Source organism: Bacteroides faecichinchillae JCM 17102, assembly GCF_000614145.1.
In the GTDB taxonomy this organism is placed as follows: Bacteria; Bacteroidota; Bacteroidia; order Bacteroidales; family Bacteroidaceae; genus Bacteroides; species Bacteroides faecichinchillae.
Window position 1 is genome coordinate 1 of record NZ_BAKK01000001.1, and the last position, 230,686, is coordinate 230,686.

At 38.2% G+C, this 230,686-nt stretch carries 154 protein-coding genes, 6 tRNA genes, 23 pseudogenes and 1 riboswitch (1 of these 184 cut by a window edge); of the genes and pseudogenes, 116 read left to right on the forward strand and 67 right to left on the reverse strand.

The window, feature by feature from the left end:
- Positions 1-126: 126 nt before the first annotated feature.
- Positions 127-368, forward strand: a pseudogene (locus JCM17102_RS25505) (thioredoxin family protein).
- 151 nt (positions 369-519) lie between these two features.
- Here JCM17102_RS25505 and JCM17102_RS00010 read toward each other — a convergent pair.
- The 4 genes and pseudogenes from JCM17102_RS00010 to gltB form a co-directional block, all read right to left on the reverse strand.
- A pseudogene (locus JCM17102_RS00010) lies at positions 520-1,263 on the reverse strand (glycerophosphodiester phosphodiesterase family protein); the annotation flags it as partial.
- A gap of 560 nt (positions 1,264-1,823) precedes the next feature.
- Positions 1,824-3,494, reverse strand: coding sequence for an asparagine synthase B (gene asnB, locus JCM17102_RS00015; RefSeq protein WP_025073469.1), 1,671 nt, complete (start codon positions 3,492-3,494; stop codon positions 1,824-1,826).
- Between the two features lie 55 nt (positions 3,495-3,549).
- Positions 3,550-4,890 carry a glutamate synthase subunit beta gene (locus JCM17102_RS00020; protein WP_025073470.1) on the reverse strand — a complete coding sequence of 447 codons (1,341 nt, stop codon included), beginning with the start codon at positions 4,888-4,890 and terminating at the stop codon, positions 3,550-3,552.
- A 39-nt stretch (positions 4,891-4,929) separates the two neighbouring features.
- A complete protein-coding gene (gltB, locus tag JCM17102_RS00025) occupies positions 4,930-9,483 on the reverse strand; it encodes a glutamate synthase large subunit (protein ID WP_025073471.1) in 4,554 nt (1,517 codons plus the stop codon).
- A gap of 364 nt (positions 9,484-9,847) precedes the next feature.
- On the opposite strand from gltB, the pseudogene glmS reads away from it, so the two are divergent.
- From glmS to carB, 4 genes and pseudogenes are all read left to right on the forward strand, one after another.
- A pseudogene (glmS, locus tag JCM17102_RS25510) lies at positions 9,848-11,691 on the forward strand (glutamine--fructose-6-phosphate transaminase (isomerizing)).
- A 33-nt stretch (positions 11,692-11,724) separates the two neighbouring features.
- Complete coding sequence (locus JCM17102_RS00035; protein WP_025073472.1) at positions 11,725-13,608, forward strand: amidophosphoribosyltransferase; 1,884 nt, start codon at positions 11,725-11,727, stop codon at positions 13,606-13,608.
- A 28-nt stretch (positions 13,609-13,636) separates the two neighbouring features.
- Complete coding sequence (carA, locus tag JCM17102_RS00040; protein WP_025073473.1) at positions 13,637-14,776, forward strand: glutamine-hydrolyzing carbamoyl-phosphate synthase small subunit; 1,140 nt, start codon at positions 13,637-13,639, stop codon at positions 14,774-14,776.
- Positions 14,777-14,857: 81 nt separating this feature from the next.
- Positions 14,858-18,085: a carbamoyl-phosphate synthase (glutamine-hydrolyzing) large subunit gene (carB, locus tag JCM17102_RS00045; protein ID WP_025073474.1), complete on the forward strand. Its 3,228-nt coding sequence runs from the start codon at positions 14,858-14,860 to the stop codon at positions 18,083-18,085.
- A gap of 871 nt (positions 18,086-18,956) precedes the next feature.
- On the opposite strand, the gene JCM17102_RS32320 is transcribed toward carB, so the two are convergent.
- Positions 18,957-19,328 carry a primase C-terminal domain-containing protein gene (locus tag JCM17102_RS32320; protein ID WP_136498426.1) on the reverse strand — a complete coding sequence of 124 codons (372 nt, stop codon included), beginning with the start codon at positions 19,326-19,328 and terminating at the stop codon, positions 18,957-18,959.
- A gap of 420 nt (positions 19,329-19,748) precedes the next feature.
- On the opposite strand from JCM17102_RS32320, the gene JCM17102_RS00065 reads away from it, so the two are divergent.
- The 3 genes and pseudogenes from JCM17102_RS00065 (at position 19,749) to JCM17102_RS25515 (ending at position 24,728) form a co-directional block, all read left to right on the forward strand.
- Positions 19,749-20,795 (forward strand): mannose-1-phosphate guanylyltransferase, encoded by a 1,047-nt coding sequence (locus tag JCM17102_RS00065; protein WP_025073477.1) that lies wholly within the window; start codon positions 19,749-19,751, stop codon positions 20,793-20,795.
- 315 nt (positions 20,796-21,110) lie between these two features.
- Entirely contained in the window at positions 21,111-21,932 is an 822-nt protein-coding gene (locus JCM17102_RS00070) for a helix-turn-helix domain-containing protein (RefSeq protein ID WP_025073478.1), read from the forward strand.
- Between the two features lie 70 nt (positions 21,933-22,002).
- Positions 22,003-24,728: pseudogene (locus JCM17102_RS25515) on the forward strand (hybrid sensor histidine kinase/response regulator).
- 179 nt (positions 24,729-24,907) lie between these two features.
- On the opposite strand, the pseudogene JCM17102_RS25520 reads toward JCM17102_RS25515, so the two are convergent.
- Both JCM17102_RS25520 and JCM17102_RS00085 read right to left on the reverse strand, forming a co-directional pair.
- A pseudogene (locus JCM17102_RS25520) lies at positions 24,908-26,619 on the reverse strand (alpha-L-rhamnosidase-related protein).
- Between the two features lie 189 nt (positions 26,620-26,808).
- A complete protein-coding gene (locus tag JCM17102_RS00085; protein ID WP_025073479.1) occupies positions 26,809-27,702 on the reverse strand; it encodes a helix-turn-helix domain-containing protein in 894 nt (297 codons plus the stop codon).
- 157 nt (positions 27,703-27,859) lie between these two features.
- On the opposite strand from JCM17102_RS00085, the gene JCM17102_RS00090 reads away from it, so the two are divergent.
- From JCM17102_RS00090 to JCM17102_RS00110, 5 genes and pseudogenes are all read left to right on the forward strand, one after another.
- Positions 27,860-29,125: a TolC family protein gene (locus tag JCM17102_RS00090; RefSeq protein ID WP_033886380.1), complete on the forward strand. Its 1,266-nt coding sequence runs from the start codon at positions 27,860-27,862 to the stop codon at positions 29,123-29,125.
- A 15-nt stretch (positions 29,126-29,140) separates the two neighbouring features.
- Positions 29,141-30,043 (forward strand): HlyD family secretion protein, encoded by a 903-nt coding sequence (locus tag JCM17102_RS00095; protein WP_025073481.1) that lies wholly within the window; start codon positions 29,141-29,143, stop codon positions 30,041-30,043.
- A 13-nt stretch (positions 30,044-30,056) separates the two neighbouring features.
- Positions 30,057-31,549, forward strand: a pseudogene (locus JCM17102_RS25525) (ATP-binding cassette domain-containing protein).
- Between the two features lie 3 nt (positions 31,550-31,552).
- Positions 31,553-32,655: pseudogene (locus tag JCM17102_RS25530) on the forward strand (ABC transporter permease).
- 6 nt (positions 32,656-32,661) lie between these two features.
- Entirely contained in the window at positions 32,662-33,777 is a 1,116-nt protein-coding gene (locus JCM17102_RS00110) for an ABC transporter permease (RefSeq protein WP_025073482.1), read from the forward strand.
- Between the two features lie 119 nt (positions 33,778-33,896).
- Here JCM17102_RS00110 and JCM17102_RS00115 read toward each other — a convergent pair whose 3' ends face one another.
- The 3 genes from JCM17102_RS00115 to uvrB form a co-directional block, all read right to left on the reverse strand.
- A complete protein-coding gene (locus JCM17102_RS00115) occupies positions 33,897-34,325 on the reverse strand; it encodes an Hsp20/alpha crystallin family protein (RefSeq protein ID WP_025073483.1) in 429 nt (142 codons plus the stop codon).
- Positions 34,326-34,591: 266 nt separating this feature from the next.
- Positions 34,592-35,080 carry an alanyl-tRNA editing protein gene (locus JCM17102_RS00120; protein WP_025073484.1) on the reverse strand — a complete coding sequence of 163 codons (489 nt, stop codon included), beginning with the start codon at positions 35,078-35,080 and terminating at the stop codon, positions 34,592-34,594.
- A gap of 672 nt (positions 35,081-35,752) precedes the next feature.
- Positions 35,753-37,786, reverse strand: coding sequence for an excinuclease ABC subunit UvrB (gene uvrB, locus JCM17102_RS00125; RefSeq protein ID WP_025073485.1), 2,034 nt, complete (start codon positions 37,784-37,786; stop codon positions 35,753-35,755).
- A gap of 136 nt (positions 37,787-37,922) precedes the next feature.
- On the opposite strand from uvrB, the gene JCM17102_RS00130 reads away from it, so the two are divergent.
- The 5 genes from JCM17102_RS00130 (at position 37,923) to JCM17102_RS00150 (ending at position 41,573) form a co-directional block, all read left to right on the forward strand.
- Positions 37,923-39,221 carry a phenylacetate--CoA ligase family protein gene (locus JCM17102_RS00130; protein ID WP_025073486.1) on the forward strand — a complete coding sequence of 433 codons (1,299 nt, stop codon included), beginning with the start codon at positions 37,923-37,925 and terminating at the stop codon, positions 39,219-39,221.
- Positions 39,222-39,234: 13 nt separating this feature from the next.
- Positions 39,235-39,660 (forward strand): ACT domain-containing protein, encoded by a 426-nt coding sequence (locus JCM17102_RS00135; RefSeq protein ID WP_025073487.1) that lies wholly within the window; start codon positions 39,235-39,237, stop codon positions 39,658-39,660.
- A 201-nt stretch (positions 39,661-39,861) separates the two neighbouring features.
- Entirely contained in the window at positions 39,862-40,671 is an 810-nt protein-coding gene (locus JCM17102_RS00140) for an outer membrane protein assembly factor BamD (RefSeq protein ID WP_025073488.1), read from the forward strand.
- 8 nt (positions 40,672-40,679) lie between these two features.
- A complete protein-coding gene (locus JCM17102_RS00145) occupies positions 40,680-41,015 on the forward strand; it encodes a DNA-directed RNA polymerase subunit omega (protein WP_025073489.1) in 336 nt (111 codons plus the stop codon).
- 105 nt (positions 41,016-41,120) lie between these two features.
- A complete protein-coding gene (locus JCM17102_RS00150; protein WP_025073490.1) occupies positions 41,121-41,573 on the forward strand; it encodes a DUF4293 domain-containing protein in 453 nt (150 codons plus the stop codon).
- 136 nt (positions 41,574-41,709) lie between these two features.
- Here JCM17102_RS00150 and JCM17102_RS00155 read toward each other — a convergent pair whose 3' ends face one another.
- Complete coding sequence (locus JCM17102_RS00155; RefSeq protein ID WP_025073491.1) at positions 41,710-42,432, reverse strand: porin family protein; 723 nt, start codon at positions 42,430-42,432, stop codon at positions 41,710-41,712.
- A gap of 3 nt (positions 42,433-42,435) precedes the next feature.
- The gene (locus JCM17102_RS00160) at positions 42,436-44,202 is read right to left on the reverse strand and encodes a LysM peptidoglycan-binding domain-containing protein (RefSeq protein ID WP_025073492.1); all 1,767 of its coding nucleotides are present in this window, start codon (positions 44,200-44,202) and stop codon (positions 42,436-42,438) included.
- A 157-nt stretch (positions 44,203-44,359) separates the two neighbouring features.
- Here JCM17102_RS00160 and uvrA point away from each other — a divergent pair, with 157 nt between their 5' ends.
- The 3 genes from uvrA (at position 44,360) to JCM17102_RS00175 (ending at position 49,558) form a co-directional block, all read left to right on the forward strand.
- Positions 44,360-47,185, forward strand: coding sequence for an excinuclease ABC subunit UvrA (gene uvrA, locus JCM17102_RS00165; RefSeq protein ID WP_025073493.1), 2,826 nt, complete (start codon positions 44,360-44,362; stop codon positions 47,183-47,185).
- Positions 47,186-47,442: 257 nt separating this feature from the next.
- Positions 47,443-47,922 carry a Cys-tRNA(Pro) deacylase gene (gene ybaK / locus JCM17102_RS00170; protein ID WP_025073494.1) on the forward strand — a complete coding sequence of 160 codons (480 nt, stop codon included), beginning with the start codon at positions 47,443-47,445 and terminating at the stop codon, positions 47,920-47,922.
- A gap of 73 nt (positions 47,923-47,995) precedes the next feature.
- On the forward strand, positions 47,996-49,558 hold the full coding sequence (locus JCM17102_RS00175) for a peptide MFS transporter (RefSeq protein WP_025073495.1): 1,563 nt from the start codon (positions 47,996-47,998) through the stop codon (positions 49,556-49,558).
- 241 nt (positions 49,559-49,799) lie between these two features.
- Here JCM17102_RS00175 and JCM17102_RS00180 read toward each other — a convergent pair whose 3' ends face one another.
- Positions 49,800-50,297: a GNAT family N-acetyltransferase gene (locus tag JCM17102_RS00180; RefSeq protein WP_025073496.1), complete on the reverse strand. Its 498-nt coding sequence runs from the start codon at positions 50,295-50,297 to the stop codon at positions 49,800-49,802.
- 165 nt (positions 50,298-50,462) lie between these two features.
- Here JCM17102_RS00180 and JCM17102_RS00185 point away from each other — a divergent pair, with 165 nt between their 5' ends.
- From JCM17102_RS00185 to JCM17102_RS00205, 5 genes are all read left to right on the forward strand, one after another.
- Entirely contained in the window at positions 50,463-50,789 is a 327-nt protein-coding gene (locus JCM17102_RS00185; RefSeq protein ID WP_025073497.1) for a PadR family transcriptional regulator, read from the forward strand.
- 17 nt (positions 50,790-50,806) lie between these two features.
- Entirely contained in the window at positions 50,807-51,991 is a 1,185-nt protein-coding gene (locus tag JCM17102_RS00190; protein WP_025073498.1) for a PspC domain-containing protein, read from the forward strand.
- An 84-nt stretch (positions 51,992-52,075) separates the two neighbouring features.
- Entirely contained in the window at positions 52,076-53,074 is a 999-nt protein-coding gene (locus JCM17102_RS00195; protein WP_025073499.1) for an MBL fold metallo-hydrolase, read from the forward strand.
- Positions 53,075-53,118: 44 nt separating this feature from the next.
- A complete protein-coding gene (locus JCM17102_RS00200) occupies positions 53,119-53,625 on the forward strand; it encodes a flavin reductase family protein (RefSeq protein ID WP_025073500.1) in 507 nt (168 codons plus the stop codon).
- Positions 53,626-53,872: 247 nt separating this feature from the next.
- Positions 53,873-55,840 carry a glycoside hydrolase family 2 protein gene (locus JCM17102_RS00205; protein WP_025073501.1) on the forward strand — a complete coding sequence of 656 codons (1,968 nt, stop codon included), beginning with the start codon at positions 53,873-53,875 and terminating at the stop codon, positions 55,838-55,840.
- Here JCM17102_RS00205 and dpp5 read toward each other — a convergent pair.
- A pseudogene (gene dpp5 / locus JCM17102_RS25535) lies at positions 55,772-57,879 on the reverse strand (dipeptidyl-peptidase Dpp5). The gene JCM17102_RS00205 and the pseudogene dpp5 overlap by 69 nt on opposite strands.
- A gap of 136 nt (positions 57,880-58,015) precedes the next feature.
- Here dpp5 and JCM17102_RS00215 point away from each other — a divergent pair.
- Positions 58,016-58,555, forward strand: a complete 540-nt coding sequence (locus JCM17102_RS00215; RefSeq protein ID WP_025073502.1) for a hypothetical protein — start codon at positions 58,016-58,018, stop codon at positions 58,553-58,555.
- Positions 58,548-59,684 (forward strand): serine/threonine protein kinase, encoded by a 1,137-nt coding sequence (locus JCM17102_RS00220; protein WP_025073503.1) that lies wholly within the window; start codon positions 58,548-58,550, stop codon positions 59,682-59,684. The genes JCM17102_RS00215 and JCM17102_RS00220 overlap by 8 nt, the downstream gene beginning before the upstream one ends.
- Before the next feature lie 263 nt (positions 59,685-59,947).
- Here the strand turns inward: JCM17102_RS00220 and JCM17102_RS00225 are convergent, their stop codons facing one another.
- From JCM17102_RS00225 to pyrG, 6 genes are all read right to left on the reverse strand, one after another.
- Complete coding sequence (locus JCM17102_RS00225) at positions 59,948-61,549, reverse strand: leucine-rich repeat protein (protein ID WP_033886366.1); 1,602 nt, start codon at positions 61,547-61,549, stop codon at positions 59,948-59,950.
- Between the two features lie 87 nt (positions 61,550-61,636).
- Entirely contained in the window at positions 61,637-62,863 is a 1,227-nt protein-coding gene (locus JCM17102_RS28750; RefSeq protein ID WP_051572658.1) for a fimbrillin family protein, read from the reverse strand.
- Positions 62,864-62,875: 12 nt separating this feature from the next.
- Positions 62,876-63,784 (reverse strand): fimbrillin family protein, encoded by a 909-nt coding sequence (locus tag JCM17102_RS00235; RefSeq protein ID WP_025073506.1) that lies wholly within the window; start codon positions 63,782-63,784, stop codon positions 62,876-62,878.
- Between the two features lie 94 nt (positions 63,785-63,878).
- Positions 63,879-65,210: a multidrug efflux MATE transporter BexA gene (gene bexA / locus JCM17102_RS00240; RefSeq protein ID WP_025073507.1), complete on the reverse strand. Its 1,332-nt coding sequence runs from the start codon at positions 65,208-65,210 to the stop codon at positions 63,879-63,881.
- Between the two features lie 93 nt (positions 65,211-65,303).
- Positions 65,304-67,154, reverse strand: a complete 1,851-nt coding sequence (yidC, locus tag JCM17102_RS00245) for a membrane protein insertase YidC (RefSeq protein WP_025073508.1) — start codon at positions 67,152-67,154, stop codon at positions 65,304-65,306.
- Between the two features lie 57 nt (positions 67,155-67,211).
- Positions 67,212-68,825, reverse strand: a complete 1,614-nt coding sequence (gene pyrG, locus JCM17102_RS00250) for a CTP synthase (protein ID WP_025073509.1) — start codon at positions 68,823-68,825, stop codon at positions 67,212-67,214.
- A gap of 219 nt (positions 68,826-69,044) precedes the next feature.
- Here pyrG and JCM17102_RS00255 point away from each other — a divergent pair, with 219 nt between their 5' ends.
- The 12 genes and pseudogenes from JCM17102_RS00255 (at position 69,045) to galE (ending at position 81,484) form a co-directional block, all read left to right on the forward strand.
- Positions 69,045-70,451, forward strand: a complete 1,407-nt coding sequence (locus JCM17102_RS00255) for a DUF3078 domain-containing protein (protein WP_373278853.1) — start codon at positions 69,045-69,047, stop codon at positions 70,449-70,451.
- Positions 70,452-71,099: 648 nt separating this feature from the next.
- Positions 71,100-71,315: a WecB/TagA/CpsF family glycosyltransferase gene (locus JCM17102_RS31085; RefSeq protein ID WP_025073511.1), complete on the forward strand. Its 216-nt coding sequence runs from the start codon at positions 71,100-71,102 to the stop codon at positions 71,313-71,315.
- An 87-nt stretch (positions 71,316-71,402) separates the two neighbouring features.
- Positions 71,403-72,305, forward strand: a complete 903-nt coding sequence (locus tag JCM17102_RS00265; RefSeq protein ID WP_373278854.1) for an Rpn family recombination-promoting nuclease/putative transposase — start codon at positions 71,403-71,405, stop codon at positions 72,303-72,305.
- A gap of 566 nt (positions 72,306-72,871) precedes the next feature.
- Positions 72,872-74,365, forward strand: a complete 1,494-nt coding sequence (locus JCM17102_RS00280) for a phage tail sheath family protein (RefSeq protein ID WP_025073513.1) — start codon at positions 72,872-72,874, stop codon at positions 74,363-74,365.
- Positions 74,366-74,559: 194 nt separating this feature from the next.
- Positions 74,560-74,982 carry a SoxR reducing system RseC family protein gene (locus JCM17102_RS00285; RefSeq protein ID WP_025073514.1) on the forward strand — a complete coding sequence of 141 codons (423 nt, stop codon included), beginning with the start codon at positions 74,560-74,562 and terminating at the stop codon, positions 74,980-74,982.
- Positions 74,983-74,988: 6 nt separating this feature from the next.
- The gene (locus JCM17102_RS00290) at positions 74,989-75,939 is read left to right on the forward strand and encodes a Fe-S cluster domain-containing protein (protein WP_025073515.1); all 951 of its coding nucleotides are present in this window, start codon (positions 74,989-74,991) and stop codon (positions 75,937-75,939) included.
- A gap of 32 nt (positions 75,940-75,971) precedes the next feature.
- Entirely contained in the window at positions 75,972-77,309 is a 1,338-nt protein-coding gene (rsxC, locus tag JCM17102_RS00295) for an electron transport complex subunit RsxC (protein WP_025073516.1), read from the forward strand.
- 6 nt (positions 77,310-77,315) lie between these two features.
- On the forward strand, positions 77,316-78,308 hold the full coding sequence (locus JCM17102_RS00300; RefSeq protein ID WP_025073517.1) for an RnfABCDGE type electron transport complex subunit D: 993 nt from the start codon (positions 77,316-77,318) through the stop codon (positions 78,306-78,308).
- Positions 78,305-79,039: an RnfABCDGE type electron transport complex subunit G gene (locus tag JCM17102_RS00305; protein ID WP_025073518.1), complete on the forward strand. Its 735-nt coding sequence runs from the start codon at positions 78,305-78,307 to the stop codon at positions 79,037-79,039. Before JCM17102_RS00300 ends, JCM17102_RS00305 begins: the two co-directional genes overlap by 4 nt.
- A 14-nt stretch (positions 79,040-79,053) precedes the next feature.
- Positions 79,054-79,641 carry an electron transport complex subunit RsxE gene (gene rsxE, locus JCM17102_RS00310; RefSeq protein ID WP_025073519.1) on the forward strand — a complete coding sequence of 196 codons (588 nt, stop codon included), beginning with the start codon at positions 79,054-79,056 and terminating at the stop codon, positions 79,639-79,641.
- Positions 79,642-79,649: 8 nt separating this feature from the next.
- Positions 79,650-80,221, forward strand: a pseudogene (gene rsxA, locus JCM17102_RS25545) (electron transport complex subunit RsxA).
- Between the two features lie 228 nt (positions 80,222-80,449).
- Entirely contained in the window at positions 80,450-81,484 is a 1,035-nt protein-coding gene (gene galE, locus JCM17102_RS00320) for a UDP-glucose 4-epimerase GalE (RefSeq protein ID WP_025073520.1), read from the forward strand.
- 244 nt (positions 81,485-81,728) lie between these two features.
- Here the strand turns inward: galE and ispE are convergent, their stop codons facing one another.
- Entirely contained in the window at positions 81,729-82,553 is an 825-nt protein-coding gene (gene ispE / locus JCM17102_RS00325) for a 4-(cytidine 5'-diphospho)-2-C-methyl-D-erythritol kinase (protein ID WP_025073521.1), read from the reverse strand.
- A gap of 133 nt (positions 82,554-82,686) precedes the next feature.
- Between ispE and dnaB the strand changes: the two genes are divergently transcribed.
- From dnaB to JCM17102_RS00445, 25 genes and pseudogenes are all read left to right on the forward strand, one after another.
- Positions 82,687-84,240: a replicative DNA helicase gene (dnaB, locus tag JCM17102_RS00330; protein WP_025073522.1), complete on the forward strand. Its 1,554-nt coding sequence runs from the start codon at positions 82,687-82,689 to the stop codon at positions 84,238-84,240.
- 1,739 nt (positions 84,241-85,979) lie between these two features.
- A complete protein-coding gene (locus JCM17102_RS00335) occupies positions 85,980-87,029 on the forward strand; it encodes a hypothetical protein (RefSeq protein WP_025073523.1) in 1,050 nt (349 codons plus the stop codon).
- A gap of 156 nt (positions 87,030-87,185) precedes the next feature.
- Positions 87,186-87,413, forward strand: coding sequence for an NVEALA domain-containing protein (locus JCM17102_RS00340; RefSeq protein WP_025073524.1), 228 nt, complete (start codon positions 87,186-87,188; stop codon positions 87,411-87,413).
- On the forward strand, positions 87,385-88,455 hold the full coding sequence (locus tag JCM17102_RS00345) for a BF3164 family lipoprotein (RefSeq protein WP_373278850.1): 1,071 nt from the start codon (positions 87,385-87,387) through the stop codon (positions 88,453-88,455). The genes JCM17102_RS00340 and JCM17102_RS00345 overlap by 29 nt, the downstream gene beginning before the upstream one ends.
- A gap of 590 nt (positions 88,456-89,045) precedes the next feature.
- On the forward strand, positions 89,046-89,219 hold the full coding sequence (locus JCM17102_RS30570) for a hypothetical protein (RefSeq protein ID WP_159106297.1): 174 nt from the start codon (positions 89,046-89,048) through the stop codon (positions 89,217-89,219).
- Between the two features lie 258 nt (positions 89,220-89,477).
- A complete protein-coding gene (locus JCM17102_RS25550; protein WP_306302447.1) occupies positions 89,478-91,358 on the forward strand; it encodes a transglutaminase domain-containing protein in 1,881 nt (626 codons plus the stop codon).
- A gap of 118 nt (positions 91,359-91,476) precedes the next feature.
- Entirely contained in the window at positions 91,477-93,402 is a 1,926-nt protein-coding gene (locus tag JCM17102_RS00360) for a DUF5127 domain-containing protein (RefSeq protein ID WP_025073527.1), read from the forward strand.
- A gap of 8 nt (positions 93,403-93,410) precedes the next feature.
- Entirely contained in the window at positions 93,411-94,283 is an 873-nt protein-coding gene (lepB, locus tag JCM17102_RS00365) for a signal peptidase I (protein ID WP_025073528.1), read from the forward strand.
- A gap of 309 nt (positions 94,284-94,592) precedes the next feature.
- Positions 94,593-94,958 (forward strand): hypothetical protein, encoded by a 366-nt coding sequence (locus JCM17102_RS31090; RefSeq protein ID WP_275564290.1) that lies wholly within the window; start codon positions 94,593-94,595, stop codon positions 94,956-94,958.
- A 53-nt stretch (positions 94,959-95,011) separates the two neighbouring features.
- Complete coding sequence (locus tag JCM17102_RS31095) at positions 95,012-95,587, forward strand: hypothetical protein (protein WP_275564291.1); 576 nt, start codon at positions 95,012-95,014, stop codon at positions 95,585-95,587.
- Between the two features lie 491 nt (positions 95,588-96,078).
- Positions 96,079-96,942, forward strand: coding sequence for a DUF1573 domain-containing protein (locus JCM17102_RS00375; protein WP_025073529.1), 864 nt, complete (start codon positions 96,079-96,081; stop codon positions 96,940-96,942).
- 56 nt (positions 96,943-96,998) lie between these two features.
- Positions 96,999-98,681: an O-antigen ligase family protein gene (locus JCM17102_RS00380; protein ID WP_025073530.1), complete on the forward strand. Its 1,683-nt coding sequence runs from the start codon at positions 96,999-97,001 to the stop codon at positions 98,679-98,681.
- Between the two features lie 1,027 nt (positions 98,682-99,708).
- A complete protein-coding gene (locus tag JCM17102_RS00385) occupies positions 99,709-99,981 on the forward strand; it encodes a hypothetical protein (protein WP_025073531.1) in 273 nt (90 codons plus the stop codon).
- A gap of 423 nt (positions 99,982-100,404) precedes the next feature.
- Entirely contained in the window at positions 100,405-100,866 is a 462-nt protein-coding gene (locus JCM17102_RS00390) for a hypothetical protein (protein WP_025073532.1), read from the forward strand.
- A gap of 51 nt (positions 100,867-100,917) precedes the next feature.
- Entirely contained in the window at positions 100,918-101,427 is a 510-nt protein-coding gene (locus JCM17102_RS00395) for a hypothetical protein (RefSeq protein ID WP_025073533.1), read from the forward strand.
- A gap of 2 nt (positions 101,428-101,429) precedes the next feature.
- Positions 101,430-101,882: a DUF1573 domain-containing protein gene (locus tag JCM17102_RS00400; RefSeq protein ID WP_159106298.1), complete on the forward strand. Its 453-nt coding sequence runs from the start codon at positions 101,430-101,432 to the stop codon at positions 101,880-101,882.
- 778 nt (positions 101,883-102,660) lie between these two features.
- Complete coding sequence (locus JCM17102_RS00405) at positions 102,661-103,764, forward strand: efflux RND transporter periplasmic adaptor subunit (RefSeq protein WP_025073535.1); 1,104 nt, start codon at positions 102,661-102,663, stop codon at positions 103,762-103,764.
- Positions 103,765-103,797: 33 nt separating this feature from the next.
- Positions 103,798-106,872 carry an efflux RND transporter permease subunit gene (locus tag JCM17102_RS00410; protein WP_025073536.1) on the forward strand — a complete coding sequence of 1,025 codons (3,075 nt, stop codon included), beginning with the start codon at positions 103,798-103,800 and terminating at the stop codon, positions 106,870-106,872.
- Positions 106,873-106,874: 2 nt separating this feature from the next.
- Positions 106,875-108,373 (forward strand): annotated as a pseudogene (locus JCM17102_RS25560) (TolC family protein).
- A gap of 17 nt (positions 108,374-108,390) precedes the next feature.
- Positions 108,391-111,627, forward strand: a pseudogene (locus tag JCM17102_RS25565) (efflux RND transporter permease subunit).
- Between the two features lie 284 nt (positions 111,628-111,911).
- A complete protein-coding gene (pheT, locus tag JCM17102_RS00425) occupies positions 111,912-114,374 on the forward strand; it encodes a phenylalanine--tRNA ligase subunit beta (protein WP_025073537.1) in 2,463 nt (820 codons plus the stop codon).
- Between the two features lie 35 nt (positions 114,375-114,409).
- Positions 114,410-115,147 carry a YebC/PmpR family DNA-binding transcriptional regulator gene (locus JCM17102_RS00430; RefSeq protein ID WP_025073538.1) on the forward strand — a complete coding sequence of 246 codons (738 nt, stop codon included), beginning with the start codon at positions 114,410-114,412 and terminating at the stop codon, positions 115,145-115,147.
- Positions 115,148-115,154: 7 nt separating this feature from the next.
- Positions 115,155-115,400, forward strand: a complete 246-nt coding sequence (locus JCM17102_RS00435; protein ID WP_025073539.1) for a TIGR03905 family TSCPD domain-containing protein — start codon at positions 115,155-115,157, stop codon at positions 115,398-115,400.
- A gap of 206 nt (positions 115,401-115,606) precedes the next feature.
- Entirely contained in the window at positions 115,607-116,860 is a 1,254-nt protein-coding gene (locus JCM17102_RS00440; RefSeq protein ID WP_025073540.1) for an Nramp family divalent metal transporter, read from the forward strand.
- A gap of 21 nt (positions 116,861-116,881) precedes the next feature.
- Positions 116,882-117,646 (forward strand): exodeoxyribonuclease III, encoded by a 765-nt coding sequence (locus JCM17102_RS00445; protein WP_025073541.1) that lies wholly within the window; start codon positions 116,882-116,884, stop codon positions 117,644-117,646.
- A gap of 7 nt (positions 117,647-117,653) precedes the next feature.
- Here JCM17102_RS00445 and JCM17102_RS00450 read toward each other — a convergent pair whose 3' ends face one another.
- Positions 117,654-118,061, reverse strand: coding sequence for a secondary thiamine-phosphate synthase enzyme YjbQ (locus JCM17102_RS00450; protein ID WP_025073542.1), 408 nt, complete (start codon positions 118,059-118,061; stop codon positions 117,654-117,656).
- Between the two features lie 72 nt (positions 118,062-118,133).
- Here JCM17102_RS00450 and JCM17102_RS00455 point away from each other — a divergent pair, with 72 nt between their 5' ends.
- From JCM17102_RS00455 to JCM17102_RS00470, 4 genes are all read left to right on the forward strand, one after another.
- Positions 118,134-118,592, forward strand: a complete 459-nt coding sequence (locus JCM17102_RS00455; protein ID WP_025073543.1) for a C-GCAxxG-C-C family protein — start codon at positions 118,134-118,136, stop codon at positions 118,590-118,592.
- 156 nt (positions 118,593-118,748) lie between these two features.
- Entirely contained in the window at positions 118,749-118,949 is a 201-nt protein-coding gene (locus tag JCM17102_RS00460) for a winged helix-turn-helix domain-containing protein (protein ID WP_025073544.1), read from the forward strand.
- A 128-nt stretch (positions 118,950-119,077) separates the two neighbouring features.
- On the forward strand, positions 119,078-120,859 hold the full coding sequence (gene lepA / locus JCM17102_RS00465; protein WP_025073545.1) for a translation elongation factor 4: 1,782 nt from the start codon (positions 119,078-119,080) through the stop codon (positions 120,857-120,859).
- Positions 120,860-120,998: 139 nt separating this feature from the next.
- Positions 120,999-122,177 (forward strand): cation:proton antiporter family protein, encoded by a 1,179-nt coding sequence (locus JCM17102_RS00470; protein ID WP_025073546.1) that lies wholly within the window; start codon positions 120,999-121,001, stop codon positions 122,175-122,177.
- Positions 122,178-122,361: 184 nt separating this feature from the next.
- Here the strand turns inward: JCM17102_RS00470 and JCM17102_RS00475 are convergent, their stop codons facing one another.
- Positions 122,362-123,519: an acyltransferase family protein gene (locus JCM17102_RS00475; protein ID WP_025073547.1), complete on the reverse strand. Its 1,158-nt coding sequence runs from the start codon at positions 123,517-123,519 to the stop codon at positions 122,362-122,364.
- Positions 123,520-123,619: 100 nt separating this feature from the next.
- Positions 123,620-124,183 carry a Crp/Fnr family transcriptional regulator gene (locus tag JCM17102_RS00480; protein ID WP_025073548.1) on the reverse strand — a complete coding sequence of 188 codons (564 nt, stop codon included), beginning with the start codon at positions 124,181-124,183 and terminating at the stop codon, positions 123,620-123,622.
- Positions 124,184-124,522: 339 nt separating this feature from the next.
- Here JCM17102_RS00480 and JCM17102_RS00485 point away from each other — a divergent pair, with 339 nt between their 5' ends.
- Together JCM17102_RS00485 and JCM17102_RS00490 are read left to right on the forward strand one after the other, a co-directional pair.
- Entirely contained in the window at positions 124,523-124,891 is a 369-nt protein-coding gene (locus JCM17102_RS00485; RefSeq protein WP_025073549.1) for a BlaI/MecI/CopY family transcriptional regulator, read from the forward strand.
- A 228-nt stretch (positions 124,892-125,119) separates the two neighbouring features.
- Positions 125,120-126,607 (forward strand): M56 family metallopeptidase, encoded by a 1,488-nt coding sequence (locus JCM17102_RS00490; protein ID WP_245798438.1) that lies wholly within the window; start codon positions 125,120-125,122, stop codon positions 126,605-126,607.
- Positions 126,608-126,826: 219 nt separating this feature from the next.
- Here JCM17102_RS00490 and JCM17102_RS00495 read toward each other — a convergent pair whose 3' ends face one another.
- Together JCM17102_RS00495 and map are read right to left on the reverse strand one after the other, a co-directional pair.
- The gene (locus JCM17102_RS00495) at positions 126,827-128,062 is read right to left on the reverse strand and encodes a DNA recombination protein RmuC (protein ID WP_025073551.1); all 1,236 of its coding nucleotides are present in this window, start codon (positions 128,060-128,062) and stop codon (positions 126,827-126,829) included.
- Positions 128,062-128,916 carry a type I methionyl aminopeptidase gene (map, locus tag JCM17102_RS00500; protein WP_025073552.1) on the reverse strand — a complete coding sequence of 285 codons (855 nt, stop codon included), beginning with the start codon at positions 128,914-128,916 and terminating at the stop codon, positions 128,062-128,064. The genes JCM17102_RS00495 and map overlap by 1 nt, the downstream gene beginning before the upstream one ends.
- A gap of 229 nt (positions 128,917-129,145) precedes the next feature.
- On the opposite strand from map, the gene JCM17102_RS00505 reads away from it, so the two are divergent.
- Positions 129,146-129,745 (forward strand): HU family DNA-binding protein, encoded by a 600-nt coding sequence (locus JCM17102_RS00505; RefSeq protein WP_025073553.1) that lies wholly within the window; start codon positions 129,146-129,148, stop codon positions 129,743-129,745.
- Between the two features lie 304 nt (positions 129,746-130,049).
- Here the strand turns inward: JCM17102_RS00505 and JCM17102_RS00515 are convergent, their stop codons facing one another.
- The gene (locus tag JCM17102_RS00515) at positions 130,050-131,687 is read right to left on the reverse strand and encodes a B12-binding domain-containing radical SAM protein (protein ID WP_025073555.1); all 1,638 of its coding nucleotides are present in this window, start codon (positions 131,685-131,687) and stop codon (positions 130,050-130,052) included.
- Between the two features lie 111 nt (positions 131,688-131,798).
- On the opposite strand from JCM17102_RS00515, the gene JCM17102_RS00520 reads away from it, so the two are divergent.
- On the forward strand, positions 131,799-132,200 hold the full coding sequence (locus JCM17102_RS00520) for a hypothetical protein (RefSeq protein WP_025073556.1): 402 nt from the start codon (positions 131,799-131,801) through the stop codon (positions 132,198-132,200).
- 90 nt (positions 132,201-132,290) lie between these two features.
- Here the strand turns inward: JCM17102_RS00520 and JCM17102_RS00525 are convergent, their stop codons facing one another.
- Positions 132,291-133,211: an RluA family pseudouridine synthase gene (locus tag JCM17102_RS00525; protein WP_025073557.1), complete on the reverse strand. Its 921-nt coding sequence runs from the start codon at positions 133,209-133,211 to the stop codon at positions 132,291-132,293.
- 33 nt (positions 133,212-133,244) lie between these two features.
- Positions 133,245-134,615, reverse strand: a complete 1,371-nt coding sequence (rlmD, locus tag JCM17102_RS00530) for a 23S rRNA (uracil(1939)-C(5))-methyltransferase RlmD (RefSeq protein ID WP_262481088.1) — start codon at positions 134,613-134,615, stop codon at positions 133,245-133,247.
- Positions 134,616-134,862: 247 nt separating this feature from the next.
- On the opposite strand from rlmD, the gene ppdK reads away from it, so the two are divergent.
- The gene (gene ppdK / locus JCM17102_RS00535; protein WP_025073559.1) at positions 134,863-137,583 is read left to right on the forward strand and encodes a pyruvate, phosphate dikinase; all 2,721 of its coding nucleotides are present in this window, start codon (positions 134,863-134,865) and stop codon (positions 137,581-137,583) included.
- Between the two features lie 293 nt (positions 137,584-137,876).
- Positions 137,877-138,392, forward strand: a complete 516-nt coding sequence (locus tag JCM17102_RS00540; RefSeq protein ID WP_025073560.1) for an outer membrane beta-barrel protein — start codon at positions 137,877-137,879, stop codon at positions 138,390-138,392.
- 79 nt (positions 138,393-138,471) lie between these two features.
- Here JCM17102_RS00540 and JCM17102_RS00545 read toward each other — a convergent pair whose 3' ends face one another.
- From JCM17102_RS00545 to JCM17102_RS00585, 9 genes are all read right to left on the reverse strand, one after another.
- Positions 138,472-139,080, reverse strand: a complete 609-nt coding sequence (locus JCM17102_RS00545; protein ID WP_025073561.1) for a thiamine phosphate synthase — start codon at positions 139,078-139,080, stop codon at positions 138,472-138,474.
- 61 nt (positions 139,081-139,141) lie between these two features.
- Positions 139,142-139,834: a HesA/MoeB/ThiF family protein gene (locus JCM17102_RS00550; RefSeq protein ID WP_025073562.1), complete on the reverse strand. Its 693-nt coding sequence runs from the start codon at positions 139,832-139,834 to the stop codon at positions 139,142-139,144.
- Positions 139,835-139,862: 28 nt separating this feature from the next.
- Complete coding sequence (gene thiH, locus JCM17102_RS00555) at positions 139,863-141,011, reverse strand: 2-iminoacetate synthase ThiH (RefSeq protein WP_025073563.1); 1,149 nt, start codon at positions 141,009-141,011, stop codon at positions 139,863-139,865.
- 42 nt (positions 141,012-141,053) lie between these two features.
- Positions 141,054-142,742 carry a phosphomethylpyrimidine synthase ThiC gene (thiC, locus tag JCM17102_RS00560; protein ID WP_025073564.1) on the reverse strand — a complete coding sequence of 563 codons (1,689 nt, stop codon included), beginning with the start codon at positions 142,740-142,742 and terminating at the stop codon, positions 141,054-141,056.
- Positions 142,743-142,791: 49 nt separating this feature from the next.
- On the reverse strand, positions 142,792-143,568 hold the full coding sequence (locus tag JCM17102_RS00565) for a thiazole synthase (protein WP_025073565.1): 777 nt from the start codon (positions 143,566-143,568) through the stop codon (positions 142,792-142,794).
- A 72-nt stretch (positions 143,569-143,640) separates the two neighbouring features.
- The gene (locus JCM17102_RS00570; RefSeq protein WP_025073566.1) at positions 143,641-144,258 is read right to left on the reverse strand and encodes a thiamine phosphate synthase; all 618 of its coding nucleotides are present in this window, start codon (positions 144,256-144,258) and stop codon (positions 143,641-143,643) included.
- 4 nt (positions 144,259-144,262) lie between these two features.
- Complete coding sequence (gene thiS / locus JCM17102_RS00575) at positions 144,263-144,463, reverse strand: sulfur carrier protein ThiS (protein ID WP_025073567.1); 201 nt, start codon at positions 144,461-144,463, stop codon at positions 144,263-144,265.
- Positions 144,464-144,522: 59 nt separating this feature from the next.
- Positions 144,523-144,613, reverse strand: a riboswitch (TPP riboswitch).
- Positions 144,614-144,906: 293 nt separating this feature from the next.
- Positions 144,907-145,524, reverse strand: a complete 618-nt coding sequence (locus JCM17102_RS00580; RefSeq protein ID WP_025073568.1) for a superoxide dismutase — start codon at positions 145,522-145,524, stop codon at positions 144,907-144,909.
- 76 nt (positions 145,525-145,600) lie between these two features.
- On the reverse strand, positions 145,601-147,340 hold the full coding sequence (locus tag JCM17102_RS00585) for a hypothetical protein (RefSeq protein ID WP_025073569.1): 1,740 nt from the start codon (positions 147,338-147,340) through the stop codon (positions 145,601-145,603).
- 147 nt (positions 147,341-147,487) lie between these two features.
- Between JCM17102_RS00585 and JCM17102_RS00590 the strand changes: the two genes are divergently transcribed.
- Entirely contained in the window at positions 147,488-149,881 is a 2,394-nt protein-coding gene (locus tag JCM17102_RS00590) for an ATP-dependent helicase (protein ID WP_025073570.1), read from the forward strand.
- 5 nt (positions 149,882-149,886) lie between these two features.
- Positions 149,887-150,579, forward strand: a complete 693-nt coding sequence (locus tag JCM17102_RS00595) for a YMGG-like glycine zipper-containing protein (RefSeq protein WP_025073571.1) — start codon at positions 149,887-149,889, stop codon at positions 150,577-150,579.
- Positions 150,580-151,328: 749 nt separating this feature from the next.
- Here JCM17102_RS00595 and JCM17102_RS00600 read toward each other — a convergent pair.
- A complete protein-coding gene (locus tag JCM17102_RS00600; protein WP_025073572.1) occupies positions 151,329-151,883 on the reverse strand; it encodes an NAD(P)H-dependent oxidoreductase in 555 nt (184 codons plus the stop codon).
- A gap of 457 nt (positions 151,884-152,340) precedes the next feature.
- Between JCM17102_RS00600 and nspC the strand changes: the two genes are divergently transcribed.
- The 10 genes and pseudogenes from nspC (at position 152,341) to JCM17102_RS25580 (ending at position 159,183) form a co-directional block, all read left to right on the forward strand.
- On the forward strand, positions 152,341-153,480 hold the full coding sequence (nspC, locus tag JCM17102_RS00605) for a carboxynorspermidine decarboxylase (protein ID WP_025073573.1): 1,140 nt from the start codon (positions 152,341-152,343) through the stop codon (positions 153,478-153,480).
- Between the two features lie 119 nt (positions 153,481-153,599).
- Positions 153,600-153,672: transfer RNA gene (locus JCM17102_RS00610), tRNA-Gly, on the forward strand.
- A 34-nt stretch (positions 153,673-153,706) separates the two neighbouring features.
- A tRNA-Leu gene (locus tag JCM17102_RS00615) sits at positions 153,707-153,788 on the forward strand.
- A 21-nt stretch (positions 153,789-153,809) separates the two neighbouring features.
- Positions 153,810-153,893, forward strand: a tRNA-Leu gene (locus tag JCM17102_RS00620).
- Between the two features lie 19 nt (positions 153,894-153,912).
- Positions 153,913-153,985 (forward strand) — tRNA-Gly (locus tag JCM17102_RS00625).
- A gap of 32 nt (positions 153,986-154,017) precedes the next feature.
- A tRNA-Leu gene (locus JCM17102_RS00630) sits at positions 154,018-154,102 on the forward strand.
- A 40-nt stretch (positions 154,103-154,142) separates the two neighbouring features.
- Positions 154,143-154,215: transfer RNA gene (locus JCM17102_RS00635), tRNA-Gly, on the forward strand.
- A gap of 350 nt (positions 154,216-154,565) precedes the next feature.
- A complete protein-coding gene (locus JCM17102_RS00640; protein WP_025073574.1) occupies positions 154,566-155,516 on the forward strand; it encodes a tyrosine-type DNA invertase cluster 3b in 951 nt (316 codons plus the stop codon).
- Positions 155,517-155,984: 468 nt separating this feature from the next.
- A pseudogene (locus JCM17102_RS25575) lies at positions 155,985-156,771 on the forward strand (polysaccharide biosynthesis/export family protein).
- A 7-nt stretch (positions 156,772-156,778) separates the two neighbouring features.
- Positions 156,779-159,183 (forward strand): annotated as a pseudogene (locus JCM17102_RS25580) (GumC family protein).
- A 38-nt stretch (positions 159,184-159,221) separates the two neighbouring features.
- Here JCM17102_RS25580 and JCM17102_RS21245 read toward each other — a convergent pair.
- From JCM17102_RS21245 to JCM17102_RS00665, 3 genes and pseudogenes are all read right to left on the reverse strand, one after another.
- Positions 159,222-159,341: pseudogene (locus JCM17102_RS21245) on the reverse strand (thiol reductase thioredoxin); the annotation flags it as partial.
- Between the two features lie 719 nt (positions 159,342-160,060).
- A complete protein-coding gene (locus JCM17102_RS00660) occupies positions 160,061-161,725 on the reverse strand; it encodes a long-chain fatty acid--CoA ligase (RefSeq protein ID WP_025073575.1) in 1,665 nt (554 codons plus the stop codon).
- Between the two features lie 216 nt (positions 161,726-161,941).
- Positions 161,942-163,408, reverse strand: coding sequence for a potassium/proton antiporter (locus JCM17102_RS00665; protein WP_025073576.1), 1,467 nt, complete (start codon positions 163,406-163,408; stop codon positions 161,942-161,944).
- Between the two features lie 167 nt (positions 163,409-163,575).
- Here JCM17102_RS00665 and JCM17102_RS00670 point away from each other — a divergent pair, with 167 nt between their 5' ends.
- A complete protein-coding gene (locus JCM17102_RS00670; RefSeq protein ID WP_025073577.1) occupies positions 163,576-164,760 on the forward strand; it encodes a uracil-xanthine permease family protein in 1,185 nt (394 codons plus the stop codon).
- A 237-nt stretch (positions 164,761-164,997) separates the two neighbouring features.
- Here the strand turns inward: JCM17102_RS00670 and JCM17102_RS00675 are convergent, their stop codons facing one another.
- The 3 genes from JCM17102_RS00675 to JCM17102_RS00685 all read right to left on the reverse strand — a co-directional run bounded on the left by JCM17102_RS00675 (position 164,998) and on the right by JCM17102_RS00685 (position 168,269).
- The gene (locus tag JCM17102_RS00675) at positions 164,998-165,801 is read right to left on the reverse strand and encodes a hypothetical protein (protein ID WP_025073578.1); all 804 of its coding nucleotides are present in this window, start codon (positions 165,799-165,801) and stop codon (positions 164,998-165,000) included.
- Positions 165,782-166,585: a metallophosphoesterase family protein gene (locus JCM17102_RS00680; protein WP_025073579.1), complete on the reverse strand. Its 804-nt coding sequence runs from the start codon at positions 166,583-166,585 to the stop codon at positions 165,782-165,784. Before JCM17102_RS00680 ends, JCM17102_RS00675 begins: the two co-directional genes overlap by 20 nt.
- A 331-nt stretch (positions 166,586-166,916) precedes the next feature.
- Positions 166,917-168,269: an MATE family efflux transporter gene (locus tag JCM17102_RS00685; RefSeq protein ID WP_025073580.1), complete on the reverse strand. Its 1,353-nt coding sequence runs from the start codon at positions 168,267-168,269 to the stop codon at positions 166,917-166,919.
- A 154-nt stretch (positions 168,270-168,423) separates the two neighbouring features.
- Here JCM17102_RS00685 and JCM17102_RS00690 point away from each other — a divergent pair, with 154 nt between their 5' ends.
- Positions 168,424-169,065 (forward strand): HAD family hydrolase, encoded by a 642-nt coding sequence (locus JCM17102_RS00690; protein WP_025073581.1) that lies wholly within the window; start codon positions 168,424-168,426, stop codon positions 169,063-169,065.
- On the opposite strand, the gene JCM17102_RS00695 is transcribed toward JCM17102_RS00690, so the two are convergent.
- Positions 169,058-171,112 carry a TlpA family protein disulfide reductase gene (locus JCM17102_RS00695; protein ID WP_025073582.1) on the reverse strand — a complete coding sequence of 685 codons (2,055 nt, stop codon included), beginning with the start codon at positions 171,110-171,112 and terminating at the stop codon, positions 169,058-169,060. The two genes, JCM17102_RS00690 and JCM17102_RS00695, sit on opposite strands and share 8 nt — an antisense overlap.
- Before the next feature lie 162 nt (positions 171,113-171,274).
- On the opposite strand from JCM17102_RS00695, the gene panB reads away from it, so the two are divergent.
- Together panB and JCM17102_RS00705 are read left to right on the forward strand one after the other, a co-directional pair.
- Positions 171,275-172,096 carry a 3-methyl-2-oxobutanoate hydroxymethyltransferase gene (panB, locus tag JCM17102_RS00700; protein ID WP_025073583.1) on the forward strand — a complete coding sequence of 274 codons (822 nt, stop codon included), beginning with the start codon at positions 171,275-171,277 and terminating at the stop codon, positions 172,094-172,096.
- 5 nt (positions 172,097-172,101) lie between these two features.
- The gene (locus JCM17102_RS00705) at positions 172,102-173,253 is read left to right on the forward strand and encodes an MFS transporter (RefSeq protein ID WP_025073584.1); all 1,152 of its coding nucleotides are present in this window, start codon (positions 172,102-172,104) and stop codon (positions 173,251-173,253) included.
- 168 nt (positions 173,254-173,421) lie between these two features.
- Here JCM17102_RS00705 and JCM17102_RS00710 read toward each other — a convergent pair whose 3' ends face one another.
- Complete coding sequence (locus tag JCM17102_RS00710) at positions 173,422-175,638, reverse strand: RelA/SpoT family protein (RefSeq protein WP_025073585.1); 2,217 nt, start codon at positions 175,636-175,638, stop codon at positions 173,422-173,424.
- Between the two features lie 107 nt (positions 175,639-175,745).
- On the opposite strand from JCM17102_RS00710, the gene JCM17102_RS00715 reads away from it, so the two are divergent.
- From JCM17102_RS00715 to purT, 4 genes and pseudogenes are all read left to right on the forward strand, one after another.
- The gene (locus tag JCM17102_RS00715; RefSeq protein WP_025073586.1) at positions 175,746-177,263 is read left to right on the forward strand and encodes a DUF4301 family protein; all 1,518 of its coding nucleotides are present in this window, start codon (positions 175,746-175,748) and stop codon (positions 177,261-177,263) included.
- 277 nt (positions 177,264-177,540) lie between these two features.
- Positions 177,541-178,163: pseudogene (locus JCM17102_RS25585) on the forward strand (CatA-like O-acetyltransferase).
- Between the two features lie 19 nt (positions 178,164-178,182).
- Complete coding sequence (locus tag JCM17102_RS00725; RefSeq protein ID WP_025073587.1) at positions 178,183-179,523, forward strand: acyloxyacyl hydrolase; 1,341 nt, start codon at positions 178,183-178,185, stop codon at positions 179,521-179,523.
- A 104-nt stretch (positions 179,524-179,627) separates the two neighbouring features.
- The gene (gene purT / locus JCM17102_RS00730; RefSeq protein WP_025073588.1) at positions 179,628-180,794 is read left to right on the forward strand and encodes a formate-dependent phosphoribosylglycinamide formyltransferase; all 1,167 of its coding nucleotides are present in this window, start codon (positions 179,628-179,630) and stop codon (positions 180,792-180,794) included.
- A gap of 160 nt (positions 180,795-180,954) precedes the next feature.
- On the opposite strand, the gene JCM17102_RS00735 is transcribed toward purT, so the two are convergent.
- The 6 genes from JCM17102_RS00735 to JCM17102_RS00755 all read right to left on the reverse strand — a co-directional run bounded on the left by JCM17102_RS00735 (position 180,955) and on the right by JCM17102_RS00755 (position 189,331).
- Positions 180,955-182,127: a FimB/Mfa2 family fimbrial subunit gene (locus JCM17102_RS00735; protein WP_051572661.1), complete on the reverse strand. Its 1,173-nt coding sequence runs from the start codon at positions 182,125-182,127 to the stop codon at positions 180,955-180,957.
- An 18-nt stretch (positions 182,128-182,145) separates the two neighbouring features.
- Entirely contained in the window at positions 182,146-183,831 is a 1,686-nt protein-coding gene (locus JCM17102_RS29360) for a hypothetical protein (RefSeq protein WP_206778282.1), read from the reverse strand.
- 44 nt (positions 183,832-183,875) lie between these two features.
- Positions 183,876-186,395: a hypothetical protein gene (locus JCM17102_RS29365; RefSeq protein WP_081800173.1), complete on the reverse strand. Its 2,520-nt coding sequence runs from the start codon at positions 186,393-186,395 to the stop codon at positions 183,876-183,878.
- Positions 186,396-186,569: 174 nt separating this feature from the next.
- Positions 186,570-187,799, reverse strand: coding sequence for a hypothetical protein (locus JCM17102_RS00745; protein WP_025073590.1), 1,230 nt, complete (start codon positions 187,797-187,799; stop codon positions 186,570-186,572).
- 43 nt (positions 187,800-187,842) lie between these two features.
- On the reverse strand, positions 187,843-188,778 hold the full coding sequence (locus JCM17102_RS00750) for a hypothetical protein (RefSeq protein ID WP_051572663.1): 936 nt from the start codon (positions 188,776-188,778) through the stop codon (positions 187,843-187,845).
- A 16-nt stretch (positions 188,779-188,794) separates the two neighbouring features.
- The gene (locus tag JCM17102_RS00755) at positions 188,795-189,331 is read right to left on the reverse strand and encodes a DUF3575 domain-containing protein (RefSeq protein ID WP_025073592.1); all 537 of its coding nucleotides are present in this window, start codon (positions 189,329-189,331) and stop codon (positions 188,795-188,797) included.
- A gap of 1,382 nt (positions 189,332-190,713) precedes the next feature.
- Between JCM17102_RS00755 and atpD the strand changes: the two are divergent.
- From atpD to JCM17102_RS00805, 10 genes and pseudogenes are all read left to right on the forward strand, one after another.
- Positions 190,714-192,229: pseudogene (gene atpD, locus JCM17102_RS25595) on the forward strand (F0F1 ATP synthase subunit beta).
- A gap of 79 nt (positions 192,230-192,308) precedes the next feature.
- Positions 192,309-192,556, forward strand: a pseudogene (gene atpC, locus JCM17102_RS29370) (ATP synthase F1 subunit epsilon).
- A gap of 181 nt (positions 192,557-192,737) precedes the next feature.
- Positions 192,738-193,172, forward strand: a complete 435-nt coding sequence (locus JCM17102_RS00770) for a hypothetical protein (RefSeq protein WP_025073594.1) — start codon at positions 192,738-192,740, stop codon at positions 193,170-193,172.
- Positions 193,156-194,333, forward strand: a pseudogene (gene atpB / locus JCM17102_RS25600) (F0F1 ATP synthase subunit A). The gene JCM17102_RS00770 and the pseudogene atpB overlap by 17 nt, the downstream one beginning before the upstream one ends.
- A 37-nt stretch (positions 194,334-194,370) precedes the next feature.
- Positions 194,371-194,628, forward strand: a complete 258-nt coding sequence (gene atpE / locus JCM17102_RS00780) for an ATP synthase F0 subunit C (protein ID WP_025073595.1) — start codon at positions 194,371-194,373, stop codon at positions 194,626-194,628.
- Between the two features lie 12 nt (positions 194,629-194,640).
- Entirely contained in the window at positions 194,641-195,144 is a 504-nt protein-coding gene (gene atpF, locus JCM17102_RS00785) for a F0F1 ATP synthase subunit B (protein ID WP_025073596.1), read from the forward strand.
- 5 nt (positions 195,145-195,149) lie between these two features.
- A pseudogene (locus JCM17102_RS25605) lies at positions 195,150-195,709 on the forward strand (F0F1 ATP synthase subunit delta).
- Positions 195,709-197,290 (forward strand): annotated as a pseudogene (gene atpA, locus JCM17102_RS25610) (F0F1 ATP synthase subunit alpha). The pseudogenes JCM17102_RS25605 and atpA overlap by 1 nt, the downstream one beginning before the upstream one ends.
- A gap of 101 nt (positions 197,291-197,391) precedes the next feature.
- Entirely contained in the window at positions 197,392-198,276 is an 885-nt protein-coding gene (locus JCM17102_RS00800; RefSeq protein ID WP_025073597.1) for a F0F1 ATP synthase subunit gamma, read from the forward strand.
- A gap of 274 nt (positions 198,277-198,550) precedes the next feature.
- Positions 198,551-201,190: a helix-turn-helix domain-containing protein gene (locus tag JCM17102_RS00805; RefSeq protein ID WP_025073598.1), complete on the forward strand. Its 2,640-nt coding sequence runs from the start codon at positions 198,551-198,553 to the stop codon at positions 201,188-201,190.
- A gap of 290 nt (positions 201,191-201,480) precedes the next feature.
- Here the strand turns inward: JCM17102_RS00805 and JCM17102_RS00810 are convergent, their stop codons facing one another.
- From JCM17102_RS00810 to JCM17102_RS21280, 3 genes are all read right to left on the reverse strand, one after another.
- Positions 201,481-202,101, reverse strand: coding sequence for a LysO family transporter (locus JCM17102_RS00810; RefSeq protein WP_025073599.1), 621 nt, complete (start codon positions 202,099-202,101; stop codon positions 201,481-201,483).
- Positions 202,098-202,376 carry a LysO family transporter gene (locus tag JCM17102_RS00815; protein WP_025073600.1) on the reverse strand — a complete coding sequence of 93 codons (279 nt, stop codon included), beginning with the start codon at positions 202,374-202,376 and terminating at the stop codon, positions 202,098-202,100. Before JCM17102_RS00815 ends, JCM17102_RS00810 begins: the two co-directional genes overlap by 4 nt.
- A 606-nt stretch (positions 202,377-202,982) precedes the next feature.
- Entirely contained in the window at positions 202,983-203,951 is a 969-nt protein-coding gene (locus JCM17102_RS21280; protein WP_033886375.1) for an SDR family oxidoreductase, read from the reverse strand.
- Positions 203,952-204,398: 447 nt separating this feature from the next.
- Between JCM17102_RS21280 and JCM17102_RS31100 the strand changes: the two genes are divergently transcribed.
- The 3 genes from JCM17102_RS31100 (at position 204,399) to JCM17102_RS00835 (ending at position 206,139) form a co-directional block, all read left to right on the forward strand.
- Positions 204,399-204,611, forward strand: a complete 213-nt coding sequence (locus tag JCM17102_RS31100; protein ID WP_148302029.1) for a hypothetical protein — start codon at positions 204,399-204,401, stop codon at positions 204,609-204,611.
- A complete protein-coding gene (locus tag JCM17102_RS21285; protein ID WP_033886376.1) occupies positions 204,548-204,922 on the forward strand; it encodes a cupin domain-containing protein in 375 nt (124 codons plus the stop codon). The genes JCM17102_RS31100 and JCM17102_RS21285 overlap by 64 nt, the downstream gene beginning before the upstream one ends.
- A 194-nt stretch (positions 204,923-205,116) precedes the next feature.
- The gene (locus JCM17102_RS00835; RefSeq protein WP_025073601.1) at positions 205,117-206,139 is read left to right on the forward strand and encodes an SDR family oxidoreductase; all 1,023 of its coding nucleotides are present in this window, start codon (positions 205,117-205,119) and stop codon (positions 206,137-206,139) included.
- A gap of 232 nt (positions 206,140-206,371) precedes the next feature.
- Here the strand turns inward: JCM17102_RS00835 and JCM17102_RS00840 are convergent, their stop codons facing one another.
- The 3 genes and pseudogenes from JCM17102_RS00840 to aspT form a co-directional block, all read right to left on the reverse strand.
- Positions 206,372-206,905: a hypothetical protein gene (locus JCM17102_RS00840; RefSeq protein ID WP_025073602.1), complete on the reverse strand. Its 534-nt coding sequence runs from the start codon at positions 206,903-206,905 to the stop codon at positions 206,372-206,374.
- Between the two features lie 139 nt (positions 206,906-207,044).
- A pseudogene (gene aspD, locus JCM17102_RS25615) lies at positions 207,045-208,684 on the reverse strand (aspartate 4-decarboxylase).
- 204 nt (positions 208,685-208,888) lie between these two features.
- Positions 208,889-210,583, reverse strand: coding sequence for an aspartate-alanine antiporter (aspT, locus tag JCM17102_RS00850; RefSeq protein WP_025073603.1), 1,695 nt, complete (start codon positions 210,581-210,583; stop codon positions 208,889-208,891).
- Positions 210,584-210,733: 150 nt separating this feature from the next.
- Here aspT and JCM17102_RS00855 point away from each other — a divergent pair, with 150 nt between their 5' ends.
- Positions 210,734-211,267: a methylated-DNA--[protein]-cysteine S-methyltransferase gene (locus tag JCM17102_RS00855; protein ID WP_025073604.1), complete on the forward strand. Its 534-nt coding sequence runs from the start codon at positions 210,734-210,736 to the stop codon at positions 211,265-211,267.
- A 63-nt stretch (positions 211,268-211,330) separates the two neighbouring features.
- Here the strand turns inward: JCM17102_RS00855 and JCM17102_RS00860 are convergent, their stop codons facing one another.
- The gene (locus JCM17102_RS00860) at positions 211,331-211,564 is read right to left on the reverse strand and encodes a YecH family metal-binding protein (protein ID WP_025073605.1); all 234 of its coding nucleotides are present in this window, start codon (positions 211,562-211,564) and stop codon (positions 211,331-211,333) included.
- A gap of 85 nt (positions 211,565-211,649) precedes the next feature.
- Positions 211,650-212,822, reverse strand: coding sequence for a DUF418 domain-containing protein (locus JCM17102_RS00865; protein ID WP_025073606.1), 1,173 nt, complete (start codon positions 212,820-212,822; stop codon positions 211,650-211,652).
- A gap of 236 nt (positions 212,823-213,058) precedes the next feature.
- On the opposite strand from JCM17102_RS00865, the gene JCM17102_RS00870 reads away from it, so the two are divergent.
- Complete coding sequence (locus tag JCM17102_RS00870; protein WP_025073607.1) at positions 213,059-214,726, forward strand: formate--tetrahydrofolate ligase; 1,668 nt, start codon at positions 213,059-213,061, stop codon at positions 214,724-214,726.
- 310 nt (positions 214,727-215,036) lie between these two features.
- On the opposite strand, the gene glyA is transcribed toward JCM17102_RS00870, so the two are convergent.
- The 5 genes from glyA to pyrB all read right to left on the reverse strand — a co-directional run bounded on the left by glyA (position 215,037) and on the right by pyrB (position 219,416).
- Positions 215,037-216,317, reverse strand: coding sequence for a serine hydroxymethyltransferase (glyA, locus tag JCM17102_RS00875; RefSeq protein WP_025073608.1), 1,281 nt, complete (start codon positions 216,315-216,317; stop codon positions 215,037-215,039).
- 274 nt (positions 216,318-216,591) lie between these two features.
- Entirely contained in the window at positions 216,592-217,329 is a 738-nt protein-coding gene (locus tag JCM17102_RS00880; RefSeq protein WP_025073609.1) for a porin family protein, read from the reverse strand.
- Positions 217,330-217,411: 82 nt separating this feature from the next.
- Complete coding sequence (locus JCM17102_RS00885; RefSeq protein WP_025073610.1) at positions 217,412-217,981, reverse strand: flavin reductase family protein; 570 nt, start codon at positions 217,979-217,981, stop codon at positions 217,412-217,414.
- A 35-nt stretch (positions 217,982-218,016) separates the two neighbouring features.
- The gene (pyrI, locus tag JCM17102_RS00890) at positions 218,017-218,478 is read right to left on the reverse strand and encodes an aspartate carbamoyltransferase regulatory subunit (protein WP_025073611.1); all 462 of its coding nucleotides are present in this window, start codon (positions 218,476-218,478) and stop codon (positions 218,017-218,019) included.
- Positions 218,475-219,416: an aspartate carbamoyltransferase gene (gene pyrB / locus JCM17102_RS00895; RefSeq protein ID WP_025073612.1), complete on the reverse strand. Its 942-nt coding sequence runs from the start codon at positions 219,414-219,416 to the stop codon at positions 218,475-218,477. The genes pyrI and pyrB overlap by 4 nt, the downstream gene beginning before the upstream one ends.
- 806 nt (positions 219,417-220,222) lie before the next feature.
- Between pyrB and JCM17102_RS25620 the strand changes: the two are divergent.
- From JCM17102_RS25620 to JCM17102_RS00925, 5 genes and pseudogenes are all read left to right on the forward strand, one after another.
- Positions 220,223-222,564 (forward strand): annotated as a pseudogene (locus JCM17102_RS25620) (transglycosylase domain-containing protein).
- A 2-nt stretch (positions 222,565-222,566) separates the two neighbouring features.
- A complete protein-coding gene (locus JCM17102_RS00910; RefSeq protein WP_033886377.1) occupies positions 222,567-222,971 on the forward strand; it encodes a 2-amino-4-hydroxy-6-hydroxymethyldihydropteridine diphosphokinase in 405 nt (134 codons plus the stop codon).
- Complete coding sequence (kdsB, locus tag JCM17102_RS00915; RefSeq protein WP_025073614.1) at positions 222,972-223,724, forward strand: 3-deoxy-manno-octulosonate cytidylyltransferase; 753 nt, start codon at positions 222,972-222,974, stop codon at positions 223,722-223,724.
- Positions 223,725-223,726: 2 nt separating this feature from the next.
- Positions 223,727-225,010 carry a M16 family metallopeptidase gene (locus tag JCM17102_RS00920; RefSeq protein WP_025073615.1) on the forward strand — a complete coding sequence of 428 codons (1,284 nt, stop codon included), beginning with the start codon at positions 223,727-223,729 and terminating at the stop codon, positions 225,008-225,010.
- Positions 225,011-225,090: 80 nt separating this feature from the next.
- Entirely contained in the window at positions 225,091-226,269 is a 1,179-nt protein-coding gene (locus tag JCM17102_RS00925) for an MORN repeat-containing protein (RefSeq protein ID WP_025073616.1), read from the forward strand.
- A 688-nt stretch (positions 226,270-226,957) separates the two neighbouring features.
- Here JCM17102_RS00925 and JCM17102_RS00930 read toward each other — a convergent pair.
- Complete coding sequence (locus JCM17102_RS00930; RefSeq protein WP_025073617.1) at positions 226,958-227,896, reverse strand: ribose-phosphate pyrophosphokinase; 939 nt, start codon at positions 227,894-227,896, stop codon at positions 226,958-226,960.
- Between the two features lie 325 nt (positions 227,897-228,221).
- Between JCM17102_RS00930 and JCM17102_RS25625 the strand changes: the two are divergent.
- A pseudogene (locus JCM17102_RS25625) lies at positions 228,222-230,686 on the forward strand (DUF5113 domain-containing protein) (it continues 1,769 nt past the right edge of the window).

Sequence of the window (230,686 nt, forward strand, 5' to 3'; positions counted from 1 at the left end):
GAAGAATATTGCATATCTTTTCATTAAATATGAAGAATGTATAGAGCAAAATCCACTCAGTTTTTGAAGAACTTTTTCTATTGATCTGTTGTTTTAATCATTACTTATAATTAATAAATAATAGAGATGGACATAAAGAAGCAATTAGAAATAGAAGCAAAAGGTGATCATTTGGTTTTAGTCGTTTTTTATGCAGATTGGACTCCTCATTATGAATGGATTGGTCCGATACTGCGAACGTATGAAAAAGAGCGGTCGATTTAATAAAGGTGAATACGGAGGAGAATCAAGATATAGCTGACTTACATAATGTAGAGACAGTTCCGGCTTTTATTCTGTTACATGGGGGACATGAGCTTTGGAGATAGGTAGATGAGTTGACTGTAGATGAGTTGAAAGAGGTATTGGATGATTTCAGATAAATCGAAAAGGGTGAAAAGATTGTAAAGCCTTCATTTCCAAATTACAAATTTCGGAATGAAGGCTTGTACTTAGTGGGAATGTCATTATTTGATGAGCTTGCAGAACAACGGGTTCATTTGTTGTGATGAAATCTGCTTTTTGGTCTATGAGCCATTTCATATCTTCTTCTTTATCAATGGTCCATGAATTGACTTTCATCCCCAGATCATGACATTCTTTGATCCATTCCGGATGCTTCTTGAACATTCCGAGATGATAATCAGGTCCTGCGCATCCAAGAGCTTTCAGTTCTTGAGGCGATAAATCTCCGTTTAAATAAAATACGGGAGTTCCTGTGGGTGCCAGCCGAATAAATTCTTTGGTAGCATGCAGAGAAAAAGAGATATATTCCATGCGTTTCTCCAAACCCAACTGTTTGACCAGAGCTATAATTTCTTCCACAGCTTTTGTTTCACGTTTTTTATTATTGTGCTTTTTTAATTCCAAAATGAGACGTGTCGTTCCTTTTTGAGCCGCTTTCAGATATTGTTCCAGCGAAGGCAGTTTTTCACCGTTAGAGAGCTTCAGACTAGTCAATACATCTCCTTTAGAATATTCCATTGTTTTCATCTTATATATGGGATCATGATTGACTACTAATTTATTGTCTTTAGTCATCCATACATCAAATTCTGAACCGTAACATCCTATCGAATCTGCTTTTTGGAGAGAAGTGATACTATTCTGTGCTGAGCCCGGAGTTTTCCAAAAACCTCGGTGCGCAATAACTTGTGTTTGAGCTTGCACATAGCAAGCAGAAACCATTAAAGCGGAGAATATCAATATTTTCATTAACTTCATTTTCTTCTAATTTTTAAAAGTTTTATGTTCTGAATTTATCTTTGGTTTCAAATTTACAAAAAAGAAAGCACCAATTAGTTAATAGGAGTGCTAATCTGCGTTAATCGATACAGAGTATTCATTTCATACGCTGAATTTTGTTCTTATTATAGGATATCTTATTTATCTGTATGAAAGTTATGGTGTCTATTTAGCTCGAAATAGGTAAATGCTTTGTGCTTCTTCTATAAACTAAAGATCTTTTTCCTTAGTTTATTGTTGTGAATATATTTGTTCACAATAGGGGGCTCTTTATAACTATTGATAAAAAAACGAAAGAACAATAGGGAAATATGTATATAAGATACATATACTTTTCAGCTAAATTCATTGTATTTCAGAAGAATAATACATGAATTCCTTTATAGTGAGAGTGTCGGAATGACAGAAAGTGAGGGTAAACATTTGCTCTCACCTTGCTGCCACTGGATCTCTAATAGCTGAAACAACGATGAATAGGGGAGTGTATAGAGAAAGTGAGAGTGTGAGAGCAAATTGAATATAAATTGTATAAGCAGTGTTTAGTCAGTATATGCTTCTTCGTGTACTCCCTTTACTGCCCTTCCGCTCGGATCATTCAGGTGTTGAAAGGCAACATCCCAAGCTAATGCTTCCGCTGTGGAACATGCCACACTGGGAACACTAGGCACACTTCGTACAGCGCTTTCACTTGGGAAATGTTCTTCGAAAATACTACGGTAATAGTATTCTTCTTTATTCATCGGAGTGTTGATGGGAAAGCGTTCAGCAACATGTTCCATTTGTTCGTCACTGACGGCAGCAGCTGTTACCTCCTTCAGCGTATCAATCCATGAATAACCTACACCGTCACTGAATTGTTCTTTTTGGCGCCATGCCACACTGGGCGGTAACATATCTTCAAAAGCTTCGCGTACTATTCGTTTTTCGATTTCTTTTTCCGAACACATCTTGGCTTTAGGATTCAATCTCATGGCTATGTCCAGAAATTCTTTGTCCAGAAAAGGAACGCGCCCTTCCACTCCCCATGCTGCCAGACTTTTATTCGCGCGTAGGCAATCATACAAATGAAGTTTGTTTAATTTACGAACGGTTTCTTCATGAAATGCTTGTGGGGTAGGAGCCTTGTGAAAATAAAGATATCCGCCGAATACCTCATCGGCGCCTTCACCGCTCAATACCATTTTGATTCCCATCGATTTGATAACACGTGCTAATAAATACATCGGTGTGGAAGCTCGGACGGTGGTTACATCATAGGTCTCGATAAAATAAATAACATCACGAATAGCATCCAGTCCTTCCTGAATAGTATAATTGATTTCGTGATGTACGGTTCCAATATATTCTGCCACTTCGCGGGCCTTGATCAAGTCGGGCGCACCTTTTAATCCGACGGCAAAGGAGTGGAGCTGAGGCCACCAAGCATCGCTGGCACCATCCGTTTCTATACGTTTGGCTGCATATTTCTTGGCAATGGCAGAAATAACGGAACTGTCTAAACCACCGGAAAGTAGTACACCATACGGCACATCACTCATTAACTGTCGTTGTACAGCTTCTTCCAGTGCCTTTTTTACATCATTTACTTTTGCATCATTATCTTTTACTGCATTGTATTCCACCCAGTTACGGGTATACCAGCGATTCATTTTTCCCTCTTTACTATAAAAGTAGTGTCCGGGAAGAAAAGGTTCATATTTATCACAAAATCCTTCTAACGCCTTGAGTTCACTTCCCAAATATATTCTTCCTTCTTTATCCTTACCTATATAAAGAGGAATGACACCAATAGGATCTCGGGCAATGAGAAATTCATCTTTTTCCTCGTCATAAAGGACAAATGCGAAAATACCGTTCAGCTCTTCCAGAAAATGAATCCCTTTCTCTTTGTAGAGAGCAAGGATCACTTCGCAGTCACTACCAGTCTGGAAATGATATTGACCTGCATATCGGGTACGGATCTCACGATGATTGTAGATCTCACCATTGACAGCGAGCACTTGTTTCCGATCGGGTGAGAACAAAGGCTGTCTTCCGCTTTCCGGATCTACGATCGAGAGCCGTTCATGAGCCAAAATGGCACTTCCACCTACATAAATGCCACTCCAATCCGGTCCGCGATGACGAATTTTCTGAGCCATTTTCAGTACTTTATTTCTTAGTTCTCTAGATTGATATTTTATGTTGAGTATACCAGCTATTCCACACATAACTTTTACTTTTGAAGGTTGATGAAAAACTTTGATTATTATATTGAGATAAAATTTATTTACTCAAATAGGCATCGATTTTTGTAGCGGTTTTCCGCCCTTCTGCCATGGCACGTACTACCAGACTGGCACCTGTGGCTACATCTCCTGCAAAAAATACGTTTTTTGCAGGTTGAGGATGTTCAGGTTTCAGGAATCCCATAGCAAGCAAAACCATATCGGCCTCGATGATTTCTTTTTTACCAGTCAGTTTCATGGTGGGTTTGTCACCGTTCGGTGAGGGTATCCATTCTACCTCTTCGATTTCTACTCCGGTCACTTTGCCGTTTTTTCCGATAAATTGCTGGGAAGCCAGACACCAACGTCGGATACAGCCTTCGTCATGACTGGATGTCGTTTTAAGAACGATAGGCCATTGTGGCCATGGAGTAGAAGGATTGTATCCGACAGGCGGTTGAGGCATGATCTCGATCTGTGTGACATTTGTCGCTCCCTGACGAATACTGGTTCCGATGCAGTCGGACCCCGTATCTCCGCCACCGATGACCAGAACTTTTTTCCCTTTTGCATTGACTTTTTTATCTTTAGGAAAATTTTGACCGGCCAGTATACGATTCTGTTGTGAGAGCATTTCGAGCGCGAAATAAATACCTTTCAATTCTCTGCCCGGAATATTCAGGTCACGTGCTGTCGGAGTTCCGGTACAGATACAATATGCGTCAAACCCTTCGGGTAAATGATTGACATCGATCTCTATGCCGAATTTAAACTGAATACCTTCTGCTGTCAAAATCCTTATTCGACGATCTATTACGTTTTTGTCCAGTTTGAAATTTGGAATGCCAAAACGTAACAATCCTCCGGCAGCTTCGTCCTTATCAAATAAAGTAATTGCATACCCTTTCAGATTTAGCTGATTGGCAACAACCAAACCGGCAGGACCGGCACCGATCACCGCAACCTTCTTGCCATTTCTTTTAGGTGACTTTACTTGTATGTACCCTTCCCGGAAAGCTGCTTCTACAATTGCCGCTTCATTCTCACGAATAGTAACCGGCTGATTGCATGATAGTTTTAGTACACATGACTTTTCACAGAGCGCTGGACAGATACGCCCTGTAAATTCGGGAAAATCACAAGTGGAGGATAATACTTCATAAGCCTCTTTCCATTTTCCTTTATAGAGTGCATCTTGCCATTCAGGCTGCTTATTGCCTAACGGGCATGCCCAATGGCAGAAAGGCACACCACAATCCATGCAGCGTGAGGCTTGCAGTTTGCGGCTGTTCGTATTCAATGTTTGTTCTACTTGACTGAAATCTGTGATTCGCTCGCTTACAGGACGGTATCCTGCTTCTTGGCGAGGTATATTTAAAAATGCTTTTGGATCTCCCATATGACTTTTTATTAAATTATCAATAGTTACTAATGTTGGTTAATAGTCTCTTTGCATATCTGCTATTTTTTGCTGTAACTTTTTCATCTGTTCTTCCTGTAATACCTTTTTGTATTCGATTGGTACTACTTGGATAAATTCATCTGCATAATGATTCCAGTCATCCAGCATTTTACGTGCCAGTTTGGAACCTGTATACAAATAGTGCTGACGAATCAGCTCATGGAGTTCTTTCCGGTAACTGGCTTCCTCGATTAATGACAGTTCCACCATTTCCATGTTACAGAAATAATCGAAATTGCCATCCTTATTCCATACATAAGCAACACCTCCACTCATTCCGGCTGCGAAATTACGTCCTGTCTGACCGAGTACTACAACACGTCCTCCTGTCATATATTCACAACAATGGTCGCCTACACCCTCTACTACAGCAATTGCTCCAGAGTTTCGGACTGCGAAACGTTCACCTACCCGACCGTTAATATATACTTCTCCGCTTGTTGCACCATAAAGTAGTGTGTTGCCTGCAATGGTGTTTCTTGCAGCTTCAAAGTTACTGCGGATCGGAGGAAGTACAGCTATACGACCACCACTCAGACCTTTACCCAAATAATCATTGGCTTCCCCTTCTAACTTGAAATAGACTCCTCTAACAAGGAAGGCACCGAACGACTGACCGGCTGCACCTTTGAACTTGATATTCAGGATATGTTCCGATAATCCTCTTTCTCCATATTTTCCAGCAATAACTCCGGAAAGCATGGCACCTATGGCCCGGTCTGTATTGGCAATCGTATATTCCAGAGAAACTTCTTTTTCATGTTCGATAGCTTCTTGTACCGCATCTATGATAGTGATGTCTTTAACAGAAGAAACTCCGTGCTCCTGATCAATGACATGACGGATAGCTGCACTGTTGTCTATACGTGCCAACATCTTTGTAAAATCGATTAACTCGTGTTTTGGGTTTGAGTCGTCTTTCATTGATTTACGTTGAATTAAATCTGTACGTCCGATGATGTCGTCTAAGCGAGTAAAGCCCATTTCTGCCAGATATTCACGTACTTCTTGTGCCAGAAAGGTGAAGAAATTGATAAGGTATTCACTGCGTCCATGAAAGCGTTGGCGTAATTCCGGGTTCTGAGTGGCAACTCCTACCGGGCAGGTATTCTGATGGCATTTACGCATCATGACACATCCCAATACGATCAGTGCGGAAGTAGCGAACCCATATTCTTCAGCTCCCATCAGTGCCATAAGGATAATGTCACGTCCGGTTTTCAATTGTCCGTCAGCCTGTAGAATGACCTGTCCGCGCAATCCGTTCAGAACTAATGTTTGTTGGGTTTCACTTAATCCCAATTCAGGAGATATTCCTGCATACCTGATAGATGATGCCGGAGAAGCTCCCGTACCGCCTTCTGCACCTGAGACTACGATTAAGTCGGCTTTTGCTTTTGCTACTCCTGCTGCGATGGTTCCTACGCCACTTTCCGCTACTAATTTCACACTGATCTTGGCCTTTGGATTTACGTTTTTCAAGTCGAAGATCAATTGTGCCAGATCTTCGATAGAATAAATGTCGTGATGAGGAGGAGGAGAGATCAGTGAAATACCCGGTATGGAATGACGGGTTTTAGCTATCACATCATCTACCTTAAATCCAGGAAGCTGTCCGCCTTCACCGGGTTTGGCTCCTTGAGCTATCTTTATTTGTATTTCATCTGCATTGACCAGATATTCAGTTGTTACCCCGAAACGACCGGATGCTACTTGTTTAATGGAACTTCTCAGAGAGCTCCCGTCCGACATAGGCTGAAAACGGGAAGAATCTTCTCCGCCTTCACCGGTATTACTCCGTCCATGAATCTTGTTCATGGCAATAGCCATTGCTTCGTGTGCTTCTTTACTAATCGCTCCAAATGACATTGCTCCGGTAACGAAACGATGTAGTATATTTTCTACTGGTTCTACCAAGTCAATAGAAATAGGGTTGCGACGAAAATCAAGGAAATCGCGTAGGAAGATGGGAGTTGTCTTGTCATCGACTAAATAAGTGTATTCTTTAAACTTTTTGTAACTTCCCAAGCGGGTAGCAAGTTGCAGAGTACTGATCGTTTCCGGATTCCAAGCATGTTTTTCTCCGTCTTTACGGAAAGAATACAACCCTTTGTTCGGTAATAAACCGGTGATTTCTTCTTTTGCCAAAAAGCCTTCATCATGGAAGGTTATTGCATCCTTTGCAATTTCTTCTAGCCGGATACCGCTGATAGGAGAACTGATTCCTCCGAAATAAGCTTTACTTAATTCTTCACTTAATCCGACGGCTTCAAAAATTTTGGCTCCCCGATAAGAACGGATAGTGGATATTCCCATTTTACTCATGATCTTGAATAAGCCTTTGCAGATAGACTTTATATAGTTTTTCTCCGCAGTGGCGTAATTCAGCTGGATATCTTTATCTTTTACCAATTGATCTAAGATTGCAAACGCCATGTATGGATTCAAAGCACTGGCTCCAAAACCTAATAGCAAAGCCGCGTGCATGACTTCGCGAATTTCTCCGCTTTCTACAATCAGTGCGGTTTGTACCCGTTTTCCTACAGAAATAAGATGATGATGAACAGCACTTACTGCAAGTAGGGAGGGAATAGCGGCATGTGTAATGTCTACTTCACGATCTGTCAAGACAATATAATTAACTCCTTCCGTAACGGATGCTTCCGCCATTTTGCAAAGTTCATTCAGAGACTCCTGTAACCCAACTTTTCCTTTGGCTACTTCAAACAACATAGGTAATTTCACTGTTTTGAAACCTTTGTAGCGAATGTTGCAAAGAATATCTAATTGTGTATTACTTAAAATCGGATGGTTCAGGCGTACCATTTTGCAGTGGCTTTCGCTGGGAGTGAGAATGTTCATTCCGACAGCTCCGATATATTCTGTAAGTGACATTACTAACTCTTCACGAATCGGATCAATCGGAGGATTGGTTACTTGGGCGAACTGTTGTCGGAAATAGTTATAAAAAAGTTGTGGTTTGTCGGAAAGTATCGCTAAAGGCGTATCATTACCCATAGAGTTCACAGGCTCTGCTCCTGTACTGGCCATTGGTATGATTAATCGTTCGATATCTTCTTTAGAGTATCCGAAGGTACGAAGCATTTGGTTATAGTTTTCTATATGGTGAGGTACTTTACGTCCACTTTTCAGCTCATCCAACTCAATGCGGTTGTTTGCTAGCCACGTTCGATAAGGTCTGGCTTCTGCTAGTTGTCTTTTCAACTCGCCATCGTAGTAGATTTCTCCCTTTTCTGTGTCTACCAGTAATATTTTCCCAGGCTGAAGACGACCTTTTTCTTTGATATCTTCCGGTTCGAAATCCATAACTCCTACTTCAGAAGCTACTACCATTATGTTATTCTTGGTGATTAGGTAACGTGCCGGTCGTAAACCGTTACGGTCGAGCATGCCACCGACAAACCGCCCGTCACTGAACAATAAAGCAGCCGGTCCGTCCCAAGGCTCCATGAGGATGGAATGATACTCGTAAAACGCTTTTAGATCTTCGCTGATCGGATTCTTTTCATTGAAAGACTCCGGAACCAACATTGCCATAGCATGAGGTAGGCTTAATCCGGACATTACCAGAAACTCAAGTACATTATCCAGAGAAGCACTATCACTCATTCCTGGTTGGATGATGGGTTTTATCTCTTTAATGTCTCCTAATGTCGGAGTAGAAAGTACACTTTCACGTGCTTCCATCCATCCACGATTACCGCGAATAGTATTGATTTCCCCATTGTGAGCGAGTAGACGAAAAGGTTGCGCCAATCCCCAGGTTGGGAAGGTATTGGTGCTAAAGCGTGAATGCACTAATGCTAGGCCACTGGTAAAATAAGTGTTTGTCAGATCGGGAAAGTAATTGCGTAGTTGTAATGACGAAAGCATTCCTTTATATATAATGCTTTTAGTTGAAAGTGAAACGACATAAAAGTTATCTTTTCCAAGAATTGCTGACAATCTGATTTTATTTTCAATCCTTTTTCGGATTAAATATAGTTTGCGGTCTGCGGTCTCGGTTTCTGTAAATCCGGTAATAAATACTTGTTTGATGTCCGGTTCATTTGCAAGAGCCGATTCACCTAGAATTTCCGGGCAAGTAGGTACATTACGCAGATGCATCAATGTAAGTCCTTCTTTTTCGATCTCTTCGATAATGATACTTAAAATACAGGCCTGATCTTTCTCATTTTTAGGCAGAAAGAGTAATCCCGTACCGTAACGTCCTTTCTCGGGTACAGGAATACCTTGTAATAATATAAATTCATGTGGAATTTGCAGCATAATACCTGCACCGTCCCCTGTTTTGTTATCCGCACCTTCAGCACCACGATGACGCATGTTCTCTAATACTTTTAAAGCCGACTCAATAATGTCGTGTGACTTTTCTCCATGAATATTTACCAACATACCGACACCACAAGCGTCATGTTCGTATGCTGAGTCATAAAGACTCGCCTGTTGAAGCTGTCGTTGATAAATGAATCCTTTTGTTTCGTTGTTAAAAAGCTCTTTTTTCTTCATCTTTTCTAGCTTTATTGTATGATAATACCTGTTTGTTGTATCAAAATGTTTGGCGAAATTAATGATTTAATTTCATAATGATATTGTTTTATGACTTTTGTGTGACACTAAATAAGGAAGCTTGCTTTTATTCTTTTAATTTGTAATTAGAATACTTTGGTTTAGTTTTAAATTGATAGTAACCGAATAGTTATTTGAATGTGATTGTAATTTGTTTCTTTTTGAGATAAAAATAATATATTATTTAACTTTTTGATGTGTTTGCAACTTTTTTATGTGCTTATGTCAAATAAATATAGAAATAGTTGTCTTTATGTTATTTAAAATATGTATCTTTGCACACGAAATAAAAATATCATAATATATGTGTGGAATCGTAGGCTATATTGGTAAAAGAAAAGCCTACCCCATCCTTATAAAGGGACTGAAGCGATTAGAGTATCGAGGATATGATAGCGCTGGGGTAGCATTGATCAGTGATAACCAACAGTTGAATGTCTATAAGACGAAAGGTAAAGTCTCAGATCTTGAAAATTTCGTCACTCAGAAAGATATTTCCGGTATAATCGGAATCGCCCATACCCGTTGGGCTACTCATGGAGAACCTTGTTCCGCTAACGCTCATCCTCATTACTCTTCTTCCGAAAAACTCGCTCTCATTCATAACGGCATTATTGAAAATTACGCTGTTCTCAAAGAAAAACTTCAAGCCAAAGGCTATACTTTCAAAAGTAGTACTGACACAGAGGTACTCGTTCAATTAATCGAATATATTAAAGTTACCAATAAAGTTAGTCTGCTTGCAGCTGTTCAGTTGGCATTGGGTGAAGTGATCGGAGCGTATGCGATTGCTGTTCTAGATAAAGAACATCCCGACGAGATCATAGCTGCTCGTAAGAGTAGTCCACTAGTAGTTGGAATTGGTGAGGATGAGTTTTTTCTGGCTTCAGACGCTACGCCGATAGTCGAATATACGGATAAGGTTGTTTATCTGGAAGACGGAGAAATTGCTGTCATTCATCGGGGAAAAGAACTGAAAGTCGTTGATTTGAATAATGTGGAAACAACTCCTGAAATAACAAAGGTAGAGCTAAACCTTGGACAGTTGGAGAAAGGAGGATATCCGCACTTTATGCTGAAAGAGATTTTCGAGCAGCCGGATTGTATTCGTGACTGTATGCGTGGGCGTATCAATGTGGAAGCGAATAATGTTGTTCTATCAGCAATTATCGATTATAAAGAACGTTTGCTAAATGCAAAGCGATTTATAATTGTTGCATGTGGTACTTCTTGGCATGCGGGATTGATCGGCAAGCATTTGATTGAGAGTTTCTGCCGCATTCCGGTAGAAGTAGAATATGCTTCCGAATTTCGTTATCGAGATCCGGTGATTGATGAACACGATGTGGTGATTGCTCTTTCTCAAAGTGGTGAAACGGCGGATACACTTGCAGCCGTTGATTTGGCCAAAAGTCGCGGAGCATTTATATATGGTATATGTAATGCTATCGGTTCTTCCATACCTCGTGCTACCTATACAGGTTCATATATCCATGTCGGTCCAGAAATTGGGGTAGCTTCCACCAAAGCATTTACCGGTCAGGTTACGGTATTGGTTATGTTGGCTTTGACACTTGCTAAAGAGAAAGGTACGATTGGTGAAGAGCAGTATTTGACTATCGTAAAGGAATTGAATCATATTCCTGAGAAAATGAAAGAAGTCTTGAAACTGAATGATACATTGGCTGAATTATCGAAGACCTTCACCTATGCTCATAATTTTATTTATTTGGGACGTGGATATAGTTATCCGGTAGCTCTTGAAGGTGCATTGAAATTGAAGGAAATTTCGTATATTCATGCCGAAGGTATCCGGCTGCGGAAATGAAGCATGGCCCTATTGCTCTGATTGATGCAGAAATGCCGGTAGTGGTGATCGCTACTCAAAATGGACTTTATGAGAAAGTGTTGAGTAATATTCAGGAAATTAAAGCGCGTAAAGGGAAGGTAATTGCATTTGTGACTAAGGGAGATACGGTAATTAGTAAAATAGCAGATTGTAGTATCGAGCTTCCTGAAACAATCGAGTGTCTTGACCCGTTAATAACTACGGTGCCTCTTCAATTACTTGCATACCACATTGCGGTATGTAAGGGAATGGATGTAGATCAGCCACGAAATTTGGCCAAGTCGGTAACAGTAGAATAAGAATCTGGTAATTTATAAATTGCAAGTCTATTAATGGAACAATTGAAACATGAATGTGGCGTGGCTATGATACGCTTACTCAAACCGTTAGAGTATTATGAGAAGAGGTACGGAACATGGATGTACGGTCTCAATAAACTCTATCTGCTGATGGAGAAACAACATAATCGCGGACAGGAAGGTGCGGGATTGGCATGTGTGAAATTGGGAGCGAATCCGGGTGAAGAATATATGTTTCGTGAACGTGCTTTAGGTTCCGGTGCTATTACAGAGATTTTTGAAAACATTCAAAGTAATTTTAAAGATCTCACTCTCGAACAATTGCATGATGCAGATTTTGCTAAACGTACTTTACCTTTTGCCGGTGAAGTTTATATGGGACATTTACGTTACTCTACGACTGGTAAGTCCGGTATTTCGTATGTTCATCCGTTTTTAAGAAGAAACAATTGGCGTGTCAAGAACTTGGCTCTCTGTGGTAACTTCAATATGACGAATGTTGATGAGATATTTGCACGTATTACTGCCATCGGACAACATCCGCGAAAATATGCTGATACTTATATTATGTTGGAACAAGTAGGCCACCGTTTGGACCGCGAAGTGGAGCGCCTTTTCAATCTTGCTGAAGCTGAAGGACTGACAGGAATGGAAGTTACGCGTTATATTGAAGAACAAATTGATTTAGGTAATGTTTTGCGTACTTCCAGTAAAGAATGGGACGGAGGATATGTTATCTGTGGGCTGACTGGAAGCGGTGAAGCTTTTTCTATTCGTGATCCTTGGGGAATTCGCTCGGCATTCTGGTATAAAGATGATGAAATTGCTGTGTTGGCTTCTGAACGTCCGGTTATTCAGACAGCTTTGAATGTTCCAGTAGAAGAAATACATGAATTACAACCGGGACAGGCATTGTTTATTAGCAAAAAAGGCAAATTGCGTACCTCACAAATCAACAAACCGCGTGAAAAGCGTGCCTGTTCATTTGAACGAATCTATTTCTCGCGGGGGAGTGATGTTGATATATATAAGGAACGGAAACGGTTAGGTGAGAAGCTTGTACCGAAAATATTGAAAGCTATCGACAATGATATTGATCATACAGTTTTTTCTTTCATTCCTAACACTGCGGAAGTTGCTTATTACGGAATGTTGCAGGGATTGGATAATTACCTGAATGAAGAGAAAGTACAACAGATAACAGCATTAGGCCATAATCCGAATTTACAAGAACTGGAGGTTATTCTTTCTCGTCGGATTCGCAGTGAGAAGGTAGCCATTAAAGATATTAAGCTTCGCACTTTTATTGCAGAGGGCAATAGTCGTAATGACCTTGCTGCCCATGTGTATGATATAACCTATGGTAGTCTTGTTTCTGGTGTCGATAATCTAGTGATTATTGACGATAGTATTGTGCGTGGCACGACATTGAAGCAAAGTATTATTGGTATTCTCGACCGTCTCGGACCAAAGAAGATTGTCATTGTTTCTTCTTCTCCTCAAGTTCGTTATCCCGACTATTACGGTATCGACATGGCAAAGATGAGTGAGTTTATTGCTTTTAAAGCGGCTATTGAACTATTGAAAGAACGTGATATGAAAGATGTGATTGCTGCTGCGTATCGAAAATCTAAAGATCAGGCCGATTTGCCCAAAGAACAAATGGTGAATTATGTAAAAGAGATCTATGCTCCGTTTACCGATGAAGAGATTTCTGCTAAAATGGTGGAACTGTTGATTCCGAAAGGGACGAAAGCAAGAGTCGAAATTGTCTACCAACCATTAAAGGGACTACATGAAGCCTGTCCGAACCATACGGGAGACTGGTATTTTAGTGGTGATTATCCGACTCCGGGTGGCGTAAAGATGGTAAATCAGGCATTTATTAACTATATCGAGCAAATGTATCAATTCTAAACAACCATACAACGATTCAATAATAAGAATGAGAAATGTGACATTAATCCTTGACGACGGGAGCCGCTTCAGTGGTAAGTCGTTTGGCTACGAGAAGCCGGTGGCGGGCGAAGTAGTGTTTAACACCGCCATGACGGGATATCCGGAGAGCCTGACTGATCCTTCGTATGCTGGACAGTTGATGACTCTTACTTTTCCATTGGTAGGTAATTATGGAGTTCCTCCTTTTACAATTGAACCGAATGGACTCGCTACTTTTATGGAAAGTGAGAAGATTCATGCTGAAGCAATTATTGTAAGTGACTATTCTTACGAGTACAGCCATTGGAATGCAGTAGAAAGCCTCGCTGATTGGTTGAAGCGTGAGAAGATACCCGGTATTACTGGTATCGATACCCGCGAATTGACTAAAGTTCTTCGTGAACATGGTGTAATGATGGGGAAAATCGTGTTTGACGAGTCAGATGAAGAATTAATAATGAAGAATGAAGAATTTCCGTCTTATGCTGATATAAATTATGTTGATCGAGTATCCTGCAAAGAAATTATTCATTATTTCCCTGATGGAACCAGTAATTGTAGCACAGCCGATTCTTCATTCCTCATTCCTCATTCTTCATTAAAAAAAGTTGTTTTAGTGGATTGTGGGGTGAAGACTAATATCATTCGTTGTTTGTTGAAACGGAATGTAGAAGTGATTCGTGTTCCTTGGGATTATGATTATAACGGACTTGAATTTGACGGATTATTTATCTCCAATGGTCCCGGTGATCCGGATACTTGTGATGTTGCAGTACAGAATATTCGTAAAGCGATGGCGAATGAAAAACTTCCTATCTTCGGAATCTGTATGGGTAATCAGTTGTTGTCAAAAGCCGGAGGAGCTAAAATCTATAAATTGAAATATGGACATCGTAGCCACAATCAACCTGTACGCATGGTGGGTACTGAACGTTGCTTTATAACTTCTCAGAATCATGGTTATGCAGTCGATAACAATACATTAAGCGCAGACTGGGAACCACTGTTTATCAATATGAACGATGGGTCGAACGAAGGAATCAAACATAAAAAGAATCCATGGTTTTCGGCGCAGTTTCATCCTGAAGCCGCTAGTGGTCCTACGGATACGGAATTCTTGTTTGATGAATTCGTAAAATTATTATAAATAGACTTTCACCACCTCGTTGCACAGTCTATTGGTCGTTTTGATCTGTGTTAATCTGTGGTGATCCAGAAAATAGAATCAATGAAAGAAAATATAAAGAAAGTATTACTGTTAGGTTCCGGCGCCCTGAAAATTGGTGAAGCCGGTGAGTTTGACTATTCCGGTTCGCAGGCACTTAAGGCTTTGAAAGAAGAAGGGATTGAAACTATCCTTATCAATCCGAATATTGCTACAGTACAGACTTCCGAAGGAGTGGCAGATCAGATCTATTTCCTTCCTGTGACTCCGTATTTTGTTGAAAAAGTCATTCAGAAGGAAAGGCCGGAGGGTATTATGTTGGCGTTTGGCGGTCAGACGGCTTTGAACTGTGGTGTGGCATTGTATAAGGAAGGGATACTTGAAAAATATAATGTGAAAGTACTCGGTACTCCTGTACAGGCAATTATTGATACGGAAGATCGTGAACTTTTTGTGCAAAAGCTAAATGAAATAGACGTAAAAACGATTAAGAGCGAAGCTGTTGAGAATGTGCAAGATGCCCGTCGTGCTGCTAAAGAATTGGGTTATCCTGTGATTGTTCGTGCTGCTTATGCGTTGGGAGGGTTGGGATCCGGCTTTTGTGACAATGAAAAGCAATTGAATGTGTTGGTAGAAAAAGCCTTCTCTTTCTCTCCACAAGTATTGGTCGAGAAATCTCTTAGAGGATGGAAAGAAGTGGAATATGAGGTAGTACGTGACCGTTTCGACAATTGTATCACCGTTTGTAATATGGAAAACTTTGACCCGCTGGGTATTCATACCGGTGAATCCATTGTAATTGCTCCTTCGCAAACATTGACCAATAAAGAATATCACAAACTTCGTGAACTTGCTATCCGCATCATCCGTCATATCGGTATTGTTGGTGAATGTAATGTTCAGTATGCTTTTGATCCGGAATCGGAAGATTATCGTGTCATCGAAGTGAATGCCCGTCTTTCCCGTTCGTCTGCATTAGCATCTAAAGCTACAGGATATCCGTTGGCTTTTGTTGCAGCTAAACTAGGACTCGGTTATGGGCTTTTCGATTTAAAGAACTCGGTAACAAAGACGACTTCTGCGTTCTTTGAGCCTGCTTTAGACTATGTGGTATGTAAAATACCTCGATGGGATTTAGGTAAATTCCATGGTGTGGACAAAGAGTTAGGATCTTCCATGAAGTCGGTTGGCGAAGTGATGGCTATCGGTCGTACCTTTGAAGAGGCAATCCAGAAGGGACTTCGTATGATCGGTCAGGGAATGCATGGATTTGTAGAGAACAAAGAACTTGTCATTTCTGATATAGATAAAGCTCTTCATGAACCGACTGATAAACGTATCTTTGTTATATCTAAAGCTTTCCGTGCTGGATATACGATTGATCAGGTTCATGATTTGACAAAGATTGACAAGTGGTTCCTACAGAAGTTGATGAATATAATGAAGACTTCTGAAGAACTGCATAGCTGGGGCAAGGATCATAAGCAGATTGCCGAGCTTTCTGATGAATTGCTGAAAAAAGCGAAAGTACAAGGTTTCTCTGATTTCCAGATAGCTCGTGCTATTGGTTTTGAAGGCGATATGGAAGATGGTATTCTCTATGTTCGTAATCATCGTAAGAGTGTGGGGATTCTTCCGGTAGTTAAGCAGATCGATACATTGGCAGCCGAATATCCGGCACAGACCAATTATTTGTACCTTACTTATAGCGGTGTAACAAATGATGTCCATTATCTGGGTGATCATAAATCTATCGTCGTTCTCGGTTCTGGTGCTTACCGCATCGGTTCTTCCGTAGAGTTCGACTGGTGTGGTGTTCAAGCTCTGAATACTATCCGCAAAGAAGGCTGGCGTAGTGTCATGATCAACTACAATCCGGAAACTGTTTCTACGGATTACGATATGTGTGACCGTCTTTACTTTGACGAACTGACATTTGAACGTGTGATGGATATTCTCGAATTAGAGAATCCTCATGGTGTAATTGTTTCTACTGGTGGTCAGATTCCTAATAACCTTGCTCTACGTCTGGATGCACAGAATATTAATATCCTTGGAACAAGTGCCAAGAGTATTGATAATGCTGAAGACCGTGAGAAGTTCTCTGCTATGCTCGACCGTATTGGGGTAGATCAACCGCGCTGGCGTGAATTGACATCTATGGATGACATCAATGAATTTGTAGACGAAGTTGGTTTTCCTGTGTTGGTTCGTCCTTCTTATGTACTTTCCGGTGCTGCGATGAATGTTTGTTCTAATCAGGAAGAGTTAGAGCGTTTCCTACAATTGGCAGCAAATGTATCAAAGAAGCATCCGGTAGTGGTAAGTCAGTTTATAGAACACGCCAAAGAAGTCGAGATGGATGCTGTGGCACAAAATGGAGAAATCGTGGCGTATGCAATCAGTGAACATATTGAGTTTGCAGGAGTGCATTCCGGTGATGCAACTATACAGTTTCCTCCGCAGAAATTATATGTAGAGACGGTACGACGCATCAAACGTATTAGTCGCGAGATTGCAAAAGCACTCAATATATCCGGTCCGTTTAATATTCAGTATCTGGCAAAAGATAACGATATTAAAGTGATTGAATGTAATCTTCGTGCCAGCCGTTCTTTCCCGTTTGTCAGCAAAGTATTGAAGATTAACTTCATCGAATTGGCAACGAAAGTTATGCTTGGTCTGCCTGTAGAAAAACCAAACAAGAATCTATTTGAATTGGATTATGTAGGAATTAAAGCTTCCCAATTCTCATTTAATCGTTTGCAGAAAGCCGATCCTGTGTTAGGAGTAGATATGGCATCTACAGGAGAAGTTGGTTGTATCGGAAGCGATACTTCTTGTGCTGTTCTTAAAGCTATGCTTTCTGTCGGGTATCGTATTCCGGAGAAGAATATTCTGTTATCAACCGGAACTATGAAGCAGAAAGCCGATATGATGGATGCTGCCCGTATGTTGGTGAACAAAGGATATAAGCTTTTTGCAACGGGTGGTACTCATAAGACACTTATTGAAAATGGTATTGAGAATACGCTTGTTTATTGGCCAAGTGAAGATGGCTATCCGCAAGCTTTGGAAATGCTTCATAACAAAGAAATAGATATGGTAGTCAATATTCCGAAGAACCTGACTGCCGGAGAACTTGATAACGGATATAAAATCCGTCGCGCAGCCATCGACTTGAATATTCCGTTGATTACTAATGCGCGTTTGGCAAGTGCATTTATTCAAGCTTTCTGTACAATGAGTATTGATGACATTGCTATTAAGAGTTGGGACGAGTATAAATAGGAAATGATAATTTGTTGTTCTTAAGTTGTGAAGGTCGTTTTCGCTTTTTCGGAGACGGCCTTTTCTCTGTATTAGAAGTAATCATCTCGTCATACATATGTATTTCAATACTTATTAATTTGCACTTGCAAAACGATAGAAATACATTAGTATGAGAAAAAGAAACATGATTCTGTTATTCGGGTTGTTACCTGAAAAGTAACGGATGTATATGGGGGAGAATTGTTAAAGATGTGCTGCTGAAGAGTAAAAACATTGGGAAGTTTGTGTTGAATCTTCTTGATGTTTGATTCCAATCATTGAGAAGTTTTAAAAAAACTTCTCAATGATTTTTCAAGGTTTTTAAACTGACAAAGTGACAAAAGTGCCATATGGTACTATTGCTCAGAGAGCTTAGTATATGAAATGTGAGGTACTTTATTGATTTTCATATTGTTGATGGATTTGGGTAGTCTGTATATATTACGATGATTAAGCCCATGTTTTTCGCTGATCCTGATAGTCTCTTCCGTACTGAAAGTATCTGGTAATTCTTTAATTAAATTTTGATTAGTGTTGTAATATTTTAATATATGAGTGGTGGGAAATCTATGGATGATAATAGTAACCTGCTATACTCGTAGCAATATAGGATTATTTTCATGGAACGTTCAAAGTCTTCATCTCTACGATAAATTTTCTGTGATAAGTTATTCTCTTCAAATTGTTTGATATGTGTTTGGATCATGCTTTTTCCAATGAGTTTAACTGGTTTAGGGGGATGAATACATCTAGGCTTTATTTTATTGGTAGTGAAAGAAGAATCAATATTTTCATGTTCGAATGCTTTTCTGAATATATTGTTAAAGGAATATTTTGTTACAAACAGCTTTCAAAACAAGCTTTTTTTTCTAAACTTTTCTCCTTGCTGGTAAGCTTCATCTACTTCATCTTTTTTATAAAAAGTACTATATGGCATTTTTGTCACTTTGTCAGTTTGCAGAGAGGTGACAGGTTTTTGATTTTGCCTGGATGTGAAAAAGGTAACTTTGTGATATACAGAAGATAATGTGTGTTTTAATTCTTTTGCATGGAAATGAATCTGTTCAATAAAGGTTTTAATCTCGCGTAATATGCTTTCATGCAGATACCCTCTTCTACATGCTTCACATGCGAGTTTGAATAGATTGAAATGTTGCTTTCTTTTATTAATATAATTAAGAAAATATGGTATAATAAGGTTTTTCTGATTTCTTTTTGGGATACTTTAGTTTTATCAGGAACAATATTCCCGAATGTTTTTTCGGAATTTGTAGAATCCACTGTAAAACAAGAAAACGTATCTGTAACTGAGGAACTTCATATTTCCAGAACCTATATTAGTATTATGAAATGAGTTTAGGATTGGACGATGCATTTATTTGTTGTATATCAATTTTGTGATGGAAATAATTGGTTTGAAGATATACTACTTAAACTACTAAGAAAGGTACTGTCAGAAAATCGAGATTTCGTGATTGGAACAGTGCTTCACCACGTACATGGAAATTGTATTCCGAATGGATTGGGTGGAGATTCAGGGTTGGGAGAAAATACGTGATAAAAAGAATTTTGATCTATAAGTTGTGTAATTGCATTATTTGCCGTATCTTGCATAAATATTATATTAAGGAGAAAAATGGATATGGATAACCATGTTGTTATTATGGCAGGCGGTATTGGTAGCCGCTTTTGGCCGATGAGCACACCAGAATGTCCGAAACAATTTATAGACGTGATGGGGTGTGGAAGAACGTTGATTCAACTGACAGTAGATCGCTTTAGTGGTATCTGTCCACAAGAAAATATGTGGGTAGTGACTTCCGAAAAATATATTGATATTGTCCGGGAACAATTGCCGGAAATTCCTGAAAGTAACATTTTGGCAGAACCTTGCGCGCGCAACACTGCACCTTGCATTGCTTATGCTTGTTGGAAAATAAAAAAGAATCATCCGAATGCCAATATGGTGGTGACTCCTTCGGATGCATTGGTAATTGATACGACAGAATTTCGTAGGGTGGTAGAGAAAGCACTTCGGTTTACAGATAAAAGTAGTGCAATTGTGACGTTGGGAATTAAGCCTACCCGGGCGGAAACTGGGTATGGGTATATTGCTGCCGGAAATATGCTTCAGACTGATAAGGAGATTTTTACAGTTGATGCTTTTAAAGAGAAACCGGATAAAGATACTGCTGAGGTTTATTTGGCAGAGGGGAATTATTTCTGGAATGCAGGAATTTTTGTTTGGAATGTCCGTACTATAACTTCAGTAATGCGAGTTTATGCTCCGGGTATTGCACAAATTTTCGACCGTATTTTCCCGGATTTCTATACTGAAAAAGAAAACGAATCTGTGCGGAAGTTTTTCCCGACTTGTGAAAGTATCTCTATAGACTATGCTGTAATGGAGAAAGCACAGGAAATTTATGTACTTCCGGCTTCTTTTGGTTGGTCAGATTTGGGTACGTGGGGAGCTTTACGAGGATTGTTACCTCAGGATAATTTAGGAAATGCTATGGTAGGATCTGACATTCGTTTGTATGGCAGTAAAAACTGTATAGTGCACGCAAGTGAGGAAAAGCGGGTAGTAGTACAAGGATTGGATGGGTATATTGTTGCTGAAAGAGATAATACGTTATTGATTTGCAAATTAGAAGAAGAACAGAGAATTAAGGAATTTTCTAAATAAATTATTTTTGATGTTTTTTTTAAAGTCTGTTTGATTTATAAAGAATAATAATTTATTACTTTCTATATTGCTCTGCTGAAACGACGAATTAACCTTCGTTTCGGCAGAGTTTTTCGTTTTTTATATATTTACCAGGTGTTTCTTGCATGGGAGAACATTTCTTTTATTTTACTTTTTTTAGTCAAATATAGCCTTAATACCCAAATTTGCTATTTGCGTTCAATTACAATCGTAAATAGTCTGTTTTAATAAGAATATTTTAAATTTGTGAATCAAATATTGATTTATACCAACTAAGACAAACATTAAATTTTGATGATATATACTGACATATCACATCTTCCTCTAAATAAACATGAAACATATCTAAAAGAAGGTTTCGGAGGATTATGTACAAGTGGGACTGCTGTTATAGAGATTTTTTCGGTCAGCCACCGGATATCCCCAAACGATATAGTTACTGTTTTACCGTTGCAATTGGCATCGATACGTGAGATAAGTGATGATTTTTCTATGATTTTTTTTAAGTTTGATAAGGTTTTGTTTATTGATATTATGAGTAGTCTGGGGAAAATAACCCCAGATTTCTTTTTCTATATGCGGAAAAATTTTCGGTATCACTTAACTAATGGTGAAGCTCAGAGGTTTCTTAGCTTTTGTGATATTATTAGATTCCGGAATAGTAGTGATGATCCTGCCTTTCGCGATGAAACTATATTGCACTTATTACGCATTTATTTCTGGGATTTTTACGTTTCTTTTTTAAAAGCAAATAATAACGATAACAACTCCTTTACAAATTCTAACAAAGAAAATATTGCTATTAAGTTTGCTATGCTGGTTGCTGAACATTATCGTAATCATCGTGAGATTTCTTTTTATGCTGCAGAATTATGTATATCACCTGCTTATCTGACTAAAGTAATTCAAGAAATGAATGGTCAGTCTCCACATGAGCTAATTGCTGATTATGTGATTATTGAGATAAAAAAATTACTGCGAAATCCACTTATTGATTTAAAAAATGTAACACAACAGACTAATTTTGCCAGTCAATCGTCGTTAAGTCGTTTTTTTCGTCAGCAGACTGGAATGTCTCCTTCGGAATACCGTCGTAGAATTCATGCTATACGGTGAAATTACCATTATAGCTTTAATATTGAATACTGAGTGATTATATTGTATTTAAATAAAAATATCATGTAACATGGAACAAAACAAAGAATTCCTTCACGAGAGTGATAAAGAGTGTTTTGAGGAAAAAATGTCAGAATTGTTGGCGGATCAAATCTTATTTCCGGAAAGTGTTTATGTTCGCTTACCAATAGGAATTGAAATATATGATAAGGAAGGTCTTCTGCGTGGTATCAATCATCGTGCATTGGAGATATATGGGGTGGATGATGCTTCTTCGGTGGTGGGAACGGTTAATCTTTTCAATAGTCCATACGTTGATGATAAACTTAGAGCGAGTATAAAATCCGGGGAGGAAATAACTTTGGAGTTTGAGTATGATTTTGACCGGATAAACAGAGAGTATTATTTTTCCCGTCATCAAAATACTATTATTTATGAGGTGAAGGTTGTTCCGATTCGTAATAAACATGAAGTTATTTTGGGGCATATGTTGCTTACTAATGATGTGACTGCTACAAAAGAAGCTGAGTTTCGTACAGAAGAAAGCAAGAAGAACTTAGAAATGGCTATGCAGGCTGCAAATATGTCTTCTTGGGTATATGACTTACAGAATAATGTGTTTGGCTCATTGTCTGGAGATACGATTGTTAAAGAAGGTATGAAGTTGGAAGATTTGAAAGGGATACTTCATATACAAGATTACGTTACATTGACGAAACTATTTGATCAGTTGATTGAAAGAAAAATAGAACAAGGTCAAATTACTTTACGAGCTATCAGTGGACAAGATGGGCCGTATCGTTATTATGAAAGTCGAATGCGATTATCATCTGAACATTTAGGTAAATTATTGATTATCGGAACACAGCTTGATGTGACAGAAAAAATAGAAATGGCGAAAAAGACACAAGAACTGATTACTAAGCGCGAATTAGCTATGAAAGTTAGTAGTATAGTTCATTGGGATTTTGATGTATCATCTCATACTTTTGAGTCTTTCAATGATCCGGTGAATGATTACGTATCGGACAGACATATAGTTTTGGAAGAGTATATGAATGTTATTCATCCTGAGGACCAGTCTATTGCTTGGGATGCTCTTCAATCTATGGTGATGGGCAAGGAGGTCAATATTGATTTTATATGTCGTATGCAAACCAAATATGATGACTCTTGGCAATATTGTAATATAATTGGCGTTCCATTTGAAAAGGATGATAATGGAAATGTGATTCGTTTTACGGGGCTTAGGCAGAATATTTCCAAGCAGCATCAATTGGATGAGGAGCTCAGAGAGCGTAGCTATAGAATGGAGCTGACATTCAAAACAGTCGGTATGTCTTATTGGGTTTTCGATTTGGATACTAGGAAGTTTCGTGCGTTCAATGATCCTGTTAGTGATTATAATTCGGAAAAAGAAATTTCACCGGAAGATTATTTGCTTGTTACATTTCCTAATGATGTAGACGTTGTTAGTGAGAATATTGATGGGATGATTCGGGGAATTAACAAGGAATTTAGCTTTCAGTACCGTTCTAGGACTAAATGGGATCAGGAGTGGCAGACTTATATTGTAACCGGAATTCCGGCGGAAAAGAATAAAAAAGGAGAAGTCACCCGATATATCGGTATTTCATATAATAATACGAAATGGGAAAACATGGCTAATGAATTGAAAGTTTTAAAAGAAAAAGCCGAACTCTCAGATCGAATAAAGTCTGCATTCTTAGCTAATATGAGCCATGAAATACGTACTCCTTTGAATGCTATAGTCGGATTCTCTGAATTGCTGGTGGACTGTGATGATCCGAACGATAAAAAAGAGTATATGGATATCATTGAATTTAATAATGAATTATTGCTTCGCTTGATTAATGATATTCTGGATCTTTCGAAGATTGAATCGGGGATTCTTGAACGTAAAAGGGAAAAGTTCAATTTGCGTAGAGTTTGTGGTGAATTATGTATTACAATTCAGCAAAAGATCACTAATCCGGATGTAGAATTTCGGGCGGCCTCAGGTCCGGATTGTCAAGTATTTCTGGATCCTAACCGACTTAAGCAGGTGTGGATGAACTTTTTGACTAATGCTGTGAAGTGTACCAGGGCAGGATATATCAGGATGGGATATTCTATTGAAAAAGGGGGAATACGTATTTATGTGGAAGATTCGGGAGTGGGTATTCCATATGAATTACAAGACAGAATATTTGGTCGGTTCCAAAAACTCAATGATTTTGCTCAGGGAACTGGGCTGGGGCTAGCTATTTCCAAAGCTATTGTAGAGGGGGCAAAAGGAGAAATAGGCTTTAATTCAGAACCGGGGGTGGGGTCTACTTTCTGGGCATGGATACCTTGTGAAATAGAGATGGTAGATAGTGGTGATGAAGGCGATTCCAGTTCTTCATTACAATTTGTTTTCAGGGATAAATTTGAAAATGAAAAAGACTTGAATATATTGCTTGCTGAAGACAATGACAGCAATTATATGTTGGTAAAAAGTATTCTTAAAGATTATCATCTCAATCGGGTATGTAATGGAATAGATGCTGTACGAAATGTTCTCGACGGAAAATATGATTTTGTCATTATGGATATGAAGATGCCGATTATGGAGGATTGGAAGCGACGCGTAAAATTCGTGAATTCAATTCTGGAATACCTATTATTGCGCTTACCGCCAACGCATTTGATTCAGATAGAGTGAGTGCTATGGAGGCCGGATGCAATGCGTTCCTTACAAAGCCTGTGAAAAAACATCAGTTGCTTGATTTGTTTGCAAGATATGGTGATTGATAGGAAATGGTTACATACGGGACAGTATTAGCTGTCCCGTTCTTTCGAATCAGTTACTTGAGGTTTTGTAAACCATAGAATATTCTTGACTTCTTCCCGTATCCGATAGTTATTCCTTTTTTGTGCTATAAATTTTATACCATATCCTTCTGTCTGTAAAATAATGGTGACAGGCTTATTTATTTGATAATTTTTACCCCTTTAGGAGCTTTTATCGTTGATTTGACAGAACCGTCGTTTCTTTGCTCATGGCGTATCTTGATGATCCCGTAGGAGTAGGGAATGTACCTTCTGCCCATTGCAGATCACCCAGATGAGGTTCTATTTTTACCACTTTACATCCTGGTTCTATCACTTTGACTCCCAACACATATTCGCTCAGATAAGAAGTGGGTCCCGAAGCCCAGCCATGACAGAAGCTGTGGCGATACCCTTTGTAGCAGTAGTTGCCATAACTTTTATGTACATCTACCTTACCTTCAGGGACTATTTCGTCAATGCGGGCGGCATTTTTTATCCATTCAATGTTGAAGTCTTCCCAAAATGAAGTCGCTCCTAAATCGAGCATTGCTCCCCAGAACTCGCGGATACGATCTAATGCATTGGTATAATCGCCTGCGGCAGCCATTGCTTTCAGCATATAATAACCGTAGAAAGTGGAAAAATTCTTAGAACCACCTATTGATAAAACTTCGTTGTTGGCTGTTTTCGGATCCATTAATCCCGATAAAGTCATCAAAGCGGCTGCCTGTTTTGAATGATTAGGATCTGGACGATAGGTACGTAATCGAGCAGCTGCATCTTCGCATTTCTTCGCCATTTCGTTGTCTTTGAGTATCGAAAATAGTTCTTTGCCACAATCCATTGTCTGTACCATTAATGCTTGTAATCCTGCATCGACTCCTTTTTGATTTTCGCTGGATGGCCAATCCAAAAATCGCATTCCGTCTAATGTTTCTTTTCCGTTTGCATCTATTTTGGTCAATAGATGGTTTATAAGTTGTGTCAGGTAAGTTTTTTGTTCTTTCAAGTAATCTAAATTACCTTGATAAAAATACCAGTCGCGATGAATAATGATCCACCACAAAGAATACGAGCTGATACCGTTCATCCATGCAGGAACAGGGGTAGCATCGCGAATCAGGTCAAGGCTCTTAGGAACAACCTCATTGTAACCGAATACGGTATTGACAGTCATTATTTCCGGATGTAAGTCACCCACCCATACCAGGCGATCTCGCTTGATGGCATCCCACAGGTATTCTTGCATATTGAGATGCACTGTATATGCTCCGGTCATCCAAATTTTGTTTAATCGTTCGTCATTGCAACGGAATGAACCTAAATAAGGGATATCACGATAATTAAAAATGGCGAGTACCTCTTTTAATTGCAGCTCAACATCAGTGTCAAGTAAATCGATACGTACAAAGCGGAATCCTGAATTACCAACCTCCAATACACCTAGCCAAGGAAGTTTGAGCTCAAAATCGCGCATAGCATGATCGTTGCTTGCACCATTTTTACCATCAATATCACACATGGCTTCGCTTACCGATTCGCCAAAACGAATTCGTACGCGAATAGGCTTGTTATTGGGAGATTGTCCTGTAACGATCTGAATTCCTCCTTGCAATTCTCGTCCGAAATCAAGCAAGATAGAGGCTGTATCGGTATTTGTACTGCGCATACGGCAGACATTTTCGCTGCCTAAAATGGATTGTCTGATGCCAGGACGCATTAGATTCTGCTCATCGCTGACTTGTGCAGTTGTATGGTTGGTTTTCCAAACAATACGAGTGGGGGATATATAGCTTCGTGTACGTGAATCTTGTTGTATAGATGTGTCTTTCCATACAGGTGGGAGTTGATGTTTTTGGGCTATGCCCATTTGTGCTGAAATAAGCAAAATAACAATTAGATATAGATTTTTCATATAATAGAAATAATTTACTTGGATTGAACAAAGGTCTTCATTGTTGAATCGTTTAAACGGTGGCACAAATATAGAGAAATTTTTTAGATGAAAAAAGGTTAAGTGAAAACATTGATGTGAAGTCTGAAATTACTGTTGTGATACTTATTGTTTTTTCTGATATTCTTGTGGTGTCATCCCCGTCATTCTTTTAAAGAATTTGCAGAAAAAGGATGGATTAGGAAAATTTAATTCATCTGAGATTTGGTATACAAGAAGATCGCTATGTTTGAGTAAAATCTTGGCTTCCTGTATAATGGATTGATTGATCCAATCCATTATTGTTTGTTGGCTGGTTTGTCGAATAACAGTGTTCAGATAGCGGGGAGTAAGGCATAATTTGTCTGCATAAAAGCTGACATTCCTTTCCTTTTTACTGTATGTATTGACGAGAGAGATAAAGCGTTGGAAAATCTCTTCTTGGTGTGTTAGGTGTTTAGCTGTGTTTTGGGTATTACTTGCTATACATTTTATATTATATAAGAGACTTGCTACAAGATGCTGTATGACTTCACGACGAAAAATCGTTTCCTGTAATATATTCCATATTAATGTGAAATAACTTTCAATGCGAGTTTGCTCTTGCGGGGGTAATGTAAATAGAATATTATTAGGATACTGGGGGAGATGTATGAAAAAATCATCTTTACTGATGATAGGGAGAAAGTTATTATCAATAGCCATCATTTTCATATCGAGATCTGGAGATATTTTGATGGCTTCTATGATGGTATTGGGAGTAATAAGAGATATAGTGCCGGGTTCCAGTGTATATTCTATCAGGTTGATACGTACTTGTAAATATCCTTGTTTGATAAATGCTATTCGTCCTTCTTTCAAACGGTAAGGCTGTTCGAAGGTGAAAAGTTGAGATTCCATTTTGATGAAGCTATTGACAAAACCAAAATCAGAAGTAATGAAGCGAAATTCGTTGTGACGGACAATTTTTAGTTCTCCTAATAATTTTAGTCCTAATTCTACGGGTTCTTTTTTTTCCATTTTAATTTTGTCGTTTTCCTGCAAAGATAATAAATTGGGCTATATTTTTCTTTTTAATTCTGGTTTATCGAACTATTAGAACATATTTCCCAACTCTTGGAATGTGAAGCAATGCTTGAAACACCTATCTTTGTCTTTAGAAGAATTCATAGAAAATATGCGTATGAAAAAAATTATTTTTACTCTCTCTTTATTTGTTTGCGTATCGGGAATGTATGGGCAGGTGACGCTGGAGGAATGTCAGCGAAAAACACAGGACAACTATCCGTTGGTACGTCAATATGATTTGATTGAGAAAACACAGGAATATAATCTGGAGAATGCAGCTAAGGGTTATTTGCCGCAGTTTGCTCTTTCGGCAAAAGCGTCTTATCAGAGTGATGTGACCGAACTGCCGATAAAGATTCCAGGAGTGGATATAAAAGGAATGCCTAAAGACCAGTATCAGGTAATGGTGGAATTACAGCAAAATATCTGGGATGGTGGTGGAATCAAGATGCAAAAGAAGCAAGCGACTGCCGAAGCAGATGTAGAGAAAGAAAAACTGAGGGTAGATATGTATGCGTTGAATAACCGCGTGAACGATCTTTATTTCGGGATTCTTTTACTGGATGAGCAATTGAAACAGAATGCTTTATTGCAAGATGAACTGGAAAGGAATTTTCGGCAAATCAGTTCTTATTTTGAAAATGGAATTGCTAATCAGGCTGATTTGGATGCTGTGAAAGTGGAACAATTGAATACCAGACAGAAGAGAATAGAATTGTCTTTCTCCAGGGAGGCATATCTCAAGATGCTTTCTTTACTGACGGGTGAGGAACTTTCTCCGGAAACGACTTTGGAGAAACCTGTACCTGAAAAGATGGTAAATGCGGCCAGTGAGATTCACCGACCCGAATTATCATTGTTCGATGCTCAGACAACCGGATTGAATGTGCAGGAAAAAGCATTGAACGTCCGACATCTTCCGCGATTCGGATTATTTGTGCAGGGGGCTTATGGCAATCCGGGGCTGAATATGTTGAAAAATGAATTTTCACCCTATTATATAGCGGGGGTCCGGCTTTCGTGGAATTTCGGGAGTCTTTATACTTTAAAGAATGATCGTCGGGTGATTGAGAATAAACGGCAGCAATTGGGAAGTAATCGTGATGTATTCCTTTTTAATACCCGTTTGCAGGTAACGCAGCAAGATCAGGCTGTCCGTTCGGTGGAAAAGCAAATGCGGGATGATGATGAGATTATTCGTCTTCGTACTAATATTCGTCGTTCTGCTGAGGCAAAGGTAGCGAATGGTACATTGACAGTTACCGAAATGCTGAGGGAGCTGACGAATGAAAGTCTGGCAAGGCAAGCAAAGGTGATGCATGAGATTCAACGTTTGCAAGGTATCTATCAAATGAAATATATAACGAATCAATAATTAAAACTTTCGGATATGAAACGAATGGTAAAAATAGGTGTATGGGGAGTGGCGTTATTGCTAGTGTCAGCATGTGGAAACCGTTTGCCGGATTATGACGCAACTGGTACATTTGAAGCTACGGAGGTGATTGTTTCTGCTGAAGCATCGGGCAAGATACTTCAGTTGAAAGTGGAAGAGGGAACAAGGTTGAAAGTGGGAGAAGAAGTCGGTTTGGTAGATACGGTGCAATTGTATTTGAAAAAGTTACAGTTGGAAGCTAGTATGAAATCGGTAGAAAGCCAACGTCCGGATTTAGCCAAACAAATAGCAGCTACCAAACAGCAGATAGCTACGGCACAACGGGAAAAGAGACGAGTGGAAAGCTTATTGGCGGCAGGAGCTGCAAATCAGAAACAGTTGGATGATTGGGAGGCTCAGGTAGCTTTACTTGAACGGCAACTGGTCGCTCAGGAATCATCGTTGCGGAATAGCACGAATAGTTTAACGGAACAGGGTAACTCTGTTGCTATACAAATAGCTCAAGTTGATGACCAATTGAATAAATGTCATATTCTGTCACCGATTGATGGGACTGTGTTGGCTAAATATGCGGAAGCCGGTGAATTGGCGACTGTGGGGAAACCTTTATTTAAAGTTGGAGAGTTAGATCGAATGTATTTACGAGCTTACATCACTTCGGAACAATTATCATCTGTAAAGTTGGGTGATGAAGTGAGGGTGTATGCTGATTATGGAAATTCGGAGAGGAAGGAGTATTCTGGTGTGGTGACTTGGATCTCCGACCGTTCGGAATTTACTCCGAAGACTATTCTTACCCAAAATGAACGCGCCAATCTGGTATATGCTGTTAAGATTGCTGTGAAGAATGACGGATTATTGAAAATCGGTATGTACGGGGGAATAACTTTTAAGTAATGGATTATTGGTAATGCGTAAAGATAAAGTAGATTCGGTGGGTGCTGATAAATTCATAGTAACAGTAGAGCATGTCAGTAAAAACTACGGAAAGGTAGAGGCGTTGAAGGATGTTTCTTTTTCTGTGAAGCCGGGAGAAATCTTCGGGCTGATCGGTCCTGACGGTGCGGGAAAGAGTACGTTGTTTCGTATTCTGACTACTCTTTTGCTGGCTGATCGGGGAAAGGCAGTTGTGGATGGATTGGATATTGTGACGGATTATAAAGAGATTCGAACGAAAGTGGGATATATGCCCGGTCGTTTTTCGCTTTATCAGGATCTTTCGGTGGAAGAAAATCTAAAATTCTTTGCAACTGTATTTCATACGACGATTCAGGAGAACTATGATTTGGTTAAAGACATCTATCAACAGATTGAACCGTTCAAAAAACGTAGGCAGGTGCTTTGTCGGGTGGAATGAAGCAGAAGTTGGCATTGAGCTGCGCACTCATTCATAAACCTGATATTTTATTTCTGGATGAGCCAACTACAGGAGTTGATCCGGTGTCTCGTAAAGAGTTTTGGCAGATGTTGCGACACTTGTGCGATTTGGGGATTACGATTATTGCATCGACACCTATAATGGATGAAGCCCGACAGTGTGATCGGATCGCTTTTATTAATCATGGACAGATTCATGGTATTGATACCCCTGAAAAGATTCTCCAGCAGTTTGCCGCTATTCTTTGTCCGCCTCCTCTTGAGCGTGATGAACTTCGGGAGAAAGGGACTCCTGTAATCGAAGTCGATCAACTGACAAAGAGTTTTGGTCGTTTTACTGCTGTCGATCATATCTCTTTTCAGGTGAATCGGGGAGAAATATTTGGTTTTTTGGGAGCAAATGGGGCAGGAAAGACTACGGCAATGCGTATGCTTTGTGGGTTGAGTAAGCCTACGTCAGGAGTTGGAAAGGTAGGGGGCTTTGATATTTTCAGGGAAGCGGAGATGGTGAAGAAGCACATTGGATATATGAGCCAAAAGTTTTCTTTGTATGAAGATTTAAAAGTGTGGGAGAATATTCGACTTTTTGCAGGTATATATGGAATGAAGGATCAGGAGATTGAACAGAAGACAAATGAACTGTTGGAACGTCTCGGATTTTCTGCTGAACGAAATACGCTGGTGAAAAGTTTGCCTTTAGGGTGGAAACAGAAGCTGGCTTTTTCTGTGTCGATTTTCCATGAGCCGAAGATCGTCTTTTTGGATGAACCGACGGGAGGTGTAGATCCTGCTACCCGGAGGCAGTTCTGGGAATTAATTTATCAGGCAGCCGACCGAGGAATTACGGTATTTGTGACTACGCATTATATGGATGAAGCGGAGTATTGTAACCGGATTTCCATAATGGTGGACGGGCAAATAAAAGCTCTCGATACGCCTGCTAACTTGAAAAAGCAGTTTAATGCGGAAACAATGGATGATGTTTTCCAACAATTGGCCCGTCATGCGGTGCGTAATGCAGATTAAGTTATGAAACAGTTTATTGCTTTTGTCAGAAAAGAGTTTTATCATATTTTTCGTGATCGACGAACGATGTTGATTCTGCTTGGGATGCCGGTTATTCAGATCATTTTGTTTGGATTTGCTATTACTACGGAAGTGAAAAATGTACGATTGGCAGTGCTCGATCCTTCTAATGATGTCATGACGCGAAAGATTATAGATAAATTGGATGCCAGCGAATATTTTACTGTTACCCGCCGTTTTCACTCACCTCAAGAGATGGATCTTGCTTTTCGGAAGAATGTGGTGGATATGGCACTTGTTTTTGGGGAACATTTTACTGATGGATTGTATTCGGGGGATGCCCGTGTGCAGCTTGTAGTGGATGCAACTGATCCGAATATGTCTACAACTCAAATGAATTATGCGGCTGGAATTATTGCTGCGGCGGGACAGGAGATGTTGCCGCCGAATATTTCGATGGGACGTTTGACACCGGATATCAAACTATTGTATAATCCGCAGATGAAGAGTGCTTATAACTTTGTACCGGGAGTGATGGGATTAATTTTGATGTTAATATGTGCGATGATGACTTCCATTTCCATCGTTCGCGAGAAGGAGACAGGAACGATGGAAATATTATTAGTTTCTCCTGTAAAACCGCTGTTTGTCATTCTGGCAAAGGCAGTGCCTATTTTGTGCTTTCGTTTGTCAATTTGATTACTATTTTACTGTTGTCGGTGTTTGTATTGGATGTCCCGGTAGTAGGAAGTTTGTTTTGGCTGGTAATCGTCTCTTTGTTGTTTATCTTTGTGTCTCTGTCATTGGGATTACTGATTTCGTCCGTAACACGTACACAAGTGGCTGCTATGCTTGCTTCCGGATTGATATTGATGATGCCGACAATGGTATTGTCAGGGATGATTTTTCCGGTTGAAAGTATGCCGTTGGTTCTTCAAATCATATCGGATCTGATCCCTGCACACTGGTATATTCAGGCTGTGAGGAAGCTGATGATTGAGGGAGTGCCGATAATGCTGGTTTATAAGGAAATCGGTATTCTTTTGCTGATGGCGGTGGTGCTGATAACAGTTAGTTTTAAGAAGTTTAAATATAGATTGGAATAGAGTGTTATGATCAAGTTTCTATTGGAAAAAGAGTTTAAACAATTGCTTCGCAATTCTTTTTTACCGAAATTGATTCTTATCTTTCCCTGCATGATTATGCTGCTGATGCCTTGGGCTGTCAGTTTGGAGATTAAGAATATTCAGTTGAATATCGTTGATAATGATCATTCGGTTATCTCGCAACGATTGGTGAATAAGATTGCTGCTTCGACTTATTTCCGCTTGAAAGAGGTTCCGGCTTCGTATCAGGAGGGATTGACAAACATTGAGTCCGGTGAAGCTGATATTGTGATGGAGATTCCGCAAAATCTGGAACGGGATTGGATGAATGGAGAAGAAGCTCATATTCTGATTGCTGCCAACTCGGTGAATGGCATGAAGGGTGGCTTGGGAAGTTCTTATCTGGCTTCTATTATCAGTGACTATTCAACAGAGTTGCGTTCGGAATATCCGGATGCTGCATTTGTTTCCGGTGCTGTTCCGACCATTCGTATTGATACTTTGGGACTGTTTAATCCGAATTTGAATTATAAGCTTTATATGATTCCGGCATTAATGGCGATGTTATTAACGTTGCTTTGTGGTTTTCTGCCGGCTTTGAATATAGTTAGCGAGAAGGAGGTTGGAACGATTGAACAGATCAATGTTACTCCAGTGCCGAAGTTCATGTTTATCTTGGCTAAACTATTGCCATATTGGATCGTAGGATTTGTGGTATTAACTTTGTGTTTTATATTGGCTTGGTTACTGTATGGGGTTGTCCCTGTGGGGTACTTTATGGTGATTTATTGTTCTGCTATTCTTTTTGTCTTAGTAATGTCCGGCTTTGGGCTTGTCATTTCCAATTATTCTGCTACAATGCAGCAGTCTATGTTTGTGATGTTTTTTTTCTTATTGGTATTGATGCTGATGAGTGGTCTTTTTACACCGATCAGCAGTATGCCGGAGTGGGCTCAGATGATAACTATCTTTAATCCTTTGAAATATTTTATGGTTGCTATGCGAATGGTTTATCTGAAAGGAAGTAGTTTGGTAGAATTGTTGCCGCAACTGGGTGTATTGTTACTTTTTGCTGTTGTTTTCAATACTTGGGCGGTGTTGAGTTACCGGAAGAATCGATAGTAGGAACTTATAACTGAAATTTATTAGTGATGAGAATATATAAAACGCTCTTTCCTGTTGGCAGGATAGAGCCGTTTTTTATTACTGTCACCGTTTCCGGTGATTGATGGATTACAGTCTTATTTAACTTCGATTTGTTTTTCAGCTTTCTTGACTTCTTCTGCGGAAAGTTTTGGTAATTGCACATTCAATACACCATTTTCTACAGCAGCAGAAATCTTTTCTTTATCTACGTTGTCCGGTAGAATCATGGTTTGCTGGAACTTGGAATAAGAGAATTCGCGACGCAGATAACGGCCTTCTTTCTTCTCTTCTTTGTTCTCTGTCTTCTTCTCCATAGTGATGACGAGGTTGTTGTCTTCATCAATACGAACATTGAAGTCCTCTTTCGTCATGCCAGGAGCTGCCAGTTCTACTTTGTATTCTTTTTCTGTTTCAAATACATTGATAGCTGGTGCAGTAGCATTTGCTTTTACCATCCAATCGTTATCAAAGAAATCGTTAAAAATACTTGGTAACCAATTCTGAGTTCTTCTAACAGGCATCATAATTAAGTCTCCTATCTTTTAAGTTATACATTCTATTTATTCTGAACTTCGGATCTTTCACTTTCGTCGGTGGATCTTTTATTGTGATTCCTTTCGTCCGTTTCTTGAATCGTCGTTCACTTAATTTATTGCAAACTTGATGCCAATAGACTTTTGATTTTAGAATTGTCTATTTGTCATAATTATAATGCCAATTTTACCTGATTGGTGACAAAATGTATCTTAAATTTGTTTATTTTATATAAGATAGATATTAATTTGATAAATTATCTCTTCTCAATCAGTTTGAACCTTAGGCGCAGTGTTTTTCCGTTTTCATCATAATCATAACTGATAATTTTGAATGTTCCTATTTCAGAAGTATTAGAAACATGTGCACCAATACAAGCGCATGCGTCATAATCTCCGATGTGAACAATACGTAATGTTTCACTGGCATCAACCGGAAGTTTGCTGAGGTCTACAACGTCTTTAGCTTGTTCCTGTGTCATGAACTCTGCGGTTACCAGCAGATTTTGACTGATTACTTCATTTACTTTATTTTCTATAGCTTGAATTTCTTCTTGCATTGGGCAAACAGGAAGCTGATAGTCGCATTTACTCTTTTTACGTTCGATGTGTGCGTTGCGTGAACGGGGACATCCGAAGGTTCTTACCATTGTGGCATTTAATATATGCTCGACTGTGTGCATAGGTGCAATTGACACATCCTGAAACTTGGGACTTGGCTTATTTATTTCTATATTTGTTTCCATATAAGATTAATTAGATGGTTTAATATGGTTTAATATTGCAAAGATACTGGATTTTCTCAGAAGTTCTGTTTCTGCATTGCAAGCCTCTTCATATTTGTTTTCGCTGATTAGTATCTTGAAATCAACATATCATACATATTTCCTTGATAATCGGGAGTAAAGGAATAGCCGAAATAAACATGGCGTGTTTTTGCCGGGTGAGAAATGTACCATTCATTTCAAAACAATAAGAATGTAGGCTGATGATGATTCCTATGATGAGGACAGTGGTTATTCTTTTTATGGCATTTAGTTTTTAAAATATGATTCACAAAAATACCATTCTTTTTTAGGGTGACAAACGAACGGATATAAAAAAGGAGTACCGCTGTACTCCAACCTTTGTTAACCTTAAATCTAATACTATGAAAAACACATTGCAAATGTACGGACTTTTTTGAGATTAGCAAATAATATCAAACCTAACGGATGATTTTATAACACTAATTAAAAAGAAACACTTTCTATTCTATGTTTATTAAGAAAATATTAAAATAAAGTTGTTTATCATACTGTCATTATCCGGTTAAGATAGTGACAGTATGTTATAGACATGGTGACACCATCCGAGTTGGATTATGATGCTATTTTAGTGATAGCTTTTAGGGTTCTAAAAATAACAATAGAAAAAACTTATTCCCATTTTTCTTTCATTAAGTCTTCTAGTTTCAGTAATTCGTCACGATATTGAGCGGCTTCAATAAATTCGAGTTTTTTGGCTGCCTCTTGCATTAGTTTACGAGTACGTTCGATACTCTTTTCCATCTGTGCCTTGCTCATATATTGAACTACCGGATCTGCTGCAATGTTAGGGCTGCTAGGTTCAATATAAGCCTTACTTTCTTTGAGGAGAGTAGCTGATTCGGTAGTTGCATTGCCAAATACAGACAGATTTCGCGCTTTCTTGATTTGCTGTGGAGTAATTCCGTTTGCTTCGTTATAGGCTAACTGTTTTTCTCGTCTACGATTGGTTTCGTCAATAGTAAGCCGCATACTGTCTGTAATCTTATCGGCATACATAATGACTTTACCGTTCACATTACGGGCTGCACGTCCCGCTGTTTGTGTAAGTGAACGATGAGAACGGAGAAATCCTTCTTTGTCTGCATCGAGAATTGCTACAAGAGATACTTCAGGGAGGTCGAGTCCTTCCCGAAGCAGATTGACCCCAATCAGCACGTCATACACACCTTGGCGAAGATCATCCATGATTTTCACACGTTCTAATGTATCTACGTCACTATGTATATAATTACACCTTACATTATTATTAAGTAGATACTCTGTTAATTCCTCTGCCATACGTTTGGTGAGTGTAGTGACAAGTACCCGTTCCTCTTTTTCGATGCGTAATTGAATTTCCTCCATCAAATCATCGATCTGATTTAAACTGGGACGGACTTCTATAATCGGGTCGAGTAATCCGGTCGGACGGATAACCTGTTCTACAACGATACCTTCAGATTGAATAAGTTCATATTCGGCAGGAGTTGCACTGACGTATATTACTTGTTTAGCCATTGTTTCGAACTCTTCAAATTTCAGTGGCCGGTTATCCATAGCAGCTGGTAATCGGAAGCCATATTCTACCAGGTTGATTTTTCGTGCACGATCTCCGCCATACATTGCACGAATTTGAGGAACACTTACATGACTTTCGTCTATAACAATTAAAAAATCATCTGGGAAGAAATCGAGCAAACAGTAAGGACGAGTACCAGCGGCACGACCGTCGAAATAGCGCGAATAATTTTCAATACCGGAGCAATGGCCTAACTCCCGAATCATTTCCATATCATAGGTGACCCGTTCATACAAACGTTTGGCTTCATATTCTTTACCAATGGATTCAAAGTAGGCTACTTGCTTGGTCAGGTCATCTTCAATTTGGTGAATAGCTTGAAGAGTTGCTTCTTTGGTAGTCATGAACAAGTTGGCTGGATATATTTTATAGGCTTCAAACGGAGCAATAGTAACTCCTGTAATGTGATCTACCTCCTCTATGCCATCAATTTCGTCACCCCAGAAAGTAACACGAAGAAGATTATCTGTATAGGCAAGATAAATATCGACTGTGTCTCCTTTAACACGAAAATTTCCACGGCTTAGGTCGATATCATTACGTACGTAGAGACTATCTACCAGACGGCGAAGAAAGACATTGCGGTCAAGCATTCGTCCCCGTTCTATCTCAATTACATTTTTATAAAAATCCGACGGATTTCCCATACCATAAATACAAGAGACAGAGGATACGACTACCACATCTTTCCGTCCCGAGAGTAGAGCGGAGGTAGCAGCCAAACGAAGTTTATCTATTTCGTCATTAATAGCCAGATCTTTTTCTATATATGTATCTGAATTTGGTAAATAGGCTTCTGGTTGATAATAATCATAATAGGAAACATAATATTCTACAGCATTCTTAGGAAAGAACCCTTTAAACTCGCTGTATAATTGGGCAGCTAATGTTTTGTTATGACTCAAAATCAATGTTGGTTTATTGATCTGAGCGATAACATTGGCAATAGTAAATGTTTTTCCAGAGCCGGTAACACCTAATAAAGTCTGTGCAGGAACTCCTTGAAGTACCCCATCAGTCAGTTGAGCGATTGCTTCCGGTTGGTCCCCGGTAGGCTTGTAGGCAGATGTTAATTCAAAATTCATAGTTAAATCCTAAAAAGTGAAGCAATATTCGGGAAAATAATCGAGATATCAAATCATTTTTCCAAATAAATCCTTTACTTTGCAACATATTAATATCAAAAAACAGATTCATACAACTAGTAAATACCGGAAGAACATGATTTGGAATGAGAACATTGAGTGTATGGACCGCGAGAGTCTTCGAAAGATTCAAAGCATACGACTCAAGAAAATTGTAGACTACGTTTATCACAACACTCCTTTTTATCGGAAGAAAATGCAGGAATTGGGGATTACCCCTGATGATATCAAAAGTATTGATGATATTGTGAAACTTCCGTTTACTACAAAACATGATTTAAGAGATAATTATCCTTTCGGACTTTGTGCAGTGCCGATGAGTCAAATTGTACGTATTCATGCTTCTTCCGGTACAACGGGAAAACCAACTGTGGTAGGATATACTCGAAAAGATCTTTCTTCATGGGCAGAATGCATTTCGCGTGCTTTTACTGCTTATGGGGCAGGTCGTTCGGATATATTCCAAGTTTCTTATGGATATGGACTTTTCACAGGAGGACTAGGTGCTCATGCCGGAGCGGAAAATATTGGTGCATCAGTGATTCCGATGTCTAGTGGCAATACGGAAAAGCAGATTACGTTGATGCATGATTTTGGTTCAACTGTCTTATGTTGTACTCCGTCGTATGCACTTTATCTGGCAGATGCAATAAAAGACTCTGGTTTACCACGTGGAGAGTTTAATTTGAAGATAGGTGCTTTCGGTGCAGAGCCGTGGACGGAACATATGCGTCATGAAATCGAAGAAAAGTTGGGTATTAAGGCTTATGATATTTATGGCTTAAGTGAGATTGCGGGACCGGGAGTTGGTTATGAGTGTGAATGTCAGCGTGGCACACACTTGAATGAGGATCATTATTTCCCCGAAATAATTGATCCGAATACATTGCAATCGGTAGAACCTGGTCAAACAGGTGAATTGGTATTTACTCATCTGACTAAAGAAGGTATGCCATTATTGCGCTACCGTACGCGTGATTTAACCGCCCTGCACTATGATAAATGTTCTTGCGGACGTACATTAGTTCGTATGGATCGTATTCTGGGACGTAGTGATGATATGTTGATCATTCGTGGTGTGAATGTATTCCCGACTCAGATTGAATCTGTCATTCTTGAAATGGTGGAATTTGAGCCACATTATTTGTTAGTAATTGGTAGGGAGAATAATACTGATACCATGGAACTGCAGGTAGAAGTACGTTCGGATTTCTATTCTGACGAAATCAATAAGATGTTAGCTTTGAGGAAGAAACTGGCAGCTCGTTTGCAAAGTGTTCTTGGGCTTGGCGTCAATGTGAAGTTGGTAGAGCCACGTAGCATTGAACGTAGTGTGGGTAAAGCAAAACGAGTAATTGATAACAGAAAACTTTAATAATTCAACAACTATGGTAGCAAAACAACTTTCTATCTTTTTGGAGAACAAGTCCGGCCGTTTAACGGAGGTGACTGAAGTACTAGCGAGAGAAAATATCAATCTTTCTGCATTGTGTATCGCTGAAAATGCTGATTTTGGTATTTTACGCGGAATTGTATCTGATCCTGATAGAGCATATAAAGCATTGAAGGATAATCATTTTGCTGTTAATATAACAGATGTGGTCGGAATCAGTTGTCCTAATGTTCCGGGAGCTTTAGCAACAGTGTTAGGTTATTTGTCTGCAGAAGGAGTGTTTATTGAATATATGTATTCATTTGCCAACAATAATATTGCGAATGTCGTGATTCGTCCCAGCAATCTGGATAAATGCATCGAAGTTTTAAAAGAAAAGAAGGTCGATCTGTTAGCAGCAAGTGATTTGTATAAACTATAAATCAGAAAGTAGACAATAAGTAGCGAGTGGACTATGCTATCGGGTAAAAACGTAGCGTAGCCTGTTCGCTGTTTTTCGTTTATAGTTTGACGTTCTTTTTGTTCTTTTCGTCGATGTTTAACGCCTTTTTTGTATTAAAAAACATAGATTAATTGGTTAATTCCCTGCGAATACGTAACTTTGCGCATTATTTGAAATAGGATGAAGAAAAATATCATTATAACTTTACTTGCGGCAGCTGCTCTAACTTCTTGTGGAGAGTACAATAAATTATTGAAAAGTACTGACAACGATTATAAGTACGAAGCTGCTAAAAATTATTTTGCGAAAGGACAGTATAATCGTTCGGCTACTTTGTTGAATGAGTTAATCACAATCCTAAAAGGTACAGATAAAGCAGAGGAATCTCTTTATATGTTGGGAATGAGCTATTTTAATCAAAAAGATTATCAGACAGCTGCCCAAACATTTATCACTTATTTTACATCATATCCACGTGGTACTTTTACCGAATTGGCACGTTTTCATGCTGGTAAAGCATTATACCTTGATACTCCTGAGCCACGTTTGGATCAGACGAGTACTTATCAAGCTATTCAGCAGTTACAGATGTTCATGGAATATTTTCCAGAAAGCACAAAGAAGCAGGAAGCTCAGGATATGATTTTTGCTTTGCAGGATAAGTTGGTTTTAAAAGAACTGTACTCGGCAAAATTATATTATAATTTGGGTAATTATATGGGCAATAACTATGAGTCATGTGTTATCACAGCTCGGAATGCATTGAAGGATTACCCTTATACTGATTATCGCGAAGAACTCTCCATACTGATTTTGCGTGCTTTACACGAAATGGCTATATATAGTGTGGAAGATAAGAAGATGGATCGTTATCGTGAAACGGTTGATGAATATTATGGCTTTAAGAATGAATTCCCGGAAAGTAAATATCTGAAAGAAGCTGAGAAAATATTCAATGAATCACAAAAAGTAATTAAAGACCAAATTTAAATAGATTTATGGACTACAAAAAGACAAATGCTCCTGCTACGACGGTAACCCGTGATATGATGGAACTCTGTTCTGATACAGGGAATGTTTATGAAACTGTTGCCATTATTGGTAAACGCTCTAATCAGATTAGTGTGGAAATTAAGAATGATCTTTCTAAGAAATTGGCAGAGTTTGCTTCTTATTCTGATAATATGGAAGAAGTGTTTGAAAATAGAGAACAAATTGAGATTTCACGTTATTACGAGAAATTGCCTAAACCGACGTTGATTGCTACGCAAGAATACATCGAGGGAAAAATTTATTATAGAAATCCATCCAAGGAGAAGGAAAAACTTCAGTAATATATTTCCTGAAAAGAGATTGATAGTCAAGTAGTAAGCGGGAATTGTTTCCTTATTTCTTATTGCTTGGCTATTATTGTTTAATTTAACTACTATAGAATATTTATGATTCAACGGATTCAAACTGTTTATTTGTTAATTGTTACAGGGGTGCTGATTACAGCAATGTGCTTACCTATGGGATATTTTGTTGATGTTACCGGGGCAACGGGAGAATGTGCTTTTAAAGCTTTGGGGGTGGGTGTGAATGGAGCTTTTCACTCTACTTGGGGATTGTTCGGTATCCTAATGCTTAGCACAATAGTAGCTTTTGCAACTATATTTCTCTATAAGAATCGTATGCTGCAGATTCGTATGTCTATTTTTAACAGCTTGTTATTAGTAGGATATTATATTGCTTTTGCTGCATTCTATTTTGCTTTAAAGAATGATGTAAATTCTTTCCGGATTGGTTGGGCTTTGTGCTTACCACTTATTTCTATTATTCTTAATATATTAGCTATACGTGCCATTGGACGTGATGAGGTGATGGTAAAAGCTGCAGATCGATTGAGATAGTTTCTTGTGTTCTTTCAAGCAATCGATTAAAGAAAAAATCTTAGATTAAGAATAAATTTCAAATAAAAAAATGTGACCATTAACCCATCGAAAAGTTAGTGGTCACATTTTTATTTCATTGTATTAATAAAGTCTTTTATTTTTTCAAATCAAACAAGTAGGTAAGTTTCACTGTGATAGTACCATGTGCTGCACGTGAGAAATAGTCTTTCTTTGACGTGCTATAAAAGTCGGATAAAGCGAAATAATATCTTCCTTCAACCAGAAAGCTACCTGCTTTTTTAGTTCTTAGTTCTATTCCACCGCCACCGGCAATACCGTAATCGAATTTATTATCAAGCTTGCCACCATAGACCGCTTTCTGAGTATTTGTCAGAGAGTTCATATCTATATTTGTTGTTTTTTCTGATTCTCCTATCAAGAAACCGATTTGTGGACCTAAATTTAGAAAGAACTGCAATCCTTTTTCATTTCCAAATGCTAAATGGGCTAGAAAAGGGATATCGATATAATTCAATTTTCGAGTATATGCTCTGCTGGTATCTTTGACGGGTTCTCCGTTTTCTCCGGCTATCTCAAATAATTCATCCCAACCTCTTTGTGAAAAGTTTAATTCTACTTGTGCACCGCATATCATTGCAAAATACTTTTCGGAAATATAGCGTGCTGTTAATCCTCCGGTAATTCCCATCAAACTATTTTGTTTGATAGTAGGAGTAAAAGATGCACTATTTAAATTCACCCCTCCATTAAATCCGACAGAGAAGTTGTGACGAGCTTCACCTATTTGTGCACTTGCAGGAAAGATTAGTCCTACAAGTAATGAAGCAGTAATCAGACATGATTTTATCTTTATCATATACTATTCAAAATCAAGTTTTTCTAATTCAAAATTCTTGGTGAAATGGATGAAGAATACTTTCTTATTGATAAATCCTCCCCAATTATTAACTCGTTCGAATAAGAACCCTGTTTGTATTGGAGTCAGATTCATTTTAGGTAGATTATTTTCTAGCTCGGAGCCGAAACGCGATAATCCTTTTAAAAAGAAAAATCCGGTATCGAAGCCTAACATTGCATAATTGGGATACTTACTGGTAAGATCTTTACTATACCATTTGTGATAGGCATTAGTAAATTGTATAGCAGCAGGGAATAAGGTGTTCATATAGAACGATGAATAGAAATATACATCCAATTCAAAGAATTTTTCTAAATGATCAAGAGTATATGTTTGCCATTCTGGGTAGCCGAATAGGTGGACTCTCTGATCCGGAGCTTCCCTAACTAGCATAGTAAGTTGGGGTAGGGTTTTAATTAATAACACATTACTGCCGGATGTCGGAATGAATATATTTTCTTTGTCACTACGTAGTGCTGCTTTTAGAGTTTCTTTGGTATCATTTTCACTGACACTGTTCATGGAAATGCCTTTGCTCTTTAGTTCTTGTTTCAATCCTTTAATGAACTCTGCTTTATCTTTGTCTGGACTGGTAGGTTCAATGAAGATAACATGGGCATTGGGAAACTGGCGAGTGAAATGTTCATATACTTTCGAATATAAATAAGATTGAGGAGTGTTTATCTGGTAAATGGAAGGATTGTTGAATACTTCTTCACTGTTTTGAGAGAAAGGAATTACTAAACGAATATCGTTCTTTTGGGCAAAATCAGACAATGGCTTGATATGTTGTTGGTGCATTGGACCAAAAATAATATTCATTTTTTGCATTTCCTTCTTTGACAGTATATTGTTTATGGCAGAAGCATCTTTACCTGATTCATATACATACAGATCAATGGAAGTACCAGTACGTTTTAAGCTATCAATTGCCATCAGAAATCCTTCGTAATATTCTACCATACGTTTTTCCTCATGGAAAGGTAGAATTAAAGCTGCTTTTATAGTTGAGATTTCTTCTGGAGCCTCTTTTATTTTGTTGAATAATTCACTGTTACTTGGTGGAATCACATTCAAATCTTCTTTTTGAGTAGGCTCCAAAGTAACCGCATTTGGATAGGGAATGCAAAGGAATTGCCCTTTTTTCATACCTTCTTTTAGTTCAGGATTAGCGGCTATCAGTTCCTGTTCACTGATTCCATATTCACGACTTACACTAAAGATCGTTTCTTTACGTTTTACCTTGTGCATATCTTTACATCTAGACTGTACAGGTCCTTGAATGGCAGTTTGTTCAACAGGAGGTTGAATAGTGGAAGCAGTAGTCTTTTCTTCTTCTAAAGGAATTCGGATTACTTGACCTATGCGGAAATTTTCGGCACTAAGTCCGGGATTGGCATCACAAATTGCTTTGGCAGACACTTTATATAAAGTAGTAAGCTTATAAAGAGTTTCTCCAGCTTGAATGGTGTGAAATGTTTCCCCTTTCTGGCTAGCTTGTCCTTGTGGAATTTTAATAGTTTGTCCAGCATAAATTTTCTCTTCACATCCAGGATTCAATCGAATAATGTCTGTTGTGGTGACATTATACATTTTGGAAATAGAGTATAAATTCTGCCCTTTTTCAATGGTGTGCAAAATATAAGATTGGTTCTCTTGCGCATAACTTGTTACGTATGAAGCGCTTGCTAAAAGCAAAAGTATAAATATTCGACTTATCGGTTTCATCAATTAATTACTATTAGTTCTTGAAATCAAGGAACAAAGGTACGAATTATGACCTATATCTTTATAAGATTTGAGTTAAGAAAATAATATTGTGCTTTTTTAGGAGCATATTTCAGGCGGAAACATTAATTTTGCAACATTTATGAAGAAGATGAATATGCAAGAAACAGAATATATTAATGTGTATGGTGCACGGGTACACAACCTGAAAGATATTGATGCTGAGATTCCTCGTAATAGTTTGACAGTGATTACCGGATTGAGTGGAAGTGGGAAGTCTTCCCTCGCGTTCGATACAATTTTTGCAGAGGGACAACGTCGTTATATTGAGACTTTTTCCGCGTATGCACGTAATTTCCTGGGAAATTTGGAACGTCCGGATGTAGATAAGATTACAGGATTAAGTCCTGTAATTTCTATTGAACAGAAAACGACGAATAAGAATCCACGTTCTACGGTGGGGACTACAACGGAGATATATGATTATCTTCGTTTACTCTATGCCCGTGCAGGTATAGCCTATTCATATCTGTCAGGGGAAAAGATGGTGAAATATACGGAAGAGCAGATATTGGATCTTATTCTGAAAGATTATAAAGGCAAGAAAATATATTTGCTTGCTCCATTAGTTCGTTCACGTAAAGGACATTATAAGGAACTTTTTGAACAAGTCCGTAAGAAAGGGTACTTGTATGTACGTGTAGATGGGGAAGTGCGTGAAGTGACACATGGCATGAAACTTGATCGTTATAAAAATCACGATATCGAGGTTGTGATAGATAAGCTGATAGTTGCGGTTAAAGATGATAAGCGGTTGAAACAAAGTGTGGCGACTGCTATGCGGCAAGGAGATGGTTTGTTGATGATACTGGATGCTCAGACCGAAAGTGTTCGGCACTATAGCAAACGGTTGATGTGTCCTGTCACAGGACTGTCTTATCGTGAACCGGCTCCTCACAATTTCTCATTCAATTCTCCTCAGGGGGCATGTCCGAAATGTAAAGGATTGGGTGTCGTTAGTCAGATTGATATAGATAAGGTGATTCCTGATCGGGACTTGTCTATTTACGAAGGCGCGATTGCTCCATTGGGTAAATATAAAAATGCGATGATTTTTTGGCAAATAGGAGCTCTAATGGAGAAATATGAATCAAATTTGAAAACTCCTGTGAAAGAATTGCCGGATGATGCGATTGATGAGATCTTATATGGTTCTGATGAACGGATTAAGATAAAGAGTTCACTGATTGGAACTTCTTCTGATTATTTTGTGACCTATGAAGGTGTAGTGAAGTACATTCAGATGTTACAGGAGAAAGATGCTTCGGCTACAGCACAGAAGTGGGCGGAGCAGTTTGCCAAGACGACTGTTTGTCCTGAATGTAAAGGTGCTCGTCTGAATAAGGAGGCACTTCATTTTCGTATTCATAATAAGAATATTAATGAATTAGCTAACATGGATATCAACGAGTTGTATGACTGGCTAATGAATGTGGATGAGTCTCTGTCTGATAAACAAAAAAAGATAGCAGCTGAAATTCTAAAAGAAATTCGTACCCGTTTGAAATTCCTGTTAGATGTTGGATTGGATTATCTGGCTCTGAATCGTAGTTCGGTAAGTCTTTCGGGAGGTGAAAGCCAGCGTATCCGTTTGGCTACACAAATTGGTTCGCAGTTAGTTAATGTACTTTATATATTGGATGAGCCGAGTATCGGTTTGCACCAGCGCGACAACTTGCGTCTGATTAATTCTTTGAAAGAACTTCGTGATATGGGGAATTCTGTCATTGTGGTGGAACATGACAAAGATATGATGTTGGCAGCTGACTATGTCATTGATATGGGGCCAAAGGCTGGGCGTTTGGGTGGAGAAGTCGTATTTGCCGGAACTCCGCAAGAGATGGTGAAAACTGATACGATGACTTCCCAATATTTGAATGGGAGGATGAAGATAGAAGTTCCTGTCAAGAGAAGGAAGGGTAATGGAAAATCTCTGTGGTTGAAAGGGGCTAAAGGAAATAATCTAAAGAATGTAGATGTGGAATTTCCTTTGGGAAAATTAATTTGTGTAACGGGAGTTTCGGGAAGCGGCAAGTCTACGCTGATCAATGAGACCTTGCAACCTATTCTTTCGCAGAAATTCTATCGTTCTTTGCAGGATCCTTTGGAATATGATTCTATTGAAGGATTAGAAAATATTGATAAAGTTGTAAACGTTGATCAATCTCCGTTAGGGCGGACTCCACGTTCTAATCCGGCTACTTATACAGGTGTATTTTCAGATATTCGTAATTTGTTTGTCGGGTTACCAGAAGCAAAGATTCGTGGGTATAAACCGGGGCGTTTCTCTTTTAATGTGGTAGGCGGACGTTGTGAAGCTTGCTCGGGAAATGGTTATAAAACGATTGAAATGAACTTCTTGCCGGATGTGTATGTGCCTTGTGAGGTTTGTCATGGTAAACGTTATAATCGTGAAACGTTAGAAGTACGTTTCAAAGGGAAATCTATTGCTGATGTGCTGGATATGACTATTAATCGTGCAGTGGAGTTTTTTGAGAATGTTCCACAAATTCTGAATAAGATTAAAGTGTTGCAGGATGTCGGATTGGGATATATTAAGTTAGGGCAGTCGTCCACTACACTGTCTGGTGGAGAAAGTCAGCGTGTAAAGTTGGCAACTGAGCTGTCTAAACGTGATACTGGTAAAACATTATACATATTGGACGAACCTACAACCGGATTGCATTTTGAAGATATTCGTGTTCTAATGGGGGTCTTGAATAAGTTAGTTGATAAAGGAAATACAGTTATTGTTATTGAACATAATCTGGATGTTATTAAAATGGCGGATTATATTATAGATATGGGCCCCGAAGGTGGTAAAGGAGGAGGGAAGCTCCTGAGTTATGGAACCCCTGAAGAAGTTGCAAAAAGTCAGAAAGGATATACTCCAAAGTTTCTTCGCGAGGAACTTTCCTTATGATTATAAAGGAGTAGAAATGAAAAATGATAAGTGGGAAAGACTATTCAGATAGTGAGAATATGAATGAGCTAGGGCATACTTTTCAATATGAACAAGCCCTAATGATATTTCTTTCTTAAAAAATAATATATAAATAAAAAATGAATATGCTGATAAATAAGAAACGGTGCATTCATTTTTTATTTAATACATTCTTTTCTAATTTATTGTTCGAACTTTATTATTTTTGCGAATAAAAAATAAGAAAAGGAACAAGAATGAAAATTAATAAGACCAATGCTGCCCGTTTGCTGGATAAGGCTAAAATATCTTATGAACTCATCCCTTATGAGGTAGACGAAAATGATCTAAGTGCTATTCATGTAGCTACCAGCCTGGGAGAAAATATAGAACAGGTGTTTAAAACACTAATTTTGCATGGAGATAAAAGTGGTTATTTTGTTTGTGTTATTCCGGGAGAACATGAGGTTGATTTGAAATTAGCTGCGAAAGCTTCCGGAAATAAAAAGTGTGATCTAATTCCTGTGAAAGAGCTTTTGCCATTGACAGGATATATTCGTGGAGGATGTTCTCCTATTGGGATGAAGAAACACTTTCCGACTTATATTCATGAAACTTGCCGGGACTTTTCGTATATTTATGTAAGTGCAGGAATACGTGGATTGCAGATAAAAATAGCTCCGAATGATTTAATTCGTGAGGTACAAGCAGAAGTTTGTCTGTTGTATATCGAGTAAATTCCGGAAAAAGTATATATTTGCAAAAAATATAAAAAACAAAATCAATTTATTAATTAAAAAACTTATATCTATGTTCAAGAAACACCCTAAGGGTTTGATTGGTGCGGCATTGGCAAATATGGGAGAGCGTTTTGGCTTCTATATCATGATGGCAATCTTAACACTGTTTATCTCTGCAAAATTTGGGTTGTCCGAAATTACTACCGGATACATTTATTCCGTATTTTATGCTTTAATCTATATTTTAGCTTTGGTAGGAGGTATTATTGCCGATAAAACGAGAAACTTCAAAAGAACTATTCTGATAGGTCTGATATTAATGGCTGTCGGCTATTTGATAATTGCTATTCCTACTCCCACACCTGTACCTGATATGGCTCTTTATTTAGGATTAACTTGTCTGGGACTTTTTGTAATTGCTTTTGGTAATGGTTTGTTTAAAGGCAATCTTCAAGCATTGGTAGGTCAGATGTATGATGATCCAAAATATTCTAGCTTGCGCGACTCTGGTTTTCAGATATTTTATATGTTTATTAATATAGGTGCTGTTTTTGCTCCATTTATTGCCATTGGTGTACGTAACTGGTGGTTGCAGATGAATAATCTGGATTACGATGCTAGTTTGCCTGAGTTGTGTCATCAATATCTGGAAAAAGGAAGTGAAATGGCTCCACAAGCTATGGAAAATTTAACTACATTGGCAAATAAAGCTGTTTTAGATGCTACTCCTGTTACAGATATGAATGTATTTGTACATAACTATCTTGATGTGTTTAATCGTGGTTTCCAATATGCTTTTATGGCTGCCATCGCTGCAATGATTATTTCATTAGTAATTTATATAGTGAATAAGAATCGTTTTCCGGATCCTGCAAAGAAAGTAGTAGTCAATAAGGGTGGTAATGTAACGGTTAGTAAAGAAGAAATAGCAATGAGTGCAACCGAAATCAAACAACGTATATATGCTTTGTTTGCAGTTTTTGGCGTTGTGATCTTTTTCTGGATGTCTTTCCATCAGAACGGTTATTCCTTGACATATTTTGCTCGTGATTATGTTGATTTAAGCGTTATTAATATCGATTTGGGCTTTACCCAAATAAAGGGAGCTGAAATATTCCAAAGTGTTAATCCTTTCTTTGTTGTATTCCTTACTCCATTTATCATGTGGCTATTTGGAGCCTTGAAAAAAATAAATAAGGAACCATCTACTCCTATGAAAATTGCTATTGGTATGGGGATTGCTTCATTGGCATATATATTCCTAATGGTATTCTCGTTCACATTACCTTCAAAAGAAGTATTAGGTACTATGAGTGCCAATGAAATAGAGGCAATTCGTGTTACTCCATGGGTTATGGTTGGTTTATATTTCATCCTTACAGTCGCTGAATTATGTATTTCTCCATTAGGGTTATCATTTGTATCTAAAGTTTCACCTCCTCATTTGCAAGGATTGATGCAGGGATGTTGGTTGGCTGCAACTGCAGTAGGTAATTTATTGGTATTTATCGGTGGTATACTATATACAACAGTTCCGATTTGGGCTTGTTGGTTGGTATTTGTTGGTGCTACTGGCGTTTCAATGATATTAATGCTTTCAATGGTGAAATGGCTGGAGCGAGTAGCTAAGTAAAATTCTGGTTATAACACTCAATAAAAACCCCGGTGCATCTATATTTATTAAAGCAACAATAGATGTACCGGGGATATACATTTATAATCTTCGAACTGAATTTTTTAATGACCGTTATATTTAATATCAATCATTGAGAAGATTTATTTTTTTATTGAGAAGAAAAAATAATCTATTAGCATATTTTTTCTATTAAGAAAATAGTTTCTGTTAATAGAAAAGAGAAGTACAGAAGCTTCTTTTATATTTCCAATCCCATGATGTAATCGTTCATATAGTATCCATTTCCGATCGGAAAATCTCCTTCACGTAGTTTTTTCATTCCCATATGTTCGTAGAATTTTAGCGCTTTGTTGTTACGGTTCACATTAAGTTCCATCAAGCATGGGCTCGGATGTACTTTTTTAATGTATTTAATAGCCTCTCTAAATAGGAAGCTACCGCAATGAGCATTCTGGAAATTAGGCAGAACATATATTTTTTGTAAGTGAAATACATTATTCTCCTGAGGCTGTACCGAAACATATCCACATGGTTCACATCCTTCATAAGCAATAAAGTAAACATGCCCTTCTTCTTCTATCTGTTTACGTATATTTTCAGGACTGTACATCCAATCCATCATATAATTTAATTGTTCAGAAGATAATATTTCTTTGTAGGTGGCAGGGAAAACATTTTGAGCCATCTTATTGATTAAATTGCAATCGCTAACTGTTGCTTTTCGAATGGTAAACATATTATCGTACTTAATTTGTAGTTTTACAGGATACAAATATAGATATTATTTCTTTTTATAATAAGGTGATTACTGTTTAATTGATTAATTATTGTTAAATTATAGTACTTTGTAATACATAGTACTAAAGTAATACATATATTTGTTACATCAAAAAGATCTGTTATGAATGTAGACAATGTAAAATCTCAGATGCGAAAAGGTCTATTAGAGTATTGCATTATGCTGTTACTCCATAAAGAACCTGCCTATGCTTCGGATATTATTCAGAAACTGAAAGAAGCACAGTTGATTGTAGTGGAAGGCACTCTATATCCACTGCTTACTCGTCTGAAAAATGATGATTTGTTAAGTTATGAATGGGTGGAGTCTACCCAAGGGCCACCACGTAAGTATTATAAGCTAACAGAGAAAGGAGAAGCTTTTCTTGGCGAACTAGAACTTTCGTGGAAGGAACTGAATGAGACTGTGAATCATATTGCTAATAGATAAATTGAAAAAGAAATAGGATGAAAAAGACATTAACTGTTAATTTGGGTGGAACCGTTTATCATATTGATGAAGATGCCTATAATTTGTTGGACAATTATTTAAATAATATTCGTTTGCACTTCCGTAAACAACAGGGAGCAGAAGAAATTGTGAACGATATGGAGAATCGTATTGCTGAATTGTTTTCTGAAAAGGTGACTTTAAGCAAACAGGTAATTACAATTTCTGATGTGGAAGAGGTTATTTCGCGTATGGGAAAGCCAGAAGATTTTGAAGATAATTCAGAATATAATGAGTCTCAAAAGAATTCACAGCAGACAGGGAATTCCGGAAGTGATGCATCTAATCAAAGTGAAACAGCGCATCGTCGATTATATCGAGATCCGGACGAGAAAATGCTCGGTGGAGTTGCTGCCGGTTTGGCAGCATATTTGGGATGGGATATTACGTTAGTACGTATATTAATGGTGATATTAGTTTTTATTCCCTATTGTCCGGTAATTATCTTTTATTTGATTGCTTGGATTGTTATTCCCGAAGCACGTACAGCAGCAGAAAAATTGAGTATGCGTGGACAAGCGGTGACGGTAGAGAATATCGGTAAGACTGTAACTGACGGTTTTGAACGTGTATCGAATGGAGTAAACGATTATGTAAATTCAGGTACACCTCGTTCCTTTTTACAGAAAGCAGTTGATATTTTTCTTTCTGTGGTCGCTTTCTTCTTTAAGCTTGTATTAGTCATTTTGGCAATTGCCATATGCCCTTTCCTGTTGATTGCAGCCATCGTTTTAGTAGTTGCTTTAATAGGAATTATTGCTCTTTTGCTTGGATTGGGAGGAATGCTTTTTGGTACATTGCCTGCTGTAATACCAGGATTGGATTTGACTATCGCCTGGAATTCACCTTGGACATTTGTTGCTTGGATTGTATTGATTTTATTCTTTGGTATCCCACTATTTGCATTGGTACATACCATCTTCCGTTCCATATTCAATTGGACTGCGATGTCTAAAAGGTTAAGAGTTTCTTTATTGCTCATCTGGTTGTTCTGTTTATTGTTGGTACCTATATTCTTTTTTATACCAAGTATCAGGAGGACAGAAACACATCGGTATATACGTTATGAAAAATCAGATACTATGGTAGATACAGTTTATAATAATAAAGATACGATTCGAATAGATACCTTGCAATATTAAATATGCCTTAAAATGTGTCCTGTTTGTGTGTCCGGGGCACATTTTTTGTTATGTTTGTAATGAACATATTCAAGAGAATAAAATATGGGTGAACATATATGTTTCAGAAGAAACGAGCGTTTGGCTACCGTTAATCCTTATTGGAGAGGAAATCCGATGGTACGTGGGCGTTTTTTTAATCGACAACACCGTTTCCGTCCTGGTATGGGAAGTGTGCTAAAATGGCGTTTATCTCCAAATCCTCAACGGAAAGAGAAGAAAACAGTGAAATGGGATCCGAAGGTATGTTATCTTCGTTCGTTGGATGCTGTTGTAGGAGATTCATTAATATGGCTGGGACATAATTCCTTTTTTCTTCAATTGGCAGGAAAGAGAGTAATGTTTGATCCGGTTTTTGGGAGTATTCCATTTGTGAAGAGAAAAAGTGATTTTCCTGCCAACCCTGATATATTTACAGGAATCGATTATTTGTTGGTTAGTCATGATCATTTCGATCACTTGGATAAACAAAGCATAACGAGGTTATTGAAAAATAATCCTCAGATGAAACTATTTTGTGGATTAGGGACAGGAGAATTGCTAAAAAAATGGTTTCCGGAAATGGAAGTAATTGAAGCTGCATGGTATCAGCAACTTGAAGACGAGGCTCTGAAAATAACTTTTCTTCCTGCACAACATTGGAGTAAACGCTCTGTACGAGATGGTGGACAACGTCTCTGGGGAGCTTTCATGTTACAGGGCGATGGCATTTCACTTTACTATAGCGGAGATACCGGATATTCTAAACATTTTCAGGAAATTCCAGAGCTTTTTGGAGCACCGGATTATGCACTATTGGGAATTGGTGCTTATAAGCCTCGTTGGTTTATGCGACCTAATCATATTTCACCTTGCGAATCGTTGACGGCTGCTGAAGAAATGCAGGCGGGGCTCACCATTCCGATGCATTATGGTACTTTTGATTTATCAGATGAACCGCTTCATGATCCACCTAAAGTTTTTGCAGCTGAAGCTAAGAAGCGGAAGATACGGATAGAAATTCCATATTTGGGACAGATTGTGAAATTACATAAAAAGAAATAGATTATTGGAATATGAACAAGTAAGAACTAATAGTATATAAAGAGATGAAGAAATTAGAAATAAAAGAATTATCGGATAACTTTTTCGAATCTATCGGAAAAGAGTGGATGCTGGTGACAGCCGGAACAGAAGAGAAATTTAATACAATGACTGCAAGCTGGGGTGGTATTGGTTGGTTATGGAATAAACCAGTTGCTTTTGTTTTTATTCGTCCTGAACGCTATACCTACGAATTTATAGAAAAGAATGAGTTTCTGACACTTTCCTTCTTAGGTGAAGAAAATAAGAAAATACATGCTATTTGTGGTTCTGAGTCGGGACGGAATATTGATAAGGTGAAAGAAACAGGTTTAAGGCCTGTATTTACTGAACAGGGGAATGTACTTTTTGAGCAATCCCGTTTGACATTAGAATGTAAAAAACTATATGCTGATGGTCTCAAACCTGAATGTTTTCTAGATAAAGAATCTTTAGAAAAATGGTACGGAGGAGTACATGGTGGTTTTCATAAGATATATATTATAGAAATTAAGAATATTTATTCTCGTTAAAATTGTGAGGATTGATCTATAATTAAGATCTGAATGAGACATTAAATATCATAAATCTATCTGCAAACTGCCTACAAAATAGCTTGTTGTAGTCAGTTTGGTCTGATTCTGTCATTATTTGAATAAATATTTCTCTTCGTTTTTCTATATTTTTCCAATATTTGCAGTATTGAAAACTATCAATGAAGTCTTATTTATGCAAAGTAGATTAAAATAATTTTTGTAAACCATATAATAAAAAGAAAACATGAAAAAACTTTTTGTAGTAGCTTTATTGGCTCTGATGAACGTGTGGAATGTATTTTCAGCAGACGTTCCTCGTCCGGAATATCCCCGCCCACAATTTGAACGCGCGGATTGGGTAAATTTGAATGGTATTTGGACTTATGAATTTGATTTTGGAAATTCGGGGAAAGATAGGAAATTACAGGAAACTGATAAATTCAAGAACAACATTATTGTACCTTTCTGCCCAGAAAGTAAACTTTCAGGCGTTGAACATACTGATTTTATTAATCAGATGTGGTATCAGCGTCCTTTGACGATACCGGCAAATTGGAATGGAAAGAAGATCTTTTTGAATTTTGGTGCTGTAGATTATTGTGCAGAGATCTTTATTGATAAAAAGTTTATCGCTCGTCATTTTGGAGGTAGTTCATCGTTCTCTATTGATCTAACACGTTATGTAAAACCTGGTCAAACTCATAATCTAGTAGTTTTTGTGAAGGACGATTTGCGTTCGGGTGAACAGACTGGTGGTAAGCAATGTACAAATTACTTCTCAGGAGGTTGTTCCTATACACGTGTGACAGGTATCTGGCAGACTGTATGGATGGAAGCCGTAGCTCCTAACGGACTGAAGAATGTTTTTGCACGTCCTGATATCGATCAGAAACAACTGGTTATTTTACCTGAATTTTATCAGGAATCAAATGACGGAACATTGGAAGTGACGGTATTGGATGGTAAGAAAACTGTTGCAAAGAAAGAAGTTAGCAGTTGTAATGGTTCAGTAGTTGTTCTTCCGATGAAGAATATGAATCTTTGGACACCAGAGACTCCTTTCCTTTATGATGTCGTTTATCGTGTAAAAGATGCTAAGGGGAATGTTATTGATGAAGTAAAATCATATGTTGGTATGCGTAAAGTGCATACAGCGAATGGTATATTCTATTTGAATAACGAGCCTTATTATCAACGTCTTGTACTAGACCAAGGTTATTATCCTGATGGAATTTGGACTGCTCCGAGCGACGAAGCTTTAAAGAATGATATTGTATTAGGTAAAGAGGCAGGTTTCAACGGTGCCCGTTTACATCAGAAAGTATTTGAAGAGAGATATTATTATTGGGCAGATAAGCTAGGATATATCACTTGGGGAGAATCTGCAAGTTGGGTGTTAGATGTAAATAAAGAACTTGCTGCTCGTAACTTTATCGGAGAATGGTCTGAGGTTGTACTGCGCGATCGTAATCATCCTTCATTGGTGACTTGGACTCCGTTTAACGAAACATGGGGTGGTGGACAAAATGCTTATGTGCGTCTGGTAAAAGATGTATATCATATTACTAAAGGGATTGATCCGACTCGTCCTATAAATGACGCTAGTGGTGATAATCACGTTTTGACAGATATTTGGAGTGTTCATAATTACGAGCAAGATCGTGCAAAACTGACTGAGCAGTTGAAGTTCGAAGAAGGTAAAGAACCGTACCGTAATACTAGAGATAAAGATTTTCTGGCGGTGTATGAGGGCCAGCCTTATATGTTAGATGAGTTTGGTGGTATTCCTTGGATGGCAGAAAAAGACCGTAAGAATTCATGGGGATATGGCGGAATGCCTGCTAATGAAGAGGAATTCTACAAACGCCTTGAGGGACAGATTGATGCAATAATAGATTCAAAACATGTTTGGGGATTCTGTTATACACAATTAACAGACGTAGAACAAGAAAAGAATGGGGTTTATTATTATAATCGTACTCCTAAATTGGATATGAAACGTATAAAAGCTATTTTGAGAAGATTCCAAGCAGACCTGGAAAATAAAAAGGAGTTTAATTATGTTATAAAAGACGGAATTCAAATAAAATTCCGTCTTTTGTTGTATTGTAGGTTATACAAATGTATAGGACATTTTTATTTATTATTCTGGTTGATTATCTTCCGTTTTCAGCCATTTGTCCAGCCATTCAAAGAAAGTACGTTGCCATAGAATTCCATTCTGCGGTTTCAGTACCCAGTGATTTTCATCTGGATAAATTAACAACTCAGCCGGTACACCACGCATTACAGCAGCATCAAAAGCTGCCATTGCCTGATTAGCTAAAATACGATAATCTTTCTCTCCATGGATGCAAAGAATAGGAGTATCCCATTTGTCTACAAACTGGTGTGGAGAATTAGCAAAGGTACGTTGTGCTATTGGATTTTGTTTTTCCCAATAAGCACCTCCATATCCCAGTTTGCAAACCATTTTTCTTCGGTTTCGAGGTATTGCATTTCCATATTGAAGATTCCGTCGTGAGCAATAAATGTCTTGAAACGTTTGTCATGATGTCCGGCTAACCAATATACAGAGAAACCACCGAAGCTAGCTCCCACACATCCCAAACGGTCTTTGTCTACATACGATTCCTTAGCCATTTCATCAATAGCAGTGAAATAATCTTTCATGCACTGCCCACCATAGTCACCGCTGATCTGTTCGTTCCATTCAACACCAAATCCCGGTAATCCACGACGGTTTGGAGCAACAATAATATAGTCGTTGGCAGCCATAATCTGGAAATTCCAACGATAAGACCAGAATTGGCTGACAGGACTTTGAGGACCGCCTTCACAGAATAATAAGGTAGGATACTTCTTATTAGGGTCGAACTGAGGAGGATAAATGACCCATGTTAGCATGTCTTTACCGTCAGTTGTTTTCATCCATCGACCTTCCACTTTACCCATTTCTAGCTGGTCGTAGATTTGTTTATTTTCTTGTGTCAGTTGGGTAGTAGCACCGTCTAGTGCGACTGCATAAATTTCATCACCCATGCTGATAGAATGACGTTTGGCGATTAGTTTATCACCGAAAAGCGCAACTCCTTCATAATCATACATTCCCGAAGTAACAGCTTTTACAGAGTCATTTGTCAGGTTGAGCGCATAGATTTGAGTTTCTCCATGCCATACCCCCGTGAAATAAATGCTCTTAGCGTCTGCACTCCATACAAAAGCATCCACATTCGATTCAAATGCTTTACTAACAAAACGTTTTTCACCCGTTTCCAGATTCATGATGAACAAACGGTTCAGGTCTGCTTCATAACCGTCACGTTCCATGCTTTGCCATGCGATATATTTACCGTCCGGAGAATATTGTGGATTTGTGTCGTATCCTTTATTTTCTTCAGTGATATTTTTTGTTTCCTTTGTTTTTAAATCATAGATATAGATGTCCGAGTTGGTAGAGACTGCATATTCCAGGCCTGTCTTTTTTCGACACGTATATGCTACTTTATCTGATGTTGTGTTCCATGCCAATTGTTCAATGCCGCCCCATGGTTTCATCGGACTTTCGTATGGTTCGCCTTCCAGAATGTCTACGATATTAGAGAGCCCTTTGTTGTCAAGGTCAGCAATAAAAGGATGTGGTGCGGTTGTCACCCATTCATCCCAATGTTTGTACATTAAATCGGTGATAATGATTCCCGTAGCTTTAGGAAGATCCGGATATTTTTCAGCTGTACTTTCCTTAATTTTTACTTGAGAGATAAAAAGAATCTTCTTACCATCCGGAGAAATGGAGTATCCCTCGATGTCTCCATTGTAATTGGTTAGTTGTTTACGTTCACTACCATCCGGATTCATTTCATAAAGTTGGCTGCTTCCATGGTCGTTACTCAGAAATGCAAGTTTACTTCCTCCTTTAATCCAGGTAACTTCATTCTCCTGATAAGGAGTGTGCGTGATTTGCTGGTTATCGCTACCATCTGCGTTCATTACAAAAACTTCGCGATTACTTTTGTTTTCCGGCACGCTGTAGTAAGCTACCGTATACGCAATTTTCTTGCCGTCGGGTGATACGGAAAGCCCACCGATACGTCCCATTGACCAAAGTACTTCAGGAGTCATGCGTTTTCCTTCAATTTTAATATCCGATTTCCCGATAAGCACCTGATCTGTTTTGCCTGTTTCTTTATTTTCACCACAGGCTGCTAACAACATTGCTGCTGACATCATAAATAGATTTATTTGCCTCATATTTTAAAATAATGATTTAATATTAATCGGGCAAATATACGATAATAAAACGATTTTACTTATCTTTAGGACGTATAAAACATTCAGTACTGAACTATGAATAATATATAAACCGGAAATAGTAGAACTATTATTATTGATTGAAAAAAAATATAGTAAACCTTTGCGTACGACTACCGATTTTGATGAATTTTCTTTCTATTTGCAGAAAAATTCATTTGGGGTTATTTCAACTTCTACTCTAAAACGTTTATGGGGATACGTGAATGATGTGCATAAGCCACGTGTACAAACGCTTGATTTATTATCTCGTTATATAGGTTTTGATTTCTTTACCACTTTCTGTAGCTATTTAAAGAACAGTAGTGCTTATAATTCCTCTTTCTTCTCGGCTCATCAAGTGATGGCGAAAGAACTTGTTCCCGGAGCAGAAGTAGAAATTGGATGGTCACCGAATCGCTATTTGCGTTTGCAGTATAGAGGAAACGCGGTGTTTGAGGTACAAGAGGCAAAACAGTCTAAACTGCAAAAAGGTGATTGTTTTGAGACTGCTACTTTTCTTAAAGGACAACCATTATTTCTTCCGTATATTTTGCGGGACGGGGTTCGCACTTCTCCTTTTATAGCAGGACGAAACGGAGGCCTTACTTTACTGAACTGTATTGAACATGAATGATGATTCTTTTACCTCCGGTTTCTTAAAGGAAGGTATCCATCCTAATGATACGGTTTTTACGGATATACAGGGGATATATACTTCTACTTCGGGATATAATCAATTATTCCGTTGTCATCGGTATGGTAAATTGCATATACTGAAGGCGCTGCAACCCATGTATCGAAAGACGGCCTTTTGTGAGCAAGCACTTGAAAAAGAGTTTAATATCGGTTATCAGTTGGAACATCTTCATATTTGCCGAACTTTGAGTTGGGAAAAGGCCTCTTCGTTGGGACATTGTATCCTATTGGAATATGTAGATGGGGTAACTTTGAAAGAGTTTATGCAGCAGGGAAAACTGACTTTACCGTTGGCGATTAAGATAATAACGGAATTGTGCAGTGCTTTGCAATATATCCATAGCAAACAGATTGTCCATCGGGATTTAAAACCAAGTAATATTCTGATTACTTATAATGGCAATAATGTCAAGCTGATTGATTTCAGTCTTTCCGATTGTGACGATTACGATGTGTTGAAACTTCCTGCCGGCACCCGGTATTATCTTGCTCCCGAGATACTCCAATCGGGTACTTCTTTAGACTTGCGTGCGGATATCTATTCATTAGGAGTGATAATCGGAGAAATGGCTACTTTGCTTAAAAACAAACATTTGGCTACTGTTTCACGTAAATGTACCCACCAGAAGCGTGATAAGCGTTATGCATCTGCTACGGAAGTGATAAATGCAGTTGGTGTTACTCATAAAAGGCGCTTTTATATGGTTATAGCTGCTGCCATGTTGGTTGGTATTACCTTTTTGGCTATTTGTTTTAATAGCGATGTTTCTTCGGCTCCTCCGATTTTCTATCCTGTCTACGGAAATCAAGTCAGTAGCGAAAACTGCCGTCGTTTGATCGCTTCGGAACGGTTGCGGATGCTTCATTCTGCCGATTCATTGTTAGATGAGAAACGTTGGCAGACTGATAGCCTGATACTTGTCAAACGACTGAAAGAAACGTTGGATGAAGAGTATCCATTACCGGAGCTACGACAATCTGTTACTTATCAACATCAGTGGGAGAGTTTGCAACAAGAGGCGTTCCGGCAATTGCAACAAATTAGATTTCTTATTCAACAGCGTTAATAAGTTCGTTGGCCTTCTTTTTATTTGAGATACCATAAAGGCATTGGCGGATTGAAATTCCAGATACTCGTACAAAAACTGACTGGTTTGCACCATCCAGCTATATGTGATGAAATTGGAATGACAGTTTTATCACGTACTTTGATACTGACAAAACTGTATTTTCAGTTTACCTCCCATGAAGAAAATGTCTACCTCTAATACATCGGAACTTACCTATTAATACTCTACAAGCAAATGCATGCTACGTTTGTGATGTTCGATTAAAAAGCAACTCCTTCAATGTGAAAAAACTGTTTCCAGATATTATGATTTCTATATTGTGTTCGACTTTCTGGGGGGATATGCAATATGCAATTAGCAAAAATACTTTCTGCTCCATTGAAAGTCTCTGAATGGCAAACAGGAGGAGTAGATGCTTTTACATATAAATGCTGGAGCGGGCAATTGTCAAAACAGTATGCTGAAATGGACTCGCATTTACTTCCCAAAGTAACGGAAGTAAGACTCTTGCAATTCTGAAATAATCCAGTAGAAACGCTTCGTAATCCGTCAGGAAGTATGACTGATTCGATTTCTGACTCGCAGAAGGCCTGTTTTCCTATGCTACTGAGTGAATTGGGAAGCACGATCGAACGTATTTTGCATTTCTGCAACGCATAGTCTCCGATACTTTTTAGCGTAGGTGAGAACTGAATATTAGCTCCCATTATTCCTTCGGGAAACCAAACAAGAATCTCACCACTTTTATTATACACTACTCCATCCATACTGGTATAATGGGTATTTCCCGAAGCTATGGATATATGGCTGAGATTTTTACATCCGGTAGAAGGAGTTAATATTTCCGTATTGCTGGGAATTGAAAGCTTCGTTAATGCCGTACTATTCTTGAAAGCATTCTGCTCAATGATCAGTGTGCTTGCCGGAAGTTCTATTTCTTTCAGCACTTCCAGTTCACCAAACATTCCGTAGCCAATAGTATGATCCTCTGTATGTCGTGATTCATCATAAGACATCCCCCCTGATACAATAAGTGCATCCGTCAAATCCAACTGTTGTAAAATTCCTGGTGTTGGATTCCCAGTAATATCTTTTCCAGACATCTCACGGATAAATCGGATATCAGTTCCGTTTAGAGGTCCTACTATATTGAGTGTACTATATTCGTTTTTTTCTTCTTCACCGATGATCTTAGGCAATGTTCCCGCACTTGTGAGTATTACAGCACTTCCAGTTTGAAAGTGGTAAGGTTCACTATATGCTCTTCCTATTTTATTTTCGGCAAAGGCTCTGACCGTATATTGAGTATCCTTTTCTAAATCTCCGATACGGAGTTGCCATTGGTTGCTATCCGAAAGGGGAGCACTCAGCTCATATTCTTCTCCATTTGTCTTGGTATAGCAAAAACCATTTTCTATAATTGTTTCTCCACCATTATCCGTGATAGCGCATTGCAAAATAATACTGATAGGTCCTTGTCCTAAGAAATTGATTTTATCGACTTTAGGGACCTCATTGGGAATGGTCGTAAAACTATAAATCGGGCTTTGTTTCAGATATTTCTTATTTCCGGCTTCTAAGCAGTAATAGTAAGTAGTTCCTGGAATTAGATCCTGTAGTTCAGTGCTGACATGACTATTCTTTAATGACTGTTCGTCCATTTGTTCCATTTGGAGGGAAGTCCCGTAACGAAAACGATAGCGATCCGTTTTGCTATTGGATGAGGCATTCACCGTTCCGGTAAGTCTGGCACTAGTACGGGTGATGTCTTGAGCTTCGCGCAGCAAGATCTCCGGTGCGGGATTATCCGGTTGATTTTCATCACTACATCCCGTATGAAGCAACCAACAAGCTATGATCAAGAAATAAATTATTTTCGTATACACATATCAATCTTCATAAATAGAATAAGGTTATTATAAACGAATCCCAATGCCAATGTTTAGCTCCTAATAGTTTCCTCTTGTAGTAATGGTACCAGCTGAAAATACGAACCTTTGTAATCTTAGCATAGCACCTAACTCTGCTGCAATACCTTTTGAAGAATAATTCGTGTTGCGTAAATAATTTCCTTCGTTTGTTTCCCAAATGACAGTGCGCACACCGTAACCAATTTCTTCGTAGATACAGAAGTCACCAGCAATTCGGTGTAGTCCGCCTGCAAGTAAAGCATAATGTGAGTTTTCAGTTTTTCCAGTGTAATCTTTAGCCGTAGCTTCATGTGAAGCCTGATCGTTTTCCCATGCCGTAATTGACTCATCAATAAGTATAAATTCATATTTACCACTTGCTTCTTTTTTGTCCACCTTGATCGTGAAATTATGCATTTTTCCAGCTACATAAATAAATGCTTCATTCTTCTTGAAAGTATAAGGAACACCGTCTACTGTAATACTGAATAGTATTTTCCCCGCTTCTATAATTTGTGGGACAACAATGGCACGAAACTCATTATCTTTACAAAAAGGAATGATTCCTGTTTTGGCTACTTCTTTTGTAGCTGTGACATTACCTGTGGCAAGGTCGATTACTGAATTACGCTTGGTGTTTAGAACTAGAACTTGTTTCTCCAGTTTTGTCCAAGTTCCTTCAGTAAATCCCTCGCCTTCTACCAAGGTAATGCGGGCATTACTCATTTTATGCCGCATTGGCAATCGGATCACTTTCTCTGTAGGAGCTACATCCGTTGCTTTTCCCCATAGGAAGTCACTTGCTTCGTAACCTCCCAATTCACCGTCCCCACTTGTTTTTGCTTGATCTTTTTGTACTTCAAATTCGTATGCGTTCACTTCCGATGGTGTGCCGACCGGATAATATCCATAGATATCAATGTGAGTTTTATCGTCTTTCCAATAGATGTCATAAGCTGAATTCCATTTATAGGCTGTTTCGTCAAATGTGTGCCGTACATTATCTCCCCAGTTACCACTGTTTTCCAGTTTTCCCGGAGTATTACCTTTGTAATCTACCACATACACATCCATAACGTCGCCGTCACAAAATCCGTTGTCATTGACACGAGTTACTACCACCTGATCGATTTCTCCAGATAATGAGATAATGTTTGAAGTTCCATTCAGAGAGTCATCTTTCACAATCTCATTATCATGACATGATATGAACATTAGCGCCGACAAGATGTAGGCAGCTATATATTGATACTGTTGTTTTTTCATAAGGCTTCAAGTTTATTCGGCTGTGCCGCCATTATCTATTTCGTCGTTTTCCCAAGCACCTATGCCTACATTGATGCCATTACTTGTTTTGCTCACAGTGACAGGAATACTGTAACGTTTCCCTCCGGCAAAGGTTATGTCCTTTTTCAGATTAAAATCTCTTCCGTCCACATTGACCGTGATGAAATTATCAGCTGATATTGTTTGTGGTACAATCAATGCTTTATAAGAATAGGATTCTCCTGTTTTGAGAGGGTAAATACTCTTTTCCGATCCGGAAACTGCAGTAGCAACTCCTTTGGTAAGGTCAATAGAAGCTTTTGTACATACTCTGTTAATCTTTACGCTGACGTTGGCTTGTGCCAGACTTTCTGTTGTAAATCCATTTCCCGGTTGAACTGTTATAACAGCACAACTAAAAATATGATTTGTTGTGATGAGTACTTCTTTTTCAGTTGGAGTTACTCCGGATGTCTTTCCATACAGAAATTCACTATCTTTATAAGTTTGTTCCGTAGATTGATCTTCTTTGATTGAAAAAGAATATGAAGTAAGTTCGGATGGAGTACCATAAGGAAAATAGCAGTAGAAGTTTGCTTTAGTCTTATCATCTTTCCAATAAATATCTACATCCGGTTCCCATGTGCCATTATAGGTAAATCCTATATTGTCTACATGGTTCCCGGTATTTTGTAAAGTGCCGGGAGTATTTCCCTTATAATTCACTACGTATAATCCGATCTTGTCTTGATTTTCATATCTGTAATCTGTAGCACGGGAACTTGCAGTAATTCCACTGTTTAATGTAATAGGAATCGGATCTGCAGGTTTCTCTTGATCTTTTACATGTTCCTCTTCCCCTGAAGAACATGCACTTGTTGCCATTAACAGGCAACCAATAACCCAATGGTGTGTTTTCATCCTTGTTTGCTTTTGTTAATTATATGCTACAAAGATAGATACTCATTGGAAAGAAAACAAGTTCATAATGGTTCATAAAAAAGAGAGATGGTCCCTAGATCTTCTTTTTCTGCCAGTTCCCTTTTTTCATATACATATAACAGAATAAAAGCGTAAATATGCCATACACACTTTCCGTTGTCCAGGAAAAAGCTACGTCCATGCGTAGATAGAGTATAAAGTAGGTAGCATAAATAACGTAAATGGCCAATACTACGAGCTCCATTGCTAATGCTGTTCGAGTGTTTCCTGTTCCTGATACTGATTGGAAATATACATTAGCAGGTACCAGAACCAGATATGCGCAACATAACACCCACAAGGATGGTATGGAGGCTTCTCTTAAATCGGGCATATCTGTATAGATACTCAGAATCAGATTGGGGAATAAGCAGAAAATGATCAATATTGGTATAACAAAAGTATATCCGATACGAATGTGTTGCCGGATAGTTCCACGTACACAGTCTTGTTCTCCTGCACCGATCAAGTTACTTACCAAAGAACCACAGGTCGCGGCAAAAGCCATTGCAATCATAAATGGAATGCCGGAAACATTACGAATGATATTTGCAATTGCCAAAGAACGTTCGCCCAAATGTTCTACGAAAAGGAAGAACATGAACCAAGTAGATAGAGAAACGAAGTTCTGAATCATTGTCCAAACAGATACATTTAGAATTCGTTTTAATGTCTGTTTCTGGAACTTAGGCAGGATATTCAGTGCATACTTCTTACAGTCAATTCTCTTCCATGTATAGATAATGAAGAAGATGACAGAGACAAGTTCGGACAATGAAGAACCAATAGCTGCACCTGCTATACCTAATTGTGGGAAACCAAATTTACCAAAAATCAGGATATAGTTGAACACTACGTTTGATAAGACCATTACTATCGAATTCAAAGTCAACGTTTTGGTCTGTGTCGTCCCTACAAAGTATGCTCGGAACATTACCATTACAAAGGAGAAAAAGAATCCGTAAATACGCCAGTTAATATAACTCGAAGCCGCTTCATAAATATGCTCTGAAGATATGATACTTTTTAATATATGGGGGGAGAATATTCGTGAAATCGTAAATAAGATAGCAGCCATGGCTAAAAGGAAATAGATACCCTGATAAAAAATCGGCCCGATTTCTTTGTAGTTACCTTCTCCGTTACGTCGCGCGATTAATATTTGTGCTCCGACACTAAAGCCGAATGCCATCATGAAAATGGCGAGGTAATAAACACCTGCAATGGCAGATGCTCCTAGTTCAATTTCACCTACACGTCCTAGAAAAGCAGTATCTGTCATACCGATCAACTGTTCCATGATCAAACTGATCAGGATTGGATAGGAGATAGTCCATATTTGTTTATATGTGTATTTTGTCTTCATAAAAAAAGTATTTAAATGTGTTTTTAGAAAGAAAGCCGGATAAACCTCATGGCTGCCCGGCTTCCTCAGAATATGTTTTCGGAAATTAATTCCTTATCTTTTATTCTGTTTTTGCTGCTGTAATTGCTCCTGTTGCTTTTGCATAGCTTCCAAGCGTGCAGCAAATCCGGTCTTTTTCATTTGTTTCGGGTCTTTCTTCTTGGCTTCTAGGATTGCCAACAATTTTGTTTCATCCGTTGTTCTGCGCAATAAGATCACAGTTCCTACACTAATCAACGTTGATATGAAATAATAATAGTTCAATCCGGAAGGGTAGTCATTCAACACGAACAAGAACATAATTGGCATCAGATACATCATCCATTTCATCGCTGCCATTTGCGGTTGTGCGCCATTATCCTGCATAGACATCGTATATTTTGTATTCAGAACGTTGGTTATCGTCATCAGCAAACAGAATAAGCTGAGGTGGTTGCCTAAGAACGGAATGTTGAATGGGAATGTAATAAACGCGTCGTAGGTTGAAAGGTCATCTGCCCACAAAAAGCTCTGCTGGCGAAGTTCGATTGCACTCGGTACGAACATAAACAATGCCATTAAAACAGGGAACTGTAATAACATTGGCAAACAACCGCCCATCGGGCTTACACCGTACTGGCTATACAGGCTCATCACTTCCTGTTGTTTCTTCATCGCATCTTCTTGTTTCGGATATTTTTTACTGATTTCATCAATTTTTGGTTTCAGCACACGCATTTTTGCAGATGACATATAAGTTTTCCAAGTAGCCGGATAAACCACAACTTTCACCATAATTGTCAGTATTAGCAATACGATACCCATGCTCAGTCCCCAACCGGACAACCAGTCAAATATGTTGATTGTGATAAACTGGTTGATCCAGCGAATCAATGGCCATCCCAAATATACCAGTCTGGAAAGTTCCCATTTCTCATCACGTCCCTTATCCAATGCTTTGAGTGTTTTGTAGTGGTTCGGCCCGAAATAGAAATACATTTCTGTTGGTTGCTTTCCTGCCGGATCGAAGAAAGTACTCATGTCCGCAGAATAATCTTTGATATATCCGCTTCCTTGTTGTTCCATTTTCGATTTAACGGAAACCTTGTTGAAATCCTGATCAGCAATGAATACAGAAGAGAAGAACTGGTTTTTGAAAGCTATCCAATCAATTGGAATACTTTCCAAATTCTTTTCATCATCTTTTGCAGCCGACAAATTATCTACATTATCACCTTTCACCTTATAAGTCAGTTCTGCAAGACGGTTTTCATAAGTGAATCCCTTTTCCAATTGGCGTGCACGTTGTGTCCAGTCGATATCAATATAATTCGTATTGGCCAATTTATCCGCCATACCTGTTGCTTTGATTTCAAAGTTCATCAGGTAACTGTTTGGTTCCAATGTATAGATAAAATCGATATAGCTGGCACTATCAGCAGCTAATCGCATTGTTACACTACTATCAGTCTTGTTTACTGCTTCGAAATAACAATCTTTAGTTTGGATAGCTCCCTGTTTATTATAGAAATTGAAATTCATTGAAGCATCATCGCCATCGAACAAAATGACCGGAGTCTTTTTATCTTGAGACATATAATCCTTCAACATTGCAGAGTAGACACGTCCACCTTTTGTAGAGAATGTTATTTGTGCTACATTATTCTGGATGATAACCTTTGAATCGGTTCCATGCATTGTATTGAAGAACAAAGAAGAAGAGTCCGCTTGTACAGCTGTCTTTTCATGAGCTAGTGCAGCCTCTGTTTTCGCTTTCAATGCTTCTGCTTGCTGTTGGACCAAGGTTATAGAATCATAGTACTTCTGTTGCGCAGCAATCTCTTCTTTGCTTGGCCTGCTGAAAAAACTGAATCCTACCAATAATATACCTATTAAAACGAGACCAGTGATGGTGTTTTTATCCATTCTTTGTTATTTTTGAATTATAAATTTTTGAATTACGATATTGTGTATTATCACATATCATTTCTTTTCGTTTTTTATCGCAGCTTTAACAAATGCTACAAATAACGGATGTGGATTCAGTACCGTACTACTATATTCCGGATGGAACTGAGTTCCCACATACCATTGCAATGCAGGGATTTCTACAATTTCTACCAGGTCGGATTCTGGATTAATACCTACACACTTCATACCGGCATCTTCATACTGAGTTTTGAAATCATTATTGAATTCATAACGGTGACGATGACGTTCCTGAATATGCTCTTCTCCATAAGCTTCGAATGCTTTTGATCCTTTCTGCAATACACATTCGTAAGCACCCAGACGCATTGTGCCCCCCATATTCGTAATAGCCTTTTGCTCTTCCATGATGTCAATTACGTTGTGCGGAGTTTTTTCATCCATTTCACGAGAGTTGGCATCCGTATATCCTAATACGTTGCGTGCAAATTCGATGGCAATACATTGCATACCCAGACAAATACCGAAAGTCGGAATATCATGTGTACGGGTATACTTAATGGCAACAAACTTACCATCGATACCTCGCTGACCAAATCCCGGTCCGATCATAACGCCAGCCATACCTTTCAGAGCTTCTCCAACATTCTCATCTGTTAGTTTTTCGCTGTTAATGAAGTGTACTTCTACTTTGCGATCGTTATAAGTTCCGGCCTGTGATAATGCTTCGCGGATTGATTTGTAAGCATCTTGCAAATCATATTTTCCTACTAATGCAATATTAACTGGTGCTTTGGTTTCAGCGGCATGACGACGTTCCAAGAATTTACGCCAAGGGCCAAGTCCCGGAGTTTCTCCAATCGGCAACCCCATTTTCTGAAGAATCGTTTTGTCCAAATCTTGCGCTTGCATCAAAATAGGTACTTCATAAATAGTAGGTGCGTCAATTGACTGTACTACCGCTTTTTCATCCACATTACAGAACAGAGCAACTTTTTTGCGCAATCCGTCACTCAAAGGATGTTCCGTACGCAAAACCAATATATCAGGCTGTATACCCACACTTTGTAACTCTTTTACAGAGTGCTGTGTCGGTTTGGTTTTTAATTCTCCTGCAGCAGCCAGATAAGGGACATAAGTAAGATGTACGCAAAGTGCATTTTTACCAAGTTCCCATTTTAACTGACGGATACTTTCGAGATAGGGGAGTGATTCGATGTCACCTACCGTGCCACCTATTTCAGTAATTACAAAATCAAATTTGTATTTATTACCCAGCAATTTCACATTACGCTTAATTTCATCTGTGATGTGAGGAATAACCTGAATTGTTTTACCTAAGTAATCTCCGCGGCGTTCTTTGTCTATTACACTTTTGTAGATACGTCCCGTAGTAATGTTGTTAGCCTTTGTCGTCTGGATGCCCAAGAATCGTTCATAATGTCCCAAGTCTAGATCGGCCTCATGTCCGTCTACAGTCACATAACATTCTCCATGCTCATAAGGATTTAGAGTTCCCGGGTCGATGTTGATATACGGGTCAAACTTTTGGATGGTTACATTGTAACCTCTTGCTTGCAGCAATTTACCGATGGACGATGAAATAATACCTTTTCCTAATGAAGAGGCCACACCACCAGTGACGAAAATATACTTTGTTTCTCCCACAGCTATAACTGTTTTAATTATTGTTTACTTAGTAGTCTTTTACGAACTTAAAAACCGCAAAATTATAAAAAAAAGAGGAAGTATGTCGTTTTTCGCCCCAACAAATTTATTAAAAAATGCAATTTTAAAAGAATCCTATGATTTCTGAACAAAATAATGTAGATTTGCAACAAATATACGAATATTATGAGAGGCAAATTTGTTTTATTAGCAGCTTTTATGATAAGCTTTACTGCATCGCTTATGGCGCAGACAGAGAAGCAACCTACCATAGCAGCAACAGCTAAGGTAGTGGAGGCAGATACACTTTCTACGTTTCTACAGAAATATTTGATGTTGCGTTTAAATATGTCCGGTGACACTCCTAAATTGGATACTGTTTCCTTTTTATATAATAAGTATATTGGTCAGCTGGATTATTTGAACGATCCGTCTGTACCACCGCGTTATATTCAGCGTGATCCGGATTATTATCGTTTGTTCACTCTGCCAGCTTATTATTATGATCCAATAAAACAATATTCCACAATGGATTGGAAGCCCACGCAATTTGATTCTTTACCTAAAAATCTGACACCTGCAGCACTGTTACCCTACGACACTTCTCTTTTTACAAAGGGGGAACGGACTAAAGTTATGGTTAATGAAGCATTGATGGGGCTTTATCTTAATCATCCGGAGTTAATTGTTACTACAGAAGATAAGATAAAGAGCAGGACCCCATTTCGTGAAGAAGCAAAACCGGAAATAGCACCTAAAGCAAGGGTACTTGAATTATTCCAACCAGAAGAAATGAATGCGAATGTCGGTAAGGCAAAAATGAAACTCAACAGACCTAATTGGTGGGTAACTGGTGGTAACGGTTCTCTGCAAATCACTCAGAATCACATTTCAGAGAATTGGTATAAAGGGGGAGAAAGTAACTTCTCAGGATTGGCTACTCTGTTTCTGAAAGCAAACTATAATGATAATGAAAAAATTCTTTTCGAAAATCAGATGGAAGCTAAGTTTGGTATGACTTCTACTCCGTCAGATAAATTTCATAACTATTTGATTACAACCGACCAGTTTAGACTTTACAATAAGCTGGGTTTGAGAGCTATTAAAAATTGGTATTATACAATTTCTTCAGAGTTTAAGACTCAGTTTTGCAATGGTTATAAAGCTAATAATGAAACTCTTGTTTCTGCTTTTATGGCCCCTGCTGATCTCGCTGTCAGTATAGGTATGGATTATAAGTTAAACAAAAAGAAATTTAATCTTTCTGTTTTTATGGCTCCTTTAACGTATAATTTACGTTATGTCGGTAACTCAAAGGTAAATGAAACTTCATTTGGTATTGAAAAAGGTAAGTGTTCAATAAATAGTTTCGGTGCTCAAGTGCAGCCAACATTCAATTGGAGAATTATTGCTCCAATTTCTTTCGAGTCTCGTTTAAATTATCTTACGAACTATGAGTGGGTACGTATTGAATGGGAAAATACATTCAACTTTGTATTGAATCGTTATTTTTCTACTAAACTATACATTCATGTTCGTTATGATGATACTTCGAAACCTAAAGATGATCAAAGTTATTTTCAGTTGAAAGAGTTGCTTAGCTTTGGTATCAATTATAACTGGTAATAAACACTAAAGTTGTGCCACCCTATTGGCACAACTGTGCCAAAGAGATGAAACGGCTGTGCCACTACGATGGCATAGTCGTGCCAATAAGGTGGCACAAATCCTCGATATTAGATATACTTCTCCGGCATTCATGATTTCATGAAAATCAATTACTCCTTTTTTAGATAACTTCTTTCCTTTTTGTTTTGGGGAGTTTTTTTTATTCCCATAATTTGCTGTTATTAATTTGAGTGTTAAAAGGTAAAAGCGAATATTTTTTTCTATTATTCAACATTTAACTCAGTCAGTTCCTGGTTATATCTGCATGATGGTTGGAGTGATACTAAATACTGCTAGCCGGAGATAGGAATATCGGAGATGGTGAACGGAAGTATGTTTTCGATCTGTGACAGTGGTTATATGCCGCTTTATCTACACTAGATATACGGCATTGAACGGGAGTAGTATTGCAGATGTGAGATTCTCATGGACATCGTCCGTTAGAAGAAGTACCTTTACGAGTTACCTTATCGGGAGGATGATTTTGATTTTCTGGGAATTGTGCGTATGATTGGGGAAGACGGGGCTGACATTATTGGGGTAGGCTTGGGCTTCTAAGCAGGAAGTATTTATGAACTACCTGAGGCCATATTTGAAAAGGAGGTAATGATTGCTGTTGGAGCCGCTTTTAAGTTTTATAGTGGCATGGATGTGAAACGGGCTCCGAAGTGGATGGTAAGGATATATCTGGAGTTTATTTATCGCCTGTTTTTTGAGCCTAAGAAGCAACTAAAACGGTGTGGATGGATTGTGTATACGTTGCTAAAAATCTTTATGAAGCATGGAGAAGAAAATGCAGGCGGTAAAGGTTTGGCGACGTAAACAATTCCATTTATATGCTTGGATTCCAACTTTTTTCTGTATACCTTTGTTCTCATGAAAGAAAATATAAAAGAAGGGGACGAACTTATGGCAAGTAATTATATTCGTTTCGATTGGGCTATGAAACGCTTATTGCGTAATAAGGCCAATTTTGGAGTGCTGGAAGGGTTTTTGACAACGCTTCTGAATGAAAATATTGTGATTCAGAAATTATTGGAGAGTGAAAGTAATCAGGAAGAAGAATTTGATAAATATAACCGCGTGGATATACTCGCGGAGAATTCAAAAGGTGAGCTTATTTTGATAGAGGTTCAAAACAATAATGAATATGCGTATTTTCAACGAATGTTGTTTGGAACTTCTAAACTTGTGACTGAGTACATTAATCGGGGAGAAGGATATGAAAAGGTGCGTAAAGTGTATAGCGTTAATATCGTATATTTCTCTTTAGGAAATGGAAAGGATGTGGTGTATCATGGCAAAACGGAATTTAGGGGTATCCACCAGGGAGATATTTTGGAACTGACTCCTTTTCAGAAGCAGACTTTTAAAGTAGATGCTGTTAGTCAACTTTATCCTGAGTATTATATCCTGAAGGTCAATGATTTTAATCAGATTGCTAAAAGTCCATTAGAGGAATGGATTTATTATCTTAATACGGGAGATATTCCCGATAATGCTACTGCCCCCGGTTTGACGGAAGCACGCGAACGTTTGAAATTGGATCGGATGACTAAGGATGAATTGAATGCTTATTATCGTCATCTGGACAATATCGTGATTCTTCGTGATAATATTTACACCGAACGTGCAGAAGGTCGAATGGAAGGTCGTATGGAAGGCCGTATAGAAGGCCGTATGGAAGGTCAGGCTGAAGGACGTTTAGAAGAGAAAAAGGCGAGTGCATCTAAGATGAAGTCTTTGAATATTCCATTTGATACTATTTCGCAAGTAACAGGTTTGACAATAGAAGAAATAAAGGAATTGTAAGATACAAAATAAGAGACATGTTTGAAAGATGTATGTCACTATTACGTATTTTCTTCTAGATGAATATAAAAATGCGTATAATTAAATCCGCTACTCGTGAATCTGAAAAACTGGATTGAATTAGTTTGAATGGATACCTGAAAAATATAAATATGACGGTTGTTCCGGAAGGGCCGGATGATGGCGGCAATGGAGGAGGTGGTGATAGACGTGATGATGGTGGAGAATCACCGGAGTTAACTTTGTAAAATAAATAGTTTAATTAAAGATGCAATGAATGTATGAAGAAAGCGTGAAGTATTATATTGAAAGTGATTATTCCAGTGACAAGTGCTATAGCTGGATTACTTGGAATATAAATTGCATCTTTGTAAATATGTAGTCAGTAAAATAAATAAATCTTAATATGAGGTCATCTCGAATTTAGCACCGAGATGACCTCATTTTTATCGAAAAAGAGGCTGAATAGTTCACTGATAATATTTGATTAAAAGTTTGTTTTTGTTGAAATGAATTCTTTAATTTGCACGCGGATCATTTCTTAAATGAAACAAAAATAAATATATATGGGAACATTGAAAACAACGGGCGTTTATGTTGCCGAAGATAACGTCTATCCTAATTCTGTTGTAGTAGTTCCTACAGCAGTACCTGCATTTATTGGCTATACTGAGAGAGTAGCTAAAGGCAATGAATCTTTGTTGAATAAACCAATAAGAATAAATTCGATGGATGAGTTTCATGCTTACTTTGGTGGTGCCTCGATTCCAATGTTTACTTTAGTTGAAACAAATGACGTACAAGAGGCTTTTTTGAAATGTAGAGACCGGCAGTTTGTGGTGAAACAAACGGGTATACCTTTTATATTATACTACCAAATGCTGATGTTTTTTGGTAATGGTGGTGGTCCTTGTTATATTGTTTCTATCGGTGACTACACTGTTGATAAATTAGATATTAATGCGTTTAAAGATGGTATAGATGCATTGTTGAAAGAGGAAGAACCGACAATGATACTTTGCCCGGATGCGGTTAAGATGACTGACAAAGATTTGTATTACAACCTACAGCAAGCAATGTTGAATCATTGTGGTCATCAGATGCGTAATCGTATAGCTATTTTGGATGTATTTGAAGGCTATAGAGATAGAAAAGATCCATCTGGCGATGTCATAGATGAATTTAGAAATAAAATAGGAAATTCATATCTTAATTATGGGGTGGTTTATTATCCTTGGATAAATACATCGGTTGTTGCTGAAAGTGATCTTTCATTATTAAATATAGATGCTGAAACGTTGAAAATAGTGTTGGAAGAGGAACTTAACTCATTGGATAGCCAAGGAAGAAAGATTAATAAAAAACTGGTTGATAAGGTTAATAAACAGATGAATGCAACTAAAAGGAGTACGCTTCATACTATGCTGATGGAAAATTCTTTGATATATAGAGATATATTGAAAGAAATGGGACAAATCTTAAATTTATTACCTCCTTCGGTAGCAATGGCAGGTATATATACAATGGTTGATAATACAAGCGGGGTATGGAAAGCGCCTGCAAATGTTGTTATTAATCAGGTAGTTAGTCCGGCTGTTGATATTTCTTTAGAAGACCAGACTGATTTGAATGCTCCTTTAATCGGAAAGGCAATTAATGCAATTCGATGGTTTGAGGGAGAGGGGATTAAAGTTTGGGGAGCTTGTACATTGGATGGTAACTCGTTAGATTGGCGTTATATAAATACGTGCCGTACTATGATCATGTTGGAACAATCAATAAAGAATGCATTACATGCATATGCCTGTGAGCCGAATGATGCCCAAACATGGTTGATCGTGAGATGTATGATTGAGAGTTTCTTAACCGGTATTTGGAAATGTGGAGGTTTGGCAGGAACTGCTCCAAGCGAAGCTTTCAAAGTTCATGTCGGGTTAGGGAATACGATGACTAGGGATGATATTTTAGCAGGAATTTTACGGATAAGAATATTAGTTGCTATAACAAGACCGTCTGAGTTTATTGAGATCGCTTTTCAATACCAAATACAGGAAGGCTGATAGATCATTGATTTAGAGTATATTTAGAAATGAATTCCTACTATGAAATATCAGATAGTAGGAATTCTTTTTTTGTGCACGATAACGTATACACGAAAAATAACATTTTTATATGCAGAAAAAATACAAGGAATACTTCGTAGTTAATAAATAATGCTTAAATTTGCCGCAATTTGTAATGTTGAGTTTGCAAAATGGCTAATACAATAAAGCATCAAGGTATTGTGGAAAACATACAAGGTTCTCATTTGTCGGTGAGAATCATACAGACGTCGGCTTGCGCAGCATGTAGTGCAAAAGGACATTGTTCCTCGGCGGATAGTAAAGATAAGGTAATTGATATTACTGACACTGCGGCATCCTCTTACCAGGTAGGAGAGCAGGTGATGATAATAGGAGAAACCTCTATGGGAATGATGGCAGTTGTGTTAGCTTTTGTAATACCTTTCGTACTTTTGGTTACTTCCTTATTTATATTTATGGCATGGATGGAGAATGAGTTGCATGCAGCACTTTCTTCATTGATTATTCTTATACCTTATTATTTCATTTTGTGGCTGAATAAAGCAAGGCTAAAACAAAAATTTTCTTTTACTATAAAACCAATAAATATTTAAAACACTATGAATTTGATTCTGATTGCAGTAATTTCATTGGGGGCGATAGCGCTTGTTCTGGCCGCTATCCTTTATGTTGCTTCCAAGAAATTTGCCGTGTATGAAGATCCGAGAATTGCTCAGGTAGGTGAGGTGTTACCTCAGGCCAATTGTGGCGGCTGTGGCTATCCCGGTTGTAGCGGATTTGCTGATGCCTGTGTCAAGGCTGGTTCGTTGGAGGGTAAATTTTGTCCGGTGGGTGGACAACCTGTCATGGCGAAAGTTGCCGATATTCTCGGACTGGCGGCTGGTGAAGCTGAACCAATGGTAGCGGTAGTAAGATGTAATGGGACTTGTGCTAACCGTCCGCGCATCAATCAGTATGACAGCGCGAAGAGTTGTGCCATTGCTGCTTCATTATATGGTGGAGAGACTGGTTGTAGCTATGGTTGCCTGGGATGTGGTGACTGTGTGGCTGCTTGTCAATTTGATGCCATCCATATGAACCCGGAAACAGGACTTCCTGAAGTGGATGAAGCGAAGTGTACAGCTTGTGGAGCTTGTGTGAAAGCTTGTCCGAAGTCTATCATTGAAATTCGTCCACAGGGTAAGAAGTCCCGTCGTGTATACGTACAATGTGTCAATAAAGACAAGGGAGCTGTTGCCCGTAAAGCTTGTACTGTAAGCTGCATCGGATGCGGTAAATGTGTCAAGGTATGTCCGTTTGAAGCAATTACTTTAGAAAATAATCTGGCTTATATTGATCCGTACAAATGTAAATCATGCCGTAAATGTGAAGAGGTTTGTCCGCAGGGAACCATTATTGCTTTGAATTTCCCTCCACGCAAGCCGAAATCAGAGGACGCATCTGCTGCTCCCAAGGTAGCTCCTATTAAAAAGGAAACGGAAGTTCCGGTAGCAGAAGCTACAAAGGCTGTAGAAACTCCGAAGACTACGGTGGATGAAGCTCAAAAGTAACAGAATAATAACAGAATAAAATACAGAATTGTATGTTAAAGACATTTTCAATTGGTGGAGTTCATCCACACGAAAATAAATTGTCGGCACATCAACCTATTATCACAGCGGAAGTTCCTGCAAAGGCTGTCATTTTGTTAGGGCAACACATTGGTGCACCTGCCAAACCGATTGTGGCTAAGGGAGATGTGGTAAAGGTCGGTACTAAGATTGCCGAACCGGCCGGCTTTGTTTCGGCTGCAATTCACTCTTCAGTCAGTGGTAAAGTAGCTAAGATTGATACAGTAATCGATGCTAGTGGTTATGCCAAACCTGCTATTTATATTGATGTGGAAGGTGATGAATGGGAAGAATCGATTGATCGTAGCACAACTTTGGTGAAAGAATGTGACCTCTCGGCAGAAGAAATAGTGAAGAAGATCGCCGAAGCCGGTATCGTAGGTTTAGGCGGAGCTTGTTTCCCTACTCAGGTAAAACTTTGTCCTCCTCCTTCTTTTAAGGCAGAATGCGTGATCATCAATGCAGTGGAGTGTGAACCCTATCTGACTGCCGATCATCAGCTGATGCTGGAACATGCGGAAGAAATTATGGTAGGTGTTTCTATCTTGATGAAAGCTGTAAAGGTAAATAAAGCATTTATCGGAATCGAAAATAATAAGCCGGATGCTATTGAGCTGATGACAAAAGTAGCTTCCAGCTATGCCGGTATCGAAGTTGTTCCTTTGCAAGTGAAGTATCCGCAAGGAGGTGAAAAACAACTGATTGATGCAATTACTAAACGTCAGGTTGCCAGCGGTGCATTACCAATTTCTACAGGAGCGGTTGTACAGAATGTAGGTACTGCGTTTGCTGTTTATCAAGCAGTACAGAAAAATAAGCCATTGTTCGAACGGGTGATTACAGTGACAGGAAAGTCTGTTGCAAAACCATCCAACTTTTTGGCACGTGTGGGTACACCGATGAGCCAATTGATTGATGCTTGCGGTGGTTTACCGGAAGATACGGGAAAGGTAATTGGTGGCGGCCCGATGATGGGTAAGGCATTGATGAATATTGATGTTCCTACTGCAAAGGGAAGTTCTGGCATTCTAATTATGAATCAGAAGGAAGCAAAACGCGGTGAAGAACAAACTTGCATCCGTTGTGCAAAATGTGTTAGCGCTTGTCCGATGGGGCTGGAGCCATATTTGCTTGGGGCTTTATCTGAGAATGCCGATTTTGAAAGAATGGAAAAAGAAAGAATCATGGATTGTATCGAATGCGGATCTTGCCAGTTCACTTGTCCTGCAAACCGTCCGTTACTTGACTATTGCCGTTTGGGTAAAGGTAAGGTAGGTGCAATGATTCGTGCACGTCAGGTTAAAAAATAACGAATTATGGAAAATAAATTAATAGTATCATTATCACCCCATGTTCATGGTGGAGACAGCGTACAAAAGAATATGTATGGCGTGCTGATTGCACTTATACCCGCATTTTTGGTGTCTCTTTATTTCTTCGGGCTGGGTGCTCTGATTGTCACAGCTACTTCCGTGGCTGCCTGTTTGTTCTTTGAATGGGCTATCGTTAAATTTTTGATGAAGAAACCTGCTACAACAATTTTTGATGGTTCTGCTGTAATCACAGGTGTGTTGTTGGCATTCAATTTACCTTCCAATCTGCCTATTTGGATTATTATTTTGGGAGCACTGTTCGCTATTGGCGTTGGTAAAATGTCTTTCGGTGGATTAGGTTGTAACCCTTTCAATCCGGCATTGGCAGGACGTGTGTTCTTGTTGCTCTCTTTTCCGGTGCAGATGACAAGTTGGCCGCTAGTTGGACAACTGACTGCATATGCCGATGCTACTACTGGAGCTACTCCACTGGCATTAATGAAACAAGCTATTTATGGTGACACCCATGCGTTGAGCCAGCTTCCGGATGCGTTTAGTCTGTTTATCGGACAGAATGGAGGGTGTATCGGAGAGGTAAGTGCATTGGCATTGTTGCTAGGGCTAGTTTATATGCTTTGGAAAAAGATTATCACCTGGCATATTCCCGTATCCATTCTGGCCACTGTACTTGTTTTTGCAGGAATCATGCATCTGGCCGATCCGGAGAAGTATGTATCTCCGGTATTGCAACTGCTTTCAGGAGGTCTGATGTTGGGAGCTGTATTTATGGCAACTGATTATGTGACTTCTCCGATGAGCAAGAAAGGCATGCTGATTTACGGTGTTTGTATTGGTCTGCTAACGGTAATTATCCGTTTGTTCGGTGCATATCCTGAAGGTATGTCATTTGCCATCCTGATAATGAATGCGTTTACTCCGTTGATTAATACATATTGTAAACCTAAACGCTTTGGGGAGGTAGCGAAGAAGAAATGAAAAAATTACAATCATCTTTGAAAAATATGTTGCTGGTACTTACAGGAGTCACTGTTGTCTCTGTTGCATTGCTGGCGTATGTGAACGAACTTACAATGGGACCCATTGCTGAAACGAATGCAAAAACGCTGAATGAGGCTTTGAAAAAGGTTCTTCCTGAATTTACCAATAATCCGGTAGCCGAAAGTGATACGATTTTCAGCGAGAAAGACGGAAAGAAAATTGTGGATTTTATAGTTTATCCGGCAAAGAACGGTGAGGCTCAGGTTGGTACAGCTGTAGAAGCTAAATCAATGGGATTTGGTGGAGAATTGAAAGTATTGGTAGGATTTGATGCAGAAGGCAAAATATATAATTACTCTTTGCTGGCTCATGCAGAAACTCCAGGATTGGGTTCTAAAGCTGATAAATGGTTTGGTGCGTATGATCCTGCTAAAGGTGAAAAAGCAATATCACATGACGAGAGCAATAAGTCTATCTTGGGAATGAATCCGGGAAAATCTCCGCTGACTGTTAGCAAAGACGGAGGTCAGGTAGATGCTATAACTGCTTCTACTATTACTTCGCGTGCCTTTTTGAAGGCGGTGAATGCTGCTTATCAGGCTTACAAATCCGGAAACGGCAGTGATGTGAATGGAACAACAGGAGCTTCTCAGAGAGCTGCCGGTACGGATGCAGCTTCAGGAGCTACTATTAGAGTTGAAACTACTGATTCTGTCAGTGCTAAATAAGAAAGGAGACAGCTATGAATAACTTTAAAGTAATGATGAACGGGATTGTCAAAGAGAATCCTACATTTGTGCTCCTGCTTGGTATGTGTCCTACATTGGGTACTACTTCATCGGCTATCAATGGTATGGGAATGGGACTAGCCACTATGTTCGTGTTGATTTGCTCGAATGTGGTAATCTCATCCATAAAGAAACTGATACCGGATATGGTACGTATTCCGGCATTCATTGTGGTAATTGCATCGTTTGTTACCCTACTTCAGATGATAATGCAGGCTTATGTTCCCGGTTTATATGCTACGCTCGGTCTTTTTATTCCGTTGATCGTAGTAAACTGTATTGTATTGGGGCGTGCAGAGGCTTTTGCAGCTAAAAACAACCCGATTGCTTCTATGTTTGATGGTATCGGTATGGGACTTGGCTTTACTATAGCCCTGACTTTGCTGGGTGCTGTTCGTGAATTTCTCGGAACAGGTAAAATATTCGATCAGACTATTTTACCCGAAGAATATGGTATGTTGGTATTTGTATTAGCACCGGGTGCTTTCATCGCTTTAGGATACCTTATTGCCTTGATTAATTGTATGAAAAAGGATAAATAATTGAAGAAATGGAATATATATTGATATTTATCTCGGCAATCTTTGTAAACAACATCGTGTTGTCGCAGTTCTTGGGTATCTGTCCGTTCTTGGGTGTATCTAAGAAAGTAGAAACTGCTATGGGAATGAGTGCAGCAGTAGCTTTTGTGCTAACCATTGCGACCATTGTGACGTTCCTGATTCAAAAATTTGTATTGGATGCTTTTGGATTGGCATACTTGCAGACAATTACATTTATCTTGGTAATTGCCGCATTGGTTCAGATGGTGGAAATCATTCTGAAGAAGTATCTCCGGCATTATATCAGGCTTTAGGTGTATTCTTGCCATTGATTACAACCAACTGCTGTATATTAGGTGTAGCTATTTTGGTTATCCAGAAAGATTATGATTTGCTGACAGGAGTTGTATATGCATTTTCAACAGCAATAGGCTTTGGATTGGCACTGGTATTATTTGCCGGATTGCGTGAGCAAATGAGTTTAGTGAAAGTTCCAAAAGGAATGCAGGGAACTCCGATCGCCTTGATTACAGCTGGATTGCTGGCTATGGCGTTCATGGGATTTTCCGGAGTAGTGTAAATATTTGATAAATAGTTTTAATAGGGGAGTTGGAGACCACATCTGTATGTAGGTATACAGATCGTGTGTTTCCAACTTCTTTTTTGTTATTTCTCCCGGATTATTGTTTTATTATTCCCCCGAGGAAAATAAATTTATAGTTGATTATTGCATTCTAAATTTTATTTCCATACATTTGTAGCTCAAACAAATCGGAAACCGAAAGAACTAACCATACTTGTAAAATTTATGAAAGAAAGAATTTTAGTAACGGGTGGAACCGGCTATATTGGTTCTCATACTGTTGTGGAGTTACAAAATAGTGGATATGAAGTAATCATCATCGATAATTTGTCAAATTCAAGTGCAGATGTTGTTGATAATATAGAGAAAGTATCTGGCATTCGTCCTGCTTTCGAAAAATTAGATTGCCTTGATTTAGCTGGTCTAGACGCTGTATTTACCAAATATAAAGGAATTAAAGCTATTATTCATTTTGCTGCCAGCAAAGCAGTTGGTGAATCTGTACAAAAGCCGTTGCTTTACTATCGTAATAACTTGGTTTCTTTAATAAACTTACTCGAACTAATGCCTAAACATGGAGTAGAAGGCATCGTATTCTCTTCTTCCTGTACAGTTTATGGTCAGCCAGACGAACTGCCGGTAACAGAGCAAGCTCCGATTAAGAAAGCAGAATCTCCTTACGGAAATACAAAACAGATTAATGAAGAAATTATTCGTGATACAATTGCATCCGGCGCTCCGATCAATGCTATTATGTTACGTTATTTTAATCCGATTGGTGCACATCCTACAGCTTTGTTAGGTGAACTGCCCAACGGTGTTCCTCAGAACTTGATTCCTTACCTCACTCAGACTGCTATGGGTATCCGTGAAAAACTGAGTGTATTTGGTGATGATTATAATACTCCTGATGGTTCTTGCATCCGCGACTTTATCAATGTTGTGGATCTGGCTAAGGCTCATGTGATAGCTATATGTCGTATCCTTGAAAAGAAACAGAAATCAAAAGCTGAAGTGTTCAACATTGGTACAGGACGTGGAGTTTCTGTATTGGAATTGATTAATGGCTTTGAAAAGGCTACAGGCGTAAAATTGAATTATGAGATTGTTGGTCGTCGTGCCGGGGATATCGAAAAAGTTTGGGCAAATCCGGACTTTGCAAATCAGGAATTGGGTTGGAAAGCTGTAGAAACATTGGAGGACACATTACGTTCTGCATGGAACTGGCAGCTGAAACTTCGTGAAAGAGGAATTCAATAATATTATAAAATGTTTTTTTTGATGTAACCTTAAACAAATGAAAGAAACTGTTTGTTTAATTCTTTGCAAGCCACTCTGATGCTTCTTAGTGTGTATGTGAATATACTTAGTTAGTACTTATACCTCCCCGGTATAGACAGGTGATTGCATAGTAGTTTTGTCGTGTTTTATTTTGTGTTTGTGTTGTGACGGTACTACGACGGGAGTCGTGGTACCGTTTTTTGTATATATAGCTAAAATACTATTATAATTTTCCTATGTAGCAGAATGTCCCCTCTTTAAAATTTAAGTCCGGGATACAACATTCAGGTCTGAATAAACCGAATACAGATGATCCGGAGCCACTCATGGAAGCATAAACAGCTCCTTGGCAATATAACTCCTCCTTTATTTCTTTGATTATCGGATGTTGTGGGAATACGCTGGTTTCAAAATCATTAATTAGTAATTCTTTCCATTCTTCAATTGGTCTTCGGATCACTTCTTTTATTGGAAATTCTGGATGATGAGGATGAATTTTAGAAAATGCTTCACGGGTAGATACAAATACATCCGGCTTAATTATGGCAATTTGATATCCTTTTAATGAGAGCGAAATGGGAGAAAAAATGTTCCCAATGCCTTCAGCAAAGGTTGGCGTATTTTTGATAAAGAAGGCACAGTCAGCTCCTAAGGTAGCTGCATATACTTCCAATTGACTTTCAGTCAGTTTCAGTTGATAATACTCATTGAGCAATTTTAGCATAAAGGCAGCGTCTGCCGAACCACCTCCCAATCCTGCTCCAGAAGGAATATGTTTGTACAAATGAATTTCGATAGGAGGAAGGTGATACTCTTTGTTGAGCAATAAATAAGCTCTGACTACTAAATTATCTTCCGGATTACCGGTTATTTCTAGTCCATGCTGATATAAAGCGAACTTTTTATCTTCTTGCGAATAAGTATGAATTTCTAACGCATCTTCGAGAGCTACAGGATAAAAAACTGTTTCCAGGTTGTGATATCCGTCTGGGCGTTTTTCCGTGATAGAAAGTCCGAGGTTTATTTTTGCATTCGGAAAAGTGATCATTTTGTTGATTCATTAAGAGGTTAGTGATTCGTTAAATTACCATTGTGTGTGCAAAGTTACTAAAATCTTCATTTTTCCTTATCCATTCTTCGCGATTATGTTTTATCTTTGTCATCCCATTAACAACGAATTCATGGCTGAGCAAAGAAAAAATACTCGAAATACTAAATCAACCAAAGTACAACCGGTCAATGATTATGGTCGTGTTCAACCTCAGGCACCCGAGCTGGAAGAAGCTGTTTTAGGTGCTTTGATGATTGAGAAGGATGCGTATTCATTGGTAAGTGAGATACTTCGTCCGGAATCTTTCTATGAACACCGACATCAATTAATTTATTCTGCGATAACAGATCTTGCTGTAAACCAGAAGCCGGTGGATATCCTGACGGTAAAAGAACAGCTTAGTAAACGTGGAGAGCTGGAAGAAGTGGGAGGTCCTTTCTATATTACTCAGTTGAGTAGTAAGGTGGCTTCTTCGGCACATATCGAGTATCATGCCCGGATCATAGCTCAGAAATCCTTGGCTCGTGAATTGATCACCTTTACAAGTAATATTCAAAGTAAGGCCTTTGATGAAACACTCGACGTAGACGACTTGATGCAGGAAGCGGAGGGTAAGCTATTTGAGATTTCACAGCAGAATATGAAGAAAGACTATACGCAGATCAATCCGGTGATTGATGAAGCTTATAAATTGATACAGAAAGCTGCTGCGCGAACAGATGGTTTAAGTGGTCTTGAAAGTGGATATACGAAACTTGATAAGATGACTGCCGGTTGGCAGAACTCCGACCTTATTATTATAGCTGCCCGTCCTGCTATGGGCAAAACAGCCTTTGTGCTTTCCATGGCAAAAAATATAGCGGTAAATTATCGTAATCCGGTAGCGTTGTTCTCTCTTGAAATGAGCAACGTTCAGTTGGTTAATCGTTTGATCTCGAACGTTTGTGAGATTCCTAGTGATAAAATCAAGAGTGGACAGTTGGCAACTTATGAGTGGCAGCAGCTCGATTATAAATTAAAAGATTTACTGGATGCACCTTTATATGTAGATGATACTCCATCTTTGTCAGTATTCGAACTTCGTACTAAAGCGCGTCGTTTGGTTCGTGAACATGGAGTACGAATCATTATTATCGACTACCTTCAGTTGATGAATGCTAGTGGTATGGCCTTTGGTAGCCGTCAAGAAGAGGTTAGTACTATATCCCGTTCGTTGAAAGGATTGGCGAAAGAGTTGAATATTCCTATAATAGCTTTGTCACAGTTGAATCGTGGTGTAGAAAGTCGTGAAGGTATTGACGGTAAACGTCCTCAGTTGAGTGATCTTCGTGAATCGGGAGCCATCGAGCAGGATGCCGATATGGTATGTTTCATTCATCGTCCGGAATATTATAAAATTTATCAGGATGATCGTGGTAATGATCTTCGTGGTATGGCGGAAATTGTGATAGCTAAACATCGTAATGGTGCGGTAGGCGAGGTGCTTCTTCGATTCAAAGGAGAATTTACTCGTTTCTCCAATCCGGAGGATGATATGGTTATTCCTATGCCTGGAGAATCATCGGGAGCTATGTTAGGTTCTAAGGTGAATGCTGGTGCTATACCTCCACCGCCGGCACCGGATTTTGCTCCACAAACAGATAACCCGTTTGGAACACCTGCTGAGGGACCTCTGCCGTTTTAAGATTTATTTGTACCTTTATAAAAGATATAGATGGTCGCAAATGGTCACTGATTTTTTTGTATCATAGTTTCTATTTTCTACTTTTGTCCTTGTAAAGTTTTTTAATGGAGATGTATATTCTGAAAACCACATTACTTAATTTTATTAATAAAAAGCAATTATAGGTTCTAGTATATCTGTACATTGAATAAATAATTGTTTTTGGAATACTTATTTAGGATTAGTAATATAGATGTTAGTCATATCTAATGCCTATGTTGTCTATGGGATTCATCGATAATAATATGATTTAACTTTTCAAGAATATATTCTTTAAAACACCTATAAGAGACTCTCAAAAGATGTACAAGAGTCCTTAGAAAGATGTAGAAGAGTTGTATGAAACATATAGGAGAGTGATGAGAAAGATGTAATAGACTTGACTGAAAGAAGTACTTGACATTGAGCGGCTTATTTAGTATAGTTGTACGGTAAATCTGTATCAATTAGTCGGTTAAATCGTAGCAATTAATCGATAATTTTATAGAAAATGAGTGGTTGATTGTAACAAAAGATATGGTGATTTTAATCTATTAGAAGATTGTTATTTTTCTCTTAAATGTTTGTTTTAAACATTAGGATGTTTGAGAATAAACATTGTGGTCTTTTTCTGAAAAATACGGTTCATTCTACAAATGAAATCACTTTTTCTTCATGTCATATTTTTCTATATCTATCTATTTATTAGTGAAATAAAATGAAGGAACGTTTATTATATACATTCATAGGTGAAATAGACCTCCGATGGAATAAAAGGGTGTTCGAAAAGTCACTTCCTAACTTTTTTAACTTACAATATGTAAGTCAACATAGAAATATCATTTAATAAACTTGAATTTATTACCTTTTTTATCAGGGAATAATGGCAATTTCATTCTTTTACTTTTAAACTGTAAGTAACAGTAAGGAGCTATCCGACTTTTTGGACAACCCTTGCAAACTATTAAAAAAGATTCTTCATTATATCGGACTGTTGCATAAATAGATATACAAAAACATGAAGATGAAGCAATGACGTTTGTAAATGCAAAACTTGCTTTATATCCAAATTATACAAAATATTAATCCTATTATTTAGTAGTAAATTCGTTTTATTTTTCTATAAATAGAGTGTAATTAGAATATGGAATGTTTGATGAGTTTTGAATTGATTCATTAAAAATCCTTTGTTCGACAGATATTCACAGTTTTAATGATTTTATACTTTTAGTAGAACCAAAGAGCATTCTTACAAAAGGGTATCGTAACGTATGTTGGTAACATTCAAACCTTGATGATGCACTATTGACGGACATTTTTTATTCTGACCTTGTACTGACAGCAGAAAGATTGAAAACTTAAGTGAGGCATAGCAGTATTGCGAAGATGCTCTTTGTATTCCTCAATAATTAAGGGGTAAAGGGATTAGCTTCCATTGCTTTTGAGCCAAAGGTGAGAAAACACGAAAGTAAAGGAAAGATGGCAACGCGGAGATGTTTACTTTAAGTATTTTATGATTTTAGGAAAAAACTAGAGTGGGATTAGCTAGTTTTTAATATATGTCGTGGAATCATTGAATACTTTTTGTATTTAATCTACGTTTGCTGGATATGATTGATTGCATTCAGTGGAATGTTATTTTTTTTGTTTGATAGGATTTGACTAAAATCGATAGCAAAGTGTTATCTTTGCGCCATTATAAAAGTGTAAATATAAACAATATGAGACGTATAAATATTATTCTATTATCTGTAACAATCTGTTTGGGAGGAATCGTATTTTTTCTTTTATGTAGATATACACATGAGTCTAAGAAGTCTGATGTTAATAAGAAGGCAAAGGAAACCTTTATTAAAGCATTTGGGCAAGAACTGAAAAGTAGGGATTTAGAAGAGTATTTTTCGTTTAATTATAATGCAAAAACACTTTTAACTGCTGATATGCCAGACTCTGTTTATTTCGAAGATGAGTTTGGTAAACATTGGTATCGTCTAGATACTAAAAAGCATTATATGAATGTAACCGATAATGCCAATGTTCGTTCTTTGCATTCTTCAACCTTTAGAGAAAATCCTATTATGGTAGATTCATTGAATAATATATGGAAAAAATGCTTGCAAGATTACGATATTTATGTTAAATCAGGGTTATGTGTCTCGGTAACTGGATATGATAGGAAAGTAAAGTCAATGAGTACTTTACATAATAGTTGGTGTAATATATCTAATCAGGTATTCACTATTTATGTAGGATATGCTTGTGAGATTGAAATAGTAGGCTACCTCAATTACTCTATATGGAATATGATGTATATGGAGATTTTAATTTATTTATTGTTGTGCGCTGTTAGCGTATATATAATTTATAGGACCAGTATTTATGTTGTGATGAAAATAAAATCAATGCGGCAAAAAGAAGTAGTGCAAATGCCTGTTATAGAATTTGTACAAGAAATGACTAATACTCCTATACGCTCATATATCATGCATGACGATGTTATATTTTATGCGGAGCAAAAGAAAATAGAGAAATTAGGAGGAACAAAAGAAAAACTTCAGCCTCAATCATGCCAATTGTTAGAACTGTTTTTTAGAGCAAAAGATAATGATTATATTTTGACTGATAATGATATTGAGAAGGAACTTTGGGGTAATACTGGTACGAATAATCGACTCCATAAATCAGTAGGTCGTTTGCGTTCTAGTATTCAGAAAGTTGAACCATCAATTGATATTAAGAGGAATGCATCAGGTTATCAACTACTGCTTTAATAATTTTTCTCTAAGTACATACTTTGGGATCCTCGATGAAATGGACTATTTTTAGTAAAAATATGGTTTGTCCGAAATGGTCAGCCATTTTTTTGGTATATTTCTTCTTGTTCTCTACCTTCGCATTCGTAATTAATCTTATAAATAGAGACAATAATGAAGAAAATGATTATCCTTTTATTTTTATGTGTTGTAACGGTTGTGGTTGCTAAAAAGATTCATCAAGATAAAGTCGATCCACTACTTTTGGATAATATAGAAGCTATTGCTTCTGAAGAAACTGATGTACCTACCAAATGTTATGGTTCAGGTGGGCTTGACTGTCCAGTATCTCATGATAAAGTTAAGTATATTTATGGAGGGTACAGTCTTGAAATACGTTAGTAATCTCTTATTACTTCTTTTTTTTATTTCATGTGGTACAAAAACGAAAGAATATGCGGAGGACGTATATCCTTTTTCTAAGTTTCCACAAGTAAAAGAAATAAATGGAGAAGTTATAGAACTTGACTCTGTACTACTTCGTTATCCATTCAGGATACATGTAAAAGGAGATAAGGTCATTGTTATGGATTTACATGGTCTTGATTATTATGGTCATCTATTCCATTATCCTGATTTCCGGTATTTATCTTCTTTTGGTAAGCGTGGTGACTCGCCTAAAGACATGTTATCTATGGAGAATACTCGTTTTGGTAAACATGAGGTTTGGACATTAGACGCAAATAAAAACGAATTAACTAGGTTTGGGTTTTCTGCATCCTGTGATTCACTTCTTCGAGATGAAGCGGTGACATTGGATGGAGATTTATTAAGATCCCTTGATTTTGCTATATATAATGATACAACTTTCATTATTCCAGATTATTTAGGTGAAAAACGTTTATGTTGGGTTCACCGTAATGGAAGACTTATAAATAAGACAGGTGAAATACCATCTGCTAATAAAGAGGCATTGCAAGATGCACGACCTGCTTTAGCTCAAGCATGGCGAAGTTTCTTGGATTATAATCCTAATAATGGCGTATTAGCAGCTGTTACTCAATTAGGAGAAGCTGTAGAAGTCTATAATTTAAAAGATACTACTCATATTGTTCGTATAGGTGAACATGGTGAACCTGAATTTCAAGTATCAGGTGGGTATGGAATACCTACAGGAATTATGGGATTTAGTGATGTACAAGTGACAGATAGTGCTATCTATACAGTATTTAGTGGTACTACTTTTAAAGAAATAGCAAGGAGTAGTGGTGCTTTGCCTAGTGGAGGAAAGTATATATATGTATTTACTCTTAAAGGGGAACCATTATGTAAATATATACTTGATCATTATATATCTGGTATTTGGGTTGATGAGATTAATAAAACAATAATTGCAACAGATGTAAATAATGACCAGCCAATAGTGAAGTTTCGCTTTGGCTAAGAGTAATAGATAATTAACTTGGGGGGTGAAGGAGCATAATGATGAATCATAGATTTTGCCGGATCTGTTTCATGTCTTATGCTCCTTGTTCTGTATAAAATTGATAATATTAATATATTTATCTGCTATAAGAACGATAAAAGAATGACTTATTTCAAAGAAAATAATACTTAGTTAAAATTAAATGCATCGAATTACTTCGATGAAATGGGGAATTTTTTGATAAAAAGTGTTTGGTCCGAATTGGTCAGGTTTATTCTTTGGTATTCGTGATTTTATCCCCTAAATTTGCATTCATAGAAGATATGATATTCGTATAATTTAATTTCTGAGGGTATATTGAAAATTGTAAATTCTATATTTTTTTATTTTTTGAAGAAAAGGAGGGCTGTTTGTTGCCATTGATTGGGAAAGTAATGGTAGTATTCAGTTTGCTCCTTTTCTTTTGTAATTGCTCCACATATTGACTGTAATATATAAATAGGAGAGAAATGCAGTTGTTATATTAAATGTTTTGAGAGGATGAGTTCCACAGTTTGTAATGTGTGAGGAATACAACACAAAATAAAGAGGATAGAAAGTACTATAGATTGCATTTAATATCGACAATTGTAGGTACAGGGAAATTCAGGATTGCAGATTTGCATTGGAAGGTATTAACTCAATGGGCTGCTTATTTGAATGATTCAATGATTAAAGAATCTGTTTCATCAGATGAATTATTGAATGGGAACGATGAGTATGTGAAAAGAGTTTTAGGGTAGACGGCCTATCAAAAACTTGTTCGACTACGAGGGCAAATGCAATAAAATCCGGAAAATATTCGAAAAAAGGACGATAGAAAAGATATAAATATGGCTGGTCCGAAATGGTCAGCAATATTATTTTGCATTTTCGTTTTTATCCTTTACTTTCACTGCCGAAAAACAAATATTTAATATGTGTAAGATACTTAATGTGAAAAGATGCTTTCCAATCAGGGAATTTATTAGCAGCACAAAATAAAAGTTGATACGAAAAAGATGGTAAAACGGTATGGATTTCATATTGTCTTTGTAGGGTTGCTAATCGTGTTGGGATGGCAAATAGTGGATTTATTGACGGCTGAAAAAGTTGAACCAATATCTCCATTGGAGATTTCTTTGCAGTTGGCCGGAGATAATAGATATGAATTGGAGAAAGTACTTCGTTATTACCAAAAAAATCCGTCTGATAGTCTGAAATATAAGGCAGCTTGTTTCTTGATTGAGAATTTACCTTATTATAAGTATTCTACCGGAGAACAACTGGAGAACTATAAAATGTATTATGTCTGGTTGAAAACTTATCCCAAAAAGGCACCGGAGGAGATTGCTGATTCTGTGAAAAAGGTATTTGGACCCATTGGACAGCTGGAAAAAAAATGTGATGTAATGGAAGTTGATTCCGCTTATTTGTGTAATAATATAGAATGGGCATTTAAAGTATGGCAGGAGCAGCCTTGGAACAAGCATGTGACGTTTGATGCTTTCTGTGAATATATATTGCCGTATCGTATTGATGATGAACCTTTGACTTATTGGCGTGAAGAGTACTATGAGAAATATAATCCATTGCTTGATTCATTGCGTATGTCAGATAAGTTGGATAAGGAGAATCCCATTGTTGCTGCAAACTATTTGATTAGTAGGTTACCGGATAAATTTCGGCGTAACTCTACAGTTGCTCCATATCCTTTTGGACATATAGGGCCGAAATTTGTTCCTAATATGACAGGTACCTGTCGGGATCGTACCGATTTTGGAATGTACCTGCTTCGGGCTTTGGGTATTCCTTGTGCAATAGATTTTATTTTAGGGTGTGATCTTGCAAATGCAGGGCATTTTTGGCTGACAGCATGGGACCAGAATGGGAGAGATTGTAAAACGGAGTTTCCGGGTTCTTTTGTGTATACTTGTAAGGATGATTGGTACAATAATGACGATGCGGTAAAAGTCTATCGTTCTACGTTTAGTGTAAATAGAGAGTTATACAATGAGATGGCCGAGCTAACTCTTGATCTATATCCTTTTTGGAAGCTTCCGAAGTTTAAAGATGTGACATATTCTTATGCTCGGTATTATATGGGGCGACTACAAATACCATCGTCTAAAATAGATAAGGATAAAGCAAAAGGAAAAATAGCCTATTTATGTATTACCGATCGTGACAGATGGGTGCCGGTGGATTGGACAGAATATGACGCGAACAAATTGGAATTTAGAGATATTAGAAAAGGAGCAGTCCTGCGTGTCGGCACTTATGAAAAAGGGAAACTATCTTTTATCACTGATCCTTTCTATATAGATAGGATGAGCAATAAGTTACATTTTTATTCGTGTGAGGATGAAACGGAAGATGTAGTGCTATATGCAAAGTTCCCAATTGAAAAGGAGAATTTATTTAGGGAACGATTAATTGGTGGTGTGTTTGAGGGCAGCAACAAGGCTGATTTTTCAGAAAAAGATACTTTGTTTATGATTCAAAGTAAACCTAATCGGATGTATACATCTGTAAATAGTTGGAGTAACAAGAAATATAGATATATAAGATATTACGGATATAAAAAGACACATTGCCAGATTGCTGAGATTGCTTTTTATAACGTGAACGATACTGTTCCGTTGAAAGGGAATCCTATAGGTACTAGTGGCTGCTATCAACAAGATGGCAGCATGAATATCCTAACGCTTTTGACGGGCAAACTTGGACATGTTTTGATTATTTGGAAGAAGATGGTGGTTGGACTGGTTTGGACCTGGGTGAACCAATGCAAGTGGATAGGATTGTTTATACTCCAGCAAATCGGGATAATTACATTCGTCCCGATGATATGTTTGAATTATCTTATTGTGATGGTGACTGGAAATCGGCTGGTAAAATAAAGGCAACTACGGATTCTCTTGTTTATCGGAATGTTCCTCGAAATGCGGTTTTGTTATTGCGTAATCTAACACGTGGGGTTCAGGAAAGAATTTTTGTATATGAAAATGGTCGTCAGGCATGGAAATAAAAAGAATGACATATTATAATGGCAAATTGCTAATGATATTTGTATATATCATTGGTTTGCTGACTGCCTGTGATTCGTCGGAGCGCATTGAGGTATTAAGAAATGATATACATCCGTCTCGTCATATATTGGTTCCTTTGGCTCCGACCTTCTCGGTTGAAGTGGCTGGAGATACGTTGTATCATCAATATTTGCATGTGTTTAAAGGAAAGGATTTTCCATTAATGGGTCTTTTGTATGTGGATGGTAAAGGATATCGTTTCATGGGAGGAGACTCATTGCGTATCCGGGCTCTAGCTCCTTTGGCAGGAGATAGCTGTGGATGGAAAGGTAAATATTTCTTTTTGCGTCCGGAAGAAGGTTGGAATAAGATGGGATATGATGATAGCAAGTGGCAGGAAGGGAGTGCTGCTTTTGGAACTGAAGGACTTTGGTATACTACGAATACTATTTGGAGTGCTGAAAATATTTACCTTCGTAGGCATGTAACCTTAAATAAAGAGGCGTTGGACAACCACAAATTGTATATTCGATTTCTATGCGATGATATTGTCACTATTTTCTGCAATGGTGATGAAGTGGTACATTCCAACTATACAAACAAGTCAGTTGGGTGTAGGCAACTACCTGATACGATTGTAGATAAAATAAAAGAAGGAGATAATTTGCTTGCTGCTCATTGTTATAATATTTCAAGTAATGCGTTACTGGATTATGGATTGTATATAGAGAATAAGGAGTATATAGATGTTGATACTGCATTCTTTAAATCTGTAGATATACAGGCAACTCAAACACATTATTCTTTTCAATGTGGGGATGTGGAGCTTCAACTTAGTTTTGTTGCACCTTCCTTATTACAGGATCAGGAGTATATGGGATGTCCGGTGGGATTTCTTTCTTATCGGATAGTGTCTACGGATGGTCAGCAACATGATGTTGATATTTCGTTCGATATGGATATGGAATGGATGTTTGATCGAGTGAAAATAAAAGAGTCTGTAGAAAAAGATTGGAGAATAATACAGGGAGACAGTCTGTATGTGGCGGTAAAAGCGGAAGATGTACAGTCTGTATGTAAGGATGGTCGTATTATCCTGACACAGAAGAATATGATGCGTAAAGGTGCGGATAGTGGTGTAGTGCTTTTGGGATATGAGGAAGGAGAGGTTTTACAATATTTTGGTGAGAATTTGCCTTATTATTGGCAGAGAAATAAAAATGCGAATATAAAAGAGGTCTTGAGGAATATAGGGGACAATTATCAGACATTGCAAAGGAAGTGTGATGAAACAGATATGTATTACTCGCAGAAGTTATCTCTGGAAAAGGGTAAAATAAAGGCTGAGAAGATGTTTCCATATTACCGAAACTTTCTTGCGACTCGTAGACTTTCGGTAGCTCCGGATGGTGAATTGTTATGCTATAGTAATATAGTGGGTAGAGTAAGAGATGCTTTTGATAGTTTTCCTTATCTGATGTTTTATGAACGTATGGATTGGATGAAAGGCACATTGAAACCTGTTTTTGATTTTTGTGAGAATGGTCATTGGGTTAAGCAATTTCCTCCTTTTGATATTGGATTCTTTCCGATTGCTATTCATCAGGAGAGTGTCAATGATTATGGAATCGAAATGGCAGCCAATATGTTGATGATGACTTTGGCTATAGTGAAGACGGATGGAGCTTTTGATTATGCGGAGAAACATTGGAGACATATATATCAATGGGGAAATTATTTGGAAAAAATGGTGAAGAAACAGCAAGAACTTATGGCTGAGCAACGGAAAGATTCCGTTAAACAGCAAGAAACTTCTGCAGTGAAACAGATACCTGCAGCACATAAAGAAGAAGTTAAGGCTATTTTAGGTTTAAAAGCGTATCAGGAACTGATAGAATTACAAAAGCAACGATGAATATAGGAATGAATCGCATAAGGAAGTGGCTAAATACTGTCCTGAATATTGTATTCTGGGGGATTTGTTCTTGTGTTATATTGTTTCTGCTTCAACTTTTTTGTTTTGCATCCTTCAAGATTCCTTCGGATTCAATGGAGCCTACTTTGCTGGATGGTGATTATATTCTAGTAAATAAGTTGGTGCATGGAGCACGGTTATTTGATGTGTCTGCTGCATTGAGAAATGAGGAGGTACCAATTTACCGGCTTCCGGGTTTTGGAGATTTGAAGCGTAATGATGTGATAGTCTTTAACTTCCCTTACCGGAAAGAATGGAGTTGCATTCGAATGGACATCATGCGTTTTTTTGTGAAGCGTTGCATTGCACTTCCCGGAGATACACTAGAAATAAGAAACGGACTGTATGCAATACGTGGTTGTAATGAGATATTGGGAAATAGAGAGGCTCAAATCGAGCTTGCCGATTTGGAGAATCCCGAGGAATGGGGAATTGTGACAAAGACTTTCCCTAATGACAAGCATCTGGACTGGAATATCCGGGAATTTGGGCCATTGCCCATTCCTAAAAGAGGACAATCTGTATTACTTAATGATACTAGTTATCTTCTGTATAGGCAATTGATTGGCTGGGAACAGAAGAAAAAGTTGCGTCTCAAGAATGGGAACGTTTTATTGGGTGATAGTGTAGTACATCAATATCGGTTTATGAAGAACTATTATTTTGTATCCGGTGATAAGATGGCTAACTCTAAGGATTCTCGTTATTGGGGGATGCTACCGGAAGAGTATATTGTCGGAAAAGTGACTCGTATTTGGTACTCGAAGAATAAGAATACAGATAAAACGCGTTGGGAGCGGATAATGAAGAGGATTGAATAAAAAAATACAGATATAGCTAGGTAAACTATTTGTCTACATAAGGAAAGAATAAGAAAAGGGTGTTTTCGGTTGCCGCTGTTGGGGGAAAATGGAACAGAAGTATCTGGTTATGCTCTTTTCTTTTTATAGAAACTTTTCTATGTTATCTCCGAAATATCGAGTATATTATTTTTTTTATATTAATTGATTATCTTTGTAGGGATAAAATTAATAATTTTCTATCTACTCATTGGGAAGAGATAACTAAGTTAAATAGAGCTTTCTTTATAATGATTTATCGATTAATATTCAGTTATAAAGTTTAATACTATGTGTAAGAATGATGTCGTTATTGTGAGTTTTATATTTTTTTTATTCTGTTCTTGTTCCAAAGATAAAGAAATACCAAGAATAAATCAGTATTCGCAAGTGTTAAATGATGAGCTTTTGACTACAATGCCAGGTGATTTACTCTTAGTAGATAACTATTTAGTTTGGTCTGATCCCTTTTCTCATAATCATTTCTTGCATGTACATAGTGCTTCGACAGGTAAGGAATTGGGAGTAATGGGAAAAGTAGGGAAAGGACCTAAGGAATTTGTTACACCTATGATTAATAGATATTGTGTAGATAATAAAATTTTTGCTGTAGATGCCAATGGGAAAACAGTGGGATTTTATCTATTGATAGCTTAATAAATGGACAAGAACCGTTTTGCGAAGTATCGGATACTGAACGGGAATTGAAAATGGAAAAAATGGATCATGGAATGTATATCGAAACTACAAAAAATGGCTCAGAGACATATTTTCGATCAGTCATAGATGGTCATGAGTCATTTTGGGGTGTTTATCCTATCCCTAAGATAAAGAAGCATATAGGTACATATGAATTTTATGATTCGACGAGAGGGCTGTTTGTAGTTACTTCTTTTAGATTTCCATATTTAGCTTTATATAAAAGAGAAAATTCAGTCTTTACTTTGCTGTGGGAACGCAAAGCAGATCAGAAAAATTATATTATAACGGATGATGATATTATTTTTGATAGAAAAATAAAAGGAGCGAGTGATGTTTGTATGAGTAAAGATTATATCATAACTCTAGAACGTGACCGGGAAAAGGATCCGGTGGATGAATCTATAGTGAGACGTGATATAAGTAAGTTTCCTCATACTGTGTTTTTATATGATTATACAGGTAACTTATTGAAAATCGTGGATGTGGGAATGCCTATTATGCGTATAGTTGCTGGTAGTAATAGTAATACATTATATATGATAGGTGGAAATCCCGATTATGTGTTAGCTAAATGTGAATTATGATGAGTAAATTAGCAGTTATAATGCTTTTGGATTGTAGCCTTAGATAAAGATTGAATAAATGGAACAGTAATATCAGGCTAAGTTCTTTTCTTTTTATAGAGGGGGTATAAGCATGAGTATAATTTGTCAGACGAAAGGGGGATATTCTATCAAAGACTCATTTGAATTATAGTGGAGCTAAATGTAAATCAGTCCAATTATAATTAGAAATACCATGATCAAAAGGGCATTTACGAATAAAAATATTCTTGGTCCGAAATAGTCAGCCAAATTTTTTTGTAATTCAGTTTTAATAGCCTACTTTCGTCACCGATAAAAATATAGGGATTGTTGAGGTTTGAATCTTGAAAAGAGATGGAACTAATATGGGATCGTATTTAGGAGATCATTGCTATTAATGAACTGGGAAATGTGGTTGTTTGTAATAGAGATAAACAAGAGGGATTAATAGTAATGAACTGAAAATGCATTTAATGATAATGAAACAAATGATGAAATATAGTATTCTATTATTGTTATTCTTTTTATTCTCTTGTAGTGATAGTAAAAAGAAAAATATAGCATCCATATTGAAGGAATGGGAACATAAGGAAATTTTGTTTCCCTGTAATCCGATATTCTCAATACAAGGAAAAGATACGGTTGCTTATCCGATGGGAGGTGAATATAAAATATTCTCTTATGTCGATTCAATGGGATGTATCAGCTGTAAGTTAAAATTGGATGAATGGCAGAAATTTATAACCGATGTTGATTCTTTATGTCCTAATACTGTACAGTTTTTATTTTACTTTAATCCCAAAAAACGAAGAGAGATTTGTCGGATTTTGCAATTTGATAAGTTTAAATATCCGGTTTGTATAGATGAAAAGGATTCTATTAATAAATTAAATCATTTTTCTTCGGAAACAATGTTTCAGACTTTTTTGTTAGATAAGGAGAATAAAGTGATTGCTGTTGGTAATCCGATACATAATTCAAAAGTGAAAGAGCTTTACTTAAGTGTCATTTTAGGTAAGGAATATTCTAATAAGTCAGATAACCAGCCGCAGACAACTGCTACTTTATCTGAGACTCAATTGAAACTTGGAGAATTTCCATGGAAAGAGAAACAAAGACAGGATATTCTGATCACAAATACAGGAGATAATCCCTTAGTAATAAATGAAGTGGTTACGTCTTGTGGATGTACAACAGTGGAATATGATAAACAGCCTGTTTTGTCTGGTAAATCGATACCAATTAAAGTATACTATCAAGCGGGATATCCGGAACATTTTAATAAAACAATTACGGTGCACTGTAATGCGAAGAATGCTCCATTTATGATAAAGATTAGCGGTGACGCTAAATAAAATAGTAAGCTTACATGATATTATAGGAAAACAACCATAAACCTTAGCTATAGATTATGAAAGAGAGAATATATTATGTGAATACTAGTTGGATTAAATTGAGAGTCATTGTTAGTCTAATAGTATTCGTAGGAGTGATCTCATTTCTGGGAGTAGTCTTAATTTCTCCAGATCATTTTGATACGGGAGAAATGGCATATCAGAAAATGTGGCTTAGTCGAATGGCTGTTGTGTTTGCGGTATGTTCTCTTTTTTCTCTCAGTATTAATGATAAAAAAGAAGATCGATTTTATCATTCAGTTATTTGGAGTCTTATTTTATTAGGAGGTGTTGAGGCTATATGGGGGTTGGGGCAGATATATGGGCAAGTGGCGTCTCACCATTCATTATTTGCATTGACAGGGTCCTTTTATAACCCGGGCCCTTATTCCGGTTATTTAGCAATGGTGTTTCCTGTTTGTATAGGTGAATGGCTATTGTTGAAAGATAAGGCTAACCGAGACAGGATGGAACAAGGGAAATATTATATAAGTTTAGGTGTAATCTTATTGATTCTCTGTGTTTTGCCTGCGGGCATGAGTCGTTCCGCATGGTTGGCAACTGCAGTTTCCGGATTATGGGTATATGGAGTACATTATTCATGGGGGATTCGTTTGAGAAAAGTAGTAAAAAAAGATAAAAAAAAGGTGTTTCTGGTTGCTGCCATTGGGCTAGTAGTAGTGTCAGCCTCCGGTTTTGCTCTTTTCTTTTTAAAAGCTGATTCGGCTAGTGGACGCTTATTGATGTGGAAGGTTACTAGTATGGCTATTACCGAGAGACCATTAACTGGATATGGCTCGGATGGATTTGTTCATGCATATGGAATAGCTCAGGAAAAATATTTTGCCAATGCAAATTACTCGGAAACTGAAGAGTGGGTAGCAGGGAGTCCGGAATATGCTTTTAATGAGTATTTGCAGGGTGCCGTTGAACATGGTATTCCTTTTTTATTGGCAATGTTATCGATAATAGGCTTTAGTCTTTGGAAAGGTGTTACTGAAAAACGTTTCAGTACTTGTGGAGGTGTGATTTCTGTTTTAATATTCGCATGTTTTTCTTACCCTATGCAAATTCCCGGTTTTGCAGTGGCGTTTTATTTTCTGTTAGCAGCTTGTATTGTGGGGCGTTCGCGCTTCTATATGCTATTATTTACTGTAATGATTACGTTATGGGGGATTTTTTATTGGAATCATAATTGGTATGATGCTTGTAAAAGATGGTCTAGCTGCAAGATGCTTTATAAAATAGGCGCATATCAGGCTGCAAAAGAGGGTTATGAGTCATTATATTCGGAGTTAAATAGTAATGGTGCTTTCCTTTTTGAATATGGGCATTGTTTGCATAAGTTGAAAGATTACGAAAGTTCGACAAAAATACTTGAAAAAGCAATTGTGCATTGTAATGATCCGATGGTTCTAAATATAATAGGTAAAAACTACCAGGCTGAAGGGGAATATGGAAAGGCAGAAGGATGGCTGATACGTTCCACACATCGGCTACCCAACCGGATTTATCCTTATTATTTGTTGGCTAAACTTTATGCAGAGCCGGGATACAGGCAACCGGAAAAACTGAAACGTACGGCGGAAATAGTGCTGACGAAGGAGCCTAAAGTTCAGTCTACAGCAGTGAAGGAGATGCGGGAAGAGGTTAAGACACTGGTAGTTTCACTGAATGGTAATGGGAGCGGTAGTAATTAAGTTTTTTTCCCTCAATATTATCTTCCGAGATGATTCAGATAGATGAATGATCTTATCGTAATAAATCATAAAAATCTGAATCTATATAATGATGGTTCGGAAGAAGGAAATGTCTTATGTATATTTGATATAGATGGTAGTTTTAAGTAACAGATTACGTTAGATCAAAATGTAAGCTCAATTGCTATTGATAAAGTTGGGACTCATGTTGCATAAAAGAGAAGAATGATGGGACTATACTTTATCGTTATAAGTTGAACGGAATTTTAGATAATATAAAATAGATAAGTGAAGCTAACAGGATTTTGATAATAATTTAATAAACTAGAAAAATAAAGAAACCTTATTCGGTGGAAGAGCTATATAAAGATGTTTGATTATAAAGAGACTAAATGTTATTATGTCTTATGTTGATAAAATAAATAGTCATCAAAGTAGTCTTTTTAGAAAAAAACACCTTTGGTCCGAAATGGTCAGCCAAAATCCTTTGTGATTCCGCATTTATCGCCTACTTTCATCGACGAAATGATACAGAAATCATAAGAATCTGAATCTATAAGAAGAGGAGGAGAATAAAAATATATAGGACAGTGACGAAACAAATGATGAATATATATTATGTTATTCCTTTTATTCTCTTACAGAGAAAGTGGAAGGGAGAATAAGCAGCTATATTGAAAGAATGTTAGTATTGGGAAATATTGTTTTTTAATAATCCAATATATTCAATAAAAGAAATACGGTTACTTGTCAAATGTGAGGTAAACTATCTTATTTTTTTAATGATCAGCTAATATTATGGTATTAGTATAAGCTGAAAGAGAATTATAATTATGTTAAAAAGGAACAAGGTGATGACTGTTTAATTTTGCTGAACCGCTTATCATCTGCTCCTAAACCCTGTAAAAAAGGAGGTATAGCGGAAAAAATAGTAATATTGAATATGGTAGCAAATATGTTTTGCTGTTCTGTTGAAAGGATAGATGCAGAATATTTAAAGTTTAATAAATAATTTTTAAATGGAAATATGAAAAAGAATAAGGTTTTAATGCTTTTAACTGTTTTGTGTGCTCTGGTTTCTATTAGCATTAATGTTTGGAAAGGATCTAAAAATGATGATTTTAGAGATGTTGTTTTAAATCAATTAGATGCATTGGCTAATGATGAAACAGGAGATCATATAACTTGTTATTGTGCTTTAGCGAGTGATAATAATTGTGCAGCAAATAATAATGGTTCCTCAAAGTGTGCAGGAGGAACAAATATTAAATGTTGGGAATACGATAGAAACTGTAACTAAACTAGTTATTAATGCGAATTAGTAGTTGTTCTTGATTTCTAGTTGACAAATAAATAGATGGTGCGATAAAGTTTTTCTATTGTATATAGTAATACTTTAGGCGTAGATATTGAATATTTGTTTTATTATCCAGCTAGTAATTAAACGATAAGGGCGTTTGTATTACTTATAATACAGTTGTGGAATACACTACTGATTCGTATTATTAATTTATAGAGTAATTGAATAAGTAGAATGTTTTATATTTAGTTGACATATGTTTATTTGAGGCGACTTTAAAAGTGGTAGCTTTATACTAGTCCTGTTATTTAAAATATATTATTATGAAGTTAATTATTTTTCTTTTTTTCTTTTTTACTTATAGTAGGGTGTGGAAAAAGACAAGATGCATTTAGTTGTGCAAAAGTATTTAATGTAAAAGATGTGAAATATGATAATCTTGTTCTACAGACTTTATTATTAGATAGTATAAATACATCTTCTTTTGGAGAATCATGTATCTCTCCATCGGGTGATATTGTTTTTATTGATAAACACTTTTGTACTGTAACATTTTTTGATACATGTGGCCATCTGAAAAGTACTCATTTAGGATTAGGAGGTGGGCCTTCTGAAACTCAAGTTGGTAGGATTGCTGCGCAAAGTTTTTTACCGACGGGAGAATTATTACTTATGGGGTATAATTTGGACGTACATTTATTTAATCCAAACTTTATGTTGGATAAAGTATTTTTAGTTAATCGAGAAAAACGATCTAATTTGGTTGAATCATCAATGACGTATACTAACCAATATAATGATATGGTTTGTCGTAACTATGGTGATTGTTTTTATATGAATGTATATTCTGAACATCCAGAATTTAATTACTTGGAGGAAACTTAGCAATATTTACAGAGTTGTCGCCATATTTGGGAAATTGATTTTAGAAAAAATATGGATGGGAGATTGTTGGCTAGTGGCTATCCGGATAGTTATTTAAAAGATCTGAATAAGCATGTTGTTTTTCTTGGAACACGTTTTGATATTGATAAACAAGGTAATTTTTATGTTAGTTATGAAGTGGATTCTTTAATATATGTTTATGATTATGACTATAATCCGTTGGCCACTTATGGTTTTCAAGGTAATGAAATGAATCTAGATTATTTATCTATTTATGATTATAAAACATGTCGGAGTAATTATAGAAAGGAGAGACAAACCAAAGGGCATTATTATTGGTTAGAGTTTGTAGACGAGACTCAGACGTTATTTCGCTCTTATCGAAAAACAGGAGAGAATGATGGACTTCAAATATTTAATGAAGGTAAATTAATTGGAGATGTAGAGGTTCCTAAAAATCTTCGTGTGATGGGGTATATTGATCCTTATTATTATTCGTATATAGTGCCAAAACTAGATGAAAATGATGATTCGTTAATTATATATCGTTTTAGATTATGAATATGAGAAGAATAAAAGAATATTTTATCTATTTATTAATAATGTTTATTTCAATAATTAGTATTTTATTTGCATTAACTAAACCGAGTAAGGAGAAACCTATACTACCTATTGATGTAGGACTTAATCATACATTTGATTCAATATCTCAAGTTAAATTCTCTGGAAAAGTTGTGAATTTTGGAGTTGTTCCTGCTGATACAGTATTAAAAGCTAAATTTATATTATATAATGTAGGAAAATATCCTCTTAAGATAGAGGGAGTTAATCCTGATTGTTCGTGTACAGATTACTTTTTGTCAGACGATATTGTGTCTGTGGGTGATTCTACATTACTTGTGTTGATTTATAGTACAAAAGATAAGCTTGGAGAACAAGAGTTGCATACTATAATTAAAATGAATACTACCGAGAAAATGTATAAAGTAACGCTAAAGGCAGATATAGAGTCTTAATTGTATATTTGGAGTGAACTCGATCTAGTGGACTGATTGTAAGTGCTAGAACAGAATTTTGATAATATCAACATCTTATTCCGATTGCTATTCATTAGGAGGGTGTGAATAAATACGGAATAGAAATACAGTGGATATATTGCTGATGAAATGGGCTGTAGTGAAAACGGAAAATATTATACGGAGCAGCTTTGGAAAGCTATTTTCTGATGGAAAGAGGCCTATTTAGTGAAGGCAAAATTGATAAAACAAAAATAGTTTCTTTCTATAAATTTGAAAGTCTATTTTAGGTGTGGTAGTTTATCAGGAATTTATAGAATTACATAAAAGAAGATAAATAGAAGAATGAATAACATAAAAAATGGCTTAATGTTATCCTAAATTCCATGTAGACAATTGAACTTTCACTATTGGGGAACGTTACCAAAATAATTTGTTTTTGTGAAGTCGATCTATTGGGTATTCATCGCAAAGAAGTATAGATTAAATACGCTGGGAACGGATATAATGAAGAAAATATAATAGGCTTGCGTATTCTACTTTCGATAGTGATATTTTGGGACTATTAATGGATGGAAAAAGATGCCACCGTTTTTTTATATATGATTTTAATAACATGAGCAATAAAAGAAAAGATAAAAAAGCGATGAAATGGACCATTTTAGAAGAAAAACAAGGTTGGTCATAAATAGTCAGCAAAATTTGCCTGTTTTTATTCATAAATTTCTTACCTTTATTTTCGAAATTTGGTTTATATGATATAATAAAATAAATAATGATGGAAAAACACAAGTGTAAGTGGGTACTGCTTTGTCTTGCCTTAAGCATTATTACAGCATGTTCCGATAAAAAAGAATCGTCTGAAAATAAGGATAATAAAGAAGATGGTATTTCTACTATTCTCTCCGATGCCCAAAGTGAAGTAACTGTACAAGTCCTGCAGAAGCAAGGTTTTAATCATGAACTTGTAAGTAATGGTAAGGTAAGTTCTCGAGATAAGGCGGAATTACGTTTTGAAAGTAATGAAGTCATTGCACATATTTATGTCAAGAATGGTGATCGGGTACAGAAAGGTCAGAAATTGGCGGAACTGGACAAATTTCGTTTGGAAAATAAGCTATCACAAGCTGAAAATTCACTGATGAAAGCGGAACTTGAGCTGAAAGATGTTCTCATTGGTCAGGGGTATAATGTGGACGAATTGGATAAGGTTCCGGCAGATGTCATGAAGCTGGCTAAAGTAAAGAGTGGATATGACCAGACTAAATCTCAATACGCATTGGCTAAAAGAGAAAATGAACATGCTACATTGGTAGCTCCGTTTGATGGAATGATAGCCAATCTATTTGCCAAACCTTTTAACCTTGCGAATACTTCGGAAACATTTTGTACACTGATTGATACTAAAGGAATGGAAGTAGAGTTTACGGTATTGGAAAGCGAACTTTCTTTGATTCAAAAAGGAGACAAGGTAGTGATTACTCCGTATGCGGGAGGTGGCGCTTTCGAAGGTAGCGTTTCTGAAATCAATCCATTAGTGGATAGCAATGGGATGGTAAAGGTGAAAGCAAGTGTAAATGGTCAAGGCAAACTTTTCAGTGGCATGAATGTTCGTGTAAGTGTTCGCCGTTCTTTAGGTGAGCAGTTGGTAATTCCTAAAACTGCAGTTGTGTTGCGTTCTGGCAGGCAAGTCGTCTTTACTCTGGAGTCAGGACAGGCGAAATGGAATTATGTGGATACCGGACTGGAAAACGCAACAGAATGTATCGTATCCGATCGGTCGCAGAGTGGAGTGACGGACGGGTTGCTGGCAGGAGATACAGTCATTGTTACCGGAAATCTGAATCTGGCGCATGAAGCACCGGTGACTGTGATATGGTAAGATGACGAACCGAGAACGATAAATACTGAAAACATGATAAAATTTCTGATACATCGTCCCATTGCCGTATTGATGGCTTTTACAGCTTGCTTTATTATTGGTTGTGTGACGTATTCTACTTTACCTATATCTCTGTTGCCGGATATCGCCATACCGGAAATTACCGTGCAGGTTTCAGCATCTAACACTTCTGCACGTGAGTTGGAAAACACTTTGGTTAAGCCATTAAGGCAACAGTTACTTCAGGTATCTTCTTTGAAGGATATCCGTAGCGAATCTCGAGATGGTGCCGGCATCATCCGTTTGTCTTATGAATATGGGACTAATACAGATCTTGCTTTTATTGAGGTGAATGAGAAAATCGATGCTGCAATGAATTATCTTCCTAAGGAAGCGGAACGGCCGAAAGTAGTAAAAGCCAGTGCGACGGATATTCCTGTTTTCTATCTGAACCTCACTTTGAAAAATGATAATTCTTATAACCCAACCGACCAACGGGCGTTTCTTCAAATGTGTGAATTTGCTGAAACGGTTATCAAACGCCGTATAGAACAGTTGCCCGAAGTTGCTATGGTCGATGTGACCGGATTGCTTGAACAACAAGTGCAGATTGTTCCTGATCGGGATAAACTTGCTATCATGGATATTTCTATTGAAGATATTGAATCTGCCTTATCTTCCAATAATGTGGAGCCAGGTAGTATGAAGGTGCGTGATGGTTATTATGAATATAACATAAAATTCTCTACGTTGCTTCGTACTTCGGAAGATGTGGAAAATATTTATTTGAAGAAAGGAGATCGAATTATCCAATTGAAAGATTTCTGCCGTATTAATATTATTCCTGTCAAAGAAAAAGGTGTTTCTCTGTCAGACGGGAAGCGTGCGGTGACATTGGCTGTTATCAAACAAGCGGATGAGAATATGGACAAGATGAAGGATGCTTTGGTCAAAACAATGAATAGTTTTAAAAAAATGTATCCGGATATAGAGTTCAGTATTAGCCGTAACCAGACGGAATTGCTGGATTTTACAATTTCCAATCTTCAGCAAAATCTTTCATTAGGTTTTTTATTTATTTGTATTGTCGCTATCCTATTTTTGGGAGATGTGAAATCTCCACTGGTTATCGGAATTAGTATGGTGGTATCTATTGTCATTAGTTTTGTATTCTTTTATCTTTGTGGTATGTCTCTTAATATCATATCACTTGCCGGACTCATTTTGGCACTGGGTATGATGATTGACAGTTCGATTATTGTGACGGAGAATATTTCACAATATCGTGAAAGAGGGTATTCATTGCGTCGCGCTTGTATAGCTGGAACCAGTGAAGTGATAACTCCGATGCTTAGCTCTTCTCTGACTACCATTGCGGTATTTGCACCGTTGATCTTCATGAGCGGCATAGCGGGAGCTATCTTTTTCGATCAGGCTTTTTCGGTAACCGTTGGTTTAATGGTCTCTTATTTTACCGGAATTATGTTGCTTCCGGTGCTCTATATGTTGGTTTATCGCACCAGTATCACTACCCGAAAATGGAAATGGCTTTCTTTTAAGTTTAATAACCCGATTAAAGACCATACTTTAGACCGTTTTTATGACGCTGGTGTGAATTGGGTATTTGAGCATAAGACTTTTAGTGTAATATTTTGTATTGTTTCCATCCCCCTTTGTGTTTTCTTTTTTTTCTTTATTGATAAAGAACGGATGCCTGAAATTGAGCAGACGGAACTGATTGCCCGCATCGACTGGAATGAGAATATCCATGTAGACGAAAATCAGCGTCGTGTAGATGCCTTGTTTGGTGCAGCGGAGGGAAAAGCTACTGAGCATACTGCTTCTATCGGACAGCAGGATTTTATTCTGAAGCGTGACAGAGAACTTTCTTCTTCTGAAGCGGAAGTCTATTTCAAAGCTAAAAATGTAAAAGATATCACTACTCTACAAGAAGAAGTGTATCAAAAGATAAAATCGGATTATCCGTTGGCGGTAGTCTCCTTTTCACCTCCTGAAACTATCTTCGAAAAGTTGTTTGTCACAGGTGAACCGGATGTAGTAGCAGAGTTTTATGCCCGCAACAAAAATCAGGCACCGGAGCCGGGGACGTTGCGCAAGATGGAAAAGAATCTGGCGAAACAAACAGGAGTGGAGCCTACTAATATCGCTTTCGAAAACCAGTTGAATTTGACAATCAGCAAAGAAAAATTATTGCTCTATAAAGTGTCATATAATGAACTTTACCGGGTCTTGAAAACTGCTTTCAGAGAGAATAGTGTCAATATGTTACATTCTTATCAACAATATCTGCCGATTACTATTGCCGGAGAAGAGAAAACGGTAAACGAGGTTTTGCATGAGACGTTGGTGCAAACACAACCGGATTCAAAAGGATATTCTAGCTATATTCCTTTGTGGGAATTGGTGAACGTGACTCCGTCCGAGGATTTAAAAACGATTACTTCTGGTCGTAACGGAGAGTTTGTTCCTTTTGACTTTTACAAGGTGGGAGACGTTAAAACTTTCATGAAAGAGGTTAAGAAAATGGCAGATAAGAGTGGCGAGTGGGACATAGGTTTTTCCGGTGGCATATTTTCTAATCAGAAAATGCTGGATGAACTGGTTGTGATCTTATTTATTTCGCTTCTGTTAATGTATTTTATTCTGGCAGCTCAATTCGAGAGTTTCCTGCAACCATTGCTTGTATTGGCTGAGATTCCTATCGATGTCGCTTTTGCACTATTGTTACTGTGGTTGTGCGGTCATACGCTGAATCTGATGTCCGCTATCGGATTGATTGTGACCTGTGGTATTGTAATCAATGACTCCATTCTGAAGCTGGATGCTATCAATGAGCTACGTAAAGCGGGGGTACCTCTGATTGAAGCGATACATGAGGCAGGGCGCAGACGTTTGCGGCCAATCATTATGACTTCACTGACTACGATTTTTGCTATGGTTCCTTTGCTTTTTTCTTTCGATATGGGTTCGGAATTACAGAAACCTCTTTCTATCGCCATGATCGGAACGATGACTGTAGGAACGGTCGTGAGTCTGTTTATTATTCCTTTGCTATATTGGTTTATTTATCGTAAAAAACAGAATTGAACATGAAGAAAATATATAATTACCTGATAGCTGCAGTTTTCTTTTGTACTCCATTTGTTACTGTAGATGCACAACAATCTGTTGTGTTGGACCTGAACCGTACGATTGAACTGGCAAATGACAGTTCACTGGAAGCCTTTCGCACTCAAAATATGTATTTTTCTGGTTATTGGGAATACCGTACTTATCAAGCAAACCGCTTACCGAGTCTGACAATGAATCTGACTCCTGCTCAATATAACCGGGATATAACGAAACGTTATGATTCGCAATCTAATCTTGACGTATATCGTACTCAACAATCTTATTATGCTTACGGTGGTCTATCTGTGAAACAGAATTTTGATTTGACGGGCGGTACTTTTTATCTGGAATCGAACTTGACGTATATGCGTAACTTCGGAGATAGTAAGACGACCCAATTTACCAGTGTTCCTATCCGAATTGGATATTCACAAAGCTTGCTGGGGTATAATGCCTTTAAATGGGAGCGTAAGATTGAACCGTTGAAATATGAACGTGTGAAAAAAGAGTTTCTCTATAATGTGGAGAAAGTATCTGAGAAAGCTACCTCTTATTTCTTTTCTTTAGCAATGGCACAGGCTGAATATGATCTGGCAAAAGAAAATATGGCTTCCAGCGATACTCTTTATCGCATTGGTGAACAACGGTATAAGATTGCGGCTATCTCTCAGGCTGATTTGCTAACTTTGAAACTTGATCGCGTGAATGCAGAAAATTCATTGAAAAATAAAGCGATCGACCTGAAACGTGCCATGTTTACATTAGCTTCTTTTTTGAATCTGGATAAAAATACGCAAATTAAATTGGAACTTCCATCTCATCTTAATGATTTGCAGATTCCTGTAGATTTAGCGTTGCAATGGGGAAGAAGTAATAATCCGCAACTGCTGGAACTGAAACAGAATATTTTAGAAGCAGAACGAAGTGTGGATAAGACTAAAAAGGAATCACGTTTTAATGCAAGTGTCAATGCTAGTATCGGTTTTAATCAAGTAGCGGAAACTTTTGGTGATGTATATCATAAGCCATGCAACAAGATCTGGTATCTGTAAGTGTTTCTATTCCTTTGATTGACTGGGGAGTGAGAAAAGGAAAATTTAATATGGCACAGAATAATCTGAATGTTGTGAAAATCTCTTCCCGTCAGAATGAGATCAGTATTGAAGAGGAAGTTATCATGACTGTAAATGATTTCAATATTCAGGAACAACTGATTGGCAGTGCAGAAGAGGCATTAGATTTGGCGGTATTGGCATATGATCAGACTCGCCAACGTTTCATAATTGGAAAGGCGGATATTAATAGTCTGACTCTTTCGCAAAACCGTCAGCAACAGGCACAACGTAATTACATTTCTGCATTGCAGGAGTATTGGATGAATTATTATAAGATCCGGCGACTTACTTTGTTTGATTTTGCTACCGGGGTTTCACTTTCCGACCGATTTGATTTTAATGGGGGAAATATAGTTAAATGAACAATGAAGAATTAAGAATGAAGAAGTTACCGGAGAAACATAATGGTCTGAAAGTATCTGCTTTTACACTGATTGTTGCTTTTATTTGTGTGGCATTGGTTGGGCTTACGCTTATTCCGCTGCTTCCGGTGAAGCTGAACCCTTCACGAACTTCACCCGGTTTCTCCGTATCGTTCAATATGTCCGGAGCTTCCTCTCGTGTAGTGGAAATGGAAGCTACCAGTAAACTAGAAGCGATGCTTGCTCGGGTCAGAGGGGTAAAAAGTATATCTTCTACTTCTGGAAACGGGTGGGGAAGAGTGAATGTGGGGCTAGATAAACATACTAATGTAGAAATGGCGCGTTTTGAGGCGTCCACTATTATTCGCCAGACTTGGCCTGAATTACCTAAAGAGGTAAACTATCCTACTATTCAGATGAGTGGTGTGGGAGAGAGGAGCCAGGGACCTTTTATCTCGTTCACTATTAATGCACCTTCTACACCGATTCTTATCCAGCAGTATGCAGATGAGCATATAAAACCGAGATTATCGCAGATAGCCGGGGTCTATAAAGTGAATCTTAATGGAGCTACTCCTATGGAATGGAGGCTGGAGTATGATAGTGAGCAATTACGTAGTTTGGGAGTGTCGGTAGATGATATTCGACAGGCGGTCAGCTTGCATTATCGAAAAGAGTTTATGGGTACCTCGGATGTTGAACATGTTGGTGGAGGAAAAGAATGGATTCGTTTGGCATTAGTTCCGGAAAAAGGTAACCGACTCTTTGATCCTGCGGATATTTCGATAGCGATTAGAGATGGTAAGATGATTGGTTTGAATGAACTGGTAAAAGTCACACGTGAAGAAGAAGAACCACAAAGTTACTATCGTATTAACGGACTGAATTCTATTTATTTATCATTGGTGGCTGAAGAGACGGCTAACCAGTTGGAATTGAGTAAACAGGTAGAGGCGGTTATGGAAGAGATTCATGAATTTCTTCCGCCGGGTATGAGATACACATGAGTTATAATGCAACGGAATATATTAAGGAAGAATTGAGTAAAATTTATTTGCGTACTGGAATGACGGTGCTTATTCTTCTCTTTTTTGTACTGTTGATTACTTGGCGACCTAAATATTTGTTTCTGATCGTTGTAAGTCTGACTGTTAATATGGCAATCGCTGTAATTTTCTATTATCTGTTCGGGTTGGAGATGCAACTTTATTCGCTGGCAGGTATCACCATTTCTTTGAATCTGGTGATTGACAATACGATTGTGATGAGCGATCACTATCTACGACACAGGAATTTAAAAGCTTTCTTGTCTGTGTTGGCTGCTACTCTGACTACTATGGGTGCTTTAGTTGTTATCTTCTTTCTTGATGAAAAAATACGTCTGAATCTACAGGATTTTGCAGCAGTGGTTATTATTAATCTGGGGGTATCTTTATTAATCGCTTTATTCTTTGTTCCTTCTTTAATAGAGAAGATTGGGCTGAAAAGAAAAGGTAGAAAAAAAGAGATCGGGGGCAGATGGCAGAGATTAATGAACCGTAACTGGTTACGAAGTCTCAGACGGATAATGAAACGGATACCTGTTTATTTCTCTCGTTTTTATATGTGGCTCATACGGATTCTTTGCCGTTGGCGTGTTGCAGTCTGTCTGTTGCTTATGTTTGCGTTCGGATTTCCGGTATTTTTGCTTCCCGAACACATGAAAGGAGAAGATAAGGTGGCTGATTTCTACAATCGGACGATAGGAACACCCACTTATAAAGAGAAGGTGAAACCTATAGTAGATAAAGTATTGGGTGGCAGCTTACGGCTGTTTGTTCAGAAAGTATATGAAGGTAGTTACTTTACCCGCAATGATGAGGTGGTGCTATATGCTAATGCAACTTTGCCAAATGGAAGTACATTAGAACAAATGAATACATTGATAAAGCGTATGGAAGCTTATCTGAGTAATTTTAATGAAATTAAGCAGTTTCATACCTCTGTACATAATGCCCGACGGGCTTCTATCAGTGTTAATTTTACGAAGGAACATCAACATAGTGGTTTTCCTTATACATTAAAAGCGAATATCATCGGTAAAGCACTCCAATTGGGAGGTGGTAGCTGGAATGTGTATGGCCTCCAAGATCAGGGCTTTAGTAATGATGTACGTGAAAATGCCGGTTCATTCCGAATAAAAATGTATGGTTATAATTATGACGAACTTTACTTTTGGGCAGAAAAAATGAAAGAAAAATTATTATCCCACCGCCGTATAAAGGAAGTCACTATTGGTTCTGCATTTTCTAATTGGAAAGACGACTATAAGGAGTTCTATTTTGACTTGGATAAAAAGAGAATGGCAGAAGAAGGAGTAAACGCTCAGACTCTTTTTGCAGCTATTCGTCCTCTTTATGGTCGTAATATGGAGATTGGCTCGGTCTTGACACAAGATGGAGTAGAAAAAATCAAATTATCTTCTCGTCAGTCAGAAGAGCGAGATGTTTGGGCGATGCAATATTTTCCGGTTCGTGCCGGACGCCGGGATTATAAATTATCTGACCTGGCAAGGGTTGAGAAAGCAGATGCCGCAGGAAGTGGCCAAAGAGAACCAACAATATCGTTTGTGCCTGCAATATGAATATATTGGTGCTTCTGAGCAAGGATACAGAATATTAGATAAAGATTTGGAGGAATTTAAAGAAATTCTTCCCATGGGGTATTCTGCTAAGTCAGAAAGACCAAATTGGTCTTGGGGATCGAGTGGGGTAAATAAGCAATACCGTTTATTACTAATTGTGGTTGCCATTATTTTTATGATTACCAGTATTTTGTTTAATTCATTGAAACAACCCTTAGCCATTATTTTTGTGATTCCGGTTTCTTATATTGGGGTATTCCTCACTTTTTATTGGTTTAAGTTGAATTTTGACCAGGGAGGTTTTGCCTCATTTGTGTTGCTTTGCGGTATTACGGTGAATGCGAGTATTTATATTTTGAATGAGTATAATGCACTGCGACGACGTTTCCCACATCTTTCTTCACTTCGTGCCTATGTGAAGGCTTGGAATATTAAAATTATCCCTATTTTCCTGACAGTTATTTCTACTATTCTAGGATTTATTCCTTTTATGGTAGGGACTGAAAAAGAGGGATTCTGGTTTCCGCTGGCGGCAGGAACGATCGGAGGATTGATTATGTCAATGATTGGTGTTTTCATCTTGTTGCCGGTACTTGCGTTAAAAAAGAAAGATATTATAAATAGAAGATGAAGGTATAACTTATTCAAATAGTTTTAAATACATTGGTTTGTAATAATGGGTATATATACTTTAATTGATGACAAATTGAAATTTAGGTTATTGTTTGATGTATATATTTATGTGTTATGAAAAAATGGTTTTCTTTGCATATATGAGTATTTTGTTGTGTTATGTGTTAGAAGCATGGCATAGGATAACTCCCTTTTGCAATTTTCTTTCAAATCCTTCACTACCAACCAAAAAATCTTATTAACTTTGCGAATCTTTTTGAGAAACAATAAAAACTTAATTATATGAATATCTCTTATAACTGGCTGAAAGAGTATGTCAATTTCGACCTGACGCCTGATGAAACGGCTGCTGCGCTTACTTCTATCGGCTTGGAAACAGGTGGGGTGGAAGAAGTACAAACTATTAAAGGTGGTTTGGAAGGACTAGTGATCGGTGAAGTGTTGACATGTGTTGAACATCCTAATTCAGACCATTTGCACGTCACTACTGTCAATCTGGGAGACGGTGAACCGGTTCAGATTGTTTGCGGTGCTCCCAATGTAGCTGCCGGACAGAAAGTTGTGGTTGCTACTTTAGGTACAAAGCTTTATGATGGTGATGAATGTTTTACGATTAAGAAATCAAAAATTCGCGGTGTAGAATCTATTGGTATGATTTGTGCGGAAGATGAGATTGGTATTGGAACCGATCACGCAGGAATTATTGTATTGCCAGCTGAAGCTATTCCGGGTACACTTGCTAAGGATTATTATAATATTAAAAGTGATTATGTACTTGAAGTAGATATTACTCCCAATCGTGCTGATGCGTGTTCACATTATGGTGTAGCTCGAGACTTGTATGCTTTTCTTGTTCAGAATGGTAAACAAGTTACTCTGCAACGTCCGTCGGTTGATGCTTTCAAAGTGGATAACCATGACTTGGATATTGAGGTGAAAGTAGAGAATAGTGAAGCATGTCCTCATTATGCAGGAGTGACTGTGAAAGGTGTGACAGTAAAGGAAAGTCCGGAATGGTTGCAAAATAAACTCCGCCTTATTGGTCTGCGTCCTATTAATAATGTGGTAGATATTACTAATTATATTGTTCATGCTTTTGGTCAACCATTACACTGTTTTGACGCCGGAAAGATTAAAGGCAATGAAGTCATTGTAAAGACAATGCCTAAAGCTACTCCATTCGTAACATTGGACGAAGTAGAACGTAAGCTGAACGAACGTGATTTGATGATCTGTAATAAGGAAGAAGCCATGTGCATAGCCGGTGTTTTCGGTGGGCTTGATTCTGGTTCTACAGAAACAACTACTGACGTATTTATCGAAAGTGCTTATTTCCATCCAACATGGGTACGTAAAACAGCTCGTCGTCATGGTTTAAATACAGATGCGTCTTTCCGTTTTGAACGTGGTATTGATCCGAATAGTGTTATTTACTGTTTGAAGTTAGCTGCTTTGATGGTAAAAGAGTTAGCTGGTGGTACAATTTCTTCTGAAATTAAAGATGTATGCGCTGTTCCTGCTCAGGACTTTGTAGTAGAACTTGCTTATGAAAAAGTACATTCATTGATTGGTAAAGTGATTCCAGTAGAGACAATCAAAAGTATTGTGACTAGCTTGGAAATGAGAATAACCAATGAAACTGCTAAAGGACTAACTCTGGCTGTGCCTCCTTATCGTGTGGATGTACAACGTGATTGCGACGTGATAGAAGATATTCTTCGTATTTACGGATATAATAATGTAGAGATTCCAACTACATTGAAGTCTAGTCTTACCACAAAAGGAGAGCATGATAAGTCAAATAAATTGCAGAACCTGATTGCTGAACAGTTAGTTGGATGCGGATTTAATGAAATACTGAATAACTCGTTGACTCATGCTGCCTATTATGATGGACTGGAAACTTATCCTTCCAATCATCTGGTCATGTTGATGAATCCGTTGAGTGCAGATCTGAATGGTATGCGTCAAACATTATTGTTTGGTGGATTGGAAAGTATTGCTCATAATGCTAATCGTAAGAATGCTGATTTGAAATTCTTTGAATTTGGTAATTGTTATCATTTCGATGCGGACAAGAGGAATCCGGAAAAAGTATTAGCTGCGTATTCAGAAGAGTATCATTTGGGATTATGGGTTACAGGAAAGAAGGTTTCAAATTCATGGGTACATCCAGATGAAAATTCATCTGTATTTGAGTTGAAAGCTTATGTTGAAAATATACTGAAACGTTTGGGATTAGATTTACACAATTTGGTAGTCGGTAATTTGACAGATGATATTTATGCTACTGCACTTTCTGTAAATACCAAAGGGGGAAAACGTCTTGCTTCTTTCGGTATCATTACTAAGAAATTGTTGAAAGCATTTGATATTGACAATGAGGTGTATTATGCTGATCTGAATTGGAGTGAATTATTGAAGGCGATCCGTTCGGTGAAAGTCAGCTATAAAGAGATCTCTAAGTTCCCAGTTGTGAAACGTGATCTGGCATTGTTGATTGACAAGAATATACAGTTTGCTGAAATCGAAAAGATAGCTTATGAGACAGAGAAGAAGCTGTTGAAAGAAGTAGAACTCTTTGACGTATATGAAGGTAAGAATCTGGAAGCTGGTAAGAAATCGTATGCAGTCAGCTTCTTACTTCAAGATGAAAGCCAGACTTTGAACGACAAGATGATCGATAAGATTATGTCGAAACTGGTGAAGAATCTGGAAAATAAATTGGATGCAAAATTAAGATAATACTAAAATAAATCATATAATAAAAATATAAACCAATGGGAAGAGCATTTGAATATAGAAAAGCCGCTAAGCTGAAAAGATGGGGCCATATGGCTCGTACATTTACGAAAATAGGTAAACAGATTGCTATTGCTGTAAAAGCTAGTGGTCCAGATCCGGAAAACAATCCTACTCTGCGTGCAATTATTGCGAATGCAAAACGTGAGAATATGCCGAAAGATAATATCGATCGTGCTATTAAGAATGCAATGGGTAAAGATCAGAGTGACTACAAGGGTATGACTTATGAAGGATATGGTCCTCATGGAGTTGCTGTATTTGTGGATACATTGACCGATAATGCTACACGTACGGTAGCTGATGTTCGTTCTGTTTTCAATAAGTTTGGCGGTAATCTGGGTACAATGGGCTCTTTGGCATTTTTGTTCGATCATAAATGTATGTTTACTTTCAAAAAGAAGGATGGAGTAGATATGGAAGAGCTAATTCTTGATCTGATTGATTATGATGTGGAAGATGAGTACGAAGAAGATGAAGAAGAAGGAACAATTACTATTTACGGAGACCCTAAAAGCTATGCTGCTATTCAGAAACATCTGGAGGAAAGTGGTTTCGAAGATGTCGGTGGAGATTTTACTTATATTCCGAATGACTTGAAGGATGTAACTCCCGAACAACGCGAGACTTTGGATAAAATGGTGGAACGTCTGGAAGAATTTGATGACGTACAAACTGTTTATACTAATATGCGTCCGGAAGAAGGGGAAGAATAAACAGGTTATGGAATATGTATATAAAACAAAAGGTACATGCAGCACAAACATCGAACTGAATGTGGAAGATGGTATTGTGAAAGAGGTAGCCTTTTGGGGTGGATGCAACGGTAATCTTCAGGGAATTTCTCGACTAATAAGAGGTATGAAAGTTGAGGATGTTATTCAGAAACTGGAAGGGGTACGTTGTGGAAGTAAAACAACTTCGTGTCCCGATCAATTGTGTCATGCATTGCATGAGATGGGATATTGATTGACTGTTTGTCCCCCTGTTTAAGAATATTTAGGTACGGATTACACAGAATTTTACGGTCTTAATTAATATAAGAACCGTGTTCTTTGTGTAATCCGTACTTTTTTGTTTGTTGTCCATTTCCTATTTGTAGGTATTTTGAACCAAAAGTGATTCTTACTCGTTATCTATAAGTACATTTGTATTCAATAAACTATTATGCAATAATGAAAAATATCTTTCGAGACTTAAAACGTAAAGATCATAAACGATATTTAGGTGGATTGGATCTTTTTAAATATATCGGTCCCGGACTTTTGGTCACTGTAGGATTTATTGATCCGGGTAACTGGGCTTCTAATTTTGCCGCAGGTTCAGAATTTGGTTATTCGTTGCTTTGGGTAGTAACTTTATCTACTATCATGTTGATTATTCTTCAGCATAATGTAGCCCACTTGGGCATTGTTACCGGACTCTGTCTTTCGGAGGCAGCAACTAAGTATACACCCAAATGGGTATCCCGCCCGATACTTGGTACTGCGGTACTGGCATCTATATCTACTTCTTTGGCTGAGATTTTAGGAGGGGCTATCGCCCTCGAAATGCTATTTGATATTCCAATTATTTGGGGAGCAGTATTAACAAATCTGTTTGTTTCTATTATGCTTTTTACGAACTCATATAAAAAGATCGAACGTTCGATTATAGCATTTGTTTCTGTGATCGGACTATCGTTTATTTATGAGCTGTTTTTAGTAAAAATAGACTGGCCGATGGCAGTGGAGGGTTGGGTAACTCCGTCTTTTCCGAAAGGAAGTCTGTTGATTATCATGAGTGTGCTGGGAGCTGTGGTCATGCCTCATAATCTTTTCTTGCATTCGGAAGTAATACAAAGTCATGAATATAATAAGCAGGATGATTCTTCTATTAAAAAGGTGCTGAAATATGAACTATTCGACACACTCTTTTCGATGATAGTGGGCTGGGCTATTAATAGTGCTATGATTTTATTAGCGGCTGCCACTTTTTTTAAAAGTAGCATTCAGGTGGAAGAACTGCAACAGGCTAAATCTTTACTTGAACCATTATTAGGTAGTAATGCCGCAGTTGTGTTTGCATTAGCTCTTTTGATGGCAGGTATTTCATCCACTATAACAAGTGGAATGGCGGCAGGATCTATTTTTGCTGGTATTTTTGGTGAATCTTATCATATCAAAGACAGTCATTCACAAGTGGGAGTTCTTTTATCTTTAGGTATTGCTTTGCTGTTGATTTTCTTTATTGGAGATCCCTTCAAAGGATTAATCATTTCGCAAATGGTGCTTAGTATACAATTACCTTTTACTGTATTTTTACAGGTTGGATTGACATCTTCCCGGAAAGTAATGGGCAACTATGTGAATAGTCGTTGGAGTACTTTTGTGCTTTATACTATTGCGGTAATTGTTACAATATTGAATATCATGCTGTTATTTTCATAAAACGGACATAAATAAAAGATGATGAAGATTATTACGTATAATGTGAACGGGCTTCGTGCTGCTGTTTCGAAAGGTTTACCGGAATGGTTGGCAGAAGAGAATCCAGATGTTATTTGTCTGCAAGAGACAAAACTACAGCCGGACCAGTATCCGAGTGAAATTTTTGATGCATTAGGATATAAATCTTATTTGTATTCCGCACAGAAAAAAGGATATAGTGGTGTAGCTATTCTTACAAAGCAGGAGCCGGATCATGTTGAATATGGTATGGGAATCGAGGCTTATGATAACGAAGGACGATTTATCCGTGCGGATTTTGGAGATTTGTCAGTAGTTAGCGTTTATCATCCTTCAGGAACAAGTGGGGACGAACGGCAAGCTTTCAAAATGGTTTGGCTAGAAGACTTTCAGAAGTATGTATTGGAATTACAGAAATCCCGCTCCAACCTAGTTCTTTGTGGTGATTATAATATTTGTCATGAACCAATTGATATTCATGATCCAATTCGGAATGCAACTAATAGCGGTTTCCTCCCTGAGGAACGGGAGTGGATGACACGTTTTCTTTCAACAGGTTTTATAGACTCTTTTCGTTTACTTTATCCTGAAAAACAGGAGTATACTTGGTGGAGTTACCGTTTTAACTCACGTGCCAAAAATAAAGGTTGGAGAATTGACTATTGCATGGTTAGTGAGCCGTTAGGTGCGATGTTGAAAAGTGCGTGTATTTTAAATGGAGCAGTACATTCTGACCATTGCCCAATGACGCTTGAAATAGAACGTTGAATAGAAATTATAAGATAGTAATACTTAATTTGCGGCTGTCTCCTCCATTACGAAATTCGCAGAGGTAGACTCCTTGCCACGTTCCCAAATTTAGCCGATGATTTTTGATAGGTATAGTGATGGAACTTCCAATTAGAGAGGCCTTTAAATGCGCGCTCATATCGTCTGGACCTTCATCGCTGTGGATAAAGTAGGGAGCGCCATCCGGTACCAGTTTGTTGAAGAAAGTCTGGAGATCTTGTCGAACATCTGGATCTGCATTTTCGTTGACTGTTAGTCCGGCAGAGGTATGCTTGATAAATACTACGAGTAAACCGCTTTTTGGTAAAGCGGGGAGTTGAGCGATTATATCGCTCGTAATCAAGTGAAATCCGCGTGGATAATGAGGTAACTGAATATCGAATGTTGTAGCCATCATTTCTTTAATTTATAAAACTGTTACAAAGATACTTTTTTATACCTTTGCATAAAAATAAAAAAAATAGAAATGGAAGATAGAATACAAAAGGCTGTGGAGCTTTTTAAAAGTGGGTATAATTGTTCGCAATCTGTTGTAGCTGCTTTTGCCGATATGTATGGTTTTACCCAGGAACAGGCGTTACGTATGGCTGCTTCTTTTGGCGGAGGAATTGGAAGAATGAGGGAAACCTGTGGAGCTGCATGCGGGCTATTTCTGGTGGCAGGATTGGAAACAGGTGCTACGGAAGCAACAGATCGTGAAGGAAAAGCGGCAAATTATGCTGTAGTACAGGAGTTAGCAGCTGAATTTAAGAAACGTAATGGATCACTAATTTGTGGAGAGTTGCTAGGATTGAAGAAGAAAGAACCTATTGTATCTACTCCTGAAGAACGCACTACTCAATACTATACAAAGCGTCCATGCGCAAAAATGGTAGAAGAAGCTGCTAGAATTTGGGTAGAGTACCTTAAAATCCACCCCAAATAAGGATAGTAAAGCTGTTTTTATTACAAAAATAACAAAAAAACAGTATATAAAGTGTTATATAACATAAAAATAACTATCTTTGTTGCCGATATAAAATCTGATAGTTCTTTTGAATTGTTGATTTAATAGCATGTATAACTAAAATTTTCAAAGCAAATGTTGAAAGAAAAAGCAGGTGAAATTGCAGGTAATATCTGGAATGTACTGAATGGAACAGAAGGAATGACTGCCAAACAGTTGAAAAAGGCAACGAAATTGGTTGATAAAGACTTGTTCCTTGGCCTTGGCTGGTTATTAAGAGAAGACAAACTTTCTGTAGAGGAAGTTGAAGGTGAACTTTTCATCAAATTGATCTAAGCGAGTATCTCACTTATGCAATAAAAAATGCGTTGATACATTGTTATAATGTTATCAACGCATTTTTTATATTCCATCATTTACGTATCTTTGCACACCGAAAAAGATAAAATAAATTAGAATTCCGTATGAAGAAAATACGAAACTTTTGCATTATTGCTCATATAGACCATGGTAAATCGACTTTAGCAGACCGCTTGCTAGAATTTACTAATACAATTCAGGTAACAACCGGGCAGATGCTTGATGATATGGACTTGGAGAAAGAAAGAGGTATCACGATCAAGAGTCATGCTATTCAAATGGAATATACCTATAAAGGTGAAAAGTATATCCTTAATCTGATTGACACTCCAGGACATGTGGACTTTTCGTATGAAGTATCTCGTTCCATTGCTGCTTGTGAAGGTGCGTTACTGATTGTAGATGCTTCGCAGGGTGTACAGGCACAGACTATCTCTAATCTGTATATGGCTATAGAACATGATCTTGAAATAATTCCTATTATTAATAAATGCGATATGGCAAGTGCCATGCCCGAAGAAGTGGAAGACGAAATTGTCGAACTGTTGGGATGTAAGCGGGAAGAAATTATTCGTGCATCCGGAAAAACGGGGATGGGAGTTGAAGAAATCTTGACGGCCGTAATCGAACGTATTCCTCATCCTGAAGGAGATGAAGAAGCTCCGTTACAAGCATTGATTTTCGACTCTGTATTTAATTCTTTCCGTGGGATTATTGCCTATTTTAAAATTGAGAACGGAGTAATACGTGCGGGGGACAAAGTGAAGTTTTTCAATACTGGTAAGGAGTATGAGGCAGATGAAGTAGGGGTACTGAAGATGGAGATGGTTCCACGTAAGGAGCTTCGTACAGGTGATGTGGGATATATCATTTCTGGAATCAAGACTTCGAAGGAAGTGAAAGTAGGAGATACTATTACACATGTAGCTCGTCCTTGCAGCAAAGCTATTGCAGGCTTTGAAGAGGTGAAGCCTATGGTATTTGCCGGGGTATATCCGATTGAAGCCGAAGAGTTCGAAGACTTGCGTGCTTCGTTAGAGAAATTACAATTGAACGACGCTTCTTTAACTTTCCAACCGGAATCGTCATTGGCTTTAGGTTTTGGTTTCCGTTGCGGTTTCTTGGGATTGCTCCATATGGAGATTGTGCAGGAACGTCTCGATCGTGAGTTCAATATGAATGTGATTACGACGGTTCCGAACGTTTCTTATATGATTTATGATAAGCAGGGAGAAGTAAAGGAAGTGCACAATCCCGGAGGTATGCCCGATCCGACTTTAATTGATCATATTGAAGAACCATATATCAAAGCTTCTATTATAACGACTACAGATTATATCGGTCCTATTATGACGCTTTGTTTGGGTAAGCGTGGTGAGTTAATCAAACAAGAATATATTTCGGGCAATCGGGTAGAAATATTTTATAATATGCCTTTGGGAGAAATCGTTATTGATTTCTATGATCGACTTAAGAGTATTTCAAAAGGATATGCTTCATTTGATTATCATCCGGATGGTTTCCGTCCTTCAAAACTTGTAAAACTGGATATCATGCTGAATGGTGAGCCAGTGGATGCGCTTTCTACATTGATCCATTTTGATAATGCGTATGATATGGGTCGCCGGATGTGTGAGAAATTGAAAGAGTTGATTCCTCGTCAGCAGTTTGAAATAGCAATTCAAGCGGCTATTGGTGCTAAGATTATAGCACGTGAGACGATAAAGGCTGTCCGTAAGGACGTAACGGCAAAATGTTATGGTGGTGACGTAAGCCGTAAGCGAAAGTTGCTTGAAAAGCAGAAAAAAGGAAAGAAACGAATGAAACAAATTGGTAACGTGGAGGTGCCTCAGAAAGCCTTCCTCGCTGTACTGAAGCTGGATTAAGATACTGCCGCAAGATGATTTTTCAGAGTCTTTTTCTGAACAAATCGTTTTGCGGTTAGTTTTTTATATACCAGGTGATTGCTCTCTGTCTACAGAGCTTTCCCGGGCAATCACTAAGATTAAAAATATATTTATAAATATGAGAAAAGTTCTGTCTTTTTCGGGTTTCCTGATATTGGGACTCGTCATTTCACAATTTCTGCCTATGTTGGCAGGTAATAGTTATGGAACCGTCAAGCAAGTAGCGAATGTGCTACTCTATGTATGTCTTAGTTTTATAATGATTAATGTAGGTCGGGAGTTTGTTCTCGACAAGTCCCATTGGAAAAGTTATGCGCAGGATTATTTTATAGCGATGGCTACTGCTGCTTTGCCTTGGTTTATGATTGCAATCTATTACGTTTTCGTATTGCTTCCACCCGAATATTGGAATAGTTGGGAGGCTTGGAAAGAAAATCTATTGCTTAGCCGTTTTGCTGCACCTACATCGGCAGGTATTTTGTTTACTATGTTGGCCGCTATCGGGTTAAAGTCAAGTTGGATTTATAAGAAAATTCAAGTGCTGGCTATTTTTGATGACTTGGATACTATTATTTTAATGATTCCGCTTCAGATTATGATGATCGGATTGCGTTGGCAGTTGATTATTGTAGTAGTGATTGTATTTTGGCTTTTGGCAATTGGTTGGAGACAGTTGAATAAATATGATTGGCGTCAGGACTGGAAGGCAATTCTCTTTTATTCGATACTTATTTTTCTGGCTACACAGTTACTTTATCTTGGTAGTAAGCAACTATACGGTGAAGAAGGAAGCATTCATATTGAGGTGTTATTACCGGCGTTTGTATTGGGTATGATTATGAAGCATAGGGAACATGATACTTCTGTAGAGAGGAAAGTATCTTCTGGAGTTTCTTTCTTTTTTATGTTTTTGGTAGGAATGAGTATGCCTCATTTTATTGGAGTAAACTTTGCAGAAACACATACTAGTACTTATTCGGTTACTGGTTCACAGGAAATGATGTCATGGGGAATGATTTTGTTTCATGTAGTGATCGTATCCTTCCTTTCTAATATGGGAAAACTTTGCCCGATGTTCTTCTATCGTGGCCGTAAATTGAGTGAAAGACTTGCACTGTCTATTGGTATGTTTACTCGTGGTGAAGTTGGAGCTGGGATTATATTTATCGCTTTAGGATATAATTTAGGTGGTCCAGCATTGGTTATTTCAGTTCTAACTTTGGTACTCAATTTAATTTTGACAGGAATATTCGTTCTTTGGGTGAAGAAACTTGCTTTAAGGAGTTATTCTAATTAAAAAAAACGGTCATTGTAAATAATTGCTTTTTCAATTGTTGAGTAGTCTTGTATAACGAAAAATTCTTTAGAAAAAGGTATAAAAATGAATAAAAGAAAACGAGACTGTCCCGCAAAAATGCACCTCAAAAGTTGTTATTTAAATTTAAGGTGCATTTCAAAAGATGAGTTCTGTCTCGTTTAGTTTATAATTTCCTATTTAAGAAGCGTTTAGCTAAATATCTTCTTATTGGTTCATCATATAGTTTCAAGCATAGATAAGCTAATAATATATTCCATGTGTAAACACACGATGCAACTTGCCAAGTCTCTTCGAGGGTGAAAAGTTGATTTTTGATCAACCATGCATAGAATAAATACATAAATGGATAATGTATCACATAGATTGGATATGATAGGTCTCCCAGAAACTTACATATCTTAGTTGATTTCTTGTCTGTGGTAGTGCCCGACGCTCCCAGCCAGAGAAGAATAGGGAAAGCTATGATAATGCAAAATGCTTCATAAATCCCATTTGTACAAATAGGATCTGTACCTTCCAAATAAGGTACTGCGAATAAAAGAATTAATATAATTGTACATATCCAAAAAGCGCCTCTTATTTTGATAGCCTTGAATTTACGTGATAAGAGCATCCCCATAGAGAAAGGGAAAAGCATTCTCAATAATCCACCTACAAAGTTTATACCGTCCAAAGTCCAACCTACTCCTATGTTTCCATAACCTGAGATATCAAGGATCGCGAATAATGCTAATGCTATCCCTAATAATACTACCAGTGCAGTAAGTGCCTTGTTTGACAAGCGACGAATAAATATAGCATAAAGAATATTTCCTATGTATTCAAAGAACAACGACCAACAAGGTCCGTTTAATGGGAACATTTCACCATTGCCACGGACTTCATAACCTACACCAGGCATCGCAGGAATGAAACATATGGTACAAAGGAGAGATAACATGATCATTGATATGTCAATATGTGTTCCGTCCCATTGCACGCAACCCTGAATATAGAATGTAATAGCCCCTAGAACAGCCCCCATCACTACCATAGGATGAAGACGTATCAAACGGCGTTTAAAAAAATCTTTCATTGTAAAATTTTTCCCCCAGCGATCGTCATATGCGTAACCGATAACAAAGCCTGAAAGGATGAAGAAAAAATCCACTGCTAAATATCCGTGATTGAAGCCTTCAATAGTACCACTACCACTGGCAAAAGCGTAACCTTCGAATATATGGTACCATATAACCATAAGTGCGGCTACACCACGAAGTCCGTCTAGAAGATCATAATGCGGCTTGGTGTCTGTAAAAGCTGCTGAAGAAATGCTTGACATTTGTTTTTTGTTATTTTAGTTAATATTTTCAGATGAGATGGCAAAGATACGGCTTCCAAAATGAAGTTTTTTTGCTTGAAAGCAAAAAGACCAATAAAATCTATTTTTGGGCACGTACCCGGCTGAGTGTATAAATAGAAATACCTAAGAAAGCCGCTACATATTTCAGCTTCACTCGATTTACCAGCCCGGGGTAGCGCCGATTAAACTGTTCATATCGTTCTTTAGGTGAAAGTTGGAGTCTTTCTACAAACATGTGACTGAGTTCCTTATTTACGTTCTGATGCAGTATTCTACCCCAGTTGGCTATATCAATATATGTTTCGTAAAGAACATTCAGCTTGTCTATATGGATGACATAGATTTTACAATCCGAAAGAGTTTCAATACTCTCTACTGACGGCTGTTTGTAATATAATGAATCCATACCGAAAGTAATGTCACCCTCTTGACTGAACCAAGTAGTGGTGTCTTGTCCATTATGATGAAAAACAGAACGAGTAACTCCTTCTTCAATGAAATAAACCAGTTGGTCTGTTACTCCCGATTGTACTATATAAGTGTTTTTGGGGTAATACTTTATCTGCATGTTCGTTTGCAATACCTGAAGTGCTTCGTCGGAAACCGGGTAAACTTGTCTGATTTTGTCGATGATATTTTTCATTGAGGGGGATTTCGTTATTCTACTTGCAAACTTACGTAATTTTATTAATTCCTAAAAATTATCTATTTTAAATCCATAGATATATTAAGGTGCGAACCGTTGATACAGAATAAAAGCTCAATGGATAGAAAAACGATCTCCCAAAAAGTAGGTACGGAATATAAATAACAGACCACAAAGTTGCCCTAATTTTGTTATTATAATAAGGTGAGATAAATATCTACTAATAACAATAGTTAAATAACTACTTGTTTTAGTAGAATAACTGCTTTTATTAGTTGATTGTTTAAATATAAGTATTATATTTGCACTGTAGTACTAAATAATAGCATAAAAGAAATGAAACGATTAACAGTAAAAGAGGAAGAGATTATGCGAATGTTTTGGGAGAATGGGCCTATGTTTGTTCGTGAACTATTAGCATATTATGATGAGCCTAAACCGCACTATAATACGGTTTCTACGCTTGTGAGAGGTTTAGAAGAGAAAGGATTTGTAGGATATAAGCCTTATGGAAATACTTATCAATATTATACACTTATTTCAGAGAAGGAGTATAAAAGTTCTGCTTTGAAAGATGTTATTTCACAGTATTATAATAACTCCTATGTTAATGTTGTGTCTTCATTTATCGAAGAAGAAGGTATGTCTGTTGATGAATTGAAAGCATTGATAGATAGTATTGAAAGAGGACGTACTAATAAATAGTCTTTTACTTTTTAGGCTAATATATCTTAGAAGACATTCAATTTTAAATAAGTTGATACAATGGGAGAGTTTTTGTTCTATTTACTGAAATCCGGATGTTTCCTGACCGTCTTTTATCTGCTTTTTAAGTTATTAATGAGTGGGACTACATTTTTTCGTTTTAACCGAGTGGTATTGATAGTCGGGATATTAGGATGTACTTTATTACCTTTGATAGAGTTTACTACTGTGGAGGAAACTCTTTTCACTGCTCCTTTGCGGACTATTCAAGAGGCTTTAGGTGATGAACAAAATATGGTGTATTTGGATGGGGTGAATTGGGATATACAGTTGGATAAAAATGGAAATGAACAGTCCACGAATTGGTGTCCTGTTATTTTGGGGATTATTTATATTGTGGGCGCTTTATTTACTTTATGTTGGTTGGTGGTTTCTCATTTTAGGATGCTTCAGTTAATCCGAACGGGAGAAATGCATCAATGTGGTAAATACAAATTAATGGTTGTTTCACAATCGGTTTCATCTTTTTGCTGGGGAAAATATATTGTTGTTTCTGCTTTAGATTATTCCCGGCAAGTAAACGAAATATTACTTCATGAGACGATGCATTTACGTTATCGTCATACGCTTGATTTATTACTTATGCAGTTCTTTTTGGCGTTTTTCTGGTTTAATCCGGTGATTTGGTTGCTGAAACGTGAACTACAAGAAGTGCATGAATTTGAAGCGGATAATGGAGTGCTCAATACAGGCATCGATGCAACAAGATATCAACTTTTATTGGTGAAGAAAGCTGTTGGTACAAGGCTCTACTCTATGGCTAACGGCTTTAATCACTCTAAACTTAAAAAACGTATTACTATGATGTTAAAAGAAAGAACAAACCGTTGGGCAAGGTTGAAATTATTACTTATTGTGCCCGTAATGGCCGGGACGCTTTATGCGTTTGCACAGCCGGAAGTAAAAGCGACTTTAGCGCCTATTGTGGAAGAAGTCACTCAGCAAGGACAGGAAGATTCTTATTGGGAACTGGTAAATTTCTTTAGTAATGAGGATCGTGCTTATCAAAGTCAATTGAAAGGTAAGAAGGGATCTCCTTTGCATACTAATTATCTTTTTGTAAATAGAAAGAATCGAATTATGTTCAATACGGATATATTAGAACAAAAGGATTTGCAAAAGGCATTAGAAGAAAAACTTTATAATTCTTGGAAAAAGAATCCCCAAAATGCAGAACTTATATTATATCAGTTTGATTGGAATGCTAATGAAGGTTCAATAAAAAATATTTTTCAAAGCATAAAGAATGCGTATGTTAATATTCGAGCAAGAATAGCATTAGAATCTTCGAATAATAGTAAGGATTATTTAGACTCTGTATTTCCGATTCTTGTAAGGCAAGGAGCAGTCTCTAAAAAATATGGGATTATATATGATTCTGAAAAAGAAGAAAAACAGGAACCTGCTGAAGTGATAACTGAAGCAACTCTTACTCTATATGGATCTTCTGGCGGAACCAAGACGGAATTGAAAAATTTTACCTTGGAGGAATTAAAGAAGGAAATAATAGATCTCAAAACAACATTAAAAGATTCAAGTGAAATAACAATTGGTCTGAAAGTAAATAAGGATTGTGCTATAGGTGTTGTCGAAGATATAAAACAAATACTTAGAAGTTGTAATGTATTAAAGGTTAATTATTGGATTCAAAGATAAATGTAGAGGACTGCAATAATTTTATAGATTATTGATATGTAACTTCTAATATACAGATGAGCGCAGATTATCGCAATTTGAATGTTTATTTTACATGGGAATTGCGTTAATCTGGCGTTTTATTAGTCAATTTTTAGTTTTTGTTTTACGAGTTATTTATGAGGATTTCTCTCTATATGTAAAGTGGAATCAAGTAATTAGAATAATTTAGTGGAAAGATTAATCTATTAAATCATCTTCTCCATCATCAATAGGTAGAATCTTTTGGCTTTCTTCATGGGGCAATTGTTCTACTTGTCGAAGTTTTCGTTCAATAGCGCGAGTGCGTTTACCCATTACTTCTTCTAATTGATCACCGGCATTTTGCAGATTCTTTTGTACTTTTTCAAGTAAACCTCCGAATTTACTAAATTCTGTTTTAACAGCACCCAATACAGTCCATACTTCTCCGGTTCGTTTCTGAATGGCAAGAGTACGGAATCCCATTTGAAGGCTATTCAAAATAGCGCCTAAAGTTGTCGGTCCTGTTACGACAATCTTATATTCTTTTTGAAGAGTTTCTATAAGATTGGTCCGTCGGATTACTTCTGCATAGATACTTTCAAATGGTAAAAACATAATAGCAAAATCTGTAGTAAAAGGGGGATCTACATATTTATCATGAATATCTTTTGCCATCTTTTTGATCGTATTTTCCAGTTGTTTTCCGGAGGATTCTATTAGTATAGTATCTCCGGTCTCAAATGCATCATAATATTGCTCGTAGACATCCTTAGGGAATTTAGCATCAATAGGTAGATAAACTATACTGTTAGCATCGTCTTTCCCCGGCAGCTTGATTGCGAACTCGACAAACTCTGTTCCGCTTTTTTTTGTCTTGACGTTGGCAGCATACTGTTCCGGACTCATCATTTGCTCTAATAAAGCGGCAAGTTGTACCTCACCGAAAGTACCTCGCATTTTGACATTATTCAACACTTTTTTTAATCCACCGACATCTTGTGCCAATGATTTCATTTCTCCCAACCCTTTCTGTACATTTTCAAGTTGAGAACGTACAATCTCAAAAGATTGACCAATCCGTTCGTTCAACGTCTTTTGAAGCTTTTCTTCTACCATCAGACGCATATCATCCAACCGCTTTTCGGTTGATTGGATTAGTGTCTCCTGTTGGTGTGCCATCGCGTCAAACTTCTGACGTTGCAATTCTCCGGTTGTTATCATATTCTTATGTAGTATATCCTGAAGTTGTTGCAAATTCTGATTCAGCGTTTGCATCATCTCCATGCGGAGTTCCCGAATACTGCGGTTTAGCTCTTCCCGGTTCTCTTGCATCTGCTGGCGCAAAGCTGTTTGTAAGTGTTCTGTCTGAGCCTGGTTATTACTTTTAGTAAGTGATAATATGAGTAAAGCTAATAATAGCGCTACTATAACAATAAGTAGTATTAATTCCATCAATAGGTCAGGATTTCATTTCCGGTTTCAGTAATTAGAATCATATTCTCCCATTGTGCAGAAGGCAGTCCGTCATCTGTGCAGACAGTCCATCCGTCAGTTTCGTCTATAAATATTTCAAAAGTTCCCATGTTGATCATTGGTTCGATGGTAAAAGTCATACCCGGCACGATCACCATACCTGTGCCACGACGTCCAAAATGTTCCACATCTGGTTCTTCATGGAATTTCATACCTACACCATGTCCACAAAGCTCGCGTACGACACTATATCCGTTCTTTTCTGCATGTTCTTGGATAGCAGCACCTACGTCTCCCAATTGTTTCCATGGTTGGGCGGTAGCAATGCCAATTTCTAAACATTCTTTTGTTACTTGGACTAATTTGCGCATTTCAGGGCTGACTTCTCCAATCATAAACATACGAGATGCATCGGAAAAATAACCTTTGTAGATAGTGGATACATCAACATTAATAATATCTCCACTTCTCAGGAGTTCCGATTTACTGGGTATTCCGTGGCATACGACATCGTTGATACTCGTACAGACACTTTTGGGAAAGCCTTCATAGTTGAGTGGAGCAGGGATAGCTCCGTGGCTAGTAGTGAAATCATACACCATGTTATCAATTTCTTCTGTAGACATTCCTTCATGAATATTCGCGGAGATATAATCAAGTAATGCGGTGTTGATTTTAGCACTTTCGCGGATTCCTTCCAACTGTTCAGGAGTACGGAGCACTTTGCGTGGGGGGAGTTTATAACCTTGTTTTCTGAGTTTCTGTATCTTTTCTTCTACATCAGCCGGATAATTGGATGGGGTAAACCGGAATCCCTTGATAAATTTTTTCATTATAATAGGATGTTTTTTCTGAATATTTTTACAAAGGTAGAGAATAAAATGGAAGATATACTTCCTTCTCAGCTAAAACTTTCCTACTTTTACGGCAAAACTAAATCGTATTCGTATTTTATCTTTTAGGTATTTACATGTAAATACGAAAAAGATTAGATGTAGATTCGAAAAGGTTCACATGTGAATGCGATTATTTTTATAGTAATTATTAAATAATTAATGTGATATGGCAAAATATGATATATACAAGGTTCATGGCATTGATAACAAAGAGAAAGAAGAAAAATATCGTGCAAGAATTGTTCCTGAGGGGACAATTAGCAAGGAGAAACTATATAAATGGGTAGAGAAAACTTCCGGTGGTTTCAGTCGTGGGCAAGCTGATGCAATAATGACTTGTATAACAGATGCTGTCATTGAATTTCTGCGTGATGGATATATTGTACAATTAGGGGAGTTGGGATATTTATCGGCTACTGTTACTAGTCGTCCGATAAAAGAGAAAAAAGAAATCCGCTCGGGTTCTGTTCATTTTAAGAATGTAAATCTTCGGATTAGTAATAGTCTGCGGAAAAGTATGCGGTCAATTCCTTTGGAACGAGTAGAAAAACCTGTCATGACCTCTAAAGAAATAACTCTGAAACAGAAAGAAGATATTTTGAGAAGTTATCTGGAAACTCATCCATGTATTACTCGAACTGACTATTGTCGTATTACTCATACATTGAAGAACAAAGCGATCCATGATCTAAATCAGTTTGTAGGAGAGGGGTGGTTAAGCCGATATGGGGCAGGGCGTACGGTAATTTATTTGTTAGTGAAATAATTGTTAGGTTTATTGTTAAACATTGATTTGTCTTACCAGCTGTATGTATTCTTGCATAGAGAAACCCATTCCCATTTTTTTAGTATCATAATTATGTTGGTATTGAATTCCTGTCTTTATCTTCCAATGCTTGTCTAGTTTAAAAAAAACATTACTTCCAAATTCGGTAGGTATTATTTCAGAAGGAATTTCTCGATATCTCCGATGGTTTAGATTTTGTATACTATGCAATAAAGCTTCTTGATGAGTGTCTGTTATGGTTAAGAAATAGAATATCCTAATGATATATTTTCAGGAAATGATTTTATAACGTTACTGCTTTAAATACAGGTTCGATTTTTTGAATTTCCGATTCAAAACCAAACCAGTAACCGTTTCCTTTATCATCAGTAGGTAGAAAACATAATCTTAGATTTTCACGATATGTTCCATATATTATTTGCCAGTTTTCTGGGGGTGTCTGTCGTTTAGTTTTGACTTTTTCTGCAGGAATCTTTTTAAGTGACATACCAGCTTCTATCCATGCAATTGTTACTTGGGTAAGATAATCCGGATAATAGCTTTTACAGAAATTATAGAGGATCAATCCGCGTTTCTCTAGACTTAAAGGATTATCTATCACATTAGTTTCAATGAGATGATGAAGTAGATCATGGAGAAAATGAGGATTTTCCAAAATTAATGTTTGAGTAATTCCTCTCCATGTAGAAGTGTTGTAGAATCCATCTAATAATCTGGATAAATAGTGGGCGGTTTGTAATTCTTCCACTGTGATTTCCTGAGTCTGTAATACTTCATAGGGAGGGAAAGGAGAATATTGTATTCCTAGTTCTTTAGCCTTTTTGCGCATTTCTGTTCCAGGCAGTAATTTTAGAGATTCCAGTTGGATTTCTCCTGCCCCGTAACTAGCCAATGTGTGTACATCTTCAAAAATTTCCGAAAGGTGATAGAGTGGAAGACCTGCAATTAAATCTGCATGAGTCTCCATATTTTTTAAAGAACAGAGATATTTAAGTCCTGCTAAAGCATCATCAAGTTTACCTATTCGCCGACTTTGTTCAAGTACCGGTTCTCGCAGACTTTGTATGCCGGCTTCTAAATGTAATAGACCCTTAGGCAGGGTGGCAAGCTTTTGTTTTAATTCTTCTGTGAGTAAAGCAGGATGGATTTCAAGGTGAAAACATATATCCGGATATTCACGAAATAGATCCAATAATGCTTTGGCTCGTTTGCTATTGTAATTGAAAGTACGATCTAAAACTCGTACATTTTTTATACCGTGTTGATGAATAACATTCAATCGCTCCCTAATAGTTTCAATAGGAATCGTACGAACAGGTTTTTCTCCTCCACTTACACAAAAAGCACAAGTATTAAAGCAACCTCTTGTTGTTTCTAATTGAACAAACGGTTTACTCCAATTGAAGAAACGACTTTTTTCGGGAGGAACAAGTTCTGAAAAGCGGATGACACGAGCAATGCCGTTATCTTGATATTTCCCTGATTGATCCAGATAACAAAGACCGGGTATGGAACTCCATTCTTTTACCGGTTGATTCCAAACTTTTAACCAAATAGGGAATACTTCTTCGCCTTCTCCCCGAAACACTCCATTGACAAATTTGTTTCTTCTTAAGAAGTCTTCATTATCTCCAAGAAATTCCGGACCACCAAGGATGACGGAGCTATTTGGAAGCAAGGACTTTGCGCGTGAAACGATATGGAGTAATTGTTCGTGGTTAAATAGCCAATTGGTAGCAGCGATAATGTCGGGTTTACAATGATAGATTTGCTGCACGATATTTCCAATATTTTCGTTTATGGTTGCTGATACCATACACCATTCAATCGTGCTATCATTCGCAATTTGAGCATGTAGTGCAGGCAGCGCCAATGATGAATGAGCATACGAACTATTTAAATCAAGCCAAAGAAGTTTCATGTGAAAGTTTTAATATTATGATGCAAAGGTACAAAAAACTTGTGGCTTGATGTGTATCGTAAAATAAAAACGTTATTTTTGTAAACTATAAACGCAATAAACTAGAATAATATGAAAACAGTGAAGAAATATGCAAGTATCTTGATGATACTAACGTTATTCGTTGGTTTTACTTCATGTGAAGATGATGATACGATATTTGATCATATTGTAGGTCGCACGTGGGTTGGTGATTTGGGATTTTATGTAGATGGTGAGCCTGTAGAAAGTGGCATTACTTTTAAAAGTAATGGCTTTGGACAAGATGAGCAGTGGTTTTATGATTGGGATCAGAGGGCCGCTATTTTAGATGTACGCTGGTGGATTGACCATGGAGACTTGTACTTGGATTATGGAAATAGATATCCTTTGTTAGTTTTAGAAGCTATATATGTGGATGGAAGATATCTTACAGGGCGATTGTATTCTAATAATATAGATCAGGGAACGGTTACTTTGGTGATGGCAGATTGATGTAAAATTTCTATCATAAAAAAGCTATTCGTTAAATATACTCCTATATTCAGCGGATAGCTTTTTATGTTTCTCCTTTTATCTTTAGAATTATCTTTTCAGAAACAATTTCTTAAAGTCTACCGGATATGGGGTTTCAAATTCCATTAAATCTCCTGTAATCGGATGATAGAAACAAAGTTTGAAAGCATGAAGGGCTAATCGTCCTATCGGATTAGGAGAATCTTCGCCTCCGTATCTACCATCACCAATAATGGGATGACCTAAATCCTGCATATGAACGCGGATTTGGTTCTTGCGACCAGTTTCCAGATCAAGCTCCAGTAAAGAATACCCATTGGCACGTTTGATTGTCCTATAATGAGTGATTGATTTGGAACCTCCGTCATCAAACTGGCTGGAACTTACATATATTGTTTTGTCTGTTAGCCAAGAGACTACTGTATCATAGTTTTTTTCCATCTCACCTTCTACTACAGCAACATACCTGCGGTCTGTTACGATATCATGCCAATTATCACGCAACGTTCGTTGTGTCTTTTCATCTTTGGCAAACATCATTAATCCAGAAGTATCTCTATCCAGGCGATGAACGATATATACTCGGAATTGACGCCCTGAGCGCTGTACATATTCATTTAAGATCGTATAGGCTGTCCGTTCCTTCTGACGTTCTGTATTTACGGAAAGTAATCCATGCATCTTTTCTACAACGATGATATATGCATCTTCATATACAATCTTCAGCAGTTTATTATTGAATTCTTTCTTACCTTTCTCCTTGCTGATTTGTACCTTCATTCCAGGTTGCAAAAGAAAATTAAATTGCGTGGTAATAACATTATCCACTAGCACCACCCGCTTACTTAACAATGATTTCAGCTTCGTACGACTTGCATCGGGCATTTTGGCAGCCAGAAATTCCATGAGTTCTGCAGGTTCTTTAACGGTGTAGTTAGTATATTGGGCACGTGCTTTTTCAGCAGGGGTTTTTCTCGGTCTTTTTTTCATTTCTATATTTTCTTTTAAGAACGGTTCAATGAATTATCGAAGTTCCAGCAATACAACATTTTCTACATGGTGAGTATGTGGGAACATATCTACCGGCTGTACAGCTTTTACTTTATATTTGTTATCAAGTAATTGCAGATCGCGTGCTTGAGTAGCTGGATTACAACTTACATATACTATTCGTTTCGGTTCAGCAAATAAGATTACATCAATTACATCTTGGTGCATACCGGCGCGAGGAGGGTCAGTAATAATCACATCAGGCTTCCCATGTTGGTTGATAAAATCCTGCGTCAGCATATCTTTCATGTCACCGGCATAGAATAAAGCATTTTTGATGTTATTGATTTCGGCATTAACCTTAGCGTCTTCAATCGCTTCCGGTACATATTCAATGCCAATGACTTGTCGTGCCTGGCGAGATACAAAATTAGCAATGGTTCCTGTTCCGGTATAAAGGTCATACACAAGTTCATTTCCAGTTAATCCGGCAAAATTTCGTGCTATTTTATATAAATTATAAGCTTGTTCTGAATTCGTTTGATAGAATGATTTCGGACCAACTTTAAAACGCAAACCTTCCATCTCTTCAAAGATGTGATCTTTTCCTTTGAATACATGCACATCGAGATCATTGATCGTATCGTTGCACTTATTATTAATAATGTATAGGAGCGAAGTAATTTCAGGAAAAGAATCAGCAATGAATTGAAGTAATTGCTTGAATAACTCCATTTCGTGGTCCTCCGTAATTTTACAGATCATAATCACCATTAATTCTCCAGTAGAAGATGTGCGGACAATCATATTCCGCAACATACCTTCTTGCGAACGTAGATTGATGAACGAATAATCGTGTTCGTAAGCATAGTCGCGTATCGCATTACGTATGCGATTGGATATATCGTCTTGGAGCCAGCATTTCTCTATAGCCAATACTTTGTCGAAGGCTCCCGGGATGTGAAAACCTACTGCATTCATTTGGTCATACTTCACATCCAAACGAATCTCTTCGGCAGTTAGCCAGCGTTTGTTAGAAAAAGTGAACTCAAGTTTATTCCGGTAGAACTCTGTTTTTTCAGAGCCTAAGATTGGCAAAATTTCTGGTAATTCGATTTTACCAATACGTTTCAGATTATCTTCTACCTGTTTTTGCTTATATTTGATTTGTTCTGAATAGGGGAGTACTTGCCATTTACAACCACCGCATACGCCATAGTGCTGGCAGAAAGGAACGGCACGATTGGGTGAGTATTCATGAATCTTCACTACCTCAGCTTCGGCATATTTGTTCTTTTTACGCTTGATTTGTAGGTCAACAACATCACCCGGAACTACATACGGAACAAAAATAACCAGGTCATTTACTTTTGCAATGGCTTTTCCTTCGGCAGCCACATCCATAATTGTTACCTTCTCCAAAAGGGGAAGCTCTTTTTTCTTTCTTGCCACTTTTACACCAATCTAATAATTATGACGCAAAAGTAGGTATTTTTTTTGGAAAATTTTCGTGTCAGTGAAAATATTCCAGATTGTAATGTCGAAATTGCATTTTGATAGAAAGTTTTTTCTTAAAAAGTTTTCTGGTTTGGGAAATATACTTAGATTTGCGAACAGAAAAAAGTCATAATGTAACTTTAATCACAATATTATGGATAAAAAAAGAGTTTATACCTTTGGTAATGGTCAGGCAGAAGGAAAGGCTGGCATGAGAAATCTATTAGGTGGAAAAGGCGCCAATCTTGCCGAAATGAATCTTATTGGTGTTCCCGTACCTCCGGGATTTACAATTACTACAGAGGTTTGCATAGAATATTATGAATTAGGAAAAGATAAAGTTGTATCTCTTCTGAAAGCTGAAGTAGAAAAAGCAATCGCCAATATAGAAACATTGATGAAATCAAAGTTCGGTGACGTAGAAAATCCTTTATTGGTTTCTGTACGTTCCGGTGCACGTGCTTCTATGCCGGGCATGATGGATACTATCCTGAACTTGGGTTTGAATGACGAAGTAGTGGAAGGTTTAACGCGTAAGACTGGCAATGCCCGTTTTGCATGGGATTCTTATCGTCGTTTTGTTCAGATGTACGGTGATGTAGTATTGGGTATGAAACCTGTCAATAAAGAAGATGTAGATCCATTTGAGGCAATCATCGAAGACGTGAAACATAAAAAAGGCGTGAAGCTGGATAATGAATTGGAAGTAGAAGACTTGAAAGAGTTGGTAAAACGCTTTAAGGTTGCTGTTAAGGATCAGACTGGAAGGGATTTCCCGACTTGTGCTTATGAGCAACTTTGGGGAGCTATTTGCGCGGTGTTCAATTCATGGATGAACGAACGTGCTATTCTTTATCGTAAAATGGAAGGAATTCCTGACGAATGGGGAACTGCTGTTAGCGTTCAGGCAATGGTATTCGGTAATATGGGTGATACTTCAGCTACTGGTGTATGTTTCTCTCGGGATGCTGCAACAGGTGAAGATTTGTTCAATGGTGAATACTTGATTAATGCACAGGGCGAAGATGTTGTTGCCGGTATCCGTACTCCACAACAAATTACTAAGATCGGCTCTCAACGCTGGGCTAAATTGGCTGGTGTGAGTGAGGAAGATCGTGCAGCTAATTATCCTTCTATGGAAGAGGCTATGCCGGAGATTTTCAAAGAGTTGGATATGCTTCAGACAAAGTTGGAAAATCACTACAAAGATATGCAGGATATGGAGTTTACTGTACAGGAAGGGAAACTCTGGTTCCTCCAGACTCGTAATGGTAAACGTACAGGAGCTGCTATGGTGAAGATTGCTATGGATCTGCTCCGTCAAGGTATGATTGATGAAAAGACTGCTTTGATGCGTTGTGAACCTAATAAATTGGATGAATTGCTTCATCCGGTATTTGATAAAGAAGCATTGAAAAAAGCGAAAGTTCTTACTCGCGGTCTTCCTGCTTCTCCAGGTGCTGCTACAGGACAAATTGTATTTTTTGCTGAAGATGCTGCTGAATGGCATGCTGCAGGTAAACGCGTTGTGATGGTTCGTATTGAGACATCTCCGGAAGACTTAGCTGGTATGGCTGTTGCTGAAGGAATCCTTACTGCACGTGGTGGTATGACTTCTCACGCTGCTGTAGTTGCTCGTGGTATGGGGAAATGCTGTGTCTCAGGTGCAGGTGCATTGAATATTGATTATAAAGCACGTACTGTAGAAATTGATGGTGTTCTTCTGAAAGAAGGTGATTATATATCTTTGAACGGTAGTACAGGTGTAGTTTATCAAGGTAAGGTTGAGACAAAAGCTGCTGAACTTTCCGGTGACTTTGCTGATTTGATGAAATTGGCAGATAAATATACTCGTTTACAAGTTCGTACTAATGCAGATACTCCTCATGATGCGGAAGTTGCGCGTAACTTTGGTGCAGTAGGTATTGGCCTTTGTCGTACAGAACATATGTTCTTTGAAGGTGAAAAGATTAAAGCTATGCGTGAGATGATCTTGGCAGAAAATGCTGAGGGACGTCGTAAGGCATTGGCTAAGATTCTTCCTTATCAGCAAGCTGACTTTAAAGGGATTTTCAAAGCTATGGCTGGTTGCCCGGTAACTGTACGTTTGCTTGATCCTCCTTTGCATGAGTTTGTTCCTCATGATTTGAAAGGTCAGCAGGAAATGGCGGATACAATGGGAGTAAGTCTGCAATATATTCAACAACGTGTAGAATCGTTGTGTGAACATAACCCAATGTTAGGACATCGTGGTTGCCGTTTAGGAAATACTTATCCGGAAATTACTCAAATGCAGACACGTGCTATTTTAGGTGCTGCTCTGGAATTGAAGAAAGAGGGAATAGAAACTCATCCTGAGATTATGGTTCCATTAACAGGTATCGTGTATGAATTCCAGGAACAAGAAAAAGTAATTCGTTCAGAAGCAGAGAAACTGTTTGCAGAAGTGGGAGATAGAATTGAATTTAAAATAGGTACAATGATCGAAATCCCGCGTGCTGCATTAACTGCAGACCGCATTGCCTCTTCTGCAGAATTCTTCTCATTTGGTACTAATGACTTGACACAGATGACATTTGGTTATTCTCGTGATGATATAGCTTCTTTCCTTCCGGTATATCTGGAAAAGAAGATTTTGAAGGTAGATCCATTCCAAGTACTCGACCAGAAAGGTGTAGGTCAATTGGTACGTATGGCTACTGAAAAAGGTCGTGCTATTCGTCCGGATTTGAAGTGTGGTATTTGTGGCGAGCATGGAGGTGAACCTTCTTCTGTGAAGTTCTGCCATAGGGTGGGTCTTAATTATGTTAGTTGTTCTCCATTCCGTGTGCCTATCGCACGTTTGGCGGCAGCTCAGGCAGCAATTGAAGAATGATATGATTAGCTTTGATAGTATTTAATATTAATAGGAAAAGGATTTGCTCTGAGAGTAAGTCCTTTTTTTAAAACTAAGGAGTATTTATAGGAATAAAATTTCAATTAAGGATTAAATGTAACAGATGGAGCTTTTAAAAGTAGTTATACGAACTTGCATTTACGTTCATACTCTCCTAATTATAAAAAACTAACAAAAAATTTGTTTCATTAAAAAAAGAGGTATACTTTTGTAGCTCGAAAACAGCCCCATATTTATATGGGGTTTATTTGTTTAACTAAAATAAAAATGAGATGAAAAAAGGATTATTAGTATTAGTTGTATTATTAGCCACTTTGGCTGTAAAAGCACAGGGAGTTTATGTTGGTGGATCTTTTAGTATTTGGCGTGCAAGCACTGAAAACTCGACATCCTTCATGATTGCTCCGGAAATTGGTTACAACTTTAATGAGAAATGGGCGTTGGGAGCTGAGTTAGGTTATTCACACGATTATTTGAAAGGAGCATACATTAATTCATTTGCTGTGGCTCCTTATATTCGTTGGTCATACTACCAGAACGATATTGTACGTTTATTCTTGGATGGAACCGCTGCAATTGGTTTCAACAAAATGAAGGACAATGATACTACTAAATACGGTCAGATTGGTTTAAGACCGGGTATTGCCGTTAAACTGAATGATCATTTTTCTTTTATTGCTAAATACGGCTTTTTAGGATATCAAAGAAACATGCGTTCTGACGGAGATGCTTTTGGACTTCAGCTCACTAGTGAAGATCTTTCCATCGGTTTCCACTACGAGTTCTAAACTATAAATAATAAAGATAGGAAAGAAGGCGTCCGACATGGATACCTTCTTTTTAGTTTATATCTAATTTTTATATTTCTCAGTCAGCTAGCTTTTTCAACTTTTTGAAATGCCTAATAACTGCTAGATAATCCTGATCTGAACAAGCGTCGAATCTGTTCCATAAATCTCCTAATATAGCAGCACCACCAAATCCAAAATCCTTTATTTCTAATAGATTATCAGCGTTGATCCCTCCCAGTGCTATCACTTTGGAATCAATTACTTTTGCTTTCTGTGCTTCGCGTAGTTCTTCTGCCGTATAGGTGGAATAGTAATTCACTTTGGAAATACTGTCATAAATGGGACTCATAAACACATAATCGTAAAAATGTTTTTTATTTTTCACTTCTTCTACAGAATGACACGAGCAACTGACGTGACCAGCATAATCGTGTGGTTCATTTGGGTTACGGGCATTTAAGTGAATTCCCATTAGATTATATTCTTCTTTAAGATAAAAATGTTCATGTGTAACGATGCGTCGGTGATATTTCTCAGGAATAAGTGTCAATAAGCGTTCTGAATACATAGCCGGAGTTTCCGGTTTTCTAAGATGTAGAATATCCAGTCCCTCTTCAAAAAGAGCGGTAATAATCTTATCTTCTTCAACGAAGAAAGTGGGGGGAGTAACTACAATTAATTTCATTTCTTTTGTTAAACTGTAAAGTTTAGCAAAGTTAGTGATTAGGTACTTCAGAAACCAACGTTTATAGTGAAAATATGTTAGTTTGTAATGTCCGCAGATCAATTGTCCATAATTTACCTGACAAAGTATCACCAAAGCCACAGATTAGTTTCAAAACTTCGGTTGCTTCAATACTTCCCACTACAGCAGGTGTAATTCCTACAACACCTTTGAAAGGAGAAGGCATACGTTTCATTTCTTCCTCATTAGGATATAGGTCGCGATAGTTTTTCCTGTTCTCTCCTTCGTTAAAAACAGAAACTTGTCCTTCAAATCCGCATATTGCTCCATAAACATATGTTTTTCCTAATGTGATACACGTATCATTCATGAGATAACGAGTAGTAAAATTATCACAACCATCTACTATTATATCATAGTTCTTAATAAGTTCGAGTGCATTATCGATACTAAGTTGTGTAGGATAAGAATGAAGGCGAATTTCACTGTTGAGAGAAGAAAGTTTTTCTGCGGCACAAACTGCTTTGGGACGGTCGATATCAGCTTCGGTATACAATATCTGACGTTGTAAATTGCTGATACTTACTTTATCATCATCTATCAGCCCAATAGTGCCAATACCTGCTCCAGCTAAATAGAGAGCGATGGGAGAGCCTAACCCTCCCACGCCTACAATGAGGACTCTTGCTTCTTTCAGTTTGGCTTGACCTGTTTCTCCAATTTCAGGAAGCATGACTTGTCTGCTGTATCGCATAAGTAATAATGTTTTATATTTGTAATGGCTATGAGATTCTAGAAACTCTCCCTTTTGGGAGTTGATCGAAACTCTGATCCCAGTCTTTCCAAACCGGTTCACGTCCGAGTGTTTTTAAGTCACGTTCCACTTCTACCGCTTTTCGTTCATCACTTACGTGGAATTGTTCCAATGTCTGCGGATAGCTGTAATACCCTCCCGGTTCGGTTTTACTTTCTGCACTCATGGTTGTTACTCCCAAAGTTGCCATATGATTACGAAATTCTGCACTTTCACGGGTTGAATAGGAGATATCTACATCATGGTCAAAAATGCGCATGGCAAAAGTAAGCTGTGCCAGTTCCCGGTCATTCACAACGACGTTAGGCTGAAATCCTCCATTCTCAGATGGACGCATACGTGGAAAATTAACACTGTATTTTGTTTTCCAATAATGTTTTTGTAAATAACGGAGATGATAAGCCATCATAGTAACATCTGTCCGCCATTCTTCCAAACCGATCAACACTCCCATACCAATTTTATGGATACCTGCCTGACCCATCCGGTCAAAACCATTGACACGCCATTCGAATTTGGACTTCATACCTCTTGGGTGATAGATCTTATAATTAGCCTTGTTATAAGTCTCTTGGAAACAAATTACACCATTCAAACCGTGTTGTGTCAGTTCCTCGTATTCTTCAGCTTTTAGAGGCATTACTTCAATTTGCAGATTGCTAAAGTAAGGTTTTGCCAAATCTAATGCACGAGCAATATATGGAACTCCCGCTGCGGCTGGATTTTCTCCTGTAACGAGCAATAAGTTTTCAAAAGGAGCTAGCTTCTTGATAGCTTTATATTCATTGACAATTTCTTCTTCGGTCAGTATGGTTCTTTTCATTGGATTACTGATATGGAAACCACAATAAACGCATGAATTAGTGCATGAATTGGTAATATAGAGCGGTACAAACATAGAGATGGTTTTACCAAACCGTTCCATTGTATATTTTTGGCTAAGACGTGCCATAACTTCCAGATAAGGAGTAGCAGCAGGAGAAATCAGTGCCATAAAGTCATTGACATCCAGATGCTCCTTTTTACTTAGTGCACGACGTACATCAACATCGGTTTTGGAATAGATGGCTGTTGTCGTCTCTTCCCAGGATATTTTTTCTAATTCGTCTGAGAACATAATAGAATATAGAATTAAAATTTAAATATGAAGAAATTAGGATTATTTCCTGTTCTTCTTTAAATCACGTGACAATCGCATAGCACAAAAGTTAGGACCACACATCGTACAATACTCTCCATCTATGTGATGTCCTGCACGAAAATAAGCCTGTGCACGTTCCGAGTCAAGAGACAAGTCGAGTTGATCCTTCCAACGGAATTCGTAACGCGCTTTACTTAGTGCATTGTCCCTTACTTGTGCACCTGGGTGACCTTTTGCTAAATCTGCTGCATGGGCTGCTATTTTGTAAGTGATTACACCTACGCGAACATCTTCTTTGTCCGGTAGGGCAAGATGTTCTTTGGGAGTGACATAACACAGCATGGCAGTACCTAACCAGCCAATTTGTGCAGCTCCAATAGCTGAAGTGATGTGGTCATATCCCGGTGCTATGTCGGTTACCAATGGACCGAGAGTATAAAAAGGTGCATCGTGGCATTTCTCAATCTGTCGTTCCATGTTTTCTTTGATTTTGTGCATAGGTACATGACCGGGGCCTTCGATAAAGGCTTGTACATTCTTTTCCCATGCACGAAGAACCAATTCTCCCATAGTGTCTAATTCTGCAAATTGAGCTTCATCATTAGCGTCGTGAATAGAACCCGGACGTAATCCGTCTCCCAATGATACTGCGACGTCATATTGTGCCAAAATATCGCAGATATCATCAAAATGTTCATACAAGAAACTTTCACAGTCGTGTTCTAAACACCATTTACTCATGATACTTCCTCCACGACTAACAATGCCACATAAACGTTTGTCAGCAAGATGGACGTTATGACGACGGATACCAGCGTGAATAGTGAAATAATCTACCCCTTGTTCGCATTGTTCTATTAAAGTATCTCGGTATATTTCCCAAGTCAGGTCTTCTACAACACCATTTACTTTCTCCAATGCTTGGTAAATAGGTACAGTGCCTACCGGAACAGGACAGTTACGGATGATCCATTCACGTGTTTCATGAATATTCTCACCGGTAGAGAGGTCCATTAATGTATCACCTCCCCATTTGCAGCTCCATAGTGCTTTTTCTACTTCTTCGTCAATGCTGGAAGTAGTTGCGGAGTTTCCGATATTTGTATTGATTTTCACCAGAAAGTTACGGCCGATGATCATTGGTTCCGCTTCTGGGTGATTGATGTTGGCTGGCAGTACGGCACGTCCTTCTGATATCTCCTTGCGGACGAATTCGGGCGTTATATGAGTCTCAATTCCTAGTTCTTCGCAATTCATATTTTCGCGGATAGCTACGTATTCCATTTCAGGAGTAATAATTCCCCGTTTGGCATATGCCATCTGAGTGATTGCTTCTCCTCGCTTTGCACGATAAGGCAGGGTGATATGTTCAAAACGTAGATGGTCAAGACTGGAATCATCACGTCTCATCTGTCCATATTCTGATGTAATTTCAGAAAGCTGTTCTACATCACCTCGTCTGACGATCCATTCTTCCCGCATACGTGGCAATCCTTTTTTCAGATCAACACTCATATTCGGATCGCTGAACGGTCCACTGGTGTCGTATATATATATTTCCGGATTGGGTGTTACAATCTTTTCTTCTCCTTCAAAATAGGTGCTGGGAACTTGTTCTACTTTCCGCATAGCTACACGAATATTAGGATAAAGTTTACCGGGTAGATATACTTTATGAGAGCGAGGAAATTTTATTCTTTGTTCCATATATAATGTTTTTCAGTTGAGTAATAAATATCAATTGAAGTATTCATTTTTACTTATTCAAGAATGCAGTTAATGGTGAACTGGCTTCTGCTACGAAGTTGTCTGCTCGTAATCCTAAACCTGCTTCGTATGCTTGCCCTCCGGCTTCAGTTGCAGCTTTGAATGCTTTTGCCATTTCTATCGGATTTCCGGCTACCGCTATTGCAGTATTTACCAAAACGGCAGATGCACCTAGTTCCATTGCTTCTGCTGCATGACTTGGTGCACCGATACCCGCATCTACAACTACAGGAATGCCAGCTTGCTCAATAATAATTTGCAGGAACTCTTTGGTTTGTAATCCCTTGTTGGTACCGATCGGAGCTCCGAGAGGCATTACGGTGGCAGCACCAGCTTCTTCCAGACGTTTGCATAGTACAGGATCTGCTTGGCAATAAGGAAGTACAATAAAACCAAGTTTCACTAATTGTTCTGTTGCTTTCAGAGTCTCCATAGAATCGGGGAGTAGATAACGCGGATCAGGGTGAATTTCGAGCTTCAGCCAATTTGTTCCAAATGCTTCTCGAGCAAGTTGTGCGGCAAATACTGCTTCCTCTGCATCGCGTACACCGGAAGTATTAGGCAACAACTGGATATGGGGGTGAATGATATGTTTCAGCATATCATCCTCTTTGTTGTCCATGTCGATACGTTTCATTGCTACGGTTACCATCTCTGTGCTTGAGGCTAGAATGGCCTGTTCCATTACTTCATTGGAGTTGAATTTTCCTGTTCCCAGGAAAAGGCGGGAATTGAACTCACGTCCCGCAATTACTAACTTTTCCATATTATGGTAATTTTGAATGATGAATTTTCTAAATGATGGATTACTCTTTGTATGATGGAGTGAACAAGAAAATTAATGCCAGTCCAGAATCCTCTTAGTCTCTGCCACTGGATTTTCTGCTCGTAAAATAGTACCTGAAAGGGCAATTCCGTTTACACCAGTTCGGAGTATATCAGGAATGTCCTCATAGGTGATTCCTCCTATTGCAACTATCGGTAATTCTATATTAGCCTCTCTCATTTGTGAAATGATAGAAGAATAACCTTCTAGTCCCAGAACAGGACTTAAATTCTTTTTAGTGGTAGTGAATCGGAAAGGACCTATACCCAGATAATCAGCTCCGGCACGATAATGTTGTAAGACGTCTTCAAATGTATTAGCAGTACCACCAATGATGAATGCTTCACCAAGGATTAGTCGGGCTTGGTCGATAGGCATGTCTTTCTTGCCCAGATGGACCCCGTCTACTTCTAGCTTTTTAGCTAATTCGACATGATCGTCTAACACTAAGATAGCATTGTGTTCTTTGCAAAGTGGTTTTAGTTGGAGTGCCACGGCTTCAACTTCTTCAAGAGGAATATCTTTCATACGTAGCTGAATCCACTTACATCCTCCTTTGAGTGCCAGGCATGCCGATTCAAAATAAGAATATATATCGGTCTGGTGAGTAATAAATTGTAAACTGATCATTTGGTTACCCTCCGCAGGCTGCTTTAATAATTACCAGATTATCATTCTCTTGGAGCAAAAAACACTCCCATTCAGTACGAGGGATCATCTTGTTGTTAATGGCAACAGCAATACCTTGAGACGGAAGTTCCAATTGCGTAATCAGTTGTGTAAGGGTAGAAGCTGAATCAATTTCCACCTCTTTGTTGTTTACTTGTACTTTCATTTTCCTATTAATCTAAATAAGTTGAAAGTAAATACAAAGAGCGTGCTTTTATTGAAGGTGATAAGAAGAAACACAATCCCTACGCCAGTGCTAACTGTATCAGGTTATTAGGGTATAATCTCAGCCTTTTGGGCACCCCTTTGTCTTTACGACGACAAAGTAAGTGAAAAAGAAACAGAAAAACATCAAATTAACTGATTTTTTTCATATTTCTATTGATTTCGGTTTTGTGATGTGATGGGAAAATACTAATCTCGCTCCATTTTTATAATTCTTATCCATCCATATATCATTTTCTAAACGTTGTGTCGTTAGTTTACAGATAGATAATTCAAGACCTGTGTCCCTGTAATTTAATATGTAATAAAATAAGTAAAAAGAGATCGCTGTAGAATTTTTCACAGCGACCTCTTAATAGTTTAGTTTTATTTAAAAAAGACTGGCTACATCCTTTTTTCTACCACATCCCAATCAATGATGTTCCACAGTTCGTTCACATGATCGGCACGACGGTTTTGGTAATCCAAATAATAGGAGTGTTCCCAAACATCAAATCCGAGAAGAGGTTTCAATCCGGCACGTACCGGGTTACTGCCGTTAGCTTCTTTGGTGATATGGAGTTTACCGTTCTTGTCTACTGATAACCAAGCCCATCCGGAACCGAATAAGCCAACCGCAGCGGCATTGAATTCTTTCTTGAAGTTATCGAAACTTCCGAAATCACGTTTGATAGCTTCTGCCAATTTTCCTGTTGGTTCCTTCTTCGAAGGTTTAGGAGCAAATTGCAAGAAGTATAAATTATGATTCAATACCTGTCCGGCATTATTGAAGATAGCTCCATCAGGAGCGGTTGCAACAATCTCTTCAACTGTTTTACCTTCATATTCTGTTCCCGGCACAAGGCTGTTGAGGTTATTTACATACGTTTGTAAGTGTTTACCGTAGTGGAAATCAATTGTTTGCTGACTGATTACAGGTTCCAACGCATTGTTTGCATATGGAAGTTTAGGCATTTCGTAAGTCATGGTCATAAATATTAAAGACATTAGTATAGTATTCATATTGTCCAAATTTTAAATGGATGTTTTATATAGTAATAACAACTCCTAAGATAAAAAAGTTCATTACCTCTTTTCTTTACTTATAAATATATTGGATACGTTCCGTATCATTGGGGTTATCATAATTAGTCCGGCATATCCATTGCCCAGTATTATCATATTCATAATAGGAGTTACCATCAATACGGTTACCATATTCATCGTATATACAGGTTAGGTATCCATCAGTCTTTTGGTTATTGCTGGAAATCCGTTGATAGACTATCCTGTTCAGATAACCATATTTATCGTACTCATATATTTCTTTTTGTGAAAGTATCTGAGCAGGAGAGTTGGTAAATTGTAGATTCTGGTGTTGTGATTCCAGTAATCTTCCTTTATCATCATATTTATTTATGGTAGATGTTTGTAGTTCTCCATTTTTATCATATTCTTTCACTTCCGTTAGTAATCCTTGCTTGTTATAATTACTGGTAACTAATTTCCCGTCCATATACTTAAGCGAATCGCTTTCAATACTTCCATCAGAACTAAAGTGACGTATTCTCCGGTAAAAATCTGTTTGAGTTTTGGGGTCCGTTTTTACTTCGAAGATGCAGTGTCCAAGTGGGTCGTATAGCATACTGGTTTTTATCTGATTAATGATCTGACCATTTTTCTCTGTGAGGGATACAATTGATAAGACTTGCCCTTTATCGTTGTACGAGTACGTTGTCGAACGAATGCCAGTACTATCGCTTTCGCATACTTTTGTCAAGCGTCCCTGATTATAATACTTCACACAATTGGGAGTAGAGACGATTTTTTGCAAAATAAATCCTTGACGCAATGCATTCGCCTGATCGCGAAATTCTTTATATTTATGTGTTGCAAGGAACTTTTTTAATAGGTTGAGTGATTCGGAACTAGTTAAAGTCGGTTTCAGTAGCTCAAAATCTGCCTTCTCACTAATAAACTCAAGTTCGTTTAAATGACTTCGTTCGGAAGACGTCAGATATGGTGAATCTTTATATTCATCAATGATTTGCCGGATAGCGGTTGCATCTCCTTTCTTTTGAAGTGTATCGATATTTTGGAACAGAAAATCATCATAGAGTGCGCGAACTTCACTGAGATAAGGACGGGGTCCTTTATCTTGGAAAAACTTTTGCATCGCTGTGTCTTCAAAAAATGCTTTGAAATTATCCGGATTGGGAGTACTTTTTACAAGCTGATAACGCCGTTTGTTTTCTGCTGTATTGACTTGAGAGAGATATTTCCCGTTTGGGTATTCTTTGATATAAATTTGATATGTTTGAAGAGTAGGTGTACTCAACATATTTTCCATCAATGCTAATTCGCGGATACTTTTTATTTTCTCCAGCATAGTAGAGTCCATTGGATAACCAGTAGTACGGATACTGTCCAAAAGTACTCGGCTGAAAGGTATTTTATTTTTCGATACCTCTAAGATATCGATAATTGATTTATCGGCTCTGTTTCGTATATTAGATAATTCTATATTCTCAGCTTCACAGATTGCAGGAAAGTAAGCTTCGGCTGCTCTTTCGTAACGTCCGAAATAGTTGGTAGCAGCCTGTTCACTTTGTTTTTTCCATAATTGATCGAGAATATCCATTAATGACAGAGAACCAGCATAATATGTCTGCGTCTCGTTGTCAAGTTTCTCCCGATTTTTCTGCCACTTCGCAGTGTCATTATCGTTCAGATACCTTAGAAGTTTTTCCATACGGCCTTGTTTTTGTGCCATAGCCTCTGGGATACACGTGGCAAGGCAAAGGCCCCAAATGATTGTTAATAATATATTCTTTTTCATTGTTTTGGGGATTAGGTTAAAATTGTTAGTGATGAAAATTCACAAAAATATCTTCATTGTCAAATGATTATTATACTTTTGTCCTATTGAAACAATTTAGGACGCTAAGGGTTTGTTAAAAATCCCCATAGTTTTTATAATGCTGTTATGAATACCAATTATATAGAGGAATTAAATGAGAGTCAATATAATGCAGTGACTTATGATGACGGACCTTCATTGGTAATAGCCGGTGCAGGTTCCGGAAAAACTCGTGTATTGACTTATAAAATAGCATATTTGTTAGAGAAGGAGAATGGTTATAATCCATGGAATATCCTTGCTCTGACTTTTACCAACAAAGCTGCTCGCGAGATGAAAGAGCGTATAGGCCGTCAAGTGGGTATGAAACTGGCACGTTATTTATGGATGGGGACTTTTCATTCTGTATTTTCACGTATTCTTCGTGCAGAAGCACACCATATAGGATTTACTTCTCAGTTTACTATTTACGATTCGGCTGATAGTAAAAGTCTGCTTCGTTCTATTATTAAGGAAATGGGGCTGGATGAGAAAACCTATAAGCCGGGATCGATACAAGCACGTATCTCTAATGCTAAAAACCACTTGGTTTCTCCTGCCGGTTATGCAGCAAATAAAGAAGCTTATGAAGGAGATGCGGCAGCTAAAATGCCTGCTATTCGTGATATTTATAGTCGATATTGGGACAGATGTCGTCAGGCAGGAGCAATGGATTTTGATGATTTGTTGTTCTATACTTATATTTTATTTCGTGATTTTCCGGAAGTGTTGGCTCGTTATCGCGATCAATTTCGTTACGTTCTTGTAGATGAGTATCAAGATACAAATTTTGCTCAACACAGTATTGTCCTGCAATTGACTAAAGAGAATCAGCATGTTTGCGTGGTAGGAGACGATGCACAGAGTATCTATTCTTTTCGTGGAGCCGATATTGATAATATTCTATATTTTACGAAAGTATATCCTAACACAAAAGTATTTAAGCTTGAACAAAATTATCGGTCTACCCAGACCATTGTTTGTGCTGCTAATAGTTTGATCAAGAAGAATGAACGTCAGATTCGGAAAGAAGTATTTTCGGAGAAAGAGAAGGGTGAACTGATAGGAGTATTTCAAGCTTATAGTGATGTGGAAGAAGGGGATATTGTAGCGAATAAAATAGCAGAATTACGACGAGTTAATGATTACAGTTATGCGGATTTTGCCATTTTATATCGTACGAATGCACAAAGCCGTATTTTTGAAGAGGCTCTTCGAAAGCGGAGCATACCTTATAAAATCTATGGTGGGCTTTCGTTTTATCAACGTAAGGAGATAAAAGATGTGATTGCTTATTTTCGTTTGGTGGTCAATCCGAATGATGAAGAGGCGTTCAAGCGTATTATTAATTATCCTGCTCGTGGCATTGGTGATACCACTGTGGGGAAAATCATAACAGCTGCTACAGATAATAGTGTAAGTCTTTGGAACGTACTTTGTGAGCCATTGAGTTACGGCTTGGCAATTAATAAAGGAACTCATACAAAATTGCAAGGATTTCATGAGTTGATAGAAGGATTTATTGCAGACCAATCTGATAAGAATGCATATGAGATAGGTACGGATATCATTCGTCAATCGGGTATAATCAATGATGTTTGTCAGGATACTTCACCTGAGAATCTCAGTCGTAAAGAAAACATAGAGGAGTTGGTAAATGGTATAAACGATTTCTGTGCTTTGCGTCAGGAGGAAGGAAATCCTAATATCTCATTAACAGATTTTCTTTCAGAGATAGCTTTGCTTACAGATCAGGATTCGGATAAAGCCGATGATGGAGAAAAGATAACTTTAATGACCGTACATTCTGCCAAAGGACTAGAATTTAAGAATGTTTTTGTAGTTGGTTTAGAAGAGAACTTATTTCCTAGTGGTATGGTAGGAGATTCTCCTCGTGCATTGGAAGAAGAACGCCGTCTGTTTTATGTAGCCATTACTCGCGCGGAAGAGCATTGTTTTTTGTCTTTTGCCAAAACTCGTTTTCGTTATGGAAAGATGGAATTTGGAAGTCCGAGCCGCTTCTTGCGTGATATTGATATGCATTATCTTCAGTTACCACATGAAGTAGGAGTCAGTCGCTCAGTTGATGAAGGGGCGGGGCGTTTCCGACGAGAGATTGAAGGGGGATTTACTCGTTCTGCTTCATCTAAACGTACACCATTGGGCAATTTTTCTTCAGAACAGGAACGGCGTCCGAAAGAACAAATTATTGCACCTACGGTGCCGAGAAATCTGAAGAAAGTAAGTTCTGTAAGTAATAATAATACTTCTGCTACTTCATCAAGTCAGTCTCCTATACAGGGAATCAGTGCGGGACAGATGATTGAACATGAACGTTTTGGTTTGGGAGAAGTTGTAAAAGTGGAAGGTACTGGTGATAATGCAAAAGCAACTATTCACTTCAAAAATGCAGGTGACAAACAACTATTGCTGCGTTTTGCACGTTTTAAAATAGTAGATTCAAATACTCAAATATTATAGGTGTCATGAAGAAACAAGTAACAGTGATTTTGCTTTCCGCTCTAATTTTGAGTGGATGTGCATCGGGACGTATGGGAAATCCGGGAGCAATTATGGCGGGTGCTGCCATCGGTGGCGGTTTGGGTAGTTCCATTGGTGGACTGATTGGTGATAATAATCATGGTTGGAGAGGTGGATATCGTGGCTCTGCTATTGGAAATATTGTAGGTACCATTGCCGGTGCTGCAATTGGTAATGCTTTGACGACTCCCAAACAAGAACCGGTAGAAGAGTATGCCTATGTTCCTGAAGTGAGAGAGGTTTATACAAAATCCCGCACTCGTCCGCAGATACAACGCCCCTCACCTCAGTTGAAGTTGCGTAAAATTCGTTTTATTGATGATAACCGTAATCATGTGATTGACGCAGGAGAGAGTAGTAAAATTATTTTTGAGGTAATGAATGAAGGGAAGACTCCAGTATATGATGTTGTTCCTATTGTGGAGACTGTTGGTAAAGTGAAACATATTGGTATTTCTCCGTCTGTAATGGTTGAGGAAATTCTGCCTGGTGAAGGATTCCGTTATACAGCGACCATTTATGCCGGTCCTAAATTGAAAGACGGTGAAGTTACTTTCCGCGTAGCTGTGTCCGATGAAAATGGAAATATTTGTGATGCACAGGAGTTTGCATTGCCTACTCAACGTGCAGAACGATAATGCTGGAGCTATTTGCTAGTTCTTTATCATTTAGCTATTACCATTTGTTATTTTGCTCATAGTATAAATTTTGTTTGGTAATAGCATATTTTGTTTGTAATATAATAGATTGATCAAATCTATAATCATAAACAACAGATTTGAATTTAGGTATAATATCATTGCAATAGTTGATTAAGTCTTAAATTCCACCTCCACAGTAAAAATATCATTTTCTCTATCAACCTATCACCAATCTTCTATAACTCTTTATTCATCGGTGTTTTGGTGGTGATAGGTTATTTTTTAACCTATCACCACATCTATCACCTATCATCCGATTTATTATCCATACAGTAAGCGTCTCCGAGATGGCTTTTGTTTATATTAATCATGTTATATGAAAGATGCTTTTTATCCCTGTTTGTTCCATTTGTCAAATGAAAAAGAACCTGTTATTTTATCAGTTTCATAAGGAGAAACTGTTGGTTTCATGCAGGGAAACTTTTAGTTTCAAGGCATGGAACTATTAGTTTCAATAGAGTGAAACTGATTTTAGTTATAGAGGTTTGTAATGTCTTGGATTAACTTTGGACTTTTTTGTTTTACTTCCTATCTTAATACATATTCTTTTTTTATTTTTCCTGATTCATTTTACTGTATAATGTAAGTCTTCTTACAATATATGTAACTATGTGTAACTTTTTAATAGAGCTATTTCTATAATTGGCAAGATGATCATGAAATCTTGTTTGAACCATATTATGAATTTACCAATTATTTCCGGCATTGCTACTACCGATAAGTATTTTTATCCGTTGTTTATATAAATTGGCGCCTTCGGCAATATTCTTGCCTGCATCTACTGTTCCCATTCCGTAAATAACAATAGGTGTTTGCCATGACATTCCCGAATGAATAGCACTCACTTGATAAGGGCGTAAAAGTTCATCTGTGGTGAAGCGGTTTCTTCCACCACTTCGATATGCTTCGTATTCAGAGCCTGTTGTTGTTACTACTGTCAGTGGCTTTCCAGCTACTGCAGGAGTTTTAGATAAGAAAGTGAAAACTTCGTCTTGCCATTTTTTCAGCAAAGAGGGAGCAGACATCCAATAGAATGGAAACTGGTAGATGACAGCAGAAGCTTCAGAAATAATTTTGCTCCATTCGTCTACATTAAAACTTGGCTCCTGCATATCGTAGAGATTAAATATAGCTACGCCTTCGATGTCTTTAACTGCATCAAGTAATGCTTTATTAGCCTGCGATTCTCTGAAGTTTGGATGCGCCAGGAGAATTACTACTTTTCTTAAATCTTTATTCATATTCATTTCGGAATTTAGGATAAAACAATTTTGCTTATAGATATAAGGTCAAAAATAAGAAAAAGTTTTCAGAATTTTATATCTTAATAAAAAATAAGTAATCTCATTTATTAAAGTTTTAACAGTTGTCAGACCGTATTATGCTACCATATTTAGGAATAATTATTTCTTTTATGATCGAGCAAAGAATGTTGTATTGTCGGAAAACAATGTAAATATTTGAAAGAGGGAGGGACTTTACTGGTAATTTATTGTTTAAAGAAATAACATAAAAGTTTTTATCTCTTTGTTTGTTCTTGATTATAAATAATTATGAGCTATTTTGATTTTAATGTGAAGTAATGAGGTGAAACTTGAATATTTTATTTTTTTATCGGTATTAACCTTAAAATGAAAAAGTGTTGTATTTTTGCAGACACGTTAGAATTGAACGTTTTTATTTAGATAAGAATTATATATGATAGATTTTACCCAATTTCCTTCTCCTTGTTATATCATGGAAGAAGAACTACTCAGAAAGAATTTAAGTTTGATCAAAAATGTGGCTGACAGGGCAGGAGTGGAGATTATTCTGGCTTTTAAGTCATTTGCCATGTGGCGTTCTTTTCCTATATTTCGTGAATATATTGATCATTCTACGGCAAGTTCTGTTTATGAAGCTCGTTTAGCATTCGAGGAATTTGGGAGCAAGGCACATACTTATTCTCCGGCATATACAGAACAGGATTTTCCGGAAATAATGCGTTGCAGCAGTCATATCACATTTAATTCTTTGTCACAATTTCAACGTTTTTATCCGATGATAGTAGCAGAGAAGAATGACATTTCATGTGGTATACGTGTTAATCCCGAATATTCGGAAGTAGAAACGGAACTTTATAATCCTTGTGCACCCGGTACTCGTTTCGGGATTACTGCTGATTTACTACCTGAGATTTTACCGAAAGGTATTGAAGGCTTTCATTGCCACTGCCATTGTGAATCTTCTTCCTTTGAGTTAGAACGTACCTTGCAACACCTGGAAGAAAAATTTGCTCGTTGGTTTCCCCAATTAAAGTGGTTAAACCTAGGTGGCGGTCATCTAATGACTCGTAAAGATTATGATACAACACACCTGATAAAACTGTTACAAGGGTTAAAAGCACGTTATCCTCATTTACAAATTATCCTTGAACCGGGTTCGGCTTTTACTTGGCAGACAGGAGTACTGACTTCTGAAGTCGTGGATATTGTAGAGAGTCGTGGAATTAAAACTGCTATCTTAAATGTTAGTTTTACTTGTCATATGCCCGATTGTCTGGAAATGCCATATCAGCCGGCTGTTCGTGGTGCGGAAATGGGAAATGAAGGGAAGTATATCTACCGCCTTGGTGGAAACTCCTGTTTGAGTGGGGATTATATGGGACTTTGGAGTTTCGATCATGAGTTGCAGATTGGTGAACAAATTGTGTTTGAAGATATGATTCATTATACGATGGTGAAGACAAATATGTTTAACGGTATCCATCACCCAGCTATAGCTCTTTGGACGAAAGAAGGGAAGGCTGAAATATACAAGCAATTTTCTTACGAAGATTATCGTAATAGAATGAGTTGATAATCAAAACGATTGTTTTGTGGTAGGTATAGAGTGGAATATATTACTGTGAAAAAAGTAAGCAGAATGTTTGCAGGTTTACGGAATTTGTCTACCTTTGCAACCGCAAACGAAAAAATGCGGAAATAGCTCAGTTGGTAGAGCATAACCTTGCCAAGGTTAGGGTCGCGAGTTCGAGTCTCGTTTTCCGCTCATGTTTTCTTTGAAGTGTTGGAAATAAATCTTTGCCCAGGTGGCGGAATTGGTAGACGCGCACGTTTCAGGTGCGTGTGTCGAGAGGCATGCAGGTTCGAGTCCTGTTCTGGGCACAGAATTTTAACTTTAATTCTGGAGAGGTGGCGGAATTGGTAGACGCGCTACTTTGAGGGGGTAGTGACAGTTATGTCGTGGGAGTTCGAGTCTCCTTCTCTTCACAGGTAATTAAAGGGTTTTGCGGAAATAGCTCAGTTGGTAGAGCATAACCTTGCCAAGGTTAGGGTCGCGAGTTCGAGTCTCGTTTTCCGCTCTTATTTCTTTGAAATATTGTAACTAAGTTTTGCCCAGGTGGCGGAATTGGTAGACGCGCACGTTTCAGGTGCGTGTGTCGCGAGGCATGCAGGTTCGAGTCCTGTTCTGGGCACCACTCATTCAGATCGCTGAAGAAGAAAAAAGAAATTTAGTTTGCGGAAATAGCTCAGTTGGTAGAGCATAACCTTGCCAAGGTTAGGGTCGCGAGTTCGAGTCTCGTTTTCCGCTCATATAAGTCCTAGGTTGTCAATTACTGCTATTGGCAACCTTTTTTATTTATGTAATGAGTCTTATTTATTGACAACTATGCTTTTTAATGAGTATGATTCTCATTATAATATATCAACTTTTTGAGAAATCTGATTTAGGTATTATGATATAGGGAAAAGTAATATTAACCCTCTTGCAATTGTTAGAAAAATAATTTACTGCGTTATTTGATTCTTACTATATAGATTCGTTTTTTCTGTTTTCTTTCTTCTTTATTATTTCTTATTTTTTTGTGTTATGTAATATGTGTTAAAAGCCGGAAGCGAATTAAATTTGTTTTTGGCATGAATTGTATCATATAAAAAGTAATGCAAATGAAAAATAGAAATGGATTTAGTCAATGTGCTGAGCAGTACATTGCACGTTTACGGAAAGAAGGCCGTTATTCAACAGCGCATGTATACAAGAATGCGCTTTATTCTTTCACTAGTTTTTGCGGTACTATACATGTATCGTTTAATCAGATAACTCGGGAGTGTCTGCGACATTACGGACAACATCTTTATGGATGTGGATTGAAACCTAATACAATTTCTACGTATATGCGGATGCTTCGTAGTATTTATAATCGAGGAGTAGAAGCGGGAAATGCTCCTTATATTCCTCGTTTATTTCGTGATGTGTATACTGGAGTGGATGTACGTCAGAAAAAAGCTCTGCCTGTTGGAGAGCTCCATAAGTTACTTTATGAAGATCCCGGTTCAGAGCAACTACGGCGTACACAGGCGATTGCTGCTCTGATGTTTCAGTTTTGTGGGATGCCATTTGTAGATTTTGCCTATATGGAGAAGTCTGCTTTACAACAGAATGTGCTGCACTATAATCGTGTGAAAACTCGGACACCGATGAGTATAGAAGTTTTGGATACAGCAAAAGAACTTATAAACCAACTTCGTAGCAAACATATTCCATTGCCTGGATACCCTGATTATCTGTTTAATGTATTGAGTGGGAATAAAAAGAGAAAAGAAGAAAGTGCATATCGTGAATATCAATCGGCTCTTCGTCTATTCAATAATCGTCTAAAAGGACTTGCCAGAGCTTTGCACTTAAGCTCTTTAGTTACTTCTTATACGCTTCGCCATTCGTGGGCGACTACTGCAAAGTATCGGGGAGTGCCTATTGAAATGATCAGCGAATCATTAGGGCATACATCGATCAAAACAACGCAAATCTATTTGAAAGGCTTTGGATTAAAAGAACGAACAGAAGTAAATCGGTTGAATTTATATTACGTTAAGAGAGGTGTGATAAACTAATTTGTGAAAGTTAAAAACCTGAAAATCAATATTAAAGTATGTTTGTTACTTCTTAGGTAACGGAATTAAATCTGCCGCAAAGATATACAAAAATATAAATAACCAGCAAATTTTTATCTGTTTTTTTCTTTATCTCAGTGATTTAGGATAAAAAAATGTCTGAGCATGAAATTATCTTATCTTCATACTCTATAATTTATGTGCTTTATTTTTTAATAAGTATTCCTTTCACTAAAGATAAATACTCTTCTAACATTGTATTTGTCGATGTTTTTCTTTTTTTCATTTGATATGGTTTTGCTTTTGTGTATTCCGTTACCTAAGAAGTAACGGACAAGTATGGGGTAAAAAATATGATTTCGAGGGAATAGAAATCAATGAATGGTGGGGTATTGATAGAATAGGGGAGTAGGTTGCACTTTTGTAACCTTAACGGGCTGTGTTTAATTGTTTAATAATGATGAGTTAATGAAAGTATGGGTATGTATGTGCTCTGTCACATTATTGTTGATGTCTTGCCAATCGTATAAGAATGTGCCTTATCTGAAAGATGCAGAAGAGGTATGTCAAAGGACACAACAGGAGAAACTTTATGATGCTAAAATTATGCCAAAAGACTTGCTGACAATTGTAGTGTCGTGTACAAGTCCGGAATTGGCTGCTCCTTTTAATCTGACTGTAGCCACTGGTAGTAATGTCACTTTGAATTATACAACAACACAGCCCGTTTTACAACAGTATCTGGTTGATAACGATGGGAAAATCAATTTTCCTGTGCTAGGAGAATTATCCGTAGGAGGATTGACAAAGAAACAGACAGAGCAATTGGTAGTGGAAAAACTAAAACCCTATTTAACGGAAACTCCTATTGTTACTGTACGTATGGTGAACTATAAAATTTCAGTAATTGGTGAGGTGGCACATCCCGGTACATTTATTATTTCGAATGAAAAAAGTGAATCTTTTGGAAGCATTGGCAATGGCAGGAGATATGACAGTGTACGGACTTCGTAATGATATCAAATTAATTCGTGAAAATGCTATAGGCAAGCAAGAGATAGTATCTTTGGATTTGAATAATGCAGAAACGATTTTCTCTCCTTATTATTATCTGCAACAAAATGATATTGTCTATGTGACGCCAAATAAAGCTAAGGCGCGGAATGCCGATATTGGGAGTAGTACAAGTTTATGGTTTTCGGCAACTTCCATTTTAATCTCTCTTGCCAGCTTGTTATTTAATATTTTAAAATAGATATATAATGAAAGAGAATTCATACGGGGAGGTAAACGTTGTGAATGAAGAAGAAATTGATCTTCGGGAATTAATCTTTAGTTATTTGTCTTATTGGCCATGGATTATTACATCTGTATTTCTTTGTTTTGTGGGTGCCTGGTTGTATTTATACTTCACTCCTCCGGTTTATCGTGTTTCTGGCTCTATTATTATTAAGGATGAAAAAAGGAAGGGAATGTGGGAACTGCTATCGGGTTGGAGAATCTAGGATTGGGCGGTATGATTACAGCTTCGCAAAATATGGACAATGAGATGGAAGTATTGTGCTCCAAGTCATTACTTAAAAAAGTGGTGAATGATTTGGAACTATATATAACTTATAAAAATGAGGATGAATTTCCAGCAAAGGAGCTGTATAAATCTTCTCCTGTTATAGTTAGTTTGACTCCACAAGAGGCTGATAAACTGTCGGAAAGTGTGCTTATTGATATGAAGTTTTCACCAGTGGACGGTTTAGAAGTCAAGGTGAATGTTGGAGATAGTTTATATAGTTGTAATTTTAATCAGTTGCCGGCAGTATTACCTACAGATGTCGGAACTTTTGGTTTTATGATAAATGATTCCTTTCAGGCAGGAGAGAGAAAAGAAGTCTCTCATGTCAGTGCAGTGATCTCTCAACCGATGAAAGTGGCTAAGGGATATCTTAATGCTTTGACTATAAAACCAACATCCAAAACAACTTCTGTTGCTATTATTTCTTTGGAAAATACTAATTCCCGGCGTGGACGTGATTTTATCAATAAATTATTGGAGATGTATAATCAGAATGCTAATAATGACAAAAATGAAGTTGCAGAGAAAACGCGTGATTTTATCAATACCCGAATAGAGATTATTAATAAGGAACTTGGAAATACTGAAGAAAAGCTGGAAACGTTCAAGCGAAATGCCGGATTGACAAATATAAGTAGTGATGCAGAATTAGCTTTGGAAGGTAATGCGGAATATGAGAAGAAACGCGTAGCAAACGGAACACAAATTAATTTGATACACGACTTAGTTACCTATATCAATGACTCTTCTAATGAGTTTGAGGTGCTTCCAGGGAATATTGGTTTATCGGATGGTGGTCTTTCAACACAAATCGACCGTTATAATGAGTTGATTCTTGAACGTAAGCGGCTTTTGAATACTTCTACAGAAAATAATCCTGCGATTATTAATTTGACTGCAAGTATTCAGGCAATGAAAACGAATGTACGGGCGACTATGAATGGAGTTCTGCAAGGGTTGCTTATAACAAAAGCTGATTTGGATCGTGAAGCTAAACGCTTTTCGCGTCGTATTAGTGATGCTCCCGGACAGGAACGTCAATATGTGAGTATTACCCGTCAACAAGAGATTAAAGCGGGACTTTATTTAATGCTTTTGCAAAAACGGGAAGAAAATGCTATAACATTGGCTGCTACTGCCAATAATGCTAAAATAATTGATGAACCGATTGCGGATGATGTTCCTGTTTCTCCCAGACGGCTAATTATTTACTTAATTGCATTGATACTAGGAATGGGAGTACCGGCAGCAGCTATTTTCTTGATAAGATTGTTTAAATTCAAGATTGAGGATCGGACTGATGTAGAGAAGTTGACTAAAATCCCTATTGTTGGAAGTATTCCTCTGGCAGATGAGAAACAGGAAAAGCAAGGTTCGATAGTTGTATTTGAGAATCAAAACAACCTGATGAGTGAGGCTTTCCGTAATATCCGGACAAAACTTCAGTTTATGATTCATGATGGTGGAAAAGTGATAATGGTAACTTCGACCATTAGTGATGAAGGGAAATCGTTTGTTGCTTCCAATCTTGCTATTAGCCTTTCATTAATGGGTAAGAGAGTGGTAATTGTTGGACTTGATCTTCGTAAGCCGGGATTGAATAAAGTGTTCAGCATTTTGCCTCAAAAAAGTGGAATCACTCAATATCTGGCAAATCCGGCTACTACAGAGTTGGTGGACTTGATACAACCTTCAGGAATAAATTCTGATCTGTATGTTCTTCCAGGTGGAACCATTCCTCCTAATCCTACGGAATTACTGGCTCGTGATACTTTGGATAAAGCTATTCAAGTGTTGAAAGAACGTTTTGATTATGTGATTCTTGATACAGCTCCGATAGGTATGGTAACTGATACATTGGTAATAGGTCGTGTTGCTGATTTATCTGTGTATGTGTGTCGTTCTGGGTATACACGTAAAGGGGAATATATGCTAATTAATGAACTGGCGGAAAGTGGAAAGTTGCCGGAATTGTGCACAATTATTAATGGGGAAGATTTGTCTAAACGGAAATATGGATATTACGGCTACGGTAAGTATGGTGGTAAATATGGTTATGGAAAGGGTTATGGTTATGGACAGAATGTAAGTAAATAGAGTTAATAGTTCGATAATACTCTGCAATATCCACATCAAGGAGCATGAAAATTTACGAGACAAGGTTTATTACTTTTGAAATCCCACTGATCAGGATAAGCCTGATAATCAGCTACTCTCTCGACAAAACTTTTTTTGGTCAAATCTGTTATTTTCATATTTTTCTTTTATTTATAGTGACAATACTTCCTTTCTGTACTTATCTAATAAAATTCTAATTTGGAATGAGAGTCTTAGAATGGTTTTGACCCTTTTTCTACCTTATCTCGTTTCGGACAAGTAAAAAGAATGGAAGAGAATGATATTGGTCAGGGGAATTGTCTTGATGAGGAAAGGAGAGAATCATTGAATTAGGATATGCTTCTGAAAAATGTACCGATTGTACCGTTCTATGATTGTAGCGGTTGTTATTACTTTAGCCTTATTATTCGCATTTATCTGTTTGTGTGCATAACGGGTATTTCCTCATGTAATAATCATATAAAACATTTTATCGTTTCTCTTTGTCAAATTATAAAATAAATTATATATGAACTCACATAATAGAACCAGTATTTGGTATGATTAAAAAAATAGATTATTTTTCTTTATTTGCAAGAATAGCTATTGGTCTGAGTTTTTATCGGCTGTTGCAGGTCGAATTGGATTATGGACCCTTATTGGGGGAAGTGAAGATGTAGGCTCTTTTTAGTGGAATCCTATTATTAACTTTTGCTTTTTCAATGCTACTCTTTACGAGTTTTAAGGCTCCATTAGATTATAGTGTGTTTACAGCCGCAGCTTGTTCTTTCTTACTTTATAAAAACAGTAAATAAAAAACTTCCCATAGATTGAATTCAATCAATGGGAAGTTTTTGTTAATCATTAAGATGTTTTTCTATCCCTTAGCCTCCTGATACATGAATCGTTTGATTGATTTCTTTGCTGTTTTTTCAAACTCTTCAAAGTGTATTTTAATTTTGCTGATTTGGCAGTAACCAGGAAGTTGCTGGTTCAACTCTGTACGATTGGTTTCCATCATTTTTTCAACGTCCGTTTGCTGTAATCCATGTGCAAAAGCATCGTCGAAATCCGGATAAATAAGTGCCACCAGTTTATCATGTTGCAAGACGATCAGTGATTCTGATATATACGGCATATTGTTTAGCTTACTTTCTATTTCTTCCGGATAGATATTTTGTCCACTGGAAGTCAGTAGCATATTTTTGCTACGTCCACGAACTGTTACATATCCATCTTCATCAATTGTTGCAAGATCGCCAGTATGAAGCCATCCATGAGTATCTATTATTTGAGAGGTAGCTTCTGGATTCTTATAATAACCTAACATAAGGTTCATACCTTTGCAAACAATTTCTCCTGCGTGAGTTTTGGGATCCGGTGAATCAATACGTATTTCCATTCGACTGGTTGCTTTTCCGCAGGAAGCCAGTTTTAAAGTATCCCAGCGACTAGAACAAATGATCGGACCACATTCGGTCATACCGTATGCAATGGTATAGGGGAATCCTATTTTTTTGAGAAAGGCTTCTACTTCTGCATTAAAAGGTGCACCACCGATAATGATTTCATCAAAGTTACCTCCAAAGATTTCCATGGCGGCTTGGCGTGCTGCCGCTTTTATTTTATCATTTATAATAGGAACTCTCAGCAAAAGTTTGCCTATTTTACTATCAACTTTCGGAAGAATCTCTTTTTTGATAATCTTCTCGACAATTAATGGTACGCAGGAAATAATCCTTGGTTTTATTTCAGCGAAAGATTGTGCAATAATCTTTGGAGACGGCATACGTGTTAGGAAGTAGATATGGGCACCTGCTGAGAACCCATACAAGAAGTCATATACCATACCGAATACATGTCCCATAGGTAGCGTGGATACAATGTGATCACCGGGTTTTACAGGAAGCATTTCATAACAGTAGGTTACGTTAGACCATAGACTACGATAGGGTAGCATTACACCTTTAGAATAACCTGTGGTTCCGGAAGTATAGTTGATGACGGCAAGCTCTTCTGGTCGATCTTTTCGGTAACAAATATGTTCTTGACGGAAACATTTTGGATAACGTTCTCCGTAAATGGCGTTACGATGTTCGAAAGCATAACTCAGTTTTTCGTTGCGTGATACCAATGGAGAAAAATCGGTAAGTGATGCAATACCCTCTAATAGAGGCATGAGGTCTTCATTTAAATTTTCCCACACTTGGTTGCCAACAAAAAGCAGTTTAGCTTCGGAGTGATTGACAATATTATGAATATTGTCTGCCTTAAATTCATGCAGAATAGGAACGATTACGGCTCCATATGTAATGGTTGCAAGAAAAGCAACACCCCAATGGGCACTGTTACGTCCGCAGACGGCTATCTTATCACCCGGCTGAATACCCGCACTTTCGAGTACAATATGAAATTTGGCTATCTTACGTGCTACATCTTTATATTGTAGAGTGATTCCTTTGTAGTCTGTCAGGGCGTTTCTATCCCAATTCTTGATTATACCTTGTTCAATATAATCAATGAACTGTTGTTCTTGTTCCATGTCGAATTTTTGCACATTTGGTTTTAAACTGCGCAAAAAATAATATTTCATTAACATAAACTGAATTTTAAATCTAAGTTTTACGGTTAATTAACGAGGGAGATTGGTGGTATCTTTAATTGCGGACAGGTGAAAGAAAATTAGCTATTAGCATAATAATATATGCTAATAGCTAAACTATTTTTGCTAATACCTTATGGAATACTCTTTCATACGTTATTCTGACGTAATAGCTTCTTCTTTTTGTTTTTCGGAAATAAGTAGCAGCTTATCTCCTTTATGCAATTTCAGTGTTCCGTTCGGAATCAAAAATTCATCTCCACGTTTTACGATCATTACCAATGTGCCTTTAGGTAAGTTCATATCCTTTAAAGTATCTGCTTCTTCCAGCATTTTTTCTGTGACAGTCATATCACTAAGATCCGAGTCTATTTCTTCGGGAAGTTCTACTCCGAAGTCATTGCCCGTTTTAGGAAGTGGTTCGGAGAGGTGCAACAAACGGGCTACCGAAGAAACTGTTGTTCCCTGAATAATCAGTGAAACGATGGTGATGAAAAACACTATATTGAAAATGATATTTGAACCTTCTACACCTGCAACTACCGGATAGGTGGCGAAAATAATAGGAACTGCTCCGCGCAATCCTACCCATGAAACGAATAGGCGAGATTTCATTGTGATCTTCTTAAAGGGTAATAAGCATAAAAATACACTTAAAGGGCGGCCGATGACGATCATGAAGATTCCGATCAACAATGCTACAACAGCTACTTCCAACATTTCATGTGGATTGACAAGCAGTCCCAAGCAAAGGAACATGATAATCTGAAACAACCAAGTGAGCCCGTCCATAAAAGTGTAAATCTCTTTACGGTGCATGATTTTGTTGTTTCCTACCATGATACCGGCAATGTATACGGCAAGATAACCGTTACCTTTCAGTAAATCTGTGATAGAAAAAGTAAAGAATATGAATGCAAGCAATAGGATAGGATATAAAGCTTGGTTATCGATATTGAGTTTATTCAGCATACGTATGGCCAGTTTGCCAAGTAAGTATCCTGCAGCTGCACCTATGATGAATTGGATGGCAAAAGAGAAGATAATGGAGCCTACTCCCATACCTGCCGATTGGATAAATTGTATCAATACAATGGTCAGCATATATGCCATCGGATCATTACTACCACTTTCAAGTTCTAGCATGGGACGAAGATTATGTTTCAAGTTCATCTTCTGTGAGCGTAGTATAGCGAATACTGATGCGGAGTCGGTTGATGACATGGTGGAAGCTAATAGCAGGGAAGTAGTGATAGGCAGGTAAATGTTTGTCCAGCTCATACCGGAAAGCCACCATATAAATAGTCCGGTAAATAGAGCTGTGAGCAGAACTCCGACTGTGGAAAGAACAATACCGGGAACTAGTATAGGCTTGATTTCTCTGAATTTCGTATCCATACCTCCAGAGAATAGGATGATACTTAATGCAACCATACCAATAAATTGTGCTTCCTTCGCATTATGAAACTGGAGTCCGAGTCCGTCGCTACCAAATAGCATACCTACTACAAGAAATAGTAATAAAGCAGGTACTCCGAAACGGTATCCGGTTTTTCCAACTACGATACTGACGAAAAGTAAGATAGAGCCAACAAGTAAGATGTTTTCTGCTGTAAAAATCATAGACTATACTGATAAAAGTTATATAAATCTTAAATTAGTGTTCACTGTGCGAAGTTACACATTATTTAAAACAAATAAAAGTCCTGTTTGGATGTATTTTTCGAGGAAAAGGTAGTTAAATTGTTTGAAAGCATTAATTTTGTACCCAATTAATCTACATCGTACTTATGGATTCTAACAATCTTACTCCTTTGCGGAAGGGTGTGGTAGGAGTACAATTCTTATTTGTGGCTTTTGGAGCTACGGTACTTGTGCCATTATTGGTGGGACTTGACCCTTCGACAGCTTTATTTACTGCTGGTATCGGTACACTTATTTTTCATGCGGTTACTAAGGGAAAAGTTCCTATATTTTTAGGAAGTAGCTTTGCATTTATTGCTCCCATCATTAAGGCCACGGAACTTTATGGGTTACCTGGTACTTTATCGGGAATGGTAGGTGTGGCTCTGGTTTATTTCTTGATGAGTGCGCTTGTCAAATGGCAGGGAGTTAGGGTGATAGAGAAGTTATTTCCTCCGGTAGTGATCGGACCTGTCATTATATTGATTGGATTGTCACTGGCTGGAACGGGTGTCAATATGGCAAAAGAAAACTGGGGGTTGGCTTTGCTTTCGTTAATAACAGCAGTTGTTGTATCTATGAAGGCAAAAGGGTTGTTGAAACTGATTCCTATCTTTTGTGGAATTGCAGTAGGTTATATTGCTGCTTGGCTTTTTTATGATCTAGACTTGTCAGGAGTGAGAGAGGCTGCTTGGATTGGCTTACCGCAATTTGTTTTTCCGGAATTTTCTTGGGAACCTGTTTTATTCATGATTCCGGTAGCTATTGCACCTGTGATTGAGCATATTGGGGATGTCTATGTAGTTAATACTGTTACTGGAAGAGATTTTGTGAAAGATCCCGGGTTACACCGGACTTTATTAGGAGATGGTCTGGCTTGTCTTGGAGCTGGTTTGGTGGGTGGTCCTCCTGTGACCACTTATTCGGAAGTTACAGGAGCAATGTCACTGATGAAGATTACCAATCCGCAAGTGATCCGTATTGCTGCGATTTCCGCTATTATATTCTCCGTGATAGGAAAGATCAGTGCATTACTGAAATCGATTCCAAGTGCTGTTTTGGGAGGTATTATGTTGTTGCTTTTCGGAACGATAGCTTGTGCGGGTATTGCTAATTTAATAAATAATTGTATCGACATGAGTCGTACTAGGAATATTATCATTGTTTCTTTGACTCTGACTGTTGGAATCGGAGGAGCTGTTTTTACTTGGGGAGAATTTTCGTTGTCTGGTATAGGTTTGGCTGCTTTAGTGGGGGTATTACTTAATCAGATTTTACCCCATGATAATTGATGATAATTCATATAAAAAGGATGATTTAATTGTAAGAGTTGAAATATTTAGGAACAGATTGCACAAAGCTTATCAATGGAAGAGCTTGATTATTTGAATTATCTGTCCCTAAATATTATACCGGAGGAATCTTAAAGTGAACTTTTAAAGTTATTTCTCTAGGTTTTGGATTACACTTTATTTTGCAATATCTTCTTTAAATGTACATGAAATTTTCAGAATTTTACGCATAATATCTTATAACCACTGAAACTTTAAACCAAAAGACAAACTCAGGTAATCTCGTGGACGCAGATAGTTGTTGGTGACAGCACTAATCAGATACAGGTCACATGTGCTTAGCTCATAAAAGAAAGTCACAGACTTTGCTAGGAATCGACGTCGAGGATCGATTTCGTAAGTTAGCCGTTGTCCTAGATAAATATGGATACGTACTTTGCTTGAGAATCCGTAATAACCTTTTGGATAACGATCAGGCTCGTGTACCCAGAATTGATCACCGAATACCGTATTCAAATAGAGTCCGCAGGATAAAGGCTCAGTAGAGAATCCTTTTCCTAAATCCAAGCTCCAAGGCATGTAATTTTGTTTCAGCGTCATTGTAATCTTTGCCTTTTTCGACGAATATTTTGGTAGAAATCCGAGTAGCAGATCCGTTTCCCATTGATTATGCTTTCCGTAGTCCCAACCCGTTCCGAAAGATAGCAATCCCATGTTTCCCGCAAATTGTATCTTTGAATGAGTAGGAATGATGCGCTCCCAATTCTTACGCATACGGTGTACTCGTTTGTCATAACGGGTATGCACTATACTTTCTTTTGTGTTCGAAATTACCGAGTCAGCCTGAAGAATCGTAAATAGAGAATCACCAGTGTGGTAAGCAATGACGGAATCGGATTTGATAACTATCCGTACAGAATCGGGCTTATAATTTTTGATAATAGTGTCTGTCCTGCAAATAGCTGATACCAGACAGGGAATAATCAGGAGAATACTTAGTACTCCTGCACGAAGTATATATTTAGAATTCGACCAATTCATATTCATATTTTTCCGGGGTTATAGTAAATACGATATAGCTGCGATGTTTCATACAGTCACTTATGATGTAGTGCATTCCATCATCAAAAAAAACTTTGTCTCCAAAACCATGATCGTGGGCAGCAGTACAAAACTGTATGCCCGGATACTGAAGAATGTAATGTTCAAATACCTTCCCTACATTATCATTAAAAACATCTGCGAAGGGAGGAGCGTGCATACTTACTACAGTCTTTTCGAACTCATCTTTCCGGTTTGTCAGTTCATTTTCCATGAATGTGAAATCGGGGATAGGTTCGGAATAATCGTATTCCAATGCATTTGTGTTGAGACAGATAAATTTCACGTTTCCTGCAATAAAAGAGAAATTGGATGGACCGAATACTTTTTTATATGTCTCTGCCCCTGTACCTAAACAATCATGATTACCCATCAATACAACATAAGGAACCTTTAATTTATTCATGATATCCCTCTGCCAGAGAAATTCTTTAGTAAGACCGAAATCACTTATGTCTCCACCATGAATGACGAAGTCGATATCATCCCGTTTGTTGATTTCATTAACGAAATCTTCTGTTTCGTCGTACCAGCGTTGTGAATCTCCCATTGTGATAAAACGCAGTGTAGTTTTGCTTTTGCAATTTGTTTCTATCTGCTCAATATTATGAGCATTGACAGCCGTTTCACCACTGATACGTACATCGTATGGGTGGTAATCTATCATATCGCAACCTGCGAGTATCAGGCATGATAACAATGTGTATAAACCTCTTCTTAACATAAATATTTGTATTGGAAAACTTGATGCAAATGTAGAGTTTTCTATTTGGAAAGGCAATGCCTTATGATAATTAGGGGACACAATGAACAATAAATAAGAGAATTTGAACAGTAAATGAGAGATTCGAAAGAGGTTTCTGTCGTAGATATATGTTTTTACTATTATTTAATCTAGGTACGAAAATGATTCTTCTTCAATTTTGTTGAAGATTAATTCAAGTAAAAACAGAAAGACATAACGGAACAAAAATAAATAGTTCATTAGAATCTAGTTTATAGATGTTCGCTTCTGTTTAATTGAAGCGTAATTGCTAATGCTGTTTAGAAGGTACTTATTGTTGCACCTGTTTGGATACTTTTTTTATATAGATCATCAGACTGATAACTGCCGTTGTGAAAGCTAATGCATCTGATACAGGCATACTAATCCAGATACCTTTTAACCCCCACCAATTGGGGAATAGTAGCAAGCATGGCAATAGATAAAGCAATTGTCTAGTCAATGAAAGGAAAATACTGATTTTCGCTTTGCCAATACTTTGGAAGAAGTTACCAATAACAATTTGTGCTCCAACAAATGGGAACATCAATACAGTTAGACGTAATCCTCCTACGGCAAGATCGATCAATTCGTCATTGTCGGTGAAGAGTACTGATACGGCATGAGGAAATAATTCGCAAATCAAGAAACCACTGCTCGTGATAACTACGCCGGAAATGATCCCTAGTCGTAACGTTTGTTTTACGCGATCAATTTTCTGTGCTCCGAAGTTATAACCTATAATTGGTTGCATCCCCATTGTAAGTCCTAATACAATCATCACATAGAGAGTCAATAATCGATTGATAATACCATAAGCACCAATAGCCATGTCTCCTCCATATTCCTGAAGACTGTTATTGATTATGATAACAATTGCACACGCACATACATTCATCAGGAACGGTGACATGCCGATAGCGAAGATACTGTCTACAATCCGCTTTTTCATCTTCCAGATTTTACCTTCGAAATGCACTGTGTTCTCTTTATTAATAAAATGACTTACCACCCATACCATTCCGATAAACTGTGAGATAACTGTTGCTGTTGCCGCTCCACGCATACCCCATTCGAATTGGAAAATAAAGATAGGAGCAAAGATGATATTAGATACTACTGTTACCATGGAGGTCAGCATTGCTTTTTTCGGATATCCGGTGGCACGCATCACATTGTTCAAACCGATCATGGTATAGGTAATAGGAGTTCCTAGTAGGATAACTTGCATAAAGCTGCGAGCATAAGGTAATGTATCGCTACTTGCTCCGAAGAAAACCAAGATATCATCCAGAAAGATGAACGATAATATACCGAAGAAAACAGAATTTGTGATGCAAAGCATTAGGGTATGAGATAGTATTTCCGTAGCTCCTTTCAGATCTTTTTGTCCCAACCGGATAGAAGCGATTGTAGAACCACCAGCAGAAACTAACGTGCAAAAAGCGACGACAAGATTCATCAAAGGGAAACTGACTGCTAATCCGGCAATAGCCATTGGACCTACACCATGCCCTATAAAGATACTGTCGATAATGTTATAGATAGAGGTAATTGTCATTCCGATAATAGCTGGAATAGAATATTGTAACAACAATTTCCCGATATGTTCCTTCCCTAATATGTGTGGGTCGTTTTTACTCATGTGCAAGTACGAATTTTGTTGGATGAAAACGTGGGTTACGTTTTTTTAAGTGGGGCAAAGTTACGAATAATTTGTCTGATTCGATGATTATTCGGAACTTTGCACACTCAATACACAAGGTTTAACGTTTTAGGTAGAAAGAAAGTTTGGAGATATGGATGCAACAAAAAATATAGCAGTACTTTTTGATTTTGATGGAGTGATCATGGATACAGAAACTCAGTACACTGTTTTCTGGAATGAACAAGGGCGCAAATATCTAGGACAAGAAGATTTTGGCCGTAATATCAAGGGGCAGACATTACTTCAAATCTATGAAAAATATTTCTCCGATAAGCAGGAAGCTCAACGGCAGATTAATTTAGATCTCAACGTTTTTGAGAAAAATATGTCCTACGAATATATTCCCGGAGTAGAAGCTTTTATGGCGGATCTTCGTAGTCATGGAGTAAAAATAGCAGTAGTGACTAGTTCTAATGAAGAGAAGATGCAAAACGTTTACAATGCCCATCCTGAATTTAAAGGAATGGTTGATCGTATTTTGACCGGAGAGATGTTTGCTCGCTCAAAACCTGCTCCCGACTGTTTTCTTTTAGGTATGGAAATCTTTCATATTTCACCGGAACATACTTATGTTTTTGAAGACTCTTTCCATGGATTGCAAGCGGGAAATACTTCGGGTGCTACTGTTATTGGTCTGGCCACTACTAATTCTCGTGAAGCGATTGCCGGAAAGGCAAAATATATAATAGATGATTTTGCTGAAATGACTTATGAAAAACTGTTGACTATTTAGTCAGCAGTTCATTGATTCTGTTTATTAACTCCTGTTTCTGACTAGGTCTTGGAGCATGTCTATCTACTATATTTCCTTCTTTATCAAGTAATATGAAAGTAGGGAAAGAATTAATAGAAAGAGATTTTTCCAGTAATTCTTGTTGTTCGTCAGGAAGATTAAAGTGGACTACATTAGTACCTGTCAGATGATACTCTTTAATAATATTCTTCCAGGAATCTTCCGTAGAATGATTAGCTAGATACATGAAGATCACCTCTTTGTCTTTCAGCGCTTCTTTGATGTCGGGGGTATACTTCATCTCTGCCTTGCATGGAGAGCACCATGTACCCCAAAAATCCATATAAATGACCTTACCTTTATATGGAGCAATAATCTGTTTTAATAACTCGTTTGCATCCGATATATTTTTTAGACCATCATTTCTTTTAAGACTTTCTGCGTTTTCCAACTCTTGTTTGGCAAGGTGCATATATGCTTCTTGCTGTTTTAGTACTATCCCCCGAAGACTTTCATTACTTACGAGACTTTTGAAATAATCAATAGTAGGATCTTTGAAGGCTGTTTTTATATAGTGCAGATATCCGGAAAATGCCTTGGTAACTATCAGTTCTTTTAATATAGGAGAAGTAGCAATTGTGTCAAAACAGGTGAATCCTTCTTGTATTTGCATTAATTCCATTATTTCACCATTCATTGATTCATATTTTTTACAGAGTTCTATAACATTCTTCTCTTGTAAAAGTTGTTTGCCCCTTTCGAAAGCTTCTTTATATGGTTTAGTGACTGTTTCTATTTCTATTGAGTCTATGCCAAAATATTCTCCCAAATTCTTTTCTGACATGACGTGTTCATATGCAAATAAATCATTTTTTTGCTGGGTTGTCAGTTTATATTCACCTTTTCTATTAGCATATTTGATGATCATAGTTGTATCTGAGAACCAATTGGAATTCATGGTATCATTGTAATATCCCAAATAATCAGTTAGAAATCCATTTCCATATATAGTATATGGTTGGGGAAGCTGATGATACAGTTGATCTACATATGCCATATATTCAGAATTGAAAAACTCTTTATTGAAATTGAGACGTAATACGAATCGTCTCTGCATTAGGGAACTTGCATGTAACATGAATTCGTTGTTATGTTTAATCAATTTAAACTTATCTGATAGTTGTGGATGTCGAGATATGTATTTTTCCACTATCTCCATTCTTTTATTATATATTTTTTGTTGTTCAATCAAATACACGTTATGGTCCATTTTCGCATCATAACGAAGAGTATATTTATATAATTCATTTGTAGAAGGATCTCTTTGATAGTTAATTAGTTCCTGATTGAGACGTCCGTTCTGTCCCATAATGCGAGTATCATTATTGGCATTATTGTAGAATAGAAGAATAGTATCACCGGGTTCTGCTATGGTGTGTATAGATAATTTGCGACTCTCGTTATTTATAAATAAGGAATTAGTATTGATGATGGGTATAATGATATGAAACCGTCCGGAAGAATCAATTTTAATCTTATAGATATCCTCATTTTCATTAATGAAATTAGGAATAGTAATTTTTACAGAAGAATTTTCAGATGCATTTCTTATATATCCGATAACTGTGACAGAATCCTGATGATATCCATTATCAATAAATGTATCATGATTTTCTATTGTGAAATCAGGTGCTGAAGAATAACGTATATATTTCCTTTTTTCCTTTTGCATAGATGAGGTAATTGTACAGATACTATCTGCCTTACTATCAAAAGTAAGATTTAACTTTAAAATATCTTGTCCTTTTTTTAGTATAATTTCTGCTTTGCTCTTTTTAAACTTTAGTGATTGGTATTCCCAGAAATCATTATCATATATTGCGAACCTTTCAAAGAATCCATAACGCCATTCTTTGCTTTCCGAGTTATTCCAGCACCCGATTAAATGTTTCATTTCAGAGGTTTCCAAAGTTAATGTATTTCTCTGTGCTATTGTATTGCTGGTCAGGATAAAAACGCAGATCAGCATATTAATAATGTATTTCATATATCGTATTTATAACTTTAGCAAATATAGGATAAATATTTAACATATATCTTGGTATACACGATTTATTGTCTTTTCTTTCTCTGTTATGAAAGAAATGTTATAACTTTGCCGCGTTTTTATTAGAGTAAATCCTATTTAATAACTTTAAAATTAGAAAAAATGGCTGGTTATATATCAGATGACACAAGAAAAGTGACGACTCATCGCCTGGTAGAAATGAAACAAAGAGGTGAAAAGATTTCAATGCTTACTTCGTATGATTACACAATGGCACAGATTGTAGATGGAGCAGGAATGGATGTAATTCTAGTAGGCGATTCAGCTTCTAATGTGATGGCTGGTAATGTAACCACTTTACCTATCACTCTTGATCAGATGATTTATCATGCGAAGTCTGTAGTACGTGGTGTGAAACGTGCTATGGTAGTAGTTGATATGCCATTTGGATCTTATCAAGGTAATGAGATGGGTGGTTTGGCTTCTGCTATCCGTATCATGAAAGAAAGCCATGCTGATGCTTTGAAACTGGAAGGTGGAGAAGAAATCATTGATACAGTAAAACGTATTATTAGTGCTGGTATTCCTGTGATGGGGCATTTGGGACTGATGCCTCAATCTATCAATAAATACGGAACTTATACAGTACGTGCAAAGGATGATAGTGAAGCGGAAAAGCTGATTAGTGATGCTCATTTGCTTGAAGAAGCCGGTTGCTTTGCCATTGTTTTGGAGAAGATACCCGCTGTTTTGGCTGCTCGTGTTGCTTCTGAACTGACTATTCCTATTATTGGCATCGGTGCCGGTGGTGATGTAGACGGTCAGGTACTTGTTATTCAGGATATGCTGGGAATGAATAACGGTTTCCGCCCTCGTTTCTTACGTCGTTATGCAGACTTGTTTACAGTGATGACTGATGCAATCAGTCACTATATTTCTGACGTTAAGAATTGCGACTTCCCTAATGAGAAGGAACAATATTAAGATATATGGCAATAAAATTATGGACAGCTCATTTTATGCGGATCTGTATAGCTAATTTGCTATTGTTTGTGTCAATGTACGTGTTATTTCCTGTACTTTCTATAGAAATGGCAGAACGTCTGGGAGTACCGCTGGCACAAACAGGAGTTATCTTTCTCTTTTTGACATTAGGAATGCTTCTGATTGGTCCGTTCCATGCCTATCTGGTAGATGCTTACAAGCGTAAATACGTGTGTATGTTCTCTTTTGCTGTAATGGTAGCAGCAACAGTAGGATATGCTTTTGTCACAAATATGACGGAGCTTATTATGCTGAGTATGGTGCAAGGAGTTGCCTTTGGGATGGCTACCACTGCTGGAATCACATTAGCTATTGATATTACCAGTTCCACTTTCCGCAGTGCTGGAAATGTCAGCTTTTCATGGATGGCACGACTGGGGACGATTATTGGAATTGCATTAGGAGTCTGGCTCAATCAAAACTATTCCTTTATCAATTTGCTTACTGTATCGGTTATTATTGGAATAGTAGGAATTTTGGTTATAGCAGGAGTGTACGTACCATTTCGTGCACCCATTGTTACAAAGTTGTATTCATTTGATCGATTCTTGTTGCTTCGCGGATGGGTTCCAGGTATCAATCTGATCCTTATAACTTTTGTTCCGGGGTTATTGATTTCATTGGCGCATCCTTTTTTAAATGATTCCATATTAAGGAATGTTGGAATCTCCTTGCCATTCTTTGCGGGTACGGGAGCAGGGTTTATAATATCTCTGTTGTTTGCTCGTCTGTTTTTCCTAAAAGAAAAAACCTTGCGGTTGGTAATCATTGGATTGGGATTGGAGGCTCTTACTTTTTCTTTGTTAGGTATAAAGGAGACAATTGGTATATCTTCAGTGCTGATGGGATTAGGACTAGGTTTTGTAATGCCGGAGTTTTTGGTTATATTCGTGAAGCTGTCTCACCATTGCCAACGAGGAACAGCGAATACTACGCATCTCTTGGCAAGTGAAATAGGAATTGCCTTAGGCATTGCTGTTTCTTGCAATATGAGTACAGATGAGATGCTTTTTATCGGGCAAATTGTTGCTGCAATAGCATTATTGTTCTTTATTTTAATTACTTATCCTTATTACAAAAAGATGAAAGTAAGATAGAATCAAGATATTAAGCATATAGAGGAAATGGTACGAATATAGTAGTGCCATCCTATTGTCACAGTTGTGCCACCATAGTGTCACTGCTGTGCCAATATGGAGTCACAACTGTGCCAACAAGGTGGCACAAATAATAGATATTAAGTTCTCAGATTTAACTCCTTAGATTTAGTTTCTACTTACTTGCTTTACTCCCTTTACGGTCCGTAATTTCTTGATAAGTGTTTCCAGACGTCCGGTGTCACTTACCATAACTGTGAGAGTTCCGGAAAACAGTCCGTCATTCGAATCAATACCGATCGAACGTAAACTGATACCATTTTCTTTGGAAATGATAGAAGTAATGTTAGTGACAATACCAATATCATCATGCCCCACAATACGTAATGTAATAGGATATTGCGTTCCTACCGATTTACCGGCCCAACGAGCTTTCACAATTCTGTATCCGAAACGTTCCCGCATTTGCGTTGCATTCGGGCAATCTGAACGGTGAATCTTAATACCTCCCGATACAGTCACAAATCCGAATACATCATCTCCGTAAATAGGATTACAGCATTTCGCCAATTTAAATTCAAGCCCTTTCAGATTCTGATCGATGACAAGTACATCTTCTTTTGAAGTCGTCTCTTCCTGAGCCGTTTGTAGGTTATAACCTTCGGCACTGCGGTAAACAATATCATCATGTGTATCATTATCCCTTTTCTGTTGTTCAATGTACTTATCAAGAATCTCATTAACATCCAGAGTCTCATCCGCTATCTGTTGATAGAACTCTGTCACATTTTTGAAACCTAACCGTTTGATAAGGCGCATCATAGTTGCCTCATCATATTCCATTTTTCGATTCTTGAACTTACGTTCCAATGTTTCTTTGGCAAAGTCGTGCTGGCGTGCTACCATCTCTTTAAGTGCCTGACGTATCTTGGTGCGTGCTTTGGAAGTAGTTACAATCGTCAGCCAACCTTGTTTGGGCGTTTGGGTATTTGAAGTCATGATCTCTACTTGATCACCACTATTTAACTTTTGCTTTAACTGAACATTTTTGCCGTTTACCTTTGCACCAATACACTTACATCCCAGTTTACTATGGATATGGAAAGCAAAATCGAGTACTGTAGCCCCTTTGGCAAGCTTGAATAAGTCACCTTTGGGTGTAAAAACAAAAACTTCGTCCTCGTAAAGATCCATTTTGAATTGGTCCATAACTTTCAGAGAGTCATTATCGGCATTCTCTAAAGCTTCTCTTACAGAAGTCAGCCATTCATCCAGACCGGTTTCACCCTTGATACCTTTGTATCTCCAGTGTGCAGCAAGTCCCCGTTCTGCAATCTCATCCATTCGGCGGGTACGGATTTGTACTTCTACCCATTTCCCTTCAGGTCCCATAACGGTGATATGCAATGATTCATAGCCATTACTTTTCGGAATAGAAAGCCAGTCACGCAGACGTTTCGGATTTGGTTGATACATATCCGTAACAATGGAATAAACTTGCCAACATTCCTGTTTCTCTTTTGCCGGATCCGGTTCTGAATCCAGAATAATACGAATAGCAAACAAGTCATAAATCCCCTCAAAAGGAGTCTTCTGCTTTTGAATTTTGTGCCAGATAGAATGAATTGATTTCGTTCTTCCTTTAATCTCAAAGTTCAGTCCTGCCGCTGAGACCTTCTTTTTGATCGGTTCGATGAAAGAAGCAATGTATCTATCACGTGAAGACTTCGTTTCATTCAGTTTTTCCTTGATGAAATAGTATGTATCCCGTTCCGTATATTTCAATGACAAATCCTCCAATTCAGATTTCAGCTTATACAGTCCGAGTTTATGGGCTAGGGGAGCGTACAGGTATGCTGCTTCATTGGCCACTTGGATACGGTCATTCTCATTTTTTGAATCTTTAATCTGACGCATGATATTCACACGATCCGCAATCATGATAAGAATCACGCGCATATCTTCTGCAAAAGAAAGGAGGAGATTACGGAAATTCTCTGATTCAATAGCCGGGCTTTTGGAATAAAGTTCGTTTGTTTTCACCAGCCCTTTGATGATACTTCCCACATCTTCTCCATATTCCGCATTGATCTCTTCTAACGTCAGAATATTGCTTTTTACAATTTCGTGAAGCATGATACTAATCAGGCACGAGCCTTTCATACCGATCTCTTCGGCTACAATGACTGCCGTTTGTAAATCTCTGATGATGGGATTCATCCCGAAGTTATTGCGTTGCAACCCGTTACATTGAGCCGCTTTGATAAGATGTTTTTTTAGTTTTTGGTAATCCCTCCAGAAAATACTATCTCCGGCAGATTGCAGCAATTGTCTATAGAGTGAAAAAAGCTCCTTTTTTTCCTCTGGTGTAAAAAAGTCGTTCATATTCAATCCTGTTAATTCGACGTAAAATTAGTTTTTTTATTGGTTAATCGGTAAGAAGTAAATAACATTTTGTATTTTTGGGCATCAATTAATAAAATTAGGTATTTATGATAACGACACAGGACAAAGAGTTGCTAGTCAAGAAAGGTATCACAGAAGCACAGATAGCCGAGCAACTGGCTTGCTTTCAGAAAGGTTTCCCGTTTTTGAAATTGGATGCAGCAGCTTCCATTGAGAAAGGTATACTGGCTCCCGACGCAGAAGAGCAGAAGAAATATTTGTCAGCCTGGGACGAATATAAGAATACAGATAAGATGATTGTGAAGTTTGTTCCAGCTTCGGGTGCGGCAAGCCGCATGTTCAAAAATCTTTTTGAGTTTTTGTCTGCTGACTATAACGAACCTACTACTAAGTTTGAACAAACTTTCTTTAACGATATTAAGAACTTTGCTTTTTACGATGATCTGAATGTAGCCTGTCAGCGTACAGCCGGAAAAGATATCCCCGCTTTACTGGAAGCTGGAGAGTATAAGCCAATTGTAACTGCTTTGCTTGATGTTTCCGGATTGAATTACGGTGCATTACCTAAAGGGCTGCTCAAATTTCATAAATATCCTGAAGGTGCACGTACACCGTTGGAAGAACACCTTGCCGAAGGGGCTATGTATGCAGCCGGAAAGAGCGGTAAGGTCAATGTGCACTTCACCGTATCTGCAGAACACCGCGAACTTTTCAAAATGTTGGTAGACGAGAAAGCTGAAGAATTTGCGAAACGTTACGGAGTGGATTATTACATTACTTTCTCCGAACAGAAACCCTCTACAGATACTATTGCTGCCGATATGGAAAACCAACCTTTTCGTGACAAAGACAAACTGTTGTTCCGTCCGGGGGGGCATGGTGCTTTGATTGAAAATCTTAACGATTTGGAGGCAGATATCATTTTCATTAAAAATATCGACAACGTTGTTCCCGATAAACTAAAAGCCGATACAGTGACTTACAAAAAGTTGATTGCCGGTGTTTTGGTTACTCTTCAAAAACAAACTTTCGAATATCTCGAATTACTCGAGAGTGGTAAATATACTCACGAACAGGTAGTGGAAATTCTTCAATTCCTGCAAAAGAAACTCTTCTGCAAGAATCCGGAAGTGAAGAACCTTGAAGATTCAGAACTGGCTATCTATCTGAAAGAAAAACTGAACCGTCCGATGCGTGTCTGTGGCATGGTGAAGAACGTAGGTGAACCGGGTGGTGGTCCGTTCCTTGCATATAACAGCGACGGTACAATCTCGCTTCAAATCCTTGAAAGTTCTCAAATTGATATGGATGATCCTCAGAAAAAGGAAATGTTTGAGAAGGGTACACACTTCAATCCGGTAGATCTGGTATGTGCTGTTCGTGATTATAAAGGACATAAATTTGATCTGGTGAAATATGTAGATAAAGCTACGGGATTTATTTCTTATAAATCAAAGAATGGAAAAGAGTTAAAAGCCCTTGAACTTCCCGGTTTGTGGAATGGTGCGATGAGCGATTGGAATACCGTATTTGTAGAAGTACCTCTTTCTACCTTTAATCCGGTAAAAACAGTCAATGATCTGTTACGCGAACAACATCAATAAAATGAATAATCAGGAGGGTAAGTACCCCCTGCTTAATTTGTTTTTTCAAGTTTTACAAGTTATATAAGCCATTGATAAACTGTAATATATAACTGTATATTAGCAAAAGTAACTGTTGTACTGAACTCCGTAAGGGATCTCTTTTCTTTAAATGCAGAGAGAAATCATTTGTAAGAGAAGAGATTCTTCGACAGGCTGAATGACATATAGAGCAACTTATGAAGCTTAAATTAGTTTATATTCAACGACATCAGCATATTAAAAAGAGTATTATAGGATGAATCAAATAGAAAAGATCATTGATATTTCGACTTGGAACAGAAGAGAACATTTTGAGCACTTCAGTGCTTTTGATGATCCCTTTTTCGGAGTGACCGTTCATGTTGATTGCACCCGTTCTTATCAAGAGGCTAAAAACAAGGGTGTTTCATTTTCCTTGTTAATTCTACATCGAATTATAACGGCTGCCTATAAAGTAGAGGAATTTCGTTATCGTATTGAAGGAGACCGGGTGGTGTGTTATGATAGCCTTGTGCCTGAAGCAACGGTAGGTCGTGCCGACCACACATTTTCTTTCGCTTCTTTTGAGTATGATGTGGATGAACAAATCTTTATACGTAAGGCTAAAGCTGAGATGGAGCGATTGCAACAGACTACCGGGCTCAATAAGGGCGGCACGTTTCATCCGAATGCTATTCATTATTCTGCTGTTCCTTGGCTTATTTTTACGGATATGAAGCATCCTACCAATATGCGTTCGGGAGATAGTGTTCCAAAAATATCCACCGGAAAGTACTTTCGGCAAGGAGAAAGACTGATGTTGCCAATATCTGTTACATGCCATCATGGTTGATGGATGGCTATCATGTTGCAAGATTTATTGAGATTCTCGATTTGTAAACTCTCAAGATTAAACTAGATGAGACACAAAATGTCAAGTTGGAAAGGCATTGCCCTTTGTTCTATACTTTGTTTTTTACCGGTGGCTGCTTTGTGGGGGAACGAAGTTCTTCACGATAGTTTGCCTGAATCTCCTGTACATCCAGAATCTTCTAATGTATGTTCGGAATCCTCTCATGATGGAAGCGGGCATTCTTTTGTATGTTGGGAACATTCGAAAGGTAAAAACTTTATCCATCGTTTGGGGATAGAAGCGCGTCCTTCGTATGTTATCCCGACCAATCCTTTCTTAGAAGGAGAAAATGAACGTTGGAAACCTATACAGAGTTCTATTGCCGCCCATTTGAAATACTCTTTCCAGTTTCGTTCCAATACTTGTGCCGATCGCATCTATGGAGGGGCCTATCAAGGTTTGGGAGTAGCTTACTATTCTTTCGGCGATAAGAAACAACTTGGAGATCCCATCACATTCTACTTGTTCCAGGGGGCGCGGATTGCACATATTACACCCAGACTTTCTCTTAATTATGAATGGAATTTCGGACTATCTACCGGCTGGCAACCTTATGATAATAATTATAACTTCTATAATGGAGCCGTCGGTTCCCGGATGAATGCCTACATTAATGCAGGTATCTATCTAAACTGGACGCTTTCCCGTTATTTCGATCTGAATATTGGAGGAGATTTTACTCATTTCTCTAACGGTAATACTAAATTTCCGAATGCCGGTATTAATACGACAGGAGCTAAAATCGGACTTGTTTATAACTTTAACAGAGAAGAAGCTGACCTTATCCAATCATTGCCGAAGCCATCTATAGCCAGATTCCCGCGTCACATTAGTTATGATTTGGTTTTGTTTGGTTCGTGGCGTCGGAAAGGAGTGTATCTGGACGATGATAGGCAAATCGCTTCTCCGGGTGTTTATCCGGTAGCCGGATTTAATTTTGCCCCGATGTATAATGTTAGTTATAAATTCCGTACGGGAGTATCTTTAGACGGAGTATATGATGGCAGTGCAAATGTATATACAAAAGATGTCATCGTGGAATATGGAAGTAGTGCTTCTCCTCGTCGATTTTATAAACCGGGAATTCATCAGCAGCTTGCTTTGGGCGTTTCGGGAAGATTTGAATATGTAATGCCATACTTTACAATTGGTATCGGTTTGGGTACTAATGTTCTTGGCAGAGGAGACTTGAGAGGACTATATCAGGTATTGGCTTTGAAGATAGCTATTACCCGTAGTTCTTTCCTTCATATTGGTTATAATCTTCAGGATTTCCAGACACCTAATTATCTAATGCTGGGATTGGGTTTCCGTTTCCATAATAAATATCCCAAAGTACGCCATTAAGGAGATTTGGCTGTATAGTAGTAAATGCTGTTTTTAATGGTAAAAGGAAATAATCTCATCGAAATATACTAATTTTGTAGCACTAATATAAAACACTCAAAATAATGAAGAAAATACTGTTACTCGGTTCCGGAGAACTAGGAAAAGAGTTTGTAATCTCTGCTCAACGTAAAGGGCAACACATCATTGCCTGTGATTCGTATGCCGGAGCACCTGCTATGCAGGTAGCTGACGAATGTGAGGTCTTTGACATGCTGAATGGCGAGGAGTTGGAACGTGTCGTGAAGAAACATCAGCCCGATATTATTGTACCGGAGATTGAAGCCATTCGCACAGAACGTCTGTATGATTTTGAAAAAGATGGCATTCAGGTTGTTCCTAGTGCTCGTGCCGTAAACTTTACCATGAACCGTAAAGCCATTCGTGACTTGGCTGCCAAAGAACTCGGACTGAAAACAGCTAAATATTTCTATGCTAAAACATTAGAAGAGCTGAAAGAAGCTGCAACAAAAGTTGGTTTTCCTTGTGTGGTTAAGCCCTTGATGTCATCTTCTGGCAAAGGACAATCATTGGTAAAGAGTGCTGACGAGCTTGAACATGCTTGGGAATACGGATGTAGTGGTAGTCGTGGTGATATCCGCGAATTGATTATTGAAGAGTTTATCAACTTTGATAGTGAAATTACTTTACTGACTGTTACTCAAAAGAACGGTCCTACCTTGTTCTGTCCCCCTATTGGACATGTACAGAAAGGCGGTGACTATCGTGAAAGCTTCCAACCTGCACACATTGATCCTGCACATTTGAAAGAAGCCGAAGAAATGGCGGAAAAAGTGACTCGTGCTTTGACAGGAGCTGGATTATGGGGAGTAGAATTCTTCCTGAGTCATGAAAACGGAGTTTATTTCTCTGAACTTTCTCCCCGTCCGCATGATACCGGTATGGTAACTTTGGCCGGAACACAGAATCTGAACGAATTTGAACTTCATCTGCGTGCTGTACTCGGACTTCCCATTCCGAACATTAAACAGGAACGTATTGGAGCAAGTGCAGTAATTCTGTCACCGATTGCTAGTCAGGAACGTCCTCAATATCGCGGATTAGAAGAAGTAACAAAAGAGGAAGATACTTATCTCCGTATATTCGGAAAACCATATACTCGTATAAATCGTCGTATGGGAGTAGTGCTTTGTTATGCTCCTTTAGATTCGGATTTGGATGTTTTGCGTGATAAAGCTAAGCGTATTGCTACGAAAGTAGAAGTTTATTAAGGACAGGTTTGCTGTTTTAAAAGATAAATCATCAAGCTTTGAGATCGGTTTTTTGATGAATATATATAGTGATTGCCCTGCTACTATTTTTGAGTGACAGGGCAATTTTTATTAAATACTTATAGATAATTGCTGGCTAAATACCAATAGTTTTGTTACTTTATTTTTCTCTCAGATCTTCCCAAGCTGACTTGTTATCCGCAGATATGGTGCTTCTTAATACAGTACCACCGAGATTGATTGGGAGCAGTTTAGACCCGACTCCATAGAACCTATTAGCTACAATCGGAAAATGGGAAGCACCGTCCGGATCGATGATACCTGTACCGCCTTCACCGGAAGAATTGGAATCGTCAGAATCCGATAAAGTGACGCGTATAGAGCGAAGTGCGTTTCCACTCGCATCTGTCAGTTCTACTTTTAATGTATAATTAGCACCGCCTGGAGTAGGGGAAGGAACCGGGAGTACATAGGAACCCTGGGATAAAACGGTGACTGGTAGAACTCCGGTGGGTACTGCTATATTTACCAATACATTACCTCCCGTAATAGTCAGCGGACTATTGATATAATCAGCAAAGACGGGAGTTTGGCTACGTTGCAGTAGTGGGACACTTTTGTTTTGTTGGGTATATAAAGTAATTCGAATAGCAGTAACTCTTGTTCCACCAATTTGTGTGGGAATGTTCGTAAACCATCCCATCACTCCGGCCACTCTTCGCCAAAGATCTACGTTACCTTGAATTGGAGTAGTACCTGGAGTGAGTACCGTAGACCCTGCAAAAAGTTCAGATTGACGCATTGAAGTCCATGTAGAGGCTTCAGTTCCTGCAAGAGTAGCGATCGCTCCCGATAATACAGTACTTCCTACCTGTATTGCATTGGGAAAGCCATAAGTACTACCGGACTTATCGTCCAATCCAACAGCCAGAAACGTATAAGGATTTCCTTTTACAAACCCTCCGTATTTCACATGATATTTCATAGTAGCAGTAACTGTTGGTGGATTATTACCGAAATAAGCGGACCAACCGATATCTTCGGAAGCTATACATGGTGCATTATCATTTGTTCCATTAAAGATATAAAGCCTAACAGAAGTTACGTGCTGCATATTATCCGAACCAGGCAAATTAGTTCGGGGCGATAATTCTCCGGCTACACTGAAAGAGAGAGTAACACCATCCGCATTTGATGAACCACCGGATATAAGTTCGTCAATAGACTCTTCCTGCTGACAAGAAGCCATTACTAACGCTGCGATAAGAAACCAACCATATCTACGTTTGATTATCTGTGTCTTGACTATAACTGTATTAAATAGAGTGATCATATTGTTTATTGGATTTAGTTATTTATTACTCTTTTCCAGATAGAAACGTCCTACATGAGTAGAAAGTATACCGACATCCAGTACCGTTTCTGACTGTGTCAATGGGGTGCGTACTCCTTTCTCTGTATCCACCAATGTCCAATGACTCCATGCATCTCCTCCGTCATGCGACAACTTCAATTGTACTCTTGCAGGATTGCTTAAACTGAATCCCAAAGGAATACGTTCTGCATCATTCAATTGCTGTATGTCTAGTGCTTTCTCATCTGCTATACTGAATAGAGCGATGACAGGTGGCATTTCGTTGTCTATCAAAAGTTCAGAATCTTCACTGGAACGATAACCTACTGTTGCTGACGGAGAAAGGCGCAGCAGACATTGAGAAGACGTATTGCCTATACTTGCTGTCAGGAGCAGAGCGGGACGTCCGGATGTTGAAGCACGTGAAGAACCTATGGCGCGTGTGCTTCTCAACATTCCAGACGAACCGGCAGCTTGTGTCAAAGCAGTTTCAGTGAATTTCACAAGCAAACTGATAGAGGCAGCATTTACTGTAACAAAGAAAGATTGCATAGGCGCAATGTATGCAAAATTACTTCCATTAGTCAGCAGTGTCCCGTCGGCTTTGATAACAGAGTTATTGCTATTTCCATCATATACTTTGACCGAGGTTACCAGAGGATTATCCGTCATAAACTGACTAATACGGATATGAGTCATAAACGGATTACCTACCAGAAATGTATTACCTGCAATCTTGTTAGTTACATTTACTGTAATAGGGAAGGAAGTAATTCCATTACTGTTCTCATGTATAAATCTTCCGGGCAGTGTTCGTGTAATACTCTCACTATAAGACGTACTCTGTCCTGAAGTATTGTAATATTTGAAACTCGTATGTACTTTCGGAAACCGGAAAGTAAGGGTGTTGCTTGCCACTGATTCCTTGCTTGCCAATAAAGAGAATCCCATTCCTATTGAATAATTTTGATTTAAAGCATTGAAAGGAGGTGTCCAGTTCGTTTTATCTGGTGTCACTGTGACTTGGGTAAGAGTTCCACCCTTAATCTTCTGTCCCGGTGCATCATGACTCCAGAGACGTTGGTAGATACGTGGACTAAATCGATTCTCAGGAGAAGATGTAGCATCTAATGTTGTAAAGTAATCATTGTTCTGCGTACCATTCATTGAGGCAGGAATAAAGATATCCCCAGTGAATGTATCTTTCAATGGAGCAGATAACATATAATAACGCCCAGCTTGCAATGCCAGTCCCACCCATGCTTGCGAATAGGTAAGATAGTGTGTATTTACTATCTCTGCATTCGGCTCGAAATGGAGATTATTACAATAATTCGAATCTCCATTCACCAGGACAGGGTAGAGTGTACAGTTGGAAGGAATAATGACATCTGTACACTTCCATGGACTTCCGTCACTCCAATTGGTCCATGTGTTCCAGTTTGTAGTAGCGGCATTTGTTTTCCAAGTAGTACGAGTCGGGTGAACCGTTGAGTGAATACCGTTATAATAGAGATTTGTTCCGGCTGCATCATAGATGGCTATATAGTAATCACCCGAAGGCATGTTAGGAATAGTAAATGCCTGGTTGGTGAGTATTACGGTTTGGTTCGTAACTTCATTATTTTTGGCAACGTTGTAGAGTCGTAACAGATAGTTATTCCCGTTTGCGCCTCCATTCACATTGATAACGATGGGAGAACCTTGACACAAATGATCCGTTACACTTATAAAGTCGATCGTTTCACCACTGCCATTTGTTTCAGCACAGTCGGGTATACCATCCCCATTACTATCCTGACGGGTATATACCCTGCTAGCTGAATTGTTTTCAGGGCATCTGCTACACCTGCAAAGGTAATGCGCACTTCGTCGAAAGGAATTGTAGTAGGAGTAGTCTCTACGTATTCCTTACCTCCACTTCCGATTACATTAAGTCCGAGTATACTGCCTGATCCGGTATTTCCCACTTCAATTCCGGCATTATATACAGAAAGAGTGATCCATGAAATCAGATCTACACCAGCTATTCCGGTAGGGTCTACTACAATGAAACCTACAGGTTGTTTTTGCTGTATTTTATTGAATTTTACGGCAACAGTAACTGCTCCAATCACATTTGTAGTAGTGATAGTGGAATAAGTATTCACGTCACCATCTAATAAGTTACCCAAGTCATTAAAAGAAGTACCTATCATGACTGCTCCGGTACTGCGTGTAGCAGCGTAGTTGATACTGGCTCCGTAAGTAGAAGGTGTCATCATCTGTAAACAGGCGTTAGCAGCATTTCCGCTATAACATCCTGCATTCGCATTTTCCCAGAAAGCATAATAAATTCGGAAAGCACTCAGATTGAGATTTAAGATACCACCAGTCCAAAGTTCGATAGAGTCGAATTCCTGGTTAGTAGTGATCCCGATACGTACTTTGCTTCCGTTGTCACCGATCAGTCCGGCAGAGATAGCATTATTATTATCCGCAGCACTTTCAAACACTTTCACACCGTTACGGTAAAGGCGTATGATCAGGAATTTCAATACGTTGGCACTAAGTAAACTCGTAGAAGTCTGGATGACAAAGCCGGTGCGTATTTGATTCTTTGCAGAATTGACAGGTTTGTCGGTAGCTGTCTTGATACCGACAATGGAGGTATTGGCAGCAATGCTGGCTACATTATTATAAGTAATAAAGTTATCCGGATTATTGTCTATCAGATTGTTTTTCCCGGTGAAGTTTGTTCCTTCACCTACACAAAGTAGACATCCACCGCCTGAAGGGGCATAGACGGAAGCACCGTTACTGTTTAGAGTGATCATATTGTTGCAAACAGACGTATCACCGACCGGATTGGCATTGCGGGTGATGACAGCAGTTTGTGTATAGATAGTGCCATCCGTACTGGTATATGTTCCGGTGACATTGTAGTTACCATTGGCAGTCATACCTGTAATCTTATTGTTGCTGATGACAGGTGTAGTTCCGGCAGGAGAAGAAGTAATAACATAATTCACGCTTCCGGCTGTAGGTGTTTTCAGTTGGTAAGAGTTGCTGGTAGTAGTGGCATTTCCCAATGAGAAAAAACTAGTTGCATCCACTGTGGTTGCTTCACGAACATAGGTATAGTTAATAACAGTAGCTCCTAACTCAACGTGTAATCCGCTGAATTGTATTTTAACTTGAGTACATGGTTTAGTTAATACCATACTGATTTGGCTACTTCCTCCATTGATTGCTGAAACTCCTAATATATTGTTGATAGTCACTTGTTCTTGCTGTACATTACTAGCATTATATGTGGTTAAAGTAGTGTTACTAAGTAAAGAAAGATTAAGTAGATTAAAACCGGTCAGATTGAAGCCGACTTCTGCACCTACTGGAATTACTTGTTGGAAATTGATCGTAGCCAATGCTCCTGTCAAACTCAGTGGGAGACCATCCGTTAAGTTAGAATTTATAAGTTGTTCGGGGGTGAGATATAGAGCTGTAGTCCATCCCAGACCGGTATGGACTGACACACTGTTTGTAAAATAAGGATTTGTGGTGATGGCTGGTTGTATAGGATTATCTCCAACAAAAGCATAATATAACTTTAAAGCGTTCAATACAGTAGCTGAAACTCCGTACATACCTATTTTTATCTCATCGAAAGGTTTGGTTAGGTTAGTAGTAATAGAGATAGCTTGCTTGCCTCCGTTATTGGCGGCACTGATTAAGTTTAATTGGAGAGTTGATACTGCTTCGGTATCGCTTCCCTTCATCTCCTGTTCTACACCTTTCAGGTAAGTCTTCAGGTAAAACCCTTTCAGTACGTCGAGAGTGAGTAGTGATGTATTGTCTAACAAATAGACAAATCCTGCACTTTGTCCTCCAGCATAAGTACGGTTCACATCGCGTACCGAAGCTATTTGGTTACCTATCAGATTAGCAGTTACTACTCCGTTGAATGAGGCAGAATTGGTCAGATCGGCATCGAGTATATTAGCGATACCTTGGTTAGCGGTAAGAGCTTCTACCAATGCGTTCGACATATCGTCCACGATACGTCCTTCACCTACCAAAGGTACTCTTCGGCTGGCAATCCACGTTTTACCTCCATCAGCGGATGTGAGGGCGGATGTAGCGGTAGAAGTAACTGTAATAGCTCTCGTTTGTGTGTTATCTTCGGGAGCAGATATGATTTCTCCATCCTGGCAAGCAGAAAGACATAAGAGGAAGGCGCAGGTTAGATAGATATGTTTTGTTCTCATTGTAGGAAGTTTTTTAAAGTAGAGACAAAGGGTGAGTTAGAAAGAAATCACCACGAATTACACAGTTAAACACAGACGAAAATACTAAACCTTTGATTATCAATATTGATAATCTGAAAAAACCTGCGTAATTTGTGGTGAAGTCATTTTATATAAGAACCCTCTTTTAGCTTGCTATTCTATTCCAAGATTATAAATTGTATCCCAAGCATCATTGACAGTTACAGTAATAACAGTTTCCTGTGACAAGTTGATAGGATTATCATCATCTCCGGTTGTTCCAGGACCTGGAGTGCCACCATCAGTAGAGCTGGCTTTGTATTTTTGACCTAGAGAGTAGAAGTAGTTGCGTTGAACGTCATATTCTTTGGTACCTACTCCGAGAGCATTGTTCACTACATCCCATGATTTTAGAACTGCACCAGTTACGTCTTCCAGTTGAACGATGAAAGTCGGGCTGCCTGCTACTTTGGCAAATGGTACAAGGAATCTACCGGTAAGAACACTGTTTTCTACAGTAACAGGAGAAGTACCAGCTGGTATTATAAAGTTTTTGGTAAGATCTCCGGCAACGGCCAATGTTTGAGAGGTATAGTCAGTAATATAGGTAACTAGATTGACTTCCAAAACTTTGGTTTTAGCAACTGTACCACTGGTACCGTTCATTGTCAGCGTACTAGGGAAGGTAAGAGCCGAGGAAGAAGAAGGAGCATATACGCGGACAAATGCTACAAGTGTAGGAACTCCTGCTGCATTAGGATTCGGATATAAGATAGGTATATTCTTGAAGTATCCCAACAATCCTGCTACATGACGGTGGAGTTCAACTTCCACACTGGTTCCTGTTTGAATATTTCCGTTTGATACTGTGAAAGTAGCTTTTCCGGCAAACAGTTCAGCTTCAGTCGTTAGTGGTGTCACTACCGGGGTAGCTGTAAAAGCATCGTTTCCATTGCCTCCACCGCTGATTGTATAGTCTGCAACGTTGTTATAACCATAAGCAACAACAGTATATATACCGTCTGGTGACAACTTATTCAGTTTTACCGTCTGGCTTGCTTTGTGTGACGGGTTTGGATTATCACCAGGAACAGCAGAATCTGACGGACCAGCTGTCCAAACCACAGGGTTCTGTGTACCTGTAGACAAGGCAGTGCTTGTAACATCTGTTCCAGCTTCATTGTAGATATACAATTGAACAGCAGTTACATTGTTGGCAGCCTCAGAACTGTTTACCGGACGAGAGCCACGAACCCCCATTCCGCCACCGCCACTATTGATTGATAAGACGATTTCTGGACCTGCTTCTCCTGAACCGGACCCTTCTAGAGGTACTGTGTCATCATTACTACATGCTGCCAACATCATCATACCAACAGCTGATAAAAACAAATAATTTTTCATTTCAGTTAAGTTTTAGAATTAAACAAATTGTAAAAAAGCTATATTAATCAATATCCAGGTTATAAATCAATTCCCAAGTATCGTTGTTGAGTACATAGATATTGAAGTCTTCTTTTTCTTCATCATACACATATCTCAGACTGGTCAGTTCATTACGTTTCATGGTAATCTTCACATCCTTGGGGGTGAGGGCTGGAATGGTCTGATCTGTTTCGTCATAAAGATTCAGATGCACGTTGGCTTGATGCTCTCCAGTTGAAGGAGCTAGAATAGTAGATAAAATGATATCTGGAGCTGTATCCCAGGAATCCTGTTTTCGAACGGTAATCGGATTTATATATTTAAATTGATGAGTTACTCGTTCGTATATTTGATTCACACTGTAGTCAGCGTAACGTACTGTAGACGGCAAATTAATGATTTGCATCAACAGCTTTCCGGTAGCACGTTCCAAAGCTACATTGTAACGTGTGTTTTGTATATCATATACCAGTGTGTCATGGACCAGATATACATCATACCCTTCCATCTGATTGTTGTGCAGAATGTTGGTAAGAGACTGGTCAGTTAGCGAAGTATTATCGGTTAGTCCTCCCCATACAGTCAGAACATATTTGCCGAATGGCAAGCATTGGCAGAAAGTAATAGAATGGGTTGGATTGTTATCCGTCACATTAAAAACTCCTTGTTCTTCTATAATCTCTCCCGTAACTTCGTTACGTAATGAATAGTATAGGGTAGGAACATATTTACGGAAGATAAGAGATTCACTCTTGGGGGATTCCAGTGACACATTGTCTACGTTGAAGTAGTTTTTATCTTTTACAGAAATGTCCACTTGTAAGGGAGGACAAGATTGTAAGTCATCTCTGATACAAGATGAGATGAAGGGCAAAAAAGAAAGAATCAGGAGACATTGAATGCTTCTTATGACGGAGTGACGCACGAATAATTCGCAGGATGATATAACATTTTTCATGGCAGTCAGTGTGTGGTTAGAAAATAAAATAAGTCAATGTGAGGGCTACTTTGGTAGGACCGAAATAGTTTTTATGCTTCTTTTCATAGCATTTCGCACAAGGAATTCGTTCGCTTTCCTTATACCACAAGTGAGCGTAACCTATACCGATGGCTGCTTCAAGGTTCCAGTGTGGAGATAGAATCCAGTCATATCCGTAGGTGAAACCTCCTCCTGCAAGGTATCCGTCATACCTTTTCGAACTAAATCCTCCATAGTATTGTGCACCATGAAGATGTAGTCCAATGAAATGTCCGTTGAACTTTTCGCATGTCCAGTATTTGATTTCCGGTTGCACTAACCAGAAATGCATCTTTTTGTCATCCTTGAAAGTCCAGGGATTATAGGCTCCGGCAAGTTCAAGTGTCAATTTTTTATCTAAGGAGAATTCAACTCCGAGATTTGGAATTGTTGCCAGCCAGTAGAGTGCATTTGTTTTAAGACCTACATTCTGAGCTGTCAGAAAATGAAATACTCCGATAGTGGAGATTAGTAACAGCAAGATTCGTTTCATGATTGCTGGTTTAGTTTGTTGATTTTGACTCAGAACGAAAGCTGATCTTTATTTGTTCGCTAAAAATGGAACTTTCTTCAAAAATGAGTCAAAATTCGCAAATCCCTTCTGAATCAGTCCTTTTTTCAGGTTTTATTTCTTACTATCAACTGTCACTTTACTCCTCTTTTGATAACTACTTTTTATATCTGTTTGTTAGTAAATTATCGTTTATTCTTTAATATATGATTTTAAATAAATCACTTTAAGAAATTATGTTTGACAGTACTTTCTCTTAGATTCATATATAGATAATATCATTAAACTATTTGTTTAATATTTTGCCTGTTCTTTAATGGGGTTGCAGGATTTTGATATTTGTATTGTTGTCCGTAAGTGATATTTTGAGTAGTAAGATTATGTTGCGACGTTGTTTTCATAACTTTTATGATAGCATAAAGTTCTTCTTCAATACAGTCCGGTTTGAAATAGGTCGATATAGGTTTGCGCTGAAATGTGTCTAGGAATATATTCTTTAATTCCACTTTGTTTGTTGGAGAAGACGCATAAAGTTGACAGTTGATAGTGACAGTAACGTAAAAACTTGTTTTTGAAATATGAATGATGATTCAATGTGTTGATAAACAGTGCATAAACTTTTTGTGGTACATACAAGAGAATTACTGTCACTTTTTATTTTTACAGTCATTCTTGAAATTAGATATATAATTTTCTGTTGAGAAAATAATTTATATACATTACCTCTTCTTATAGGTATTGTCAGTTTATGCTGACTTCCTTTTTGCAAAGAATAGGAAGAATCTTCAGCAATACGTTCCAATGTTTGTTAGCAGATAGGGTAAGAGTGGGGATATACTTTGGATATATGTGCGATAAGATAGGTTAAAAGAACATTTCAACTACTCTTTGCATGAACAAAAGAGAAAAGTGCTCAATAAGCCTTTTGTGCTCGGATACAAAATTAGTTGCCTGTGTTACTATTATTTCTACGACTAACTGATTTAACATGATCTGTTCTGAAAAAAACTAAATACATATTTGTAGTTTTGTCTATTGTTTTAGTAGATAAATAGGGATTTTACTTTACAATTGTAATGTGTATATGCTATTTTTGGCTATTTTGTAGCATTTGTTGGGCTAATAATTGTTATTGAAGGACAATTTTTGAAAAAGAGAGAACAACGATTGAATTTTGTTTCTACATTTGTGCAGTTGTTGGTTTAACTATTTTCTTAAGAAAGAAAACGGATAAATTGAACAAAAGCCATTTTCGGCTGTTTATTATTATAGTAAAACAGGTAAAACGCGAAACGCATCACTTGTCACACTATACTTCAAAAATAGTAAAACAGGAAAGAATAATATAAATAATAAGATTGCTTATGTCACAGATTATCGGACATATCTCTCAGGTCATCGGACCGGTGTCGATGTGTACTTTGAAGGTACGGATGCAGAGCTAATGTTGCCAAGCATTCACGACGCATTGGAGATAAAGAGGCCCAACGGCAAAATACTGGTTGTAGAAGTTCAGCAACACATCGGTGAAAATACAGTACGCACTGTGGCAATGGACAGTACCGACGGACTCCAAAGAGGTATGAAGGTACATCCTACGGGAGGACCGATCACCATGCCGATAGGCGAACAAATCAAAGGACGGCTGATGAATGTTGTTGGCGACTCTATCGATGGTATGAAAGATTTAAGTCGCAAAGGTGCATATTCTATTCACCGCGATCCACCTAAATTTGAAGATTTGACTACTGTACAGGAAGTACTTTTTACAGGTATCAAGGTGATCGACTTGCTCGAACCGTATGCCAAAGGTGGTAAGATCGGTTTGTTTGGTGGTGCAGGAGTAGGAAAAACCGTATTGATCCAAGAACTTATCAATAATATTGCCAAGAAACATAACGGATTCTCTGTTTTCGCAGGAGTAGGTGAGCGTACACGTGAAGGTAACGACTTGCTTCGTGAGATGATTGAGTCTGGCGTTATCCGCTATGGTGAAGCATTTAGAGAGGGAATGGAAAAAGGTGACTGGGATCTCTCAAAAGTAGATTATAACGAATTGGAGAAATCACAGGTATCACTGGTGTTCGGTCAGATGAACGAACCTCCGGGTGCACGTGCTTCGGTAGCATTGTCGGGACTGACAGTAGCGGAGTCTTTCCGCGACGCGGGAACTGAAGGCGAGAAGCGTGATATTCTGTTCTTCATAGATAATATTTTCCGTTTCACACAGGCAGGGTCGGAGGTTTCGGCTTTGTTGGGGCGTATGCTTCCGCCGTTGGTTATCAACCTACACTGGCTACGGAAATGGGTGCTATGCAGGAACGTATCACTTCTACACGAAAAGGTTCTATCACTTCCGTACAGGCTGTTTATGTACCTGCTGACGACTTAACTGACCCGGCTCCGGCAACTACTTTCAGCCACTTGGACGCAACGACCGTACTCGACCGTAAAATCACTGAACTTGGTATTTATCCGGCTGTAGATCCGTTGGCATCTACCTCTCGTATCCTCGATCCGCACATTGTCGGTCAGGAGCATTACGACATAGCCCAGCGTGTGAAACAGATTCTTCAGCGCAACAAAGAATTGCAGGATATCATCTCCATCCTCGGTATGGAAGAACTTTCCGATGAAGATAAGATGGTAGTGAATCGTGCCCGTCGTGTGCAACGTTTCCTTTCGCAGCCGTTTGCTGTTGCCGAACAGTTTACAGGAGTTCCTGGCGTAATGGTGTCTATCGAAGATACCATCAAAGGTTTCCGGATGATTCTGGACGGTGAAGTGGACAACCTGCCCGAACAGGCATTCCTGAATGTAGGAACCATTGAGGAAGCGATAGAGAAAGGTAAGAAGATACTTGAGCAAGCGAAGAAGTAATTAAAATGTAGCTACGGACAACACGTTTCCTGTTAATCCGGTTCGTGTAGTCTGTGACTGCCTAAATAAAAAAGATATGTTGAAGAAACTGCATTTGAGTATAGTGTCGCCCGAAAAGAGCATATTCGACGGAGATGTGAGTATTGTCACATTGCCGGGAACGGTCGGTTCGTTTTCTATTTTACCGGGGCATGCGCTATCGTCTCGTCGTTACAGGCGGGGACGTTAAGTTATACCTTGGAGGAAGGCGGAGAAGAGCACACATTTGACATTCAGGGTGGTTTTGTGGAGATGAGCGATAATACGGTTTCGGTTTGTATTTCGTAAAAGGAGAAAAAACGGTAGGAGAATGCTTTATTTTGAAGAGATGGCTCTTATAATGACCGATTTCTTATAATGAAAGGTTACATCATAGGATTGAAAAAAACGAGATGGTAAATAGTATAGGAACATTAATTAATACTGCTTATATAGCTTCTATAGCTTATAAAGCGAAAAACACAATGGCATGATGAACATTAGTAAGACTAAACGGAATTTTATAGCCTCTCTCACTTTGTTTACCGTACTTAGTGGAGGGATTGGAGTACTAATTTTGCATAAAGCTTTACCGGGACATTATTTCGGAGGTTATCCGTTTATACCGGTTTACTTTTATTTTTTTGGTTTGTTCTCTATTTATATGTTCGATGCATGCCGGCGTCACGCTCCGCAGAAATTGGTGTTACTGTATCTGGCAATGAAGGTGATGAAAATAATTCTTTCGGTGATACTGCTATTGATTTACTGTATCGTGGTACACCAGGAAGCGAAAGCCTTTCTGCTAACGTTTATCTCGTTCTACCTGTTGTATCTGATATACGAAACATGGTTCTTCTTCTCATTTGAGGTAAACCTGAAACGGAAAAAGAAAAATAAAAAAGAAAATGAAACAGTTGTGTAACATAATAGCTCCGTTGATTCTGTTCTGCCTGATGACGGCAGGAATGTCCGCTTTTGCACAGGTACAGTCCGGTGTAGCTCCACAAGAGCAAACTGAGGCAGTTTCACAGGTACAGTCGGGAACAGCTCCGCAAACCCAAAGTGAAGTGACTTTACAAGAGCAGAAGGAAAATACGGTCGATGTGAAAGGAATCGTATTCGGACATATCGGAGACTCTTACGAATGGCATATTACAACGTGGGGTAAAACGCAGATAATAATACCGTTACCTATCATCGTTTATAGTGAAGCTTCAGGTTGGCATACCTTCCTTTCTTCCCGTCTTGAAGAGAACGGAGGTACTTACGAGGGACTTTCCATTGCTCCTGCAGGAAGTAAATATGAAGGTAAATTGGTAGAGTATAATGCAGCCGGCGACGAGGTCCGTCCATGGGATATTTCCATTACGAAGGTAACGTTTGCACTGTTGTTCAACAGTTTCCTGCTGCTGGTCATCATATTGTGTGTAGCACACTGGTACCGCAAGCGTCCACGCGGATCACTTGCACCGGGCGGTTTCATCGGATTTATGGAAATGTTTATCATGATGGTGAACGACGATATCATCAAGAGTTGTGTGGGTCCCAACTATCGCAAGTTTGCCCCTTATCTGCTGACAGCGTTTTTCTTCATCTTCGTCAACAATATAATGGGATTGATTCCCTTCTTTCCCGGAGGCGCGAATGTGACAGGAAACATTGCTATCACAATGGTACTTGCTGTTTGCACATTCCTGATGGTCAATATCTTCGGTACGAAACATTACTGGAAAGATATCTTCTGGCCGGATGTGCCTGGTGGTTGAAAGTGCCTGTTCCGATGATGCCGTTCATCGAGTTTTTCGGTATCTTTACGAAACCGTTCGCCCTGATGATCCGTCTTTTTGCCAATATGCTGGCAGGACACATGGCCATGCTGGTACTTACCTGCCTGATCTTTATTTCGGCAAGCATGGGTCCTGCGCTGAACGGCACACTGACTGTAGCTTCCGTACTGTTCAACATCTTTATGAATGCACTCGAACTGTTGGTAGCTTTCATCCAGGCGTATGTATTTACAATGCTTTCGGCGGTATTCATCGGGCTTGCTCAGGAAGGTGCGAAAGTGAAAGAGAATAAATAATAAACGAGAAAAATAAACCATTTTAAAACAGAAAATTATGTTATTATCAGTATTGTTACAAGCAACTGCAGCAGCAGTAGGAGTAAGTAAGTTAGGTGCAGCTATCGGTGCAGGTCTTGCAGTAATCGGAGCTGGTTTGGGTATTGGTAGAATTGGTGGTTCGGCGATGGAAGCTATTGCTCGTCAGCCGGAAGCGTCGGGAGACATCCGTATGAACATGATTATCGCGGCGGCTCTGATCGAAGGTGTAGCTTTGCTGGCTGTAGTAGTTTGTCTGTTGGTATTCTTCCTTTAAAAAATACAACAAATGTCATTACTATTACCCGATAGTGGCCTGTTGTTCTGGATGGTTGTCGCATTCGGGATCGTGTTTGTGATATTGGCCAAATACGGCTTCCCCATCATTATCAAGATGGTGGAAGACCGTAAAACCTATATCGACCAGTCCTTAGAGGTGGCAAGGGAAGCCAATGCGCAGTTGTCTAAATTCAAAGAGGAAGGCGACGCTTTGGTAGCTGCCGCCAACAAGGAACAGGGACGCATCTTGAAGGAGGCAATGGAAGAACGTGACAAGATTATTCACGAGGCCCGTAAACAAGCTGAGAAAGCCGCTCAAAAGGAGTTAGAGTTGGTGAAAGAACAAATCCAGATAGAGAAAGAAGAAGCTATCCGCGACATTCGTAAGCAGGTAGCGATCCTTTCGGTCGATATTGCCGAGAAAGTACTCCGCAAAAACCTCGATGACAAAGAGGAACAAATGGGCATGATAGACCGTATGCTGGATGAAGTATTAACCAGGAATAAGAACTAAGTAAGATGGATGTCGGAATACTTTCAATGCGATATGCCAAGGCTATGATTGAATACGCACAGGAAAAAGGCGTTGAGGACAGGGTCTATCAGGAGTTTGTCACGCTGTCGTACTGTTTCACGAAACAGCCGGCATTGCGCGAGGCGCTTGACAATCCCATTATCCCGTTCGAAGAGAAAATATTGTTGATCTGTACGGCTGCCGATGGAGATGGTGAATCAAGCAGTGAGTTCGTCCGCTTCATCACAATGGTATTGAAAAACAGGCGTGAAGGTTATTTGCAGTTTATCACTCTGATGTATATGGATCTGTACAGGAAACTGAAGCATATCGGAACAGGTAAACTTATAACGGCTGTCCCTGTAAACAAAGAGACGGAGCACCGTATCCGTTCTACTGCAGCGCATATATTGCATTCAAAAATGGAACTGGAAACGGTAGTAGACCCGACAATCGAAGGTGGATTTATCTTCGATATCAATGATTACCGGTTGGACGCTAGCATGCTACGCAGTTGAAACGAGTGAAACAACAGTTTATAGATAAGAATAGGAGAATTGTATAATGGCTGATAATATAAAAGTAAGCGAAGTATCCGAAATATTGCGCAAGCAGCTCGAAGGAATCAACACCAGTGTGCAGCTTGATGAAATAGGCACAGTGCTACAGGTGAGCGACGGCGTGGTGCGTATCTACGGACTTCGGAACGCTGAAGCGAATGAATTGCTGGAATTTGATAACGGTATCAAAGCAATCGTGATGAACCTCGAAGAGGATAATGTAGGTGCTGTGTTACTTGGTCCTACCGACCGTATCAAAGAAGGATTTATTGTGAAACGTACCAAGCATATTGCCTCTATTCGTGTGGGTGAGGGAATGTTGGGACGTGTCATTGATCCGTTGGGCGAACCGCTCGACGGCAAAGGATGATAGGCGGCGAGCTCTACGAAATGCCGTTGGAACGTAAAGCACCCGGAGTAATTTACCGTCAGCCCGTAAACCAGCCGTTGCAAACGGGATTGAAAGCGGTGGATGCATGATTCCTATCGGTCGCGGACAGCGTGAGTTGATTATTGGCGACCGTCAGACGGGAAAGACTTCCATTGCTATTGATACGATTATCAATCAGCGTAATAACTTTCTGGCAGGTGATCCTGTATATTGTATTTATGTTGCTATTGGTCAGAAAGGTTCTACGGTAGCTTCTATCGTGAATACGCTTCGCGAATATGGAGCGATGGATTATACCGTTGTCGTAGCTGCTACGGCAGGTGATCCGGCTGCTTTGCAGTATTATGCCCCGTTTGCGGGTGCTGCTATCGGAGAGTATTTCCGCGATACCGGCCGACATGCATTGGTGATTTATGATGACCTTTCCAAGCAGGCTGTTGCTTATCGCGAAGTGTCATTGATCCTTCGCCGTCCGTCCGGCCGTGAAGCTTATCCGGGGGATATCTTTTATCTGCATTCCCGTCTGTTGGAACGTGCAGCAAAGATTATCAACCAAGAGGAAGTGGCACGTGAAATGAACGACTTGCCTGAGACTCTGAAAGGAACTGTGAAAGGAGGTGGTTCGCTGACTGCTTTGCCTATCATCGAAACACAAGCAGGTGACGTTTCTGCTTATATCCCGACTAATGTGATCTCTATCACCGACGGACAGATATTTCTCGAAACGGATCTATTTAATCAGGGCGTGCGCCCAGCTATCAACGTCGGTATCTCTGTATCTCGTGTGGGGGGTAATGCACAGATCAAGGCAATGAAGAAAGTAGCGGGAACGTTAAAAATAGACCAGGCACAGTATCGTGAATTGGAAGCTTTCTCCAAGTTCAGCAGTGACATGGATCCTATTACGGCATTGACTATCGACAAGGGACGTAAAAACTCTCAGTTGCTGATTCAGCCTCAATACAGTCCGATGCCTGTAGAACAGCAGATTGCTATCCTTTATTGTGGTACACATGGATTACTTCACAGCGTACCTTTGGATAAGGTGCAGGACTTTGAAAGCAGTTTTATCGAATCTTTACAGCTGAATCATCAGGAAGATGTGCTGGATGTTCTGAAAACAGGAGTGATCAACGACGATGTGACGAATGCGATTGAAGAAACCGCTGCTATGGTTGCGAAACAATTCTTATAAATAAAATAAAGGATTAAGAATGAAAAATTTGCTACATTGTTTTTAAGACTTTTGGTCTGCTTGGTAATTCTTCATTCATTATTTTTAATTAATAAATAATTATGGCTTCACTGAAAGAGGTAAAAACTAGAATAAATTCGGTACAGAGTACTCGGAAAATCACTTCAGCAATGAAGATGGTTGCTTCTGCCAAGTTGCATAAAGCGCAAGCAGTTATCGAGAATATGTTGCCTTATCAGAAGAAGTTGAACAAAATTCTGACTAACTTCCTGAGTGCTGACCTTCCGGTGGAATCACCTTATGTGAAGAAGCGTGAGGTGAAGCGTGTTGCAATCGTTGTTTTTTCTTCGAATACTTCTCTTTGCGGTGCTTTCAATGCGAATGTTATCAAGATGTTGATGCAGACAATAGGTGAGTTTCGTACGTTGGGACAGGATAATATTCTAATATTTCCGGTAGGAAAGAAGGTCGAGGAAGCAGCAAAACGGATGGGGCTTTCTACACAGGAAACGCCTCGTATGCTCTCTGACAAACCATCGTATCAGGACGCTGCTGATCTGGCACATCATTTGATGGAAATGTACGTGTCGGGGGAGGTGGATCGTGTAGAACTGATCTATCATCATTTCAAATCGATGGGGGTGCAGATCCTGTTACGAGAAACGTATCTGCCTATTGACCTTACTCATGCGGTAGATCAAGAGGAACAGAAGGAAGTGGAACATGTGATTGTAAACGACTATATTATTGAACCGTCTGCTGAACAATTGATTGCTGGCCTGATTCCGACAGTGTTGAACCAAAAGATTTTTACTGCTGCTATGGATTCTAATGCCTCGGAACATGCTGCCCGTACACTTGCTATGCAGGTCGCTACGGACAATGCTAATGATCTGATACAGGATTTGACGAAGCAGTATAATAAGTCTCGCCAACAGGCTATTACAAATGAACTGCTCGATATTGTGGGAGGTTCTATGAAATAGATTCATTAGGTGCTATTCCGAATAAGGGCTTGGACTGCTGCTTATTGTATCTAGCACTTATTCATTAAAAATAAAGTGTCTTTGTTGTTGAAATCAAAGCTTACTGTTTGAAGGAATCAACTTAGAATGATAGGATACCAAGCAATAAATTAATTGTGAGGTTCTATTTGTATAATTGTTTGCGTCCAAAACCTCCTATGAAGACCTGTTTTTTTGTCTTTGATTTCGTTGGTTGGAATCTATTCTGTACCTTTACAGAAAATTTGAAAACATTATGGAAGATAATTCGGAACTGCAATTAGCCTGGCAGTTTATCGAAAACACAGGTACACATCTGTTTCTTACCGGGAAAGCAGGAACCGGAAAAACTACTTTTTTAAGACGATTGAGAGAAGAGACCCCCAAACGCATGGTTGTATTAGCACCGACGGGTATAGCTGCGATTAATGCAGGAGGTGTGACAATTCACTCATTCTTTCAACTTTCTTTTGCACCGTTTGTACCAGAAACAACATTCAATTCCGCTCAGATGCACTATCGTTTCAGTAAGGAGAAGCGAAATATTATCCGAAGTATGGACTTATTGGTGATTGATGAGATTAGCATGGTACGTGCAGATTTATTGGATGCTGTGGATGCTGCATTGAGACGTTATCGTGATAGAGAAAAACCTTTTGGGGGCGTACAACTTCTGATGATTGGCGATTTACAACAGTTGGCTCCTGTGGTGAAAGACGATGACTGGGAATTACTGAGAAAACACTATGAGACTCCATATTTCTTTGCGAGTCGTGCTTTGAAAGAGACAACTTATATGACGATTGAGCTGAAAAAAGTATATAGGCAAAGTGATACCTTTTTTCTTTCTCTCCTGAATAAAATCCGTGAAAACAAAGCAGACGATGAAGTGCTGAACGAATTGAACCGTCGTTATCAGCCCGGTTTTCACCCCCAGAAGGAGGAAGGATATATTCGTCTGACGACTCACAATTATCAGGCACAACAGGTGAACGATCGTGAACTGGCTTCACTTTCCGGACATGCGTATAGTTTTCGAGCCAAAGTAGAGGGTAATTTTCCCGAATATTCTTATCCGGCAGATGAAGTACTGACTATCAAGGATGGAGCGCAGATTATGTTCCTGAAAAATGATGCTTCTTCCGAGAAACGATATTATAATGGGATGATTGGTGAAGTTGTGAAGGTCGACGGGAAGAGAATACTAGTGCGTGGTAAAGAGTGTGATAACGAATTTGATCTTTTGCAGGAAGAATGGGCAAACTGTAAGTATGTATTGGATGAAAATACTAAAGAGATTACCGAAGTGATTGAAGGAGTTTTCCGTCAATATCCTATCCGTTTGGCATGGGCGATTACAATTCATAAGAGTCAGGGTCTGACGTTTGAACGGGCTATAATCGATGCACGTAATTCGTTTGCGCATGGGCAGACGTATGTGGCTTTGAGCCGTTGTAAAACTCTGGAAGGTATGGTTTTGGAATCTCCGCTCCGAAGAGAAACGATTATCAGTGATAGTGTTGTCGATGATTTTACAAGAGAGGTGGAACAGAATACACCGGGAACGGTACAGTTGCATGATATGCAGAGAGCTTATTTCTACGATTTGGTAAGTGATTTGTTTAATTTCTATTCGTTAGAGCAGGCTTATAATCGTTTACTTCGTTTGATAGATGAAGACTTGTATAAACTCTTTCCGAAGCAGTTGGCAGAGTACAAGGCATTAGTTCCACATATTAAGGAAAGGATTATGGACGTATCTCTCCGTTTTCGGAATCAATATACTCGTTTGATTCAAGAAAAAGATGATTACGCTATAGATGAGGAGTTACAACAACGTCTACGCTCCGGTGCTGTCTACTTTAAGAAAGAGATAGAGCCCGTTCTTGATTTATTTGAAAAGACGAATATGCCTCTTGATAATAAAGAATTGCGTAAGCAGTTGAACGAACGTTTGCAAGCGTTGGAAGATGCTTTGTGGATCAAATTACCTTTGTTGGAATATCTGTTTAAGAAACCATTTACGGTGACAGGTTATTTAAAACAAAAGGCAATGGTTATGTTAGATATAGAAGGAGATTCGTCTTCTTCCGGTTCTTTTTCTAGTTCTTCATCTAGGTCAGCGAAAGCTCCGAAGGAAAAGAGGGAAAGAAAAGAACGTATTCGTAGCAGTGCCAGAAAGGTCAAAGTGGACGTACCTACGGATATTTTGCATCCGGAGCTATATCGTTCTCTCTCGGAATGGAGAACGGCAAAGACGCGGGAGATAAATTTACCAGCGTATGTTATCATGCAACAGAAAGCATTAATGGGCATTGTCAATTTGTTGCCGGACACTCCACAAGCGTTAGAGGCTGTACCATATTTCGGTGTGAAAGGTGTAGAGAAGTATGGGTTGGAGATTCTGGGTATTGTACGTAACTATATGAAGGAATATCAACAGGAACGACCGGAAGTCAAGTTTGTGACTGTAGACAATGGGGATAAGACTAATGAAATAGAAACTGCCAGATCAGCGGAGATCGTTGTGAAAAGTACAGAAGATACGAGGAAAGAAAAAGGAGAGGGAAGAACTGCTAAGAAGGATAAAGAAAAGGAGAAAAAGAAGGACACAAAGGAGATCAGTTACGAAATGTTCTGTCAAGGATTCAGTCTTGAAGAAATTGCTCAAATACGTGAATTGGTTCCAGGAACGATTGCCAACCATTTAGAATATTATGTCCGTTTAGGTAAAATCAAGTTGGAAGAGATTGTGGCGGAGGATCATATTCAAAAAATCCGTCATTATTTGGAGACACATGAGTTCAGTGGATTAGTGGCAATCAAGGCTGCTCTGGGAGATGATGTTTCTTATTCGGATATTAAACTTGTGTTAGCTGCTACTACTCCAGACTGAATAGAGTTGATAAGGATTTGGCAGGATAGTTTGTAAACGATGATGAAGTTTAATACTTAGAATATATAATTCTTAGAAGGGAGGGCTGCCCCAAAAGTCTGAAAGTTTAAATTAGAACTTTCAATTTAGAACTGACAGGCATTAAGTATAAAAAGAGCGCCACTTTACACCTCATTTTCAGAGGCTAAAGTGGCGCTCTTTATTTTTTCAGTTACAATCTGTAACTTTAAGTAATTCCGTTTTGACTTTTTAGACAGCCTGATCGTTTTACAAACTTATTAGATAAGCTATCATAGATTACAAAAGAAAGAAACAAATATTGGGACACTCATATCAATGAGAATACCATGTAGGATAGCAATTGGAATCATTTCCTTCCCGGAATATTTACTGATGGACGGTAGTAATACATCCATTGAATTGACTCCTGCTGCCGAGATTGGTGCTAATTTACCGAAATATCTCTGAATGAGTGGAGTGCCTAATAAAGTCATCATCTCCCTGAATATATTAGTCAGTAAGGCAATAGTGCCTAGTTCTGTAGCTAGTTGTAGTCCGATAGATGGTTCCTTAAATTGAGTGATAAGAATGGAAGAAAGTGAATAATAAGCGAATCCGCTTCCTACTGCCATACATTCGAACACACTCCATTGACTCAACAACAGGCTTGCCAATGCTGAAAATAATAAGGTACCTATAATTGTGCCCATTGGAATCAGTAACATCTTGGGTTTTAGGTAGGCTATAATCGCCTTTAGATTCTTGTTGGAACCAATGCTGATTCCTACTTGAAGCATGAGGGCATATAGAATGTACATAGATATACTATGTGTATCAAATTGGAATTTATTGAGAACTCCCAAAGTGTAACCTACACAGAAGAAGAGCAGAATGATCAGGCTACCTTTCATTGTTTACCTCCTTTCTTAAAGAAGATTTGCAATATCAGACGTGAAGCAACCAGGCTTCCCAATATACCAGAAAAGGCAAGAATTACAGCCTGCCCTCCAAATTTTCCAAGATTGTCTACAATTAGGTTGTTTGAACCGATAGATACTCCCAAAATGAAAAGAAGCATGAATATAGTGGCGGAAATTGTCTTTTCCGTTTTTTGTAATAGTTTCCAGTTACGTAGTGCATAGCCTATACCAATGCCTAAAAACATGATAGATATAATAGAAAACATAGAACTTACTTTTTTAATGGTCAGGTTAAATAGTCGATATATTACACGCTGTACTTTCCCAGAAAGAAGCCAGGTCTCTTGAGGAAGAAATATTTAATCTTTCAAGAAAGGGTTGCTTATCTTAGGGAAGAAATGGCAGATCTCTGAAAGGTTTCATATTTCTCTAAAAGATATCTTTAGGGGAAAGCATTGGGTATTGTCTGTGAATGATTAATAAATCATTAGACAATTCCTATACGTTATTAGATGATCCCTAGAATATAGTAGGATCAGGCAGTATTTAGATAAATCCACTAAACCAATGTACATGTACACAACAAGACTTGCAGAAAGATATCTCTGCAAGAGATAAGGGGGAGATATGTAATTGTAACAATTGATTCATCTTTATTCTTTGTATTTCGGGTGCAAAGATAATATGTTTCTGCATAAATTAAAAATAAATATGCAATAAATCTTCTTAGAGGAGCTTGTAAGTCTTGTAAGGTGTTGGTTCTGTTGTAGATATCATTCGTTATTATTTTTCGGCTTTTCATTCCGATTAGTAGTTGTGAGGTGGGTTATGATACTGATGTTATATTATATAATTTATTTAATGAATATATGTTACCATTCCGCAAGAATCTGTTTCAATTTTCGCGGTTGATAGTTAAGTAGCTTTTGAGCCTTCTCAATGCTCATTCCGCTATAACGAGGACGAGGAGTGGACTCATTCATTTCTTTCGTTGTGACAGGATGGATAAGGTTATAATTCAAATTCATAGCTTCAGCTACTTGAAAGGCAATATCTGAAATTGCCAGATATTCGTCACCACAGATATGAAATATACCATTGTGAGTGCTTTCCATCAGTTTTTGAATTCCTACGGAAACATCTCCAACATAGGTTGGGGTTCTCCATTGATCGGATACCACACGAATTTCTTGTCCGGCATGCAATCGATTCATTACTAGCTGAACGATATTACCGTGTTGCCCAGATAATGCTTTTCCATACACGATCTCTACTCGGACGATGGCATAGTCCTGACATATCTCGCTTACTTTCTCTTCACCTTTCCATTTGGTATATCCGTAATAATTTACAGGGGCCGGTGTGTCATCTTCGTTATATAAATATTGGGGAGATGGGGATACAGCTTGGTTTTCATAAGGATTAGTATCCTTTTTTGTTTTGAAATGCTTAGGTGTTTCGTATGTTTTTCCATCAAAAACAAAATCTGTTGAAAGATGGATGAAACGGCTTTTATGGTCTCTGCAAAGCTGTGCTAATTGTGCCACTGCTGTAACATTTATAAGAAAAGCTTCTTCATGATGAGTTTCACAATAGTCGGGAACAGATAAAGCAGAGCAGTTGATGACTAGATCAGGGGATACTTCTTTAAAAAGATTACATACAACTTCTTTGTTACGTATATCTATTACTTTGAAATGATAATTTCCCTTATTATTGGCACAAATATCCGGGTGCAGGGAGCATCCTGTAACTTTATATTTTGTCTGATTCGATAAATCATTGAGTATTTGCCGTCCGGTGAATCCATTAGCACCGATGATCAATATATTCTTCTTCATGACTACTTCTTTTAGGGCAAAGATAGTGATTTGAGTGTTTCTACAAAGTATAGGCATAAAAAAAGGAGCAACGCCTTGCTCCAACCTTTGTTAACCTTAAATCTAATACTATGAAAAACACATTGCAAATGTACGGATTTTTGGGATATCTGCAAATAATCCAAGAAAAAAAGTATGTTTCATAACATAGATTAAGAATTTGGTTAACTAATTCAATTTTTATTAAGATATTTTGTCTTGAATGTAATTTATTATGCATGGGAAGGGGAATCTGTAAAATAGGTATTTCTATCAGTAAAATATATACAGTATATGTTGTTGAAGTCGAGTAATTTTGCAATATCTGAAAGTGAATGGTTAAATATATTACGAAAGAAACATTAATATTCTTTGATGGTGAAGTTTACTTTCAATTTATTGTTGAGATGTTTTTTAAATATAAATGATATGAGAACTAAAGTAGCAATGATAGCTTGTATGTTTGTGGTGAGTATGGTATTAAGTTCATGCAATCACTCAAAACAAAGTAGTAACAGTAAAATGGAGGATAATAAAATGAAAAATGAAGTAGTAACAAGTAACGAGCCGCTTTTTGGTTGGGAGAATCAATTAGTGCTAATTTTACAGGAGAGGCATGGCTTCAGCCTTTATCTTCAGTAGATGAATATGATTGTAGTCTTTATAATGTAACTTTTGCACCAGGTACACGAAATAATTGGCATAGTCATGCAGTTGGTCAGATTTTGCTTTGTACCGAAGGGATTGGATATTATCAGGAGAAAGGCAAAGCGGCACGTCGTTTAGTTCCGGGGAGTGTAGTGAATATTCCTGCAAATACGTTGCATTGGCATGGAGCTGCTCCTGATAGTCGTTTTACCCATATTGGTATCACCCCAAAGGTTGGTGAGAACAGTGCGGAGTGGGGAGATCCTGTGACAGATGAAGAGTATAATGTGGCTGTGAAATTGTAATGATAATGTCTGGCATTCTGAGCTGGAATCATGATACTAATAAATAATGCTGTTCAAATAAGTTGATTTTTTATAAGAATCAGCCAATTTTATGCTTTTTATGGTTAGTTATGTCGATTTCAAAGAGGAATACATCATTATTTATGGGAGTTTTGATATATTTGCTCGGAAAAAGAATCAAAAGACTTATTTGTATGAAGGCATTATTTATTGGTGGAACAGGTACAATCAGTACTGATGTTGTAGCATTGGCACAGCAAAGAGGCTGGGAGATAACTTTACTTAACCGAGGATCAAAAAAGGTACCAGAAAGGGCAAGAAGTGTTGTTGCGGATATCCATGACGAGTTGGCTGTAGCAAAAGCTATTGAGGATGAAAATTATGATGTGGTAGCACAATTTATCGGTTATACGGCTGAGGATGTAGAACGTGATATTCGTTTGTTCCAGAATAAAACTAAGCAATATATTTTTATAAGTAGTGCCTCTGCCTATCAGAAGCCATTGGCTGATTATCATATTACAGAAAGTACGCCTCTAATGAACCCCTATTGGCAGTATTCGAGGGATAAGATTGCAGCAGAAGAAGTGCTATTATCTGCTTATCGGAAGAATGGTTTTCCTATAACTATTGTTCGTCCCAGCCATACATATAATGGTGAAAAACCTCTTGTATGTATGCATGGTAATAAAGGGAACTGGCAGATTGTCAAACGTATCCTTGAGGGAAAGTCAGTGATTATTCCCGGAGATGGTACTTCGCTTTGGACATTAACTCATTCAAAAGACTTTGCCAAAGGATACGTAGGATTGATGGGAAATCCTCATGCAATTGGAAATGCGTTTCATATTACAAGTGATGAAAGTATGACTTGGAACCAGATTTATGAGACAATTGCTGAAGCTTTAGGTAAACCTTTGAATGCTTTGCATGTAGCCTCCGATTTTCTAGCAAGACATGGTGAGATGTATGATTTTACAGGTGAATTGCTGGGCGATAAAGTGAATACGGTGAAGTTCGATAATTCGAAGATTAAACGATTTGTTCCTGATTTTATCTGTACCATTTCGATGGCAGAAGGCTTACGACAATCGGTAGAATATATGCTTGCGCATCCTGAAACTCAGATACCTGATCCTGATTTTGATTTTTGGTGTGATCGGATTATTGATGCGCAACGTGCAGCGGATGATGCGTTTGAGGCTTCTGCAAAGTAGTCCTCTGATACCACGCAATAAAATTAAAACTAGAGCTTTATTTAAAGACTCGGACAGTAAGTTTACCGGAAAATTACCCAAACTGGTTTTAATGAAATGTTATAATACTAAAGCAGCAGTCTGCCATTGATCAATGGTTTAAGTTCTAGTATATAAAAACAATGAGATTGAATTTTATTTGGAGAGGACTTAGAATTCAATCTCATTGTTTTATAAATCCAGAAAGCTATAATTAGAAAGGAACATTCCGCCCTTGTTGTACTTCCACCCTAATTCCGAAGGCTCCGTTTGCAGATTTCAGTTCGAAGGCTCCGCGAAAGTTATTCCTTTGCCAAGGCATAGCACTTCGATTTGGCACCTTTCGGCCATCCATATTATAATCTCCATAAGTATTGATTCGCATTCCGTTTTTCAGTTTAAAAGATCCCATTTGCATATACTGTGGAGAGGATGATAATCCCCAGCCGTATCCATATCCAAATCTAGGATAAGAAGAGAAGACGTTAGTGAATCCCTGAGTATAAATTGCGTCCGTATTCATGCGAAAAATCCGGTTGTAGTCTTTAGTCACATTAGGCAATTCCATATTCAGTTTAGGCAATTCTGGAGATGATATATTCATCAGGTTCATGTCTAACAAGAAACCACCGAAATCCTTTACATTGGCTGAGGGAACACGTCGAATACTATCAGATGGAATTTCCGACTGTGCAGAGGCGAGGCTGACTGATAATATCAGTGAAAGAAATAGAATCAGTTTTTTCATTTCCATAAGAGGTTAATGCACGACAAATTTACATAAAATCTTCGGATATTCATCTTTGGATGAAAAAAGATCGCTATCTCTTTCACTATCATTTTAATCCATTAACTATATTAGAAGCTTAAGCTTTGGATTATGTCAGCTATTTACTCGCTTTCCACATCTGCGCATATTCGTCCAATACACGTTTGATGCTTTGTCCTATCTTCACATAGTCGGCTTCATTCAGGTTAGCAAGCGATACGCGGACGCTCCACTTGGGGCCGGCAAAGCCACCACCGTTGAGTAAGACGAGAGATGTCTCATTGGCCAGACGGAAGACAACATCCAGTGGATTATACGTCTTCTGCAGATAAGCCACAAAGTTATCCCCATAGAATTTCTTCCCCCATACCAACATATCAATCTCCGAATAATATCCGGCACGTAACGGATCTTCTATCAAAGAGAATCCGGTGTTATCCCATAAGGCTTGCAGACGGCGGTGGATGATCTCTTGCATTTTAATTTTGTAGTGATCTTCTTTATCCAAAAGAGAGAAAGAAGCAAAAAGACTCATTTGCATTTGTTGTGGCAGAGAGAGTCCTGCTGTGTGATTCAATGCGATTTGTCGGCTGTCGGCAACCATGCGGTCGATAAATTTCATCTTTTCCGGGTGCAAGTCCAGACTAGAATAACGTTTGTTCAGAATCTCTTTCTGCTCTTCTGGCAATTGAGCAATCATCTTGTCATATATATTCTCTTCGTGTAACGCGATGACAGCTACACGCCATCCGGTAGCTCCGAAATATTTGGAGAAGGAATAAACGCAAAGAGTATTGTGAGGTAATTCAGCCATGAGTGAGCGAAAGTGAGGAATGAAGGTTCCATACACGTCATCGGTGATAATCATTAGATTTGGATTATCATTTTTAACAATATTGACAATGCGTGCAACAGTTTCTGGACTCAGCGCATAACTAGGTGGATTACTTGGATTGGTGATAAAGAGTGCTTTTATTTTAGGATTTTTCAGACGGTCAATATCCTCATCTTTATATTGCCAGGTATGTAGACCATCCGGTGTCATCTGGTTGGCTGCAATCTCAGTAACATTAAATTGGTAACGGCGCAATTCCGGTATCTCAATGTAAGGAGTGAAGACTGGAATCATTAGTGCAATAGAATCTCCCTGGTTCAATAATAAATTCTCCTGAAGCGAATCAAACAGATAGCACATAGCAGCAGTTCCTCCTTCGGTTGCAAACAAGTCGAAGGTGCCTTTAGGAGGACGTCGGTCACAGAGTTCTTGTGCCAGATAATCTTGTACGATTTGTTCTGTGAAATGAAGGATACGGTCGGGGACAGGATATTGGTCACCAATGACAGACTCTGCCCATTCATGGATAAGAGTATCAGGGTCTGCAGCATGTTCCATCAACATATAGTTGTACGTACCTTTCAATAACTGAGCTCCAGGAGCTTTCTCATGATCTTTCAAGAAAGCTTCGAAACGGGCAGCTATTCCATCTTTTTGTGGGATACCAGCTATTCCTTCTTCCAGAGAAAAGATGCGGCGGCATTCGCAGAGTCCGAATTGTCCTAACAGGAAAAAGCTTCACGCGGTTCGGTAGCAATCCAGTTAGGATTTCCTCGTCCTGCATTGAGCATGGTGTGCGCCATTTTTTTGATACTTTCATCCGCCATATCGATCAGTTTGTTTTTCAGTTCGAAGGGGCTGATGGTTTCCATTTTTTTTGCAAAGCTTTTGGTTATTGCTGTACTAGTGGTTTTCTTTTCCATAATGTTTTTATTTTTTAGAGATGATAGTTTGCAGGGATAAATTAGCTATGAGGATAATTTGATTAACTATTTGCATAAATTATTTAGATCATAGGGTATAACTGCTAGGCTAAGACCTTGTGTTTAAGCTGGTAATGGCAAAGCAATCAAAAATCCAATTTATCACTAAGTTTTTTCGACTCACAGCGAATACTGACGGATATGTCACATGAGTAATACGATAACGACTCCCCAGATAATGAGCAGTGTGTTACCAATGGCATAAGTGACAGTGTAACCCAAAGCCGGAGTATCACTTTCCACAGCGTCTTGGATAGCTCCTAATGCTGCTGTAGTGGTACGTGCACCAGCAGTACATCCTAATGCTAAAGCCGGATGGAACTTGAATAAGTATCTGGCCATTAGTAATCCGCAGATCAGAGGGATAGCGGTGGCAAGTGCTCCCACAATAAATAGACTAAAGCCTACTTCTTTGAATCCCGTTACGAAACTGGGACCTGCAGCAAGTCCGACTACGGCAATAAACATATTCAATCCGACATTATTCAGTACCCATAAAGAAGGTTCGGGAATTCCACCGAAAGTAGGATGTTTGCTGCGCAGCCAACCGAAAACGAGCCCGGCAATCAGCGCACCTCCACTAGTTGATAAACTGATAGGTACTCCACCCAAATGTATGGTAAGCGCACCGATCAGACCTCCAATTAAGATACCCAATCCGACGAAGATCATATCTGTCTGATTTGTAGGACGATCAACATATCCCATTTGTTTGGCTGCAGTTTCCACTTCGTGCGGTAGTCCGGTTAGCTCGAGAATATCGCCTGAATCGACGACTGTTTTTGATAGTACAGGAACATTGATACCTGACCGTTTGATACTACGAATACTTACCCCATGCATGAATCTCTGTGCGCGGATGGTAGCGATGTTTTCTCCAGCAAAGGTATGGTGAGTCACCATGACGGGAAGAGTCTCAGCTGGGAAGTCCAGCAGTTGTGCATCAATAACTTCAGGACCTATCCAGTCTTCTTCACCGATCACGAACTCGCGTCGTCCGCTCAATACGATTTCGTCATTGGGTTGGAGCAGAAGAGTTGGATTTTGCTTTTTTACAACTCCATTCTGACGGACACGCTCTACGAATAAGCGTTTGTTATTCCGAGAAAGGTAGTCTTCGAGTTCCTTCACTGTTTTACCTTTGCCAAACCATTCATTCGCAATCTTGTAAGCACGAAATACAACCGGACGAAGGGCAGGAGAGAAGCCGGGTTCATCTTCTTGGGAGCTTCCCATTTTTTCTTCAAGTTCCCTGCAATCAGCTTTTACTTTCTCCAGTCCTCCTAACATTTTAGGACCGATGGAGGCAAGAAGCCATGCAGAACCTGCTGTTCCGAAAATATAAGTAACAGCATAAGCTACTGGGATCGCATTGATATAGCTTGCTTTCTGTGCATCGCTGATACCCAACTGATTAATAGTGTCTTCTGCCACACCGATAACGGCTGAGATTGTCTGCGAGCCGGCAAGTAGTCCGGCAGCCTCACCTACGTTATATCCCATGATTTTAGCAAGTATCCATGGGGCTACAAGGCTGACAATACACATCAAAACGGCGAATCCGACCTGTGGCAAACCATCTTTTTTCAATCCTCGAAAGAATTGTGGACCTACCTTATAGCCTACAGCAAATAAAAAGAGTAGAAAAAATACAGCTTTCATCGGACCGTCTACGGTGATATTTAGTTGTCCTACCAATACTCCAACCAGCAAGACGCTGGTAACTGTTCCTAATGAAAATTTCCCTATTTTCAGCTTACCAAGCCAGAATCCGGCGAAAAGAGTGAGAAAGATGGCAAGCTCGGGGTGTACCCTAAGTTGATTAATAATCCATTCCATAATGATGTTCTTGTTTAGGTTATGCTAGTAACAACATTATTTAATAAAAAGTGTTTGTAAGTTGAAGCGGATTTTTGTGTGGGTATAGTATTTGAATCTCTAAGGAAAGATCGTTATCTTTGTGCAACGTCATCTTTTAAAGTAAAAGCTATGCAATATATTTATAAATATCAGTCTCCTATCGGGGGAATAACACTTGCTGCTAACGGTGATTGTCTTACAGGTTTGTGGTTTGACGGGCAGAAATACTTCGCTGCTACATTATCGGAGGAGAAAGAAGAGAGGTCATTACCTATATTCGAACAAACTAAGGAGTGGTTAGATTGTTATTTCAGCGGTAGAAATCCTGATTTTACACCATCGCTGCATTTGGAGGGGACGCCCTTTCGTCATGCAGTATGGGAAATATTGAGGAAAATACCTTATGGGGAAGTGATAACGTACAAAGATATAGCGGACGAAGTTGCCCGCCAAAAAGGAGTACAAAATATGTCGTCACAAGCTGTTGGGGGGGCAGTGGGACATAATCCTATTAGTATTATTATACCTTGTCACAGAATTGTTGGATGCAATGGTAGCTTAACAGGATATGCCGGAGGAATTGCAAAAAAGATAGGTTTGCTTAAATTAGAACAGGTTAATATGGAGAAATTCTTTGTACCTACAACAGGGAGTGCGTTATAAAGTGCAACTGATCGTAGTGAGGAAGAATCTCTTCCTTATACTCTTGCTTGTCAAAACCTTGAATCAATGACTGCAAACCTTTGTGATATCTACTGTGAATCCATCATTTGTAGGCATGAACTTACCTTTCTTTTTGAGAAATACTATCAATTCATCAATATCCATATTAGTTGCCGAACAAGTGTAGAAACGTTGTTCTTCACCAAACTTATGAATGATTGCTTCTTTTAAGGATAATTCTGAATAACTATTTCCTTCCATTATGTGAAGGACTTCATGTGCATGTAACTGTTCCATAATCTATTTTTTCTGCAAAGATACATCGGAGGTATAGTTTAAACTATAACATCTGTGACAAAAGCAGAAAATTAGGATTTGTTATCTACTTCCTTCCCATCCAAGTCCATTTGTGCCAAATAGATTCCAACGGACCTTGTTTATGCTTTTTCAACCACCATTTGCAGAATTGCACTTGAAGGATAAATATAACGAATCCGATAAGTAAACTAATCGTGTACCCGCAATAAGGAGCAAGATATAAGCCAAATGGGAAATAGATAATAGCTCCTATGATTGATTGAGAAATATAATTAGTAAGACTCATTTTACCATAAAAACGCAATCCAGAAACTCTTTTATTGAAAGCTTTCCTTTGATAGAGAAGAACGAAAGAAGAGACTAATACGAAAGTGAACGCTAACTTCTGCCACATATCAAATGCAGTACCCACTGTTTGCTTAATGATTGTATCGTTCTGCATAATCACCTCTTTCAAAGCATATAAAGGAGCAAAGGAAATAGCACCGATTATCAGAGCCTTCGTCCAGAAACAGAGATTCTTTTCTGTTGTAACAAACAATTGTTTCCTTCCGATATAAAATCCTAATAAGAATAATCCGGCTGTTTGCATGAAACGACCGGCATTTACTGCCCATAAAAAGCTAGCTTTCTGTCCTAGCGTAACGTTACAACAGATGAAATCCCAGAAATTTCCTGCCTTCGTAACCTTGGCTACTTCATCGTACATAGCACCTACATCCAAGTCTGGTAACTGATGTGCCGGTTTGATTAGGTTGGCAATGTAATGATACCACTCTATTGGCTGAAGCAACAAAAAGATAGCAGCAAAAAGAATCATTTTATCGCTCCAATTACGTGTAAGGAACAAAACAATACCGACTATAACGAACAATAATAGAACGTCTCCTGCTGGAAAAAATGCAGCATTCAGAGTAGCAAAACCTGCTAATAGAATCAGTCTCCATAAGAAACGGTATCCAAAATCCTTTCCTTGTTTTCTTTGATTATTACTTTGGATATAAAATGTAAAGCCGAATAACAAAGCAAAAATAGCGTAAGCTTTCCCCGCAAATAAAGCAAAAACTCCATGAAAAATTCCTTGATTTAATATATTGAGCCATTCGGGTGATTGATCCGGATAGACCGGAAAAATGAAATGTTCCAGATTATGTACTAAAATAATTGCCATTACAGCAAATCCGCGTAAGGCATCCACTACTTCAATGCGAGGTGTCTTTGTCAATGATTGATTCATGGTTGATCAAAATGATGTGTTATTGTATTTTCTTGTACGCCGGTAAAAATACTGATTTTATCTGATAAATGAGATAATACTTAAAGATTCTTTCATAATATTCTTTCGGAAATGTTGTTTTCGACTTAACGAGTATCTTATATAATGAAAGCGTAGGAGAATGACTTCTGGATTTTTCAATCTCGCTTTTTTGTTATACTTTTGTCAATTCAAAAATAAAACTAATCATATTCTGTATGAAATCAGACATAGAAATAGCTCGCAGTATTGAGTTAAAGAAGATAAAGCTGGTTGCCGAGAGTATTGGAATCCCTCGTGACGAAGTAGAAAACTACGGTCGTTACATTGCGAAGATTCCCGAGCAACTGATTGACGAAGAAAAGATAAAGAAAAGCAATCTTATCCTGGTGACTGCTATCACTGCTACAAAAGCGGGGATTGGTAAAACTACAGTTTCTATCGGCCTTGCTTTAGGACTAAACAAAATTGGTAAGAAAGCAATTGTTGCTTTGCGCGAGCCATCGCTTGGTCCTTGTTTCGGAATGAAAGGAGGAGCTGCCGGAGGAGGATACGCTCAGGTACTTCCGATGGAAAAGATTAATTTGCACTTTACGGGAGACTTTCATGCAATCACTTCTGCTCATAATATGATCTCTGCCTTATTGGACAATTACCTTTACCAGAATCAGTCGAAAGGCTTCGGACTAAAAGAAATTCTTTGGCGGCGGGTATTGGATGTGAATGACCGTTCTTTGCGCAGTATTGTAGTCGGTCTAGGACCGAAATCAAATGGTATCACGCAGGAATCCGGGTTTGATATCACTCCAGCTTCGGAGATAATGGCAATACTTTGCCTGTCAAAAGATGTAGAAGATTTGCGTCGCCGTATTGAAAATATCCTGTTGGGATTTACCTATGACGACGAACCGTTTACTGTGAAAGATTTAGGAGTGGCAGGAGCTATTACCGTCTTACTAAAAGACGCTATCCATCCCAATCTGGTACAGACTACCGAAGGAACTGCTGCATTCGTACATGGTGGTCCGTTTGCCAATATTGCTCATGGTTGCAACTCTATTCTGGCTACCAAACTGGCGATGTCATTTGGCGATTATGTGATTACAGAAGCTGGATTTGGCGCTGATCTGGGTGCAGAAAAGTTTTATAATATCAAGTGTCGCAAAAGCGGGCTCCAACCTAAGTTGACAGTGATTGTTGCTACTGCACAAGGTTTGAAAATGCATGGTGGAGTCAGTCTTGATCGCATTAAAGAACCCAATTTGGAAGGGTTGAAAGAAGGATTGCGCAATCTGGATAAACATATTCGTAACCTTCGTTCGTTTGGTCAGACCATTATCGTAGCATTTAATAAGTTTGCCAGCGATACGGATGATGAAATGGAAATGCTACGTGAACATTGCGAACAGTTGGGTGTGGGCTTTGCTATCAACAACGCTTTTACCGAAGGAGGAGAGGGCGCTGTAGATATGGCCCGTCTCGTAGTGGATATGATTGAAAATGCCCCTTCCGAACCTCTGCGTTTCACCTACAAAGAAGATGATACCGTTCAACAAAAGATAGAAAAAGTGGCTACTAATATTTATGGAGCAAGCGTCATCACTTATAGCAGCATTGCTCGTAGTCGCATCAAGTTAATAGAGAAAATGGGAATCTCTCATTATCCGGTTTGTATTGCCAAAACACAATATTCATTTTCTGCTGATCCGAAAATTTATGGGGCAGTGAATAACTTTGAGTTCCATATCAAAGACGTTGTCATTAATAATGGAGCAGAAATGATTGTTGCCATTGCCGGAGAAATACTCCGTATGCCGGGATTGCCTAAAGAGCCGCAAGCACTGCATATTGATATTGCAGATGGTAATATTGAAGGATTGAGCTAAAAGCCAGAGTAAGCAAATACAATGAAAGGCCGATTAACCTTTAAATAGGTTATACGATTAAATCCCCGTCTTTCCATTTTATTTAAACTTGGGAAGACGGGGATGATTGTATATAGAGTCCGGTGTGTTATGATTTACTATTTTAACGCACCTTCTATTTTGCGTGTTGTAGAAGAGAAACGTAAAACGCACCAGATAGTTTATTCTCTAAGTGTTAATTTATAAAAAAATGGTCTGCTTTTCGTGAGAAGTGCAGACCATTGCATACTATGAACCCTCCGGACGTCTCCGGAGTTTCCTAAAATATATTTTAATCTTTAAATATAGGATATTTCTTCATTGTCTCATTGACACGTGTACGTACTTGTGCGATAACCTCTTCGTTTTCTACATTCGACAGAACAGTTTCGATCATTTCAGCAATCTCCAACATCAAGTCTTCTTTTGCACCACGAGTAGTGATAGCAGGAGTACCTAAACGGATACCCGAAGTCTGGAAAGCAGAACGACTGTCAAACGGAACCATGTTTTTGTTTACTGTAATATCGGCAGAAACTAATGCTTTTTCTGCAACTTTTCCTGTAAGGTCTGGGTATTTGCTACGTAGGTCTACTAGCATGGAATGGTTGTCAGTACCACCAGAAACGATGGTGAAACCGCGGTCGATCAATGCTTGTGCCAATACAGCGGCATTCTTTTGTACTTGTTTTGCGTATTCCTTGTATTCAGGTTGCAGGATTTCACCAAATGCTACTGCCTTTGCAGCAATAACGTGTTCCAATGGGCCGCCTTGTACACCAGGGAATACAGCAGAATCCAATAATTGAGACATCATTTTGATCTCACCCTTCGGAGTTTTCTTTCCCCATGGATTAGGGAAGTCTTTACCCATCAAGATGACCCCACCACGAGGTCCGCGAAGTGTTTTATGTGTAGTTGAAGTGACGATGTGTGCATATTTAACCGGGTTTTCAAGCAGTCCGGCAGCGATCAGTCCAGCGGGATGAGCCATGTCGATCATTAGGATAGCGCCAACTTTATCAGCGATTTCGCGCATACGTTTGTAGTCCCATTCGCGAGAGTAAGCAGAGCCACCACCAATAATCATTTTCGGTTTTTCGCGCAAAGCTACTTCTTCCATTTGGTCGTAATCAACACGTCCTGTTTCCTGATTCAGGTTGTACTCGCAAGGAGTGTAGATGATACCAGAAGTGTTCACCAAAGAACCATGAGAAAGGTGACCGCCATGTGCCAGGTTCAATCCCATGAATTTATCACCTGGATTCAACACAGCCAAGAATACGGCTGCGTTGGCTTGTGCACCTGAGTGAGGCTGTACATTTGCCCATTCTGCACCGAAGATTTCCTTCAAACGGTCGATAGCAATTTGCTCGCTTTGGTCTACAACTTCACAACCTCCATAGTAGCGTTTGCCGGGATAACCTTCTGCATACTTGTTAGTCAGGCAAGAACCCATTGCTTGCATAACCTGGTCACTTACAAAGTTTTCAGATGCGATCAGCTCGATACCTTTCAGCTGACGTTGGTGCTCTTTTTCGATGATGTCGAAAATTAAGTCGTCTCTTTTCATTCTTTTGTATAAGTAAGATTTAATATTCTAATTCAAATACTTTATTTAGGCGCACAAAGTTAGTGAAAATAAATAAAGAACAAAATATAATTAATGAAGAATTAAAGGAATAGATTGTGGAAAATTGATAATAGATATGAGGGGAGTGCTTTCTTTTTATTACTAAATAGGGACTTTGTCCTTAACATTATTCAGTTTCAATGGATGTAGTAAATCGCTCGATTTAATTAGTTATCTTTGTATAAGGTTCCCCTTTCAGTATGTCCCTATTGGACTATAGAATAAATCCGAGAGAAAAACTGAGTGCACTGTCCCGTCGTTTGAATATAATAGTACTGACTCCTGTGCTACCGTCGGAATTGATATTATCGTATGTGATAGATTTTGATATATTTCTCAATCCTTGCTCATAACGGAAATCGAAAAAGATTCGGGATATATTAACTCCCACACCAATTACCACGCTGGCATTGAACGGATGTAATTTCTCATGAATACCTTTCTGATCGAAGTTGCTGAAGGTGATTTCATTATGTTTTCCCCATAGATAACGTATTTTCGGACCTGCAAAGATAGACATACCATAAGGTCCTTTTTTTACAACATTATATCCATAGAGAATTGGAAAATCAATGCTGTGCAGAACGGATTCAACTGAAGCATAATCAGGTTCGATATCGGGATGTTGCGAGCCGAGCTTATCAAATGTGATTTCGCATTTGCCAACATTATACGATACCTCCGGTTGGATAAAATGTTTCTTCATGTTGATTCGCATAAAAAGCGAACCGAAGTATCCGATCTTATAATTATTTTGAAATTCGTCAATGGTCACGTCTTTAATTTTCAGTTCCGACACCATGAACATGGTGGAGTTAAATCCTGCCTTAATGCCGAAATTTATTTTTCTGGTATTCGGACGTTCTACGTTACCTGTATTACCATCCTTGCCGAAAGCCGTACAAGCTACGGTCAGCAGACAAAGAATCAGTATTTTACGCAGTATAGCCATCCTATGTGATTTTTAAAGCTTTTAACAACTTGACTTTTGATATATAGTTCAGAGTAACACCGTATACCAATCAGTCCACGCTTTATTTATTTTTCTTTTCCACGCTCCATCCGAACTTTCCTATTTTCTCTCCCAGACCATAATATCCTCCATGTACATAAACCAACGGGTTTGCTTCTGCCAGTTCCAATTTCCCTGTTTTAGGATTCAAGTTACGATCGTCAGCACGAACATTTACTACATCAGCGATAAACATATCGTGCGAACCGAGTGACACGATTTCTTTTATCCGGCATTCAATGCAAAGAGGAGACTCTTCGATGAGTGGAGCATTAACCACTGTGCAGCGACCAGGAGTTAGTTTCGTCTCTTTAAACTTATGATAATCTTTTCCAGAACGGACTCCGCACCAATCTGTAGCAAACGCCATGTCTTTCGTCGTCAGATTAATGACAAACTCCATAGTTTTCTTAATAATCTTATAAGAATAACGTTCCGGACGTAAGGATATATAACACATGGGCGGGTTTGTACAAATCGTACCCGTCCATGCTACTGTGATAATATTATATTCACTTTCTTTTTTTCCGCAGCTAACTAATACAGCCGGTAACGGATAAATCATTGTTCCTGGTTTCCAGTCTTGTTTCAATTTAATAAAGAATTAAGAATGATGAATGAAGAACATCAAAGGATAGTGATATCCTCACGCTTCTGTTCTTTTTCGCAATAGTGGCATCTTACTACACAATTATCTTTATCTATCACATGGAACAAAGTAGCCATTGGCTCGTTGTTCGTGATGCATTTTGGATTGGCACATTTCACGATACCTCGCAATTCATCTGGCATTTTCACTTCTTTCTTTTCTACGACTTCATAGTCGCGGATAATATTCAGTTTTACGTGCGGTGCAACAACGGAAATACGATTAATTTCTTCATCGCAGAAGAATTTATCGGCAATTTTGATGATTCCTTTTTTTCCTAACTTTTTGCTGTCAAGGTTGAAACCGATGGTGATGTTACTCTTCATCTGTTCTACACCAAGCAACTGAACAACTGTAAAGAGTTTTTCAGAAGGGATATGGTCAATCACTGTCCCATTTTTTAAGGCAGCTACCTGTAGTTCTTGTTTATTTTCGCTCATAATAAAATATCGTTTTTAACGTCTTCTAATGTGATACCCAATACGTCGCAAAGGATAGCCTCACGTGCATACAGGCCATTTTGTGCTTGTTGGAAATAGTATGCTTTCGGGTTATCGTCCACGTCATAAGCAATTTCATTCACGCGGGGAAGCGGATGCAAGATTCGCAAGTTCGGACGTGTATGTTCCAACATCTTGTTACGTAAGATGTACACATTCTTCACTCGTTCGTATTCCATCAGATCTGTGAAACGTTCTCGTTGCACACGAGTCATATAAAGAATATCGGCATTGGTAATCGTCTCTTCTGTGAAGTCGGTGTGCTCTACGTATTTGATCTGATGTTCTTTACAATAAAGTTTGTATTCTTCCGGCATTTTCAGTTCCTCAGGAGCGATAAAATGGAACGTCGGGTTGAAGTGACGCATTGCCATTAGCAAAGAGTGTACGGTACGTCCGTACTTCAGGTCACCTACAAGGAAAATATTAAGATTCTCTAGTGTACCTTGTGTTTTGTAGATGGAATAGAGGTCTAGCATCGTTTGAGATGGGTGCTGGTTGGCTCCGTCTCCTGCATTGACTATAGGCACAGGAGCTATTTCGCTGGCATACCGGGCAGCTCCTTCAAGGTAGTGACGCATAACGATGATATCTGCATAGTTGCTCACCATCATAATGGTATCTTTTAATGTTTCTCCTTTTGAAGAGCTAGTTACTTTGGGATCAGTGAAACCGATGACACGTGCACCGAGACGATTAGCTGCTGTCTCAAAACTCAAACGGGTGCGGGTGGAAGGTTCAAAGAATAGTGTTGCCACTACCTTACCTTGCAATAACCGACGGTTAGGGTTCATTTCAAACTGCTTCGCCATTTCGAGCATGTAAAGTATCTTTTCTTTTGAATGTTCGGCAATGGTTACTAAACTTCTGTTTTCCATTTTGTTATTTTTATATGTGGATAGAACTTGTTTTACCGAGGCGTAAAGGTACGAAGAATTTATGAAATACGCATAGAAGCCGAATAATTCTTGAAAAAAATATTTGTTTTTATCCTCTTTTCAGACGTGTTTTTAGCAGGGTAATGAAAGCTAAGAGATGAATTGTTATTGAGTTGCTTACTACGCAGTAACTGCCAAACCTTGTTTTAAACTAAGTATTAAAAAAAGAGGAGAGAATCATTTGATAATTAATGATGTATATGTTTTTATGCGCGTATAAACAAAACAATACAAAACAAGAAAAAAACAGAGAGAAAAAGGGAAAAGGAAATGATGCCAACCGGATGTTTTGGGGAAGAGAAAAAATGGGAGAAAAATGGTTGAGAAAATATTTTTTGTAGAGGCGGAAAATACGAACTTTAGTTTTTACCCGGAAAAAACTTTTTTAATTCCGATAATTGGAGAATGCAGGTGGATGGATCGACTTGTTTGTTGTCATCAGGTTGGAAAACTTGGCAGGATGATAATGATCCCGAATGGTTGATGTGCAAAAAATAATTAAGTATTGGTGTTTATGTTATTAATAGTTAGGTTATGGATTGGTGATATCTAGTTTTAATGCTAGCAATGTTTGTGCTGATGGCTTTTGCTCCCTTAATCCCTGGGATGAAATAGAACTCTATACCTGAATGATTTTTATTGAATGTTAGTAAGATTGAAATAATTGTGAAACTCATTGGCTGAATGTGGAATTTTAACTATCTTTGCAGCTTAAATAAATGCGTCTTTTTAAGTTAAGAAAAAACATGATTCGAAAAATAATAATTGCTCTTTGGATCTTATTCGCAGTCATTGTTGTGGCTGTTGCCACTATCTTTATTTCCATCTCAGAAGGTTGGATAGGGTATATGCCTCCTGTAGAGGAACTGGAAAATCCGAACTATAAATTTGCTACAGAAATCTTCTCGGAAGACGGGAAGGTGATGGGAACATTCTCCGTTGAAAAAAATAATCGTGTGTATAGTAGCTATTCTGACCTGTCACCGCATATTATCAATGCATTGATTGCTACGGAGGATGTCCGTTTTCCCAAACATTCCGGTATTGATGCAAAGGCTCTTACCCGAGCAATTATAAAACGTGGATTATTGGGTCAGGAAAGTGCAGGTGGAGGTAGCACTATTTCGCAGCAGCTTGCTAAACAGCTTTTTACGAAAGAAGTGGCGAGTAATACATTGCAGCGTCTCTTGCAAAAACCGATTGAATGGGTCATTGCTGTGAAACTGGAACGTTACTACACGAAAGAAGAGATTCTCACACTGTATCTTAACAAGTTTGATTTTCTAAATAACGCTGTAGGTATTAAAACTGCAGCATATACATATTTCGGCTGTGAACCAAAGGATTTAAAGATTGAACAGGCGGCTATGCTGATAGGAATGTGTCAGAATCCGTCACGATATAATCCTGTGTCCAGGAACCAAAAGATTCGTGATAATTCTTTGGGACGTCGTAATGTGGTTCTTTCGCAGATGTGTAAGGCCGGATATATTACGACAGCAGAACGTGACTCTTTACAGGCTCTTCCGTTGAAATTGGCTTATAACCGTGTAGACCACAAAGAAGGATTGGCAACTTATTTTCGTGAATATCTCCGCATGATTATGACTGCTTCAAAACCTGATAAGAGTAACTATCGTGGTTGGCAAATGCAGAAATTTTATGAAGATTCTATCGCTTGGGAGACAGATCCATTGTACGGTTGGTGTAAGAAAAATAAAAAGAAAGACGGTACAAACTATAACATCTACACTGACGGGTTGAAGATTTATACCACAATTGATTCACGTATGCAGCAATATGCTGAAGAAGCAGTCAGTGAGCATTTGGGGGAAACTCTGCAACCTCAGTTCTTCAAAGAGAAGGTAGGTAGTAAAAATGCACCGTATGCCAGAGCTTTGCCTGCGTCAAAAGTAGAAGATTTGCTGAACAGAGCTATGAAGCAGAGCGAACGCTACAATGTAATGAAGGGTACAGGAGCTTCTGATGAGGAGATTCGTAAAGCATTCAATAAACCGGAAGAAATGACGGTTTTCTCTTGGACGGGACCAAAAGATACTATTATGACCCCGATGGACTCCATTCGTTATTACAAACATTTCTTGCGTACAGGTTTCATGTCGATGGACCAATGAACGGGCATGTAAAGGCTTATGTGGGTGGTCCCGACTATGTTAATTTCAAATATGATATGGCAATGGTCGGACGCCGTCAGGTGGGCTCTACTATTAAACCGTATTTGTACACATTGGCTATGGAAGATGGCTTTTCACCTTGCGATCAGGTACGTCACGTAGAACAAACTTTGATTACTGAAACCGGAGAACCATGGACACCGCGTAACGCCAATAACAAGCGTTATGGAGAAATGGTGACTTTGAAATGGGGACTTGCCTTTTCGGATAACTGGATTTCGGCTTATTTGATTAATAAAGTCACTCCACAGGCTTTAGTACGATTAATTCATAGCTTTGGTGTGCGCAATAAAGATATTCCGGCGGTATATTCACTCAGTCTTGGAGCTTGTGAAATTTCTGTCGGCGAGATGGTAAGTGCTTACACTGCATTCGTCAATAAAGGAGTACGGGTGTCTCCATTGTTTGTTACTCGTATTGAAGACAGCGAAGGTAATGTGATATCTACATTTACTCCGCAAATGAATGAAGTAATTAGTCTTTCAAGTGCCTATAAAATGCTTGTTATGTTGCGCGCTGTTATCAACGAAGGAACCGGTGGACGCGTCCGCCGTTATGGAATTACTGCCGATATGGGTGGTAAAACAGGAACAACCAATGATAACTCCGATGCTTGGTTTATGGGTATTACCCCATCGCTGGTATCCGGTTGCTGGGTAGGAGGAGATGAACGGGATATTCACTTTGGTGCTATGAGCAACGGACAAGGTGCTGCTGCTGCATTGCCTATCTGGGCTAAATACATGAAGAAAGTATATGATGATCCGAATTTGGGATATAGCCAGAAGCAAACGTTCGATCTTCCTGAAGGGTTTGACCCCTGTGGGGATGATTCGGAACTTTCGGATGAAGGATTTATTGAAGAAAGCGGATTGGATGACTTGTTTAATTGATAATGGATAATAATCCCACTCATCATCAGTGTATAATTTGCATAGGGAGCAATTACCACAAAAGGGAGAATCTGGCTTTTGCACGACACAAGTTGTCGGAGCTGTTTACTTCTATTTGTTTTGCACCAGAGCAGGAAACCAAACCGTTGTATTTTAAAAATCAGACGCTATTCTCTAATCAGGTTGCTGTATTCTTTTCTGACAAAAGAGAGGAGGAGGTGATAAACATACTGAAAGAGATAGAAAGTTCTGCCGGAAGACAACCGGGAGATAAAGAAGACGAAAAAGTATGTCTCGATATTGACTTGCTTTTATATGATAACCGAATTTTAAAACCGGAAGATTGGGAACGGGAATATGTGCAACAATCATTACCTAATCTCCATTTTCCATTACGTATAAAATAGATGAAATTTCTGGGAATTATACCTGCCCGTTATGCATCCACCCGTTTTCCTGCAAAACCGTTGGCTATGTTGGGCGGCAAAACAGTGATACAGCGTGTATATGAACAAGTAGTAGGTGTGTTGGATGATGCTTATGTAGCTACTGATGACGAACGTATTGAAGCTGCAGTAAAAGCCTTTGGAGGAAAAGTTGTGATGACTTCTGTCGATCATAAGAGTGGTACGGACCGTTGTTACGAAGCATGTATGAAGATTGGTGGAGACTTTGATGTGATAGTCAATATACAAGGAGACGAACCTTTTATCCAGCCTTCGCAACTAAATGCTGTAAAAGCCTGCTTTGAAGATTTAACTACACAGATTGCTACGTTGGTCAAACCGTTTACTGCAGAGGATGCATTTGTTGCTTTGGAGAATGTGAACTCTCCGAAAGTAGTAGTCAATAAGAACTGGAATGCGTTGTATTTCAGTCGTTCTATCATCCCTTATCAGCGTAATGTCGACCAAACAGATTGGTTGAAGAACCATATTTATTACAAACATATTGGTTTGTATGCTTACCGTACAGAAGTATTAAAAGAGATCACCGCTTTACCACAATCCTCTCTGGAACTGGCTGAATCATTGGAGCAACTCCGTTGGTTAGAGAATGGGTACAAAATAAAGGTGGGAATCAGTGAAGTAGAAACTATTGGTATTGATACTCCTCAAGATCTTGAACGCGCAGAAGAATTTCTGAAAAACAGATTATAAACATGGATCGTACGATACAACCTGAAATACAAGCCATGAAGGACTTTAGCATACTTCCTCCTGTCCGGACTACTTTGCCGAATGGTATTCCATTGGCTGTGATCAATGCAGGAGAACAGGAAGTGGTGCGTATGGATATTCTTTTTGCCGGAGGACGCTGGCATCAATCTCAGAAGTTACAGTCATTGTTTACTAACCGGATGTTGCGTGAGGGTACACGTAAATATACAACTGCCACGATTGCTGAAAAACTGGATTATTATGGTTCATGGCTGGAACTTTCCAGTTCATCGGAGTATGCCTATCTTACGATTTATTCGTTAAATAAATATGTAGCTGAAACGTTGGAAGTGGTGGAATCCATGATTAAGGAACCCCTTTTTCCTGAAAAGGAGTTGAACACTATTTTAGATACTAATATACAGCAATATTTAGTAAATAGTTCGAAGGTTGATTTCCTGGCGCAACGTAGCCTGTTGCAAGCGCTCTATGGAGAGCAGCATCCATGCGGACAGGTTGTTATGGAAGATGATTATCGTGTTATCAAACCGGAAGTGTTGCATAGTTTCTACCAAGAATATTACCATTCGGGCAATTGTTTCATCTTCTTGTCGGGCAAAGTAACTTCGGAGATAATTCGGCGGGTAACGGATGCATTTGGATATCCTTTCGGAATGTATCAGCAGAGGGCTGTTCGACCTGAGTTTCCTTTCACTGCCATTCCTGAAAAACGAGTTTTTACAGAGCGGGAAGATGCTTTGCAAAGCGCTGTGAAAATGGGTTGTACTACTATCACCCGTACACATCCTGATTACTTGAAGTTGCGAGTTCTGATGACTTTGTTCGGAGGATATTTCGGCAGTCGTCTAATGTCTAATATTCGTGAAGAGAAGGGATATACTTACGGTATTTCGGCAGGAATCATGTCTTATCCAGATAGCGGTTTGTTGGGTATCTCAACGGAAACTGCCAACGAATATGTGGAACCGTTGATACAGGAAGTTTATCATGAAATAGACAGATTGCATCAAGAACCTGTTACTTTGGAAGAGCTTACAATGGTACGTAACTATATGCTGGGAGAGATGTGCCGTAATTATGAATCGCCTTTTTCATTGTCGGATGCATGGATATTTATCGCTACGTCCGGTTTGGATGATGAGTATTTTTCCCGTTCTTTGCAGGCTGTTAATGAGGTCACGACGCAGGAAATTCAGGAATTGGCACAACGTTATTTGTGCAAAGAGACATTAAAAGAGGTCATTGCAGGTAAAAAGTTGTCATAATTTGCTTTCCGATAGGGTAGTTTTTGGCAGAGAAATTGTATCTTTGTCCAAATTGTAATTTTAAGCATAATAGCACATCAATGAGGAAATATCTATATACTACACTTTTTCTTGTTCTTATTGCCCAAGGGGGAGTGATGGCTCAAGACACAATCATCACTAACAAAGGAGGCGGATTTTTTGAGAAACTGAAAGGCACATTCTCTTCGGAATTAAAAATCGGGAACTATACATTCAAAGATGGTAGTGTATATACCGGAGAAATGAAGAGTCGTAAACCAAATGGTAAAGGGAAAACGGTTTTTAAAAACGGTGATGTTTATGAGGGGGAATATGTGAAAGGTAAGCGCGAAGGTTATGGCATTTATTCTTTTCCTGATGGAGAGAAATATGAAGGGCAGTGGTATCAAGACCAGCAACATGGAAAAGGTATTTATTACTTTATGAATAACAACCGCTACGACGGTATGTGGTATCAGGACTACCAGCAGGGTGAAGGCACCATGTATTATCATAACGGCGACTTATACGTAGGGCATTGGGCAAATGATAAGCGTGAAGGTGAAGGTACTTACACGTGGGCAAATGGTGCCCAATATACCGGCCAGTGGAAAAATGATAAGAAAAATGGTAAAGGTACTATGGTCTGGGATGACAGTTCGAAGTACGAAGGTGATTGGAAAGATGATGTTCGTCATGGAAAAGGAGTTTTTGAATATATCAATGGAGATAAATACGAAGGTGACTGGAAAGATGATATCCAACATGGGAAAGGTACTTATCATTTTCATACAGGCGATCGTTACGAAGGTTCTTATCTTTTGGGAGAGCGTACGGGAGAGGGAGTCTACTACCACGCCAATGGTGATAAATATGTAGGAAACTTCAAAGATGGTATGCAGGATGGTAAAGGTACATTTACCTGGGCAAACGGTGCAGTTTATGAAGGAGAGTGGAAAGATAATAAACGTCAGGGCCATGGTATGTATAAGTGGAGCAATGGAGACGTTTATGAAGGTGAATGGAAAGACAATCGTCCGAATGGTCAGGGTACTCTCAATACCATTTCCGGAATGCAATATAAAGGTAATTTCAAAGATGGGCTGGAAGATGGTCAGGGCGTACAAGTTGATAAGGACGGAAATCGTTTTGATGGCTTCTTTAAACAAGGGAAAAAAGACGGTCCTTTCGTTGAAACGGATAAGGATGGAAAGCTAATCAAGAAGGGTAATTACAAGAATGGAAGATTAGCGAATTAGTATTTGTATAATAAGGAGATTAGGATAAAAGAGTCTAATGGAGATTGTGCTTCATTAGACTCTCTTTTTTTGTTATACTTTTTAATAAATGAGTTATACTGTTTTAATAAAGAGGATAAAGCACTAAAAAAAGTTGCTATAAACAAAAGAGGTCAAAACGCTGTCACAACCTCTTATTGGTTATCCTATAATTGATTTGATTACTTCTTTTCCCATAGGCTATTAATAAATAAGTTCCTTTCTATTAAGATCTAACTTCTTTTTCTTTATTGGAAAAGTTATTTTCTATTTGACATAAACTATAAATGCAGGTTTTGATTTTATAAACGCAAGTTTCGTTTTTATAAATGGAACTTGCGTTTATAAGAACGGAACTTGTGTTTATAGATTTTTCTTTAATAATCAAAAGTTTATTATTAAAGAAAAAGAAGTTTGTCCTTACTAGAGAGGAATTTATCTGTTCATACTTTAGCAATCAAGTAATATAGCTAATAGCTCATAGAAAATATCTATTGGAGTAATGGTAATAGGTGATAGATCGGGTGATAGGTTGATAGAGAAAATGATGTCTTTTGTTTGGAGGGGATAGGATAAAGAAAAAAATGAGTATTAACTTCAAGATTCTTGAATATAGAAAAGGTTGTGTCAGCGTTTGACACAACCTCTTGTCTTATTAAGTCTTTGGTTCTTAGATAATGTACTGTGAACTAATAGACTCATTGCTTACAACTCGTCTGATCGTTTCAGCAAACATATCAGCAATACTTAATTGTTTAACCTTTGCACATTTCTTAGTATAAGGAATACTGTCAGTAAATACCATTTCAGTCAAACCTGATTCCTGTACACGAAATGAAGCAGGGTCAGACATTACGCAGTGGCTGGCGATAGCACGTACAGACGCTGCTCCGGCTTCCATCATAATGTTTGCAGCTTTGGTGATTGTTCCTGCGGTATCTACGATATCGTCGATCAACACGACATTCTTACCTTTTACGTCACCAATGATTTGCATAGAAGCAACTTCATTTGCTTTTTCACGTGATTTATTGCAAAGTACCAATGGTACGCCTAGATATTTAGAGAAAGTGCTGGCACGCTTTGAACCTCCTACGTCCGGTGTAGCAATCACCAGTTCGTCTAATTTCAAAGACTGAATATATGGGAGGAATACGGCAGAAGCATACAAATGGTCAACCGGAATATTAAAAAATCCTTGGATCTGATCTGCATGCAAATCCATAGTGATCAAGCGGTCGATACCTGCTACTGCAAGCAGATCAGCTACCAGTTTAGCGCCGATAGATACACGTGGTTTGTCTTTTCTGTCCTGACGAGCCCATCCGAAGTAAGGGATGACAGCTACAACTGTTTTTGCTGACGCACGTTTGGCAGCATCAATCATCAGGAGAAGTTCCATTAAATTGTCTGAATTTGGGAAAGTAGATTGGACTAGGAATACATTGGAACCACGAATTGATTCTTCGTAAGAAACTGCAAATTCACCATCTGCAAAATGGGTGATGTTCATATTTCCTAGAGGACAATTTAGGCTTGCGCAGATTTTCTCTGCGAGATATCTCGAGTTCGTTCCCGAGAATACCATAAAGGGTGCTTTTTCGCTCATTGTGTAATAGTTGTTACCTATTTGTTAATTTGCCTGCAAAGGTAGGAATTTCTCTTATCATTTTGAAAGACTTACTATAGAAAAAATAATTTTCCCTCCAACTTATCGGAAATATTCGTAGATTTGCGTATCAATAGTTGGATGATTGTTAATGGAAAACAGATAATGAATGATGGGAAAGGATTCTTTAAGTAATAATAGAGAGCTAATGATGGGGAATGAAAGGTGGCGTAATTCATTTTCAATGGTGCCTTTTTCGTTATCCGTTATTTTCTTTCCGTTGAGTTTTTTGTTACTACTTTCCATTTTTTTCTCGTGCACTGATATGGTTCCTACCAAAGAAGTGCGATTGATCGATTCATTGAATGGTAAAGCTTATGCTTACCGTTATAGAAATCTGGACTCCTCCTATAAATATGCAGATCAGGCTTATCGGAAAATAAGTTTATATAAATCAGGAAAAGCAGAAGCGTCAAATAATCTTGGTTTTTGTGCTTTTATGAATATGGATTTTGAACGTGCCGAAGCTTACCATAAGGAAGTATATAAATTGACCAAGAATGAATTGGAATTACTGATTGCCGATATCGGACTGATGAAGATATGCCAGCGTACGTCTATGAATAAAGAGTTTTATGACTACCGTAACAGTGCCCTTCGGCGTATGAAGCGTATACGGGAAGAAAGTGATCTTTTTGCCGACCGACACGAGACACTTCGTCTGAATTATGCTTTTACGGAATTCTTTATCGTCTCATCCATTTATTACTATTATCTCCAGCAACGTCAAGAAGCGATGACTTCTCTTGATAGTATTACGGAGGAGGCTTTAGAGGATACGAACCAATTACTTTATTATCATTATATCAAAGGTTCAGCCTCACTTGTTGAAGCAGATACTCCGGAAGAAAGAAAATTGAATGAATTTGAAGAACTTTATACGACGTGGAAATTGGCTGTTCAAAGTAATCATCCTTATTTTGAAGGTAACAGTTTACAGGCTTTGGCTAACATGATGGCTTCTCCCTCTAATTTTGAGTTCTTTCGTACAAGAAGAATACATGGATTGGAGCAGTTTGGCTTTCCGGTAGATACATTGTTACCTTTCCGTATGGCTCAAGTTGCACTTGAGAAATTTTGCGACTATAAAGATTTATATCAGATTGCCGGAGCTTATGTGACTATCGGTAAATATCTGAATGAGCATGGATGTTATTCAGAAGCATTGGATACGCTTACGAAAGCGTTGGATTGTGTGAATTATCATCATATACATTATTATCACCATGAGGCGGATTCATTAGATAACCTTCTTCCTTATACGGAAGGAGATACTATTTTTACTGGAGTTCCATGGTTTGGGCACGAACATGTAAAGACTGTTCCGGAATGGATTTCGCGTATTCGGGAACAGTTAAGTGTTTCGTATGCTGGACTGGGAGTGAAGTATGCTTCAAATTATAACCGGAATGTATATTTGGATATTCTGAAATATACCCGTCAAGATAAAGAGCTTGAAAGCCGGAGTCTTTCATTAGAAGCTGATTCTAGACAAATGACAATTGTGTTGTTTTTAGTCATTGCAGGGCTGATGTTAGTGATTATTCTTTGCTGGTTCTTCAATAAACGATCCAAAGTTAGAAATCAAGTTGATGTAGCGCGTTTGCAACATATTCTGTCTCTCTGTCGTGATATCACTTCATCTATTCCGATGAATGTTCCGTTAATTCAAGAGGGAATCGATCAATTATTTGGGAAGGGACGTTTAATCTTGGAAGTTCATGAAGAGAAAAAAGCTTCACTTGTACCTTTACATCGGCTACATCATGATGAGAAGGCTTTGATACATCTGCTAGAACCATATATAGAATGGGCGGCTGATAATGAACAAATGCTGGAAGCGTTAAGCGAAGAACGAATGCAGCTAGAGAAACAGCGGTATGTCTACGAACAACATATAGCTAGTAACAAGCGACAGAATCTTATAAAAAAGGCATGTCTGGCAATTGTAGATGGTATTAATCCGTATATTGACCGTATTCTGAATGAGTACATAAACTGACGGAAAGAGGGTATATTGACAATGAAGAGATAAAGAAAGAGAAGTATCAGTATATCGATGAGTTAGTTACAACGATCAATGAATATAATGATATTCTTGCTCTTTGGATTAAGATGAAGCAGGGTACACTTAGCTTGAATATTGAAACGTTCAGTCTGAATGAACTGTTTGATTTGTTGGGTAAAGGCAGGAGAGCTTTTGAAATGAAAAAGCAGAAACTCGAAATAGAACCTACTAAGGCTATGGTAAAGGCCGATCGAGCACTGACTTTGTTTATGATCAATACATTGGCTGAAAATGCTCGTAAATATACTTCTGAAGGTGGGACTATTAAAGTATATGCCACTACTACAGAAAACTATGTTGAGATTTCTGTTGAAGATAACGGTCCTGGAATTTCTGCAGAAGATGTCTCTCATATCATTGGTGAAAAGGTGTATGATTCACGTGCTATCGGTATGAAAGAGGCAATTGATCCGGAAGAACTGAAAGAGAATAAAGGAAGTGGATTCGGATTAATGAATTGTAAGGGAATCATAGAGAAATATAAGAAAACTAATGAACTGTTTCATGTTTGTTTATTTAATGTAAAGAGTGAGCCTGGGAAAGGAAGCCGTTTTTATTTTCGTCTTCCTACAGGAATACGTAAAGTAATTGTAGTACTATTTTGCTTGTTGCTACCTACTTGGATAGGATCTTGTATATATGATCCGATTCCTCCAATATTG

Bases quoted from the DNA above. Each gene is read 5' to 3' on its own strand.
- asnB (WP_025073469.1), bottom strand. From the start codon at position 3,494: ATGTGTGGAATAGCTGGTATACTCAACATAAAATATCAATCTAGAGAA.
- JCM17102_RS00020 (WP_025073470.1), bottom strand. From the start codon at position 4,890: ATGGGAGATCCAAAAGCATTTTTAAATATACCTCGCCAAGAAGCAGGA.
- gltB (WP_025073471.1), bottom strand. From the start codon at position 9,483: ATGAAGAAAAAAGAGCTTTTTAACAACGAAACAAAAGGATTCATTTAT.
- JCM17102_RS00035 (WP_025073472.1), top strand. From the start codon at position 11,725: ATGGAACAATTGAAACATGAATGTGGCGTGGCTATGATACGCTTACTC.
- carA (WP_025073473.1), top strand. From the start codon at position 13,637: ATGAGAAATGTGACATTAATCCTTGACGACGGGAGCCGCTTCAGTGGT.
- carB (WP_025073474.1), top strand. From the start codon at position 14,858: ATGAAAGAAAATATAAAGAAAGTATTACTGTTAGGTTCCGGCGCCCTG.
- JCM17102_RS00065 (WP_025073477.1), top strand. From the start codon at position 19,749: ATGGATAACCATGTTGTTATTATGGCAGGCGGTATTGGTAGCCGCTTT.
- JCM17102_RS00070 (WP_025073478.1), top strand. From the start codon at position 21,111: ATGATATATACTGACATATCACATCTTCCTCTAAATAAACATGAAACA.
- JCM17102_RS00085 (WP_025073479.1), bottom strand. From the start codon at position 27,702: ATGGAAAAAAAAGAACCCGTAGAATTAGGACTAAAATTATTAGGAGAA.
- JCM17102_RS00090 (WP_033886380.1), top strand. From the start codon at position 27,860: ATGCGTATGAAAAAAATTATTTTTACTCTCTCTTTATTTGTTTGCGTA.
- JCM17102_RS00095 (WP_025073481.1), top strand. From the start codon at position 29,141: ATGAAACGAATGGTAAAAATAGGTGTATGGGGAGTGGCGTTATTGCTA.
- JCM17102_RS00110 (WP_025073482.1), top strand. From the start codon at position 32,662: ATGATCAAGTTTCTATTGGAAAAAGAGTTTAAACAATTGCTTCGCAAT.
- JCM17102_RS00115 (WP_025073483.1), bottom strand. From the start codon at position 34,325: ATGATGCCTGTTAGAAGAACTCAGAATTGGTTACCAAGTATTTTTAAC.
- JCM17102_RS00120 (WP_025073484.1), bottom strand. From the start codon at position 35,080: ATGGAAACAAATATAGAAATAAATAAGCCAAGTCCCAAGTTTCAGGAT.
- uvrB (WP_025073485.1), bottom strand. From the start codon at position 37,786: ATGAATTTTGAATTAACATCTGCCTACAAGCCTACCGGGGACCAACCG.
- JCM17102_RS00130 (WP_025073486.1), top strand. From the start codon at position 37,923: ATGATTTGGAATGAGAACATTGAGTGTATGGACCGCGAGAGTCTTCGA.
- JCM17102_RS00135 (WP_025073487.1), top strand. From the start codon at position 39,235: ATGGTAGCAAAACAACTTTCTATCTTTTTGGAGAACAAGTCCGGCCGT.
- JCM17102_RS00140 (WP_025073488.1), top strand. From the start codon at position 39,862: ATGAAGAAAAATATCATTATAACTTTACTTGCGGCAGCTGCTCTAACT.
- JCM17102_RS00145 (WP_025073489.1), top strand. From the start codon at position 40,680: ATGGACTACAAAAAGACAAATGCTCCTGCTACGACGGTAACCCGTGAT.
- JCM17102_RS00150 (WP_025073490.1), top strand. From the start codon at position 41,121: ATGATTCAACGGATTCAAACTGTTTATTTGTTAATTGTTACAGGGGTG.
- JCM17102_RS00155 (WP_025073491.1), bottom strand. From the start codon at position 42,432: ATGATAAAGATAAAATCATGTCTGATTACTGCTTCATTACTTGTAGGA.
- JCM17102_RS00160 (WP_025073492.1), bottom strand. From the start codon at position 44,202: ATGAAACCGATAAGTCGAATATTTATACTTTTGCTTTTAGCAAGCGCT.
- uvrA (WP_025073493.1), top strand. From the start codon at position 44,360: ATGCAAGAAACAGAATATATTAATGTGTATGGTGCACGGGTACACAAC.
- ybaK (WP_025073494.1), top strand. From the start codon at position 47,443: ATGAAAATTAATAAGACCAATGCTGCCCGTTTGCTGGATAAGGCTAAA.
- JCM17102_RS00175 (WP_025073495.1), top strand. From the start codon at position 47,996: ATGTTCAAGAAACACCCTAAGGGTTTGATTGGTGCGGCATTGGCAAAT.
- JCM17102_RS00180 (WP_025073496.1), bottom strand. From the start codon at position 50,297: ATGTTTACCATTCGAAAAGCAACAGTTAGCGATTGCAATTTAATCAAT.
- JCM17102_RS00185 (WP_025073497.1), top strand. From the start codon at position 50,463: ATGAATGTAGACAATGTAAAATCTCAGATGCGAAAAGGTCTATTAGAG.
- JCM17102_RS00190 (WP_025073498.1), top strand. From the start codon at position 50,807: ATGAAAAAGACATTAACTGTTAATTTGGGTGGAACCGTTTATCATATT.
- JCM17102_RS00195 (WP_025073499.1), top strand. From the start codon at position 52,076: ATGGGTGAACATATATGTTTCAGAAGAAACGAGCGTTTGGCTACCGTT.
- JCM17102_RS00200 (WP_025073500.1), top strand. From the start codon at position 53,119: ATGAAGAAATTAGAAATAAAAGAATTATCGGATAACTTTTTCGAATCT.
- JCM17102_RS00205 (WP_025073501.1), top strand. From the start codon at position 53,873: ATGAAAAAACTTTTTGTAGTAGCTTTATTGGCTCTGATGAACGTGTGG.
- JCM17102_RS00220 (WP_025073503.1), top strand. From the start codon at position 58,548: ATGAATGATGATTCTTTTACCTCCGGTTTCTTAAAGGAAGGTATCCAT.
- JCM17102_RS28750 (WP_051572658.1), bottom strand. From the start codon at position 62,863: ATGAAAAAACAACAGTATCAATATATAGCTGCCTACATCTTGTCGGCG.
- JCM17102_RS00235 (WP_025073506.1), bottom strand. From the start codon at position 63,784: ATGAAAACACACCATTGGGTTATTGGTTGCCTGTTAATGGCAACAAGT.
- bexA (WP_025073507.1), bottom strand. From the start codon at position 65,210: ATGAAGACAAAATACACATATAAACAAATATGGACTATCTCCTATCCA.
- yidC (WP_025073508.1), bottom strand. From the start codon at position 67,154: ATGGATAAAAACACCATCACTGGTCTCGTTTTAATAGGTATATTATTG.
- JCM17102_RS00255 (WP_373278853.1), top strand. From the start codon at position 69,045: ATGATAAGCTTTACTGCATCGCTTATGGCGCAGACAGAGAAGCAACCT.
- JCM17102_RS31085 (WP_025073511.1), top strand. From the start codon at position 71,100: ATGATTGCTGTTGGAGCCGCTTTTAAGTTTTATAGTGGCATGGATGTG.
- JCM17102_RS00265 (WP_373278854.1), top strand. From the start codon at position 71,403: ATGGCAAGTAATTATATTCGTTTCGATTGGGCTATGAAACGCTTATTG.
- JCM17102_RS00280 (WP_025073513.1), top strand. From the start codon at position 72,872: ATGGGAACATTGAAAACAACGGGCGTTTATGTTGCCGAAGATAACGTC.
- JCM17102_RS00285 (WP_025073514.1), top strand. From the start codon at position 74,560: ATGGCTAATACAATAAAGCATCAAGGTATTGTGGAAAACATACAAGGT.
- JCM17102_RS00290 (WP_025073515.1), top strand. From the start codon at position 74,989: ATGAATTTGATTCTGATTGCAGTAATTTCATTGGGGGCGATAGCGCTT.
- rsxC (WP_025073516.1), top strand. From the start codon at position 75,972: ATGTTAAAGACATTTTCAATTGGTGGAGTTCATCCACACGAAAATAAA.
- JCM17102_RS00300 (WP_025073517.1), top strand. From the start codon at position 77,316: ATGGAAAATAAATTAATAGTATCATTATCACCCCATGTTCATGGTGGA.
- JCM17102_RS00305 (WP_025073518.1), top strand. From the start codon at position 78,305: ATGAAAAAATTACAATCATCTTTGAAAAATATGTTGCTGGTACTTACA.
- rsxE (WP_025073519.1), top strand. From the start codon at position 79,054: ATGAATAACTTTAAAGTAATGATGAACGGGATTGTCAAAGAGAATCCT.
- galE (WP_025073520.1), top strand. From the start codon at position 80,450: ATGAAAGAAAGAATTTTAGTAACGGGTGGAACCGGCTATATTGGTTCT.
- ispE (WP_025073521.1), bottom strand. From the start codon at position 82,553: ATGATCACTTTTCCGAATGCAAAAATAAACCTCGGACTTTCTATCACG.
- dnaB (WP_025073522.1), top strand. From the start codon at position 82,687: ATGGCTGAGCAAAGAAAAAATACTCGAAATACTAAATCAACCAAAGTA.
- JCM17102_RS00335 (WP_025073523.1), top strand. From the start codon at position 85,980: ATGAGACGTATAAATATTATTCTATTATCTGTAACAATCTGTTTGGGA.
- JCM17102_RS00340 (WP_025073524.1), top strand. From the start codon at position 87,186: ATGAAGAAAATGATTATCCTTTTATTTTTATGTGTTGTAACGGTTGTG.
- JCM17102_RS00345 (WP_373278850.1), top strand. From the start codon at position 87,385: ATGGAGGGTACAGTCTTGAAATACGTTAGTAATCTCTTATTACTTCTT.
- JCM17102_RS25550 (WP_306302447.1), top strand. From the start codon at position 89,478: ATGGTAAAACGGTATGGATTTCATATTGTCTTTGTAGGGTTGCTAATC.
- JCM17102_RS00360 (WP_025073527.1), top strand. From the start codon at position 91,477: ATGGAAATAAAAAGAATGACATATTATAATGGCAAATTGCTAATGATA.
- lepB (WP_025073528.1), top strand. From the start codon at position 93,411: ATGAATCGCATAAGGAAGTGGCTAAATACTGTCCTGAATATTGTATTC.
- JCM17102_RS31090 (WP_275564290.1), top strand. From the start codon at position 94,593: ATGTGTAAGAATGATGTCGTTATTGTGAGTTTTATATTTTTTTTATTC.
- JCM17102_RS31095 (WP_275564291.1), top strand. From the start codon at position 95,012: ATGGAAAAAATGGATCATGGAATGTATATCGAAACTACAAAAAATGGC.
- JCM17102_RS00375 (WP_025073529.1), top strand. From the start codon at position 96,079: ATGAAATATAGTATTCTATTATTGTTATTCTTTTTATTCTCTTGTAGT.
- JCM17102_RS00380 (WP_025073530.1), top strand. From the start codon at position 96,999: ATGAAAGAGAGAATATATTATGTGAATACTAGTTGGATTAAATTGAGA.
- JCM17102_RS00385 (WP_025073531.1), top strand. From the start codon at position 99,709: ATGAAAAAGAATAAGGTTTTAATGCTTTTAACTGTTTTGTGTGCTCTG.
- JCM17102_RS00395 (WP_025073533.1), top strand. From the start codon at position 100,918: ATGGATGGGAGATTGTTGGCTAGTGGCTATCCGGATAGTTATTTAAAA.
- JCM17102_RS00400 (WP_159106298.1), top strand. From the start codon at position 101,430: ATGAGAAGAATAAAAGAATATTTTATCTATTTATTAATAATGTTTATT.
- JCM17102_RS00405 (WP_025073535.1), top strand. From the start codon at position 102,661: ATGGAAAAACACAAGTGTAAGTGGGTACTGCTTTGTCTTGCCTTAAGC.
- JCM17102_RS00410 (WP_025073536.1), top strand. From the start codon at position 103,798: ATGATAAAATTTCTGATACATCGTCCCATTGCCGTATTGATGGCTTTT.
- pheT (WP_025073537.1), top strand. From the start codon at position 111,912: ATGAATATCTCTTATAACTGGCTGAAAGAGTATGTCAATTTCGACCTG.
- JCM17102_RS00430 (WP_025073538.1), top strand. From the start codon at position 114,410: ATGGGAAGAGCATTTGAATATAGAAAAGCCGCTAAGCTGAAAAGATGG.
- JCM17102_RS00435 (WP_025073539.1), top strand. From the start codon at position 115,155: ATGGAATATGTATATAAAACAAAAGGTACATGCAGCACAAACATCGAA.
- JCM17102_RS00440 (WP_025073540.1), top strand. From the start codon at position 115,607: ATGAAAAATATCTTTCGAGACTTAAAACGTAAAGATCATAAACGATAT.
- JCM17102_RS00445 (WP_025073541.1), top strand. From the start codon at position 116,882: ATGAAGATTATTACGTATAATGTGAACGGGCTTCGTGCTGCTGTTTCG.
- JCM17102_RS00450 (WP_025073542.1), bottom strand. From the start codon at position 118,061: ATGGCTACAACATTCGATATTCAGTTACCTCATTATCCACGCGGATTT.
- JCM17102_RS00455 (WP_025073543.1), top strand. From the start codon at position 118,134: ATGGAAGATAGAATACAAAAGGCTGTGGAGCTTTTTAAAAGTGGGTAT.
- JCM17102_RS00460 (WP_025073544.1), top strand. From the start codon at position 118,749: ATGTTGAAAGAAAAAGCAGGTGAAATTGCAGGTAATATCTGGAATGTA.
- lepA (WP_025073545.1), top strand. From the start codon at position 119,078: ATGAAGAAAATACGAAACTTTTGCATTATTGCTCATATAGACCATGGT.
- JCM17102_RS00470 (WP_025073546.1), top strand. From the start codon at position 120,999: ATGAGAAAAGTTCTGTCTTTTTCGGGTTTCCTGATATTGGGACTCGTC.
- JCM17102_RS00475 (WP_025073547.1), bottom strand. From the start codon at position 123,519: ATGTCAAGCATTTCTTCAGCAGCTTTTACAGACACCAAGCCGCATTAT.
- JCM17102_RS00480 (WP_025073548.1), bottom strand. From the start codon at position 124,183: ATGAAAAATATCATCGACAAAATCAGACAAGTTTACCCGGTTTCCGAC.
- JCM17102_RS00485 (WP_025073549.1), top strand. From the start codon at position 124,523: ATGAAACGATTAACAGTAAAAGAGGAAGAGATTATGCGAATGTTTTGG.
- JCM17102_RS00495 (WP_025073551.1), bottom strand. From the start codon at position 128,062: ATGGAATTAATACTACTTATTGTTATAGTAGCGCTATTATTAGCTTTA.
- map (WP_025073552.1), bottom strand. From the start codon at position 128,916: ATGAAAAAATTTATCAAGGGATTCCGGTTTACCCCATCCAATTATCCG.
- JCM17102_RS00505 (WP_025073553.1), top strand. From the start codon at position 129,146: ATGGCAAAATATGATATATACAAGGTTCATGGCATTGATAACAAAGAG.
- JCM17102_RS00515 (WP_025073555.1), bottom strand. From the start codon at position 131,687: ATGAAACTTCTTTGGCTTGATTTAAATAGTTCGTATGCTCATTCATCA.
- JCM17102_RS00520 (WP_025073556.1), top strand. From the start codon at position 131,799: ATGAAAACAGTGAAGAAATATGCAAGTATCTTGATGATACTAACGTTA.
- JCM17102_RS00525 (WP_025073557.1), bottom strand. From the start codon at position 133,211: ATGAAAAAAAGACCGAGAAAAACCCCTGCTGAAAAAGCACGTGCCCAA.
- rlmD (WP_262481088.1), bottom strand. From the start codon at position 134,615: ATGGATGTGGCTGCCGAAGGAAAAGCCATTGCAAAAGTAAATGACCTG.
- ppdK (WP_025073559.1), top strand. From the start codon at position 134,863: ATGGATAAAAAAAGAGTTTATACCTTTGGTAATGGTCAGGCAGAAGGA.
- JCM17102_RS00540 (WP_025073560.1), top strand. From the start codon at position 137,877: ATGAAAAAAGGATTATTAGTATTAGTTGTATTATTAGCCACTTTGGCT.
- JCM17102_RS00545 (WP_025073561.1), bottom strand. From the start codon at position 139,080: ATGAAATTAATTGTAGTTACTCCCCCCACTTTCTTCGTTGAAGAAGAT.
- JCM17102_RS00550 (WP_025073562.1), bottom strand. From the start codon at position 139,834: ATGCGATACAGCAGACAAGTCATGCTTCCTGAAATTGGAGAAACAGGT.
- thiH (WP_025073563.1), bottom strand. From the start codon at position 141,011: ATGTTCTCAGACGAATTAGAAAAAATATCCTGGGAAGAGACGACAACA.
- thiC (WP_025073564.1), bottom strand. From the start codon at position 142,742: ATGGAACAAAGAATAAAATTTCCTCGCTCTCATAAAGTATATCTACCC.
- JCM17102_RS00565 (WP_025073565.1), bottom strand. From the start codon at position 143,568: ATGGAAAAGTTAGTAATTGCGGGACGTGAGTTCAATTCCCGCCTTTTC.
- JCM17102_RS00570 (WP_025073566.1), bottom strand. From the start codon at position 144,258: ATGATCAGTTTACAATTTATTACTCACCAGACCGATATATATTCTTAT.
- thiS (WP_025073567.1), bottom strand. From the start codon at position 144,463: ATGAAAGTACAAGTAAACAACAAAGAGGTGGAAATTGATTCAGCTTCT.
- JCM17102_RS00580 (WP_025073568.1), bottom strand. From the start codon at position 145,524: ATGAATACTATACTAATGTCTTTAATATTTATGACCATGACTTACGAA.
- JCM17102_RS00585 (WP_025073569.1), bottom strand. From the start codon at position 147,340: ATGAAAAAGAATATATTATTAACAATCATTTGGGGCCTTTGCCTTGCC.
- JCM17102_RS00590 (WP_025073570.1), top strand. From the start codon at position 147,488: ATGAATACCAATTATATAGAGGAATTAAATGAGAGTCAATATAATGCA.
- JCM17102_RS00595 (WP_025073571.1), top strand. From the start codon at position 149,887: ATGAAGAAACAAGTAACAGTGATTTTGCTTTCCGCTCTAATTTTGAGT.
- JCM17102_RS00600 (WP_025073572.1), bottom strand. From the start codon at position 151,883: ATGAATAAAGATTTAAGAAAAGTAGTAATTCTCCTGGCGCATCCAAAC.
- nspC (WP_025073573.1), top strand. From the start codon at position 152,341: ATGATAGATTTTACCCAATTTCCTTCTCCTTGTTATATCATGGAAGAA.
- JCM17102_RS00640 (WP_025073574.1), top strand. From the start codon at position 154,566: ATGCAAATGAAAAATAGAAATGGATTTAGTCAATGTGCTGAGCAGTAC.
- JCM17102_RS00660 (WP_025073575.1), bottom strand. From the start codon at position 161,725: ATGGAACAAGAACAACAGTTCATTGATTATATTGAACAAGGTATAATC.
- JCM17102_RS00665 (WP_025073576.1), bottom strand. From the start codon at position 163,408: ATGATTTTTACAGCAGAAAACATCTTACTTGTTGGCTCTATCTTACTT.
- JCM17102_RS00670 (WP_025073577.1), top strand. From the start codon at position 163,576: ATGGATTCTAACAATCTTACTCCTTTGCGGAAGGGTGTGGTAGGAGTA.
- JCM17102_RS00675 (WP_025073578.1), bottom strand. From the start codon at position 165,801: ATGAATTGGTCGAATTCTAAATATATACTTCGTGCAGGAGTACTAAGT.
- JCM17102_RS00680 (WP_025073579.1), bottom strand. From the start codon at position 166,585: ATGTTAAGAAGAGGTTTATACACATTGTTATCATGCCTGATACTCGCA.
- JCM17102_RS00685 (WP_025073580.1), bottom strand. From the start codon at position 168,269: ATGAGTAAAAACGACCCACACATATTAGGGAAGGAACATATCGGGAAA.
- JCM17102_RS00690 (WP_025073581.1), top strand. From the start codon at position 168,424: ATGGATGCAACAAAAAATATAGCAGTACTTTTTGATTTTGATGGAGTG.
- JCM17102_RS00695 (WP_025073582.1), bottom strand. From the start codon at position 171,112: ATGAAATACATTATTAATATGCTGATCTGCGTTTTTATCCTGACCAGC.
- panB (WP_025073583.1), top strand. From the start codon at position 171,275: ATGGCTGGTTATATATCAGATGACACAAGAAAAGTGACGACTCATCGC.
- JCM17102_RS00705 (WP_025073584.1), top strand. From the start codon at position 172,102: ATGGCAATAAAATTATGGACAGCTCATTTTATGCGGATCTGTATAGCT.
- JCM17102_RS00710 (WP_025073585.1), bottom strand. From the start codon at position 175,638: ATGAACGACTTTTTTACACCAGAGGAAAAAAAGGAGCTTTTTTCACTC.
- JCM17102_RS00715 (WP_025073586.1), top strand. From the start codon at position 175,746: ATGATAACGACACAGGACAAAGAGTTGCTAGTCAAGAAAGGTATCACA.
- JCM17102_RS00725 (WP_025073587.1), top strand. From the start codon at position 178,183: ATGAGACACAAAATGTCAAGTTGGAAAGGCATTGCCCTTTGTTCTATA.
- purT (WP_025073588.1), top strand. From the start codon at position 179,628: ATGAAGAAAATACTGTTACTCGGTTCCGGAGAACTAGGAAAAGAGTTT.
- JCM17102_RS00735 (WP_051572661.1), bottom strand. From the start codon at position 182,127: ATGATCACTCTATTTAATACAGTTATAGTCAAGACACAGATAATCAAA.
- JCM17102_RS29365 (WP_081800173.1), bottom strand. From the start codon at position 186,395: ATGAGAACAAAACATATCTATCTAACCTGCGCCTTCCTCTTATGTCTT.
- JCM17102_RS00745 (WP_025073590.1), bottom strand. From the start codon at position 187,799: ATGAAAAATTATTTGTTTTTATCAGCTGTTGGTATGATGATGTTGGCA.
- JCM17102_RS00750 (WP_051572663.1), bottom strand. From the start codon at position 188,778: ATGAAAAATGTTATATCATCCTGCGAATTATTCGTGCGTCACTCCGTC.
- JCM17102_RS00755 (WP_025073592.1), bottom strand. From the start codon at position 189,331: ATGAAACGAATCTTGCTGTTACTAATCTCCACTATCGGAGTATTTCAT.
- JCM17102_RS00770 (WP_025073594.1), top strand. From the start codon at position 192,738: ATGATGAACATTAGTAAGACTAAACGGAATTTTATAGCCTCTCTCACT.
- atpE (WP_025073595.1), top strand. From the start codon at position 194,371: ATGTTATTATCAGTATTGTTACAAGCAACTGCAGCAGCAGTAGGAGTA.
- atpF (WP_025073596.1), top strand. From the start codon at position 194,641: ATGTCATTACTATTACCCGATAGTGGCCTGTTGTTCTGGATGGTTGTC.
- JCM17102_RS00800 (WP_025073597.1), top strand. From the start codon at position 197,392: ATGGCTTCACTGAAAGAGGTAAAAACTAGAATAAATTCGGTACAGAGT.
- JCM17102_RS00805 (WP_025073598.1), top strand. From the start codon at position 198,551: ATGGAAGATAATTCGGAACTGCAATTAGCCTGGCAGTTTATCGAAAAC.
- JCM17102_RS00810 (WP_025073599.1), bottom strand. From the start codon at position 202,101: ATGAAAGGTAGCCTGATCATTCTGCTCTTCTTCTGTGTAGGTTACACT.
- JCM17102_RS00815 (WP_025073600.1), bottom strand. From the start codon at position 202,376: ATGTTTTCTATTATATCTATCATGTTTTTAGGCATTGGTATAGGCTAT.
- JCM17102_RS21280 (WP_033886375.1), bottom strand. From the start codon at position 203,951: ATGAAGAAGAATATATTGATCATCGGTGCTAATGGATTCACCGGACGG.
- JCM17102_RS31100 (WP_148302029.1), top strand. From the start codon at position 204,399: ATGAGAACTAAAGTAGCAATGATAGCTTGTATGTTTGTGGTGAGTATG.
- JCM17102_RS00835 (WP_025073601.1), top strand. From the start codon at position 205,117: ATGAAGGCATTATTTATTGGTGGAACAGGTACAATCAGTACTGATGTT.
- JCM17102_RS00840 (WP_025073602.1), bottom strand. From the start codon at position 206,905: ATGAAAAAACTGATTCTATTTCTTTCACTGATATTATCAGTCAGCCTC.
- aspT (WP_025073603.1), bottom strand. From the start codon at position 210,583: ATGGAATGGATTATTAATCAACTTAGGGTACACCCCGAGCTTGCCATC.
- JCM17102_RS00855 (WP_025073604.1), top strand. From the start codon at position 210,734: ATGCAATATATTTATAAATATCAGTCTCCTATCGGGGGAATAACACTT.
- JCM17102_RS00860 (WP_025073605.1), bottom strand. From the start codon at position 211,564: ATGGAACAGTTACATGCACATGAAGTCCTTCACATAATGGAAGGAAAT.
- JCM17102_RS00865 (WP_025073606.1), bottom strand. From the start codon at position 212,822: ATGAATCAATCATTGACAAAGACACCTCGCATTGAAGTAGTGGATGCC.
- JCM17102_RS00870 (WP_025073607.1), top strand. From the start codon at position 213,059: ATGAAATCAGACATAGAAATAGCTCGCAGTATTGAGTTAAAGAAGATA.
- glyA (WP_025073608.1), bottom strand. From the start codon at position 216,317: ATGAAAAGAGACGACTTAATTTTCGACATCATCGAAAAAGAGCACCAA.
- JCM17102_RS00880 (WP_025073609.1), bottom strand. From the start codon at position 217,329: ATGGCTATACTGCGTAAAATACTGATTCTTTGTCTGCTGACCGTAGCT.
- pyrI (WP_025073611.1), bottom strand. From the start codon at position 218,478: ATGAGCGAAAATAAACAAGAACTACAGGTAGCTGCCTTAAAAAATGGG.
- pyrB (WP_025073612.1), bottom strand. From the start codon at position 219,416: ATGGAAAACAGAAGTTTAGTAACCATTGCCGAACATTCAAAAGAAAAG.
- JCM17102_RS00910 (WP_033886377.1), top strand. From the start codon at position 222,567: ATGGATAATAATCCCACTCATCATCAGTGTATAATTTGCATAGGGAGC.
- kdsB (WP_025073614.1), top strand. From the start codon at position 222,972: ATGAAATTTCTGGGAATTATACCTGCCCGTTATGCATCCACCCGTTTT.
- JCM17102_RS00920 (WP_025073615.1), top strand. From the start codon at position 223,727: ATGGATCGTACGATACAACCTGAAATACAAGCCATGAAGGACTTTAGC.
- JCM17102_RS00925 (WP_025073616.1), top strand. From the start codon at position 225,091: ATGAGGAAATATCTATATACTACACTTTTTCTTGTTCTTATTGCCCAA.
- JCM17102_RS00930 (WP_025073617.1), bottom strand. From the start codon at position 227,896: ATGAGCGAAAAAGCACCCTTTATGGTATTCTCGGGAACGAACTCGAGA.